Source organism: Parabacteroides sp. PM6-13 (genome assembly GCF_029892605.1).
Classification (GTDB): Bacteria; Bacteroidota; Bacteroidia; order Bacteroidales; family Tannerellaceae; genus QVMG01.
This window is the reverse complement of sequence record NZ_JARXWF010000004.1, coordinates 115344-278116: the sequence shown is the minus strand read 5'-3', so window position 1 is coordinate 278116 and position 162773 is coordinate 115344. Positions and strand designations below refer to the sequence as shown.

The following is a 162773-nucleotide window of genomic DNA, read 5'->3' as shown; positions in this document are numbered from 1 at the left end:
CGTTTATTTATTGGTGGTACAACAAATCTACGACATTAGGGGCGAATCCGAAAGGAGGAAGCCCCTTTACTCAAAATTTTAGTCGGTTAGTAGTGCTTTTTTATATAATTATAGTTGGTTTGTTTGTGATATGTGTGTCTTTATTTGTTGAAAATATGATGTGGTGTAAAATTAAAATTGTTATTAAATGAAAGCGATAGTAAGAATTAGTGTTGTTTTTCTGATATTGTTACAAACAGTATCCACAAATGCACAAAATAAACTGCATTTCGGTTTGGATTGGAGTTATTTACAAGGCGTATCTGAAAAAGGAGATCTCTGGCATATAAAATCAGGACTAAGTGGTTTTGATCTCAGTCTGACTGGTATGTATGACATTAATAAGCGTTTATCTGCCGGGATAGGAGTTGGTGTTGAAAAATTGTATGATCCTGCATATACTATTTTTCCAGTCTTTACAAAAATTGTTTACTCCCCACTACGCTCATCAGAAAAACCTTTTATTTTCACAAAGATTGGTTATGGGATTGGGAGTAGTATCTCAAATGCCGGATTCTTATTTAATCCTGGGTTGGGTTATAAGTTCCCATTGCGTCAACATTTTGCTATTTGTGTTTTGCTGGGTTATCACCTACAATCTGTTCGATATGAAATAAACTCATATTCCTCGGTAGCATCTGTTGTTGATTCATATACGTCTCATAACAATAGGCACTCAATTTCATTAGGTGTCGGCCTTGTTTTCTAATGTAAGTTTCATTTGAATGCGTATTTGCATTCAAGTAGTGTAATGTTTGAAGGAGAAAGGAGAAGGGAGAAAGGAGAAAGGGAGGGAGAAGATGTGAAGATTGCGGGGAAGCACGCCGCAGGCGTGAGATTATGCATAACCGTATGCAAGCGTAGCGCAGCTTACGGTAGTGAATCCTCTATATAAAAGCCCCGCATGGGGCGGGATTATGCCAGATCTCGCACCTACGGCGCTTGATTGACAGGTAGTCGCTATACCGTAAGCTGCGCTACGCTTGCATACGGTTATGCATAATCTCGCGCTGGCAGCGCGATCCCCCACCTTCAATTTTTACCATATCTGAAGACACCCCTTTCTCCCTTCTCCTTTCTCCTTTCCATTCCCTCCCATTTGAATATCCACCCACCTTTATCTCGTCAGACGGAACAAAAACAGGTAAAATGGCTATTTATAAAGTAAAAAGCCCTTTTTGCTTACATTTTTTCAAAAAAATAGCGAAAAAAACTTCTTTTTTATTTGTGTTTCCGAAAAAGCCTGTATATTTGCAGCGTTAAAACATAGAGAAGACATGCGTAACTTTGCAAACAACATTATTAACATTTCCATTATTATTCTACTCTGGCCGCAGGATAGGAAGTGAGGATGTTGTGTGTTTAGTTTAAGCATAATAAAATAAATAAGCCTTTCTCACTTCCGGGTGAGAGAGGCTTTTTTCTTTTAAGGAGATTTTACCTGCCCTCAGGAGAGAGGAATGAAAGGAATGAAAAAAGGGGAAAAACAGCGCTGGTTTTGGTCTGATGAGAAAAAGCAAAGTGTAAGCAAAAAGGCCATTTTGCTTTACAATATGATACGTTAAAAAGTGTTACTCGCGGGACTAATTTTAAATACCCCTACGTTTTCGGAAAAATTCTCGGGCGTTTTTGACAATTTGATAAATTGGTAAATAGACATAATATGGACAAATTATTTATTTTCGACACAACATTGCGTGATGGGGAGCAGGTCCCCGGGTGTCAATTGAACACAGTAGAGAAAATCCAGGTAGCCAAGGCACTGGAAGGGCTTGGAGTGGATGTGATCGAAGCGGGGTTCCCGGTTTCGAGTCCCGGCGACTTCAATAGTGTGGTAGAGATTTCGAAGGCGGTGACCTGGCCCACGATATGTGCCCTGACCCGCGCGGTGGAGAAAGATATCGACGCAGCCGCCGAAGCCTTGAAGTTCGCCAAGAAGGGACGTATCCATACGGGCATCGGCACCTCGGATCCGCATATCCTGTATAAGTTTAATTCGAACCGGGAAGAGATTATCGAACGGGCGATTGCCGCTACGAAATACGCCAAGAAGTATGTCGAGGACGTGGAGTTCTATTGCGAGGATGCCGGACGTACGGATAATGAATATCTGGCGCGCGTAGTCGAGGCAGTGATCAAAGCGGGAGCGACAGTGGTGAATATCCCCGACACGACAGGCTATTGTCTGCCGGATGAATACGGGGCGAAAATCAAATACCTGATGGAACATGTACCGAATGTGCATCAGGCGATCCTTTCCACCCATTGCCACAATGACCTGGGCATGGCTACGGCCAACACCGTGCAGGGGGTATTGAACGGTGCCCGTCAGGTGGAGGTGACGATGAACGGAATCGGCGAACGTGCCGGAAACACCTCGTTGGAAGAGATCGCTATGATCTTCAAGAGCCATAAGGAGAGAGAGATCATGACGAATATCAATACCACCAAGATATACGGTATCAGCCGGATGGTTTCCAGCCTGATGAATATGCCGGTGCAACCCAATAAAGCGGTAGTCGGGCGCAATGCCTTTGCCCACTCGTCGGGTATCCACCAGGACGGGGTGTTGAAGAACCGGGAAAGCTATGAAATCATGGATCCGAAGGATATCGGCATCGACGATAACGCGATTGTACTGACGGCACGTAGCGGACGGGCAGCCTTGAAACACCGTCTCTCTATGCTTGGTGTCGAGATGGATCAGGAAAAATTGGATAAGGTATACCAGGAATTTCTGAAACTGGCCGACCGGAAGAAGGATATCAACGACGACGATGTATTGATGCTGGTCGGAAAAGACCGCACCGAGATGCACCGCATCAAACTGGAACACCTGCAGGTGACCAGCGGTATCGGCCTGCAATCGATGGCGAGTGTATGCCTGAATATGGCAGGTGTGCGCCGCTGTGAAGCCGCTGCCGGAAATGGACCGGTAGATGCCGGTATCAAAGCGGTGAAGAAGGCGATCAGCAACAGCGATATGACCATTCAGGAATTCCTGATCCAGGCCATTTCGAAAGGAAGCGACGACACCGGAAAAGTGCATATGCAGGTGGAATACAACGGGAGTATCTATTACGGATTCTCGGCCAATACCGATATCATCGCCGCTTCGGTAGAGGCGTTTGTGGATGCGATCAATAAATTTATTGTGTAACACCTCTCCCCCGGCCCCTCTCCACAAGAGAGGGGTGTGATCGGTAATCTATTATAGAGATAAATAAAAATGATTATACAAAAATAACACGCAACTATTCTTCCTCCCCCTCTCTTGTGGAGAGGGGGGGCGGGGGGGAGAGGTGATAATTTAATAAATATGAAAACATTATTCGAAAAAATCTGGGACAAACATGTGGTGGATACGTTGGCAGACGGCACGATCCAGTTGTATATCGATCGTTTGTATTGCCATGAGGTGACCAGTCCGCAAGCCTTTGCCGGATTGCGCGAGCGGGGACTGAAGGCGTTCCGTCCGGCACAGATCACCTGTATACCGGATCATAATATTCCGACCCTCAATCAGGATCGTCCCATCGAGGATCCTGTTTCTAAGAACCAGGTCGATACGCTGGAAAAGAACGCGGCCGATTTCGGATTGGCCTACTACGGACTGTTGCATCCGAAAAACGGTATTATCCATGTGGTCGGACCGGAAACCGGACTGACTCAGCCGGGCATGACCATGGTATGTGGTGACTCACACACCTCGACCCATGGTGCCATGGGGGCGATTGCCTTCGGGATCGGCACAAGTGAGGTGGAAATGACATTGGCTACCCAATGCATTATGCAGCGCAAACCGAAAACGATGCGTATCACCGTTGACGGAAAACTGCGCCCGGGTGTTACGGCTAAGGATGTTGCCTTGTATATCATCAGCCGGATGACTACCGGAGGGGCAACGGGCTATTTTGTAGAATATGCCGGAGAGGTGATCCGCAACGCCAGTATGGAAGAGCGGTTGACCATCTGTAATCTCTCGATCGAGATGGGCGCCCGCGGGGGAATGATTGCTCCCGACCAGACGACGTTTGACTATTTGCGAGACCGTGAATTTGCTCCTCGTGGCGAGGCATGGGAAAAGAAGGTGGCCGAATGGCGTCAATTATATAGCGATCCGGGAGCTACGTTCGATAAAGAGATTGTTTTCCAGGCGGAAGATATCGAACCGATGATCACCTACGGTACGAACCCGGGCATGGGCATGGGCATTCGCGAAAATATCCCGGCGTTGGAAAGCGTGGATGAAGCCGGACGTATCTCCTATCAGAAGTCGTTGGATTATATGGGCTTCACCGCCGGTGAGCCGGTATTGGGCAAACAGATCGATTATGTATTCCTGGGAAGCTGCACGAATGGCCGTATCGAAGACTTTAGGGCCTTTGCCTCGTTGGTGAAAGGGAAAAAGAAAGCTGCTCATGTGACGGCTTGGTTAGTGCCGGGAAGCTGGCTGGTTGAAAAGCAGATCCGCGCGGAAGGAATTGACAAAGTCTTGGAAGAGGCCGGATTTGAATTGCGCCAACCGGGTTGCTCTGCTTGTCTGGCGATGAATGAAGATAAAATCCCGGCAGGTAAATATGCCGTATCAACCTCCAACCGCAACTTCGAAGGACGTCAGGGACCGGGTGCACGCACCATACTGGCCGGACCACTGGTGGCGGCTGCGGCGGCTGTGACGGGGGTGATTACGGATCCGAGGGAAATGAAGAGTGAATAATAAAGAATGAAGAATTGAAGCGAAGCGGAAATCGCTTAGCAAAGCGTAAAGCAATTGAAAAAACAATGAAAGAGAAAATCAATACAATCACATCCACCTTTGTGCCGCTACCATTAGAGAATGTGGATACCGATCAGATCATACCGGCACGTTTCCTGAAAGCAACGACGAAAGAGGGCTTTGGTGATAATCTGTTTCGCGACTGGCGATATGATAAAGAGGGGAATCCGAATCCGGATTTTGTCCTCAATCAGGGAGTTTATCATGGAAGTATATTGGTGGCCGGAAAGAATTTCGGAAGCGGGAGCAGCCGCGAACATGCAGCCTGGGCGATTGCCGGGTATGGGTTTCGCGTAGTGGTGAGCAGCTTCTTTGCCGATATATTCAAGAACAATGCGATGAACAATGGGGTACTTCCCGTCGTTGTTTCCCCGGAATTCCTGTCGGAGTTATTTGCTTCGGCGGAAAAGAATCCCGAGGCAACTCTCACGGTCGACCTGCCTAACCAGACCATCCTGAATAATGCAACGGGAAAGAGCGAACACTTCGACATCAATCCCTACAAAAAAGATTGCTTAGTGAACGGTCTGGACGATATCGACTATCTATTGGCAAACAAATCGAAAATAGAAGCCTACGAGTCCGCACACAGATAACACGAAAGTAGTATGATAGAAATAATGGATACAACCCTTCGGGATGGGGAACAGACAACGGGTGTCTCTTTTGCAGCGCATGAGAAGCTTAGCATCGCGCAGATGCTATTAAGTGAATTGGGTGTGAACCGGATTGAGATCGCCTCCGCGCGGGTTTCCGATGGGGAATTCGAAGGAGTTAAGCGGGTTGCCCAGTGGGCTGCCCGTACGGGACATTTGGATAAGTTGGAGGTGCTTGGTTTTGTCGATGGTGACCAATCGCTCAACTGGATTGAAAGAGCCGGATGCCGAGTGGTCAACCTGTTGTGTAAAGGATCGTACAAACATGTTACGGAGCAATTACACCGTACGCCGGAGGAACACATCGCGGATATCCGCCGGGTGATCGAGATCGCCACGCAAAAGAAGATCAGTGTGAATATCTACCTGGAAGACTGGTCGAACGGAATGAAGCATTCTCCCGAGTATGTGTTTCAGCTTCTCGACGGATTGAAAGATCTTCCGGTCAAACGGTTTATGCTACCTGATACACTGGGCATTCTGAATCCGGAAGACACCTATGATTATTGTCATAAGATGGTGAACCATTACCCGGAACTACGTTTTGACTACCATGCTCATAACGACTATGATCTGGCGACGGGCAATGTCTATGGCGCGGTGCGAGCCGGCATAAAAGGTATTCATACCACCGTAAACGGTTTGGGAGAACGCGCCGGGAATGCTCCATTGAGCAGTGTGATCGCGGTGATCAAGGATCAGTTGGGCGAAGAGACCACCATCCGGGAAGAGAAGATCAATAAGGTGAGTCGCCTGGTAGAGACCTATGCCGGTGTGCATATCGCTCCCAACAAACCGATTATCGGGGAGTTTGTCTTTACGCAATGTGCCGGGATACATGCCGATGGCGATAATAAGAACAACCTTTATTACAACGATCTCCTGCCGGAACGTTTTGGACGCGTGCGCGAATATGCCTTAGGAAAGACCTCCGGCAAGGCCAATATCCGCAAGAACCTGGAAGCGCTGGGCATGGATATGGACGACGAATCTATGCGCAAAGTGACCGAACGCATCATTGCGTTGGGCGACAAAAAGGAGATGGTGACGCAAGACGATCTGCCCTATATTGTTAGCGATGTGTTGAATCAGCCAACTATGGAGGATGAAAAGATACGGATACTGAATTATTCTCTATCTTTGGCGCAAGGTCTGCGTCCCGTAGCGACGGTCAAAATGGAGATCAACGGCGAAGCCTACGAGGAATCCTCTTCGGGTGACGGGCAATACGACGCCTTTGTGCGTGCAGTACGTAAGATATATACTGACCTGGGTCGTCCGTTCCCGATGTTGACCAACTATTCGGTATCGATTCCGCCGGGTGGGCGAACGGATGCGTTCGTATTGACCATCATCAGTTGGAACTATGCCGGCGTAGACTTCAAAACCCGTGGCCTGGATGTCGACCAAACAGAATCAGCCATCAAAGCCACGCTGAAGATGCTGAATAAGATAGAGAACTAACCAAAAGTAGGAGATATTTGTAATGAAACAATTAAAAATCGCGCTCGTAGCGCATGACAAACGGAAAGTAGATATGGTAGAGTGGGCAATACATAATGCCGATTTCCTGGCGCATCAGCACCTGGTGTGTACCGGAACTACCGGAGGACTTGTGTATGATGCTTTCCAAGAGAAAGGTATCAATATAGAAATGACACGGATGCACTCCGGGCCATTGGGTGGTGACGCGGAGATTGCGGCTATGGTGGTGCGCAAAGAGATCGACCTGGCTATCTTCCTGATCGACGACCTGAACCCGCAACCTCACGAAGCCGACATTCAGATGTTGCTCCGCCAGTGCCGTGTGCATAATGTTCCCATCGCCTGTAACCGGTACAGTGCCGACCTGATGCTGACGAGTACCTTATGGGATGACGACTCCTACACGCCGATGGAGCCCAAGTATGTGCATTATCAACGCTAACGACCTAACATAAAATGAAAATAAATATAGCATTATTGCCCGGTGATGGCATCGGGCCTGAGATTATTGAGCAAGGCATGAAGGCAGTGAAGGCCGTATGTGAGAAGTATGGCCATGAATTGACCTATAAAGAAGCCTTGGTCGGAGCCGCTGCCATCGACGCGACAGGCAATCCCTATCCGGACGAGACCCATGCCCTTTGTATGCAAAGCGATGCGGTCTACTTCGGAGCCATCGGTGCTCCCAAATATGATAACGACCCATCGGCCAAAGTACGTCCCGAACAGGGTCTGTTGGCGATGCGTAAGCAGTTGGGATTGTATGCCAATATCCGTCCGGTAACGACTTTCCCTTCGTTGGTGCATAAGTCTCCGCTTCGTGCAGATCTGGTCGACGGAGCCGACTTTATGTGTATCCGCGAATTGACCGGCGGACTCTATTTCGGTCGTCCGCAGGGACGCAGCGAAGATGGCAACACCGCCTACGACACCTGTGTCTATACACGCGAGGAGATCGAGCGCATCGTGCGTCTCTCTTTTGAGTATGCCCGCAAGCGGAGGAAGAAACTAACGGTGGTCGACAAGGCGAATATCCTGGCAACGTCGCGCCTATGGCGGCAGGTAGCACAAGAGATCGAACCGGAGTACCCCGATGTGGAAACCGAATATATGTTTGTTGATAATGCCGCCATGCGCCTGATTCAATGGCCGAAAAGCTTCGATGTGATGGTGACGGAGAATATGTTTGGCGATATCCTAACCGATGAGGCTTCGGTGATCACCGGTTCACTGGGTATGCTTCCGTCGGCTTCCGTCGGTATCCATACCTCCGTGTTCGAGCCGATCCACGGTTCCTACCCGCAGGCAGCCGGTAAAAACATTGCCAATCCATTGGCTACGATCCTGAGTGGGGCGTTGATGTTCGAATATGCGTTCAACCTGATGGAAGAGGGGCAGCTGATTCGTGAAGCCGTTGCCGCCTCCATGGAGGCGGGTATCGTCACCGAAGACATTGCCTCCGGCGCAAAAGCCTATGCGACAAGCGAGGTGGGCGATTGGATTGCCCAATACATTCGTCGGTAGTTAGATGATTTAATCAAAGAGGCACCGAGACACGGAGTTTTTTTATTCTTTGAGAATAAAAGCCTCTGTGGCTCGGTGCCTCTATATTATTGTCCTATTATTTCAGCTTGTCCTGCAGTTTGTCAATCTCTTTATTGGCTTGCTTCTTCGCATCTTCCGCTGCTTGTTTGGCCTTATCGGCTACCTCTTCCGCTGCCTTTTTAGCCTCTTTCGCTACATCCTGCGTGGCGTCTTTGACATCACTTGCCACATCTTTCGCTTTGTCAGACACCTTGTCGGCTGCATCCTTGAGCTCACTCTGGATCTCTTTCGTATCTTTCCCGGCAGCTTCTTTCGCCGCTTCTTTGGTGTCGTCCCAGCTATCTTTTACATTGTCTGCTGTTTTCTTTGCCGCGCGCTCAACGGATTCCTTGGCATCTTTTAAATCTTCCTGCGCACTCTGATTCTTTTTACTGTTACATGCGCTAAACGTAAAAACCAATCCTGCTACCAGCAGGAGACTCATAATCTTTTTCATCTTTTTTTATTCATTTATTTTTGGTTGTATAATCAATCCCTCGCCAGGGACTAATCTATTAACATATTGGGCGCACATTTTGTTCTACAAGGCATCATCATTTATCGACAATCACCGCTACCGTCGCGTCACCGGTTACATTGACCGCCGTACGCATCATATCCAACGGGCGGTCGATCCCCAGGATCAACGCCAGCCCTTCCGCCGGAATGCCAACCGAGGTGAGCACCATGGTCAGAATCACGTAGCTCCCTCCCGGAATGCCCGGGGTGCCGATCGAAGAAAGGATGGTCATACCCAGGATCGTGACGATCTGCATCAGGCTGAGATCGATGCCGATCACCTGAGCGATAAAGAGCACCGCAATCGCCTGGTAACATGAGGTGCCATCCATGTTAATTGTAGTTCCCACCGGAAGCACAAAGGAGGCGGTCTCTTTCGATACCTTCAGCTCTTTCTCTACGGTCTCCATCGTCACGGGGAGGGTGGCGGCACTGCTGCTGGTCGTAAAGGCAAAGAGTTGCACGGGATAGATCGCCTTGAGGAAATCTTTCACCTTCAGGCGGGTGAAGAGGCGAATCAGTAGTGGATAAAACAAAAACATCATGAAAAACATAGCCGCTATAACCGTCAGGGCATATACCCCCAAGGCACCGAACATACTGATGTCTCCCCCGAAGTCGACCACCAGCCCTGCCATCAGTGCCGTCACGCCGTACGGGGCGAACCGGATAATGTAGTCCACCATTTTGAGAATGATATCGTTCAATCCGTCGACCACCGCCATCACCGGGCGTATCTTTTCCGGGGAAATGGTCAACGCGGCAATGCCAAAGAAAATGGCAAAAAAGATCACCTGAAGCATTTTGGAGTTATCACCCGCCGCCTGAACAATGTTCTGCGGAATGATGTCGTTGAGAAAATGCAAGGGTCCCTGATTCTTTGTCTGTTCGGCCTGCAGGGCTTTCTCGGCCACCTGGTTGTGGTATTGTTCTTGCATCGAAGCCACCTGTTCCCGATTGACCAGCTTTCCCGGCTTCACCACCAACCCTAAGCCCAAACCGAGGCAAACGGCAAATGCCGTCGTGAGCAGGTAGATGCCAATGGTCTTCCCGCCCAGTTTGGAGAATTTGCTGATATCGTTCAGTCCGATCACTCCTTTGATCAGGGAGAGGAACACCAAGGGGATGGCGATCAGTTGCAGCAGACGTATAAACACTTGCCCCCAGGGGCGTATCCAGTCTTGCACGAAGTCGCCCCCTTGAAGCGGCAAAGCGATAAGACCGATGATGATGCCGACAATCATGCCTGCAAGGATTTGCAAATAGAGCGGGAAGGCGTTTCGTTTCTTTCTTTTTTCTGTCATCCGGGTTATGATTTTTACAAATATAGACAATTCTTTTGTAGCTTTGTCAAGAACAGAAAAAACTAAACAAATGAAAAAAACACTTTTAACCTTATTGGTATGTGTCGGATCTATCGCAATAGCTGCCGCACAACAGGGATATCTCCCATCCGAAGCGAATCTGAAAGCACGCGAAGAGTTCAGAGACAATAAGTTTGGTATATTCATCCATTGGGGCATATACAGCATGATGGGGGATGGCGAATGGGTGATGCACAACAAAAACATCCATCATGCCGAGTATGCGAAACAAGCTTCTGCTTTCTATCCTATCCGGTTTAATGCCGCGGAATGGGTTGCTGCCATCAAGGCATCGGGGGCAAAATATATCTGTTTCACCTCGCGCCATCACGACGGCTTTTCGATGTTCGACACGAAATACTCCGATTACAATGTGGTCGATGCCACGCCCTTCAAACGAGATGTGATCAAAGAATTGGCAGCCGAGTGCCATAAGCAAGGAATAAAACTCCATTTCTATTATTCGCACCTCGACTGGACGCGCGACGACTATTATCCGCTTGGACGCACCGGGCGCGGCACAGGTCGTACGACCCAGGGGAAATGGGAGACCTATTATGCGTTTATGAATAACCAACTCACCGAGTTGCTGACCAACTACGGCCCGATCGGTGCGATCTGGTTTGATGGCGTGTGGGATCACGACCAGGATCCAGGATTCGACTGGCAACTGCCCGAGCAATACGCCCTGATTCATCGCCTGCAACCTGCTTGCCTGATTGGAAATAACCACCACGTAACCCCTTTCCCGGGTGAAGATATCCAGATCTTCGAACGCGATCTGCCGGGCGAAAACAAAGCGGGCTTATCCGGACAGGATGTGAGCGCATTGCCATTGGAAACCTGTGAAACCATGAACCGCACCTGGGGCTATCGTGCGACCGACCAGGACTACAAAGACCTGAAAACACTGGTGCATTACCTGGTGAAGGCCGCCGGAAAGAATGCGAACCTATTGATGAATATCGGCCCGCAGCCCAATGGGGAACTGCCTGCTGCTTCCATAGAACGCCTGAAAGAGATCGGTGAATGGATGCGGGTGTATGGCGAGACCATTCACGGAACCCGTGGCGGATTGGTAGCACCTCGTCCCTGGGGAGTGACCACGCAAAAAGACAACCGCCTGTTTGTGCATATCCTGGAGTTGGAAGACAAAGGATTATTCCTGCCGATTACCGACCGGAAAATCAAAAAAGCCTCCTGTTTCAAGAGTCAATCTCCCATTAAATTCAAGCAGGATAAAAACGGCGTAGTCCTGGAGTTGCCGGAGGTTCCGACCGATATCGACTATGTCGTGGAGTTGACTTTCTGAAACAACGATCTATGTCTGGACAAAATTACATGGATTAGGCACAAAAGTACAGCCTTTTGAAATGAATGGCTTATCGCCGGAATTCTCTTTTGGATTACTTTTGATGATAATTCTAATACGATTAACAGACATAGTTATGAAACGAAACAAATTATCTAAAACAATCCTTCTATTGGCCGCTGTTTGCGCGGTATCTATAGGCAGTAACTCACAGGCACAGATCGGCAAACGTTTTCCGTCGGAGATGTCGACCTATTCGGATCCGGTAACCGGCTTGCCCGTTCGCGTATTGACCAATAGCCCGGAATACAGCGATAGCCGTATCTACCAGACCCATCCGCAATGGACCTATGATAACGAATACATCGCTTTCCGCTCTCAACGTACCGGGAGCGGACAGCTTTTCCTGGTGCATGAAACAACCGGTGAGATCATCCAGATTACCGATGGGGAGCGTAACGGTGAATATAACCTTTCGCGTAAAAAGGGATTGCTCTATTTCGTGCGCAGGCCCGAAGGCAAGCCGGCTCAGATCATTGAGCTGGATTACGACCGGGTGTTGGCCGACAGCCAGAAAGGGAAAATGAAGAAATATACCGACTATGAACGCTTGGTGACCGAATGGCCTGACACGCTTCGTATCTCGGGAGGCATGGGGCTGGATGTGGAAGAAGACCTGTTGTATGTCGGAGTGACTCCTCCCTACGATGCCGAGACATGGGTGAATCCGATTGACGACTCGACGCACCGCATCAAAAATCATCCGGGAGGTATCCGGGTAGTGGACGTGAAGACCGGCGAGATCCGGATGGGATTCAATGTCGATTTCACGATGGGACATGTGCAGGCCAGCCCGTTTGTGACCCGCGAAATTGTTTTTTGCCACGAAACCGGAGGGGATTCGCCTCAGCGTATGTGGTTTGGTGATATGGCAACGAATAGCTACCGTCCGCTTTATATCGAGTCGGATTATGAATGGGTGACCCACGAGACAATCGCGGATGCCGACCATGTCTATTTCAATGTGTTATGCCATCTGGAGCGGCTCAAAACGAAGCCTTCCGGCATTTTCTCTGTGAATTTGCGTAACGGCCACGTTCGGGTCATGGGGCAGGTTGTCTCCAACAATGTAAACGATGACCTAAAGAGCATCCCGGCACAAGCCAACAGCTTCTGGCATTGCAACGGTTCGCAGGATGGTAAATGGGCCGTTGGCGACGATTTCTCCGGCAATATCACCCTGATCAATACACGAACAGGAGAAATGCACCTGCTCACCACCGGCCATTTGATGAAACCCGACCACGCGCATCCCTATTTCAGCCTCGACAACACCCGGGTATTAATCCAATCCGGCAAGCTCTCTGACGGAAAACGCCTCTCTCTTATGGTGATCGATATACCGGAGTCTTTCTGATCGTTTTTGACCTCAAAAAAGGGTGACAATATTTTTTCTCACCCGCATGAGAATTTTTTCTCACGCGGGTGAGAATTTTTTTGCCCGCTTTTCTGCGGCGTGACAAAACACGGGATATGGACAAAAACTTACGGGCTATTCCGGCGCGTTTCGGTATTGTGTGGGGGTGCAATCGAAGTGAATCTTAAAGCATTTACTGAAGTAATAGGGATCGTCGAATCCTACCTTGTAAGAGATCTCGGATACGGTCAGCGTCTCCTGTTTCAAGAGGAGGGCGCTTTGATTGAGCCGTTTCATCTTCAATAGCTCATTGGGTGAGAATCCGGTGATTCCTTTTACTTTCTTAAAGAAGATAGTGCGTTTCATGCCCGACAGCTCGACAAACTGATCTAAGGTGAATTGGCTGTTGTGGTAGTTGTCGGCCAATATCTTTTCTATTCTCTCAAGGAACAGACTGTCTTTGTCTGTCGTTTTCACCAGGTTGCCGTCGATCACGAATTCTTTGGAGAAGCGCTTCTTCAACAGTTCGCGTTGCTCGATCAATTTCATCACCCGTTTTACGATATACTTCAAGCTGAAAGGCTTGGTGATATAGGCGTCGGCACCGCTCTCGATCCCTTCCAGCTGATGCTCGATGGAGGAGTGTGCCGTGAGCAGGATAATGGGGATATGGCAGGTCTGGAATTCGCTTTTTAGCTGGCGGGTGACCTCAAAGCCATCCATCTCGGGCATCATCACATCACAGATGATGAGGTCGGGATTCAGCTCGATCGCCTTTTGCAACCCCTCTTTGCCGTCTGCTGCCGTCTCCACCTTCATATACTTCGAGAACTCTTCGGTCAGGAAGCTGCGGATATCATCGTTGTCGTCGATGATAAGCAACTGGTAAGCGGCCAGGGTCTGGCTATCGACACCCGACTCTTCTGCCGGGATATACGCCGGACTGCTCTCTTCCTTTTGTATATCAGAGATTGAGGAAGCAATAAAGTTCTCGCCTTTATAGGTCTCTCTGTCGGTCGATAGCTCCACCTTGAAGATCGATCCGCCACCGGGATTGCTCTCGTAGCTGATCTTTCCTTTATGCACATCGATAAATTCCTTCACCAGCGAGAGGCCAACGCCGGTGCCCGAGGTGGAGAAGTTGATCTGGGTGAAGCGGCTGAACAGGAGGTGCTGTTTCTCTTTCGGTATGCCGATGCCACTGTCTTTGACTGAAATGGTACAGCTTTCCCCGGAAGCGTCGTAGCCGATCAATAGCTCTATCAAACCCTTGTTCGGGGTGAACTTAAACGCGTTCGACAATAGATTATACAGAATCTTATCCACCTTCTTCCGGTCGATAAACATCGAAAGCGATTCGGAGGAGGAGCTAAAGCGATAGTCAATGTTTTTCCGTTCCGCCAATTCCTGGAATCCGCTATAGATCTCACGCGCAAAGGCAATCATATCCACCTCTTCCAGGTCGAGGCGCAACACATCGTTTTGTATTTTCCGGAATTCCAACAGCTGGTCGATCAAGCGGCGCAGATTGGTGGCATGGCGATCTAAGATATGGATCTGTTTAGTGGCCGATGCCGGCAGTCCGGTCTCTTCGTTCAGGTTCTCGACGGCTCCCTGTATCAGGGTCAGCGGCGTGCGAAACTCATGGGAGATATTGGTAAAGAAACGAAGTTTGTGGTTTGTCAACTGCTTCTCTACCTCGACAGCGGTATTCAACCGATTGAATTTCACTATCACCCTAAAGGCAATATAGAACAGAAGGCATACCAATAGGAAATAGAAGATATAAGCCGGCAGGGATAGCCAGAAGGGAGGCGTGATCACTATCTGAAGCGATGTGACCTGATCGTCTTCGCTTCCGCCCGGATTGATGCCTTTTACCTTAAACGTGTATTTGCCATGAGGCAGGTTCTTATAGGTCGCTGTATTGGCATCGGTAGGAAGGCTCCATTGCTTATCGTAATTCTCTAAGATATAACTATAGCGGTTCTCAGCCGGATTGCGCAGGTTCATAGCGGCAAAGTCCAACGAAAAGGTATTCTGCTTATAGGTCAGCTTGATTTTATCGCTATAGGTGATCGATTTGTCGAAAGGAGCGCGTCGGATATCATTCCAGTCCTCCCGGTCGACCGTGAGCCGCGTCAACAAGACCGCAGGCATACGCACATCGGGATCAAACCGATCGGGCTTGAACACCAACAGCCCATCCAGCGTACCCCACAGCATATCGCCCTCTTGGGTCTGACAAAAAGCACCCTCATTGAAGATATTGCCAAACGATCTTTGAGCAAACTGATAGGTGACAAACGATTCACGCTCTTTGGTGAATCGGGAAAGTCCGCTTTCGCTGCTGATCCAAAGGTCGTTTCCATGTTCAAGAATGCCTAAGACAAAATTGTCCGCCATGCCATGCGCGGCGGAATAGGCGATGAAATGTTCCGGTTGCTCTTCGGTTGATTCGACAAACTGATTCAGCCCTCCGCCGGCTGTTCCGATCCAGATCGTATGATCGCTGTCTTCGTAAATGACCTTTATATCGTTGCTGCTAATGGAGTGTTTCATATTGGAATCTTTTTCATAGAAGGCATACGCCAGCGGATCTTTTATCAGTCTTTCCGGGAAGAAACGCATCAAACCACCATTGCTGCCAACCCAGATCCGTCCTTGGCTGTCCTGAAACAGATAGCGCACAAAGCTCTTCTCATCGACATCCTGCATGAAGCGTTTGAACCTAAACGCTCCCTTCTCTTCTTCGATCAGTGTCACCCCGCCTTCAAATGATCCGGCCCAGATTCGGCCCTTATTATCTTTCATCAGATGGAACAGGATATCGCTGCTCAACGAAGCGGGGTTGTCGGGTTGCGACCTGAGATGGTCTACCACCCGGTGGGTTTTCATATCGTATAGGTAAATGCCGTTCCCTTTGGTTCCGACCCATATGCGTCCGTGATCATCTTCGATCAACGAGTAAGGGTTGATCTGTTCGGCCAGGCACCTCCCATGGGTCAGTCCGGAGTCGTAGATATACAATCCGCCATTCTTGGTGCCTATCCATATATTCTTTTGTGAATCTTCGAGCATGGTTCTGACATTGTTGGTTTGCCCGATAATCGTATGGGGCTCCGGACGGACAAAGCGGATATACTCAGGCGTTTTGACCACCCGAATGATGCCGGCATACTCGCTTCCGAGCCATATCGTGCCGAAACGATCTTCCGCGATGTCCAATAGATAGTTGGAAGGCAGGCTGTTGGGTGCCGATTCGTAACGGTAATTAGCCAGCTCCCGATTGTCCATATCATAGCAAAACACCCCATAGCCGTAGGTAATGAACCAGACCAATCCCGTCGAGTCGACAAAGATCTGTCCCAGGTCGATCATCGCTGCTACATGACGGGGTATCAGGTGAATGTGCTCGAAGCGTTTTTGCTCCTGATCGTAATACCAAACGATTCCTGAACGGTTGTAGAGCCATACGCGTTTGTATCTGTCGATATGTATACGGACATCGGTGCGAAGCTCGTTGGCAAAACTCGGATGCCGGTTGAGTGGAGAAGCATACAACCGGGCAGTCTCTACATTATATATCAAGAGATCCAATGATTGCATAACAATCAACAACTCCTTTTCCGACAAACGAACCATATTCACAAAGGGATCCTGACCTTCATACCGGAGATAGTCTATTGTCCCGCTATTTTTGTCGTAGATGACCAATACCGACTCCTGTGTCGAAAAATAGATTTTATCCTGTAATTCGACGGCTTGGGTGAATACGAATGACTCCTTGCCCGGGTATTCGACCGCCACGACTTCGTTGTCGACAATCCGATACAAACCAATCTCTCCTCCGAACCAGATGGTGCTGTCGGCATCCTCATACAAAAAATGGCAGGCTTCTCCCCGGAGAGAGCGGGGCAGGAATTTGTCTACTTGGAGAGTAGGCATCTTCTCCTTTTGTATCCGGGCTATTCCGTCGTATTTCCCCCAAAGCCATACCTCTCCGCGGGTAGACTCGTAATAGGAGGTATAGGTCAGGTGCTTTTCCAGGCTATGTTTCAACGGAACAAACAGATCGCTCACCGGGTCGTAGCAACTGAATTCGTTCCGATAGGTCTTCACCCAGAGGTAACCCTCCTTGTCGACATGCAACTCCTTGATACGATGGTCGTCGAGTACATTGGGGTTGCCAAGCTGAGGCTGATAGGATCGGTTGTTGTAACCGTCGTAGCGATTCAGCCCGTCGAGCGTTCCCGCCCAGACAAAACCGTTGTGGTCGACCTCAATAGCCCGCACGGTATTCTGAGATAGTCCGTTATGGGAGCTTATCTGTGAAAAAGTCAGATCAGTAGCACACAAAGAAACAGGCACACACAAAAAACTACTGATTATAATGAGTAGAACAATTCGCATATTAGATTTTTTAGGTTTTTAAGGCTTCTTACGCAAAGATAAACAATTAAGATGGAAACCCGTACAAATCTCCTTATGAAACAAACAAGGTGTTTTGGTTGAATTTATTATTTAATGGTTTGGTAGATAGTTGTTTGCGTGGTGGCTGTAAATTAGTTCACGTATTCTGTTCCATCATTTTGAACTGGATTTCATTTTTCTTTTTAACATATCTAAGCACATTTGCCGGTATCATTAGATAAAATATCAATAACGTAATTATGAATTACATGAAAAAATCAATCTTTATTAAATCATTTAAGATGAAAAGGACGATGCTGATAATATGGCTTATCGCGTTCTCTTTTTCCAACGCTTTGTTAGCTCAGCAAAAAAGTGTGCAGGGTGTGGTCGTGGACGATAGCGACTACCCACTTATCGGAGCCACCGTTGTGGTGAAAAGCTCCGGCAATGGTACCATCACAGATGCGGATGGTAAGTTTACTATTTCAGCTGCCGTGGGCGATGTGTTAAGCATCCAGTATGTCGGCTACAAAGAAACAACCGTTACGGTAGACAATCGGTCACAGTATCGCGTTGTCCTGGCAGAAGACACACAACTGATCGACGAGGTGGTTGTCGTAGGTTACGGTGTGCAGAAGAAGTCCGACGTGACCGGTGCGATGATCAGCATCAGCGACAAGGAGCTTACCTCCCGCCCGGTATCGAATGCTTTTGAGGCAATGCAGGGGAAAGCAGCCGGGGTAGACATCACCTCCAACGAACGACCGGGTGAAATCGGTAACATCTTCATTCGTGGCGTACGCTCCCTGTCTGCCGAAAGTACTCCGCTTTATGTGGTCGACGGCATTCCTTTGATGTCGACAGCCGGTATCGAGAGCCTGAACCCGCACGATATCGAGTCGATCGATATCCTGAAAGACGCCTCCGCCACTGCCATCTATGGATCGCGCGGTGCGAATGGGGTTATCATCGTAACCACCAAACGGGGGAAAGAAGGACGCTTCACCCTGAGCTATGCCGGTTCGGTAACCGCCGAAACGCTGAAAGACCGTACGAAGATGATGGACGCGGATGAATACATCACCTGGCGTCGATGGGCTTATTACTATTCAGACCCGAACAAATACCCGCGGGGCGACCAGCCGACACAGGAGAACGACTATACCATCTTCCTGGGAGCCAACGACCAATATGCCTGGAACAATATCATGAAAGGCTGGAGCGGTGGCAGCTGGGACGGATCGAAAGTGGAAACAACCGACTGGACCGACAACGTAACCCGTACGGGGATCAGTACCGAGCATACCCTGAGCGGTAGCGGCGGTACGGATAAGATGACCGCTTACGGATCATTCGGTTACCTGAACAACAAAGGAACCATGATGGGACAGGAATACACCCGTTACACCGCCAAAGGAAGCATGGATCTGACTCCGACGAAATGGTTCAGTATGGGTGTTACGCTTAATACCTCATACAGTGTGCAACAATACGGACAATCCAATGCCGGTGGACAAACATCCGGCCCGGGAAGCATTTATATGGCGGCAAGAAACAACCTCCCTTACGCCGTGCCTTATGATAATGATGGCAACCGCATCGTTTATCCCGGTGGTGACGATATGATCAAGACCGCCATCAACGAATGGGAATACACCGACGATGAGCGTACGACGCTCCGTGCCGTGGGTAGCTTCTATGGTATGTTTGATTTCGGCAGCCTTATTCCGGCCGTAGAGGGATTGAAATACCGCATCAATTTCGGACCTGACTTCCGTTACTACCGCAGAGGTATCTTCATCGACGAGCAATCGGTGAACCGTGTCGGTGCGCCTAACCTGGCATCCAAGGAACATCAGCAAGACTTCTCCTGGACACTGGACAACCTGGTGTATTACGATCGCACATTTGGTAAGCATACCGTAGGGGCAACCTTGTTGCAGAGTGCTACGAAATACAAATACGAACAAACTTATATGCGTGCGCTCGATATTCCACTGCCCAGCCAGAAATGGGATGCGTTAAACAAAACAAACATCACCGCCTTGGACGATTGGAACTCCTCTATGTCGGAAAGACAATTGCTCTCCTATATGGCACGTGTAAACTATAGCTTTGCCGACAAATACCTGTTGACTGCTTCCGGCCGTTGGGACGGAGCCTCTCAGTTGGCTGAAGGCAACAAATGGGCCTTCTTCCCCAGCGTCGCGTTGGGATGGCGCATCGATCAGGAAGCCTTCCTGCAAGAGGTTTCATGGATCAGCCAGTTGAAACTGCGTCTGGGTATGGGTACTACCGGTAACTCCGCTATCAAGCCTTACCAGACAAAGGGTAGCATCGTTTCGCTTTTCTATCCGTATGGCAACACGGCTATCCCCGGCTATTCGGCTTCCGAATCGCTTATTTCCGGAGGGAATGTGGCAATGGCCAACAAAGACCTGACCTGGGAACGGACGACCCAGTATAACTTAGGGATCGACTACTCCTTCTTAGACGGACGCATCTCCGGGATCTTGGATTTATATACGTCCAAAACCAAAGACCTGTTGATGGAGATGACCATTCCCGCTCTGACCGGTTATACCAACACATACGCCAATATCGGTGAAACATCAAATATCGGTTTCGACCTGACACTGAACACAGTCAATATCCGCACCCGCGACTTTGAATGGAGATCGACCATCAATGCCGCCTGGCAGAAAGACCAGATCGACATATTGGCCAACGGTAAAGAAGATGATATCGTGAACGGCTGGTTCATCGGACAGGCCACCGGATATACGGAAAACGGAAGAAAATACTCCGGTGTGTATTATAACTACGCAAGCGCCGGTCTCTGGAAAGAAGAAGATGCCGCTGAAATGGCTAAGTTCAACGAGAACGGACATAACTTCCAGGTTGGGATGGCTCGTCCGGTCGACCAGAACAAAGACTACCGCATCGACCCGAACAACGACCGTGTGATTATCGGGCATACACGCCCCCGCTGGACGGTAGGGATGACTAATACGTTTACCTATAAAGATTTCGAACTATCGATCTTCTTCTCCGGACGTCTGGACTTCACCTACGCAGCAAGCGAATGGCAGGGTGGACGCTACGTACAGCGTAGCATCAGCTACTACAACGAAAACAACAAAGACGCCGATTATCAGAAGCCTATCTACAATGTAGCCGGTGGCGACCCCTACTACAATATCTTAGGCTACCGCGACGGTTCGTTCCTGAAGATTCGCAACATCTCCTTAGGGTATACATTGCCTAAAAAGGTGGCGAACAATATGGGATTAAGTAATCTGAAATTATATATGCAGGCCAAGAATCCGGGTATGCTCTTCTCGAATGTCGACTGGGTCGACCTCGACCTGGGCGGATCAACCTGGAACAGTGGGTTTACATTCGGTCTGAATATTGATTTTTAACGCATAAAAAAAACAGGAAAATGAAAAAATACAATAAACTTATGATCGCTCTTCTGGCCGGAGCCTTATTGACCGGCACGACTACGTCATGTAGTGATTTTCTGAACGAAGAGCTGACAACACAACGAAACACCGACTACCTCCAGACACCGGAAGGGATTGAATCACTGGCTGTCGGGCTATACTATAACCTCCGCTTCGACTTCGGTTGGGAATGGGGATTCGCTACCACCAACTACGGAACCGATGAGTTTCGTGTAGGGGGCGACGGATCGAATGCCATGTGGAACTCCTACGACGGTAGCTTCAACTCGATGATCACGGCGGTAAACGTAAACACCGCGATGGCGGAAACATTGTGGGACAATATGTATACCGGTATCAATACCGCTAATATCCTGCTCGAAAACACTGCTTCCGATTCGTATACCGATCCAAATAAGAACACCTATATGGGGGAAGCGCATTTTCTGCGTGGGTTCAACTACCTGAAGCTGGTTCGCCAGTACGGCGGAGTACCTTTGAAACTGAAGTCGAGCAACACCCTGGAGCGTGAATTTACTCGCGCGTCGGCTTCCGATGTATTGCAACAGGTGATCGACGACCTGACAGAGGCATACAACCTATTGCCAGCCACCGGAGCAATGACCGGCAAGATCACCAAGTATGCCGCTGCTCATTACCTGACCAAGGCTTACCTGACCCGCGCCAGCGAGATCAACGACTCCTGGAACGGATCAACCAAAGCGGCCGACTGTCAGAAAGCCCTGCAATATGCCGACGAGGTAATCGGACGCCATAAGCTCGCGTCCAACTTCTCGGATCTGTGGAACTATACCGAACCGAATGGGGCGAATGAAAACCTCGACGAGATTATCCTGGCAGCTCAATTCTCGGCCGACAAATCAACCTGGGGATCTTATGGCAACCAGACACATCTCTACTTCCTGTCGCAATACCTCAACTTGCCGCAGATGAAGCGTGATGTGGCCGGCGGACGTGAATACCAACGCTTGCGCACGACTTATTATATGTATAACGTATACGATATGGTCAACGACTCCCGCTTCTGGAAAAGCTTCAAAACGAAATACGCGGTAAACAATCCTTCGGGCGATTATTACGAAAAAGGAGACCTCTCTATTATGTATGTAATCAACCGTCCGGGCGACGATCGTTTCGACGAAGCGCAGATTTCGGATAAGGTTGTATATGAAAAAACAGGAAAGACCATCCCAACTGTCTTCCCGGCCTATATCAAAGGAAAAGAGGAACCGCTCTATGGATTCCTGAACCGCTTCCCGCCGTTGAGTAAATTTATCGACGGATCGCGTCAAACCGTGAGCGACGGTATCGGTTACCGCGACGGTATCCTGGCACGCGTGGCAGACACCTATCTGTTGGCTGCCGAAGCCAAGATCCGCCTGCAAGACTACAGCGGAGCCTTGACATATATCAATGCAGTGCGCGAACGCGCAGCCTATAAAGAGGGTGAAAACCGTGCCGCTTATTGCGATGGCGGAGCCGCCTACAACGAAGGATCATTGGGTTATGGCACGATGGGCAATACGATTTCCTATTTCCCGGAAAACTCCTACTACGAGTCGAATAACATCGACAAGACAACCGCTTCAACCAGTCTGACCGTAACAAGTAAGGACAACCTGCCGGCAGCAGACGAAGCGATCATCAAGCAACTGGGATACAGTAGTGACCACGACCGTATGATGTGTTTCCTGTTGAACGAACGCTCGCGCGAATTGAGTGGTGAGTTCCATCGTTGGGAAGACCTGGCACGCACCAAAACATTGGTGGCAAGAGCCAAGGCATTCAATCCGGATGCTAAGAACAACATCACCGAGCATCACTGCCTGCGTCCTATCCCACAGAAATACTTAGACTCCGTTCAGAAAGATGGAAAAGCATTGACGTCGGAAGAGAAGGCACAAGAACAAAATCCGGGGTATTAGTTTTAGCGTTTTTTGATGAAATAGTTTAGGTTAAGGCTCATCCGCATAACCCCTGTTATTGAAAGAGGGCGTATCGGATGAGCCTTTTTTGCAACAATGAAATGAGTAAATGAAGAATAAAATATGAAAAATACAATCAAATCAGTATGTATGGGATTTCTGCTGGTGGGAACGGTTGCCTGTAATCAACCGGCAGAACAACCCGAAACGATCAACGATTCGAACACACCGCTCCATCTGTTGACACCCGACTACAAAGTGGCTTATAAGGAGTGGAACACGGAGCAGATAAAATCCTATCTCGACAGGGTATTGCACTTCTTGGAATCGACAACACCTATGCGGGTAGTCGATAAAGAGACGGGAGCAGAGATCACCGACCTGGAACAACTCAACCCCAACGCGCAACTGGAGCGCGGCGCTTTCCGCCTGGCCAGCTATGAATGGGGGGTTACCTATTCGGGTATGCTGGCGGTGGCCGATGCGACGCAGGATGCGCAATACATGAACTATGCGAAAGAGCGTTTCAGCTTTCTTACGGAGATGGTGCCCTATTTCACCCGGTTGATGAACGAACAGGATGTGATCGACGGACAGATGCGGCAAATCATTCGCCCGGGTGCCTTGGACGATGCCGGCGCCATGTGCGCAGCGATGATCAAGCTAAGCCGCATCATGCCGGAGATCGACTTCAGCCGGATGATCCTCAATTACATGGACTTTATCGAAAACAAAGAACACCGTCTTGCCGACGGCACCTTTGCCCGGATGCGTCCGCAGGCAAACACCATGTGGCTCGACGATATGTATATGGCGATTCCTGCCATTGCGCAGATGGGCGCCTATACCGGTGATACTCGGTATTTCGACGAAGCAGTTTTCCAGGTGCTTTCTTTTAGCAAGCGTATGTTTGTGGAAGAAAAAGGCTTGTATATGCACGGATGGGTTGAAGGGGAAGAATACCATCCTGCCTTCCACTGGGGACGTGCCAATGGCTGGGCCTTGCTTACACTGACCGAGGTATTGGATGTGCTCCCGACAGATCATCCCGGCTATGAGGCAATCATGAAGCAATACAAAGCCCACGTAAGAGGCATTGCCGCTCGCCAGTCGGGCGAAGGTTTCTGGCATCAGTTGCTCGATCGCAACGACTCCTATCTGGAGACATCCGCCACGGCGATATTCACCTACTGCATTGCCCGCGGGATCAATAAAGGATGGTTGGATGTGATCTCCTTCGGGCCGGTGGCACAACTGGGCTGGAGCGCTGTCTCAACGAAGATCAACGCGGAAGGCGAGGTGGAAGATGTCTGTGTCGGCACCGGCATGGCTTTCGATCCGGCTTTCTATTACTACCGTCCGGTGAATGTCTACGCGGCACATGGCTATGGCCCCGTTCTCCTGGCAGGTGCGGAAATGATACAACTCATCACCCGCTTCTTCCCCAAGATGAACGATAGCGCGATTCAGTACTATTCCGTTAAACAGGATACGGATAGACCGATTTTTGGGGTGAAATAACTATTCCACCCAAACGCCTTTTAGTTCAACGACCGGCTGTTCGGCTTTCGTGCCCTCTAGGGTGGTGATCTCCAGGATCTCTATCTTGCGTGCATCAAAGGCTGCCTCTGTGTCCGGCGTGAAATAATCGGGTAGGAAGGAGGGGTAGCCGTTGGGGCGCAGGATTGTTTTCCCTAAAGCCAATTCGCTGAATGGGATTCGTATGGTCTGGTCGCTGCCAACGGCTACCTCTTTCTTATAGGTAAATCCATCGGTCGTCACAAAACCTACTTCTAACCGATCAATCCCTTTTAGCTCTCCGGTGTGCAAACATAACTGCTTGCCGGATGCCAGCCTGTTGGGGCGTCCGTCTACTTTGTCTTTTATGTACGAGCGGATGATAATCCGATTCTCGGCTTCCAATTCCTTGGAGGTAATCCGGAGGCGTTTGTTTCCGGGAGAGGCTCCCTCCTGCAACTGCGCCGTGGGATAGGTTCCTTTGATATTATAGATCTCCATGGCGTCGAGATCGGTGTTGGCATCGAATAGGGCGAGGAATTGATCGGCCGGGCATACGGGAAGTGTCCAGCTATCGCTCCAGTGAAAATCCCAATCGGTCGGAAGCCCTTCCTGGTTGGCGGGGAACGAGTAGGAGCTGCCTTTGGCATGTACTGCGATCGTATACTTGAGATCACCCGGAACCACCTGCTCTGCAGGCAGGGTGATTGCGTAGTTGTATCCGTCGGTTCGGGTCATCCGCAGCGGAATGGTTCTCCATTGTCCCGGTCTGTTTAGGTAGATCGTGACTGAATCGGGCATCGTAGGTCCTACCACTGTGGCGGAAAGGGTTTGTTCTTCGCCTGCCGAGACGGCATACGGAGGCTGATGTAATACGCGGAAAGAGGTCATGCGCTCGGCGGGAGCGACGTATTCATTCAAACGGATCGTGCCCCACTGACTATCAGCCGCCCATTTTGTATTATTCACCCCCTGGCGTGTCAATAGATAGACACCCGGATAGGCCTGCATGGTTGCGCCGGCAGCACTGCCGCTCCGTTGATTACCGTCGTTGATGGCCTGATAAATATATCCTTCACCCAGGTTAGGCAGCTTTATGGTCATAGGCCATTCATGCCAACAAACGGTGGCCACCTCTTTGCGGATCGAGGCTTTTCCAAACGGATCTTCCAGCCAGATGGCATCGGGCATAATCTCCAGACGCCAGACCCCGTCCGACAATTTGTCCAGGAAATAGGCACCCGTCCCTTCGTAAGCAATAACGGGCGAATGGCCATAGCCGATTAGTTCCGATAACGCCTCCGCATTGACTGGCGTTGTTTGGGTATGGTTGGCATAGATGAATTTCTCCGGTGTGTTCATCTCGCTTAGCTTTTCAAGGTAGCTCACGCGGAAACCGTCGAAGATCGTATCGTTGGGATAAACGCCAAAATCCTTTTTGCGGGGCACCTGCTTGGTGATCTCTGCCGCGATCTTCATGCTGATTGCTTTGCCGGGCGCATAGGCCAGGTTCAGGAAATGGGTCTGGTATTCCGTGTTGGCCCATGCGATCTCGATGGGGTCGTAGGCAAACTGGGTGATCCATTGGAAACCGGTCTGACGGAAGGTGCGTGCCATCGCCGGGTAGATGTATGGATCGGCGATATCCGCCGGGTCGAACTCATAAACAATCAATGCTTTTTTGTTGAAGTTCTTGATGTGCTCGAATGGGATAGGGTAGGAGTCGACCGCGGGCAGGAAATTCCCTTTCCGTGTGCGGTTGGCCACTAAGCCACTGGGGTACCACTGGAAGGTGCCGCCGTCGATTTTGGCATTATAGAACGCCTGGGTGTTTTGTGGTATATTATGACTCATGTTATAGAAGATCGGAATCCGGCAGCCGGTAGAGCGAATCGCCTGCACCATCCGGTTTACATACCGGGTCGTAAACGCGGGTTCCGTATCGTTGGTCGGTTCATTGTTGATTTCAAAGCCTACCATGTCGGGCTCGTCTTTATAGGCGATTCCAGTGTAGGGGTTCACGTGACTGACAAATTGCTTCAGGAAACGCTCCTGGGCAACAATCGCCTCTTCCTGGCGGGTCACCTCCTGTTTGTTCCATTTGGTCGAGAAGCCGGGCAGGCTGTTGTCGTCTCTCTCGGGATAGCCATTGCCCCAATAGGCCATGGGGGTGAACAATAGTTTTATATTTCGCTCTTTCAATTTGGCAACCAGGTAATCCAATAGATCCAAGTGTTCGTTCTCGATCAGGTTACCCTCCACATCCGAGATCTCCACATCCCATACGTGAACACGGTAGGCATTGAAACCCAGTCGGGCAAAATGATATACATCCTTATCGATCGATTCCTTCAGGTCGACACCCAACGATTTGTGCATCCGATAGGCATGAGCAAAAGGAGTCGTGTAGTTCACCCCATAGAAAGAGACCTCTTTGTTTCCCTTTTTCTCACGCAATACGCCTTTATTATCCACATAGTAGGTCTGAGCCTGCATGGTCGTTGCCAGTAGAAACAAGGGCAAGACGGATAAAAAAGAGATCAGTTTTTTCTTCAATTGTTCCATGTTATTATTTTAAGTGTTACTCGCAGGGCTAATTTAAAATGCCCCTTGCATTTTGCGCAAAAACTCCTGCCGAAGTTACAAATTGTAAATTGAGGGTTTTAAAAAAGAGGAATGGATTAACAAATATTTAGAATTAAATTAGTGCCTGTAACTATTCAACCAATCCAAAGAGTCCCTACTGATATTTCTTCAAATAATCGTTTTTTTACACCTGTTTGTGAGTCAGCAAATGACATACAAAAGGCTCTTATTTGCTACTAACCGGGGGTATTTTGGCTAGGGAGTGCCTAGGGGGTGCCTACATGGTGTCTACATGGTGTCTACATGGTATCTACATACTTTTTATATAGTTAATACGGAGGCGCTACGGAGGCACTACGGAGGCAGTACGGAGGCACCCCCTAGATGCTATTAAAACGTAAGCTAATTACCCTGGATACACCCTGATATCTCGATCTACTCCTATCAAAAAGAGTCTTATTTCGGGAAAAAGGTTACTTTTTGATAGTCAAAAAAAGGCGAATCCAAAGCCTCATTTTATCAATTATTAACATATGGCCTATGCCTGGTTGTTACTTGGTGGGAGGTGTAGGGGCTTTACCCGGTGTGTCATTGGTGCATGTAGAAATTAACCCGTATATTTGCAGTCGCTAACAAATAGTTATAACATTGAACGCAAGAGATTTTGAAATCATGTCGCCGGTTGGCTCGTACGAGTCGTTGATGGCGGCCATACAAGGGGGAGCCGATTCTATCTATTTTGGAATAGAGGGCTTGAATATGCGCTCCCGTTCCTCCCATAATTTCACGATAGACGATCTACATCAGATAGCGGCTATTTGCCGGGAGCATGGGATCAAAAGCTATCTGACGGTAAATACCATCATCTACGAAGAAGATATGTCGTTGATGCGGCAAATCATCGACGCCGCCAAAGAGGCGAATATCTCGGCTATCATCGCAGCAGATGTAGCTGCCATGGATTATGCCAACCAGATCGGGCAAGAGGTGCATCTTTCTACCCAGTTGAATATCACAAATGTGGAGGCGTTGAAGTTCTACGCCCGTTTTGCTGATGTGGTGGTATTGGCGCGTGAGCTGAACCTAGAACAGGTGAAACAGATCTACGACCAGATCCACGAGCAGCAGATCAAAGGGCCTCGCGGCGAGTTGATCCGTATCGAAATGTTCGCGCATGGTGCTTTGTGCATGGCGGTATCGGGCAAATGCTACCTGAGTCTGCACGAGATGAATATGTCGGCCAACCGCGGTGCCTGCACACAGATCTGCCGCCGGGGCTACACCGTGAAAGATAAAGATTCGGATATCGAACTGGATATAGAAAATCAATATATCATGTCGCCCAAAGACCTGAAGACCATTCATTTCATGAATAAAATGATGGACGCGGGTGTACGGGTGTTTAAGATCGAGGGACGTGCCCGCGGCCCGGAATATGTGCGCATCGTCACGGAATGTTACAAGCAGGCGGTATTGGCCTATTGCGAAGGCAGTTTCACCGAGGAGAAGATCGCCGGCTGGGACGAACGCCTCCGTTCGGTGTTCAACCGCGACTTTTGGGATGGTTACTACCTGGGGCAACGCCTGGGCGAGTGGAGCAGCGTGTATGGATCGGGCGCCACGAAAAAGAAGGTCTACGTCGCCAAAAGCATTAAATATTTCAGCGGACTGAGTGTGGCCGAGTTCGAAATGGAGTCGGGATCGCTGCGGGTGGGCGATGAGATACTGATCACCGGCCCCACGACCGGCGCCCTGATGCAGACGGTAGAAGAGATTCGCGTCGATATGCAGCCCGTCACGGAAACGGTGAAAGGCGAGCGCTTCTCCATCAAGACAACAGAAAAGATCAGGCCATCGGATCGCTTGTATAAGATGGAGCCTGTAAACAGAAAAGAACTAAAATGAAAAAAGAATTTATCTTCTCATTGCCTTTCAAGGTGCGGGATTATGAATGTGACCTGCAGGGAGTGGTCAATAACTCCAACTATCAGCATTATATGGAACACACCCGGCATGAATTCCTGGAGTCGCTGGGCGAAAACTTCGGCGTTATGCACGAGAAAGGGGTCGATGCTTTTGTCGCCCGCGTCGATATTCAGTTTAAAAACTCATTGCGCAGCGGCGATCGTTTCCTCTCCTGCCTGAATATCTCGAAGGAGGGGCCTAAACTGGTGTTCGATCAATATATTTACCGCGAACCCGACGGGCTATTGGCCGCCAAAGGACGGGTAGAGACCGTCGTTGTCGACCAGGGAAAACTCACCCGGGGAGAGTATTTCGACGAGCTACTCAAAAAAGCTTTTCAATAAACAAATTTTATTCTCACCCGCGTGAGAAAAAATTCTCATGCGGGTGAGAATTTTTTTTGCCCTCCCCAAAGAGCGTGACAAACAAGTCTCAAAACTCCCAAAAACCGGAAGGTTTTTGCTGTTATAGCTACTGATTTGCTTGTTAAATTAGTTTAATAGTTAGTACCTTGCGTTGCAAGGTATCTTATTATTGGATATATTTGCCGTGTAAGGAGTCTGAAAAGGCTTACAAAAAGGGAACAAGACTAACAAATATCATTCAGTATGAGAACAACTATCGCATGGATCATCCTTTTATTAATGACTTTCCCCTCTGTTTTCGCTGCAGAGAAAGAGCGGGGCAATGGGCAGATGGAGACGAAAACGTTTCAGGTCGATCAATTCAATTGGCTTTACCTGGGGGAGAATATCGAATACGACGGTAACGCGGGCCGTAATCTCTTCAAAAAGCGGAAAGATCATTTTCCGACCTTTTATTATACCCAATCAAAAGGGAATGCCACGTTGGAGGTAACCATTGACGAAAATCTATTGGAGTGGCTGGTCGTCGAACAGAAGGATCAGGTTCTGTATATCAAAGCAAAAGAGAATACCCGTATCCATCCGACCCAATTAATCATAGAGGGGCAATCAGCCGATTTATCGCATGTGGACATCATTGGTTGCATGAATTTTGTAGCGAAAGAGGCTCTTACGGTCGATCGCTTGGCATACGAAATCTCCGGTGTTGGCGATATCACCCTGGACAAATTGGCATGTAAGGATTTTGCCTGTGAGATCAAAGGGGTGGGTAATGTCCTCCTGACCGGAGAGATCACGAAGGGGAATTACCGCCTTTCGGGTGTCGGAAAGGTAAGGGCGTACGATTGCGAAGTGGAGAACCTGACCTGCCATGTGAGCGGAGTCGGCGATATGGAAGTCACAGCCACCAAACATCTCAAGGCCTCTACTTCGGGGGTAGGAAGCATCAAATACAAAGGCGACGTTTTGCTTGATAAGTCGTCAACCGGGATCGGGCGCGTGAAGAAAGTGAATGAATAAAACCTATAAAATCTCTATCTACATATGAAAACAAACATATATATCCTATTGATCGGCCTCCTCTTTGCCCTGAACGGTTGTATTCCCGGGAAAGTAGTGAATGGCGACGGTAATATCGTTACCGAAACGATCTCCATAGCGGATTATCATACGATAAAAGCGGCCAGTGGGCATATCACCGTTCGTTACACCCAGTCAGATGAGCCTCCTTTTCTGCAGGTAAAGACGGACCAGAATATATACGAGATGTATGAGTTCCGGACAGATGAAGATGGTACTTTGCTTATCAAGCCGAAGCATCCTTACCGAAACAATTGCAATTTCCGTCCGACGGAATTCCTTATCCTGACGAACTCGACCGCCCTGAGAAAGGTGGAGATGGCGGGAAGTGCGGAGTTTAATGCCGAGAGCCCCCTCACGGCGGATCAATTAATTTTCGAACTGGCCGGTAGCGGACGAATCAACCTGAAGGAGAAGGTGACCGTGGTTCGGTTAGGCGTAAATATTGCCGGTAGCACAACATTGAATGCCCCGGATGTTTACTGTGATCAATTCAGAGGCGAAATTGCCGGTAGCGGCACCATGCATATCGGAGGAGAGGCCAGAAAGGCCAATATCGAGGTGGCCGGCAGCGGCAAGATACGAGCTTTCGACCTCCAGATTGACGACTTGAAATGCAATGTCGCCGGCAGTGGAAACATCGAAGCCACCGTTTCTCAAAATATCGATGTCAACGCAGTCGGCAGCGGAAAAGTCCGTTATAAAGGAAACCCGGCGAATATCACCCGCAACATCATCGGTTCAGGTTCCATTCGGAAGGTGGAGGATTAGAAAGAGTCGCCTTATAATACAGAAACAAACAAAAGTGATTGTTTTTCAATCACTTTTTTTGTATTTTTACAAACGCATAGAGACAGATAACTATGCCAAACTTAACCAATATGATAGTCATCACCTCCGCAGAATTGCGTAATAATATGGAAAAATACCTGGATATAGCTAAAACTCAAAAAGTAATTATCCAGCGTGGGAAAACGGAGACCTTTGTTCTGACCGGGAAAGGTGTGGTAGAACCGGATCTGGCACTGAAAGGAGCTATGACCGCTGAAGAGATATTAGTCGGAATTGAAGAAGATGTCAGAGAGCTGTTCCGAAAGAATCATAAAGAATGAAAGTCTTATTCGCTCCTCAGGTTCGTTTGTCTTTCCGGGAATTAATTGAAACCCTCTTTGAGAAGGAGTATTTTGGCTTTGAAGAGTCGGCTGTTCTCTATGTAAGGGAATTGTTTTTTGAGATAAGAGATACACTTCCGTTATGCCATAAGAAACCAGCCCCAAACTACTTCAATCGATACGGAGAAAATCTATTCTATTCCGTTTTCAAGAAAAATCAACGAACCCAATGGTATGTATTCTTCTCTATTCATATACAGAATGGAGAAACGATTTATCTGGTACGTTACATTAGCAATAACCATATCGTTTCGCAACATCTATAAACTTGTAGAGGATTAAAGCCACCCTTCGCGGCGATACCAGGCGATGGCTTCGGTTAGGCCGTCACGCAGGCGGTAGTTTGCTTTGAAATTCAGTTCATCCTGAAGCGGTTCAACTTCACAGATCCAGTTGCGCTGCTTCAGGATTTTATATTTATCGCTGTTGAGCGTCATGCTTTTCCCCAGGATCTTGCCGATTAATTCGGAGAAGTGACAGGCCACATAGACCAATCCGCTGGGGATACGCATCCGCAACAGGTGTTTCTTCGAGAGCAACTCCCGGATCATATTTGCAAACTCCGCATCGGTATAGACATCGCCGTCGGCCACAAAGTAATGCCGGTTCACAACGGTCGGGTTTTCCAATGCCAGGAAGACAGCACGCGCCAGGTCTTTCACATAGATAAAGGTGATGCGTTGCGGCGTAAAGCCCACCGCAAAGTCGAAGCCCGACTGTATGCTCTTGATCTCCATGAAATAGTCTTTGTCGCCCGGGCCGTAAACCCCTGTTGGCCGCATGATAACGTAGGGGAAATGACTTTGCCGGCGTACATACTCCTCTGCCATGCGCTTGCTTTCGCCATAGACGGTGTTAGGACGTTGTGGATCCTCCAGGCGAATGGGCGTAAAATCCTTCTCGTCTCCAACCCCATAAGCACTCAGGCTACTCATCAGAAGGAATTTCCGGGGTTGGCAACCCGCTTGGGCTAAGGCATCGATCAGGGCGCGGGTGTTTTCGGCATTGACCCGGAAGAAATCCTGTTTCTTTAGTGTCTTGGTCAGTCCCGCATTGTGCACCACATAGTCCCACGCACCATGTCTATCGGCAAACTCCTGTAATTGCGCGACCAAGGCCTCTTCGTTCTTATAGTTCAGATCGATAAAGCGGATGCGCTTGTCCTGCAACCGTTCCCGACTGCTCGACGCGCGCACGCCAGCCCATACCTCGTATCCGCGCGCCAACGCCTCCTCGACCAGGAAGCTACCGATAAAACCACTGGCGCCGGTAATCAATATTTTCTTCATTGTTTCACTTTTCATGCGTATGTTCACCATGATTCTTTAATACGCGATGGGGTAGATGTCCATGCCCAACCAATTCGATCGGACAGGCAAACACATCGCCCAGCCACTCTTCGCTCAGGTCGGAACCGGGATGATAATGCAATCCCTCGTTGACACAGGCTATATTCTTCACCATCGGCAAGATGGTTCCCATATCATGGGAGACTAAGATAATGGCGCTCTCCCGGTTGATCTCCTGCAACAGTTCGTAGAAACGCGACTCAAAGCGTTTGTCGACATAGGAATTCGGTTCGTCGAGGATAAGCAGTTGCGGGCGAGAGACCATGGCACGTCCAAGCAGTACGCGCTGCAGCTGTCCGCCGGAGAGCTCGCCTATCGGGCGCGTCTCCAACTCTTCCAGCCCCATTTGCTTGATTATCTCTTGGATCCTTTTCTCCTGCGCCCGGGAAAAACGGCGAAACAGCGGTTTTTCCGACGAGAGGCCGGAGGAGATAACCTCCCATACGGAGATGGGAAACTTCTTGTCTATCTTGTTTATCTGAGGAAGATAGCCGATTTTGAGCGAGGCGACCTCTTTTTCGTGATCGAAGAATCGCTTCTCGCCCGCCGTAGGGGCGAGTAGGCCGAGAATCACTTTCAACAGCGTGGTCTTGCCGCCGCCATTAGGGCCTATGATGCCCAGGAAATCATTCTCCCACACATCGAGGGAGACATCACGGAGTACGATCTTCTCTCCGTATCCGGCGGTGATATGCCGCAGTTCGAGCAGTTTATTCATGGGCAAGAGCTTCGGCTATATGAATCATTTCTTTACTCCAGTCATAGGCCAACGGGTTGATGCGCACCAGACGGCAACGGGTCTCCCGGGCAATGATCTCCGCGTTTTTCTGATCGAACTCTTCCTGAATAAACACCACCTGCACGTTATGATTGACCGCCGTATCCACCAGCTCTTTCAACTGGGCAGGCGAAGGCTCTTTGCCATCCATCTCGATACAGAGCTGTTTCAGGTGAAATTCTTCAGCAAAATAGGTCAGTGCCGGATGATAGATGATAAAGGTACGGCTCAATACCGGTTTCAATAGCTCGGCAATAGTCGCTTCGGTAGCCTCTATTTCCGCCATCAGGCTGTTGTAATTTGTTTGATAATAGTCGTTGTTTTCCGCATCTAATGCGACAAACGCCTCCAATAGATTGTGAGCGATAAGCCGGGCACCTTCCATACTGCTCCAGATATGCGGATCTGTCGCCCCGTGATGGTGATGAGCGTGGTCATCTCCCTCGGCTGAGGCGTGATCGTGATCATGCTCCTCTCCCTCCAGGAAACCCATTCCCTGGGAAAGATCGAAGAAAGCGACTTGCGGATTGTTTTGTTTGATGCGTTCGATCCAGGCTTGTTCGAACCCAATCGGGCCGATCTGGAAGTAGGCAAGGCTTTCCCCGATACGCACCATCTGTTGCGAGGTAGGGTCGTAGCTCTCCGGGCTTTGCCCTGTCGGCACGACGGTATGGATCACAAACCGATCGCCCGCTATTTTCTCTGCGAAATAGCGCTGTGGCTCGATAGATACGGATATGATTTGTTCTTCCTGGGTAACAGGCTTTTGCTTACAGCCAACAAATAGCAACGCACAAAGAAGGAAGTGTATTGGTTTCATACATTCAGTTTTGTGCAAATTTACATAAAAACACTGAATTTCAGCTGATGCTCTTCCCAAAAGGCGCTAAGGCCAACGCGGCCAATTTGAAGTGTTGCCGCCCAAAAGGGATACCGATAATCGTGATGCAAAGCAAAATACCGAACCCTAAATGGGTCAGGCAGATCCAGATTCCTCCCAGAAAGATCCAGATCACATTCATCAACAGATTGAGGCATCCGCCACTATTGCCCGAATCAGTTACCTTGCAACCGAAAGGCCACAATGCCACACGCGCCATCTTGATGGTTTGCAACCCAAAAGGGATACCAATAATCGTGACCATCATCAAGAAACTGGAAATTATATATTCGATCGCTGTAACAATCCCTCCGCATACAAGCCAAAGCAAGTTTCCTACTGTTTTCATATTGCACCGTTGTTTTAAGTGGTTCTTTATTCTTCTATAGAAGACGGGGCAGCGGTAGATTGTGTGACACGAAAACTATCTATTTCTGCTAAAATTTGTGCTTTTACCACCCGGAAGCTATCCATCAACTCCGGTTTCACCGGATGGGAAGGGGGGGATTCCATTTTTTCCGGATTGATAGGTTGTCCGTTTTTGTGTACCCGGAAATCGAGGTGTGGTCCGGTAGAAAGGCCGGTGGAACCGACATATCCGATCACCTCGCCCTGCTTCACCCGCTTGCCGACCGCCAATCCTTTGGCAAAACCACGCAGGTGCATATAGGTAGTGGTATAGACTGCATTGTGTTTGATCTTCACATAATTGCCACCACCACCTGCCTGAAAGGCTTTGGCCACCACCGTTCCGTCGCCGATGCTTTTGACCTCCGTTCCGGCCGGTGCCGCATAGTCCACCCCATGATGTGCCCGGTATCTTTTGAGTACCGGATGGAAACGGGCATTGGAAAAGCGCGAAGAGATACGCGAGTATTGAAGTGGTGCTTTCAGGAATGCCTTGCGCAGGCTGTTTCCCTCGACGTCGAAGAACTCCGAAAGACTATCCTGCACAAACGGAATAGCGACGTACTCCTTCCCCTGATGCGTAAAGGTGGCTCCTTCGATCGAAGCGATATTGAGCGAGGTCGTATCGTCGATAAACGCCTCTTGATAGATCACCTGGAAAGAGTCGCCCTCTTTCACATCGAAGAAGTCGATCTGCCAGGCATATACATCGGAGAGATCGAGTGCCAACAGGGGGCTGACCCCTTTGTCGCGGATCACATTCCACAAGGAAGAGGTGATTGTTCCCTCCACATATTTTCGTTGTAGCGTGATTGGTTTATGGAAGGCGTAAGCACAGACAGTATCGCCCGTGAAATCGATGATGGCATAGTTGGTCTGAGACTTGGCGAAAGCGATATGATGCACCGCCTGAAGCGTATCCTGTGTCTTGAAAACCGTATAATACATGCCGGCGCGCAACTTGGTCGGATCGAGCACCTCGGCTGAAGCACGGCATATCCGGTCGGATTCGTTCGGACTAAACCCCAATCGCCCGAAAATAGCCGCCAGGTTATCGCCCGGGCGTATCAATTCATCTTCTGTGTCTAAGGAGTCGATGCAAATGCCATATCGATATATATGCGAATGGGTATCAGTTGCTTCCTCTTCCGGCAGGGCCTCTTGCTGAACAGGCTTTTTACAGGAAAAAGAGAACGCTAATAGTAGAACTATCCCAAGAATGTATGTACGATTCATCTATGTTTATTTTCTGCGGAAAAGTACAAAGATAATAGGCAAGGGGGAATAGATCTGTTAATATTAGCTAAAACAACCCCTGGTTCTAAACAAATCAGGCCCGAAATGCGTCTTACAGTAAACTGACTAATTTTGAAAAAGTATAGACAAATGAAAAAAGTAATGTTTTTTATGTTGAGCATCGCCCTCACATTAGGTGTGATGTCTTCCTGTTCTGAAGTGAAAGTAGATGCAAAGAGTCTGGAAGGGAAGTGGAATATTGTTGAAGTGGATGGACAAGAAGTGAAAGCGGAAAAGCAGCCCTTCATCGAGTTTAAAATGGCAGACGGACGCATTCATGGGAATGCCGGTTGTAACACCTTTAACTCGGCGATCAGCATGGACGCCAAGAATCCTTCCGCCTTTACGGTGAAACTACCCATTTCAACCATGATGGCTTGTCCGGATATGCAGACCGAACAACTGATCATGCGTACATTGGACAAACTGGCCGGTGTGATTGCCAATAAGGACAAATCAAAATATGACCTTATCGACAAAGACGGTAAAGTAGTTATGGTGATTCAGAAGCCATAAGCAGATTATCATAGAATAGTGCTGATGAAAAAGGCCTTAAGGAACCCAATCCTTAAGGCCTTTTTTTGGAAAATTGACTGTTTATGGTATATTTGTGATTCAGAAACTGAAAGATCATCTAATACCGAAAAGCATGAAAATGAAACAAATGAGCAAATTCCTCACCGCCTTTATGATGGTGGGACTTCTTTTCCCCTCTTGTATTAACTCGCAACACAACACCCTGACGGAAGCGGAGAAAGCCGAGGGGTGGCAACTCCTATTCGATGGGGAAACCATGCAGGGCTGGCGGGATTACAACGGAACCACATTGACCGAGCCCTGGCATGTGGTGGATGGCTGCATTCAGGCGGTAGGCAAGGGGAGCGATGGCACAGGTTATATCGTCACCGAGAAGGTATATGAAAACTTCGAGCTCTCCTGGGATTGGAAACTAACGAAAGGGGGAAACAGCGGTATGTTGTATCATGTATTGGAACGTCCGCAATACAAGGTGCCGTATGTGACCGGGCCGGAATATCAACTATTGGATGTGCCTAACTTCGAAGGCAAATTGGAGGAATGGCAGAAATTGGGTGTCGACTATGCGATGTATCTGCCTGATCAGTCGAAAATGAAGGTGAATCCGTACGGGAAATGGAACAACTCGAAGATCGTTTTCGACAATGGACATGTGGAGCATTGGTTGAATGGACAAAAAATCCTTGAGTTTGAAGCCTGGACAGACGATTGGCATGCGCGTAAGAACAGTGGTAAATGGGCGAATGCTCCGGAATATGGTTTGGCTAAGAAAGGGGTGATCTGCCTGCAGGATCATGGCGACCCCGCTTCATTCCGCAATATCAAGATCAAAGAACTGCCACGCAAAACAGGCAAAGAGGTGTTGCTTTTCAACGGCAAAGACCTGCATGGCTGGGAAGCCTACGGAACAGAACTCTGGTATGTGAAAGAGGGTTTGCTCTATTGTGAAAGTGGACCTGACAAGCAATATGGCTACCTGGCTACGCGTGACTATTACGATAATTTCGACCTGACGGTTGAATTCAAACAGGAGGCCGACGGTAACTCGGGCGTATTTATCCGCTCTTTCATTGAAGAGAAGGTGAAGGTGAACGGCTGGCAGGTAGAGGTGGCACCGAAGGGGCATGGAACGGGCGGCATCTACGAATCATACGGGCGCGGCTGGATTGCACAGATTACGAAAGAGCAAGAGGAACACCTGAACGTAGGCGACTGGAACACGATGCGCGTGAAGGTAGAAGGCAATAATATCAAGACATGGCTGAACGGCCATCCGATGATCGATCTGACAGACGAAAAGATAGGCAAAGGACAGGGGCGTATCGCCTTGCAGATCCACGACGGCGGCGGCATTAAGGTGGCGTGGCGTAATCTGCGGTTGACCTCATTATAAGCAGAAGCATTTATTCGTTCTGTGTTAAATAGGAGGGTGTGTCTGATCATGATCGATTAGGCACACCCTCCCTTTGTAAAACAACCGATAAACGAGTTTCTAAACTAAATGAGAGGATGGATTGTTTAGTTATCAGTTGAACAATTATATTTAATCATAAAAAACTATTAATTATGAAACAGATTTATAACGTGCTGAAAGATTCAGTCTGTTCTGCATTAGTAACAAATGCAACACATGTATTAGGTGAGCGGGAAGCGAATGTGAAAGATGCTTCCAAGTCAATCATTGCCTCCCTATTAGGTCTTATGGTGAAAAAAGGAGATACGCAACAGATCAAAAACATCTTGAACGAAGCCTCCAACTTACACATTCTCTCTGATGCAGAGAATATATGCCGGGAGAACCCGACCGCAGATCAACGAAAGATTGCCGATGACTTTTTGCAACAGCTGCTGGGTGATAAGGCGTCTGATTTCACGGATCCGATTGCTGCCCATTCCGGTATCTCTAAAGTGGCGGCAAACCGTTTAATCTATATGATTGCTCCTTTGGTAGCCGGTCACCTGGGTGATTTCCTGCAGAAGGACCACCGAAGTCTGGCGGCACTGATAAACCAGCTAAAAGAGGAAAAGAGTAGCTTTGCTTCTTTCATCCCCTCCGGGCTTGCCGAGCGTTTCCGATTGTCCCCTGCCACGCATGCGAGGGTAGCGGCGTCTGCCCATACGCCGACGGCGAAAATGTCGGCACCCATTGAACCGACACCGCAAAAAGAGGCTACACGGTCGGTCGTAGAGAAAAAGAAAAAAGGCTCGAATTGGATCAAGTGGTTGCTTCTCCTGTTGCTGTTGCTCTTGTTGTTCTTCTGGTGGAGATCTTGCCAGAGCCCTGTAGAACAGGCACAGGTGATTGATCGTGAACAGGTGACCAACACGCAAGTCGCTCCACCGGCAGTCACACCGCCGGCCGCAACGGTCTCCTCCGATCCCTCCAGACTGGATCTGACATTGCCAGACGGGCAAATACTCAACGTACTCAAAGGAAGTATGGAAGAGAAGATGATCACTTTCTTGAACTTGGATGCCTATGCAAACGCAACGGAAAAGGAGCTACAGGACAAATGGTTTGAATTTGATCAGATAGATTTCAAATACGATAGTACCACTGAGTTGTTGGAACATTCAGAAGCGCAACTGAAGAATGTGATGGCGATTATCAAAAGCTATCCGCAGGCAAAGGTGATTATTGCCGGTTTCGCGGATAAGAAGGGGACGGAAGAGGTAAACCTCGAAGTATCCAAAGCGCGGGCACAGACCATTGGAAACTATTTCAAGCAAGATGGGCTCGATAAGCAGGTCGTGCGAGTTGAAGGGTTAGGCGAGAAATATGCCACCCGAAGTGCAGACGCCCCCGATAGCGAAAGGGCGAAAGACCGTGACATCGCATTGCGTTTTGTGAAATAAGATGTGAAGAAAATGGAAAGGAGAGTTCTCAAAAAACTCTCCTTTTTTCGTTTATGTCAGATTCTTTAACAATAGCTTGCGGGCTTCGTCCTCAGCTATATGCCTGCGGGAGGCATAGTCGATAAGCTGGTCGTCGCCAATGGTGCCGATCAGGAAATAATCGGCTTCGGGATGGGCGATATAGAGCCCGCTGACAGAGGCGGTCGGCAGCATGGCGCCGTTCTCCGTCAGGCGAATGCCGATGCGGGAGAGATCCAACAGGCGGTCTATCGTGAAGTTCAGCCCCTGATCGGGTAGGGAGGGATAGCCGATGGCCGGACGTATTCCTTGGTAATGCGCTTTGAAGAGTTCTTCCACCGGTAACGACTCCTCGGGGGCATATCCCCAAAACTCCGTTCGTACCTTCTTATGCAGGTATTCGGCGGTTGCTTCGGCCAGACGGTCAGTCAATGTTTGCAACAACAGAGCATTATAGGTATCGCCATCGGCTTCAAACTGCTGCTTCAGGTAATCCATACCGGCACCACCGGTCACGGCAAAGGCGCCCACATAATCGGTTTTGCCTTCTGTCTGTGGCATCACGTAGTCGGCCAACGACCGGTAGACCGCTTCGTCACGCTTGGCTTGCTGTCGCAACAGCGGGAACGACTCCCCGTCTATATAGAGCGTATCGTTCTCGCTATACGCCGGGAAGAGACCGTACACCGCCTTACAATACTCCGCTTTCAGTCCGACAAGGCGATCCAACAGGCGATTGGCATCTTTATAGAGCTGCATCGCTTCCGCCGCTTTGCCTCTCTTCTCCTCCGGAAACGAGGAGAGCCAGGAGGCGCGACAGGCATCGCAACCGTGCAGGCGGGTGATCTCCGCATAGGAGGCGCCTAACTTCCAGGCGGAAAAGAAATAGGTCCAGTTGATATAAGGGATAACCTCTTCCACAGGGATATAAGGGATCTCCTGAATCCCTTTCTGTTGAGGCTCAACAGGCGAATAGGTTTGCCAGTCGATAGCCATCCGATTGGCACGTGCCTCTTCCAAGGGGAGGAGGGGAACCGCTTTCCGGTTTACACCCGAACACAAGGCCTCTTGCTCTTTATTCAGTTCTTCGATAAAGCTGTCGCGTGTCAAAGGATTTAATAGTTTGGCAGCCACCAATGGAGTCTGCGACGCATCCACCACATGGATCACCGGGTAATCATAGTGAGGAGCGATCTTAACAGCCGTATGCAACTTAGAGGTCGTGGCTCCGCCAATCATCAACGGAATCTGTAAACCGGCTTTCTGCATCGCGTCGGCCACCTGAACCATCTCGTCCAGTGAGGGGGTGATCAGGCCGGAGAGGCACACCAAATCGGGTTTTTCCTCGATGGCTTTGCGGATAATCTCTTCCGCCGGTACCATCACACCCAGGTCGATCACGTCGTAATTGTTGCAGGAGAGGACGATAGAGACGATGTTCTTGCCGATATCATGCACATCACCTTTCACGGTGGCAAACAATACCTTACCGGCTTTCGAGGAGGCCTCGGCCGATTTCTGCTGTTCAATGACCGGTTGCAGAATGGCCACCGCTCTTTTCATCGTACGAGCTGTCTTCACTACCTGCGGAAGAAACATCTTGCCCGCCCCGAAAAGCTCACCGACCCGGTTCATTCCGTTCATCAGCGGGCCGTCGATAATGTCTACCGCCTGCGGATATTGTTGCAAGGCCTCTTGGATATCGGTCTCCAGCCAATCGGTAAGGCCTTTCATCAAAGCCTGTTCCAGGCGTTCACTGACCGGACTTTCCCGCCATGCCTCCTGTTTCTTTTCCGTTGCATCGGAGGTTTGTGGCTGTTGGTTCTGCGCATAGGTGATCAATTCGTCCACTGCTTCCGCGCGGCGCGCCAGGATCACATCCTCCAGAAGCGTACGTAATGCGGGTTCTATATCATCGTATTGCACGGCTGTCGATGGGTTTACAATGCCCATATCCATGCCTTTCGCTATGGCGTGGTAGAGGAATACGGCGTGCATCGCTTCGCGCAAATAGTTATTGCCCCGGAAGGAGAACGATAGATTGCTGATGCCTCCGCTGACTTTAGCGCCCGGCAGGTGCTTTTTGATCCATTCCACCGTACGAATAAAGGCCAGGGCGTACCCATTATGCTCCTCGATTCCGGTGGCAATTGCCAGTACATTCGGGTCGAAAATGATATCCTGCGGAGGAAATGCGATCTTCTCCGTGAGCAAACGATACGCCCGTTCGCATATTTCAATCTTACGTTCGTAGGTGTCGGCCTGCCCCTTTTCGTCAAAAGCCATGACAACAACGGCAGCTCCTAAGCTGCGAATACGCGTCGCGCGAGCCAGAAACACTTCTTCGCCCTCTTTCAGCGAGATGGAGTTGACGATGCTTTTGCCTTGTACACACATCAACGCCTGTTCGATCACCTCCCACTTCGAGGAATCGATCATCACAGGGACACGGGCGATATCGGGCTCCGCGGCGATAAGATGCAGGAAGTGACACATCTCCTTCGCCGTATCCAGCATGCCGTCGTCCATATTGATATCGATCACCTGCGCGCCATCTTCCACCTGCTTGCGGGCAATCGAGAGAGCCTCTTCCTGTTTCCCCTCTTTAATCAGACGAAGAAACTTGCGTGAGCCGGCTACATTGCAGCGTTCACCGATATTGATAAAGTTATTTTCCGGTTTTATTTCAAGCAGTTCCAGACCCGACAGCCAAAGATCAGTCGGCTTTTCCGCCGGGATATGCGGCTTAGCTCCCCGTACAAAGGCAGGGTATTGGGCAATATGATCGGGCGTCGTGCCGCAGCATCCGCCTAAGATATTCACTAATCCCTCTTCGACAAACGGGCGAACATGCGTAGCCATCAATTCGGGCGTCTCGTCGTATGTGCCGAAACTATTGGGAAGCCCCGCATTTGGGTAGGCACTGATATAGTAAGGCGCTACGCTTGCCAATTCTTTTAAGTAGGGTTTCATATCGGCCGCACCAAAAGAACAGTTCAATCCGATGCTAATGATCGGTGCATGTTGTACGGAGGCCAGAAACGCAGCCAGTGTTTGTCCGGAGAATGTGCGCCCTCCCTTGCCGGAAAGGGTCACGGAGAGCATAATCGGAAGCTCTTTGTCTTTTTCTTTTAATACATCCACAGCCGCTTCCAATCCGGCTTTGGCATTGAGCGTATCGAATACAGTCTCGAAAAGAAGGATATCCACGCCTCCATCTACCAATGCCTCGATCTGTTCTTTGTAGGCATCGTAAAGATCACGATAATTAACCGCCCGATAGGCAGGATCATTCACATCCGGACTCATAGAAGCAGTCTTATTGGTCGGGCCGATAGAGCCGGCCGTGAAAAGTACGCGATCGGTATTAGCAGTATAGCTGTCGACCGCTTCCCTTACTAAGCGGGCAGCGGCCAGGTTGATCTCCCGTACCTGTTGTTGCATGCCATAATCAGCCAGCGATATGGCATTGGCATTGAATGTATTTGTGGTGATTATATCCGCACCAGCCTGCAGGTAATCCCTATGGATGGAGGCAAGCACATCGGGACGTGTCAGGCATAAAAGGTCGTTATTCCCTTTTTGTTGTTCCGGAACGTCGCGGAATCGTTCTCCCCGGTAATCGGCTTCCGTCAGTTGAAAGCGCTGGATCATCGTGCCCAATCCGCCATCTAAGATGAGGATGCGAGTTGATAATTGATGATTAAGTATGGATAAAGGAGAGGAGGGTGAAGGGGGTATTTGCTTATTTGTATGCATATTGTCAAAGTAATTATAGTGTAGAGGATTTATTGTCAATAGCTTATCAATTATCCATTGTCAATTATCCATTTTAAAAGCCGTTTTAGCGTTTAAACGCCCTATCCATCTCGCGTTTGTCGTCACGCTCTTTGATCGATTCGCGTTTGTCGTAGACCTTCTTTCCTTTCCCGATGGCGATGACGACTTTAGCCAATCCCTTTTCGTTGATAAACATACGGGTAGGGACAATCGTAAAGCCACTATTTGTTGTTGCACCCTCCAGTTTGCGTATCTCCTTGCGGTTCAATAACAGCTTCCGGTCGCGTCGTGCCGTATGGTTATTATAGGTGCCGTAAAAATACTCGGCGATATACATATTCTTTACCCATACTTCGCCTCTTTCCACCACGCAATAGGTGTCCACTAAGCTGCCTTTGCCCAGGCGTAGGGATTTGATCTCCGTGCCGGTCAGGACTATGCCTGCCGTAAACGATTCGAGCAACTCATAATCAAAAGTTGCCCGTTTGTTTTTGATCTGTATGTTATTTGATATCTTTTCTTTCATCTTTTCACTATTTCAAAAACGTAATCCGGGCATCAATAGCTTCAGGATAATCTCAATCACATTCGGCACTATCAGAATCATACCCGTAACTACCGCAACAAACTTTAACTTGTTTTTCTCTTCGACCTGCATATAGGCGGGTACCCCTTCCCATACGATATAGAAGGTGTAAAGAACAAATATATTTAAAAAGAAAAACTCCGGGATCAGCATCAACAAAGCGGTAAGCGCAAACATAAGCGAGGAGGAGTAGCCTACGAAATACTGCCAGCGTTTCAGATCCTTCTCGCGCTTAAGCCAGCCCCCCCATAACTCATTCAACAGATAGACCGTCAGGTGATATCCGCCAAAGAAGGCAACCAACGTACGGATAGAGGCTTTCAACGCTTCCTCTACATTGAACTCCTTTCGGGTGAACAAAATACCCAGAAAGGCAGCTACGGTAAGCAGTCCCATCAAAGGATATACGAAGCGTCCCAGAAAGTCCTCCTTCTCATCTTCCTTTTGGGCAAGCTCTTCCCAAGCCTTTCGGGGCTGCGTAATGATCAAAATGACCCATTTGAATATTTCTTTAAACATAACTTTGTCACACAATTGGTTTTACAAAAGTAGCGAATTAATCGATTTTCGATAGCGGAACGCCATATAAAGCGGTAGGTGACCAACTCAAGACGCTATCGCCATCGACCACCTGCACCCGGTTTGCATATTGAAACCGGAAGAACAACGAGTCTTTTCCCGCTTCCTGTTCTTTCAGGGCAGCCTCTTTGAGGAAAGAACTCAGGTTCAAGGCATGTATCTCTGTTTGGGTCGATTTCAGCGAGTCTATGCCTCCTTCACGGATGGCACGCAGATGGAACTCGTAAAAGCGACTCCCCTCTTCCGTTTCATGAAACACACTGTCGCGGTTAAACGCCAGTGTAAAGGCTTCCGTTTGCTCTTCGTGGTGTTCTTTCAGTTCGATATGCACAAAAAAACGTCCTTTCAGGAATTGTCCTTTGTTCATATTCAGGGTCAGAAACTGTTCGTTGGACGATGGTATCGTGTCGGGAAGCGTTGCTTCGGTTTCCTCCAATAGATGTTGTCTGACCGGCTCCATGGTTGACATCTCCGCAGCATAGATACCTGATTTCGGCGATTCACTGAAGTCTGCCTTAAACTCAACCAGGAAACAATCCCCTGCCTGGCTTCCGTTTAGCTCCGGAAAGGATATCTGCCGGATATCAGTTCCGTCTGAGGTCGACAGGCTCAGTGAGGGATCCGTTGTGACCACGCCATAGCGGAAATAGCCCATGCGGTTGCCCGATTCACCCATACAAGCCGAAAGGCAGAATAGGAATAGTAGAAAGATGCTGTTGAACAAGAAATTTCTCATGACGGATGTCTATTAGATGTTGCAAAGATACTAAAATAAACAAAAAGAGGCGTAACAATGCAGAAACTCTGCCATGTTACGCCTCCGATTATCGCTGAAATGGTTGTTCTTATTGTGCTGCCTTTTGGGCTTTGAATCTGATGAAATCAGTAACCTCTGCCCAAACAGGCGCACCGGTTTCTTCGTCAAATTCTTTTACATATTTGAATTCAAGACCAAACTGACTGTGGCTTGCATCTGCTTCTTTATCATTGATCTGTGTCAGATAGGTGTAGGTGTAGAAAGGACAGATGTCGGCCACATCCTTATCACTTCCTTTACCCTCTGTCTCCAAAATTCCACGTACATAGAAGGTGTAGATATTAATGCCGTCTTTCATGTAGGGTTCAGCAGAAGGATCATAATACAAATGCCAGCTATTTTTCTGCTCTTCTTTTCCGGTGAAAACAGGAGTCAGGAAGAGATAGTCATCAACGGCGGCAAAATACTGTGCCGATCCGAGACCATAAGCACCATATTGTAAGGCTATTTCATTCGGTAATGCTTCATCAAAATTAGGAGCTACCGGATTAAAACTTCCTTTATCCAATACAACCGGTTCTGTCAACAGGGTAACATAAGCATATCCGTTTGTCTCAATATTTGCGTTGTTCGGGTCTGCTGTGTCATATTCAAAATTTAACCAAACGCAATCTCCGGTCATCAACGTCTCTAATCCGGTAGCATAAACAGGCCACCATCCATACATTTGCGCAACCGGTCTGAACATAGCGCCACTCTTGATTACGCCAAATCCATATCCCTGTGTTACAGTGTTCGTGTCCCCCAAGCAAGAGGTAAGCATCATAACTACGGCAGCCATCATGGCTACTCCCAACATCTTAATTTTTTTCATTTCTTTTTTACTGTTAATAAATTATGTGATTTGTATTTTTTTTACATCAAAATCCCAAGCGGAACCCAAGCTGCACACTCAGATTGAATGGCTTTTCTGAATAGATGATCGGATTATCGCTTTTTTCGTTCATAAAGCTGCTGCCATTATCGAAATGATAGCCGGCACCCACTTCGCCATAGGCGCTTAAGAAGCGGAGAATCGGATAGCTCACACCGGCACGCGCGTTCACAGAGAGTAATGGCTCTTTCATGCGTATCGATTTCTTACTATCGTCCCAGGTTACATTCTGGGAGTTTACGTCGCGTACCAATTCGCCCTTTTGCGTTCCTGCTACATTTAATTCGGCCAATACACCTGCCGAAGCATATACCATAAAACGGTTCCATTCGGCGATCTTATAGGTGACCGACAATGGAATACCGACCATATGCAGTTGTTGTTTTACCTTTACCTGATAACCGCCTTCTACCGGCGTTGTGTTCCAGTTGGAAGAAAGATAGGAATAATTCAGACCGCTTTGTAAAGACCAACGATCGTTCAGGTAATAACTGACGCCGAGCCCGAAAGATATTGGCTTTTTGTGGTCGATATCGGTCTTAGGCAATGGCTTGTCTTTTGACGCGGCATTCAGGAAAATCAGATCCTCGCTGCGCAATCCCATGGTGCTCACCATATAACTCGGAACCGAATTGCTGGCACCTACCGAGACACCACCTGCTCCCATGCCAAAGCCCCAACGACGGGGTGCTTTTTCTTTTTCAGCCGGGCGGGTTGCCGCATCGGCTAAAAGGGTAGGGGTGTTCTCTTCTTTGTTGCCAGGAGATTTCGAAGCCACCTCTTCACGCTGCTTGTCCACTTCACTGGTGGCTTCCGAAACCTTCCGTTCATCATCACTAACACCTATTGTTTTCAACTCTTGATCCTCATCACTTTTCCCAACAGGGAAAATCTCTCTCGTTTTATTTTCTGTTTTTCTCTTTTCGATTTTATGTTTAGCCAGCACCGGCTGGGTAACCGGTTTGCTCTGCGTGGTATAATCAGTTTCCGGAATGGCATCAATGCCTTGCTCCATGCGCGCTTTGACCTCTTCTGTCTGGCGTTCTATCTCTTGAGCGATCTGCGGCGGAACCTCTTCCGTGTCAAACATAAACAGGGTGCTGATAGTCAACAGGATGGCCGCCACAGCAGCCGCTGTCCATGCCCCGGCTTTCCGGTAGAAGGGAATGCTTCTTCCCCCGGGGAGTCTGCCTGCAATGGCCTCCCAATTGCTGTCTACCGTTTCGGCTTCAAAATCATATAATTTCGACCGGAACAGATCATCTATACTATCTCTCTCTTTATCGTTCATGTACATTTGTTTCAAATAATTCATTAATCTTACGTTGCAATATTTGCTTGGCACGGGTATATTGCGAGCGGGAGGTGCTTTCTGTTATGCCGAGCGTATCCCCGATCTCTTTATGCGAATAGCCCTCGATCGCAAACAAGTTGAATACCGTACGAAAACCTACCGGCAATTCATGCACTAATTGCATTAATTCACCGGCTGTCATGGCTGATATCACCGTATTGTCGGCAGAGGCTAACTCCGCCGTGTTATCGAGATCCGTCGATTCCCGCAATACATCTGATCGCCTTAGATATTCCAACGCATTATTAACAAAGATCTTTCGCATCCACCCTTCGAAGGAGCCGGCACCGGTATAGGACTCCAGACTGGTAAACACTTTTACGAAACCATCCTGAAGCAAATCGCGGGCGGTCTCCCTGTCGCTTACGTAGCGCAGGCAAACTCCCAACATCTTGCGGGAATATGTCTCGTAGAGCTCTTTCTGAGCCCGTCTGTTTCCCTTCCTACAACTCTCTATCAGTTGTTTCTCGTCCATTCAGTTGTGCCATCACTTCCTCCGCAGAGGCCATACAAATAGTATGATGTTAGTAAATCTGGAAACGCTGCATTGTTTTCTAAAAAAACATCCGTTAAAAATACCAAAATGATTTTCCCTTGTTATAAAACAAAGCGTACAAGGGATGTCCTATTTAGCAAAACAAAGACAAAGATAAGTCTTCTGCGGATACAGCATCCGGGGCGATCCGCGATTTCAACAAAAAAATAACGGAACTCTAAAGAGTGGGGGTACTCTTTAAGTTCCGTTAGAGGGGGGGTATATATAGTGAGGGGTTAGTGAAGCATCTTTTTAACGTTAAACAACTCTTTGCTTCACCTTAAAAGTGTCTACATAGGAGAAAATCTTCATGCAAGTCCCGAAAAGCCGGATTATAATAACTTATCGTATGTTGCAGTATTCTGTTACTCAGTTTGTTTAGCAGTTGCTTGTGTGCCAATCCTTCATCCAGGGAGTCGAATTGTTCGAAATAGAGGAGCTCATGACCGCCACTTTCTTGCAACACCTGAGAAAATGTTTCCGCATACCTTATATATAAAGGATTGTCGGCTCCTTTTTCTCTGTCTATATAGACCCAACAGTAATTATTTCTGCATTCCATGATATACGTTATTTATCCGGTTGAAACATGTTGCAAATATGAAGAGAAAAGCTTCGATGGATGTTGCAAATCAGAAAAACATTGTTTCAAATCCAAAAAAATGCCTCTTTTTTGAGTCTTTTTACGTCAAATCCTAACGGAATTTATACGGATTTTGTAGTTTCGGACAGCTTAAACACCGCATCATTACAGAGAAGTCACATGTTTTGTTACATTTTCAAAGAAGAAAAGCGTAAAAAAAGTTTTCGGTATGATAACCAGCCCTCGGTGTCGAAGATGCGTCACGTTGATAAGCCTCTTTTTTTATTCTCACCCGCATGAGAATTTTTTCTCACGCGGGTGAGAATTTTTTTCTCGCTTTTTAATCCGACCTCTTCGAGGCCGATTAGCGTGACGCAATAAATACAAAACTGTCACGGCTCAAAAGAGATCGATGGAAATAACTACAGTTGCAGGTATCATTTTTTGGTAAAAAATTTGCAGATATAAAAATAAGATTTACCTTTGCATCGCCGTTCAAAAAAGGAGTTTGACGAACAGCTTACATTCTTCCTTAGCTCAGTTGGTTAGAGCATCTGACTGTTAATCAGAGGGTCCTTGGTTCAAGTCCAAGAGGAAGAGCATAAAAAAACCGGTTTCCCAAAAGGAACCGGTTTTTTTGTTGTGTTTATATCGCTTATTTGAAGGCGATCTTACTTAGTTTCGTGATCTTATCGAGATGGGTGTAGTCATACTGATACAAGCCATCATCGGCAATCATCATCAAGATATTATCAAACGGGATCACATCGTATCCCTCCATGCCGGCGTAATGCACCAGTCGGTTGGCCATCAGTTGTTGCGGATCGCCCACCTTAAATATCTGCAAGCCATCATCACAAAGGAAAAGCGTGCCGTTGTCGATGCCCAATCCTTTGGGCTTTTTCATATTGTAGGTCACGATATGACGGGGTGAGCGCACATCGCTCACGTCGATAATCATCAGTTCATTGTTGTTTTGTCCGCACCAGTTACCGGAATGGATCGTCACATAAGCCAGGTCATTTTCCACCACTACCGGGTCGCATCCGAACACATGGCTAACTGTCGACATGCGCTCCGGCTTCAATGGATCGGCCACCGAATAGATACTCATGCCCGTAGGCGTGCCCAAAAAGAGACAATCTTTATAGGGAAAAATCGTCTCAACACTCCAATCGACCGGGATACTCTCCACCGCCTTTTTGGGCTGATCGCCCGAGAGGTCGAAAATCGCCATGTAGTTCTCGATCACCGCATACAGATAATCCTGATAGAGCCCAAAGCGCGACATAGAACCATTGACGCCATTGGTCATGCCTCCTCCGCTTGCGCTGGAGTAATTGACAGAACTGTCTGCCATAGGCCTGTTATTATTATAACGATAGTATTCTACCTCTTCTGACCGTTGAGTCAGTTTCCAACCGACAACGATTTGGGTATTGCCCGTCGTTGAGGGGTTACAAAGAGAATAATCATACCCGAATTCATTATCGATCACAGGCAGGGCATCCGGGAAAACACCTTCTAACCGGCCGATATATTCGGGTTGGGAGGGAGTTGCCAAGTCGAACCAGACCAGGTCGATATAGCTGTCGGCATATAATTTATCGTTCCGCACCGCGATATCCATATTCCCCATTAATTCGATAAAACCAACCGATTGGGGCTTGGCTGGATTCGTGTTGTCAATAATATGAATCCCTTTTTCGGGTTCCGAGATATACAAATAGCCATTGTAGAAACACATCTTTCCATGTTCTTCAATCGCTTCCGACCGGGTGGTCACCTTGACCGACGAACGAAACTCGGTCGTCGAAATAAAGAGCGGTTCGTTTATCATGTATTCAACACGCTCTTTCACCATATCGCTGCAACTGCTCAACAGAGCGGCCAATAGGGCTACTGCAATAAAACTGATTCGTTTCATATTCATTTTAATTATAAGTTTATTGTAAACTCAAAACTGATACCTCACCCCGGCGCCTATCCCGAAACCAAATGGCTTATCCGTGCGGGTGCTGATCGGTTGATTGTTGTCAAAATAATAATAGATTTTCGGTTCGCCATACAGGCTCCAGTTGTTATAGAAGCGGTAGGAGAGACCTACGGCTCCATTTAGCGACCATTGCACGCCACTGATCCGTGTCCGTCCGGTGATGTTTTCGATCCGATTGCCATAGATTCTTTTTTCGGTATAGATGGAGTTAAGCCCCTTCTCGATCATCACCCCGCCCGACAGATAGGCATTCCATCGTCCCCAGTTCCATACATTGGCCACCAGATTGATCGGTATGCCCAGGTAATGAAGCTCCAGCTGGCTTTCCAATAAGCGGCCTTGGTGTCCTGACATCTTGGTCGAAAGATAGGTGTAGACCAAGCCTGTTTCCATGGCCCATATCCGGTTGAAAGGAATGCGGGTGATTATCCCGAACGAGAGCGGCAGGGCATAATCGATATTGGCAAAATCGTCCGCGTCGACGTTGTCGTTGAATGCCGGATGACTGGGAATGGGAATACCGCCTCCGTTGCTGAAATCCAGTTGAGGTGAGTTATTCTCGGTGGAAAGAAAGCTAAGCGATCCATTCTGTCCGGTGCCCACTACCGCGGCCACCAGCCAGTTGCCCTCCCTCTTTTTTCGCCCGGTCTCCCGGGGAGAGGTGAATCGATGTTCCGTTTGTTCCCGCTCGGGCGTAGGCGCTCTCTTGTTGGTCTCTTTTTTCTTCGGTGCGGGTTCCTCCTTTTTCTCAGATTCAACCGCTATCGGCTCTTCCTCACCCACCACTACTTCGTCTGAAAGGATATGGGGCGCAGTTAATTCTTCTTTTTTCGTGACACCAGCCACTAAACGGTCGACCGGCCGGGGAGAAACGCTTTTCTCTTCACCGGAAACATCCATCGTTTCTTCGATCACCTCTGCCGTTGTCGTCTCGGGAGTCGATGATTCCGTTTTTGGCTGTTCGGCCAACACAGGAACCGCCTCTCCATTCTCCGTCTGCGGAAAGAAGATCCAGAGAGCGCCCGTCAGCAAAGCAGCTGCCAACAGCCCGATGATCCAGCCTGTCCGTCCCTTTTTCCTTTCGTTCAGGCGCGACTCCAAGCTCTCCCAGAGATCCGGTTCAACCGGCATCCGGTGATCTTCCAGCCTTCTTTTCAGATAACTACTGAACAGATCCGGCGAATCGTTATGTTTTGCTTTGTCTGACATGATCTTTATCGATTAAAGAAAGTACACTTTTCTGTAAGGCATTCCGTGCCCGGATAAACTGTGTGCGCGAGGTAATCTCGCTTACGCCGAGTATCTGAGCGATCTCCTTATGCGAAAATCCTTCAATGGCATACATATTGAATACCGTCCGGTAGCCATCCGGCAATTGAGCAACGCATCGCATCAATTCTTCGGTCGACAGGCGGTCTAAGGCCGATTCATCCGTCTGCACGGGGTGAATGGCGGCATCATCGATATTCACACTGAGTTTCAACGCGTCCGTTGTTCGAAGATACTCCAGGGCCGTCGTCACGAACACCCGGCGCATCCAGGCACCTAAGGCTCCTCTTCCCGCATACTCTCCGAATTTGGTGAATACTTTTATAAATCCATCCTGAAGCAGGTCACGAGCCGTTTCACGGTTGTTGACGTAACGCATACAAACGCTCATCATGAGAGGAGCATAGATCTCGTATAATTCTTTACGAGCCCATGATTCACCTCGTCTGCATCCGTCAATCAACTGCTGTTCTTTCATAAGTACTTATGCTCACTATCTCTTTGATGAAAATAGAAGAAGAATAGTTGCATCAAAGATATTTTATTTCATAGTTATGTACGGGGTTAATGCAAAAAAAAGGCTACCGAATCGTTTCGATAGCCTTTTTATATAGGAGATGTCTCTGAGTCTGATTAGTCTTCGTCTTCGATAGCGCTGAAGTCTACAACGTTTTTGCGGTTAGCAAAAATGCGGTCGAATTCATCTTTGGCTCCGACAACCAATTTGTCGAACTCACGCTGTCCGGTACCAGCCGGGATCAGGTGACCGCAAATCACGTTTTCTTTCAAGCCTTCCAAGCGGTCTACTTTACCGTTGATAGCAGCTTCGTTCAATACCTTGGTTGTTTCCTGGAAGGAAGCAGCCGACATAAAGCTGGTGGTTTGCAGTGCGGCACGCGTGATACCCTGCAGGATCTGGTTGGCGGTTGCCGGAACGGCATCGCGCACCTCTACCAGTTTCAGGTCACGGCGTTTCAACATACTGTTTTCATCGCGCAGCTTACGGGCGGTAACGATCTGTCCGGCGTGCATGGTCTGTGAATCGCCCGCGTCGAGCACCACTTTCTTGCCCCAGATACGGTCGTTCTCTTCCATAACATCCAGTTTGTCAACCACCTGTTGTTCGAGGAAGCGGGTATCTCCCGGATCGACAACTTCTACCTTGCGCATCATCTGACGAACAATTACTTCGAAGTGTTTGTCGTTGATCTTCACACCCTGCAGACGATATACGTCCTGTACTTCGTTCACAATATATTCCTGAACAGCCGTCGGACCCTTGATCGCCAGAATGTCGGAAGGCGTGATAGCACCATCGGACAACGGCATACCCGCGCGGATATAGTCGTTTTCCTGAACAAGCAATTGCTTAGACAGTGGCACCATGTATTTCTTCACTTCACCCAGCTTAGAGGTTACCATGATTTCACGATTACCACGTTTGATCTTACCAAATCCAACTTCACCGTCGATTTCAGATACGACAGCCGGGTTAGACGGGTTACGCGCTTCGAACAACTCGGTTACACGTGGAAGACCTCCGGTGATGTCACCTGTCTTACCAACAGCGCGAGGTATTTTCACCAATACTTCACCGGCCTTGATCATATCGCCCTCTTCGATAATCACGTGAGATCCCAGCGGCAAAGAGTAGTTCTTCAGATGGTTGCCGTTCTCGTCCACAATGTGGGCAGCAGGAGCCTTTGTTTTATCTTTCGATTCGATGATGATCTTTTCTTTCAAACCGGTCGTTTCATCGCTTTCAACCTTGAAGGTGTTACCCTCGATCACGTTTTCAAATTCCACCTTACCGGATACTTCCGATACGATAACGGCGTTGAACGGGTCCCATTCAATGATGGCGTCTCCCTTTTTCACCTTGTCACCACTCTTGAAGAAGAGTTTAGAACCGTAAGGAATATTGTGTGTCAACAGGACGATGTTGGTGTTCTGATCGACAATGCGCATTTCAGCCAAACGGCTAACGACTACCTGGTGCTTCTTGCCTGTCGCATCTTCGGCATCAACGGCGCGAAGTTCATCAATTTCAAGAATACCATCGTATTTAGAAACAATGCTGTTTTCCGTAGCAATATTGGAAGCAATACCCCCAACGTGGAACGTACGCAGTGTCAGCTGTGTTCCCGGTTCACCGATAGACTGGGCGGCAATAACACCGACCACTTCCCCTTTCTGAACCATTTGGCCGGTAGCCAGGTTACGTCCGTAACATTTGGCACACACCCCTTTCTTCGATTCACAGGTAAGTACCGAGCGGATCTCAACACTCTCGATCGGAGAGTTCTGGATCTTATCGGCAGCATCTTCGCGGATCTCTTCTCCGGCATTGACAATGATCTCGCCGGTCAGCGGATGTTGAATGTCGTGAACAGAGACACGTCCGAGTATACGTTCGTATAAAGAGGCGATTACCTCTTCGTTATTTTTCAATTCTGTACAAACCAAGCCACGCAGCGTACCGCAGTCCTCTTCGTTGATGATCACATCGTGTGATACGTCCACCAGACGACGGGTCAGGTAACCGGCGTCAGCCGTTTTCAATGCCGTATCGGCCAAACCTTTACGGGCACCGTGAGTAGAGATAAAGTACTCGAGCACCGACAACCCTTCTTTAAAGTTAGAAAGAATCGGGTTCTCAATAATCTGTCCACCATCGGAGCCGCTCTTTTGCGGTTTCGCCATCAATCCACGCATACCGGACAGCTGACGGATCTGTTCTTTCGATCCACGAGCACCGGAGTCCATCATCATATAAACCGAGTTGAATCCATCGTTGTCGTCGGCCAGCTTCTTAATAAGGATATTAGAGAGCTTGCTGTTAACGTGGGTCCAGGTATCGATGATCTGGTTATAACGTTCGTTGAAGGTGATGAATCCCATATTGTAGTTGGCCAGGATCTGTGCTACTTCCTCGTCTCCTTCGGCAACCAATGTCTCTTTTTCTTCGGGGATCAATACGTCGGCCAGGTTGAACGACAGACCACCCTTGAATGCCATCTGGTAACCCAGGTGCTTGATGTCGTCAAGGAACTGAGCCGTACGAGCCACACCACATGTTTTGATCACTTTACCAATGATGTCACGCAGTGATTTCTTACCCAGGATCTCGTTGACATAACCTACCTCTTCGGGAACAAACTCGTTCACCATCAGGCGACCTACTGAGGTTTCAATCATTTCGCGAACCGAGTTGCCTTCGCTGTCTATGTTTTGTACATATACTTTGATCGGGGCATGGATACCCACTTTGCCTTCATTGTAGGCAATGGTTGCCTCTTCCGGTCCGTAGAACGTAAGGCCTTCGCCTTTGGCTCCTTTACGCAGTTTGGTGATATAATAGAGTCCCAAAACCATATCCTGAGAAGGTACGGTGATCGGCGCTCCATTGGCCGGGTTAAGGATATTATGCGATGCCAGCATCAACATTTGCGCTTCCAATACGGCTTCATTGCCTAAGGGCAAGTGAACAGCCATCTGGTCACCGTCGAAGTCGGCGTTGAACGCCGTACAAGCCAACGGGTGAAGCTGAATAGCTTTTCCTTCGATCAATTTGGGTTGGAAAGCCTGGATTCCTAAACGGTGCAATGTCGGGGCACGGTTCAGAAGCACCGGATGTCCTTTCATTACATATTCCAGAATATCCCATACCACCGCTTCTTTCCGGTCGACGATCTTCTTAGCGGATTTCACCGTTTTCACGATACCGCGTTCGATCAGTTTACGGATAACGAATGGTTTATAAAGTTCGGCTGCCATGTTTTTAGGCAGACCACATTCATGCATTTTTAATTCCGGACCTACCACGATTACCGAACGGGCTGAGTAGTCCACACGTTTACCGAGCAGGTTCTGACGGAAACGTCCCTGTTTACCTTTCAAGCTGTCGGAGAGTGATTTCAACGGACGGTTAGCGTCTGTCTTCACCGCGCTCGATTTGCGTGAGTTGTCGAACAATGAATCGACAGCCTCTTGCAACATACGTTTTTCATTACGCAGAATCACTTCCGGCGCTTTGATATCGATCAGTCGTTTCAGACGGTTGTTACGGATAATCACACGACGATAAAGGTCGTTCAAGTCGGAGGTTGCAAAACGTCCACCATCCAGTGGTACCAACGGACGCAGCTCAGGCGGAATAACGGGAACGACCTTTACGATCATCCATTCCGGTTTGTTCCGGTTGCGCGACGCGCGGAACGACTCAACCACCTGCAGGCGTTTGAGGGCTTCGTTTTTGCGCTGTTGCGAAGTATCTGTGCTGGCACGGTGACGCAGGTCGTAAGAGAGAGCATCCAAATCAAGACGTTGCAACAGATCGTACACCGCTTCGGCTCCGATTTTCGCAATGAATTTGTTCGGATCAGTGTCGTCGAGCAGTTGGTTTTCCTTTGGCAGACTATCTACAATATCCAGATATTCTTCTTCCGACAAAAGATCCAATTCGGCAACGGTGTCTACACTACCCGGCTGGATAACGACATAGCGTTCGTAATAGATGATAGAATCAAGTTTCTTGGTAGGCACGCCTAACAGGTAACCGATTTTATTGGGCAGTGAACGGAAATACCAGATGTGTGCCACCGGCACGACCAAATGGATATGTCCCATACGTTCACGACGTACTTTCTTTTCAGTAACTTCCACACCACAACGGTCGCAGACAATCCCTTTATAGCGGATACGTTTGTATTTACCGCAATGGCATTCGTAGTCTTTGATCGGGCCGAAGATGCGTTCGCAGAACAAACCATCACGTTCGGGTTTATAGGTACGGTAGTTGATCGTCTCCGGTTTCAGGACTTCACCACTCGAGTTCTCAAGAATCTCTTCCGGAGAAGCTAAACCGATTGTGATCTTTGAAAAGTTACTCTTTATTTTATTTTCTTTTCTAAAAGCCATATTCTTCTAATTGAGAATTGATAATTGAGCATTGATAATTAGTCCAGCGTAAAACTCAAGCCAAGACCGCGAAGTTCGTGGAGCAATACGTTGAGTGATTCAGGAATACCCGGCTGTGGCATAGGTTCTCCTTTCACAATCGCTTCGTATGCTTTGGAACGTCCGACAACGTCGTCCGACTTAATGGTCAGAATTTCCTGCAGGATATGAGCAGCGCCGAATGCTTCAAGCGCCCAAACTTCCATTTCTCCGAAACGTTGTCCCCCGAATTGAGCTTTACCTCCCAATGGCTGCTGGGTAATCAAAGAGTACGGTCCGATGGAACGCGCGTGCATCTTGTCGTCAACCATGTGACCCAGTTTCAGGAAGTAAGTAACACCTACTGTCGCCGGTTGGTCGAATCGTTCTCCGGTTCCACCATCATACAGATAGGTCTTTCCGTAACGAGGAATGCCGGCTTTGTCTGTCCAGTCGTTCAAATCGTCGAGTGACGCACCGTCGAAGATCGGCGTAGCGAATTTCGTATCCAGCTTACGTCCGGCCCATCCCAGTACCGCTTCGAATATCTGTCCGAGGTTCATACGGGAAGGTACCCCCAGCGGGTTCAAACAGATATCTACCGGTGTTCCATCTTCGAGGAACGGCATATCTTCCTGACGGACGATCTTCGATACGATACCTTTATTACCATGGCGTCCTGCCATTTTATCTCCCACCTGGATCTTACGTTTTTTGGCAATATATACTTTTGCCATCTGAACAATACCTGTCGGGAGCTCATCACCAATCGTAAGGTCAAATTTCTTACGTCTCAGTTCGGCATCCAATTCTTTGAACTTTCTCAAATAGTTCAGAATAACCTGTTTGATCAATTCGTTCTTTTGCTCGTCGGCTGTCCATTTGCTCACCTGAACGGCGTTGTAATCAAGGTCTTCCAGCACTTTGCGGGTGAACTTGTTGCCTTTGGTTACCACTTCCACGTTCATGAAGTCTTTCACGCCCTGGGAGGTCTTGCCATTGGTCAATACAAGTAGCTTTTCAACCAATTTGCCTTTCAGTTCCGCCAATTTGGTGTCGTACTCTTCATCCAGCTTAGGCAGAATCGCTTTGTCAGTCAAACGAGACTTACGTTTCTTAACCGCTTTTGAGAAGAGAGCCGTATCGATTACCACTCCTCGCAACGAAGGAGTCGCTTTTAATGAGGCATCTTTGACATCTCCGGCTTTATCACCGAAGATAGCACGAAGCAGTTTCTCTTCCGGAGAAGGATCGGACTCCCCTTTCGGAGTAATCTTACCAATCAGGATGTCTCCCGGTTCGATACGCGCTCCGATGCGAACAATACCTCTTTCATCCAGGTCTTTTGTTGCCTCTTCGCTCACATTCGGGATATCAGAAGTCAATTCTTCCATACCGCGTTTTGTTTCGCGTACCTCAAGGATATATTCGTCTACATGCACAGAGGTAAAGAAGTCTTCACGTACCATGCGTTCGTTCAATACGATCGCATCCTCGTAGTTGTACCCTTTCCAAGGCATGTAAGCAACCATCACATTACGTCCGAGTGCTAACTCGCCGTTTTGTGTAGAATACCCTTCCGTGAGCACATCACCCGCAACAACCCGTTGTCCGACTTTGCAAATAGGATGCAAGTCAACGGTGGTGCTTTGGTTTGTCTTTCTCCACTTCGGTATAATATAGGTTTTAACCGCATCGTCGAAGCTCACGAAGTCTTCATCTTCGGTACGGTCATATTTTATCTTAATAGTTGTTGCATCTACAAAAACCACTTCTCCTTCGCGTTCGGCAACGATTTGAGTACGTGAGTCGCGTGCAACCTGTTGCTCAATACCGGTACCTACAATCGGAGCATCTGCATGCAACAAAGGAACTGCCTGGCGCATCATGTTCGATCCCATCAACGCACGGTTCGCGTCGTCATGTTCCAGGAACGGAATCAAGGAGGCAGCAATAGAGGCAATCTGTGTAGGAGATACGTCCATCAAGTCGACTTCGGCAGGTGACACAACCGGGAAGTCAGCTTCCAAGCGTGATTTTACCTTGTCACGGATAAAGCGACCTTTCGCATCCAATGGAGCATTTCCCTGGGCAATGGTCAACTTTTCTTCCTCTTCGGCTGTATAATATTGTAATCCTTCTTCTGAGAAGTCTACCTTTCCGTCTGTTACATTACGATAAGGCGTGGCAATAAAGCCGAGGTCATTGATCTTGGCATATACACAAAGAGAGGAGATCAAACCGATATTCGGTCCTTCCGGAGTTTCAATCGGACAAAGACGACCATAATGTGTATAGTGCACGTCACGCACCTCGAAACCGGCACGCTCACGAGAAAGACCACCCGGTCCTAATGCCGACAGACGACGTTTGTGTGTGATCTCAGCCAACGGATTGGTCTGGTCCATAAACTGCGACAAGGCATTTGTTCCGAAGAAAGAGTTGACAACAGAAGAGATCGTCTTCGCATTGATCAGGTCGATCGGTGTAAATACCTCATTATCGCGAACGTTCATACGTTCACGAACCGTACGTGACATACGTGCCAATCCGATACCGAATTGATTGTATAACTGTTCACCCACTGTACGTACGCGACGGTTACTCAAGTGGTCGATATCATCTACAATCGCCTTTGAATTGATCAACTCAATCAGGTATTTGATGATTTCAATGATATCCTCCTTGGTCAGTACCTTTACGTCGTCACTAGTAGAAAGGCCTAATTTCTTATTAATACGATAACGGCCTACTTCTCCCAGGTCATAGCGTTTTTCGGAGAAGAACAGATTGGTGATTACTTCACGAGCACTGGTGTCATCAGCCGGATCCGCATTACGCAGTTGTCGGTAAATGTATAATACGGCTTCTTTTTCCGAGTTACTCGGGTCTTTTTGCAGTGTGTTATATATAATAGCATAGTCGGAGAGATTCTGATCTTCCCGATGCAATAAGATATGTTGTGTTCCCGATTCGAGAATTTCTTCGATGTTATCCTGATCCAGAATAGATTCACGATCGATGATAACATCATTACGTTCAATAGAAACCACTTCACCGGTATCTTCATCCACAAAGTCTTCTACCCAGGTTTTCAGTACACGAGCTGCCAACTTACGTCCGATAAGTTTTTTCAGGTTTGTCTTCGTTACTTTAACCTCTTCCGCCAGATTGAATATTTCGAGAATATCTTTATCGCTTTCAAAACCGATAGCTCTCAAAAGGGTAGTTACTGGCAATTTCTTTTTACGGTCGATATAAGCATACATGACATTGTTGATGTCTGTAGCGAATTCGATCCAGGATCCTTTAAACGGGATAATACGGGCTGAATACAGTTTGGTTCCGTTCGCATGCGTGCTTTGCCCGAAGAATACGCCGGGAGAACGATGCAACTGCGAAACGACAACGCGTTCAGCTCCATTGATAACAAAGGTTCCTCTTTCTGTCATGTATGGGATAGGCCCCAAATATACATCCTGGATAACGGTGTCGAAATCTTCGTGATCCGGGTCTGTACAATACAGTTTTAACTTAGCTTTTAATGGAACACTATAGGTTAATCCCCTGGCGATACACTCTTCGATGGTGTAACGGGGCGGATCAATGTAGTAGTCTAAAAACTCTAACACGAAATTATTTCGGGTATCTGCGATAGGAAAATTCTCTGCAAATACTTTATATAATCCCTCCTTCTTACGTTTTTCCGGAGCTGTGTCAAGTTGTAGAAAGTCTTGGAATGACTTCAATTGTACTTCGAGAAAATCCGGATAAGGCAGTGGATTCTTGATCGAAGCGAAGTTAACTCTTTGTTTGTCAGTTGCTGAAGACATTTGTAAGGATTTTATTGAACTTAATGAAAATATAGACGCAAAAAGGTTAAGAGTCTCCTTTTGATCGCAGACTCTTAACCACTATCCTGTTTAACAGGCTATGAATTTTATTTAAGCTCAACTTCTGCTCCTGCTTCTTCTAAGCTTTTCTTTAATCCTTCTGCGTCTGCTTTCGCCATACCTTCTTTGATAGGGCTAGGAGCACCGTCAACTAAGTCTTTTGCTTCTTTCAAGCCAAGACCAGTCAGTTCTTTTACTAATTTAACGATCGCTAATTTGTTAGCGCCCGCAGCTTTCAATACTACGTCGAAAGAGGTTTTTTCTTCTTCTGCCGGAGCAGCAGCGGCTGCAGGACCTGCAACAGCAACAGCTGCAGCAGCAGGTTCGATACCGTACTCTTCTTTCAGGATAGTAGCGAGTTCGCTCACTTCTTTTACAGTCAAGTTTACTAATTGTTCAGCAAAAGCTTTCAAATCTGCCATTTTTGTATAATTTAAATGTTTATTTATCAGTAATAAGTTGTATGAAAAATTATCTCTCTTCCAGTGTTTTCAAAATACCGGTCAGAGTTTGGCCTCCTGATTGAAGCGAAGAAATAACATTCTTCACCGGAGATTCCAACAGAGCAATAACATCGGCAATAAGCTCGTTTTTGCTCTTGATGTTTACCAAAGCGTCCAGGTTTTCAGCGCCAATATAGAAGCTTTCCTGTACATAGGCAGCTTTCAAATATGGTTTGGCTACTTCGCCCTTTTTGGATCCTTTGGTGAATTCCTTAATCAGTTTGGCAGGGGTGTTAGCCTGTTGCGAGAACATGATGGCTGTGTTACCCTTCAGGGATTCGTCTAACGGAGAGAAGTCTCCTTCAACGTTGTTCAATGCTTTCTTCAGCAACGTATTCTTTACCACAATCAGTTTGATCTCCTGTTTGTAGCAAGCTTTTCTTAACAGGCTGGTCTTCTCTGCATTCAATGCTTCGATATCAGTCAGATAGAAATTAGGATATTCCTGCAACGTAGCTGTAAGCTTCTCTATAATAGCGTATTTATCTTCCTTTCTCATTGTTCAATTGTTTTTAATTTTCTTCAACTGATTTAGGATCAATTTTGATACCCGGACTCATTGTACTTGAAAGATAAATGCTCTTAACGTATGTACCCTTTGCTGCAACCGGTTTCAGTTTGATCAACGTAGCGATAAATTCTTTGGCGTTGTCACGAATCTGATCCGGAGTAAAAGAAACTTTACCTACAGATGTGTGTACAATACCGGTTTTATCTACCTTAAAGTCGATTTTACCTTGTTTAACCTCTTTCACAGCATTACCGATTTCATTGGTAACCGTTCCGCTCTTAGGGTTAGGCATCAAGCCACGAGGACCTAACACTCTACCTAAAGCACCGATCTTACCCATAATAGACGGCATGGTGATGATAACATCAATGTCGGTCCAACCGCCTTTGATTTTATCAATATACTCATCCAACCCAACATATTCAGCGCCGGCTGCAGTAGCTTCAGCTTCTTTGTCAGGTGTACATAATGCAAGAACTCTGATCTGCTTACCCGTACCGTGAGGCAATGAAACAACGCCTCTCACCATTTGGTTTGCTTTACGGGGGTCAACACCTAAGCGAACGTCTACATCAACAGAGGCATCGAACTTTGTCGTAGTAATTTCTTTTACTAAGGCAGATGCTTCCTTTAATGTATACATTTTCCCAGGTTCAATCTTGCTTAAAGCCAACTTTTGATTTTTTGTAAGTTTACTCATCTCAATTGATTTTTTTAATTATTACCCGGGAATGCTCCTTTTACTGTGATACCCATACTTCTGGCTGTTCCGGCAACCATTCTCATGGCTGATTCAACAGTAAAGCAGTTCAAATCGACCATCTTGTCTTCTGCAATTGTTTTTACCTGTTCCCAGGTAATTTCCGAAATCTTTTTACGATTAGGTTCTGCAGATCCACTCTTCTGTTTGGATACTTCCAATAATTGGATAGCCACAGGAGGTGTTTTAACAACAAAGTCGAATGACTTATCGGCATAGTAAGTGATTACCACCGGTAATACTTTTCCAGCCTTGTCCTGAGTCCTGGCATTGAATTGCTTGCAAAACTCCATAATATTAATACCCTTAGAACCTAAAGCAGGTCCTACTGGGGGAGAAGGGTTTGCTGCTCCTCCTTTAATCTGCAATTTGATTTGTCCAGCAACTTCTTTAGCCATTTTTCTTAAATTTAATATATAACATCAGTAACTTGAAGAAAGAAGTGGGTAGTACTTCCGTAACAAAAAAGTACTATTCTTTCTCTACTTGTAAATAACCTAACTCCAGTGGGGTCTTACGTCCGAAGATTTTAACCATCACTTTGAGTTTCTTTTTCTCGGCATTGACCTCTTCAATAATGCCACTGAAACCGTTAAAAGGACCATAGGTCACTTTCACCGTCTCTCCTACATAGAACTGGATATCTATCTCTTCTTGTTGTTCCTGCAGTTCGTCTACCGTACCTAAAATACGGGCTACTTCCGCCGGACGCAAAGGGATAGGATTGTCAGATCCACCTAAGAACCCAATCACATTTGGGATGTTGCGTAATTGATGAGCGACTTCCCCAACCAATGCGGCCTCTACCAATACGTATCCCGGCAAGTAAGCTCTTTCTTTCATTACTTTCTTGCCGTTGCGTACTGTAAAAGTCTTCTCGGTGGGAATAAGAACTTGTGATACATATTCACCCAAGTCCGAATTCTTCATCTCGGATTCCAAGTATTCTCTAACCTTATTCTCTTTACCACTAATGGCACGGAGAACATAAAATTTCTTCTGGATATCAGACATACCTTAAAACCGATTAAAAAATTCTTTCGTAGACGAAGCGCATCACGCCTTCAAAAGCCAGGTCAATAACAAAGATCAGTGCTGCAATGATAAGGGAAGCAACTAATACCACTACCGCACTGTTGGAAAGCTCTGTTCTCGTTGGCCAAGAAACCTTCTTTACAAGTTCGTTATAAGATTCCTTAATATAATTGATTATCTTTTTCATCGAATCTATAGATTTTTTGCACGGAAGGAGAGGCTCGAACTCCCGACACCTGGTTTTGGAGACCAGTGCTCTACCGACTGAGCTACTTCCGTAAGTAAGCCGGCCCGAAAGCCGGCTTTATTGTTGAACTACTTATTAGTCTAACAGTTCTGTGATCTGGCCTGCACCTACTGTACGTCCACCTTCACGGATTGCGAAACGCAAACCTTCGCTACAAGCTACCGGGTAGATCAATTCTACAGTGATAGATACGTTATCACCAGGCATTACCATTTCAGTTCCTTCCGGCAAAGTGATTTCACCAGTTACGTCCAATGTACGGATGTAGAACTGCGGACGGTATTTGTTGTGGAACGGTGTGTGACGACCACCTTCTTCTTTCTTCAGGATATACACCTCAGCTCTTACTTTAGAGTGCGGTTTAACTTTTCCCGGGTGAGTGATTACCATACCACGTTTGATTTCGTTTTTGTCGATACCACGGAGCAACAAACCTACGTTGTCACCAGCCTGGCCTTCGTCCAACAACTTACGGAACATTTCAACACCTGTTACTACAGATTTCATGCCTTCAGCTCCTAAACCGATGATCTGAACTTCTTCACCTACTTTGATGATACCTGTTTCGATACGACCTGTTGCTACTGTACCACGACCTGTGATAGAGAACACGTCTTCAACCGGCATCAAGAAAGGTTTGTCAACTTCACGCGGAGGCAGCGGAATCCAGTTGTCACAAGCTTCCATCAGTTCCATGATCTTATCTTCCCACTGAGCGTCACCGTTCAGTCCACCCAAGGCAGAACCGCGGATAACCGGAGTATTGTCACCGTCGAAGTTATAGAAAGAAAGCAGTTCTCTCATTTCCATTTCTACCAGTTCCAACATCTCTTCGTCGTCAACAGAGTCACATTTGTTCATGAATACAACCAGTCTCGGAACGTTTACCTGACGAGCTAACAAGATGTGCTCGCGAGTCTGAGGCATAGGACCATCAGTTGCAGCAACTACGATGATAGCACCGTCCATCTGAGCAGCACCCGTAACCATGTTCTTAACGTAGTCGGCGTGACCCGGACAGTCAACGTGAGCGTAGTGACGATTAGCTGTCTCGTACTCAACGTGTGAAGTGTTGATCGTGATACCTCTTTCTTTTTCTTCCGGAGCGTTGTCGATAGAATCGAATGAACGCAATTCAGAAAGACCTCTCTTTGCCAATACTGTTGTGATAGCAGCTGTCAAAGTAGTTTTACCATGGTCAACGTGACCAATCGTACCGATGTTAACATGCGGTTTCGATCTTTCAAATTTTTCTTTTGCCATAACTTTAATTGTTCTTTATTTGATTAATGATCATGTCTTGATAATATCTCTTTTCTATCTTGAGCCGGTGCCGAGATTTGAACTCGGGACCTCTTCCTTACCAAGGAAGTGCTCTACCACTGAGCTACACAGGCAAATTGGAGCGGAAGACGGGGCTCAAACCCGCGACCCTCAGCTTGGAAGGCTAATGCTCTATCAACTGAGCTACTTCCGCAAAAAAAAAACGTGGGCAGTGATGGATTCGAACCACCGAAGTCGAAAGACAGCTGAGTTACAGTCAGCCCCATTTGGCCACTCTGGTAACTGCCCAGTTTGTTTTTTCAATACTTTTTTAAGAAAACGTTAACCTCTGTCAACCTTTGCAAACTGCGTTTGCTTTTGAGCCTCTTGTCGGATTCGAACCAACGACCCCGAGATTACAAATCACGTGCTCTGGCCAACTGAGCTAAAGAGGCGATTCTGTTCCCCAAAATAAGCAGCCGCTTCGTTATTGGGGGCGAAACGGCTGCAAATTTAGATATTATTTCTTTAATACCAAACTTCTCTTTGTCTTTTTTTTATTTGGTCCGAACTTTTTCCTTTATTTTGGCAAGTTGCTTTTCCAACGCTACAATACATTCGTCGGTAGCCTCTTCAAATGAGTCGGCTGTTTTTTCGGCGAAGCAGTCACCGTGCTTGATCTTAAGTAATATGCCGGCCTGTTTGTTATTGGCTGTTTCCGGTTTTACTACTTTCAGGGTTACCTCTGCCGATTGTATATCATCGTAGAATTTTTCTAACTTAGATACTTTTTTCTGAATAAACGCTTCCAGTTGTTCTGAAGCATCGAAATGAATAGCCTGAATTCTAATTTCCATAATGACCTCCTTCTTTTTTTGCTCTTGGATGAGCATGATACACTTTTTTTAATTCCTCAAAGGTTGTATGCGTATAAATGCTGGTGGACGCTAAGCTGCTATGGCCTAATAGCTCTTTCACAGCGTTTAGCTCCGCTCCATTATTTAACATGCTTGTTGCAAAAGAATGGCGCAATACGTGTGGGCTGTGTTTCCCCAGCGCGGGTATCTGCTTTAGGTTCCTCTTTACAATATTATATATAGCGGAGGTGTTTAGTGACTCTCCGTTTTTTTTCATGAATAGTGAAGAGGGGCTAAGGCTGATCTCCTTATCGCGTAATTCGATGTATGTTTGTAACAGATTTTTTAATCCTTCAGCGAAAGGAATGATCCTCTCTTTGTTTCTCTTGCCCTTTACCTTTAGCTGCATTAGTTCAAAACTGATGTCATTGTCTTTGAGGTGGGTCAATTCCGACAGGCGGATGCCGGTGTCGTAGAATAGCTCAAGGATTAATCGGTCTCTTACACCTTCAAAATCCTCATTGAAATTGTCGCTATCGAGTAATAATTCCATTTCCTTTTCTTTGACGAAATGAGGGAGTCCTTTCTTGGCTTTTGGGCCATTGAGAAGACGCAATGGGTTATACGATAGGACGTTTTGTTTGATGAGATATTTGAAAAAAGATTTCAAAGAGCTGAGTTTCCTGTTGACGGTGGTGGGGGTGAGGCCGGAGTCTAATAGATAAACGATCCAGTTGCGCACCAGATCTCGATCAACAGTTGAGGGTGAAAAAATACCCTCTTGGTGAATTTCTGCGTACTCCTTGAATTGGCTTAGGTCTTTGCGGTAGGCCAAAAGCGTATGTTCGGAATAGTTCCGCTCATGCGCCAGGTAGTCGAGAAAATCATCAATAAACATATATTCGTTGCATTCTTTAATATGCAACGAATATACCAATAAGATTTATATTAAGCAAGTTTTGGTGAAGATTTTTAGTCTTCCATTTGCTGTAACTTCTGAACGTAAGCAGCACGTGCGTTCTGCTTTCTCTTGGTTACAGATGGCTTGGTAAAGGCCTGGCGACTTCTCAGTTCTTTTACGATACCAGTCTTTTCGAACTTTCTTTTAAACTTCTTAAGCGCTTTTTCGATGTTTTCGCCTTCTTTTAATGGTACTACAATCATAATGAAATTTGTATGTTATTTAATAATGAGTTACGTCCACAAAACGGGCAGCAAAATTACGGATTGTTTTTAATCTTACCAAAACTTTTGCTCACTATTTTATGGTTGGGGCTAATTGGCTTCGCTGATTACTGTTACAGGCTAAAAATACTATTTAAAGCTAAATCGTACCCGCAGCATCACTTCCGCCGGACGGAGTTGGTAAGAGGTGTGCGACCTGAATGTTTCATGATAGGAATCTGTTATATACCTTTTGGTATTCAGGAGATTCGTGTAGTCCAACATAAAGTCGATCCGCTTCCAGGTATATTTCACTCCGGCATCGCTAAACCACATCGAGCGATCGCCGGAGATGATGATGCTATTGTAAAAATGCTCGACGCCAAACGATAGCGACAGGTTTTTTGCCGGATAGACACTGATTTTTGCTTTTTGACTGAGTGTGCGCATAACGGGCAACTCCTGGTGCAGGGCTTCTATCTTATTTTTACTCCACCGATAACGCATCTGGTAGTAAAGGAGTGCGATTCCTCCGAAGCTGGTCGTAAACTTGGGCGCCAGATAAAAGGCATCCGATCTGAAATCAGAGGGCACCCCTTCATTTAATACCCTATTTTGGGTATAGGAGTAACCAAGGGCTAAGGAAGCATTCGTTCGTAATGCATCTATAGAGCGCCCGATATTCATAGACGCATTAAACAGGTCGTTATGGTTTTTCTGAGCAATGACACTCTTTACGCGTAGAACACCATCCTTAAACTGATAGCTACCAAGCTGATCAGAGCCCATGCGCAGATAACCGGCAGAGATACTTCCGAATAGCGTAGAAAACGGGTGTTTATAAGTCAAGCAGAGAGAACCATTATGCGTATCGTTCACAAACGCATCGCCCCTGTTCTTTGTCATATTACGGTAGGAGGTCATTATATATCCCGTATAGGCATCCTGCAATCCTCCCGCTCTTTTTGTGTAGTTGTATATCAACATGGCGCTCCAGGCATGAGAAAGTTTCCAATCAAGATGAACGAAGGGTTCAAAATAGAGCCTCCCGTTATTCGACGATTTCTTTCCTATCCGATCATTACTGTGTACCAGTTCATAGCGCAAGGGAAGCCCAGCCGCCAGCGTGATTCGAGAGCTTAGGTACCAGGAATGAAAGACGCTTGCCTTCCATTCAAAACGGTTCCATCGCAAATTGTTGCGTAGAGAATCGGATGTAATGGCAACCTCCGGGGAAACCTTGCCTGCTAAGGCCGTCTGCATATGATGAAGGTCGGCATTAAATTCCATATTCACCGAGAAGCCGCTGATACCAAAAGAGACTTTATTGCGGGTATTTAGGTTCTTCAGGTCTAAATTTTGCATCATTTCCCCTCCGGTCTGTTCCTCCAGACCGAATAGGTTGTTGTAAAGGAGAGGCTGAACGACAAGTGTTTGCGGAAGCGATTTGTAGTGTGTATAGGACATTATCTTATATCGTCGGTTGGAGCCAACGGTCTTTACCATATCGAACGTATTATTGATAGCATAGGCTTCATTTCTCAAGCGTTGCCCGATATCACTCGGCGGCTGCAATACCTGTCCGTTTTCCCGGCTCCATTCGCCTTCAAACCTCAGGGAGTTGTTCAGGTAAAACGTCTCTCTGTTACTTGTCAGCAAAAAATCCGCATTGGCTTTATGGCGTGACTGCCGGGAGTTCATTTGCTCATCAATAATAACTACCGACTGGTCAGGCAGGTAGTATTCCGTAAAAGCAGCGCTCTCCTTCTCCTGCCGGTCATAAAGATAGTTGAGATTGGTCACCAGGGTCAATTCCTTCCCCAATTTATGCAGGTCGTTGATTGAGCCGATATGCGAATCATTGAACCGATAGCGTTCTTCCTTGATAGCAGGAGCAGCGGGAGTCTGCACCTGGAGCGGGCGATACTCACCTATGCGTTGATTGGCATTGTAGTGCGCTGTTAATTCTTTGGTCACATCCTCACCGGCATTATTCCCTTTATAAACAAAGACATCTTGTGATTCAGGGGAAAAATACATACCGATCAGTTCGTTGTCACGTAAAAAACCGGGTACACCCACCCCCAACATGGCATTACCGGCAAATATTCCCTTTGCTGATTCTTTCAATTTCAGGTTGATGGCCGCCTCTGTCGGTATCTCAATACCTTGCAAAGCCTTTATGGGCTGATGGTTCTCCATCACCTGCACGGTAGCAATATCATCCGCACGGATATTATTATTGGCTATGCCATAACGTCCCTGCAACAGGTCGAGGTCTTCGATATAGAACTTACTGATCGGCTGATCCTGATAAAAGATGGTACCGTCGTCGCTCACCTGGATACCCGGCAACTTCTTTAACACATCCCCTATCGTGCGGTCATTCAAGTCTTTGAATGAACTCACCAGATAATGGAGCGTATCGCCTGTCTGGCGGATCTTTTCCGATTTGACAACGACCTCTTTTATCTCTATCAGTTCTTCGCTGACAACAAAATTCAACACCTGCGACCGATTGGCAATGGTTTGGGAAATCTTTTTCAGGTTAAAGCCGGAAACAACAATCGTCAAACTGTCCCGGTTGTTTTTGCTGCGAATCTCATAGTTCCCCTTTTCGTTTGTTGTGGCATAAGACTGCATGAGGTTATTATCCGTATCATAAAGGCTAACAATTGCATCTGTAACAGGCTCTTTGGTAAGATCCTGCGTAACCCTTCCTTTTATAATAGTTTGAGAATAAACTGTTGATGGTAGGATAAATAGTATAAACAGCCATATCCTCAGCCTCATTCCTTCTCGATGGGTTCTAATATCCAAGGCTCTATGCGGGAACCCATAGAATACTTGTTGTTATGTAGATGGCGCATCATGGTCGTCAGGCGGTTCTTTTCTGTTATTTTAGCTATTTGCTCAGGCGTAGACTTGATATAACTGTCTTTGTCCATTGTGATAGAATCTTTCGTTTTCTCGATACCTATCGCCGTGAAAGAAAAAACAAAATCATCGGATGTCGCTTTCAGTATAAGGCCGGGCAGTCCATACAATTTCCATGGCCCGTCGTTGATAGGTATTTCAGCCGTAAACCATGCATTATATGAGCGTCCTCTAAATGTCGTTGTTGCTCTTTGGCAGAGATACCCCAATACCGTAAGCGTATCATGGGTTATTTCCCATGCTTGTGGAGCAATTGTCTCCTCGCATTTATACACAGAAAGAGTACCCACTTTATCGGTTGTTATCACCTCGTTTTTCTTCCTGTTTTTATAAATTTTCGATTTGTTACTTCCCGGCTCTTCTACATAGATGCCACCCTGATTTCTCAGAATATTGAATTGTTCTGCCGAAGTGCCTTGCTTGATTATTAAGCCACCAGCTTTGCGTGCCGCATCTACATGGCTTCTAAACATTCCATCTCTCTGTGCATCTTCATTGTAAAAACAAGAACTGCTTTTCCCGACGAGAAGCATAAGCGTATCCGTAAGCACGCCTGTTACGTCGGTATTCTTATTCTTGTATTGCTGGGATGCTTCGTAGGTACATAGGATAGAGGCTTTGTCCAGCACCTCCTGTTTCAGTTTGCCTTGGGTTCGATCCATATCTTGTTTACTGAACTGGGCAAAGGCAAACGAGATCTTAGGCAGTAATAATAGTATAACTATAAATTTTCGCATGATATGTTTATTAAATATTTCATCTCTTTCTTAGTATCTGTAAAACAGCTTCATAGCTTTCCTGGGTTACTTCAACCTGGCAACCACCACCACCGGATTATCATCCTCTTTCAGGTTTGCTAGTATTTTCTTTAGCTTTTGATGTCCCTCTTGGTCTTTAATAGTTTGCTTTTCAAAGTATTCTTCCGTAAGCATTTCCTTCATTTCTTCAGCATTCCAAACATCTACAACCAGATTGTCTCCGGCATAGTATCTTGGGAAAACAGGTAATCCGCCATTGAGATCATTTACAATACCTTTTTGATGATGTTGATCCGTGTCAAGAAGCATATTTGTGTTTTTTTCTATATCGTAAATCCCATAAACAGAGCGATTGGTCGATCTGTACTCATTTACAAGGTGGTTGTATCTTGGCTTTGTTTTGGGACAGGGGAATATGTCGGGCACCAATGTGTTATAAAAAAAGAATTTGGGTGTTCCAACAATGTCCAGACCAGTATTAAATGCAAAATGTCGAGATCTTCGACGTGACATTTCAAATTTTTCAAGACATTCTATAGGGATGGAGTATTTGCCTACTTCAAAAATGTATGCCGGTTTTAATTTCGAATTCTCATATACGTAAAGTGTATCATTTACGTAATCTTTTAAATACAATTTGTCCTCAACACGAAAAGGAGTTAATGAGCGATGATAGGTGCCAACCCATTCTCCTTCCTTCTTGAAAAAAACATGATTAGGGAAACATTCGACAATTTTTCCATCCCCATTAAATAGAAAATATTTATATTTTGTTTCCCCATCATTGTGTATTGATCCTATAAACATGTCGCCGCCGACAGAAGAAATCTGAATTATAATTTTGTTGTTAATTTTAGGTTTCTGTATAGAACGAATATAATTCCCCTTAAAATCATACTCTGAAATTTTTGCTACATCATCAACATAAATAGCCTGTTTGTCAGTACTTGAGAAAAATATATTTGCGGAAAGATATTCTCCTGGGCCTTGTCCTATTCTTCCGATCTTATAAAGGAATTTCCCTGAAATATCAAAAGCGTTAAGATGCTCACCACGCATGAAAATATAATCGTCTTTAAGGATAATTCGAGGAAAAGGAGCATTAGGGAGCAAACATTCATCTCTTGTCTCCAGCGGGATTAACTCTATAGACGAAAAATAGTCGGAACAATAAGCGCGTTGGTATTTTTCTATATGGCCGATCAGATCAATCACCGGGTAGTCCCCCTCCGGTTTTTCTTCGGCGCAAGCAATCAGGTTGATGACTATAGCCATTAGTATGGGTAGTATTCTCATATAGGTGTTTTTAGATTTATACTACTCCCCCTGTTCTTCGTTTGGGTCAACGACAACCGTGATTTTAAGAGGTTTGCCGGCACGGATCACATCAAACACTAATGAGTCGCTGTATTCAAATACACGCCTATCCTCCATTATTATTTTTTTATTCATCAAATCCTTCGATAAAGAGTCGATCTTATATGTTAAAGGGTCGTAGTGTAACGTATTATAGTCTTCTCCATTTACGGCAATAATTTCATCTCCTTTTCTCAAACCGGCCGATCGGTAATAATTCCCGGCATAATCCGCTATCTCTTTCACAATACTTTTCCCCTGTGAATTTAACGCTGAAGCATAGTGAAAGCGCCTTTGCCTTGGGTCAATTATTCGATGAAAATTGTCGATAGGCTTTAATCCCATTTGCCTGTTTTTAAAGTCAAAAAGGACATTGAAGTGCTTTAGGAAATGCAATCCAATAAGGTATTTGGATGATATCCGGTTCGGTTTATCAAAAGTATAGACCCGTAAGGAATCGATTGTCATATTGTTCATAAAAGTTGCGGTGGTGGTGTAGTATCGGTGGTAGCTTCCGGAATACATCGTCCACACAGCCTCTTTCTTTTTGTTAAAGAAGCTTAGTTCATCGGCATGATGCATCAATGCTATATCCGATGGCATCCCGGTATCCACCAGATAAGGGCCATTGATTGTTACGGTATCACCATCGGCAGATGTTATTTGCAAAGGAAATTGAACGAGAATTCTTTTGTTATTCGGTTCCATCGGTAGCCAATAATAACTGTCCGGTATTATAAAATCTGCCTGTGGGTGAATTTCCAGGTAATTGTTTTCAAAATTCAGTTCCCAGACATGGGTGGTGTCATTCTCCGGGAAACCGAATATCCCATCCAATTCATCACCACTTTGTATCATATTTCTCCAATTAGCTATATTTAGGCTGTTATATGTTACATCCATCTCTCCTATTTTTATCGTATAGGGCCTCTTATAACTTAATCTTACCATTCTCGAAAAATTCCAACTTGAACCTCCAGATGTTGTATCCGGAAGATAAGTAGGAATAATGTCGGGATTAGATGTACAAAAAGCAGAATCCAGATCAAAATTGCCTGCTGTGGCTCCGGTATCAAAGTCCATATTGGCGATAACACCCTCGTTCAACTTAAGAGGAATTTTTATAGCCCTATAATCGGGTGTTATGGTAAAAGAAACCCGATTAGGGTAGGAGTCAATTTCTGCATTCGTTGGCTTATTCCCTGTACAACAGATATGCGTACAGAGGAAGGCAGATAGAATAACGGAAAAGAGATTGTATCTATTCACTTTATCATTCATAGCTTTCTTATTTTAATATACAAATTTCCTACTCCCCCTGTTCTTCGTTTGGGTCAACGACAACCGTGATTTTAAGAGGCTTGCCGGCACGGACCACATCAAACACTAATGAGTCGCTGTATTCAAATACACGCTTATCCTCCATTATTATTTTTTTATTCATCAAGTCCTTCGATAAAGAGTCGATCTTATATGTTAAAGGGTCGTAGTGTAACGTATTATAGTTTTCTCCATTTACGGCAATAATTTCATCTCCTTTTCTCAAACCGGCCGATCGGTAATAATTCCCGGCATTATCCGCTATCTCTTTCACAATACTTTTCCCTTGTGAATTTAACGCTGAAGCATAGTGGAAGCGCCTTTGCCTCGGGTCAATTATTCGATGAAAATTGTCGATGGGTTTCAATCCCATTTGTCTGTTTTTAAAGTCAAAAAGGACATTGAAGTGCTTTAGGAAATGCAATCCAATAAGGTATTTGGATGATATCCGGTTCGGTTTATCAAAAGTATGAACCCGAAAGGAATCGATTGTCATATCGTTCATAAAAGTTGCAGTGGTGGTGTAGTGCCGTCTATAGCTCCCGGTAAATTGTGTCCACACAGCCTCTTTCTTTTTGTTAAAAAAGCTTAGTTCATCGGCATGATGCATCAAAGCCATCTCCCATGGCATCCCGGTATCCACCAGATAAGGGCCATTGATTGTTACGGTATCACCATCGGCAGATGTTATTTGCAAAGGAAATTGAACGAGAATTCTTTTGTTATTCGGTTCCATGGGTAGCCAATAATAACTGTCCGGTATTATAAAATCTGCCTGTGGGTGAATTTCCAGATAATTGTTTTCAAAATTCAGTTCCCAGACATGGGTGGTGTCATTTTCCGGGAAACCGAATATCCCATCCAATTCATCACCACTTTGTATCATATTTCTAAAGTTGTTTATATTTAGGCTGTTATATGTTACATCCGTCTCTCCTATTTTTATCGTATAGGGTCTCTTATAACTTAAGTTTAACATCCTTGAAAAAACCCAACCTGAACCTGTAGATGTTGTGTCCGGAAGATAAGTTGGAATAATGTCGGGATTAGATGTGCAAAAAGTAGAATCCAGATCAAAATTGCCTACTATGAATCCGGTATCAAACATCATATTGGCAACAACATCTTCATCCAACTTAAGAGGAATTCTTATAGCCCTATAATCGGGTGTTATGGTAAAATAAGCCCGATTAGGGTAGGGGTTAATTTCTGCATTCGTTGGCTTATTTCCTGTGCAACAGATATGTGTACAGAGGAAAGCGGATAGTATAAGGAAAAGGAAAGTAATCTTCTTCAACGTGGGAAATAGTTGGTGTTTCATGTTGATTTTTTTTAGTTTCATAATAACTAGAATTAAATGGTTGCGATATATTTACTCTTTAAATCGTAATAAGAATAACAGATCGTTTTCCTCTTCGTCCATATCCTGAACGATTTCTTTCAATCGTCCGCTGAGTTTCCCTTCTTCTAAAGCGTCTTTTAGGGTAGCTACATCATATTGCAAGGCGCCTATTTGCGCATTTCTTGTGGTGGTAATAACGCCTGGGGTGAATGTAATCTCATCTTGGAACTCATCAAATATAATCTTTTGCTGGTATATATTGCCATCTCGTTTATCTCTTACTAATTGATTGTATTTGAAAGGGAGCTGCATTGTTATAGTCTGGATGAACTCGTAATCTCCGCCTTCAAACAGGGTATTCAGATAGGTCTGTTGCCGATCGCTCATAGGGGGAGTACGTACGAAAACCGGTTTCAGGGGTTGATCTTTTTGATAATAAAACATCGTGTCGGTCTCCTGATGATAAAGCAAAAAACCATCTCGGTAGTTGATAATATTATTTTTTCTTGCCGGCACTATTCCGATAGAAGAATCTATTACGCCAAGGGGGATATCAAAATTCTCTGGGACCAGGATATATTCCAACACATGACCATCCTGCTTGGATATACGGCAAAATGGGTGTTCGAATGAATTTCCAATATATTCCATTTTCTCACTTCCTGTTGCTTCTGCTTGAATATTCCGGATCTTAAAGTTGCTTTTTGCTCCGTCGTATAGTAAAAGTGAATTTTCATCACAATCGAACAAAACACCCAACGAAGCATCCGAAGGTAAGGCAAACCCTCTTTTATATTCACCCGCAGACGAATAGACAAAAAGTTTCCTCTTTGATGCGTCCAACACGAAAAATTCATCTTTTTCTTCATCATAAGCTGCCGATGTGGCTGTTATATATTCCTCCGGTCCATTCCCATGACGGTTAAATTTAGACTTTAGTTTTCCATCAAAAGTGAAAAAGAAATAGTCCTGTGTTCGATAGCCATAAATGACAATCGTCTGATCGGTGATGCAGGCCACAAAACCGTTAAACAGACTCTCGTCACTATATTCAAACCGGACATACGACACATCGGCTATCTCTCGCAGATCAATTTCTTTCATAAGATATTCGCGACTCACATCAATACTTGTCACATGGTTGTCCTTTTTGTCAGAAGAACAACCTGTTAGAAGCAAGAAACAAACAATACATGTAAATAGATTCTTCATGATTTTAATTGTTGATTATACGAAAAAGATGAGATGGTTCGGTTTTTTATTTAAACTGAACCAACATAAAGACATTGTTGCCTTCCTCTTCGTCCAGTGTGGCAACCAATTTTTTTAACTCTCCACTTAGTCTGTTTTCGTTATATGCCTCTTTGAGCTCCATGAAATCTAATTCGAAGTGGTAGCCTTTTTCATAATAACTCAGAAGACGTGGATCGAAATGAAAACTTTTTCCTGTATAGTCAGGATGTATCATTGTCGGACGAAATATTTCATCTGTTTTCTTGTCCCTCATGTAATAAATGGCCGACGGATATTCGCCTTTTAGGTATGGATAAACAGCCATGAATTGAAAATCCCCCGCGTCCATACATATATCCATGAAAACCATAGGCTCCGAATGGTTCAATAGCGGCTTTTTATGCAAAAAAGGAGTCAGTATTTTCTCCTTGTTATAAAGGAAAACAGTATCGGTTTCGGGATTGTATAAAAGAAGCCCATCAGGAGACTTTCTTACCCGCGTATACCCAATTTGCCCGAAAAAATCGCCATCGTTAATTGTGCTCACGTTTATCGCATTATTACTCGCTAACTCAATATGCTCTAACACTTCTCCATTCGCTCTGGACATCAGAAAAAAAGAGGAATCATTTGCCTGCTCTGTCAGAGCCGATTTATCGCCTGCATGTTGTTTGTTGATATTCCGCCACAGGTTCGTGTTGTCATACACCAATATGGATTGATCATCAAAAAAAGCTATCTGATTCCCAATGTTTATCTGTGGGAAGGTCAATCTCCTTTTGAATTCACCCAAAGAGGAATACACCTTTATGTAATTATTAAAATCAGGGATAACATATACTTCATCCTTTTCTTCATCATACATGACAGCACTTGCGTTTGAATACTCTTCCGGCCCTTGTCCTTTTCGATTAAAACGTGACTTGGGAACCCCTTCTTTTGAAAAAAACAGTACACTTTGCGAAGAACGATCAACGACAACAATCGTGTTTTCAGTCACATAGTCAATACCCCCTTTGTATAGAAACTCTTTTTCTTTTGTGTCTAAGTACAAATAATGTACATCGGCTATGTCGGTTATCAAAATCTCTTTTTCAGGATAATTTTTTGTAACGTCAATGCATGGCAACCCTTTCTCTGTTTGTTTGTCAGAAGAACAACCTGTTGCAACAATTAGCAAAACAAACAAGCACAATCTTATTATTTCTTTCATAATTCCTATTTATATGATATATACTATTTATCCTATCTCTATCACGTTTTTGAAACCATAGAACTGCGCTAAGCAATCCAACAACAGCTTAACGCCCCCAGCGAAAAGGACCGAGTAGGGTGGGGGATTGCTGTTGTGCAAGACTTGAGGACAAACCTAATAAAAAATTATCTTCTAAATAAGAAAAACGGGATTTTCGTATTCACACTCGTATTCACATTGTTGCAACAGGTTATAAATCAACAGATAGCCGGGATTGCTCTTTTCAAATCGTTAGCCTCAAATCCACTCCAATTAGCAGAAATCAGCAACTATTCCCCCTTTCATGTGGGGAAACAACGTATGTTTAGCGTAGCGATAACGCAAAGCAAAGGGATAGGGAATATATAATTTCTTCTTATGGAGATCGTCAAATACGGTTCATGCGTTGAAAGTGGCTTCGGCGGTATTGTGCCGGTGTGGTTTGTTCGTATTGACGGAAGGCGTGGAAGAAGGTGGCCTGGGTGCGGAATCCGGATTGTAGAGCTACTTCGCGCACCATCATTTCCGGATGTTCAACCAGTAGGCGCTTGCTCTCCTCCAGTCGGTATTTTAACAGACAGGCGCTAAAGGAACATTTGAAGTGGTTGTTGAATATACGTGACAGGTAGGTCCTGTTAACCGGTATCACTTCCGAGGCATCTGTCAGACGCAGATCTTTTCTAAGATATGCTTTGTCGTTCTCAAGCCAGTGGCGTAGCTTTTTTACTTGTAACATTTCGCTCATGATAAATCCTTTTTGTTAAACGTCGTCTAAGTTAATCATGATATGCTTTTTACCTTTTTTTACAAGTGGACAATATGATGGACAATGCGGAAAGGTTTTACAAATCAGCCTGTTTCGTCGTGGGAAAAAGGATTGTTGTGGTTCATTCGATAAATGCGTATTTTTTACATTATAGTCAAATCGGAGGGAAATTGAAGGGAGAAGGGAGAAAGGAAAAAGGAGAAGGGAGAAAGGGAAAGGGAAAGGGAATTGGAGGGAGGGTGCGCAAACGCCGCTTGGCGGCGATCTGTATACAGCCCCGTGCGGAAGCGCGGGGTAATGATCGTATGATCAACAGCGCCGCGTAGCGGTGCTATGTGTTTGTTTTGATGGTTGTTCCATAGCACCGCTACGCGGCGCATTTTTTGCGTGTCCCTTTTCCCCGCGCTCACGCACGGGGCTGTATACAGATCGCTGCTATGCAGCGTTCCCTCACTTCAATTCCCTTTCTCCCTTCTCCTTTTTCCTTTCTCCCTTCTCCCTTCTCCCTTCTCCTTCAAATATTACCAAATCTGAAGATTCGCTCCACCTTCATCATTACACTACCTAAATTCAAATACGCATTCGCCGGATGGACCATTGTTGTTTGAGTCGAAGGCCTTGGCCAACTATCATTTTGTCATTTCTGCCCGAGTATTTTTTCGAAAACGTAGGGGTATTTTAAATTACCCGCAGGAGTAACACTTTTTAACGTATCATATTGTAAAGCAAAACGGGGTTTTTGCTTGCATTTTGATATTTTGGTTTGTGCCCGTTTCCCGGGTTCGTTGCCTTCCCCTTTTCCCCTTATTTGTCTATGATTATTTTTAACGGTCGTCAAATGGGTTTCTCGAAAAAAATTCTTACGTTTACGGACTGATTAAGAAGTTAAACGCAGTAATAATTTAAACGTACAATGAACAACGCGATTTACAGATTTGCGAATCCGGGAAATGAACCGGTTAAGGCTTATGCGCCAGGGTCAAATGAAAAAACAGAGTTAAAAAAAGCCATTGCGCAAGTTAGTTCCGAAGAGTGGGATATTCCTTTGATTATTGGAGGGAAAGAGGTTCGCACCGGGAATACGGGTAAGGTGGTGATGCCGCATAATCATCAGCATGTGTTGGCTACTTACCATAAAGCAGGTGAGAAAGAGGTGCAAATGGCTATCGATGCTGCTATGGCTGCCCATAAAGAATGGTCTGAACTGCCTTGGCTGGAACGTGCTTCCATTATGATGCGCGTGGCCGAATTGTTTGCAACAAAATACCGCTATCTATTGAACGCCTCCGTGATGATGGGACAGAGCAAGAGTCCTTTCCAGGCAGAGATCGATGCGCCGTGTGAGTTGATCGACTTCTTGCGCTACAGCGCTTATTATGCCGGACAGATCTATGCCGATCAGCCCTATTCTGACAAAGGCATCCTGAACCGTATGGAATACCGTGCATTGGAAGGTTTCGTTTTCTCGCTCAGCCCGTTCAACTTTACGTCGATCGCTTCTAACCTGAATATGGGACCGGCGATGATGGGTAATGTGGCGGTTTGGAAGCCCTCGACCACGGCTATTCACTCCAACTATCTGTTGATGAAAGTATTTCAGGAGGCAGGATTGCCCGATGGCGTCATCAACTTCATTCCCGGACAGGGCAGCGTGATTGGTAAGGTGATTACGGCAAGCCCGGATCTGGCAGGTTTCCACTTCACCGGATCAACGGCTACCTTCAATACCTTGTGGCGTCAGATGGCCAACAACCTGGAGAATTACAAATCGTATCCGAAAATTGTCGGCGAGACAGGCGGCAAGAACTTTATCTTCGTACATCCCTCTTCTCCGACTTTGGAAGTGGCTACGGCTATCGTGCGTGGTGCTTTTGAGTATCAGGGACAGAAATGTTCGGCTACTTCACGCGCTTATATTCCTAAATCGCTTTGGGGAGAGATCAAAGAGCAGATTGGCGGTATGCTGAGAGAGATAAAGATGGGTGATCCGACCGACTTCACCAACTTCTTTAATGCGGTGATCGATGAGGCATCGTTCGATAATATCAAGAGTTATATCGACTTTGCAAAAGAGGCGTCGGATGCGAAGATTATCTTCGGTGGTGGATGCGATAAGTCGGTAGGTTATTTTGTAGAACCGACCGTGATTGAGACAACCAATCCGCAATTCAAGAGCATGGTAGAAGAGATCTTCGGCCCGATTATTACGGTGTATGTTTACGACGATAACAAATACGAAGAGACATTAGATATCTGCGACAAGACCTCGCCGTATGCACTGACAGGTTCTATCTTCGCCCGCGACCGTTACGCATTGCAGACAGCGTTTAACAAATTGCGCTATTCAGCCGGTAACTTCTATATCAATGATAAATCGACCGGAGCGGTGATTGCTCAGCAACCGTTTGGTGGTTCTCGTGCTTCCGGAACGAACGATAAGGCAGGAGGCCCGTTAAATCTGATTCGCTGGACTAATCCTCGCTGTATCAAAGAGGCGTTGGTTCCACCAACCGATTATAAGTATCCGTTCTTGGGAGAAGAATAAATGTAGAAATGAAGAATGAAGAGTGAAGAATGAAGAATCTGCAGAGATAATCATTCTTCATTCCTTATTCTTCATTCTTCATTAAATTTCAAAATACTATGTTAGACTTTAATAATACCGAAATTGCTTTTTCTTCCAAGTCGAAGAAAGAGTTGAAAAACGCCTACATGCTCTATACCGTGATGAAGTATCCCTGGATCGTAAAAGCGGGTAAATGGGCATCCAATATTGCTATAAAAATCCATTTTCCACTAGGATGGATTGTGAAACCGACCCTTTACAAACAGTTTGTCGGAGGGGAAACGCTGGAAGAGTGTCGTAAGATTGTCTCTTACCTGGAGAAATTCAATGTGAAATCGACTATGGACTTTTCGGCCGAAGGAGAACAAACACCCAAAGGCATAGAGGCTACCTTCCACGAAACACTACGCTCTGTCGACAATGCCAAAGCGAATCCGAACATCGCTTACGCCGTGTTTAAGCCATCGACCATCACCCGTGATGAGATACTCTGCAAAGCTTCCGAGAAACGCAAAGACCTGACCATCGATGAGATCAAAGAGTTCCGGGAGTTTAAAGAGCGCTTTATGGCCCTCTGCCGTCGTGCCTACGATAACGATGTACGCATTTTGGTCGATGCCGAAGATTATTGTTTTCAGGATGCGATCGATGAATTGACCGATGAGGCCATGCGTGAGTTCAACAAAGAGCGGCCGATTGTGTTTGCTACCCTGCAGATGTATCGCCACGACCGTATGCCCTACCTGCAGCGCATACTGGATGATTCCATCGAAAAGGGCTATTACCCGGGTATTAAGTTTGTGCGCGGCGCCTATATGGAGGAGGAGAGAAAACGCGCGGCCGAGATGGGTTATCCCGATCCGATCTGCAAAGACAAACAGGCGACCGACGATAATTTTGATGCCGGCGTGGCGTTTGTCGTGGAGCATATCGACCGGATGGAGCTCTTTATGGGTACCCACAATGAGGAAAGCAACTATAAATTGGCGAAACTGATCGACGAGAAAGGGCTGAAACGTGATAATCCCCGCATCTTCTTCTCGCAGCTGATGGGCATGAGTGATAATATCTCCTTCAACCTCTCGCATGAGGGCTATAATGTGACTAAGTATGTGCCTTATGCACCGGTGCGCGATGTACTGCCTTACCTGTTGCGCCGTGCCGAAGAGAACACCTCGGTGAAAGGACAAACCGGGCGCGAATTGCGTATGTTGCAGATCGAAATGAACCGCAGAAAAAACGCCAAGAAGTAAAAACAACCTCTTTATTGATGATTGAATACAAAAAAACCGGGAAGAAATTCCCGGTTTTTTCATGTATAAGTATTGCTTTTTATTGCATGCTTTGGGCTACATCATAGCCGGCTTTCAACGCTTTGAGGTTCATTTCGACCACCTCTTCGCCCTTACGTCCGAAGATACTGCGTATGCCCTCTTCGATCTTCTCGAAATCGATTTTCAGGAAAGGAGCCGCAGCGCCCAGCATCACGATATTGGCGGCACGACTTGTAGCCACCTCTTTCGCGATGGCCTCCACATCTAATACCACTTTGTGCGGCAGTTTGTTCAGTTCCGCCTCCACCTTTTCCATCTCCGGATAGTTCGGGATGTTGATGAAAGGTTGTGAATTGGTTACCAGCCAACCCTCTTTCTTCAGGAAAGGCAGGTAGCGCAGGCTTTCCATCGGCTCCAAAGAGATGATCAGATCGGCCTGCCCTAAGGCGATCAGGTCGGAAGCGATCGGCTTATCAGACAAACGCAGGTTGGATTGCACGTCGCCTCCACGCTGGCTCATACCATGCACTTCAGCTTGTTTCATATACAACCCCTCTTTCAGGGCTGCTTCACCAATAACGGCGGCGATGGAGAGGATACCCTGGCCTCCTACTCCGGATAGGATAATATCTATTTTCATTTCTTTGCGGCTTTACGTTTTCTGGCATAGGTTTGGATACACTCGCGACGTGGGATAATCACCGACACGCCTTTGTATTCGATCTCTTCACGGATGATGGTTTTCATCTCTTCGAAATTCTTCTTCAAAGGCACCATCACGCGGATATGAGCGGGATCCACACCGATCCCGGCGCAGATAGACTCGATTCGGCCTGTGCCGGCGGAGTCTTGTCCTCCGGTCATAGCGGTGGTCTCATTGTCGGAGATGATGATGGTGATCGGCGTATTCTCGTTCACGCAATCCAACAGACCGGTCATACCGGAGTGGGTAAAGGTGGAGTCGCCAATCACAGACACGGCAGGGAACAGACCGGCATCGGAAGCCCCTTTCGCCATAGTAATGGAGGCGCCCATATCGATACAGGTGTCGATGGCGCGGAAAGGAGGCAAGGCACCCAAGGTGTAACAACCGATATCGCTGAACACTTTAGCCGCTCCGTTGTATTCCAATAGTACTTCATTCAATGCTTCATACACATCGCGGTGACCGCATCCCTGACACAAAGCGGGCGGGCGTTGCTCTACCACTTCCGGTATCGCGTAGAAACTTTCGATTTTTTTACCTAAGGCGCGGCCAACGGCATCGGGCGTGAGTTCGCCTTCGCGTTGCAGGGTTCCGTCCAGTCGTCCATGAACGATCAGCCCTTTATTCAGATAGCCTTTCAGTTGTTCTTCCACCATCGGGAAGCCCTCTTCCAGTACCAGAATCTCTTTACACTCAGCGGCCAGTTTCTCTACCAGGTTGCGTGGAAGAGGATATTGGGTGATCTTCAATACCGGGTGTTCGAAGCCTTCGGGGTAGTTTTCCGAGAGGTAATTGAACGCGATACCGGTGGTAATGATTCCCAAGTCTTTATTGGGCGCGTCGAAATATTGGTTGTAGGTTGATTCTTCTGATTCGCGGGTGAATACAGCCTGTGCTTCCAATAATGTTTTGTAGCGTTTGCGAGCCAGGGCAGGCAGAAGCACAAACCGTTGACGACCATCCGCCGGTGTACTCATTTGATTCTCTTCCTTTTGCGGACGGGTAACCACACCGGCACGTGAGTGTGCCATACGGGTGGTGATGCGCAACAGGACAGGATAGCCCAGTTTTTCAGAAAGCTCGAAGCCGTCATATACCATGTCGTATGCCTCCTGTTGGTTGGATGGTTCCAACATCGGGATCATGGCAAAGTTGCCATAAAAGCGGTTGTCCTGTTCGTTCTGGGAGGAGTGCATCGAGGGGTCGTCGGCCGTTACAATGATCATCCCGCCATGAATCCCGCTCATCGAAGCGTTCATAAAGCAGTCGGCAGCCACGTTCAGCCCCACATGTTTCATACAGCAAAGGGTACGTTTCCCTGCGTAACTCATTCCCAAGGCTGTTTCCATCGCTGTTTTCTCGTTGGTGCTCCATCGGCTGTGGATGCCACGTTCTTTTGCGATCGGAGAAGCCTGGATATATTCCGTGATTTCGGTAGAAGGGGTGCCCGGATAAGCATATACACCGGAAAGGCCGGCGTCGATAGCCGCTTGCGCAATGGCCTCATCCCCTAAAAAAAGATGTTTTCCCATATAGATTATGTTTTCTATGATGAATGTTTACTAATTATATGACAGCACGTAATGTCACGCTGTGACGTGTACAAATATACGCCTTTTGCTTTTATCCCCGACAAAAACCTATCGAATATTCCTCCGGTTGAGTTCCTGTCGGTAGCGGTTTGCGTTGTTGTTGTGTTCCCGCAAGGTGGAAGCGAAGTTATGGCGCCCTGAAAAATCTTCCTTGGCAACCATATAGAGGTAGTTGTGTTTCGCATAGTTCAATACGGCATTCAGCCCCTGGATGGAAGGAATGCGAAGCGGTCCGGGAGGCAAGCCGGGATAGATATAGGTATTGTAAGGCGAGTCAACCTCGAGGTGCACATAGAGGATGCGTTGGAGCATAAAGTCGCCCACAGCATATTTCACTGTCGGATCGGCCTGCAACAGCATACCCCGGTGGAGACGATTGATGTAAAGACCGGCTACCACCGGGAACTCATCCGCCACAGCGGTCTCTTCCTCTACGATAGAGGCCAGGATTGCTACCTCTGTCGGAGTCAGCCCGATCGATTCAGCCTTCTTACGGCGTTCGTCCGTCCAGAAAGCATCGTATTCCCGTTTCATCCGGGTTAAGAGAGCGTCAGGCGATATATTCCAATAGACCTCATAGGTGTTCGGTATAAACAGGCAACGGATTGTCTCCAGATCAAAACCTAACGAGTCGCAATAGGCGGGATCGGCCAGGCGGTTCAGGAGATCTTCGGACGAGAGCATCAACTGTTCGTCCAACCGTCGGGTCAGATCTTCCAGGAAACGGATATTATTAAAGGTGATACGCGTAGCGGTTTGCTGCCCGCGGCGAAGGCGATTCAAAAGGTCCAGGTTACTCATCTCCGGCTCTACCGCATAACGTCCCGTACGCATGGCTTCGGGATAATGCAAGCGATTGGCCAACCAACGAAAGCTCCCCGGGTTTGAGCAGGCGGCAGAATCGGTCAATTGACTGCATAAATCATCGAAATCTTTTCGCTCATCCACATAAATATACACCTTGTCGGAAGGGGTGAAGTTCGGACCTACAGCCATTCGGTAGAGCCACCAGCCTATTATCGCAGCCACAAGAAATAGGGATAAAAGAATCCCTAAAGCGATGACCCATTTGGAACGTTTGGTAATACCCATCTTTATAATGCTTTGACTATCAGAATAAGCAGCAAAAGTAGCATCTTTTTCTTGAAAAAACGCGGTAAAAGGCTTTGTTTATTAAAAATTACGCCTATCTTTGCAGCGCAATTCCCAAAGAATACACCCGGGAAGTGAAGGAAGTGTGGGTGAGTGGCTGAAACCACCAGTTTGCTAAACTGACGATATCGCAAGGTATCCGCGAGTTCGAATCTCGCCGCTTCCGCAAAAAGCCTGATAACTCAGGCTTTTTTTTTTGTCCGGACGCGAAATACGAAAAAGAGAAAAACTTTTTTTGTTTGTACGGATAAAATGTCTACCTTTGCCCCGCTAAATTTATTTAATAATCAAATTAATAACAGCGTTTATGAACAATTACGAAACTGTTTTCATTTTAACTCCCGTTTTATCTGACGCTCAGATGAAGGAAGCAGTAGAAAAGTTCACAAACTTCCTCAAAAAAGAAGAGGCAGAGATTGTGAATGAAGAGAACTGGGGATTGCGCAAACTGGCGTATCCTATTGCCAAGAAAACGACCGGTTTTTATCAATTGGTTGAGTTTAAAGCGAATCCTGAAACCATTGCGAAATTGGAAGTACAATTCCGTCGCGACGAACGGGTGATCCGTTTCCTTACTTTCCGTCAGGATAAATACGCAGCTGAATATGCAGCGAAGAGAAGAAATTTGAAAGCATCTAAAGAAACAGTAAAAGAAAATTAATCATGGCAGCTCCATCAGAAATCAGATATTTGACACCACCTTCCGTGGATGTAAAAAAGAAAAAATATTGCCGTTTCAAGAAAAGTGGCATCAAGTATATCGATTACAAAGATCCTGAATTCTTGAAGAAATTCCTGAACGAGCAGGGAAAGATCCTTCCTCGTCGTATCACCGGAACTTCTTTGAAATTCCAACGTCGCGTAGCACAGGCTGTGAAAAGAGCACGCCACCTGGCATTGCTGCCTTACGTAACCGATTTAATGAAATAATTTAAAAGAGAGGAGACAGAATATGCAAGTTATTTTGAAAGAAGATGTAGCGAACTTAGGCTACAAAGACGATATCGTAACAGTAAAGAGCGGTTACGGACGTAACTTTCTAATCCCCCAGGGCAAAGCGGTGATCGCTTCCGAATCGGCAAAAAAAGTATTGGCAGAGAATCTCCGTCAACGCGCTCATAAGCTGGCGAAGATCAAAGAAGACGCTGAAGCATTGGCTGCGAAATTAGAAGGTGTATCACTGACTATCGGAACAAAAACAAGCTCTACAGGTACTATCTTTGGTTCTGTAACCAATATTCAGATTGCTGAAGCATTGGAAAAACTTGGCTTTGAAATCGATCGTAAGAGCATCTCCGTGAAAGACGCGGTGAAAGAAGTAGGAAGTTATAAAGCGAAGGTGAAACTCCACAAAGAGGTAGCCGTAGAAATTCCTTTCGAAGTTGTTTCAGAATAAGACAGGAACAAACATAGAGATAAGAAAGAGCGATTCCGAAAACGGGGTCGCTTTTTTTTTGGGCTAAGCGGTTTTCGCTCTCCTGTTTTCCGAGCTGAAATGGGCTGTTTGATCATTTCATAAAACCTATCTGCCTGTAGATTCGTGAAAAAGAAGTACATTTGCCTTCGGTTGTAAACAGGAAGCAATGACGACGGCAAAAGATTTTTTGTGTGTGAGCATCCTCATCGTGCTGTTTTTACTTTTCCCGATACAGAAAAGTGTTGGGAACGACAAGGTATTTACGGTGGTGATCGATCCCGGACATGGAGGGAAAGATCCGGGTGCGGTGGGTGCTACGGCCAAAGAGAAAGATATCAACCTGGCTGTTTCCTTGAAGTTGGGGAAGATGATTGCCGCCTCTTTCACGGATGTGAAGGTGGTCTATACGCGTGACCGCGATCGTTTTGTGGATCTGGACGCGCGAGCGAATATGGCCAATAAAAACAAAGCCGACCTGTTTATCTCGATTCATACCAATGCGGTGGCCAAAGGAACGGTCAGAGGAACGGAGACCTACACCTTGGGGTTAGCCCGGACGGAAGAGAATCTGCGTGTGGCTATGATGGAGAACTCGGCCATCCTATTGGAGGATGATTATATGCAAAAATACGAAGGGTTCGATCCGAAATCGTCGGAGTCCTATATTATCTTCGAATTTATGCAAAACAAACATATGGAGCAGAGCATCTCTTTCGCTTCGGAAATTCAAAAGGGTTTTGTTGCCTGTAAACGGGTCGACAGGGGAGTGCGTCAGGCCGGGTTTCTGGTGTTGCGCAAAACCAGTATGCCGAGCGTATTGGTGGAACTGGGTTATATCTCTACGGCGGCGGAAGAAAAATATATGAAGTCGGCTCAAGGACAAGACCAGTTGGCGCGGGCTATTTATGATGCTTTTGTAAAATATAAACGTGAATACGATCGCAAACAGGGTGGTGCGTCGGCCAGTGTGGCTGTTGCTTCGAAAACCGATGCGAAGCCGGCGGCTACGACCGGTCAGGTGGTTTATAAGGTGCAGATTGTGGCATCCAACAAAAAGCTGGCATCCAACGCCAAGGAATTGAAGGGGTATAAGAATGTTGATTTTTATGTAGAAAACGGTCTGTATAAATATACGTATGGCGAATCGACCAGTATGGATGAGATACGTGCCATCCGCCGGAGTCTGGCAAAAGATTTTAAAGACGCCTTTATTATCTCCTTCAAGGATGGCAAAAAGGTAAAATGAAGTAAGTAATAATTTAGAAAAAGAAATAGAGAAGATGAAACATGCATTTACAAAAGAAGCGAAAATCGGATTGGTGACACTTGTCAGCCTTATACTATTATATATAGGTATAAACTATCTGAAAGGAATCAACCTGTTCAAACCGGTGAACCATTATTTTATTACGTTTAGTGATGTGAGAGATCTGACGGTATCGAGTCCGATCTATGTGGATGGTTATAAGGTGGGGCTGGTACGTTCTATTAACTATGATTATTCGACGGTGGACAAGATCGTGGTGGAGGTTAGCCTCGACAAAGAGATGCGGGTGAACAAAGACAGTTATGTGACGATCTCCAAAAGTTTGTTGGGCGGTGCCGATCTTTATCTGCATCTGAACAAGTATACCTCTGAGTTTATCAAATCGGGCTCTTATATAGAGGGGCGTATAGAGGGTGATATGATGTCGTCGCTTCAAGAGAATCTCCTGCCGGGTGTGGTGGATTTATTGCCTAAGATCGATTCGATCCTGGCGGGGTTGCAGGCGATTGTGAATCATCCTGCTTTATCTCAGTCGCTGACTCAGATCGAGCGTACGACGAATAACCTGGAACTATCGACCAAGCAACTGAATAGCTTGTTGAATAAAGATGTGCCGCTTATCGTGGGCAACTTAAAAACGATTTCAGATAATTTTGTCTCCGTGAGCGAAGAGTTTAATGGCCTGGACTACCGGGGATTGTTTGCTGAAATCGATCAGACATTGTCTAACCTGAAAGAGACCACGGAGAAATTGAATTCGAAAGAAAATAGCATAGGCTTATTGTTGAACGACAGAAGTTTGTATGATAACCTGAATCAGACCTCTGCCAACGCGGCTTCTTTGTTGCAAGACCTGCAGGAGAATCCCAAACGCTATGTCCACTTCTCTCTCTTTTGATCGCTTGACACTTTAAGGAGAAACTCGCGCGCTGATAAAGCGAAACTCTGTTGAAAGATTATTTAGAATGGTTCTAATTAACGGTGAATCTGTTGAAATTCTTTGCTTTCAGCATAACCCTCTCTAATCGAACGGAGTAGAATGATAAGTGAGCAAAAGGTTCGTTTTTTTGACAAGAGGCTAACGCGCTAGTTGGCTGATTTTCGGTTGAATGATTTTTTTTGTTTGCTGTAAGATGTTGTCAGTCAGATGCTTTTTTGTAACTGATTGAAATTAAACAGGATATTAATATGCAAGATTAACGCGGGTTTTATTGCCTTTTTTTTTTCGAAATAATTGCTCAACTTTGCTCAGCAAAACAAAAATAGAAAGTTAGGGAGACTACAAAGAAATGCAGATGAATCATACCATATTGTGGGAAAGCTGTCTTAATATCATTAAGGACATTGTGCCGGAGGCGGCTTATAAAACATGGTTTCTTCCAATTATTCCGTTGTCATACGAAGAAAATAAATTCACGGTACAAGTGCCAAGTGAATTCTTTTATGAGTTTCTGGAAGCTAAATATGTAGATGTGTTGCGGGCAACCATTTACCGCGTTTTTGGTCCGGGTACACAGTTGTGTTATCGGGTGAAGATCGTAGATAAAACACCTGAAGGTACGTTGGATTATCCGGCAGGGAATGGTACGCCACTCCCTTTTGACAAAAAAGGCAAAGCGATCACAAAGGCGCCTAATCCGTTTGCGCCGTCAGCGCCTCAGGATCTGGATCCGCAGCTTAATGCGAAATATAGTTTTGATAACTTTTATGAAGGAGTTAGCAATCGCTTGGCGCGTACCGCGGCAGAAGAGGTGGCTAAGAATCCGGGGAAAACTACTTATAATCCCTTGTTCCTGTATGGTCCTTCGGGCGTAGGAAAGACTCATTTGTGTCATGCGATAGGCCGGCGTATTCGTGAGCTCTGCCCGGAAAAGAAAGTCTTGTATGTTAATGCTCACCTGTTCCGTATTCAGTTCACCGATGCGACCCGTAAGAATACAACCAACGATTTCTTGAATTTCTATCAAGGGATTGATGTATTGTTATTGGATGATATTCAGGAGTTGATCGGTATGGAAAAGACACAGAATACCTTCTTCCATATATTCAATCACTTACATCAACTGGGTAAGCAACTGGTGTTGACTTCCGATAAGGCTCCGGCGGATTTGCAGGGGATCGAAGAGCGTTTGATTACTCGTATGAAGTGGGGATTGACGGCTGAGATGAAACGTCCGGATGTGGAACTGCGCAAGAAGATCTTACGTCATAAGACGCTTCAGGATGGTATTCGTATGTCGGACGATGTGTTCCAGTTTATCGCAGAGAATGTCAGTGACAATGTGCGTGACCTCGAAGGGGTGCTTGTTTCGCTGATGGCTCATTCGGTGATCGATAACCGGGAGATTGATATGTCATTGGCGCGGTGGGTGATCAGTCAGAGTGTCAAGTTGGAGAAAAAGCAGTTGTCTATTGAGAAAATACAAGAGGTAGTTTGCGATTATTTCAATCTGGAAACCTCCCTTATTCAAACGGCTTCCCGTAAACGGGAGGTGGTGCAGGCGCGTCAGATTGCTATGTATTTGGCGAAAAAATATACCGATAGTTCCTTCTCGCATATCGGACAACTTGTCGGAAAAAAGAATCATGCAACTGTTTTGCATGCTTGCAAAACGATAAAGGATCAGATTGAAATAAATAAATCCTTCCGTTCTTCGGTAGAAGAGATAGAATCGTTGCTAAAAAAATAATTTACTCTTGCAAGTAAAAGATACGAAGAGCGCCTTATGGGTGCTCTTTTTTTATCTTTTTTGAGAACTGCTCTCTTTTATGTAATTTTCTTTTTGGAAAACTTTTTGTTTTCATGAAAAACGTAAACCTTTGAATATCAGTTCTTGTTTTGTTTGTTTTGGAAAACTTATTAACAATGGAGGTTTTTATAAGAGAATAATTTGTGTAAGTGTCGAACAATTACTAATCTTGCATTGTTAAACAATCCGCATACGCTTATTACAAAAAAAATACAACCGTGGTTCAAACAACTTTTACTTTTGACGAAGCCTTTAAAGCTTCAATTGACTATTTTACCGGCGATGAACTGGCCGCTAAAGTGTGGGTAAACAAATATGCCTTGAAAGATGCCTTTGGTAATATCTACGAGAAATCGCCGGAGGATATGCATCGCCGTTTGGCATCAGAGATTGCCCGCGTAGAAAAGAAGTATCCTAATCCGTTAACCGAACAGGAGCTTTTTGATCTTTTCGATCATTTTCGTTATATCGTACCGCAGGGGAGTCCCATGACCGGTATTGGCAACGATTATCAGATCGCCTCTCTCTCCAACTGTTTTGTGATTGGTATCGATGGCCAGGCCGACTCGTACGGCGCCATTATCCGTATCGACGAAGAACAGGTGCAACTGATGAAACGCCGGGGTGGGGTAGGACATGACCTCTCGCATATCCGCCCGAAAGGTTCACCCGTAAAGAATTCGGCTCTGACCTCTACCGGATTGGTACCGTTTATGGAGCGCTATTCGAATTCAACACGCGAGGTAGCTCAGGACGGACGCCGGGGTGCTTTGATGCTGAGTGTATCGATCAAACATCCCGATTCGGAGTCGTTTATCGACGCGAAAATGACAGAGGGCAAAGTGACCGGTGCCAATGTTTCGGTGAAGATCGACGACGACTTTATGAATGCCGTCGTGAACGGAACAACCTACAAACAGCAATATCCTATCGATTCGGAGAACCCTACGACGGTGAAAGAGGTGAATGCTTCGGAACTCTGGGGGAAAATCATCCACAATGCCTGGAAATCAGCCGAGCCGGGAGTGCTCTTCTGGGATACCATCCTGAAAGAATCGGTGCCCGATTCGTATGCCGACCTGGGATTCCGCACCGTTTCAACCAATCCGTGTGGGGAGATTCCTCTTTGTCCGTATGACAGCTGCCGCCTGTTGGCAATCAATCTCTATTCCTATGTGGTGAATCCGTTTACCCCCGAGGCCTATTTCGATTACGACCTGTTCAAAAAACATGTGGAATTGGCACAACGGATCATGGATGATATCATCGATCTGGAATCGGAGAAGATTGAAAAGATTCTGGAAAAGATCGATTCCGACCCTGAATATCAGGAGGTAAAGCAGACAGAACGCCATTTGTGGGAAAAGATACAGAAGAAAACGCTTCAAGGCCGCCGTACAGGTGTCGGCATCACGGCTGAAGGCGATATGATTGCTGCTTTGGGATTGCGTTATGGTACGGAAGAGGCAACCGAATGTGCCGAAGAGGTACAGAAAGTGCTTGCCTTGGCGGCTTATCGTTCTTCCGTAACGATGGCCAAAGAGCGTGGTGCGTTTGAGATTTTCGATGCGAAACGTGAAGAGAAGAATCCGTTTATCCAACGCTTGCGTGCGGAAGATCCGGAAATGTATGACGATATGGTGAAATATGGCCGACGGAATATTGCCTGTCTGACCATTGCGCCAACCGGCACAACCAGCTTGATGACACAGACCACTTCGGGTATCGAACCGGTGTTTCTGCCTGTTTACAAGCGTCGCCGCAAGGTAAATCCGAATGATGCCTCCGTACGTGTCGATTTCGTTGACGAGACAGGCGACTCCTGGGAAGAATATATCGTGTTCCATCATAAGTTTGTCACCTGGATGCAGGCAAACGGTTATGCGGTGACCAAGAAATATACGCAGGAAGAAATCGATGAACTGATCGAAAAATCACCTTATAATAAAGCGACCTCCAACGATGTCGACTGGTTGCAGAAGGTACGCATGCAGGGTCGTATACAGAAATGGGTGGATCACTCCATCAGTGTGACGATCAACCTGCCGGAAGACGCGACGGAAGAGCTGGTAAATACCTTGTATGTCGAAGCTTGGAAGTGCGGATGTAAGGGCTGTACGGTTTACCGTGACGGTTCACGCTCAGGCGTATTGGTATCGGCCAGCGACAAGAAAAAAGAGGACTGCGACTGCATGGAACCGCCGGTGATTGTCTCTACCCGCCCGCGTATCCTGGAAGCTGACGTGGTGAAATTCCAGAACAACCGTGAGAAATGGATCGCCTTCGTAGGCTTGTTGAACGGTCGTCCGTATGAGATCTTTACCGGTTTGGCCGATGACGACGAAGGTATCATGCTTCCCAAAAATGTGAATAAGGGATATATCATCAAGAGCTACGACGACGATGGTGGCAAGCACTATGACTTCCAGTTCCGCAACAAGCGTGGTTATAAGATGACCATCGAAGGATTGGACGGCAAGTTCGACCCGGAATACTGGAACTACGCGAAACTGATCTCCGGGGTATTGCGCTATGGTATGCCTATCGACCAGGTAATCAAATTGGTTCAAGGCATGGAGCTCGATAGCGAATCAATCAATACCTGGAAGAACGGGGTGGAACGTGCCTTGAAAAAATACCTGCCCAATGGAGCGGAAGTGAAAGGACAGAAATGCCCGAACTGCGGATATGAAACATTAATCTACCAGGAAGGCTGTCTGATCTGCACCAACTGCGGCGCATCCAAGTGCGGATAACGCATCCTTTCGGATAGAAGAAACGAAAGAGTGAAAACGTTTGCGGTATTCAATGGATGAATACTTACGTTTTCACTCTTTTTCTTTTGTGTATATTTGTACTTTCGATGTCACACACACTAAAACACAGTGCCATGAAGATAACCTTTCAGATAAATTTCCACACGGTCTGGGGGCAGAAGATATGTATAGTCGGTTCCATTCCTCAATTGGGTACCTGGCAATCCGCGTTAGCCAAAGAGATGTATTATGTAGGCGATGGTAACTGGCGCTTGCAGCTCGATGTGCCTTCGGATGTGAAAACCATAGAATACCGCTATTGCCTTTGCGTCAACGACAAACAGATCTTCGAAGAATGGGAGAAGAATCACCGGATAGAGCTGGATGACTCCTCCAAAGAATATACCTTGTTTGATTACTGGCAGACAAAGCCGCTTGATCTGGCCTTTTATACCTCGGCTTTTACCCAAAGTCTTTTCGCGCATCCCTGCAACACCTACGAACAGATTGTGCGGAGCGGAAAGCAGCTTATCCTAAAAGTATCCGCCCCGAAGGTGGAGAAACACCAGAGCGTGGCTGTCGTTGGAAATCAACCGTCGCTGGGTGACTGGGATCCCCAAAAGGCGATGCGCCTTAGTTGCGACACCTTCCCGGAGTGGGAGGTGCATCTGGATGCGGCGCGGATCACCTACCCGCTGGAATATAAGTTTATCCTTTGGGACAATGATATACAACAACCGGTATACTGGGAGACGGGCGAGAACCGCTCCTTGGATCTGCCTGCGCAGAAAAAGGGTGAGACCTTTGTGGTCTCCGGCCTTCACTTCCGCGATGAATTGCCTCTCTGGCGCTGCGCCGGAACGGTGATCCCCGTTTTCTCGCTCCGTTCCGAAGGTAGCTTCGGGGTAGGCGACCTGGGCGATTTGCACAAACTGGTCGATTGGGTGAAACTAACTCATCAGCGCTTCATCCAGGTATTGCCGATGAACGATACGACCACGACGCATACTTGGCGCGATTCCTATCCCTATAGCGCCATCTCTGTCTTTGCCCTGCATCCGATGTATATATGTCTATCTTGGGTGGGAGAGCTGAAAGACCCTGCCAGGGTGGCCTATTACGAGGCGATCCGGAAGGAATTAAACGAAAATGCGACTGTCGATTACGAACAGGTCAACCAATATAAAATCGCCTGGTGCCGGGAATATGTCGAACAGGAGGGCCATGCCTTTTTGGACGATCCGGCTTTCCGCAGCTTCCTGGCTGAGAACGAAAGCTGGCTGGTGCCGTATGCGGCGTACAGCTACCTGCGTGATCAGTATAAAACCTCCGATTTCAACGATTGGGGAAAGGATGCTGTCTACAATAAAGCACGTATTCGCCGCCTGACTTCACCCGAGAGCGAAGCCTGGCCGGAGATCTCTTTTTCCTATTTCCTACAATACCTATTACATATCCAATTCAAATCGGTATCGGACCATGCGCATAAGAATGGCGTAGTCCTGAAGGGTGACCTGCCTATCGGGGTGAGCCGCACCAGTATCGAGGCATGGACCGATCCGCAATACTTCAATATGGATGGTCAGGCCGGCGCTCCGCCCGACGATTTCTCTACGATCGGGCAGAACTGGGGCTTCCCGACCTACAACTGGGAGGTGATGGAGCGCGATCATTATGCCTGGTGGAAGAAGCGTTTTCAGAAGTTAGGCGACTATTTCGATTGCTTCCGCATCGATCATATCCTGGGATTCTTCCGTATTTGGGAGATTCCTTTGGATCATATACAGGGGTTGTGTGGTCATTTCAGTCCGGCTTTGCCGCTGACCAAAGAGGATATCGAGCATTATGGGCTCTGGTTTGACGAGCAACGTTATACCACTCCTTACATCCACCGCAAGCACCTGGAACTCTTGTTCGACGATTGGGCAGATGAAGTGGAAAGCACCTATCTGGCGCAGGTGGATGCCGATTATCTGACGCTGAAGCCCTATTGCGATACACAGCGTAAGATCAAAGAATTGTTCCGCGATAAGTTCGACGTGGCCTCTATGCGTATCCGGGAAGGCTTGTACACCATCGCAACCGAAGTGCTCTTCCTGCGTGATCCCCGGGAGACCCATAAATTCCATCCCCGCATATCGGCTTCGAGCTCCTTTGCCTACCAGGAATTGAGCGGATCCGACCGGTACGCGTTCGATCAACTATACTGGGATTTCTTCTATCACCGCCATAATGGCTTCTGGAAGGTGCATGCGATGAACCGTTTGGCTCCGCTTGTCTCTTCGACCGATATGCTGGTGTGCGGCGAAGACCTGGGCATGATTCCTCAATCGGTACCGGAAGTGATGAACCGTCTGCAGATATTCAGTCTGGAGATCGAGCGAATGCCCAAAACGCCTCACCGCGAATTTGCCGATCTGCAGAATCTGCCTTACCATTCCGTATGCACCACCTCCACGCACGACATGACTCCGATCCGTAACTGGTGGAAAGAGGATCGTGGAAAGATACAGCGTTACTTCAATCAGGTATTGACACGTGGCGGAGAAGCTCCTGAAGAGTGTTCTTCCGAGCTGGCGACCCAGATCGTATCCAACCATCTGGCTACTCCTTCCATGCTGACCATTATCCCGATTCAGGATTGGTTTGCCATGGACGACACGGTGAAGAACCCCGATATCCAGTCGGAGCGCATCAATGTGCCGGCCGATCCGCATAACTATTGGCGCTACCGCATGCATCTCACCCTGGAGCAGCTGATGGAAGCCGATTCATTCAACGAAAAGATCATCTCCCTGATTGCCGGATCGGGCAGACGATAAAAATGCGTATTCCTTATGACAACACAGATACGACTCGATAAGATGAAGTTCTACGCCTACCACGGCGTTATGGAACAGGAGCGCAACGTAGGCAACCACTTCACGGTAGATTTGACCATTACAGCGCCACTTGAGGCGGCTACCCGGACGGATGCCCTGGAAGATACGATCAATTACGCGGAGGTGTTTGCTGTGGTGAAACGCGAAATGGATATCCCTTCCCGCCTATTGGAGCATGTCGGTGGTCGGATCCTCGCCTCCCTGAAAGCCTCTTTCCCGCAAATCACGGCTTTAGAGGTCAAGGTATCCAAGATGTCGCCCCCTTTTGGTGGTGATGTGGAGAGTGCTGCCGTTATTCTTCGGGAGACCTATAAGGCGTGAAGCATCCGGTGTAATACAGGAAACGCTCGTCTTCCGTATATTGCGATTCCAATGCCAGCGAAGGGAAAAGCCTTTCCAGGCGATAAGAGAGGGAGTCGGTGACCGAATAGAATAAGGAATCGGTGACCGACTCTTTCGGTATAGGCAGGTAAACGCACCTCTTTTTCTCGCTGGCAAAGAGATCGACCGTCATCCATTCCCGGGGCATTTGCCAGATAAGCGAATCATTTTCACTGATTCTCAAATCAATCTTCTCCGGCGACAGGAGGATGTTTATCGGCACATTTTCGTCTATACGCCGCCCTTCCAGGAGAGATGCTTTTGGTGCGGTCAGGTTTCCTGCCACCTCTTCCAATAATCTCCGGCTATGACTGGCCACCAGAATCCCTTCCTGTACAAAATAACCAAAATAGCTGTTCTCCCTATCCGGATAATAGGTGTAGGTAATATCCCCTTTCCGCTGCTTCAACAGATAGGCGCCATACTGCGGGTGCAGGATTGTTTTTTCTATCTCCCCTTTGTTTTTCCGGTCTGTTTTGGCATATAGAACAAGGCCGTCCGCATGAAAAGAGAGTAGGCAGGGCTGGGCTTTGGCAGCCAGCGAGAGGTAGATCTCCGGAATTGAGGCAATAAAAACCTGCAATGGATCCGAATGCCAGGGGGTACGCAGGCGGTTTATCGCCACAATCTGCTCCGGCGCTTCAGCGACCAATGTATACAGATCGGTCGCTTCCGCTTTCTTCTTCAAACGGATCGAGTCGTAGACATACCAGAACGACCAGACCGCCACACTGATAATCACCAGTGACAATACAATCTCTTTCCAATAACGTTTCATTTCTGCCCGAGGAAGTGGTTGCACCAGGGTTGTAAACCGCAGCTCTCGCATTTTGGTTTGCGAGCCAGGCAGACATACCGGCCATGCAATATAAGCCAGTGGTGGGCGATGGTCAGTAGTTCGGTAGGTATATTTTTGACCAGTTCTTTTTCTGTTTCCAGCGGTGTCTTGCTATTTTTTGTCAGGCCGATGCGGTTAGCCACCCGAAACACATGCGTATCGACCGGCATAGCCGGGATATCATAAACCACAGCCGCAATCACATTGGCGGTCTTGCGGCCTACACCGGGCAGTTTCTGCAATTCGTCCACATCGGAAGGCACCACGCCGCCAAATTCTTCCAACAGCATTTTCGCCATCCCGACCAAGTGTTTCGCTTTGTTGTTGGGGTAAGATACGCTACGGATATATTCATACACAGCCTCAGGCGTTGCCACCGCCATGACCTCCGGAGTGGGATAGGCTTCAAACAGGGCGGGGGTAATCATATTGACCCGCTTGTCGGTGCATTGTGCCGACAGGATCACGGCAACAAGCAGTTGGAACGGGTCGTCATAATGCAATTCGGTCTCGGCAATAGGCATATTCCTATTGAACCAGTCGATAACGCCTTTATAACGTTCCGATTTGCGCATAATGAATTTGTTTTAGTGAGCCGATTCGAACTGTTTCAGGAAACGGATGTCGTTTTCCGAGAACATGCGCAGGTCTTTCACCTGGTATTTCAGATTGGTCATGCGTTCGATACCCATGCCTAAGGCATATCCGGAATAGATTTTGCTATCGATACCACAATTATCCAATACATTGGGATCCACCATGCCGCAACCGAGAATCTCTACCCAGCCTGTGTGTTTGCAGAACGGGCAACCCTTTCCACCACAGATGTTACAAGAGATATCCATTTCGGCAGAAGGCTCGGTGAATGGGAAATAGGAGGGACGCAGGCGTATCTGTGTGTCGGTTCCGAACATCTCGCGGGCAAAAAACAGGAGCGCCTGTTTGAGGTCGGCAAACGATACGTCTTTATCAATATACAAGGCTTCCACTTGGTGGAAGAAACAATGCGCGCGGTAAGAAATAGCCTCATTGCGGTAAACACGTCCCGGGCAGATAATGCGGATAGGCGGCTGTTGCTGTTCCATCACGCGGGTCTGCACCGATGAGGTGTGCGTGCGCAGCAACACATCCGGATGATGTCCGATAAAGAAGGTGTCCTGCATATCACGTGCCGGATGATCTTCGGCAAAGTTGAGCGAAGTAAACACATGCCAGTCGTCTTCAATCTCCGGTCCTTCGGCAATGGTAAAGCCTAAGGTGGCGAAAATATCGCATACCTCCTTTTTAACAATCGAAAGGGGGTGGCGTGTTCCGGCCTCGATCGGATAAGCCGTGCGTGTCAGGTCGATATCATCGTGAGAAGTCTGGTTGTTGGAAAAGCCCTCTTTCAATTCGTTTAAACGGTTTTGCAGAGCCTCTTTCAGCGCATTCAATTGTTGGCCCACTTCCCGTTTCTGTTCCGCCGGAACGGTTCTGAATTCATCCATCAACGAGGAAATAGCGCCTTTTTTGCTTGCATATTTAATGCGCAATACTTCCAATTCCTCAGCGGTTGTCGCTTTAATTTTCTCTACCTCCTGACGGAGCGCATTGATTTTATCGAGCATGATTAAGTCTGTTTCTATTTGAGGCGCAAAGTTAGCCCTTTCTTTTTAGAGTACAATCGAAAGGCTCATTTTTTTATCCTGTTACGAGTCACTGTGGCATAGCCCTCCCGGAATTTTATAGCCGAAGCGCATCGGCAAAACTGTCGAAGCGCTTCAGCAAAATTGTCGAAGCGCATGGGCAGGCTTGCCGATGCGCTTCGGCTATAAAAAACTCCTTAAGGAATCTCTGCTTCCGGGGCAGTCTCCGACGTCGAAGGCGTAATAAATACCCTACTAATTCAATGTGTTTGTTTTGTGTGAGATACCTTTGTCTTATTCTTTGTATTCTCCTTGTCTCTATTATCTTTGCGGAGTAATATAATCTTACGAGTAAACCACATTCAAATCATGAAAAGCAAACTAATTACTCTCTTGCTTCTGGGGACTGTTTATGTCAATGCCCAGCTTGTGCCCGATTGGGAAAATCCCCAGGTGATAGGCATCAACAAAGAACGATATCATGCGACCCTCACCTTGCCATCCCGGAAGGCGGCCTGCAGTGAGATCATCTCACTCAATGGCAACTGGCGGTTCCGCTGGTCGCCCGATCCCGATAGCCGTCCGATCGATTTCTATAAAAATGAGTACGATACCAGCGGTTGGGATCTGATTGCCGTGCCCGGTTCGTGGCAATTGCAGGGGTATGGCAAACCCATTTATACCAACATTCCTTATCCTTTCCAGAAAGACGAACCGCGAGTGACCAGCGAACCGCCTGCGCATTATTATAGCTACGAAAACAGAAATCCCATCGGCTCGTATGTGACCACCTTCGAGGTCGCGCCCCAGATGAAAGACAAACGCTTGTTTCTTCACTTCGAGGGGGTAAAGTCAGCTATGTATATTTGGGTGAATGGCGAGAAGGTAGGCTATAGCCAGAACTCCATGTCGCCTGCCGAATTCGATGTGACCAACTATGTGAAGCCAGGAACAAACCGCCTGGCAGTAGAGGTCTACCGGTGGTCGGACGGGAGTTATCTCGAAGACCAGGATATGTGGCGGCTAAGCGGGATATTCCGACCGGTGGAACTGTGGGTACGCCCTGAGACGCACATCCGGGATTATGCGCTGGCGACCGATCTTTCGGACGATATGACCTCGGCTACGTTCCGCACAAAAGTATGGGTGAGAAACCTACATCGCAAGAAGGCGAAAGACCTGCAGGTTATTGTCCATATCACCGGTGAGGATGCTGATGGAGCAATATTCCATTCAACCAAGATCCATGATCTGAAAACAGTTCAGCCCCTTGCCGAAGTGCAGGTAGAACTATCTGATCTGTTGGAAAATCCCCGTCTGTGGTCAGCCGAAAAGCCCTATCTTTATCAGGTGAACATCACGCTTCGTAATAAAAAAGAGATACTCGAATCCTTCGACTACCACTGGGGCGTCCGTAAAATTGAAATTATAGGCGATATATTCAAAGTCAACGACAAACCCATTAAATTGAAAGGGGTGAATCGTCACGACTACCACCCCCGAATGGGATTCTATGTGGATCCGGAGACGATGGAAAAGGATATTCAACTAATGAAGCAGGCCAATATCAATATGATACGCACATCACATTATCCGCATCTGCCTTTGTTGTACGAACTATGTGACAGGTATGGCCTCTACGTTATGGACGAAGCCAACCACGAAAGCCATGCCTACGGATTGGGAAGTAAGACATTGGGCGATAATCCACGCTGGACGCTGGCTCATGTAGACCGGGCGGTGTCGATGTTGGAAAGGGATAAAAACCATCCGAGCATTATTTTCTGGTCACTCGGCAACGAAGGCGGAAGCGGCCTAAACCTGCAAGCGATGGCTGACACGGTTCGGGCGTTAGACCCCACTCGCCCGGTCTACAACGATACAGACCGGTCGGTGTCGGATGTCTATGATGAGGGCTACTTAAGTACTGAAGCCTTGAAAACCTTGGGTGAACGTATCACCGACCGTCCTGTGTTTCTGCGCGAATATGCCTACGCTATGGGCAACTCTATCGGCAATTTCAAAGAATACCTTGATGTGATCGAGGGTGATCCGAGCATCATCGGTGCAGCTATCTGGTGTTGGGTGGATCAGGGGATTCCTAAGAGACTGGATGGGTCACCGCTACGTTATCCCGAAAATCCTTCGTCGTTAAAGCTGATGCCCGGCGAGTTCTGGGCGTACGGCGGAGACTTCGGCGACCATCCGAACGATGGCCCCACCGGCATTAACGGACTGATATCGCCTGACCGCGTACCCCATCCGCATTACTACGAAGTGCAGAAAGTGTATCAATATATCCGGTTTCAGAAAGAGGGAGAGACGCGTATCAAATTGATCAACAGATATGATTTCACGGCGTTGGATGAGTTCGATTACAGTTATGAGTGGATTTGCGATGGCAAGAAAGTCGGCAGCGGCATTCTCCGCCTGCGTGATGATCTGATAGACGTTCCGGCAAAACCGGATGTCGAAGGCGAATTGTTCTTAAACGTATATGCCACCCTGAAAGAATCCACCCTGTGGGCCAACAAAGGGTTTACTATTGCCAAAGAGCAATTTGCATACAGTCGTTTCGAGACACCCAAACTAACAAACGAAGGAGGGAAGGCTGTCTATAAAGAGACGCCCGATGCTATTGACATTACGGCCGGAAGCGCGTTGTTCCGCATCGAAAAGGCTTCCGGTGCCCTGACCGCTTGGCAGGTGAATGGAGCCGAACTCTTGCAAGCCCCATTGGAACCCTATTTCTGGAAGCCCGCCAATGATGTCCAGAAGCGCAATAACTATAACAAACGCCTGGGTGCCTGGAAAGAGGCGGGTGAGAAGCGCATAGTCAACGCCTGCCGGGTCACTGCGAAAGAGGGCTTGGTTATCGTCGATCTCGACCTCTCTTTGCCGACCATCGGGGCCGCTTATCAGCTGCGTTATACCGTGAACGGCGTTGGACGCATACAAGTGGAGGCTTCTTACCAGCCGGAGAAAGAAGAGATTCCCCTGATGCCCAAATTCGGTATGCGGATGCGTCTCGCTTCAGACATGGACGAGGTGGAATGGTATGGGCGCGGCGAGTTCGAGAACTATCCCGACCGCAAAACGGCTGCCCTGTTGGGTCTCTATCGATTGCCGTTAGACAGTTTTATCACCCACTATATCGTTCCGCAGGATAATGCCAATCGAAGCGATGTGCGTTGGTTCTCGCTCAGCAACGATAACGGTCGGAAGATAAAAATCACCGGACTACAACCTCTCTGCTTCCGCGCTTGGCCTTATGGCGAGGAGGATGTGGAGGTGGCAGAACATACGCATGAACTGCCCCATCGCGATTTTATCAACCTAAACATCGACCTGACGATTCATGGGGTAGGGGGCGATGATGGCTGGGGAGCCCGCACCATGGAGAAGTACACGATCGATGGCAACAAAGCGTATGCATATGGATTTATGATGGAGTGCCTTCCGTAATGGGACTCGGGATATATTTATTCAACGATGATTGGTAAAATCGGTTGATTGGCGTTATCTTTGTGGATAAAACAAAAAACGAAAATGCCATGTTGAAAAGTATTCCTGAACGTATCGAAGCCCTTCGTCGGGCGATGAAAGAGAAGAAGGTGGATGCCTATATCATTCCCAGTTCGGATCCACATCTGAGTGAATATCCTGCCGATTGTTGGAAGGCGCGTGTTTGGATATCAGGTTTTACCGGATCGGCCGGAACGATTGTCGTGACAGCCGATAAGGCGGGGCTGTGGACCGACTCCCGTTATTTTCTGCAGGCGGATATTCAACTGGCCGATACAGGAATAGAACTGTATAAAGCCTCGCTTCCGGAAACGCCGACGATTCCTGAATTTCTATTAACAGCCTTGCAAGAGGGGCAAACCGTTGGTTTCGACGGCCAGACCTATGGGGCCTCCGAAGCCTTGAACCTGCAGGCTAAGCTCGCTAAGAAAAATATATCCCTGGAGGCATCCTACGATTTGGTGGGGGATCTCTGGGAAGACCGCCCGGCTATACCGAAGAACCAGATCTTTGAGATGCCGGTGGAATTATCCGGTCAGTCGGTTTCCGATAAATTGAATGTGATCAACGATCAACTGCACCAGCAGGGAGCGGACTGCCTGATTCTGGGCGCTTTGGATGAGATAGCCTGGACCTTTAATATCCGGGGCACAGATGTGACCTATAACCCGGTGGTTGTTTCCTACGGGTTCGTTTCGGAAAAAGAAACTGTTCTTTTTGTCGATCCGCAAAAGGTATCGAAAGAGATTGCCGAGAATCTGCAAAAAGAGGGAGTGATCCTGGCGGATTATTCCCGGATATATACCTATGTATCGCGCTTACCGCATGATTATACGGTGTTTATCGATAAAGCGAGAACCAATTATGCCCTCTATAAAGCGATTCCGGAGGCCTGTCGTATTATCGATGATATCACACCGGCCAACCACATGAAGAGCATCAAGAACGAAACGGAAATCAAAGGATTCCGCAACGCGCTGGTGAAAGATGGTCTTGCCATGACGAAGTTCTATATCTGGCTGGAGAAACAGATGGCCGCCGGAGAAAAGGTAACGGAGTTGAGCGCAGCCGCGAAGCTCTCTTCGTTGCGTGCTGAGCAGCCCCTCTACCTGATGGATAGCTTTGCGGCGATCAGCAGCTATGGCGCGCATGGCGCGATTGTCCACTACACCCCTTCACCCGAAACCGACGCGACGCTGTTGCCCGAAGGATTGTATCTCTTGGACTCAGGTGCGCAATATATGGACGGAACAACCGATATTACCCGTACAATCCCTCTGGGTGAGCCGACCGAACAGATGAAAAAGGATTTTACCCGCACGCTGAAGGGCATGATCGGGATTGCCAAATGTAAGTTTCCCGCCGGCATACGGGGATGTCTGATCGATGTGTTTGCCCGGAAGGCTTTGTGGGATGCCGGGATTCAATACTTGCACGGCACCTGTCACGGTATTGGCCACTGCCTGAATGTGCACGAAGGACCGCAGAGCATCCGTATGGAGGAGAATCCGGTTATATTGAAACCGGGTATGGTGATGAGCGACGAACCGGCGATGTATCGCACCGGTGAGTATGGCATACGCACGGAGAATATGATCCTGGTGCGGGAAGACAGCGAAACGGAATGGGGCAAATTCCTCACCTTCGAAACGCTTACCCTATGTCATATCGACACCCGCCTGGTGATTCCTTCTATGTTGTCGGTACGTGAGCTTGCCTGGCTCAACAAATACCATCAGATGGTGTACGATTTGCTCAGCCCCCAGCTGAACGAAGAAGAGAAAGCGTGGTTAAAAGAAAAAACAAGCGAGATATAGGCTTGCCTATATCTCGAATTATGAATTATGAATTATGAAGGGGAGACTCTTCTTATATTCTTATAATTCATAATTCACAATTCATAATTAAAGAAAAGATGGCTTTACTAAAATCAGTTCGTGGCTTTACGCCCGAGATAGGAGAAGATACTTACCTGGCCGATAATGCGACTATTATCGGCGATGTGGTGATTGGCAAAGGATGCAGCATCTGGTTTGGTGCGATCCTGCGTGGCGATGTGAACTCGATCCGTATTGGCGATGGGGTGAATATCCAGGATGGTTCGGTTTTGCATACCTTGTATGAGAAATCGACGATTGAGATCGGTGATAACGTCTCTATCGGGCACAATGTGACCATTCACGGCGCAACAATATGCGACGGTGCTTTGGTTGGCATGGGGTCGGTGGTATTGGATCATGCTGTGATAGGAGAGGGGGCGATTGTGGCCGCCGGCTCGGTGGTGTTGAGCAATACGATCGTGGAACCGGGTAGCATCTATGCCGGTGTGCCCGCTAAGTTTGTGAAGAAGGTCGATCCCGAACAATCGAAAGAGATCAACCAGAAGATTGCGAAGAATTACCATATGTATTCGTCGTGGTACAAGGAGAATGAAGAATGAGGAATGAAGAATGAAGAATTGGAACGAAGTGTAAGCAATGAAGAAGGTATTTATAATAATAGGGGTGGTAATTGTGTTGGTGGCAGGTTTTTTGGCTTTGCCATCGAATTATTATCTGCGGCAGGCGTTGATTCATCTGCATCCGAAAATCGATCAGTTTCCGATCTTTGACAACCGGGTGGTCGTTGCGGCTGATCCTGTTCCCTGGCCGGTGGCGGAGGGGTATAATCGATTGTCCTTGCCGGAGGATGTGTTGCCTGAGTTTGAAGAGTTGGAGACGGTGGCGTATGTGGTTATTCAGGATGGCAAATTGTTATTTGAAGAATACTGGGATGGTTATTCCGAACGCTCGCATAGCAATTCCTTCTCGATGGCAAAGAGCATTGTTTCGCTGGCTGTTGGATGCGCGATCGATGATGGTTTTATCGAAAGTGTCGATCAGCCGGTGCAGGATTTCTATCCCGAGTTTGCAGAATATAACGGGAAGACACTGACCATTCGTCACCTGTTGACTATGAGTGCCGGGGTCGATTTCCAGGAGGCCTACACCTCGCCCTTTTCGCCTACGACAAAACTCTATTACGGGAATGACCTTCAGAAGGTGACCTTCGATATGAAAATGATCGAAGAGCCGGGAGTCAATTTTGTGTATCAGAGCGGTGTCACTCAGTTGCTCACCTTTATTGTGGAGATGGCGACCGGCGAACCGATCAGCGACTATGTCTCGCGTCGGCTTTGGTCGTTTATGGGAGCAGAGGAGACTGCCGTGTGGAGCCTGGATAAGAAAGATGGCATAGAGAAAGCCTACTGCTGTTTCAATAGCAACGCCCGTGATTTTGCCCGTTTCGGACAGCTCATACTCAACGAAGGACGTTGGGGTAGGTGGCAACTGGTCTCTGCCGAGTATATGAAAGAGGCGACGACGCCCGATCGTTCACTTATCTACAAAGAATATAATACCCCCAACACGGTGTATGGATTCCAGTTCTGGAACCTTGCCTTTGAAGGTATGCGTGTGATCTATATGCGTGGCATATTGGGACAATATGTGTTTGCCATACCCGAGAAGAATGCGGTGATTGTGCGCTTAGGAAAGAAACGGAGTGAAGAGAAAACTGCCCAGCACTATCCGGCGGATATCGATCTGTGGCTGTCGACCGGCATGCGCGTGTTGGATGCCGCAGAGAAATTGACCGAAAGAGCCGATGAGGCAGAATAAAGAAATAGTAAAACAAAGATGATGATAAAAGATGCTGTGCAAAGCTATTTGCAGAAAAACAACCTGAAAGCGATTGATCTCAAAGCGGTCCTGTTTGATATGGACGGTGTACTGTACGACTCCATGCCGTATCATGCCCGTGCCTGGAAAGAGACGGCAGACAGATATAACCTGATCTCTTCACCCGAAGACTTCTTCCTGATGGAGGGACGTACGGGAGGTGCAACAATTGACGCGTTGTTTCACCGCACCTTCGGACATGGTGCGACGGAGGAACAGAAGCAATCGATATACGAAGAGAAGGCGGCTCTCTTCAATAGTTACAATGAAGAGGCTGTCATGCCGGGTGCTTCGGAAATGCTTCAGAAGGTGAAAGAGGCCGGGATGCAGGCCATTTTGGTGACCGGTTCGGGACAACATAGTCTGATTGACAAGTTGAATGGGCATTTCCCGGGCATATTTACCCTTGAAAAAATGGTGACCGCCTATGATGTGAAGTATGGAAAACCCCATCCGGAGCCCTATCTGATGGGCCTGGAGAAGGCGGGCGTCAAAGCGCACGAGGCGATTGTGGTGGAGAATGCTCCCATGGGCGTAGAGGCCGCCGTAGCAGCCGGTATCTTTACGATTGCTGTCAATACGGGACCGCTGTCCGACTCCGTACTGTTAGATGCCGGAGCCGGTCTCTTATATCCTGACATGAAAAGTCTGGCAAACGATTGGGATCGCTTACTTGCTGGCTTTCAAGCCGCGAATAACGGATGAGGTAAAGCCGGAAAGTTCCATCTCGTTCAACCCTTTGATGGTGATACCACCGGGCGTAGTCACCTTGTCGATCTCCGCTTCGGGATTGCTTCGGTTATGCTGAAGCAGGTCGACCGCTCCTTTGACTGTCTGTAACACGATCTCCTGTGCCTCCTGTGGGTAAAAGCCCAGTTCCACACCACCTTCGATAGAAGCGCGTATGTAACGCATGGCAAAGGCGATGCCACTGGATGCCAGGGCGGTACCGGCCGACATCAGGCGCTCTTCGATCAACATGGCATCTCCCATCTCCTTGAAGATATTCAATACCTGCGTGGTCTGCTCCTTCGAAGCATTCCGCGCAGAGACGAAGGTCATGCTGCTCATCACGGCGATAGCCGTATTGGGCATGATACGGAAGATGGTGGGTGATATCTTGGAATCCATATTCTTGGTCAGGTAGCTGTTCAACAGGTCGAAGGTGATACCAGCCGCTACCGACAATATCATATGTCTGTCGAAATCCAATACCGGTTTGATCTCGTCAATGACCGATTCTACGCGCCAAGGCTTAACCGAAATGATAATGATATCCGATTGGCTGACAGCTTCCTGGTTGTCGTATGTCACATGTATATCGGGGTGAATCTTTCTTAGCTTGTCTAAAGAATCATACTCAGGATGCGCGGTACAGGTCACGTCTGAAGGGTTAATAATGGTGCCGTTTACTAATCCTCGCGCGATGGCACCTCCAATATTTCCTGTTCCGATAATGGCTATTTTCATTGTTTCATGTGTTAATTATTCATCAAAAGAGGCGACAAATGTAGACAAAATTATTGAATATCTGCCTCATTGTCGTATATTTGCCTCCATAGTTTAAACTTAAAATACAAGTATATGAAGAAGATTTTTGTAGCAGCCCTCTTGTCGGCGTGCGCGCTTACCGCTGTGGAAGCACAGGAAACAAACGACTATGTTTTCACTCCCGTCAAAGAACTAAAAATCACACCGGTTCAAAACCAAAGCCGTACAGGTACCTGCTGGTGTTTCTCCACCCTGGGATTTATTGAGTCCGAACTGATCCGCATGGGGAAAGGTGAACATAACCTGTCTGAAATGTTTGTGGTGAATCATACCTATCGCGACAAGGCAGAGAAGTATGTGCGCATGCATGGCACGATGGAATTTGCCGAAGGCGGTGCTTTTGACGATGTGTTGTATGCGATCAAGCATTACGGTATCGTGCCCGAAGCGGTGATGGATGGCAAAGAATATGGCGAAGACATACATGTTCATTCCGAATTGGTTGGTATCCTGAGAGGATATGTGGATGCAGTGATCAAGAACCGTAACGGAAAGCTCTCTCCTGTTTGGCAGGATGGATTCAACGCAGTGGTGGATACCTACCTGGGTAAGTTGCCGGAGAAATTTACCTATAACGGAAAAGAATATACCCCGCAGAGCTATGCGAAAGAGTTAGGCTTGAATATGGATGACTATGTGTCATTGACCTCTTTTTCGCACGAACCGTTCTATAAGGCATTCCCCATTGAGGTGCCCGACAACTGGCGTTGGTCTGCTTCCTATAACCTGCCGATTGACGAACTGATGCAGGTGTTCGACAATGCTATCAATACCGGTTACACGATTGCTTGGGCTTCCGACGTGAGCGAAATTGGCTTTACCCGCAACGGTATCGGCGTAGCTCCGGATGTAGAAGCGATTGAAACCTCCGGTTCCGATCAGGACAAATGGGTTGGATTGAGTGCAGCGGAAAAGAATGCGGAACTGCGTAAAATGGTTGAGAAACCGGGCGTAAAAGAAGTGACTGTTACCCAGGAAATGCGTCAGAAGGCGTATGATAACTACCAAACGACCGACGACCACGGTATGCAGATCTTCGGTATCGCCAAAGACCAGACCGGAAAGAAATTCTATATGGTAAAGAATTCATGGGGAACCGACAGCAAGTACAATGGTGTTTGGTATGTATCTGAAACATTCGCCAAATACAAAACAATGGATATCATCGTACACAAAGACGCCCTGCCAAAGGCAATCCGTACGAAATTAGGTATCTAAAAAGAACACTTTTTGCTAATTAAAAAACTCCTATCTGCTTTTGCGGATAGGAGTTTTTTTATGGAAATCTTTTATTCTTTCTTCTGATAAACCCTCACATGGTCGATTTCATAGAAAAGTGGGAAGGCTGTTTCCGATGGGTCGCCACCATTGATGCCGCCGATGGCCAGGTTGAGTAGGATATATTGCGGGTGATGGAAAGGATTCGTTCCGTCCGGATTGAGCGTTTCAGCCAGGTCGACTTCGTTCAACAGCTCATCATCCAGGTAGAGGCGGATAAAATCTTTGTCCCAGTCCATCTTCCAGATATGGAACTTATCGGCCCACGTGGGATCTCTTTCCTCAAAATGCGTCATAGGCCAGTGTGTCGTGTCCCAGGTGCCGTTGGCCCAGCAGGCATTAGCCAGAATTGTGGCTTCGTCTTTCACCCGGTAGTATTCCATCAGGTCGATCTCTCCGCAAAGCGGCCAGGGACCTACATCCCGGTTACCCAGAAACCAGATGGCCGGCCAGGATCCTTTGTAGGCCGGAATCTTGGCTTTTACCTCAAACACACCATACAGCCAGTCGTGCAGCCCAACGGTTTTTACACAAGCCGAGGTGTACTCCACCAATTCGCGTTCTTTCCGCCAATCCTGGCTGCCCTCTTCATAAAGCGGATTAGGTCTTGATTCCCGCTTCGCTTCAATAACAAGACGTCCATCTTTTACATAGGCATTCTCCGGCTGATACCATTGGTGTTCTCGGTTGCGAACGAATCCGTTCTCATAGGTCCAATTGGCAGCGTCCGGTCTGCCGTCCTGGTCGAACTCGTCTGACCATACTAAGGTGTAACCTTCAGGAGCTGTGTCCTGTTCTTTGGGTTGCTGTTTGCAACCGCATACTACTGTAATAAACAGAAGGAGTAATACTGTTTGTTTCATGAAAAAAGTTTTTATAATAATTAAAAGGAAAAAGGAAAAATCATTTCTTAATCAAGACCGTAATGCGCAGTCCCAAATCAAAGAAGACCATTTTGCTATTGACATTTTGAGTAATATGACGTTCGGCCTTGGCCAGTTCGTCCATTAGGTCGAATACGTTTCGTTCGTTGACAAAAGGAGAAAAATTAACCGAAAACTGACTCTCCTCCTTATTCATATAGTTCATCTCGGGTGCTTGGAAGCGGTAGACGAAGTTCTCCCGTATCAGATGCTGACAGTAGGCGAGGTAGTTCTTCTGTCGTTCACGCCCAATGCCGGCCATCACATCCGCCATCTCCTTCATCCCTTTTACATTGCGCGACCAGGAGTTGCGCATCATGCCTTTGAACTGCTCCAGGAAGAATTGGTTTTCTTCTCCCATACTGATCGCCTCGATCGCCTGCAGGAAATTGCCGTCGGCCAAGTGAGCAATCTGCGTTGCATCTTGTGACTCCAGGTGGTAGAGTTGTTCCAGCGCCTGAGCTATTGCCTCTGTCCGGATAGGGCGCACATGGATTCGTTGCGCACGGGAGAGGATGGTGCCCAGGATCAGATCCGGTGTTTCAGAGATCATCAGAATCACCGTGTTCGTGGGTGGCTCCTCTATAATCTTCAGTAGCTTATTGGCACAGGTCGGATGCAGTTTTTCCGGCAACCAAACGAAGAGGATACGGTAATCCGCCTCGTAAATCTTGAGGCTAAGCTTGCGGACAATCTCATCACTCTCTTTGGAATAGATAAGCGCCTGCGAGTTACCGGCATCCATCTCATTCAACCAGTCGTCGAGCGAGAAGTAGGGTCTGCCCGACAGGAACTCACGCCATTCGGTGATATAATCGTCACATACCTCTTTCTTTTTCTCTTTTTTGGAGATGATGGGAAAGACAAAATGCAAGTCGGGGTGTGCCAGTTCGTTGAATTTCAAACAAGATGGACATTTTCCACAAGCATCCTCCGCACCGCGTGCCTGGCAGTTCAGGTAACGGGCATACGCCAATGCCAACGGGAAAGCACCTGCCCCCCCGTTTTCGGTAAACAGTTGCGCGTGAGGGACAATCCCCGATCGGGCCGATTGCATCAACCTGTTTTTCACCTCTTGCTGTCCTATGATATCTTTGAAGTACATGCCGTTTTTGTTTTTTGTTCCTTAGGGGCAAAGATAATAAAGATATAGGAATTTGGTGATCTCCGTCGCGCGGCAATGGTGAACAAATATTTGTCGGTTCTCAACGCGAATGGGCTGTCTTCGTCTTCACAAACACCACGGCGATCGCGGCAAACAACAGGAAGATACCGCCTGTCAACAGTGCATACATCGGATGTCCTCCGTACACATTGCGCACGATCCAACCGTGGATAATGCCGTTGGTGATCTGCGGCAGGGTGATAAAGAAATTGAAGATCCCCATATAGGTGCCCATTTTTTCCGCCGGAAGACTGTCGGAAAGGATGGCATAAGGCATAGCCAGGATGCTCGCCCAGGCAATGCCCACTCCAATCATTGAGACGATCATCACGTTCGTGTCAGTCAGGAAATAGAGCGACATCAATCCCAAGCCCCCCAGGGTAAGGCAGATCGCATGGGTCGATTTGCGTCCCCATTTCTTGGCGATCGGAATCAATAAAAGGGCAAAAAGCATGGCAACAAAGTTATAGACGCTAAACAACTCGCCCACCTTATCGCCCGCGGCGGCATATCCGGCTGAAGAGGGATCGGGCGAATGATAGACATGCTCGGCTATCGCCGGAGTGGAATAGACCCACATGGAATAGAGAGCAAACCAGGCAAAGAACTGACATATGCCGAGTTGCCACATCACCTTAGGCATATGCGCGATATCATATATGATCTCCATCAATCCGTTCCGGTGTTTCTCCTTCGGCTTATCAGCCTCCTCTCCGCTGAACTCCGCCAGCTCTTTCGGTGAGTACTCTTTGGTTGTCACGATGGTCCACAGGACACAGACAAAGAGAACGGCAGCTCCGACATAGAAAGCATATTTCACATTATCAGCCACCTCGCCCGGTTCCGCCATGTTCGAAAAACCGAAGAAGCGGTTCATCAGGCTCGGCATGAGCGAACCCACCACCGCACCGATCCCGATCAGGAATGTCTGGATCGAGAAACCAACCGTATGCTGCTCGGCAGGAAGCATATCGCCCACCAGAGCACGGAAAGGCTCCATAGTGACATTGATGGAAGCATCCATTATCATCAACATACCGGCACCTATGAGTACCGGCGAAAGAATAGCATGGGTGGTCTCAGGCGATATAAAAAGCCCGGCGTTCGGCATCAGGATCAAGGCGATCGTCGTCAATATGGCACCCACCAGAAAGAACGGGCGTCGCCGTCCCAGGCGGTTCCAGGTACGGTCGGAATAGTGTCCAATCAGGGGCTGTACGATCATGCCGGTCAACGGAGCAGCCAGCCAAAACAGGGAAAGATGTTCGACATCGGCCCCGTAGATCTGAAGGATACGGCTCGAATTGGCATTTTGCAACGCAAATCCAAACTGAATACCTAAGAAGCCAAAGGTCATATTCAGGATTTGCCAAACACTCAGGAAGGGTTTTGCTTTCATGTATTCGTATTTAATGGATCAACACACAAACTTACAGAATTATCAACGAATATCGAATCCTCGCCCCATAAAAAAAGAGATGCTCCCTGAAAACGTTTGCGGACAAAATAGCAAAAGGCCATCCTGAAAAAATCAGAACGGCCTTTAACACACATGATCTATCTATGTAAGATACAATTATTCTTTGGCAGCGCTTTTGCTGTGGGCAATCGATTGAAGTGCCAGATAGTTATCACCAAAATTATTCATATTGTCCAATTCGGTGTCGAACTGATCCTGGTGCTCTTCCTCTTCCAATAGGATGGCTTCAAACAATTTCTTGGAGGCGGCGTCGGATTCGTCCGCACAGATCTTAGCCCATTCGTTATAGTTCTGGATGGTGTCCAACTCCATTTTGTTGGCCAGTTCCAGCATCTGTTTCACATCATGGATTTTCTGAACCCCTTTGGAGGCACGCAATTCCAGTTCCCCTTTCAGATAGAGGATGCGTTCGGCAAATTTCTCCACATGAATCATCTCTTTGATGGAGGTGCGCTTAAAATAGGCAGCCAGGTAGTCATAGCCCATATCTTCGAGCAGAATATGGAAATACATGTACTGGTTTACGGCAGTCATCTCTTCGGCTACTGCCTTGTTTAATAATTCAATGCTTTTGTCTCTCTTGATCATAACCTATAAATTTATTGGATAAATAATTCTTTTCATGTTTCCTATATAGGGAACAGTAATAGGCTTGAATTTGTTGTCAAAGGAGAGACTATTTATAAAAAAAAGACTTTAAAGTCCTTGAGGACCTTAAAGTCTTTTACGTTTTCTTGGTAGAGAGCTATTGGCTACACCTACTATTTTCTTACCGGTATTTTGTCGATCCGCGTCTGATGACGCCCACCGTCAAAGGAGGTGTTTAGAAAAGTATCCACTGCTTTTGCCGCCTCTTCCCGTTCGATAAAACGTCCGGGAAGGACAAGTACATTGGCGTCATTATGATGGCGGGAAAGGGAGGCTATCTCATGGTTCCAGCACAAAGCCGCCCGTACACCCTGGTGTTTGTTGAGCGTGATGCTGATCCCGATTCCGGAACCGCACACGGCGATACCCGGATAAACTTCTCCGGCTTCAATAGCTTCTGCCAACGGATGCGCGAAGTCAGGATAATCGGAACTCTCCGAAGAGTAGGCACCGAAATCCCGGTACTCCAATCCCATATCCGACAATAATGTCTTGATATACTCTTTCAGTTCGTAACCGGCATGGTCACTGCATATGCCTATCATTTTCCCAGATATTCTTTTACCTGTTTGTACACGTTATTAGCTGTGAAGCCCAATTTTTCGTCAAGCACTTTGTAAGGAGCAGAGAAACCAAACGATTCCAGTCCCCATACTTTGCCCTGGTCGCCAACCAATCCCTGCAAGGTAACAGGCAGACCGGCTGTCATACCGAAGATCTTGCTTCCCGGCGTAATCACCGCATCTTGATAGTCTTTCGATTGTGAACGGAAAAGTCCTTCCGAAGGAACAGAAACGATACGCACCTTGATACCGTCGGCACGCAATAGTGCAGCACCTTCTACTAATGTGGCCACTTCCGAACCGGAAGCCAACAGGGTCACATCTGCGTTTGCATCATCTTCCACCACGTAAGCACCCTTTTCAGCTTTCAAAGCTTCCTGGTAGCTGCTATTCGGCAGATTGGTGATATTCTGACGAGAAAGGATAAGTCCTGTCGGAGTTTTGTTTTCCATCGCCATCTTCCAGGCCACAGTCGTTTCGTTCACATCAGCCGGACGAAGCACCAACATAGAGTTCTTTCCATGGTGGTTCTTCAGTTTTTCCATCAAACGGATCTGTGCTTCCTGTTCAACAGGCTCATGTGTTGGTCCGTCTTCTCCTACGCGGAACGCATCGTGTGTCCAGATAAAGATAATCTGTTGTTCCATCAAGGCAGCCATACGTACCACCGGTTTCATATAATCAGAGAACACAAAGAAGGTTCCGCAAGCCGGTATCACACCCCCATGGAGCGACATACCTAGACAGATAGAAGCCATGGTCAGCTCTGCTACCCCAGCCTGGAAGAAAGATCCACTGAAGTCATCGCGTTTGAAGGCATATGTCTTCTTCAGGAATCCATCGGTCTTATCTGAGTTAGAGAGGTCGGCAGAGGCACAAATCATATTGTCAACCTGTACAGCCAAAGCGCTTAATACGGTAGCCGAAGCAGCACGCGTTGCCTGACCTGCCTTTTGTTCGATGCCTGCCCAGTCGATTTGCGGCAGTTCACCGGCAAACCATCTTTTCTTATTCGCTGCCATTTCCGGATTGGCTTTTGCCCATGCCTCTTCGGCAGCATAGCGTTCGGCTACGATGCCGGCCAGCTCTTCAGCTCTCTTGGCATACAATTCGGCCACTTCCGGGAAGATAACAAACGGTTTCTCCGCGTCACCACCCAAGTTGCGCACCGTCTCTGCGTAAGAAGCTCCGGCAGCAGAAAGCGGTTGTCCATGGGTAGAAACCATATCTTCGAAGCTGCTCTTGTCCTCTTTCACAGCCCCTTTACCCATAATGGTGTTACCAATAATCAATGTCGGACGATCATTCACTGCTTTGGCTTCTGTCAAGGCCTGGCGAATAGCTGCCGCGTCATTACCGTTGATCGTGATCACTTTCCAGCCCCACGCTTCGTATTTTTGCGCAACATTCTCTATCGTTACCTCTTCTACTTTGGTAGAGAGCTGAATATTGTTAGAGTCATAGAACATGATCAGGTTGTCCAACCCCAGGTTACCGGCAATACGCCCTGCCCCCTGAGAGATCTCTTCCTGAACACCTCCGTCTGAGATAAAGGCATAAATAGTCTGATTCATCTGATCGCCCAGGCGTGCTTTCAGGAATTTAGCAGCGATAGCCGCTCCAACAGCCATCGTATGGCCTTGTCCCAACGGACCTGACGTGTTCTCTACGCCACGCATGATATCGCGTTCGGGATGTCCCGGCGTCGGGCTCTCCCACTGACGGAAAGCAGCCAGTTCATCCATGGTATATTTACCGCAAAGAGACAATACCGCATAAAGCATAGGTGACATATGTCCCGGATCAAGGAAGAAGCGATCACGGCCTTCCCAGGTTGGATTTTTAGGGTCGTACACTAAAAATTCTGAGAACAAAACATTAACAAAATCGGCACCTCCCATAGCGCCTCCCGGGTGTCCTGAGTTGGCTTTCTCAACCATCGATGCGGCCAGAATACGAATATTATCCGCCGCTTTGTTCATTAATTGAATATCATTCATCTTTATGTGGAATTTAATTTCATGCAAAGATAACTATTCTCATTATAAAACCGAATGCCCCTAACATATTTATAATACAAAAAAGGCGTTATCGCTACCGACAACGCCTTCTTTGTATATAAATTGAAAATCAGTTCTTATGCCAGCTTACGAGCTCCGTCGCTAATCACCACAGGATATACCTTCGGTTCGAAGCCGAATTTCTCTTTGTAAGCACTGAACGCTTTCGCGATAAAGGCGTCATACAATTCATCCTTCACCAGATTGATCGTACAGCCACCAAAGCCGCCACCCATCACGCGTGAGCCTGTTACACCACATTCTTTCGCAATGTCGTTCAAGAAGTCAAGCTCTTCACAGCTTACCTCATACAGTTTGCTCATGCCATAATGAGTTTCGTACATTTTCTGGCCTACCGTTTCGTAATCGTCGCGTTCCAACGCGTCACACACATCCAATACGCGTTGGATTTCTCCAATCACATATTCGGCACGCATATAATCTTCCGCGCTAATATCGGCTTTCACCTCGTTGAGCATATCCATATTGGCATCACGCAGGAACTCTACATGCGGATGGTTGCGACGCATCGTTGCCACCACATTTTCGCACGACTGACGGCGTTTGTTGTAAGGAGAATCCACCAACTCATGCTTAGCCAGCGTATCCAGCAATACCAATTTGTAGCCTTTCGGATGGAACGGGAAGTATTTATACTCCAATGAACGGCAATCCAAGCGGATCAGGCTTCCCTCTTTTCCGAAGATAGAGGCAAACTGGTCCATGATACCGCAGTTCACACCCACATAGTGGTGCTCAGTCATCTGCCCGATCTTTGCCAGTTCAAACTTATCAATGCCTAAGCTGAATAGTTCATTCAACGCAAACGCGTATGTACTTTCCAAGGCAGCCGAAGAAGACATACCCGCGCCCAGTGGCACATCGCCGGCAAACACCGTGTCAAACCCTTGGATCTGTCCGCCACGTTTGATAATCTCGCGGCATACGCCAAAGATATATTTTGCCCAACCAGCTTTTGGCAGATCATCTTCGTTCAAGCCAAATTCTGCGTAATCATCCAGGTCGACCGAGTAAGCACGTACCTTGCCTGTTCCGTTGGGTTTGATCTCGGCAATCATGCCTTTGTCAATCGCGCCGGGGAATACGAATCCGCCATTATAATCGGTGTGTTCGCCAATCAGGTTAATACGGCCCGGAGAGGCAAATACATTTCCTTCTGTCTGAAATTTTTCTTGGAATTTCTCTCTAATTTGTTTCATCATAATTTTAATCTCCTACATATAAAATGGTAATAGTTTTGTTTAGTCAACAGGAATATCTTTGTTTACATTCTTGCTTCCGATCAAGGCATAATAGAGCATATAAACCATACCGGCGATAATCACCCAGTAGCTGGTCATATAGCCTGAAAGGTCGGCTACCCAGTTCTGTATCAGCGGAAGAACACCACCACCAACAACCATCATCATAAAGATACCTGATCCGGCAGCGGTATATTTTCCTAATCCTTCGGTGGCCAGGTTGAAGATACCTCCCCACATGATCGAAGTGCAAAGACCGCAGAGCACAAGCAGTAAAGCCGCGATAGGCACTTGAACCATATCAAAAGCAGAACCGGTAAATACAGGCATAGAAACCAATATGGTCTTCGGCAGATAGATAGCCAGTAAAACCAACAAAGCACCTAATCCGGAAGCAAAGGTCAACATCGTTTTGCTCGACACCTTAGCACCGACAAGACTTCCCAGGAAACGTCCGATCATCATCAGGAACCAATAAGTACCTGCCACGAAACCACCAATCGTTGCGGCTGAAGCAGGATCCAATCCGGCACCTTTACTCGGATCCACATCCGACAGGAAGAAGTTCAAGGTTCCCGGTATACCGATTTCAACACCTACATATACGAAGATAGCAATCGTTCCCAACACAAAGTGACGGAAAGCCCACGGGCTTCTTTCGTACACAACCTCTTTTCCCGCTTTTTTGTCAGCGTCCGGGTCAGCAATGGGAATAAACGACAGGATGATAAATGCTACGGCAAATACGCCCATCGCTACGAAAAGAACCGGGTTCACATCCGTGATAGCGGTCTGTGCCGTAACGGTACCTACCAACGCACCTACGAACATCGGAGTCAGCGTGCCGGAAAGAGAGTTGAATGTACCACCGATCTGAATCAGCTGGTTCCCTTTGTTACCGCCACCTCCTAAGAGGTTCAGCATCGGGTTCACCACCGTGTTGAGCATACATACAGAGAAACCTGCAACGAAGGCTCCCAGCAGATAAACGAAGAAGTTCAACGGGAGAGAGAATAGGGTAGCCCCTACACCTACGATGCCGGAAAGAAACTGAATAAATACGCCTAAGAAACCGACTGCGATAGCTGCCAAAGCGGTTTTCTTGTAACCGAACTTAACAAGCATCTTACCGGCCGGAATACCCATAAAGAGATAGGCCAGGAAGTTCATCATGTTACCCATCATGCCCAGGAAGTTCGATCCCTCAATGCCCGGTTGGCCTTTCCAGATCACCCCGATCGGGGCCGCCAGGTTGGTAACGAAAGAAATCATCGCGAAGATAACGATCATCGTGACAATCGCGATAGTCCGACCATTTTGTTGATTTTTTTGTGTCATAAAAGTGCTTTTTTGAGTTATTTAAATAGATTATTTTTCAATCGTAAAGGCATATACCGTTTTGCTCTGGAATGTCTCGCCGGGACGAAGCACCGTCGAAGGATAGTCCGGCATATTCGGGCTATTGGGGAAATGCTGCGTTTCCAGACATAAAGCAGAGCGTTTCGGGTAATACTGTCCCGGTTTGCCTTCAAAATTACCGGTCGTCCAATTGCTGGTATAGAGCTGTACGCCCGGCTCTGTGGTATAGGTCTCCATCACAATACCGGTCTTGGGCGAAGAGCAACGGGCACAGAATGATAATTCGTTCCCCTCTTTATTTAATACATAGGTATGATCGTATCCGTTACCGAAAACCAACTGTTGGAAATCATCCTCAATACGAGCGCCGATCTCGAACGGTGTGCGGAAGTCCATCGGAGTCCCCTCTACCTTTTCAGCCGGTCCGTAAGGAATCGCCGTATCGTCGGTCGGCAGATAGGTGTCGGCATTGATCTCTAATAGATGATCGCCTACATACGGGTCGCCTGCTCCGGAGAGGTTGAAATAGGAGTGGTTGGTTAGGTTCAATACGGTCGGTTTATCGGTCGTTGCCTCGTAAGAGATAATCACCTCGTTGGTGTCGGTCAACTGATAAACGATGGTCGTTTTCAACTCGCCCGGATAGCCCTCTTCGCCATCGGCAGCGGTATAGGTCAAGGTCACCGTCTGGTCGTCGTTCTGCACCATATCCCACACCACGGCATTAAAGCCTTTTAAACCGCCATGCAAACTATTGGGTCCGTTATTGATGGGCAGTTTGTCATAAACAACACCATCCAACGTGAAAGTACCTTTCGCAATACGGTTGCCATAACGTCCGCAAACCGCCCCGAAATAGGGCTCTTCGCTGGTCATATAGTCATCGATATTCTTATGGCCTGTCACCACATCGACCAGTTTGCCCGATCGGTCGGGAACCATGAGAGAGACAATTTTTGCACCGTAGTTTGTAATAGTTAATTCTGCACCGGTCTTATTTGTTAATACACAAAGAGCCGTCTCTTTTCCATCCACTTGCTTGCTGAAGTCCGCAATATCCAAGCCGGATAGAGTCTTTTCGTTTTTCATGTAAATTTCAGTTTAATTCTACAAATTGCCTGTAAAAGTACAGACTAATCACACGCATTGCCCGGCATGATTTATGTTGTATAACATGGTTTTAACTTTTATCCACGATTATAGCCTGTTTCTATGCATTCTAAGCAAATATTATTTGGCAGGTCCTCACCCGAAATGTTAAAAAACAAATTGTAAGCAAAAAGTGGATTTTGCATTACAATATGATACGTTAAAAAGTGTTACTCCTGCGGGTAATTTTAAATACCCCTACGTTTTTGGAAAAATACTCGCCCGTTTTTGTCAAAATGATAGTTGGGGTTTCAGTGAAAAGGGGAGCGATTTGTATTTATTAACATATATATAGGTTTGATTTCTGAAGTCCGGAAGGACTTCCACTTGGATAACCCCGATGCCAGCCGAAGGCGCAGCTCGGGGTGGGTAGTGATAGAGGAACGAGCTCCGTAGGGGCTCAACAGTAGACCTCCTTACGGAGTTCGTTGTATAGATATAGTGTCTACCCCGAGCTGCGCCTTAACGGCTTGCATCGGGGTTATCCAAGTGGAAGCCCTTTCGGGCTTGCGGATGTGACTTATAGCGTCGACCCCGGATGAATCCAGCATTTATAGGAAAATCGCGAGGCCTTACTTTTCATAGATTAAAACAGACATTTCATGACTAATTGTTACTTTTTTCTGAGAAAAACTTGAATTTGTTAAAATAAACACTACATTTGGCCAACTTAATCTGACAAAACATCTATACAGAACGTGTGTGTGGATCGATAATCTAAATACTTACGAACAAAAACTCAAAGTCATGCAAAACACAACTATCATCATCCATCTTCTATTATGAGTGCTTCTTTAGCGTTTCGCTAAGAAATAGCCACATCCTCCTGCCTATGGGTTGGGAGTTGTTTCTTCTATCATGTTCGCGGGTAAATTTCCTACTCGGATAGGAGGTGTAGTATGTACTGACATATATACACGAACCATTTTATTGGAATAATCTCACCTTTAATAATTTAAATATGTATATGAGAAAACTGAGTGTTCTTCTGGTTATTCTTGTGTTGTCGCTACAAGGTATGCTGGCACAGGAAAGACAAATCACAGGGAAAGTAACATCCTCGGAAGATGGACTTCCGATGATAGGTGTTGCAGTAATGGACAAACAAAGCATGCGTGGTGTCGCCACAAATGCAGACGGAGAATTTTCGATCCGGATAGACGAACGGACCAAAAGCCTCCAATTCTCTTACGTCGGGTACAAAACCATAGAAGTACCTATTACAGGAAACAGCATGACGGTTGTCATGGATCCGGATTTTGTTGCGATCGACGAAGTGATGGTCGTGGCCTACGGTACCGGCAAGAAGTCAACCTTCACCGGCTCGGCTACCGTTGTGAAAAGCGAAGCCCTGGAGAAGATCACCACCTCCAACATCACGCAAGCGCTCCAGGGACAGAGCAGCGGGGTGCAGGTCATCAACAGCAGCGGCCAACCGGGCGATAGCGGTGCGATCCTGATCCGTGGTATCGGTTCGATGAATGCCTCCAGCTCGCCGCTCTATGTGGTCGACGGGGTGGCTTACGATGGAATCATGAATGCGATCAATCCGGCGGATGTCGAGTCGATGACGGTATTGAAAGATGCATCGGCCACCGCACTCTACGGATCGCGCGCAGCAAACGGGGTGATTATGATCACGACCAAAAAGGGTTCTTCCGACAAAGGCCAGGTTAATTTCCGCTCTACCTGGGGCTATTCCAATCTGGCTGTCGATCTGCCACGCGCCTTGACACCGCAGGAGTTTACGACCCTGACCTGGTGGGCTATGCGCAATGGACGCCAGGACCAAGGCTATACTGCCGACGAGTCTAATCAATACGCCACCAACTACTTAAAGAACGAGCTCAAGATCAACCCGTTCAGTATCGATCAACCGGTAGGACTGAATGGCGAGATGGATCCGAACGCTCAGTTGCTGTTCTGGGGAGACTGGCGGGATGAGATCCTGAAATCGCGTCTGCGTCAGGAATACAACCTGGACTTCAGCGGAAAGAACGATAAGGCCGACTACTACTTTTCGGGCGGTTACGTAAACGATAAAGGTATCTTTGCCGCACAGAAATTCGAACGTTTTTCACTTCGTTCGAACCTGAACTACCAGGTCAAAAACTGGCTTAAGGTAGGAACCAACACCTCTCTCTCGCACTCTATACGGGAAGTATGGCTGGATGAAAAGACCATCTGGTTCCTTCGCACGATTTCTCCGACCTATCCGGTCTATGTATGGGATCCGACTACAGGTGATTACCAACGTGATGGCAATGGCAACAAGATCTTTGATTACGGAGACGACCGTGCGGCATGGACTGCCTGGAACCCATTGGCCGACGCGGCTTATAACCCTTCGCCGGAAACGACTAACAATATATCTACACGTAATTATATCGAGATCACCTTCCTGCCGGAACTGAAATTCCGTACCAACTTCAGCGTGGATCATTACAGCCGAACCTACGACGGATACACCAACCCCGAGTATGGCTTTGCCTCCGGGTATGGCGGAGAAGTGTATAAAGAAATAAGACAAAATATTTCGTATACGATCAATAACCTGTTGACTTACGACAAAACCTTCGGCGATCATCGCGTGAATGTATTATTGGGACAGGAAGCCTATGCCTTGCATTACAAATACCTGCAAGCAGCCAAAAGAGGACTTCCCTTCCTGGGACTGACAGAGATCGATTCGGCTTCCGAAATGAACTCCATGAGTTCATACTCCAACAAATACCGCTTGTTGAGCTGGCTGAGCCGCGTGGAATACGAATACAAAGACCGTTATTATGTGTCGGGTAGTTTCCGTACCGACGGCTCTTCGCGCTTCCACCCCGATAGCCGTTGGGGAAAGTTCTGGTCGTTGGGTGCCTCCTGGCGTATCTCCAACGAAGAATTTATGTCATCGTATGATTGGCTCGATAACCTGAAATTGAAAGCCAGCTACGGAGCCGTGGGGAATGACCAGTTAAACACCTATTATGCTTATCAGGGACTCTATGCTACCGGTAACAACGACTATAATGAAGCCGGTGTACGCATCAGCCGCCTGGCGAATAAGGACCTGAAATGGGAAACCAACCTGCAACTTAATGTCGGTCTTGAATTTGCACTGTTCAATAAATTGAGCGGTGAAGTGGAATGGTTCAAGCGCAAATCCAAAGACCTGCTCTTCGGTATGCCGATGGCTCCATCCACCGGTTTCAGCAGTATCGACCGTAACATTGGCGACGTGCAGAACCAGGGTATCGAATTCCAGTTGAGCTATACGCCGTTCCACTCCAAAGACTTCCGCTGGAGCATCGATTTCAATGGCACACACTATAAGAACAAGATCACCAAACTGCCACAGGACGAGATCAATTCCGGTTATTTCAAATGGCGGGAAGGCGAATCGCGCTACAACTTCTGGGGCATCGAATATGCCGGTGTGAATCCGGAAACCGGACGCGACCAATACTGGAAAAACATTTATGAAACCCAGGGAGATGAGCAGGTAGTGACCGGACGCGAGAAAACAGAAGACTACAACGCGGTAACCAGCGACAAACATAAGAAATACCTGGGCGATGCCATTCCCAAGCTCTTCGGCGGATTGACAAACAACCTGTATTACAAAGGTATCGACCTGTCGTTTATGCTTTATTACAGCATCGGCGGCAAACTATACGATGGCGACTACGCACAGATGATGGCCTATCGTACCGGTTACAGCATGCATCCCGATATGCTCAAAGGTTGGAGTGAAGGCAATACCAACGCTTCGCTTCCGCGCATTTCCACCTATTATTCCAGCTATATGGGATCGTACACCACCAAGTTCCTGTACGACAACAGCTTCTTACGCTTGCGCAACCTGACCGTAGGCTACACCCTACCTAAATCGTTGACTTCACGTTTCGACATCAATTCCCTACGCCTGTTCGTACAAGGTGATAATCTGCTGACGTTAGGAAATGCACAGAAGCGCGGAACCGACCCGGAACAATCCGTTTCCGGAACAACAAGCAACCGATTCCCGACCACCAAGTCGATCTCCTTCGGTATACAGTTAAATCTATAAGACATTCATTCCTATTAGCATATTAAGATATGAAAAAGATAATAAATTCAATTCGCCTTACCGGCCTCGTAGCGCTCATAGCGCTTATGGTCACCTCATGTAGCGATTTCCTTAATGTTTCGCCCTCTACTTCGGTGGCCGATACCGACGTATTCAACACGATTGCCGGTGCACAAGCGGCATTAAACGGTTCCTACTATCATATGCGCGCTTTCGGTAGCGGAGGCATCAATTCCTATGACGACTGGGGGATCCCCTCCATTCAGATGATCTCAGATGCTTGCGGCGAAGATATCATCATGCGAGGCGGATGGTATATATACAACTACAACTATTGGGGTGAAACCCGTGGCGACATCTTCCGTTCAGGTCAGTTGTGGCAATTCCACTATCAGCTGATCAACAATGTCAACTCCATTTTAGCCTATACCGACGACTGCTCGGGTTCTGACATGGAAAAACAATATATCAAAGGACAAGCGCATGCTATCCGCGGTTGGGCCTATTTCAACCTGGCGCGCCTGTTCCAACAGACCTATATCATTGCCAAAGATATGCCCGGTGTTCCTATTTATCTGGAACCGACAACCGATCAGACCGAAGGCAAACCACGTGGCACACTGGAAGAGACCTACAAACAGATACTGGCCGACCTGACGGCTGCCGAAACCATGCTGGCCGGATTCGATCGCGGAAACCGTATCAATAACTTCGATCAATCGGTGGTTCAAGGCGTTTTGGCGCAGGTGTATCAGGTGATGCATAACTGGTCCAAATGTGAAGAATATGCCAGGAAGCTGTTAAATAAGTATCCGCTCACCACCAACGAACAATACTTAGGAGGCTTCAGCGATGAGACGGTTCCCTCTTGGATCTGGGGTATGCGCCAGAGCGAAGAGCAGAATATGGGCGACTATTCACCCTATGCGATGTGGGCTAACGGTACGCGTAAATGTTTCTCCTTCGTAGGTTGGTACTCTGCCGATAAGTTTGTGGAGTTGTTTGACCAGAATGATATTCGATTTCAGTTCGAACGCTGGTGGGATGTGCTCTGGGCTTCTTATAAATTCCGCGACAACGATGAGTGTCGGGGTTCTATTGTCTTTATGCGTACGGAAGAGATGCTGCTCACTGCTGCCGAGGCCTGTGCCTATCAGGGCAAAGAGAGCGAAGCCAAAGAGCTCCTCTGGAAGCTTCAGGAGATGCGTAACGCCCAACGCACAGAGGCATCGGGTGAAGAGCTGTTGAAAGCCATCTGGTTGGAGCGCCGCAAAGAGATGTATGGTGAAGGTCATGCCCTGTTCGATATGATCCGCACGCAACAGCCGCTGTTGCGCGAAGGCAATCATGAGTCGTATGGTGGCAGCCATCAATTCCCGGCTCGTTCCTGGCGCTTTATCTTCCAGATCCCGAACAGCGAATTAAAGAACAACGACGCCTTAGTTGACGATATCTGGCCGGCTGGCGACCAGAATCCGTATAGTGGGGTATATACTCCTTAAGCTAATTGAAAATTGAAAATTGAAAATGGAGAATTGAAAATGGAGAGTGTAGATTCCTCCCCATTTTCAATTCTCCATTTTTAATTTTCAATTAATCACCTTACGCTCCCGTCCATCCGCCGTCCACCGTAATAACGGTGCCGTTGATGAACTTGGCAGCATCGCTGGCTAAGAAAGCAACCACCTGGGCGACATCTTCGGCCTCGCCGGTGGGACCGGTGGCTACATATTGCATCAAGGCGTGTATCCCTTTTTCATTGGGCGCTTTCAGACTGTTCCCAATATTTGTTTTGATATCACCCGGAGCAATCGCCACCGAGCGTATACCATCTTCGCGGTAGACAGAGGCGATATTCTTGGTCAGACCGATCACCGCATGCTTACTGGTGACATAGCTCACCCCACCTCGTGCGCCAAACATACCACCCACCGATGCGGTATTGATGATCACGCCCGGTTTCTTCTTTTCCAACAGGTGTTTGATAACTAATTGCGACAGAATGGTCGGTCCCTTCACATTGACATCCATGACCTTTTCCCAACGCTTCACATCCAACGCGTCCACCGTCATAAAATTATCGAGGACACCGGCGTTGTTGACTAAGATATCGATGGTGCCGAATGCGTTCAGCGTCTCGGCAACCAATCGTTCCAGATCCTCCAGTTTCGATACATCCGACAAAACGCCGATGATCGGACATTGTTTGCATTTAATATCGTTTACGACACGATCCATCGATGCCTGATTGAGATCCGAGACAACCACCTTGGCGCCTTTCTTGGCAAACAACCGAACGATGGCCTCTCCCATGCCGGAGCCGGCTCCGGTTACAATGGCTACTTTACCTTCTAAAGATTTCATGTTTTCTATTATTTTGGTTAAACATATTATTTCCGGACATTGAGAAGTCCTTATTAGTAATACAAGTAAACCCCTCAAATGGTTGTGGGATAGCGTTGGTTTTAACGTTATATTTCGTAAGTTTGTTTCCAAATCAAAAGAAATGATAAAAATGGAAAAGAAAGCAGCTAACGAGATACAGGTGGAGCTATCCGAAGAGATAGCGCAGGGCACCTATGCGAATCTGGCGATCATTTCGCACTCCTCATCAGAATTTATCCTCGACTTTGTGCGTATCGTTCCCGGTGTGCCCAAAGCTAAGGTGAAGAGTCGGATTATCCTGACGCCCGACAATGCCAAACGTTTATTGCACGCGTTGGAAGACAATATCTCCAAGTTCGAAACACAACTACACAAAGGAGCTGACGGAGGTGAGTTCCTGCCGCCGTTGGGTGGGGTGAAAGGGGAAGCGTGAAAAGAGAATTATGAATTATGAATTGGAGCGAAGCGGAAATTGTAAATCGCTTAGCGAAGTGTAAAGCAATTTAGTCCTTTTTCCCAATTCATAATTCATAATTAACAATTAACAATTAACAATTAACAATTAACAATTAAATCGACCGTAGTATCTTCGCCAATACCGCCTGTGCGGAGATTTCCCGGTTGGCAGCTTCGGGAATCACGATGCTCTGCGGGCTTTCTATCACATCGTCGGTGACAATCATATTGCGGCGCACCGGTAGACAATGCATAAAATAGGCATTGTTGGTCAAAGCCATCTTTTCGGCATCTACTGTCCAATTGCGATCCCTGCTCAATATCTCTCCATAATGCGGGTCGGCAAAGGCGGCCCAGTTCTTGGCATAGATAAAATCAGCGCCTTCGAAAGCCTTTTTCTGATCGTATTCCACGCGGGCAGCACCCACAAACTGCGGATCCAGTTCGTAGCCTTCCGGGTGCGTGATCACAAACTCATAATCGGTTGCATTCATCCATTCTGCAAAACTATTGGGAACAGCCTGGGGAAGGGCACGCGGATGCGGCGCCCAGGTCAATACCACTTTCGGGCGTTCCGTCTTTTTATACTCTTCGATGGTGATCAGATCGGCATAACTCTGCAACGGATGGCGCGTAGCTGCCTCCATACTGAACACCGGACGACCGGAATATTGAATAAACTGGTTCAGGATCTTCTCGTTATAATCATCTTCTTTACTTTCAAAACGGGCAAAAGAACGCACGCCGATCACATCACAATAGGCGCCCATCACCGGGATAGCCTCCAGGATATGCTCCGGCTTGTCGCCGTCCATGATAACCCCCCGTTCCGTTTCCAGCTGCCAGGCGCCCTGGTTGATGTCCAACACAATGGTGTTCATCCCCAGATTCATAGCCGCCTTCTGCGTACTCAAACGGGTACGAAGGCTTGAATTGAAGAAGATCATCATCAATGTTTTGTTCTTTCCCAACGTTGAAAACTGGAACCGGTCTCTCTTAATCTCAAAAGCATCATTGACCGCCTGCTTCAGGTCGCCAATATCTTGCACACAAGTGAAGTTACGCATATCTTTAAATTTATGTTGTCTTTAGTAGTCCTGTTTCTCTGATTGTAAAAACTTCGCTAAGTTCACAATTCGTACTGCAAAAGAAAAGCTTTTTTGATTCAAAATAGAATCCTTTCTCTTCTTTTTATTATTATTTCCATCAAAAGCCATTTTTATATGTCCTGTGAACCATCGGATTCAACCGAAGGCAAAGGATAGGGTTATGGTCAATTCCTAAAAATCATGTACATTTGCGTTATACCAATTATAGAAAGAGATGAAGAAAATTATTGTTTTATTAGTCGCATTTGCTATGGGATTTTCAATGCAAGCACAGGAAATGAAAGTGATTAAGCTGAATGCCCCCAACAAAACGAAAGGGGATGCCGTTATGAAAGTGTTCAACGAACGCCAGTCGATTCGTGAGTATGCCGCCAAAGACCTCTCTCCGCAGGATCTCTCCGATCTGTTATGGGCGGCCAATGGCGTGAATCGTCCGGATGGAAAACGTACCGCTCCTTCGGCACGCAATGTGCAGGATGTCGATATCTATGTTGTGATGAAGGGAGGCGCTTACCTCTACGATGCGAAGGCGCATGCCCTCAATCCCGTGGCACCGGGTGATCACCGGGCAGCCGTAGCCGGAGGGCAGGACTTTGTGAAAGCGGCTCCGCTGAGCCTGGTGTTGGTGTCCGACCTCTCGCGCTTGGGAAATGCCCAGGCGGAGCATACGAAACTCATGGGTGCTGTCGATGTTGGTATCGTTTGTCAGAACATCAATATGGCTTGTGCCGGCCTTGGCCTGGCAACCGTTCCCCGCGGATCGATGGATCATGAAGCACTTGCAAAAGCGCTTAAACTGAAAGAGACGCAACTACTGTTGATGAACAATCCGGTGGGTTATCCGAAATAAGAAGAAAGAACCGAATCATTCAAACGAATAGGAATATGAAAAAGATATGTCTGATGGCCTCTGCCATCTTACTGGCCGCCACGGTCAGTGCGCAATCGCTGAAGCCGATCAAGCTGGTCACGCCCAGCAAAGAGCGGGGGGCTTCGATCATGCAATCGCTTGCCAACCGCCAGTCGGTGCGTGAGTTTTCAGAAAAGAAACTAAGCGACCAAGATCTTTCCGATGTGATCTGGGCGGCTTGTGGCATCAACCGTCCGGCGGAGGGGAAGCGCACCTCGCCTACGGCGATGAACAAGCAGGATGTGGATCTCTATGTCTTCTTAGCTGAAGGGGTCTATCTATACGATGTCAAGAACCATTCGCTCGCTCCGGTAGTAGCCGGTGACCATCGTCCGTTGATCGGTGACCGACAACCGACCATCAATAAAGCACCGGCGATCCTATTGATGGTGTCCGACCTGGCCCGCTTCGATGTGAATGTAGGGAATGATGTGAAGAGAGAATTCGGTGCGCTCGACGTGGGTATCGTTTCGCAGAATATATCGCTCTTCTGCGCGGGATGTGGCCTGGTGACCGTTCCACGCGCCTTTATGGACAAAGAGAAACTCAGAACGCTGTTGAAACTTTCCGATACGCAGGTGCTTATGTTGAATAACCCGGTGGGTTACCCGAAGTAACCCCCTGACAAAACCAGAACCCGTGAAAGTATTTCTGCAGTCAATCATTGCACAACTGATACTTACCCCCTTCATCTGTTGGAGGGGGTATCAGGCTATTCCACCCAAAAAGAGCTGGCGAATTCCGTATACGCTCTTTTTTCTGTTGGAGTTATTGGTGTTTTTCACCGGCTTTTTCTTCCATTCCCTCTTGCCCGACCGGGTGTTTATCACCATTATGCTGATATGTAGTACCTGGTATATCGCATCGGTCTATATCACCATGGCGATTCTTCTCCTGGAACTTATCCGGTTTACCCACCGGCTGTGGCCCTGGTATCCCGCCTGGGTAGCGAAACAGTGGAGGCGCATCAAAACAATCTGTTTTGTTTGTATTACCGTAGGTGTCACCCTCTTAATGATCCATGCCTACCATCGGGTGATGTATCCTACGGTCACACATGTCAACATCCATCTCGACAAGCCGATCGCCGGGCGCGACAGCCTGACCATCGTGATGATGAGCGACCTGCATATTGGCGAGGTGATCGGCAAAAAGCAGGTGCAGCGTTTTGTCGCTATGAGCAATCAGCAACAGCCCGATATGGTGGTCTTGGTGGGCGATATCATGGATTATGAGTCGCGCTTTGCCGAAAAGGTGCGTATCGAAGAGGATCTGCAACAATTGCAGGCGCCATTAGGCACCTATGTGGTCTATGGTAACCATGAATACCGTGCCAACCGTCATGCCAAAACCCGTTGGCTGCAAAAGACAGGCGCCACCCTCTTGGTCGATTCGGTCGTGATGCCCGATTCGGCTTTCTACCTGATCGGACGCGACGATTATATCAACAAAGAACGAAAGCCACTCCGGGCGCTTACCAAAGAGCTCGATCACACGAAGCCAATCATCCTGTTAGACCACCAACCCTGGTCGTTAGCCGAATCGGCGATGAATGGCGTAGACCTCGGCCTATATGGACATACCCATTACGGACAGATCTGGCCCTATCCTTTACTGATGAACGTTGTCTATGAAAACCCATACGGCTATAGCCGCAAAGGCAACACCCAGTTTTATGTCTCCTCAGGCATCGGCATCGCCGGGCCTCCCTACCGTGTCGGAACCCTCTCGGAAATGGTTGTTTTGCATCTTTTTTCGTGTTCTCCACAAAAAGAAGAGGCCGAGTAGCGCCATTGGGATATAGAAATAGAGAGCGGTGGTGGGCAGTTCGGAGGTGAAATAGGGATTTTCGCTAATCGATTGGTTCGACATGCCGATCACCGAGATGGCATTATTGGCAAAATGGGCGAAGACAGGCACCCAGAGGCTTCCCGTCCAGAGCAGTAGATAACCGAAATAGGCACCCAATAACATACGCGGGAGAAAACCGTAGAATTGTAGATGGAACGCGCTGAAGATAATGGCGGTGACCCAGATCACCACGTGCGGATTCCCGCTCCATCGTGCAATGATCCGTTGAAGAGCACCCCGGAAATAAAATTCTTCTGTTATGCCGGCGCCCACTGCGATGACCAACAGATTAAACAAAAGCGTAACCACTCCTTTCTGCTCTAATAATAACAATGTCATCTGCTCCGCCTTGTCTTCCTGCGCGCGCATCCATGTTTCTACCGGTGCCAGTATCTCAGGAAACGTCATCTGCCGGTTGAGATACTCCGCCAGAGCGATAGACGGAGCCAATAGGAACAGGCCGATCAATGCCCAAAAGAGGAACGGTATCTTCGGTCGTTCCCGGATGGAAAGAAAATCCCGGATATCATCGCCTGTCAGCCAGGCATAAAAAAGGGCCGGTACCAGAAAGAGCCCGATGGAAGAGATGAGTTGTGCCCAACGAAGTATATCCGGCGATTCCGTCATATCGGCATCCCATCCCCCTATGATATAGAGCGGGATAGCCCCCAATAGGGAAAAGACAAAAGCACAAACGACTGTGATAAACAGAAAAACAAGCAATTGTGTAAACGGATGCGCCTGTCCCTGCGGATCCTGTTTAAGCATTTTTACCGGCATAGATATAATGGATATTTCATTCCTAATGCCTCAAAGATAGGGTATTTTAAACAAACTCACTCAACTCGAGCCATCGCATGGTCTTTTCGTCGATCGCTTCGATCACCTCCGCGATGCGTGCCGACTTCTCCATAAGCGCTTCGTTCGATAATGTACCGCTGCTCATGGCTGTTTCCAACGCCTCTTTCTCCGCTTCCAGGGCAGGGATCTCGGCTTCCAGGGCTTCAAACTCTTTTTGCTCTTTGTAGGTGAGTTTCTTTTTCGCCTCTTTCTCCGGGCGATTGTTTTTCTCTTGTATGGGTTTAGTTTGCGTCTGACGGGCGGCTTCGGCTTCGCGCTCCAACCGATCCTGTTCCTCTTTCCAATCGCGGTATTGTGAGTAGCTGCCCGGGAAATCTTTGATATCGGCCTGGCCCCGGAACACCAACAGATGATCGACCACCTTATCCATAAAATAACGGTCGTGGGATACCACAATCACACACCCTTTGAAGTGGCGCAGGTATTCTTCCAGTACATTCAGGGTGATGATATCCAGGTCGTTGGTGGGCTCGTCGAGCACCAGAAAGTTCGGATTGCGCATCAATACCGTACAGAGATACAACCGGCGCTTCTCACCACCACTTAGTTTGTGTACATAGCTGTGCTGACGATCGGGTGTAAAGAGAAAGTAATTCAGGAACTGCGAGACCGTCAGTTTCTGCCCGTTGCCCAGATCGACATATTCGGCAATCTCCTGCACCACATCGATCACTTTCATCGTTTCGTCGAACTGCAAGCCCTCCTGGCTGTAATAACCGAAACGCACCGTCTCTCCGATATCGAAATGGCCGCTGTCGGGCGCCATCTCCCCAATCAGCATCTTGATAAAGGTGGATTTGCCGGTACCGTTATTGCCGACAATGCCCATCTTTTCGTAGCGGGCAAAGGTATAATTGAAATCCTCCACAATACGCACCTCGCCAAAACGCTTGGAGACATGGATGGCCTCAAAGATCTTCGATCCGATATAGGCGGCTTTCACATCGAGGTTCACCTGTCGGTTCTCCCGTTGTTGCTTGGCACGTTTCTCCAGTTCGTAAAAGGCATCGATCCGGTATTTCGCTTTGGTGGCACGTGCTTGTGGCTGACGACGCATCCAGTCCAGCTCGGTGCGCAACAGATTATTGGCGCGTTCGATATCGGCATGGATCGCCTCCACACGCTCCTCCCGCTTCTCCAGGTAATAGCTGTAGTTGCCTTTGTATTGATATACCTGCTGGCGATCGATCTCCATAATCTCATTACATACCCGGTCGAGGAAATAGCGGTCGTGGGTGACCATCAACAGGCTGATGCGCGAGCGACTGAGGTAATCTTCCAGCCATTCGGTCATCTCCAGGTCGAGGTGGTTGGTCGGCTCGTCCAACAGGAGCAATTCCGGCTCGTCGATCAATACATTCGCCAGGGCGATTCGTTTGATCTGTCCACCCGACAAGGTCTCCACCTTCTGGTCGAAATCGTATATCTTCAGCTGGCTCAATATCTGCTTTGCCTTCTGTTCGTAGTCCCACGCCTTCTCATTGTCCATGCGGAGCAGGATGTCCTCCAGTCGTGTCGTATCGTTCTTGGCCACCGCCTCTTCGTATTCGGCAATCAGGCGTACCGTGGCATTCGACGAGTAGAAACAGGCCTGTAACACCGTCAGTCCCGCCGGATAGACCGGCAACTGCTCCAGGTAGCCCACCCGCAGGTCGTTGCGAAACACCACCGATCCACTGTCGTATCCCTCTTTTCCGGCAATGATATTCATCAGGGTGGTCTTCCCGAATCCGTTGGGCGCAATCAACCCGATCTTCTGCCCCTGGGCAATGCCGAAAGTAATATCACTGAATAAAAGGTGGTCACCGAATGATTTGGTAAGTTTGTCTATTTGCAGGTAGCTGGCCATATTTTTGGATTATCCCTTGTTTAGACCTGCAAAGGTAGGAAATAAACCAACAAAGTTGAGATATTAGTCGTACTTTTGCCCCCGTTTATCGTTTTGGAAATTTGCGTTATAGAATATATATTAATTAAAAACATGTGACTATGTGGACTATGATGATTGTGTTGTTCCTGGTTGGCTACCTGTTTATTGCCCTGGAACATACAACAAAGATTAACAAAGCCGGTATTGCCTTATTGACCGGAGCCTTATTATGGGTGATTTACGCTATGCACGCGGAGCAGTTCGTTCCGCTTGTCTCAGCTGAGGACTTGGAACGATTCCTGCAGGCCAATCCTTATCTGTTGGAATTGCCCTTCGCCGAACAGTGTGTTCGCTTTGTGGTAGAACATCAGGTGCTTCATTCCATTGGTGAGATTGCTGAGACTCTGATCTTTCTGATTGGAGCAATGATTACGGTGGAACTGATCGATACCCACGGCGGGTTTATGTTTATCACCAACCGGGTGACCACCCGCGATAAGCGTAAACTGCTTATTATGCTTGCCATCATGACCTTTTTTATGTCGGCTGTACTCGACAACCTGACCACCGCGATTGTGATGATTATGTTGATTCGCAAAATCGTGGGCAATTACAAAGAGCGCTGGGTCTATGCCAGTATCGTGATTATCGCCGCCAATAGTGGGGGTGCCTGGTCGCCCATCGGTGACGTCACGACCATTATGCTTTGGGTGCGGGGCAATATCTCGACCGCGGCAACCATTCCGCATCTTTTCCTGCCCAGCCTTATCTCGGCCATGGTGCCTGTCTTATTGGCGCTTCCCCTCCTGCATGGACAGGTGACGCCGCCCCTGGCTATCTCCGACGAAGAGAACAAAGCCCTGCTCAAGGAATTGCGTACCAAAGAGAAACTCTCTATCCTGGTGATTGGCGTGCTTTGCTTGGTTTCTGTGCCGATCTTCAAGACCATCACCCACCTGCCGCCCTTTATGGGTATTCTCTTAGGGGTCTCTATCTTGTGGATCTTCACTGAGCTGATGTATCGTCGCCATCCGATCGAGGAGGACCTGAAACTGCGCCTCTCCAAGGTGGTACACCGCGTCGATGGCGCTACGCTCCTGTTTTTTATGGGTATTCTCTTGGCGGTCGATGCCTTGCGTGGCGTTGGTATATTAGATAATTTCTCTACCTGGCTCGATGTGCATATCGGCAATGTCTATGCTGTGAACCTGATCATCGGTGCCCTCTCCTCGATTGTCGATAACGTGCCGCTGGTGGCCGGAGCGATTGGTATGTATCCGGTGGCCAATGAGGCGATGGTAGCAGCAGCTGTCGATCCCACTTATATGGCCTATTTCATGCAGGACGGTGTGTTCTGGCAGTTCCTCGCCTATTGTGCGGGCGTGGGGGGTAGTATGCTGATTATTGGTTCCGCAGCCGGTGTTGTCGTGATGGGGCTGGAAGGAATCCCCTTCGGCTGGTATCTCAAACGCATCTCCTGGATGGCCGCCCTGGGCTACCTCGCCGGCGCCGCTGTCTATATCCTGCAAAATCTCCTATTAGGGATTTTGTAGTCTTCAACGATTATCTGTTTGGAGAGGGTAGGAGATAGGAGGGGTATTCAAATTTGGGAATATGTGAAGGAGAAAGGAGAAAGGGGCGTTTTCAGATTAAGTAAGATGGGAAGGTGGGCAAGGTGCACTGAAATGAGTTAAATCCCGCAGGGATTTCCTATTCGTAACCCTCGGTAAGAGAGCGAAGCGAACGACCGGGGGTATTCCGCTAATAATAACTAACGAACCCGGAATGGGTTCAACCCTCTTCGGGGTTGCTTGTAGAGTAGGCCTTGTCTATCTGCCTCCCTACCTACCTGCCTCCCTACCACGGGTTTGCTTCGCTACACCCGCGGTTACGAATAGGAAATCCCTGCGGGATTTATATAAAAATCTTCCCATCTTCTCCCTTCTCCTTTTTCCTTTCTCCCTTCTCCCTTCAATTTCCCTCCCATTTGAAGACCAGCAGCCTGAGGCAACTGGCTACAGAGCGGGGCAATCTACGATTGCTATTTGCTTTATTAACAATTACCCATTACCCATTACCATGATACCCCACCAACCCCGCTAAAGGCGAGAGCGTAATGATCCCGGGATGGAGCCCGGCGGCATGTGTGGCCTCCCGCAAGACCGATTGATAATAGTAGGCGATCGATCCCAGGAAATGGATCGGATAGTCAGTGGCCCCGGCATAGGCGCGTACATTACGTTCCAGAAACAGGGTAAAGCTGTCCAGAACCAAGGCGTGGATCGCCTCTTCTTCGATATGATCGAGTAGGAAACGCGAGAGTGAGGCCAGGTAGCGATTGGGAAACGGCTGTCGGTAGACACGTTCCAGGACCGTCTCCTCCGTGAGCTGGTAGGTGTGTAGGAACTTCTCCGTGATCGTGTGGGGGAGCTGCTTTTTCAGGCAGTCGCTCACCAGGCGTTTCCCCAGGTAGGCGCCACTCCCCTCGTCGCCGAGGATAAAGCCCAGTGTCGGCGTACGCTCAATGATCTCCACCCCGTCATAGCGGCATGAGTTAGCCCCCGTGCCCAGTATGCAGGCAATGCCCGGCAACCGTCCGCAGAGGGCGCGAGCCGCCCCCATCAGGTCACTGAATACCTCGATCTCCGCTTGTAATCGAGGCCCTAAGATGCTGGCAATCAGTTGTCGTTTCTCCGGGAAGGCACATCCCGCCCCGTAATAATAGACCGCCCGTATGCGGTAGCGCTCGATCAGCGGAAACAGAGAGACCTCCCATTCGGCAGACAACTCATCCGCCGTCTGCATATACGGATTGGCACCCGCCGTCTCAAACTGCTTCTCGATCCGGCTGCCCTCCACCACACACCATTCGATCTTCGTCGAACCACTATCTGCTATCAGTATCATATCAATTGCTCTTATTCGAAACCGAAGGTACATAAAATAGCGATACCCGCACCCTTGGCTGGGGTTGACCCAAAAGTTAGGCCCGGAGCCACAGTAGGGAAAGGCGCTGTCTCTCAGCTCTTAATGAATCATTAATCATTAACAATTAATTCTTCATTCCCTCACCTGCCCATCGCCACTAATCATATATTTATAGGTGGTAAGCTCCGGCAGCGCCATCGGACCGCGAGCGTGGAGTTTCTGCGTGCTGATGCCTATTTCAGCACCAAAGCCAAATTGTGCGCCGTCGGTAAAGGCGGTGGACACATTGGCATAAACACAGGCAGCATCTACTCTTTGCTGGAAAAAACGGACAGCATCCGCCGATTCGCTCACGATACATTCGCTATGTTTGGAGCCGTATCGGGCGATATGATCCAAGGCTTCGTCGAGAGAAGCCACTGTCCGGATGCTCATTTTATAGTCTAAGAATTCTGTTCCGAAGCTTTCTTCGGTGGCCTTCTGAAGCATATCTTCCGGATAATGTCCCGACAGCGATTCGTAGCCCTGCGGATCGGCATAGATCGTAACCTGCTTATCAGCCAATTTTTCACATAATCCGGGCAGGTCTTTCAAACGATCGGGATGGATCAACAGGCAATCAAGCGCATTACAAACGCTTACCCGCCGGGTTTTCGCATTGGTAATAATCGCTTGTCCTTTGGCCAGATCACCCGCCTGGTCAAAATAGGTATGGCAAACACCGGCGCCTGTTTCGATCACCGGCACACGCGAATGCTCGCGCACATAGTTAATCAATGAACTGCTTCCCCGTGGAATGATCAGATCGACCAGTCCTACGGCATATAACAGCTCGGTCGTAGCCTCCCTGTCGGGCGGCAATAGGGTGCAGACGGCCGGATTGACACCCCGGCCCTCCAACACCTGATGGATAATGCTGATCAATGCTTTATTGGAGTTGTCCGCATCGGATCCGCCTTTCAAGACACAGGCATTGCCGCTTTTCAGGCAGAGCGAGAACACATCGAAGGTGACATTCGGCCGCGCTTCATAGATAATGCCGATCACACCGAAAGGAACCGTCACTTTCCGGATCATCATTCCGTTCGGACGCTCCCAGGCATCCAACTCTTTTCCGAGAGGAGAGGGGAGGGAAGCCACGCTTATCATATCATCTGCAATCCCTTGCAACCGTTCGGGAGTCAGCTTCAGCCTGTCATATTTCGGATTCTCCGGTTCCATCCGCGCCAGGTCTTTTGCGTTGGCCTCCAAGACCGATGCCTGCGCCTCCATCAAGGCCTTCGCCGTATCCCGCAGAATAGCCCCGATCGTTTCATCACTTAAGGCAATCAGCGACCGGGATGCGGCGGCTGTCTGTTGTATTATTTCGCGTACCATACTCTCTTATTCAGCAGTTAAACATAAATAATCGTAATGCACCAACGGCTTCAGATCGCGTTGTCCGATCAAAGGAACGGCCTCTTTACTGTTGTAGTCGGCACAACCGACACCGATCTGTTGCCCTTTATCATCAAATATACGCACAATATCCCCTTTTTCAAAGTCACCAACAATCCGCGTAACGCCCACCAGCAACACGCTGATTGCCTTCGGACAGAGCAAAGCCGTAGAGGCGCCTTCGTTTATATGGATCTCCCCTTTGGCAAATCCCTCCGAATGGGCAATCCATTTCTTCACACTGCTGACCGGTTTGGGCGAAGGAATAAAGCGGGTACATACCTCCTCGCTTTTCTTTGACAGGAGTTTCGGAAGAATCTGATCACGCTTGCCATTGGCAATGATCACCGTGATGCCCTCGTCGGCCACCTTGCGGGCTATGCGGCATTTGGTCAACATACCGCCACGTCCGAAAGAGGAGCGGCTTGTCTGCACATACTCCGACAGGTCTTCGCCACCGGAGCCGATCTCACGGATCACCGTACAGGCCGGATCGTTGGGGTTTCCATTGTATATACCGTCGATATTGCTCAGGATAATCAATCCATCAGCTCCCAGCATGGTAGCCACCAGGCCGGAGAGTTCGTCGTTGTCGGTAAACATCAATTCCGTTACCGATATCGTATCGTTCTCGTTGACAATCGGGATCACCTTGTTTGCCAACATCACCTCCATGCAATGCTTCTGGTTGAGGTAGTGCGTACGGCTGCTGAAATTCTCTTTCGTAGTCAACACCTGCCCGCAACACATCCCATGCTCCCGGAAAAGCTCATAATAGCGGTTGATCAGTTTCGCCTGTCCTACCGCCGAATAGAGTTGCCGTGCCGATACCGGATCCAGCTTTTTCCCCGCCTTTATCTCCGAGCGTCCCGAAGCCACCGCACCGGAAGAGATCAACACCACTTCGATCCCTTTATGATGCAACTCCGCCACCTGATCGACCAAAGCCGACATACGGGTAATATCCAACGTCCCATCCGCCCGGGTTAATACGTTGCTACCTATTTTTACTGCAATACGCCTCAAAGCAATTATGAATTTTGAATTATGAATTTTGAATTATGATTTGATATTCTCTTCTCATAATTCATAATTCACAATTCATAATTATTTCTTGTCCTTATCTCTAATCTCTACCCTTCGTATCTTGCCGCTAATGGTCTTCGGAAGTTCGTCCACAAATTCGATCACGCGGGGATATTTATAGGGAGCCGTTACTTTTTTGACATGGTTCTGAAGCTCTTTTTTTAGCTCTTCGCCTGCTTTGTCTTTATATTCTTTGGCGAGGATAATGGTCGCTTTCACGATTTGTCCGCGAATCTCATCCGGCACCCCGGTGATAGCACATTCCACCACGGCAGGATGCGTCATCAACGCACTTTCCACCTCGAACGGGCCAATGCGGTAACCCGAGCTTTTGATCACATCATCCGTACGTCCAACAAACCAATAATAGCCGTCTTCATCGCGCCAGGCCACGTCGCCCGTGTGATAAATACCGTCAAAACAGGTGTTCTCCGTCAATTCCGGATCGCGGTAATATTCTTTAAACAAACCCAATGGCCAGCGGTCGGCATAGCGCACAACGATCTCGCCCTGCTCTCCATCCTCTGCCGGACTGCCGTCGGGACGCAACAGGTCTACATCGTATTGCGGGTTAGCCTTGCCCATAGAGCCGGGTTTCGGTTCTGTCCAGGGGAAGGTGCAAACGGTCAGGGTCGTTTCGGTCTGCCCGAATCCCTCCATCAGTTTGATGCCTGTCAATTTCTTGAACGATTCGAACACGGCGGGATTCAACGCCTCACCGGCAATCGTACAATATTCCAACGACGAGAGGTCGTATTGGCTGATATCCTCGCGGATCAGGAAACGGAAGATCGTAGGGGGAGCGCAAAGCGACGTGATGCCATAATCCTGAATCATCTGCAACATATCGGCCGGATTGAACTTCTCATGATCGTAGACAAACACGGTAGCTCCCGAAAGCCATTGTCCGTAGAGCTTTCCCCAAACCGCTTTTCCCCATCCCGTATCGGCAATGGTCAGATGCAGGCTCTTTTCATGCAGGTTGTGCCAGTATTTGCCGGTTGAGATATGTGCCAGCGGATAGGTGAAGTCGTGTGCCACCATCTTCGGATTTCCGGTTGTGCCGGAGGTGAAATACATGATGGAGATATCTTCGTTCTTGTTCACCTTTTCCGGACGAACAAAAGGAGCTGCCGCTTCAATCCCTTTATGGAAATTGTCAAACCCTTCGGGCACGAGCGGGCCAACAGATACAATATGTTTCACGCTGGGCGATTCCGGCATGGCCTCTTGCACCTGGCGGGTCACATTTTCTTCGCCTACGCAGACAATCATTTTGATATCCGCCGCATTGTTGCGATACACAAAATCCTTCTTGGTCAACAGATGCGTAGCCGGGATAACCACCGCGCCCAACTTATGCAAGGCAATGATGGAAAACCAAAACTCATAGCGACGTTTCAATACCAGCATCACCATATCTCCCTTGCCGATGCCGAGGGATTGGAAATAGGAGGCCGTCCGATCGCTTTCCCGTTTGATATCCGCAAAAGTGAAATCGATATGTTCTTTTTTGTCATTGGTCCAGCAGATCGCTCTCTTTTCCGGTTCTTTTTCTGCCCAGGCGTCGACCACATCATAGCCGTAGTTGAAATCCTCCGGTATGTTCACTTTGTAGTTCTGAATAAAATCCTCCTGCGACGTATATTTTACTTGTGCTAAAAACTTATCTAACATGATTTGTTTAATTGAGAATTGAAAATGGAGCATTGATAAGAGTGTCAAAATAATTATCAACTATCAATTATCCATTATCAACTATATTAAAGTATTATTGCTAAAAAATTAACCTCTGTTCCATCCAATGCTTTCATGCCGTGAGGCAGTTCCGAATTGAAATAGATGCTATCGCCCGCTTCGAGGATCAGGGTTTTCGTTCCGATCTGCAATTGCAAGCGCCCGTTGATAATCATATTATATTCCTGTCCAGGATGGGAGTTCAGGTAGATCGGTTCCTCTTCGGGTTTCGGATGCACGGTGACCATAAACGGATCCGCTTTGCGTCCGGCAAAACCGGCTGCCAACGACTGATATTTATAAGCCTTCGTTCTTTCGACCGCAATACCTTTTCCCCGGCGGGTAATGAAATAAGAGCTCATCTTAGGTTCGTCGCCAAACATCAGGGTGGTCAGTTCAACGCCAAAGGCCTGTGAGATCTGATGCAGTATACTAACGGAAATATCAACCGATCCGCTTTCCAGGCGAAGATATTCTTCAATAGAAAGATTCGCGGCATCTGCCATCTCTTCGGGCGTCAGCTCCAATGCCTCTCGAAGCCCGGTCAGACGTTCTGCTATCTGTTTAATCTGTTCGTTCATGTTTTGTGGATTTGTATGAATAAATTGCAACTGCAAAGATATAAATAAAAACAATGTGTTAGTAATATGGCGGTTTAAGTTACAGTTTTTTTGAAAACAGCAGGGTAGGGGGCGTCTCTTTAGATTTGGTAAGGATGGAAGGGGGAAAGGGGAAAAGGGGAGATAGGAGAAAGGGAGAAAGGAGAAAGGAGAAAGGAGAGGGATTAATGGTTAGTGATTAGTGGTTAGTGAGGGGTGGGGGAGAAAGGAGAAAGGAGAAGGGAGAAAGGAGATTGGAAGATTTTCATATAAATCCCGCAGGGATTTCCTATTCGTAACCGCGGGTGTAGCGAAGCAAACCCGTGGTAGGTAGGCAGATAGACAAGACCTACTCTCCAAGCAACCCCGAAGCGGGTTGAACCCATTCCGGGTTCGTTAGTTATTATTAGCGGAATACCCCCGGTCGTTCGCTTCGCCCTCTTACCGAGGGTTACGAATAGGAAATCCCTGCGGGATTTAACTCATTTCAGTGCACCTTGCCCATCTTCACATATTACGGATATTCAAATCGGAGGGAATGTGAAGATTTTAAGATCTCAAAAGTGGTATAAAAGTAGTGACAAAATTTCTCCTCCTTAGCAAAGGAGGAGAAATTTTGATACTATTCTTATGATACAAGAGCCTTCACATCTTACAAAACCTGAAGACGCCCTTTCTCCTTTCTTCACTCCCCAACCATATACCTCTTCAGAAACACCTCTATCTTATCCAACATGGCATCCGACCAGAACTCCCGGCCGCCATGTCCTGCACCAAGCACACAGTAGTATTCATACGGTATGCCCGCCTTATCCAATGCTTCAGCTACTAAATCGCTTTGATGGAGAGGCACGAGGGTATCGCGGTCGCCATGCGCCATAAACACAGGAGCATCGTCGGGCGTAGCATAATAGATCGGGCTTGCCTTACGCGCCAGGTCCTGATTTTCGGCAATATTCGCCCCAATAAGCTGTTCTTCGGGTGAGGCGCCGGGGAACTTCATCGTTTGGAACTCCGGTATTCTGACCAGTTCAGAAGGACCAAAGAAGTTCACAACCGCATTCACCTTGTTTGAATATTCACCGTAAAGGTCGGTATCCAGCTCCGGATGATTCTGTGTAAAGCCCATGAAAAGCGATGTATGTCCTCCCGAAGAATCGCCCCAGCCAAACACATTATCCACATCCACCTGATAGGTAGCGGCGTTTTTGCGCATAAAACGAATAGCACTTTTAGCATCTTGCACCTGTGCCGGGAATTTCCCGACGGACGAGGGGCGATACTCCACGTTGGCCACCACATATCCCCGGGCAGCCAGCCGTATAAGGTTAGGCGTTGCCATATCCAGATTCTGCTTCATCCAAGCTGACCCCGGCACATACACAATGCAGGGCAGCGGAGCAGTCACACCCTTCGGAGCGTAGACATACAGATGCAGATCCATCCCATCGCGATGCGCGTAGACAATATCTTTTTTGACCTCCACCTCTACAGTCGGTTCTTGATTCTTATCCACTTCGCCGGAAAGGTCGAGGGGAATCACTTTGGAAGAGATAGATTGGGCAGCAGGAATATCCTGCGGATTAGGGAATCCCTGCGCTTGCAGGTTCATGGTTCCCATTACAACAAAAGCAATACACAATGCTTTACTTACTGTTCTCATAATAAATAATTTTAAATTGATTCAAAAGCGGTTTACTCTAAACGATAGTTTTGACAAATATAGTGAAAGTCGAACGCAGAGCCAAACTTGTTTGAGCTATGCTAAGACGCATCCTATATTATGCAAATATAACAGGATTTATGTATCTTTGCTGCTACACAATTCACAAATAATAATCGCATGAAAAGAGTTATCCTTATTGCAATCTGCACCGTCGCCTCCCTTTGTAATCTATTGGCACAAACATCTTTCGAGAAATATTTTGAAGACAAAAGCCTGCGTATCGACTTTGCCCTGAGTGGCAATAGCGAGTTTCAGGCGGCCGCCCTGCAGCAGCTGCGCGAAGAACCCATCTGGGCAGGCCCGAAAACCAACCTGATCGACCAGTTCGGCTATGGCGGCTACTACATCAATGTATATGATAAAGCCACCGAAACCCTGATCTATTCCCGCGGCTTCAATACCCTTTTCGAAGAGTGGCTGACAACGGAACAGGCCAAAACAGAGACACAATCATGGAACAACGGATTACAAATCCCCTACCCCAAAGCGCCTGTCACCATTGAAATCACCGCGCGCAACCGGGCTACCAGCCTCTTTTCCCCACTAATGCGCCTGGAAGTGGATCCGACCAGTATCTTTATCGACCGCAGCCCACTCAATGAAAACAGAATAACCCAGATACAACGCAACGGCGACTCCCATGAAAAGATCGACCTGGTCTTCTTGGCAGAAGGGTATACGGCTGCCGATCAGGAGAAGTTTGCCGCCGATGCTCGTCGTTTTACCGAGTCGTTGTTTCAGACTCCGCCGTTCGACAAACACCGGGATGCCTTTAATGTATGGGGTGTTCACCTGGTTTCGGAAGAGGCCGGCACGGATATCAGCGGCAAAGGGGTGTTTCGCAATACCGCCCTCAACTCCGGCTATTACACCTTCGGCGTCGATCGTTACCTGACCACGCAGGATATGAAACCGATTCGCGACGCGGTATGGAACGTTCCCTGCGATGCCATCTTCATCTTGGTCAACACCGATACCTACGGCGGTGGCGGGATGTATAACTTCTACGCCATGGGAACAGCCGACAACGAGCGTACCTCTGTCGTGTTTGTGCATGAGTTCGGACATAGCTTTGCCGGGCTGGCCGACGAATATTTCTCGTCGGAAGTGGCCTATAGCGATGATTTCTATCCCCTGAACATAGAGCCATGGGAGCCTAATATCACCACCTTGGTCGATTTCGACCATAAATGGAAAAACATCTTGCCGGCCGGCACACCGATTCCGACACCGCTCGACGATGCCCATCGCAACAACCTGGGTGTGTTTGAAGGCGGAGGCTACCTGGCAAAAGGCATCTATCGCCCGGTAGACCATTGCATGATGCGTGATTATGCCCCCTTCTGCCCTGCCTGTAGCCGGGCCATCGAGCGAATGATACAATTCCTTACCGACAACGACTACTAATGAAAAAGAAAACTTCCAGGATACTGACTCTCACGCTTTTCTTCCTGATATGTGTGGGAATCGGCGCCCTTTTTGGTCTCTATGTAGCCAAACACATGAAAGAGATGGGCGCCATCGGCATTCTCCTATTGATCGCTTGTGTCTTTCTCTCGTTTATCCTGGCAATACAACTGCATGAGATCGGGCATTTCCTGTTTGGAAAACTCTCGGGATACAGACTATTAATGCTCAAATTCGGGCCGCTCTGTTACAAATATGAGAACGGGAAATATAAATTTACATTCGAGAAGGCGGTCGGATATGCAGGCCTCTGCATGATGGTACCACCCGAAGGAGAGCTGCGGGATAGCCGACATATCCTCTATTACGCGGGAGGGGTGACCACCAATATACTGACCGGAGCGATAGCCATACTCCTCGCCTGCCTGTTTCCCGCCTGGCACCCTCTCCTGACGATGGCTTTATGGATCTTCGGCCTCGTTTCTATTATTCTGGGGGCAACGAATCTATGGCCACGCATCGAACAAAACAACCCTACCGATGGCAAGATCATCTTCAGCATCTTGCGCAAAGAAGAATTGGCCAAAGACATGACCTTCTTGAACAGGGTTATGCAACAGATGGTAGTCGGCATGCGCCCCGGCGATATTGCTTTGTTAAACCAGCCATTGGAAGAGGAAAACGACCCCAACCAGTTCTTTATCTACCGCATTATCTACCACCTGTTCAACGCCCTCGACCGGGGAGATCTGGAGAAGGTAACACACTGCTGCCGGTTGATGGAGAAACATATCGACACCATCCCTTCGGCCGTCGACATTCCAATGAAGATGGAGTTTCTCTGTGTCTATTGCCTCTTAGGAGAAACAGACAAGGCACAAGCGTTTTACGACCAGGTGAAACAGCGGTTAGAGAAAGAGAACGATATGAGTGGCCACCGTATCAAAGCATACGTAGCCTATTATCTCCATGAAGACAAAGAAGAAGCGGCCGCTTGCTGCGAGAAAGCCCTGTCGGTGGCTGACAGCTTCCCCATGAAAGGTCAGACCATTATGGAGAAAGAGTTGGTCAATTCGCTGCTTGCCGCAATATATCAATCAAGATAGGCCGCGCCCCTCCGACGAAACATTCCACGGCAATCACCATCAGGATCAACCCCATCAGACGCATCATCACGTTGTTGCCCGTCTCGCCCAATACCTTCACCAGGCGTGTCGAGGCACGTAGTATCAGGTAGGTAATGAAATAGACCACTGCAATCATCGCGATCAATGTCCCTTTCATGGCATAGGTATGAGCATCCTCCATCAGGATAATGCCCTGGGCAATCGCACCCGGCCCGCACATCATAGGAATAGCCAATGGCGTAATGGAGATATCGTTCACATAGGTCTTGATCTCCTCCTTCTTGAGCTTCGCGCTGGCATACTTCGCCTGCAGCATATCGTAGCCGATCGCGAAAATGATAATCCCGCCGGCAATGCGGAACCCGTCGGTAGAGATCCCAAAGAACTTAAACAAGAGCTGTCCCGAGAAGGTGAAAACCATCAGGGTGATAAACGAGGCAATCGTCGCCCGCTTCACAATACGCTGCCGCTCCTGCTCGTCCATGCCGCTGGTCATTGTCAGGAAGACAGGCATGGTGCCCAATGGATTGGTCAACGTAAAGAAAGAGGTGAAACATAAAAGAGCATAAGGCAAAATTGTTTCCATACTTGGTGGCGTTTATAAGTTATAATTATTAGAATCGAGTCAATTCTTTCACCAGTTGCTTTTGTCCCGACATCTTATCGGCAAAGGTACAAGGACCGGTCACGCAGCCTCCTTCGCAAGCCATCACCTCGATGAATTGTGCCGGTGTTTTCCCCGTTTTGGCATAAGCGCGTAACAGGGCCACATTCTTTTTGGTCAGGTTAGCGATCTGTACGGCATTCACACTCTCATCGCGCAGGTAGGTCTTCACGGCATTGATCACCCCGCCCGACTGGGCAAAGCCATACGCCTCGCGGGAAGCAGTCGACACCAGGCTAAGCCCTTCGGTCTCCTCCACCCGGATATCCATACCCTTCAACACCGAAGCGACCTCCTCGAAGGTCATAGTATAATCGATATCTTTGTTCATCTTCACCTCTTTGCGCTTGGCGACACACGGCCCGATAAACACAATCTTCGCGTCGGGATACTGCTCTTTCACCATCTTCGCCGTATAATACATCGGTGAAGGGGTGTCGGAAATATATTTCTTCAGGTCCGGGATATGCTTCTCCGCCAACTGGGTATAGGAAGGACAACAGCTGGTAGTCATAAAGGGCTGCCCCTCTTTCATCTTCTCCGCAAACTCTTCCGCCTCATGACGGGTGGTCTCCATCGCCCCTTGCGCCACCTCCACGATATCGGCAAATCCCAACGCGCGTATGGCACCGTACACATTCTCGACCGGCACACTGAACTGCCCCAGGATGGCGGGTGCCACGATGGCAACCATCTGCTCTTTGTTACGCAGGCTCTGGAGTATGTCGAACACCTGGGAGATCTCAAAGATAGCCCCGAAAGGACAGGCATTGATGCATTTGCCGCAATAGATACATTTCGATTCATCGATATGCTCCACCCCGTACTTGTCTTTGCTGATCGCCTTCACCGGGCAGACCTCTTCGCAAGGGATCGGGATATAGACAATGGCATGATAGGGACAATTCTGCTGGCATTTGCCACAGCTGATACAGGTCTCGTGGTCGATCTTCGCCTGTCCGTTTTTCTGGAAGTGAATCGCCTCCTTCGGACAGTTAAAATAACAACTACGCGCCACACAGCCTCGACAGAGATTCGTCACCTCATAGTTGACCGATACACACGACGAACAGGCCTCATCAATCACGCACAACAGATTCTCTTTCTTATTCTCCGTCCGCAATAAAGCCCGCTTGGCATATTCCGAAAGCGGTGTCAACTCATCCTCCTCATCGGTCATGTCGAAGCCCATAAGCGGGAGAGCCTTGTATTTCCATACGGCACGTTCCTTATGCACACAACAACGCCCCTGCACCTTGGCGCGGCGAGGCGTCAATTCGATTGGCAAACGATCGATACCCGTCAATAAAAGATTGTTTTTCCATAGTTCAACCAGCCGTGCTAATAGCTCGTGGCGTACAATCATCACATTATTTGTAAATGCCATAGTCCCTTTCCTTTTTCCTTCTCTTAATTAAAGTGCAAAGATAGGGTTTTTAATGATTAGTTAAGCAAGAAGGGGGGAAGGAGTGGTTAATGATTAGTGATTAGTGGGGAGTGGGGGGAGAAAGGAGAAAGGAGAAAGGAGAAGGGAGGAGCAATTGTTAATTATTAATGGTTAATTGTTAAACAACGTTCGCTTAGCGAAGGGGGGAGCAATTCTTATAGCAATCATAGATTGCTCTGCTCTGTAGCCAGTTGCCTCAGGCTGCTGGTATTCAAATCGGAGAGGATGGGAAGGTAGAAAGCCCGAAAGGGCTTCAACCTAGATAACCCCGTGCAAACCGTAGGTGCAGCTCGGGGTAGAAGTAATATCTATATAATGAGCTCCGTAGGAGGTCAACTGTTGAGCCCCTACGGAGCTCGTTTTTATTATACTCTCGTCCCCCGAGCTGCGCCTGACGGCTTGCACGGGGTTATCCACGTCTAAGTCCTTCCGGACTTTATCACCTCCACATCTTCCCAAACCTGAAGCCCCCCTCACCACAGCCCATCATTATTCCGGACCAGTCGCTCCAGTTCTTGTCGCTCTGTCTTGTGGAGCGTGATAGTCTCCAGGGCTTTTTGGAATTTCTCCAGCTGGTGAATATCCGTGCCGACATGATCGTAGTAGCCCTCCTTCAGTAGCCGGCGCGCCACCTCCTCGGCCCGTCGCCCATAAAGCCCCGAAAGGGATAATATATTGAGTTGTAACCTGCACCCTTTCTCTTTCAGCTCCCGGTAATCCCGGTCACCCATATACATATAACGCTCCGGATGCGCCACAATCGGATGATACCCATCGAGCACCACCTCATACAACAGCTCAATAAAGTCAGGTGGCGGTGCCATATAAGAGGTCTCAACCAACACATGTCCTCCGCTCATCGCCAACAGCCCCTCCTCACGGCGGGCGGCAAACCCCATGTCCAGCATATACTCGGCCGCCAGACGTATCTCAACCCCTTCGGGACAGACCGCTTTCAACGCCTCAAACTGCTCCCGGTAGTATGCCTTATACCCGGCATCGGTCGTATCCATCACATGCGAAGTCAGATACATCCTTCGGATCCCCATCCCGGCCAGAGCCGAGAGGGTTCGCACAGACTCCTCCATCGTCGCCACCCCATCGTCTACGCCCGGCAATAGATGCGCATGTATATCGACCAGCCCATTCAACAGGCCGGTAGCGGACAAACGCTCTTTGCGACTGAAAAAAGAGAACATCGTCTATTTATCGTCTTTCGAATAGCCGTAACCGTACCCGTAGCCATATCCATAGCCGTAGCCATACCCATAGCCCGCCTTGTCAAAACGGATATCATTCAGGATCGTACACATATTCTTATAGCGTTCCTCCCGGTACAGGCGCTCGATATCCGGCAGTTGACGGCGATCCAACAACCCGGCACGCACCACATATACCGTCACATCCGCCACGCGGTTAATGATCGAAGCATCCGCCACAATACCTGCCGGCACCGTATCCAGGATAATATAATCATATCTCTTCTTCAGCTCCTCGATCAGGTAATCCAGGCGATCGCTCAACAGGAGCTCTGCCGGGTTAGGAGGCACGGGCCCCACATGGATCACATCCAGGCAGTTATCAATATATCCTGTCTGTATCATATCGTCTATCCGATCGATCCTGCCCGACAGGAAGTTGCTTATCCCCTTACCGGTCGCTCCCGCCCGGTCGCTCAAGGTTCCTTTGCGGATATCCAGGTCGACCAGAATCACCTTTTTCTGCATCAACGCCAGGCTCACCGCCAGGTTGGTAGAGATAAAGGTCTTCCCGGCACCCGGCGAAGAGGAGGTAAGCATAATCACCTTCATATCGTTGGCTTTCACCCGCATAAATTCCATATTGGTACGGATAATACGGAAGGCCTCCGACACCGCGTCACGGCTATCCTTGCGCACCACCACATCATGCTCCTCTTTCCCTTTCCTATCGCGGTGAGGGATCTCACCCAAGAGAGGTATCGTCGTGGCATCTTCCAGGTCTTTGCGTCCTTTCACCTTGGTGTCCAACGTGTTTTGCATCCAGAGCACACCGCCCGGAATGATACACCCCAGGACAAACGCCGCCAACAGGATAATCATCGACTTCGGAGCCACCGGCGCGTTGCTGCCCGAAGCGGCATCCACGATACGCGCATTGCTCTCCGTCATCGCCTGCGAGAGGGCGTTCTCCTCCCGTTTGTTCAACAGGTAGAGATACAACGCCTCTTTGATCTTCTGCTGTCGTTCGATCGATAATACCTCCTTCTGCTGAGAAGGTACGGCAGAGATACGACGTGCTGTCTGCACCTCACGCTGCTTCACATTACCAATCTGCAGGTTCAATCCCACGATCAGGTTGTCAATCGCCCGGATAATCGTCTGCTTCATCGCGCTGAGCGAGTTATTCAGATCCATCACCACCGGGTTCTTGCTACTACTGTTACCAATCAATTTATCACGTTTCAACAACAGCTCATTGTAGGCCGCAATCTGTCCCTCGATATTCATATCCGACAGTCCCGTATTCGAAGGGATGAGGTCGGAGCTACGACTCGGATCCGTCAGGTACTCCCGGATATATTTCGCCAGCGACAACTGGTTCTGCAACGCCAGCTCTTCCTGACTAAGCTGGCTGGTGGTCTGCAGATACATGCCCGATTCCGATTGGATATCGGTCAACTGATGCGTCCGCTTAAACGACTCGATATCCGAATCGACCGATCCCAACTCCTTCTCTATAATAATCAGACGCTCATTGATAAACTCCGAGGTACTCACCATGATCTGGTTCTTGTCGCTCACCACGTCCGCGTTATATACATCAATCAAGGTATTGATCACATCCTCCGCCCGGCGGATAGAGACATCCTGCAATGTCAGGTTGATGATCGTTGCCGTCTTACTGGCCAGCGACACCTGCAAAGCGCTCTGGTATTGCGTCACCACACTCTCCAGGTTCCGCTTCGTGATCGTCACCGGCACTTGCAGGTAGGAATCATTATAATACAATGTCGGGGTCACCACCAACGCACCAATCGTCGTTTGTAAGGTATCGTTCAACAAAGCCGTATAGGTCTCCGTCAACAACTGCTCGTCACCCGAGGCGCTGATAATCCGGAAATCCGTCAGGCTCACCTCCGTGTCCGATGTCGGGGTAGCCACAAACGAGAAGCTCTCCATCTCATCCACCTCCGGGAAAGAGGCAGAGATCGGAGCGCGGGTATAGAGCTCCTGCGTGCGAAGCCCCTGCTTCACCGTATAGCTCACATCGAGGTTCAGCTTCCGTGCCGTCTCCCGCATCAACCGACGCGACTTAAACACCAACACCTCGTTGTCCACATTCCGCTTCACGTTGAACATCGACAAATCCTCAAAAGCCGCCGTCTCACTCAGCGCACCCCCTTTGGCATCATCCTTGATCAAGACCGAAGCCGTACGGGTGTACTCTTTCGGTGTCATCCGCAGATAGAGAAAAGCCACCGCGCAACAGACCACGATCGACAAGGCAAACCAATACCATTTCCCAATAACAATATGAATAATATCGACCAGGCTGATAAACTGTTCTTCCTCTTTTCTTTCTTCCATATCTCTTTCTATTTCTTATTTGAAAATCAATACAGCCACCGTCGTCAGGAGCGAGAGCACAGACACCCAGACCCCGATCGTATTGTTTTGGTTGATATCGCTCTGCTCCGCCTTCCGTTTGTTGGGCTCCACATAGACAATATCATTCTGTTGCAGGTAATAACAGGGAGAGGTGAATATATCCGACGAACGCAGGTCGTGATACAGGATCGAACGCTTGCCATCCTTCTCACGGATCACCGCCACCCGGTCACGCTTCCCGTAGATCGTCAGGTCACCCGCCATACTCAACGCCTCCAACAGCGTGATACGGTCACCCGATATGCTAAAGCTACCCGGACGAGCCACCTCGCCCATCACCGATATCTTATAGTTCAAGAACTGCACCGTGACGATCGGGTCTTTGATCAGATCCTCCTCGATCAGTTTATTTTTGATCAATTCCGTCAACTCGTTACGCGTCAACCCCTCCACCTTCAGGCTACCCAGGATCGGGAAGTCGATCTCCCCACTCGGATCCACCAGGTAACCCAGTACCCGCTGCTGTCCGACGTTCTGCCCTACGGTACCCAACTGATAGGTCACCATCGGCATATTAAACGGCATGGCCAACTCCGGGTTCCGGCTGTTCACCATAATCGCCAACAGGTCATCATTGCGAATAATCACCTCGTAGTTATGCTCGATCGGCACCATCTTATAGGGATCCACATCCTGCAGATAAAGCACATCCTTCGTACTCCCACACGCGCTCAACAACACGGTCAAGACGAGTAAGACACCCTGTTTATAAAACTGTTTCATTGTTTCGTTGTTATTTGAATTTTTACTTGATTACTACCCAAGTGGCCACCTCTGTATCCCACAGCGACTACTTCTTTCGAATAATATAACAGCTAAATAGCCTAATAGTTCATCCTTCCCCCCAATTAGAGTAGCAAAGATAGGATTTTTAATGATTAGTTGTTAGTGGGGAGTTGTTAGTGGGGAGTGAAGGAGAAAGGAAATAGGAGAAAGGGAGGAGCAATTGTTAATTGTTAATGATTAATGATTAGTGGTTATAGCAATCATAGATTGCCCCGCTCTGTAGCCAGTTGCCTCAGGCTGCTGGTGAAGCAGTGAAGGTTTTCTCCGATTTGATTCCCAAGGAGCGCTGCCAGCGCGATTCAACCCAGCCCATGGGTGACCGTAGGGGAACCCTGGGTCGTTTGGGTTATAATAAATGGAACTCTGAAGGAGTGACTATTGAGTGTTTGTGTATATACACAGTCGTTCCTTCAGAACTCCTTTGTTGTCGCATACTGATACCCAGGGTTCCCTACGGTCACCCATGGGCTGGGTTGAATCGCGCTTACAGCGCTCCATGGGGAATCTTCCAATCTTGGAATATGTGAAGGTGGCAAGGTACACTGAAATGAGTTAAATCCCGCAGGGATTTCCTATTCGTAACCCTCGGTAAGAGAGCGAAGCGAACGACCGGGGGTATTCCGCTAATAATAACTAACGAACCCGGAATGGGTTCAACCCGCTTCGGGGTTGCTTGTAGAGTAGGTCTTGTCTATCTGCCTACCTACCACGGGTTTGCTTCGCTACACCCGCGGTTACGAATAGGAAATCCCTGCGGGATTTATATGAAAATCTTCCAATCTCCCTTCTCCCTTTCTCCTTTCTCCCCACCCCTCACTAACCACTAATCACTAACCATTAATCCCTCTCCTTTCTCCTTTCTCCTTTCACTCCCCACTAACCATTAATAATTAACCATTAACAATTAACCATTAACAATTAGCTAAGTACCACCCATACATCCTACGCACCCCTTCATCAATCTCCACCCGATGCTGCCAGCCCAATCGATGCAGCTTCGTCGTATCCGTCAGTTTGCGCATCGTGCCATCCGGCTTATCCCGGTTGAAGACCACCCGGCCCCGATAGCCCGTCTCCTGTACGATCAACTCCGCCAACCCGGCAATGCTGATCTCCTTCCCCGTGCCGATATTGATATGGCAGTTACGAATCTCTTTCGCTCCCACTTCATAGGTATCCTTGAAATCCACCTGTTCCATGATATACACACAGGCATCCGCCATCTCCTCGCTCCAGAGGAACTCACGCAGCGGTGTGCCCGTGCCCCAAAGCTCCACCTGCTCCTTCCCGATCCCATAATCCGCCAGGACAGCTAGTATCGCCTCCTCCGAGCTCTTCTCATCCACCCCTTTCACCGGACGCGCCTGCAAGTCCCGGCGTATCGCCTCCCAGTCATCCTCATACAAACACTTCGCCAGATGTATCTTCCGCATCATCGCCGGCAACACATGGCTCTTCTCCAGATCGAAGTTATCATTCGGTCCATACAGATTGGTCGGCATCACCGCGATATAGTTCGTACCATATTGCAGATTAAAGCTCTCACACAGCTTCAAGCCCGCGATCTTAGCAATCGCATACGGCTCATTAGTATATTCCAGGGGCGCGGTCAACAGCGCCGTCTCCCGCATCGGCTGCTCCGCCTCCCGCGGATAGATACAGGTGCTACCCAGGAACAACAGTTTCTTCACATTGTGGCGGAAGCTCTCCCCGATCACATGCTGTTGGATCTGCAGATTCTCATAAATAAAATCCGCCCGGTAGGTGTTATTCGCCATAATGCCCCCCACGCGGGCGGCTGCCAGTATCACATACTCCGGCTGCTCCCGGTCGAAGAACGCCTTCACCGCCATCCCATCCAGGAGATCCAACTCCTGATGGGTTCGCCCGATCAGGTTGGTATAGCCTTTCGCTATCAGGTTCTGCCAAATGGCCGAGCCCACCAGACCGCGATGCCCCGCCACATATATCTTTGCCGTCTTCTTCATCGCCGTCTTATGCCTCCCGTTCTGTTTTCTTCACAAACGCCATATCATGCGTCATCATAATGGTCACCAGTTCCTCAAAAGAGGTCTTCCGCGGGTTCCAACCCAATAGCGTCTTTGCCTTGGTCGGATCACCCATCAGCTGCTCCACCTCCGCCGGACGGAAATATTTCGGGTCTACCTCTACCAATACCTTGCCGCTCTTGCGGTCGATGCCCTTCTCGTCGACCCCTTCGCCTTGCCAGTCGATCTCGATACCGACCTCCCCGAATGCTTTGGTACAGAACTCCCGCACCGAATGCATCTCGCCGGTAGCAATCACAAAATCCTCCGGCGTGTCGTGTTGCAGCATCAGCCACATACACTCCACATAGTCTTTCGCATAGCCCCAGTCGCGCAACGAGTCCAGGTTCCCCATATAGAGCTTGTCCTGCAGCCCCTGTGCGATGCGGCTCACCGCCAGCGTGATCTTACGGGTCACGAAGGTCTCGCCCCGTCGCTCACTCTCATGGTTAAACAAGATACCATTCACCGCAAACATACCATACGCCTCCCGGTAATTCTTCGTGATCCAGAAGCCATACTGCTTAGCCACCCCATAGGGGCTACGGGGATAAAAAGGCGTCGTCTCCTTCTGAGGCACCTCCTGCACCAGGCCGAAAAGCTCGGAGGTAGAGGCCTGGTATATGCGTGTCTTCTTCTCCAGCCCCAGGATGCGCACCGCCTCCAACAGGCGCAACGTACCCACCGCATCGGTCTCCGCCGTATACTCCGGGGTGTCGAAGCTCACCTTCACATGGCTCTGTGCCGCCAGGTTATAGATCTCATCCGGCTGGATCTGTTGAATGATACGAATCAGCGAGCTCGAATCGGTCATATCGCCATAATGCAGGTTGACCGCCCGCGACTGCTTCATATCGCGCACCCACTCATCCAAATACAGATGTTCGATGCGCCCCGTATTAAAAGAGGAAGAACGACGCAACACCCCATGTATCTCATACCCCTTCTCAATCAGAAACTCAGCCAGAAACGACCCGTCCTGCCCGGTGATCCCGGTGATTAATGCTACTTTTTTCATATGTTATTATCTTATTTATTTTGTTTACGCTTCCATTCAATAAACAGAATCCGTGGCAATGTGATGACAATCCAAGCACATCGTTTCAACTGTTTCTTAGGCTCGCTAAAGATACGATATAAAAACTCAAGACGCGCCTTTATCATCCACTCCGGTGCCCGCTTAACCTCAGTTCCACTAAAAAACTTAAAAGCAGCCCCCACAGCAATCATCACCCCTCGTTGCAGATGAGGCTTGAGCCTGTTCATAAAGATCTCCTGCTTGGGAGCACCCAGGGCAACCCAGATAATCTCGGCTCCATCGGTCTCAATCATATTCGCAATCGCCGGATAGTCGAACTCCTCCACACTCCTGAAAGGCAGTTCATAGAATGTCATAGCCTCCACCTCGGGATTCCACTGTGTAAGATTCTCTTTCAACCCGTCGAGTGTTGCCTGTGATGTGCCCATAAAAATCATTCGATACCTGCGAGATTGAATGATATCCATAAAGATCTGACTACCGCAATACTGCTCAAACCGCCTATCATAAAGCCATTGAATGTATAGAGGAACATAACCGCTATCGCATATCGAGAACATACCTCCATTTACAACCTGCAAATAGTCCGGTTTGCGATTGGCAATGTTTAATATAACCCCATCAGCCACACAGATATAGTCAGCTCCCTCCTGTCGGAGGCGCTCCTCTATGGCTGTATGAACCTGCTTCTTGTCAAATTCATATCGAATATTAAAATAAGTCTCCATAATAAAAAGTTAAGCGATGATAGATAAACAAGCACTCATACAGGCTTCAAATCGCTCAAGTGTGTAGTTGGCTACAAACCGATCATACCCCGCTTGCCCATATTGCTGCCTAAGTGACGGATTATCTAATAATAGTTTTATCTTATTGGCTAAATCTTCCGCATCCCGTGTTTTGCATATCAAACCGGTTTCACCATCAATAACAATATCGGTGATTCCACCTACATCTGTGGAGATAATGGGTAGGCCGTATTGCATGGCTTCTAAATTGACAAGTCCAAAAGTTTCATTAATATAGAATGTTGGAAAAATAAATATGTCTGCTCTTTTTAATACTTCTCTTTTCTCTTCCTTGTATTTACTCCCTACGTAGCTAACAATTTCATTCAATCCTCTTTTGTCTATTTCCCTTTGCATATCTTCTTTATTAATTTCTTTGGTTTCTCCGCCAACGAATTCACAGGTAAACAAACAAGACTTCTCCTTCAGTATATGGCAAGCATCCAATAAAACCAATACACCTTTACTCTCTATTAAATTAGACAAGAACAATAGTTTGGGGATATTATTATTTCGATTAAATAATGGCTTTTCATCCCATACTTCAGGTATTCCATTCGGACAAATCAACACCTGTTCTTTAGAAACCACCCTTTCAATATCCGGATACAATTTCCAGGAGAGCAATATCACATGAGTTTTTCGGTAGACAAAAGGGAGTAACCATTTATAAAAAGGCTTATCAACATACCCGGACATGCCTTTATTATGCTGATGAATCACCACCTTTTTTCGGAATAATTTACAGATCAAAACAAAAGGTGCATCCTTCAGAAAACCGATACCATGGCAGGTTATCGCCAAATAGCAAAGATCATACCTTCGAAACAATAACTTTCCAATAAGCAGAAAATAAGAAGAACAAAAACGCCATACCTTCGCCAAACTCATCTTCCCGATCTCATCCATCTTACGGGAAGTAGACAGGTTGATAAAGTCACAATCAAAGGTGTCATTGATCAGCTTGCTCTCCTTAATATATTGGCTCATCATAGAGGAGCCATGCACAGGAGGAGGTAGAGGGGTTATGAAAAGGATTTTATTCTTCATATTTTAGTTTTCAAAGAGAAAGTCTCCGCTATCTGCTCATATTTCTCAACCATTTGTATGTGCCTTTTGCCAGATTCAACAAAAATGCGATCTAAAACAAAGTGTTTCAAATAAGGTCGATAATCTTTGATGTCAAATTGTTGGAAATAAAATGTAATAGCCTGTTGGTTCTCTCTCAACACCTTTGTAACATATTCACACGTAGCCCCCATTACAAAATTGGCATGAATGATAAACAAAAACAAATCATAACCTAATGGACGAATAGCAGCCATTTCCCAATCAATCAGTCTCAACTCTCCATTCTCTACCATTATATTCCATGGACAGAAGTCGCCATGGGAGAAACTTTCTTTTAAAGATTTGTTCTGTGTTCTATCAGAAATGTCAATTTTTGAGATCGATGCGGCGAGTTCTATTACTCGGTTAGAAATAGAATTGCTCTTATAGAGAGTGCCATTCACCCTTGATGTGATAAAAAAGACAAAATCATCTTCTTCTACAGCAGACATCAGTTGAGGAGCGATTCCTTTCCCTTCCAATTTCTTTAGTATTTTTATCTCATTATGAGCTAACCGTCTAGCCTCTTTTTTCTCTGCATATTTAGCAAAAAAAGACTCTTTAGCATCTGGTCTATATCCCAGGATGGAGACTTTTTGTTCTTCCCCTGGTGTTCCCATATTGATCGATACAATGCTATTGGGGGGAGACAATCTTAAAATTTTCTCAATAACCGGCTCATTTATTTTTTTGACTCGAAGTGAAGCTAACAATCTGAAAATACCAACGTTCTTAAATAATGTCCAGTATATTCTTATGAGTACATTTCCGTACGGATTGTACAGCCCATATAGAAACCTCGTTTCTTTTGTTATTTTAGGAAAATAATAACTCGTCCGAAAAGTCTTAAAGCGATAGAATCTCATTTTGCCACCTCATTATAGATCCCAGAAATAGTTTCTATTTTATCATCCCAATTATACTGTTGAGCCCGTTCATAAGCAGCCACAGACATCATTTGTCTAAGTTCTTCGTCTGCATCTATTTGTTCTATCGCTTTTGCAATGGCACTAACAACCTGAGCTTTTGTATGTATAGGAATTTTTATACCACATTGTTCGGTTAAAACATTGGAAAAACCACAATGATCTAAAGCAATAACCGGCAACCCGTACGACAAAGCCTCAAGCAGTACTGTAGATGTTAAATCGGAAAGACTCGTAATACAGAACAAATCACAAGTTTTCATAATCTCAATACTTTTTGAACGCTCAACCCATCCATACCAAAAGAAACGAATATGTTCAATCTTAGCTGATTGCTTCTTCCATTTTTCTGTACATCTGCCACTACCTAAAACATGTAATTCAACCTTACATCGAACCAAAGACAAAGCTTCTATCAAAAGATTCAACGATTTTCCGGGAGTATGTTGACCACTCCAACAGATTTTCAAGGTGGTCTCCCTTTTATGGGGAGAGAATTGTTTAAGTTCTGCTTTCTGCCAGCCAACCTCTGGAATAACAATACTTTTGCGCTTATACAAGCGCAGAATGGTCTCCGCTTCATTTTGGGTGGCGGCAATTAATGCATCCGCCCGCTTCATAGCTGACTTTACCCGCCTCATCGTGTACATTTGTTTTAGATTAATGACATTTCTAAATGCGTAAAAGAGAGCACCATAAAAACCCATTGAAGTCAACATCCGCCAAGGAGTGATATTGAAACCACCTATAGGTCCCCAAACGAAAGGTTTTTCCATTCTCCATAAATAACCAGGCTCTCTATATCCCACCATATTTAGTTGATGAACGATATCGAAGTTTAATTCCTTGTCTAACTCTATCGCTTTCTGAAAAGCTTTTTTTTGCCAGTCCCTATAAAACCAATAGTAGGAAGGAGGCCAAAGTTTACGAAGCAGTTTATGTCTCTTTTTCTTTATATAATAGAAATGTAAAAACTTAGATGCTTCAGGAACATCTTTCATAAAACGCTCAATATCCTGTTGGAATTTACATTCTGTTAAAATATGTAGCTCATGTTTCTGCGATAAGCCCCAAACAAAATTCCAACCCATCCCTGGTTCCGAGCCTTTGTAGGGAGAACAAGCATAACAATTAATTAAGACTCTCATATCCAAACCGTTTATCCATCATTTTTAATATTGCATCCATAGCAGCCGTAACACTTTCTTCTATACGACATCCTGTATCTACCCACACTGCTTTAGGATTTTTTTCCGCGAATAATTTTAATGTTTCCACCTGCTTCTGTACCTCTTCCAGGGGTAATTCGGGTTTACGAGCATGGATAATCTCGGCTTGAGTACCAACACACACAATTAAATCCGGGGTAGGTACAAAAAGATCATAAAAATTTAATAACCATTTGGGCAATGAAATCCTTGCCCGAAGGGGATCATTAATATAATCATAAAAATAACGATCAAATATCCAAAGATGCGTCTTCACAGACTTATCACAGAAAACTTTACGAAAATACCCCCAGGTGTAATCTAACAAATAATAATTCAATCTTATCAAAGAACCTATTACACCGGATGGTTTTGCCCCATGTGGATCTGTGCATATCTCGGGAACTTCTTCTTTGCTTTTTTTCCCCATAAAAACAGCCAATGAAGGTATGTAGTTTGGGCGTAAATGTTCATACCGCACACCGTTATGAAAGGCCTCATTCAGAATAGGCCTCATCTTATCAATCAGGGTGCTTTTACCGGCACCGTCTGTCCCTAAAAATGCGATGGTATATCCCGGTTGCCTTGTCAGCCTATGCAACTTGCTTATTTGTATGCATTGATAACGAAGTCTCGCAATAAAAGACAATAAATCCTTAGACCCTTCTATCCCTATTTTTTGAATCGAAGATGCGGAAAATAGACCCTCTCGCAAAACTGTATCAATACGTTTGCGTATAGGCAAGGAAAAAGCTTGCAGATAGTCTGACAACTGCTCTACTGTCAGTTTTTCAGCCACCTGTTGAGCCTTTATGCAATAATCTTCCCTACATTTTTTATTGTTCAGAGTCTCTTTTAAGAAACACATCAATCCATCTATTGTAGCATTCAACACATAAATATCGTTATATTTCTCCACATTAGCTGCAATAATCTGTTCTGACAAATAGGGAACCCCACGATGATATGCTCCTCCAATATATACATCAATTTGAATCCCCCATAATATAGCCATTAATGCTATTTTAGGACACTGCTTGTCTGATATTTGGGAGATTCGTTTAGCACCAAGATTAGTAGCCGTTTCTTTCACTATCTTGTTAAAAAGAGGATAATCCTCACTCTTTATCCATATATCCAAATCGCTATCTCCTGTAGATACCGGTAATAGTTCATAATTACGTAATACCGCATATCTTAGCCCACTGCTGTTCAACTCGCGGAACAGTATTGTTAGAAACTTCTCTTTATCTGTTATCATCACCTGTTATTTCTTGCAATAAATTTCTAAAAATATCCTCATAGCGATATGGCATTTTACTCTCCCTTATATTTGTTTGATCTTCTAATGTATATTTACACTCACCCATAACTTTTTCCATTTTCTCTTTTAGATCTTCCACATCTTGCGGCTCAAACGTCCATCCATTAACACCCTCCTCTATCAAACAGGCACTTCCGGCACGTGAAGAGATCAAACAGTGACAACCTGCCAATAGGGCTTCGTTAGTTACCGCCCCAAAAGGCTCCTGATAACTTGCCAACACAAAACAAGTGGCGATATTATACCATTGTAAAAGTTCTTCACCTTCCAATCTGCCGGTAAAGAGTACATCTACCTCAAGATTATTGGCTAATTGCTCCAATTTTTCCTTTTCCGGACCATCACCAACAATCACCAAAGCCTTATCAGATCGCTTTAGGTTGGCAAAGGCTTTCAATACCGTATCTACATTTTTTATAGCAACCAACCGGCCGACAAAGAGGAAAACAGTTTTCCCTGTTAATCCATATTTTATAGCCGTTTCCCGGCTGCGCGGGAGTAGAATTGCATATTCTTCCCGGGCCTTATCATCGTTTTTGATAATAGGGAAAAAGAAGCCTTTTCCATAATGCTCTTGGTACCATTGAGTGACCTTTGTCTCTACCAAAATCAATTCATCTAATTTAGGCACAATATAACTCCTAAGAAAACGATGTAAGCGAGAAAAGTCATTCCCTTCCGCAACCATATTATAACTATCGTCGCAAATAGACACCACCTTGTATTTTTTACGTTTCAGAAAGCGATGCAACAAGACCAAGATAGCATCCCACCCAAATTCGCCAACAATAACTAAATCCGGAGAGAACTCATCTAACTGCTTCCAATAGCCATGGTTAAAAATGCGCCCTTTCAAACGAAATAGCTCCTTTAAGTAAACTGGAGTAAAAATAAACTGCGCTTCAATCTTATCATAATCAAATTTCTGAGTGATCAGATTTCTGTATTGCAGACATATACGTGTGTCGAACGACTTAAACAAATCATTAAAAAAGTCAATCCGGTAAGGGGCTATGGTACGGTGGAAGATAAGGAGTTTCATATTTAATGCAATTATATAGATTTCCAGTTTTAATAGAACAAGTTGTTTAAGCGTTTATTAATTCATAAAATAAATTGGAGCAGGATAAAGAATAGCATCACTAATTGGAAGATAGGAAAAAAAACCATTCGACAGATAGTAACCAAAATAGACAAATAATAAAACAACACCCTGCACTTGGAAAATATACTTCAAACGTGCTTTAGAATAGTGTAAAGTTAACAATAACAATACATTTTGAAGAGCGTAAAGATAAAAGAAATATCGCATAAGTAAATAGTAGGCTCCAATCATGTTACATACTATAACAAAGACAGTGAGAATTGCATAAATATTCACATAGGGAATTATATGTTGAACTGTGCTATCTACATCCTCTTTTGCTTTGTAAATCACTTTGTAGATATATCCTATCAAGAATACATTAACACCTAATAAGACTTTCATAGCCCCCGTTAATCCAATCTGTTCTTGCCAGCCGTCTGCTCCTAAATTAAGATTATTGAATCGTCCAACAGCATAACCAAAGTAAGGTATATTTTGTAACATAGGGGAAAGATAGTAAAACAATCCGGCGAAGAGAATAATACAACCGACTAACCACAAAGCCTGCTTTAAGCTCAATCGCTTTTTTATGATTGGTATCAAGCCGACAGCCAATACCGGCAATGAAGAAGTATGTGTAGCCAATGCCGCTAATGCGATCCACCAAGATTTTTTACCTTTTATAAACCATAACACAAAGAAAACAATAACTATGGATTGTGCTAAACATTGTCGAATCATATGCCCACTACTTGCAAATTCCTGAAAAAACAAAAACATAAAAAACAATGTCGTAATCGTATTTCTTGCATCGGCCTTGATGACTTTCGCCGTTGTTACTATCCCATACGAGAGCAACATGTAATTAATAACAGTAATACTAAAAACAAACAATTTCCAACTACCTCCAAAGATATAATATGACACATAAGTATATCCATAGTAAAGCGGTTCTTTACCAAAAGACAACAAAAAGGTTAGAATATTTTTGAAA

General features: G+C 47.4%; 128 protein-coding genes and 7 tRNA genes (1 of these 135 only partly in view). 50 read left to right on the top strand and 85 right to left on the bottom strand.

What is annotated here, in order from left to right; genetic code table 11:
- The 8 genes from M2134_RS06110 to leuB form a co-directional block, all read left to right on the top strand.
- On the top strand, positions 1–191 hold a 191-nt coding region (locus M2134_RS06110), incomplete at its 5' end, for a hypothetical protein (protein ID WP_280751071.1).
- Positions 188–748, top strand: a complete 561-nt coding sequence (locus tag M2134_RS06105) for a hypothetical protein (RefSeq protein ID WP_280751070.1) — start codon at positions 188–190, stop codon at positions 746–748. The genes M2134_RS06110 and M2134_RS06105, both read left to right, overlap by 4 nt.
- Positions 749–1702: 954 nt before the next feature.
- On the top strand, positions 1703–3199 hold the full coding sequence (locus tag M2134_RS06100) for a 2-isopropylmalate synthase (protein ID WP_280751069.1): 1497 nt from the start codon (positions 1703–1705) through the stop codon (positions 3197–3199).
- A 159-nt stretch (positions 3200–3358) separates the two neighbouring features.
- A complete protein-coding gene (gene leuC / locus M2134_RS06095) occupies positions 3359–4759 on the top strand; it encodes a 3-isopropylmalate dehydratase large subunit (RefSeq protein WP_280751068.1) in 1401 nt (466 codons plus the stop codon).
- 65 nt (positions 4760–4824) lie between these two features.
- Entirely contained in the window at positions 4825–5415 is a 591-nt protein-coding gene (leuD, locus tag M2134_RS06090; protein ID WP_280751067.1) for a 3-isopropylmalate dehydratase small subunit, read from the top strand.
- 12 nt (positions 5416–5427) lie between these two features.
- Positions 5428–6939 (top strand): alpha-isopropylmalate synthase regulatory domain-containing protein, encoded by a 1512-nt coding sequence (locus M2134_RS06085; protein WP_280751066.1) that lies wholly within the window; start codon positions 5428–5430, stop codon positions 6937–6939.
- 22 nt (positions 6940–6961) lie between these two features.
- Entirely contained in the window at positions 6962–7402 is a 441-nt protein-coding gene (locus M2134_RS06080) for a methylglyoxal synthase (protein ID WP_280751065.1), read from the top strand.
- Between the two features lie 14 nt (positions 7403–7416).
- Entirely contained in the window at positions 7417–8484 is a 1068-nt protein-coding gene (gene leuB, locus M2134_RS06075) for a 3-isopropylmalate dehydrogenase (RefSeq protein WP_280751064.1), read from the top strand.
- Positions 8485–8581: 97 nt separating this feature from the next.
- Here leuB and M2134_RS06070 read toward each other — a convergent pair whose 3' ends face one another.
- Positions 8582–9001 (bottom strand): hypothetical protein, encoded by a 420-nt coding sequence (locus tag M2134_RS06070; RefSeq protein WP_280751063.1) that lies wholly within the window; start codon positions 8999–9001, stop codon positions 8582–8584.
- 97 nt (positions 9002–9098) lie between these two features.
- Positions 9099–10367 carry a dicarboxylate/amino acid:cation symporter gene (locus M2134_RS06065; RefSeq protein WP_280751062.1) on the bottom strand — a complete coding sequence of 423 codons (1269 nt, stop codon included), beginning with the start codon at positions 10365–10367 and terminating at the stop codon, positions 9099–9101.
- 70 nt (positions 10368–10437) lie between these two features.
- Between M2134_RS06065 and M2134_RS06060 the strand changes: the two genes are divergently transcribed.
- Both M2134_RS06060 and M2134_RS06055 read left to right on the top strand, forming a co-directional pair.
- Entirely contained in the window at positions 10438–11739 is a 1302-nt protein-coding gene (locus tag M2134_RS06060) for an alpha-L-fucosidase (protein WP_280751061.1), read from the top strand.
- A 136-nt stretch (positions 11740–11875) separates the two neighbouring features.
- Entirely contained in the window at positions 11876–13156 is a 1281-nt protein-coding gene (locus M2134_RS06055) for a hypothetical protein (protein ID WP_280751060.1), read from the top strand.
- A 135-nt stretch (positions 13157–13291) separates the two neighbouring features.
- Here M2134_RS06055 and M2134_RS06050 read toward each other — a convergent pair whose 3' ends face one another.
- The gene (locus M2134_RS06050) at positions 13292–17569 is read right to left on the bottom strand and encodes a two-component regulator propeller domain-containing protein (RefSeq protein ID WP_280751059.1); all 4278 of its coding nucleotides are present in this window, start codon (positions 17567–17569) and stop codon (positions 13292–13294) included.
- 302 nt (positions 17570–17871) lie between these two features.
- Here M2134_RS06050 and M2134_RS06045 point away from each other — a divergent pair, with 302 nt between their 5' ends.
- The 3 genes from M2134_RS06045 to M2134_RS06035 all read left to right on the top strand — a co-directional run bounded on the left by M2134_RS06045 (position 17872) and on the right by M2134_RS06035 (position 24488).
- Entirely contained in the window at positions 17872–20997 is a 3126-nt protein-coding gene (locus tag M2134_RS06045) for a TonB-dependent receptor (protein ID WP_280751058.1), read from the top strand.
- Positions 20998–21017: 20 nt separating this feature from the next.
- The gene (locus M2134_RS06040) at positions 21018–22967 is read left to right on the top strand and encodes a RagB/SusD family nutrient uptake outer membrane protein (RefSeq protein ID WP_280751057.1); all 1950 of its coding nucleotides are present in this window, start codon (positions 21018–21020) and stop codon (positions 22965–22967) included.
- A 150-nt stretch (positions 22968–23117) separates the two neighbouring features.
- A complete protein-coding gene (locus tag M2134_RS06035; protein WP_280751076.1) occupies positions 23118–24488 on the top strand; it encodes a glycoside hydrolase family 88 protein in 1371 nt (456 codons plus the stop codon).
- Here the strand turns inward: M2134_RS06035 and M2134_RS06030 are convergent, their stop codons facing one another.
- On the bottom strand, positions 24489–27050 hold the full coding sequence (locus tag M2134_RS06030; protein ID WP_280751056.1) for a cellulase family glycosylhydrolase: 2562 nt from the start codon (positions 27048–27050) through the stop codon (positions 24489–24491).
- A 669-nt stretch (positions 27051–27719) separates the two neighbouring features.
- On the opposite strand from M2134_RS06030, the gene M2134_RS06025 reads away from it, so the two are divergent.
- The 6 genes from M2134_RS06025 to M2134_RS06000 all read left to right on the top strand — a co-directional run bounded on the left by M2134_RS06025 (position 27720) and on the right by M2134_RS06000 (position 31919).
- A complete protein-coding gene (locus M2134_RS06025; protein ID WP_280751055.1) occupies positions 27720–28976 on the top strand; it encodes a peptidase U32 family protein in 1257 nt (418 codons plus the stop codon).
- Positions 28973–29380 (top strand): acyl-CoA thioesterase, encoded by a 408-nt coding sequence (locus M2134_RS06020; RefSeq protein ID WP_280751054.1) that lies wholly within the window; start codon positions 28973–28975, stop codon positions 29378–29380. Before M2134_RS06025 ends, M2134_RS06020 begins: the two co-directional genes overlap by 4 nt.
- A gap of 264 nt (positions 29381–29644) precedes the next feature.
- Positions 29645–30421: a head GIN domain-containing protein gene (locus tag M2134_RS06015; RefSeq protein ID WP_280751053.1), complete on the top strand. Its 777-nt coding sequence runs from the start codon at positions 29645–29647 to the stop codon at positions 30419–30421.
- A 24-nt stretch (positions 30422–30445) separates the two neighbouring features.
- Positions 30446–31252 (top strand): head GIN domain-containing protein, encoded by an 807-nt coding sequence (locus tag M2134_RS06010; RefSeq protein WP_280751052.1) that lies wholly within the window; start codon positions 30446–30448, stop codon positions 31250–31252.
- A gap of 110 nt (positions 31253–31362) precedes the next feature.
- Positions 31363–31593 (top strand): hypothetical protein, encoded by a 231-nt coding sequence (locus tag M2134_RS06005; protein WP_280751051.1) that lies wholly within the window; start codon positions 31363–31365, stop codon positions 31591–31593.
- Positions 31590–31919 (top strand): hypothetical protein, encoded by a 330-nt coding sequence (locus tag M2134_RS06000; RefSeq protein ID WP_280751050.1) that lies wholly within the window; start codon positions 31590–31592, stop codon positions 31917–31919. The genes M2134_RS06005 and M2134_RS06000 overlap by 4 nt, the downstream gene beginning before the upstream one ends.
- Positions 31920–31931: 12 nt before the next feature.
- Here M2134_RS06000 and M2134_RS05995 read toward each other — a convergent pair whose 3' ends face one another.
- The 5 genes from M2134_RS05995 to M2134_RS05975 are packed head-to-tail and all read right to left on the bottom strand — an operon-like array spanning position 31932 to position 36304.
- Positions 31932–32942 (bottom strand): NAD-dependent epimerase/dehydratase family protein, encoded by a 1011-nt coding sequence (locus M2134_RS05995; protein WP_280751049.1) that lies wholly within the window; start codon positions 32940–32942, stop codon positions 31932–31934.
- Positions 32943–32946: 4 nt separating this feature from the next.
- Complete coding sequence (locus M2134_RS05990; protein WP_280751048.1) at positions 32947–33720, bottom strand: ABC transporter ATP-binding protein; 774 nt, start codon at positions 33718–33720, stop codon at positions 32947–32949.
- Positions 33713–34600, bottom strand: coding sequence for a zinc ABC transporter substrate-binding protein (locus tag M2134_RS05985; protein WP_280751047.1), 888 nt, complete (start codon positions 34598–34600; stop codon positions 33713–33715). Before M2134_RS05985 ends, M2134_RS05990 begins: the two co-directional genes overlap by 8 nt.
- 40 nt (positions 34601–34640) lie before the next feature.
- Positions 34641–35009 (bottom strand): YccF domain-containing protein, encoded by a 369-nt coding sequence (locus tag M2134_RS05980; RefSeq protein WP_280751046.1) that lies wholly within the window; start codon positions 35007–35009, stop codon positions 34641–34643.
- 26 nt (positions 35010–35035) lie between these two features.
- Positions 35036–36304: a peptidoglycan DD-metalloendopeptidase family protein gene (locus tag M2134_RS05975; RefSeq protein WP_280751045.1), complete on the bottom strand. Its 1269-nt coding sequence runs from the start codon at positions 36302–36304 to the stop codon at positions 35036–35038.
- Between the two features lie 150 nt (positions 36305–36454).
- On the opposite strand from M2134_RS05975, the gene M2134_RS05970 reads away from it, so the two are divergent.
- From M2134_RS05970 to M2134_RS05960, 3 genes are all read left to right on the top strand, one after another.
- Positions 36455–36880 carry an META domain-containing protein gene (locus M2134_RS05970; RefSeq protein WP_280751044.1) on the top strand — a complete coding sequence of 142 codons (426 nt, stop codon included), beginning with the start codon at positions 36455–36457 and terminating at the stop codon, positions 36878–36880.
- Between the two features lie 148 nt (positions 36881–37028).
- A complete protein-coding gene (locus M2134_RS05965; protein WP_280751075.1) occupies positions 37029–38294 on the top strand; it encodes a DUF1080 domain-containing protein in 1266 nt (421 codons plus the stop codon).
- Positions 38295–38467: 173 nt separating this feature from the next.
- Positions 38468–39757 (top strand): OmpA family protein, encoded by a 1290-nt coding sequence (locus M2134_RS05960; RefSeq protein ID WP_280751043.1) that lies wholly within the window; start codon positions 38468–38470, stop codon positions 39755–39757.
- 51 nt (positions 39758–39808) lie between these two features.
- Here the strand turns inward: M2134_RS05960 and metH are convergent, their stop codons facing one another.
- From metH to M2134_RS05920, 8 genes are all read right to left on the bottom strand, one after another.
- Positions 39809–43534 carry a methionine synthase gene (gene metH / locus M2134_RS05955; protein ID WP_280751042.1) on the bottom strand — a complete coding sequence of 1242 codons (3726 nt, stop codon included), beginning with the start codon at positions 43532–43534 and terminating at the stop codon, positions 39809–39811.
- A gap of 85 nt (positions 43535–43619) precedes the next feature.
- The gene (smpB, locus tag M2134_RS05950; RefSeq protein ID WP_280751041.1) at positions 43620–44081 is read right to left on the bottom strand and encodes an SsrA-binding protein SmpB; all 462 of its coding nucleotides are present in this window, start codon (positions 44079–44081) and stop codon (positions 43620–43622) included.
- A 12-nt stretch (positions 44082–44093) separates the two neighbouring features.
- Positions 44094–44660, bottom strand: a complete 567-nt coding sequence (locus M2134_RS05945; protein WP_280751040.1) for a Yip1 family protein — start codon at positions 44658–44660, stop codon at positions 44094–44096.
- Positions 44661–44697: 37 nt separating this feature from the next.
- The gene (locus tag M2134_RS05940; protein ID WP_280751039.1) at positions 44698–45456 is read right to left on the bottom strand and encodes a hypothetical protein; all 759 of its coding nucleotides are present in this window, start codon (positions 45454–45456) and stop codon (positions 44698–44700) included.
- A 109-nt stretch (positions 45457–45565) separates the two neighbouring features.
- The gene (locus tag M2134_RS05935; RefSeq protein ID WP_280751038.1) at positions 45566–46351 is read right to left on the bottom strand and encodes a hypothetical protein; all 786 of its coding nucleotides are present in this window, start codon (positions 46349–46351) and stop codon (positions 45566–45568) included.
- Positions 46352–46397: 46 nt separating this feature from the next.
- The gene (locus M2134_RS05930; protein ID WP_280751037.1) at positions 46398–47702 is read right to left on the bottom strand and encodes an outer membrane beta-barrel protein; all 1305 of its coding nucleotides are present in this window, start codon (positions 47700–47702) and stop codon (positions 46398–46400) included.
- Positions 47692–48240 carry a sigma-70 family RNA polymerase sigma factor gene (locus M2134_RS05925; RefSeq protein WP_280751036.1) on the bottom strand — a complete coding sequence of 183 codons (549 nt, stop codon included), beginning with the start codon at positions 48238–48240 and terminating at the stop codon, positions 47692–47694. Before M2134_RS05925 ends, M2134_RS05930 begins: the two co-directional genes overlap by 11 nt.
- 340 nt (positions 48241–48580) lie before the next feature.
- Positions 48581–48862, bottom strand: coding sequence for a hypothetical protein (locus M2134_RS05920; RefSeq protein WP_280751035.1), 282 nt, complete (start codon positions 48860–48862; stop codon positions 48581–48583).
- Between the two features lie 547 nt (positions 48863–49409).
- Between M2134_RS05920 and M2134_RS05915 the strand changes: the two genes are divergently transcribed.
- A tRNA-Asn gene (locus M2134_RS05915) sits at positions 49410–49483 on the top strand.
- A 55-nt stretch (positions 49484–49538) separates the two neighbouring features.
- Here the strand turns inward: M2134_RS05915 and M2134_RS05910 are convergent.
- The 28 genes from M2134_RS05910 to M2134_RS05775 all read right to left on the bottom strand — a co-directional run bounded on the left by M2134_RS05910 (position 49539) and on the right by M2134_RS05775 (position 78244).
- Positions 49539–50810, bottom strand: coding sequence for a hypothetical protein (locus M2134_RS05910; RefSeq protein ID WP_280751034.1), 1272 nt, complete (start codon positions 50808–50810; stop codon positions 49539–49541).
- A 30-nt stretch (positions 50811–50840) separates the two neighbouring features.
- Positions 50841–52088, bottom strand: a complete 1248-nt coding sequence (locus M2134_RS05905; protein ID WP_280751033.1) for an outer membrane beta-barrel protein — start codon at positions 52086–52088, stop codon at positions 50841–50843.
- Positions 52066–52626, bottom strand: coding sequence for a sigma-70 family RNA polymerase sigma factor (locus M2134_RS05900; protein WP_280751032.1), 561 nt, complete (start codon positions 52624–52626; stop codon positions 52066–52068). Before M2134_RS05900 ends, M2134_RS05905 begins: the two co-directional genes overlap by 23 nt.
- Before the next feature lie 155 nt (positions 52627–52781).
- Positions 52782–57068 (bottom strand): DNA-directed RNA polymerase subunit beta', encoded by a 4287-nt coding sequence (gene rpoC, locus M2134_RS05895; protein WP_280751031.1) that lies wholly within the window; start codon positions 57066–57068, stop codon positions 52782–52784.
- Between the two features lie 38 nt (positions 57069–57106).
- The gene (rpoB, locus tag M2134_RS05890) at positions 57107–60919 is read right to left on the bottom strand and encodes a DNA-directed RNA polymerase subunit beta (protein WP_280751030.1); all 3813 of its coding nucleotides are present in this window, start codon (positions 60917–60919) and stop codon (positions 57107–57109) included.
- Between the two features lie 107 nt (positions 60920–61026).
- Positions 61027–61401 (bottom strand): 50S ribosomal protein L7/L12, encoded by a 375-nt coding sequence (gene rplL / locus M2134_RS05885; protein WP_280751029.1) that lies wholly within the window; start codon positions 61399–61401, stop codon positions 61027–61029.
- 49 nt (positions 61402–61450) lie between these two features.
- Positions 61451–61981 carry a 50S ribosomal protein L10 gene (gene rplJ, locus M2134_RS05880; RefSeq protein WP_280751028.1) on the bottom strand — a complete coding sequence of 177 codons (531 nt, stop codon included), beginning with the start codon at positions 61979–61981 and terminating at the stop codon, positions 61451–61453.
- Between the two features lie 13 nt (positions 61982–61994).
- Positions 61995–62693 (bottom strand): 50S ribosomal protein L1, encoded by a 699-nt coding sequence (gene rplA / locus M2134_RS05875; RefSeq protein WP_280751027.1) that lies wholly within the window; start codon positions 62691–62693, stop codon positions 61995–61997.
- Between the two features lie 14 nt (positions 62694–62707).
- Positions 62708–63151, bottom strand: a complete 444-nt coding sequence (gene rplK, locus M2134_RS05870; protein WP_280751026.1) for a 50S ribosomal protein L11 — start codon at positions 63149–63151, stop codon at positions 62708–62710.
- A gap of 73 nt (positions 63152–63224) precedes the next feature.
- Complete coding sequence (gene nusG, locus M2134_RS05865; RefSeq protein ID WP_280751025.1) at positions 63225–63767, bottom strand: transcription termination/antitermination protein NusG; 543 nt, start codon at positions 63765–63767, stop codon at positions 63225–63227.
- A gap of 13 nt (positions 63768–63780) precedes the next feature.
- A complete protein-coding gene (secE, locus tag M2134_RS05860) occupies positions 63781–63975 on the bottom strand; it encodes a preprotein translocase subunit SecE (RefSeq protein WP_280751024.1) in 195 nt (64 codons plus the stop codon).
- Positions 63976–63994: 19 nt separating this feature from the next.
- Positions 63995–64067: transfer RNA gene (locus tag M2134_RS05855), tRNA-Trp, on the bottom strand.
- Between the two features lie 43 nt (positions 64068–64110).
- Positions 64111–65298 carry an elongation factor Tu gene (gene tuf / locus M2134_RS05850; protein ID WP_280751023.1) on the bottom strand — a complete coding sequence of 396 codons (1188 nt, stop codon included), beginning with the start codon at positions 65296–65298 and terminating at the stop codon, positions 64111–64113.
- Between the two features lie 62 nt (positions 65299–65360).
- Positions 65361–65432 (bottom strand) — tRNA-Thr (locus M2134_RS05845).
- A 4-nt stretch (positions 65433–65436) separates the two neighbouring features.
- Positions 65437–65512, bottom strand: a tRNA-Gly gene (locus M2134_RS05840).
- A 12-nt stretch (positions 65513–65524) separates the two neighbouring features.
- Positions 65525–65607 (bottom strand) — tRNA-Tyr (locus M2134_RS05835).
- Positions 65608–65679: 72 nt separating this feature from the next.
- Positions 65680–65753 (bottom strand) — tRNA-Thr (locus tag M2134_RS05830).
- Between the two features lie 102 nt (positions 65754–65855).
- Positions 65856–66155: a ribosome-associated translation inhibitor RaiA gene (gene raiA / locus M2134_RS05825; protein WP_280751022.1), complete on the bottom strand. Its 300-nt coding sequence runs from the start codon at positions 66153–66155 to the stop codon at positions 65856–65858.
- Positions 66145–67053, bottom strand: coding sequence for a tyrosine recombinase XerC (locus M2134_RS05820; RefSeq protein WP_280751021.1), 909 nt, complete (start codon positions 67051–67053; stop codon positions 66145–66147). Before M2134_RS05820 ends, raiA begins: the two co-directional genes overlap by 11 nt.
- 74 nt (positions 67054–67127) lie before the next feature.
- On the bottom strand, positions 67128–67319 hold the full coding sequence (rpsU, locus tag M2134_RS05815) for a 30S ribosomal protein S21 (protein WP_280751020.1): 192 nt from the start codon (positions 67317–67319) through the stop codon (positions 67128–67130).
- A gap of 150 nt (positions 67320–67469) precedes the next feature.
- Entirely contained in the window at positions 67470–70112 is a 2643-nt protein-coding gene (locus M2134_RS05810; RefSeq protein WP_280751019.1) for a carboxypeptidase-like regulatory domain-containing protein, read from the bottom strand.
- Positions 70109–70993, bottom strand: a complete 885-nt coding sequence (locus tag M2134_RS05805; protein ID WP_280751018.1) for a GLPGLI family protein — start codon at positions 70991–70993, stop codon at positions 70109–70111. Before M2134_RS05805 ends, M2134_RS05810 begins: the two co-directional genes overlap by 4 nt.
- Before the next feature lie 66 nt (positions 70994–71059).
- Entirely contained in the window at positions 71060–72289 is a 1230-nt protein-coding gene (locus M2134_RS05800) for a 6-bladed beta-propeller (protein ID WP_280751017.1), read from the bottom strand.
- A gap of 42 nt (positions 72290–72331) precedes the next feature.
- The gene (locus tag M2134_RS05795; RefSeq protein ID WP_280751016.1) at positions 72332–73651 is read right to left on the bottom strand and encodes a tight junction protein ZO-3; all 1320 of its coding nucleotides are present in this window, start codon (positions 73649–73651) and stop codon (positions 72332–72334) included.
- Between the two features lie 28 nt (positions 73652–73679).
- Entirely contained in the window at positions 73680–75011 is a 1332-nt protein-coding gene (locus tag M2134_RS05790; RefSeq protein ID WP_280751015.1) for a tight junction protein ZO-3, read from the bottom strand.
- A gap of 51 nt (positions 75012–75062) precedes the next feature.
- Positions 75063–76244 carry a 6-bladed beta-propeller gene (locus M2134_RS05785; RefSeq protein WP_280751014.1) on the bottom strand — a complete coding sequence of 394 codons (1182 nt, stop codon included), beginning with the start codon at positions 76242–76244 and terminating at the stop codon, positions 75063–75065.
- Between the two features lie 46 nt (positions 76245–76290).
- Positions 76291–77478 (bottom strand): 6-bladed beta-propeller, encoded by a 1188-nt coding sequence (locus M2134_RS05780; RefSeq protein WP_280751013.1) that lies wholly within the window; start codon positions 77476–77478, stop codon positions 76291–76293.
- Positions 77479–77887: 409 nt separating this feature from the next.
- On the bottom strand, positions 77888–78244 hold the full coding sequence (locus M2134_RS05775; RefSeq protein ID WP_280751012.1) for a helix-turn-helix domain-containing protein: 357 nt from the start codon (positions 78242–78244) through the stop codon (positions 77888–77890).
- A 934-nt stretch (positions 78245–79178) separates the two neighbouring features.
- Between M2134_RS05775 and pruA the strand changes: the two genes are divergently transcribed.
- Complete coding sequence (pruA, locus tag M2134_RS05770; RefSeq protein ID WP_280751011.1) at positions 79179–80810, top strand: L-glutamate gamma-semialdehyde dehydrogenase; 1632 nt, start codon at positions 79179–79181, stop codon at positions 80808–80810.
- 98 nt (positions 80811–80908) lie between these two features.
- Positions 80909–82084, top strand: coding sequence for a proline dehydrogenase family protein (locus M2134_RS05765; protein WP_280751010.1), 1176 nt, complete (start codon positions 80909–80911; stop codon positions 82082–82084).
- A 79-nt stretch (positions 82085–82163) separates the two neighbouring features.
- On the opposite strand, the gene M2134_RS05760 is transcribed toward M2134_RS05765, so the two are convergent.
- The 3 genes from M2134_RS05760 to mltG form a co-directional block, all read right to left on the bottom strand.
- Positions 82164–82745: an indolepyruvate oxidoreductase subunit beta gene (locus M2134_RS05760; RefSeq protein ID WP_280751009.1), complete on the bottom strand. Its 582-nt coding sequence runs from the start codon at positions 82743–82745 to the stop codon at positions 82164–82166.
- Positions 82742–84343, bottom strand: a complete 1602-nt coding sequence (locus M2134_RS05755) for a thiamine pyrophosphate-dependent enzyme (protein ID WP_280751008.1) — start codon at positions 84341–84343, stop codon at positions 82742–82744. Before M2134_RS05755 ends, M2134_RS05760 begins: the two co-directional genes overlap by 4 nt.
- Before the next feature lie 108 nt (positions 84344–84451).
- A complete protein-coding gene (gene mltG / locus M2134_RS05750; protein ID WP_280751007.1) occupies positions 84452–85495 on the bottom strand; it encodes an endolytic transglycosylase MltG in 1044 nt (347 codons plus the stop codon).
- A gap of 139 nt (positions 85496–85634) precedes the next feature.
- On the opposite strand from mltG, the gene M2134_RS05745 reads away from it, so the two are divergent.
- From M2134_RS05745 to folB, 10 genes are all read left to right on the top strand, one after another.
- Positions 85635–85721, top strand: a tRNA-Ser gene (locus tag M2134_RS05745).
- A 141-nt stretch (positions 85722–85862) separates the two neighbouring features.
- The gene (gene rpsF / locus M2134_RS05740; RefSeq protein WP_280751006.1) at positions 85863–86216 is read left to right on the top strand and encodes a 30S ribosomal protein S6; all 354 of its coding nucleotides are present in this window, start codon (positions 85863–85865) and stop codon (positions 86214–86216) included.
- A complete protein-coding gene (gene rpsR, locus M2134_RS05735; protein ID WP_280751074.1) occupies positions 86216–86485 on the top strand; it encodes a 30S ribosomal protein S18 in 270 nt (89 codons plus the stop codon). Before rpsF ends, rpsR begins: the two co-directional genes overlap by 1 nt.
- Positions 86486–86507: 22 nt before the next feature.
- On the top strand, positions 86508–86951 hold the full coding sequence (gene rplI / locus M2134_RS05730; protein WP_280751005.1) for a 50S ribosomal protein L9: 444 nt from the start codon (positions 86508–86510) through the stop codon (positions 86949–86951).
- Positions 86952–87138: 187 nt separating this feature from the next.
- Positions 87139–88218, top strand: coding sequence for an N-acetylmuramoyl-L-alanine amidase (locus tag M2134_RS05725; protein ID WP_280751004.1), 1080 nt, complete (start codon positions 87139–87141; stop codon positions 88216–88218).
- A 34-nt stretch (positions 88219–88252) separates the two neighbouring features.
- Positions 88253–89137, top strand: coding sequence for an MlaD family protein (locus tag M2134_RS05720; RefSeq protein WP_280751003.1), 885 nt, complete (start codon positions 88253–88255; stop codon positions 89135–89137).
- 391 nt (positions 89138–89528) lie between these two features.
- Positions 89529–90929, top strand: coding sequence for a chromosomal replication initiator protein DnaA (gene dnaA / locus M2134_RS05715; RefSeq protein WP_280751002.1), 1401 nt, complete (start codon positions 89529–89531; stop codon positions 90927–90929).
- Positions 90930–91207: 278 nt separating this feature from the next.
- Complete coding sequence (locus M2134_RS05710; protein WP_280751001.1) at positions 91208–93745, top strand: adenosylcobalamin-dependent ribonucleoside-diphosphate reductase; 2538 nt, start codon at positions 91208–91210, stop codon at positions 93743–93745.
- Between the two features lie 134 nt (positions 93746–93879).
- Positions 93880–96567: a 4-alpha-glucanotransferase gene (locus M2134_RS05705; protein WP_280751000.1), complete on the top strand. Its 2688-nt coding sequence runs from the start codon at positions 93880–93882 to the stop codon at positions 96565–96567.
- A 15-nt stretch (positions 96568–96582) separates the two neighbouring features.
- Positions 96583–96948, top strand: coding sequence for a dihydroneopterin aldolase (gene folB / locus M2134_RS05700; protein WP_280750999.1), 366 nt, complete (start codon positions 96583–96585; stop codon positions 96946–96948).
- Here the strand turns inward: folB and M2134_RS05695 are convergent.
- The 3 genes from M2134_RS05695 to pheS are packed head-to-tail and all read right to left on the bottom strand — an operon-like array spanning position 96920 to position 99453.
- Positions 96920–97786: a hypothetical protein gene (locus M2134_RS05695; protein WP_280750998.1), complete on the bottom strand. Its 867-nt coding sequence runs from the start codon at positions 97784–97786 to the stop codon at positions 96920–96922. The genes folB and M2134_RS05695 overlap by 29 nt on opposite strands.
- A complete protein-coding gene (gene nth, locus M2134_RS05690) occupies positions 97783–98421 on the bottom strand; it encodes an endonuclease III (RefSeq protein ID WP_280750997.1) in 639 nt (212 codons plus the stop codon). Before nth ends, M2134_RS05695 begins: the two co-directional genes overlap by 4 nt.
- Positions 98422–98433: 12 nt before the next feature.
- Positions 98434–99453, bottom strand: coding sequence for a phenylalanine--tRNA ligase subunit alpha (gene pheS, locus M2134_RS05685; RefSeq protein WP_280750996.1), 1020 nt, complete (start codon positions 99451–99453; stop codon positions 98434–98436).
- A gap of 387 nt (positions 99454–99840) precedes the next feature.
- On the opposite strand from pheS, the gene M2134_RS05680 reads away from it, so the two are divergent.
- The 5 genes from M2134_RS05680 (at position 99841) to M2134_RS05660 (ending at position 107420) form a co-directional block, all read left to right on the top strand.
- A complete protein-coding gene (locus M2134_RS05680; RefSeq protein ID WP_280750995.1) occupies positions 99841–102936 on the top strand; it encodes a glycoside hydrolase family 2 TIM barrel-domain containing protein in 3096 nt (1031 codons plus the stop codon).
- 89 nt (positions 102937–103025) lie between these two features.
- Complete coding sequence (locus M2134_RS05675) at positions 103026–104813, top strand: aminopeptidase P family protein (RefSeq protein ID WP_280750994.1); 1788 nt, start codon at positions 103026–103028, stop codon at positions 104811–104813.
- Positions 104814–104911: 98 nt separating this feature from the next.
- Positions 104912–105436 (top strand): gamma carbonic anhydrase family protein, encoded by a 525-nt coding sequence (locus tag M2134_RS05670; protein ID WP_280750993.1) that lies wholly within the window; start codon positions 104912–104914, stop codon positions 105434–105436.
- Between the two features lie 37 nt (positions 105437–105473).
- Positions 105474–106655 (top strand): serine hydrolase, encoded by a 1182-nt coding sequence (locus tag M2134_RS05665; RefSeq protein WP_280750992.1) that lies wholly within the window; start codon positions 105474–105476, stop codon positions 106653–106655.
- 21 nt (positions 106656–106676) lie between these two features.
- Complete coding sequence (locus M2134_RS05660; protein ID WP_280751073.1) at positions 106677–107420, top strand: HAD-IA family hydrolase; 744 nt, start codon at positions 106677–106679, stop codon at positions 107418–107420.
- Here the strand turns inward: M2134_RS05660 and proC are convergent.
- The gene (proC, locus tag M2134_RS05655) at positions 107385–108185 is read right to left on the bottom strand and encodes a pyrroline-5-carboxylate reductase (RefSeq protein ID WP_280750991.1); all 801 of its coding nucleotides are present in this window, start codon (positions 108183–108185) and stop codon (positions 107385–107387) included. The genes M2134_RS05660 and proC overlap by 36 nt on opposite strands.
- Positions 108186–108299: 114 nt before the next feature.
- Here proC and M2134_RS05650 point away from each other — a divergent pair, with 114 nt between their 5' ends.
- The gene (locus tag M2134_RS05650) at positions 108300–109484 is read left to right on the top strand and encodes a C1 family peptidase (RefSeq protein WP_280750990.1); all 1185 of its coding nucleotides are present in this window, start codon (positions 108300–108302) and stop codon (positions 109482–109484) included.
- A 71-nt stretch (positions 109485–109555) separates the two neighbouring features.
- On the opposite strand, the gene M2134_RS05645 is transcribed toward M2134_RS05650, so the two are convergent.
- The 9 genes from M2134_RS05645 to M2134_RS05605 form a co-directional block, all read right to left on the bottom strand.
- Complete coding sequence (locus tag M2134_RS05645; protein ID WP_348525028.1) at positions 109556–110407, bottom strand: glycoside hydrolase family 16 protein; 852 nt, start codon at positions 110405–110407, stop codon at positions 109556–109558.
- Between the two features lie 40 nt (positions 110408–110447).
- On the bottom strand, positions 110448–111572 hold the full coding sequence (locus tag M2134_RS05640; protein WP_280750989.1) for a DNA polymerase III subunit delta: 1125 nt from the start codon (positions 111570–111572) through the stop codon (positions 110448–110450).
- Between the two features lie 100 nt (positions 111573–111672).
- Positions 111673–113031 (bottom strand): MFS transporter, encoded by a 1359-nt coding sequence (locus M2134_RS05635; protein WP_280750988.1) that lies wholly within the window; start codon positions 113029–113031, stop codon positions 111673–111675.
- A 177-nt stretch (positions 113032–113208) separates the two neighbouring features.
- The gene (locus M2134_RS05630; RefSeq protein WP_280750987.1) at positions 113209–113700 is read right to left on the bottom strand and encodes a bacterioferritin; all 492 of its coding nucleotides are present in this window, start codon (positions 113698–113700) and stop codon (positions 113209–113211) included.
- A 173-nt stretch (positions 113701–113873) separates the two neighbouring features.
- On the bottom strand, positions 113874–114305 hold the full coding sequence (rpiB, locus tag M2134_RS05625; protein ID WP_280750986.1) for a ribose 5-phosphate isomerase B: 432 nt from the start codon (positions 114303–114305) through the stop codon (positions 113874–113876).
- The gene (locus tag M2134_RS05620) at positions 114302–116323 is read right to left on the bottom strand and encodes a transketolase (RefSeq protein WP_280750985.1); all 2022 of its coding nucleotides are present in this window, start codon (positions 116321–116323) and stop codon (positions 114302–114304) included. Before M2134_RS05620 ends, rpiB begins: the two co-directional genes overlap by 4 nt.
- 137 nt (positions 116324–116460) lie before the next feature.
- A complete protein-coding gene (galK, locus tag M2134_RS05615) occupies positions 116461–117606 on the bottom strand; it encodes a galactokinase (RefSeq protein ID WP_280750984.1) in 1146 nt (381 codons plus the stop codon).
- A 39-nt stretch (positions 117607–117645) separates the two neighbouring features.
- Positions 117646–118983, bottom strand: a complete 1338-nt coding sequence (locus M2134_RS05610; protein WP_280750983.1) for an MFS transporter — start codon at positions 118981–118983, stop codon at positions 117646–117648.
- A 30-nt stretch (positions 118984–119013) separates the two neighbouring features.
- Positions 119014–120093, bottom strand: coding sequence for an aldose epimerase family protein (locus M2134_RS05605; RefSeq protein ID WP_280750982.1), 1080 nt, complete (start codon positions 120091–120093; stop codon positions 119014–119016).
- Positions 120094–121120: 1027 nt separating this feature from the next.
- Here M2134_RS05605 and M2134_RS05600 point away from each other — a divergent pair.
- Positions 121121–124213 carry a TonB-dependent receptor gene (locus M2134_RS05600; protein ID WP_280750981.1) on the top strand — a complete coding sequence of 1031 codons (3093 nt, stop codon included), beginning with the start codon at positions 121121–121123 and terminating at the stop codon, positions 124211–124213.
- Between the two features lie 29 nt (positions 124214–124242).
- Positions 124243–125715: a RagB/SusD family nutrient uptake outer membrane protein gene (locus M2134_RS05595; RefSeq protein WP_280750980.1), complete on the top strand. Its 1473-nt coding sequence runs from the start codon at positions 124243–124245 to the stop codon at positions 125713–125715.
- A gap of 100 nt (positions 125716–125815) precedes the next feature.
- On the opposite strand, the gene M2134_RS05590 is transcribed toward M2134_RS05595, so the two are convergent.
- Positions 125816–126577 carry a glucose 1-dehydrogenase gene (locus M2134_RS05590; protein ID WP_280750979.1) on the bottom strand — a complete coding sequence of 254 codons (762 nt, stop codon included), beginning with the start codon at positions 126575–126577 and terminating at the stop codon, positions 125816–125818.
- Between the two features lie 151 nt (positions 126578–126728).
- Here M2134_RS05590 and M2134_RS05585 point away from each other — a divergent pair, with 151 nt between their 5' ends.
- Positions 126729–127031 carry a DUF3467 domain-containing protein gene (locus M2134_RS05585; RefSeq protein ID WP_280750978.1) on the top strand — a complete coding sequence of 101 codons (303 nt, stop codon included), beginning with the start codon at positions 126729–126731 and terminating at the stop codon, positions 127029–127031.
- 136 nt (positions 127032–127167) lie between these two features.
- On the opposite strand, the gene M2134_RS05580 is transcribed toward M2134_RS05585, so the two are convergent.
- The gene (locus tag M2134_RS05580; protein ID WP_280750977.1) at positions 127168–128121 is read right to left on the bottom strand and encodes an N-acetylornithine carbamoyltransferase; all 954 of its coding nucleotides are present in this window, start codon (positions 128119–128121) and stop codon (positions 127168–127170) included.
- 256 nt (positions 128122–128377) lie between these two features.
- Here M2134_RS05580 and M2134_RS05575 point away from each other — a divergent pair, with 256 nt between their 5' ends.
- The 3 genes from M2134_RS05575 to M2134_RS05565 are packed head-to-tail and all read left to right on the top strand — an operon-like array spanning position 128378 to position 130861.
- On the top strand, positions 128378–129013 hold the full coding sequence (locus M2134_RS05575) for a SagB/ThcOx family dehydrogenase (protein ID WP_280750976.1): 636 nt from the start codon (positions 128378–128380) through the stop codon (positions 129011–129013).
- Positions 129014–129048: 35 nt separating this feature from the next.
- A complete protein-coding gene (locus M2134_RS05570; protein WP_280750975.1) occupies positions 129049–129690 on the top strand; it encodes a SagB/ThcOx family dehydrogenase in 642 nt (213 codons plus the stop codon).
- A 22-nt stretch (positions 129691–129712) separates the two neighbouring features.
- Complete coding sequence (locus M2134_RS05565; RefSeq protein WP_280750974.1) at positions 129713–130861, top strand: metallophosphoesterase; 1149 nt, start codon at positions 129713–129715, stop codon at positions 130859–130861.
- Here M2134_RS05565 and M2134_RS05560 read toward each other — a convergent pair.
- Together M2134_RS05560 and M2134_RS05555 are read right to left on the bottom strand one after the other, a co-directional pair.
- Positions 130757–131704 carry a type II CAAX endopeptidase family protein gene (locus M2134_RS05560; protein ID WP_280750973.1) on the bottom strand — a complete coding sequence of 316 codons (948 nt, stop codon included), beginning with the start codon at positions 131702–131704 and terminating at the stop codon, positions 130757–130759. The genes M2134_RS05565 and M2134_RS05560 overlap by 105 nt on opposite strands.
- 46 nt (positions 131705–131750) lie before the next feature.
- The gene (locus M2134_RS05555; RefSeq protein WP_280750972.1) at positions 131751–133634 is read right to left on the bottom strand and encodes an ABC-F family ATP-binding cassette domain-containing protein; all 1884 of its coding nucleotides are present in this window, start codon (positions 133632–133634) and stop codon (positions 131751–131753) included.
- Positions 133635–133774: 140 nt separating this feature from the next.
- On the opposite strand from M2134_RS05555, the gene nhaD reads away from it, so the two are divergent.
- Positions 133775–135208, top strand: a complete 1434-nt coding sequence (nhaD, locus tag M2134_RS05550) for a sodium:proton antiporter NhaD (protein WP_280750971.1) — start codon at positions 133775–133777, stop codon at positions 135206–135208.
- A 514-nt stretch (positions 135209–135722) separates the two neighbouring features.
- Here nhaD and M2134_RS05545 read toward each other — a convergent pair.
- The 6 genes from M2134_RS05545 to M2134_RS05520 form a co-directional block, all read right to left on the bottom strand.
- Positions 135723–136562 (bottom strand): ATPase, encoded by an 840-nt coding sequence (locus M2134_RS05545; RefSeq protein WP_280750970.1) that lies wholly within the window; start codon positions 136560–136562, stop codon positions 135723–135725.
- 153 nt (positions 136563–136715) lie between these two features.
- Positions 136716–137960: a glutamate-5-semialdehyde dehydrogenase gene (locus tag M2134_RS05540; protein WP_280750969.1), complete on the bottom strand. Its 1245-nt coding sequence runs from the start codon at positions 137958–137960 to the stop codon at positions 136716–136718.
- A gap of 6 nt (positions 137961–137966) precedes the next feature.
- Positions 137967–139046, bottom strand: coding sequence for a glutamate 5-kinase (proB, locus tag M2134_RS05535; RefSeq protein WP_280750968.1), 1080 nt, complete (start codon positions 139044–139046; stop codon positions 137967–137969).
- 81 nt (positions 139047–139127) lie between these two features.
- A complete protein-coding gene (locus tag M2134_RS05530) occupies positions 139128–140783 on the bottom strand; it encodes an AMP-binding protein (RefSeq protein ID WP_280750967.1) in 1656 nt (551 codons plus the stop codon).
- Positions 140784–140869: 86 nt separating this feature from the next.
- A complete protein-coding gene (locus tag M2134_RS05525; RefSeq protein ID WP_280750966.1) occupies positions 140870–141424 on the bottom strand; it encodes an XRE family transcriptional regulator in 555 nt (184 codons plus the stop codon).
- Positions 141425–142127: 703 nt separating this feature from the next.
- Positions 142128–143105: an alpha/beta hydrolase gene (locus M2134_RS05520; protein WP_280750965.1), complete on the bottom strand. Its 978-nt coding sequence runs from the start codon at positions 143103–143105 to the stop codon at positions 142128–142130.
- A 180-nt stretch (positions 143106–143285) separates the two neighbouring features.
- Here M2134_RS05520 and M2134_RS05515 point away from each other — a divergent pair, with 180 nt between their 5' ends.
- Together M2134_RS05515 and M2134_RS05510 are read left to right on the top strand one after the other, a co-directional pair.
- Positions 143286–144575, top strand: a complete 1290-nt coding sequence (locus M2134_RS05515) for a M64 family metallopeptidase (protein ID WP_280750964.1) — start codon at positions 143286–143288, stop codon at positions 144573–144575.
- Positions 144575–145681 carry a M50 family metallopeptidase gene (locus tag M2134_RS05510; RefSeq protein ID WP_280750963.1) on the top strand — a complete coding sequence of 369 codons (1107 nt, stop codon included), beginning with the start codon at positions 144575–144577 and terminating at the stop codon, positions 145679–145681. Before M2134_RS05515 ends, M2134_RS05510 begins: the two co-directional genes overlap by 1 nt.
- On the opposite strand, the gene M2134_RS05505 is transcribed toward M2134_RS05510, so the two are convergent.
- The 14 genes from M2134_RS05505 to M2134_RS05440 all read right to left on the bottom strand — a co-directional run.
- Positions 145644–146288, bottom strand: a complete 645-nt coding sequence (locus M2134_RS05505; protein ID WP_280750962.1) for a MarC family protein — start codon at positions 146286–146288, stop codon at positions 145644–145646. The two genes, M2134_RS05510 and M2134_RS05505, sit on opposite strands and share 38 nt — an antisense overlap.
- A 28-nt stretch (positions 146289–146316) precedes the next feature.
- Entirely contained in the window at positions 146317–147753 is a 1437-nt protein-coding gene (locus M2134_RS05500) for a monomeric [FeFe] hydrogenase (RefSeq protein WP_280750961.1), read from the bottom strand.
- Between the two features lie 533 nt (positions 147754–148286).
- A complete protein-coding gene (locus tag M2134_RS05495; protein ID WP_280750960.1) occupies positions 148287–149012 on the bottom strand; it encodes a CpsB/CapC family capsule biosynthesis tyrosine phosphatase in 726 nt (241 codons plus the stop codon).
- A 3-nt stretch (positions 149013–149015) separates the two neighbouring features.
- Positions 149016–151382, bottom strand: coding sequence for a polysaccharide biosynthesis tyrosine autokinase (locus tag M2134_RS05490; protein ID WP_280750959.1), 2367 nt, complete (start codon positions 151380–151382; stop codon positions 149016–149018).
- A 15-nt stretch (positions 151383–151397) separates the two neighbouring features.
- Positions 151398–152186 (bottom strand): polysaccharide biosynthesis/export family protein, encoded by a 789-nt coding sequence (locus M2134_RS05485; RefSeq protein ID WP_280750958.1) that lies wholly within the window; start codon positions 152184–152186, stop codon positions 151398–151400.
- A 974-nt stretch (positions 152187–153160) separates the two neighbouring features.
- Complete coding sequence (locus M2134_RS05480; protein WP_280750957.1) at positions 153161–154237, bottom strand: GDP-L-fucose synthase; 1077 nt, start codon at positions 154235–154237, stop codon at positions 153161–153163.
- 7 nt (positions 154238–154244) lie between these two features.
- Positions 154245–155315 carry a GDP-mannose 4,6-dehydratase gene (gene gmd, locus M2134_RS05475; protein WP_280750956.1) on the bottom strand — a complete coding sequence of 357 codons (1071 nt, stop codon included), beginning with the start codon at positions 155313–155315 and terminating at the stop codon, positions 154245–154247.
- A gap of 11 nt (positions 155316–155326) precedes the next feature.
- A complete protein-coding gene (locus M2134_RS05470) occupies positions 155327–156064 on the bottom strand; it encodes a WecB/TagA/CpsF family glycosyltransferase (protein ID WP_280750955.1) in 738 nt (245 codons plus the stop codon).
- 9 nt (positions 156065–156073) lie between these two features.
- On the bottom strand, positions 156074–157174 hold the full coding sequence (locus tag M2134_RS05465; protein ID WP_280750954.1) for a glycosyltransferase family 4 protein: 1101 nt from the start codon (positions 157172–157174) through the stop codon (positions 156074–156076).
- Positions 157171–157854, bottom strand: a complete 684-nt coding sequence (locus M2134_RS05460) for a phosphotransferase (RefSeq protein WP_280750953.1) — start codon at positions 157852–157854, stop codon at positions 157171–157173. The genes M2134_RS05465 and M2134_RS05460 overlap by 4 nt, the downstream gene beginning before the upstream one ends.
- A gap of 242 nt (positions 157855–158096) precedes the next feature.
- Positions 158097–159308: a glycosyltransferase family 4 protein gene (locus M2134_RS05455; protein ID WP_280750952.1), complete on the bottom strand. Its 1212-nt coding sequence runs from the start codon at positions 159306–159308 to the stop codon at positions 158097–158099.
- Positions 159292–160629 (bottom strand): hypothetical protein, encoded by a 1338-nt coding sequence (locus M2134_RS05450; protein ID WP_280750951.1) that lies wholly within the window; start codon positions 160627–160629, stop codon positions 159292–159294. Before M2134_RS05450 ends, M2134_RS05455 begins: the two co-directional genes overlap by 17 nt.
- On the bottom strand, positions 160616–161734 hold the full coding sequence (locus M2134_RS05445) for a glycosyltransferase family 4 protein (protein WP_280750950.1): 1119 nt from the start codon (positions 161732–161734) through the stop codon (positions 160616–160618). The genes M2134_RS05450 and M2134_RS05445 overlap by 14 nt, the downstream gene beginning before the upstream one ends.
- A gap of 57 nt (positions 161735–161791) precedes the next feature.
- Positions 161792–162773, bottom strand: the 3' portion of a protein-coding gene (locus tag M2134_RS05440; protein WP_280750949.1) for an EpsG family protein. It continues 209 nt past the right edge of the window; only the last 982 of its 1191 coding nucleotides appear in the window; the start codon falls outside the window, past its right edge; it ends in the stop codon at positions 161792–161794.

What these genes read in the sequence shown, in the direction of transcription:
- M2134_RS06105 (WP_280751070.1), top strand. Translation starts at nt 188, where the DNA reads ATGAAAGCGATAGTAAGAATTAGTGTTGTTTTTCTGATATTGTTACAA.
- M2134_RS06100 (WP_280751069.1), top strand. Translation starts at nt 1,703, where the DNA reads ATGGACAAATTATTTATTTTCGACACAACATTGCGTGATGGGGAGCAG.
- leuC (WP_280751068.1), top strand. Translation starts at nt 3,359, where the DNA reads ATGAAAACATTATTCGAAAAAATCTGGGACAAACATGTGGTGGATACG.
- leuD (WP_280751067.1), top strand. Translation starts at nt 4,825, where the DNA reads ATGAAAGAGAAAATCAATACAATCACATCCACCTTTGTGCCGCTACCA.
- M2134_RS06085 (WP_280751066.1), top strand. Translation starts at nt 5,428, where the DNA reads ATGATAGAAATAATGGATACAACCCTTCGGGATGGGGAACAGACAACG.
- M2134_RS06080 (WP_280751065.1), top strand. Translation starts at nt 6,962, where the DNA reads ATGAAACAATTAAAAATCGCGCTCGTAGCGCATGACAAACGGAAAGTA.
- leuB (WP_280751064.1), top strand. Translation starts at nt 7,417, where the DNA reads ATGAAAATAAATATAGCATTATTGCCCGGTGATGGCATCGGGCCTGAG.
- M2134_RS06070 (WP_280751063.1), bottom strand. Translation starts at nt 9,001, where the DNA reads ATGAAAAAGATTATGAGTCTCCTGCTGGTAGCAGGATTGGTTTTTACG.
- M2134_RS06065 (WP_280751062.1), bottom strand. Translation starts at nt 10,367, where the DNA reads ATGACAGAAAAAAGAAAGAAACGAAACGCCTTCCCGCTCTATTTGCAA.
- M2134_RS06060 (WP_280751061.1), top strand. Translation starts at nt 10,438, where the DNA reads ATGAAAAAAACACTTTTAACCTTATTGGTATGTGTCGGATCTATCGCA.
- M2134_RS06055 (WP_280751060.1), top strand. Translation starts at nt 11,876, where the DNA reads ATGAAACGAAACAAATTATCTAAAACAATCCTTCTATTGGCCGCTGTT.
- M2134_RS06050 (WP_280751059.1), bottom strand. Translation starts at nt 17,569, where the DNA reads ATGCGAATTGTTCTACTCATTATAATCAGTAGTTTTTTGTGTGTGCCT.
- M2134_RS06045 (WP_280751058.1), top strand. Translation starts at nt 17,872, where the DNA reads ATGAAAAGGACGATGCTGATAATATGGCTTATCGCGTTCTCTTTTTCC.
- M2134_RS06040 (WP_280751057.1), top strand. Translation starts at nt 21,018, where the DNA reads ATGAAAAAATACAATAAACTTATGATCGCTCTTCTGGCCGGAGCCTTA.
- M2134_RS06035 (WP_280751076.1), top strand. Translation starts at nt 23,118, where the DNA reads ATGGGATTTCTGCTGGTGGGAACGGTTGCCTGTAATCAACCGGCAGAA.
- M2134_RS06030 (WP_280751056.1), bottom strand. Translation starts at nt 27,050, where the DNA reads ATGGAACAATTGAAGAAAAAACTGATCTCTTTTTTATCCGTCTTGCCC.
- M2134_RS06020 (WP_280751054.1), top strand. Translation starts at nt 28,973, where the DNA reads ATGAAAAAAGAATTTATCTTCTCATTGCCTTTCAAGGTGCGGGATTAT.
- M2134_RS06015 (WP_280751053.1), top strand. Translation starts at nt 29,645, where the DNA reads ATGAGAACAACTATCGCATGGATCATCCTTTTATTAATGACTTTCCCC.
- M2134_RS06010 (WP_280751052.1), top strand. Translation starts at nt 30,446, where the DNA reads ATGAAAACAAACATATATATCCTATTGATCGGCCTCCTCTTTGCCCTG.
- M2134_RS06005 (WP_280751051.1), top strand. Translation starts at nt 31,363, where the DNA reads ATGATAGTCATCACCTCCGCAGAATTGCGTAATAATATGGAAAAATAC.
- M2134_RS06000 (WP_280751050.1), top strand. Translation starts at nt 31,590, where the DNA reads ATGAAAGTCTTATTCGCTCCTCAGGTTCGTTTGTCTTTCCGGGAATTA.
- M2134_RS05995 (WP_280751049.1), bottom strand. Translation starts at nt 32,942, where the DNA reads ATGAAGAAAATATTGATTACCGGCGCCAGTGGTTTTATCGGTAGCTTC.
- M2134_RS05990 (WP_280751048.1), bottom strand. Translation starts at nt 33,720, where the DNA reads ATGAATAAACTGCTCGAACTGCGGCATATCACCGCCGGATACGGAGAG.
- M2134_RS05985 (WP_280751047.1), bottom strand. Translation starts at nt 34,600, where the DNA reads ATGAAACCAATACACTTCCTTCTTTGTGCGTTGCTATTTGTTGGCTGT.
- M2134_RS05980 (WP_280751046.1), bottom strand. Translation starts at nt 35,009, where the DNA reads ATGAAAACAGTAGGAAACTTGCTTTGGCTTGTATGCGGAGGGATTGTT.
- M2134_RS05975 (WP_280751045.1), bottom strand. Translation starts at nt 36,304, where the DNA reads ATGAATCGTACATACATTCTTGGGATAGTTCTACTATTAGCGTTCTCT.
- M2134_RS05970 (WP_280751044.1), top strand. Translation starts at nt 36,455, where the DNA reads ATGAAAAAAGTAATGTTTTTTATGTTGAGCATCGCCCTCACATTAGGT.
- M2134_RS05965 (WP_280751075.1), top strand. Translation starts at nt 37,029, where the DNA reads ATGAGCAAATTCCTCACCGCCTTTATGATGGTGGGACTTCTTTTCCCC.
- M2134_RS05960 (WP_280751043.1), top strand. Translation starts at nt 38,468, where the DNA reads ATGAAACAGATTTATAACGTGCTGAAAGATTCAGTCTGTTCTGCATTA.
- metH (WP_280751042.1), bottom strand. Translation starts at nt 43,534, where the DNA reads ATGCATACAAATAAGCAAATACCCCCTTCACCCTCCTCTCCTTTATCC.
- smpB (WP_280751041.1), bottom strand. Translation starts at nt 44,081, where the DNA reads ATGAAAGAAAAGATATCAAATAACATACAGATCAAAAACAAACGGGCA.
- M2134_RS05945 (WP_280751040.1), bottom strand. Translation starts at nt 44,660, where the DNA reads ATGTTTAAAGAAATATTCAAATGGGTCATTTTGATCATTACGCAGCCC.
- M2134_RS05940 (WP_280751039.1), bottom strand. Translation starts at nt 45,456, where the DNA reads ATGAGAAATTTCTTGTTCAACAGCATCTTTCTACTATTCCTATTCTGC.
- M2134_RS05935 (WP_280751038.1), bottom strand. Translation starts at nt 46,351, where the DNA reads ATGAAAAAAATTAAGATGTTGGGAGTAGCCATGATGGCTGCCGTAGTT.
- M2134_RS05930 (WP_280751037.1), bottom strand. Translation starts at nt 47,702, where the DNA reads ATGAACGATAAAGAGAGAGATAGTATAGATGATCTGTTCCGGTCGAAA.
- M2134_RS05925 (WP_280751036.1), bottom strand. Translation starts at nt 48,240, where the DNA reads ATGGACGAGAAACAACTGATAGAGAGTTGTAGGAAGGGAAACAGACGG.
- M2134_RS05920 (WP_280751035.1), bottom strand. Translation starts at nt 48,862, where the DNA reads ATGGAATGCAGAAATAATTACTGTTGGGTCTATATAGACAGAGAAAAA.
- M2134_RS05910 (WP_280751034.1), bottom strand. Translation starts at nt 50,810, where the DNA reads ATGAAACGAATCAGTTTTATTGCAGTAGCCCTATTGGCCGCTCTGTTG.
- M2134_RS05905 (WP_280751033.1), bottom strand. Translation starts at nt 52,088, where the DNA reads ATGTCAGACAAAGCAAAACATAACGATTCGCCGGATCTGTTCAGTAGT.
- M2134_RS05900 (WP_280751032.1), bottom strand. Translation starts at nt 52,626, where the DNA reads ATGAAAGAACAGCAGTTGATTGACGGATGCAGACGAGGTGAATCATGG.
- rpoC (WP_280751031.1), bottom strand. Translation starts at nt 57,068, where the DNA reads ATGGCTTTTAGAAAAGAAAATAAAATAAAGAGTAACTTTTCAAAGATC.
- rpoB (WP_280751030.1), bottom strand. Translation starts at nt 60,919, where the DNA reads ATGTCTTCAGCAACTGACAAACAAAGAGTTAACTTCGCTTCGATCAAG.
- rplL (WP_280751029.1), bottom strand. Translation starts at nt 61,401, where the DNA reads ATGGCAGATTTGAAAGCTTTTGCTGAACAATTAGTAAACTTGACTGTA.
- rplJ (WP_280751028.1), bottom strand. Translation starts at nt 61,981, where the DNA reads ATGAGAAAGGAAGATAAATACGCTATTATAGAGAAGCTTACAGCTACG.
- rplA (WP_280751027.1), bottom strand. Translation starts at nt 62,693, where the DNA reads ATGAGTAAACTTACAAAAAATCAAAAGTTGGCTTTAAGCAAGATTGAA.
- rplK (WP_280751026.1), bottom strand. Translation starts at nt 63,151, where the DNA reads ATGGCTAAAGAAGTTGCTGGACAAATCAAATTGCAGATTAAAGGAGGA.
- nusG (WP_280751025.1), bottom strand. Translation starts at nt 63,767, where the DNA reads ATGTCTGATATCCAGAAGAAATTTTATGTTCTCCGTGCCATTAGTGGT.
- secE (WP_280751024.1), bottom strand. Translation starts at nt 63,975, where the DNA reads ATGAAAAAGATAATCAATTATATTAAGGAATCTTATAACGAACTTGTA.
- tuf (WP_280751023.1), bottom strand. Translation starts at nt 65,298, where the DNA reads ATGGCAAAAGAAAAATTTGAAAGATCGAAACCGCATGTTAACATCGGT.
- raiA (WP_280751022.1), bottom strand. Translation starts at nt 66,155, where the DNA reads ATGGAAATTAGAATTCAGGCTATTCATTTCGATGCTTCAGAACAACTG.
- M2134_RS05820 (WP_280751021.1), bottom strand. Translation starts at nt 67,053, where the DNA reads ATGTTTATTGATGATTTTCTCGACTACCTGGCGCATGAGCGGAACTAT.
- rpsU (WP_280751020.1), bottom strand. Translation starts at nt 67,319, where the DNA reads ATGATTGTAGTACCATTAAAAGAAGGCGAAAACATCGAAAAAGCGCTT.
- M2134_RS05810 (WP_280751019.1), bottom strand. Translation starts at nt 70,112, where the DNA reads ATGAGGCTGAGGATATGGCTGTTTATACTATTTATCCTACCATCAACA.
- M2134_RS05805 (WP_280751018.1), bottom strand. Translation starts at nt 70,993, where the DNA reads ATGCGAAAATTTATAGTTATACTATTATTACTGCCTAAGATCTCGTTT.
- M2134_RS05800 (WP_280751017.1), bottom strand. Translation starts at nt 72,289, where the DNA reads ATGGCTATAGTCATCAACCTGATTGCTTGCGCCGAAGAAAAACCGGAG.
- M2134_RS05795 (WP_280751016.1), bottom strand. Translation starts at nt 73,651, where the DNA reads ATGAATGATAAAGTGAATAGATACAATCTCTTTTCCGTTATTCTATCT.
- M2134_RS05790 (WP_280751015.1), bottom strand. Translation starts at nt 75,011, where the DNA reads ATGAAACACCAACTATTTCCCACGTTGAAGAAGATTACTTTCCTTTTC.
- M2134_RS05785 (WP_280751014.1), bottom strand. Translation starts at nt 76,244, where the DNA reads ATGAAGAATCTATTTACATGTATTGTTTGTTTCTTGCTTCTAACAGGT.
- M2134_RS05780 (WP_280751013.1), bottom strand. Translation starts at nt 77,478, where the DNA reads ATGAAAGAAATAATAAGATTGTGCTTGTTTGTTTTGCTAATTGTTGCA.
- M2134_RS05775 (WP_280751012.1), bottom strand. Translation starts at nt 78,244, where the DNA reads ATGAGCGAAATGTTACAAGTAAAAAAGCTACGCCACTGGCTTGAGAAC.
- pruA (WP_280751011.1), top strand. Translation starts at nt 79,179, where the DNA reads ATGAACAACGCGATTTACAGATTTGCGAATCCGGGAAATGAACCGGTT.
- M2134_RS05765 (WP_280751010.1), top strand. Translation starts at nt 80,909, where the DNA reads ATGTTAGACTTTAATAATACCGAAATTGCTTTTTCTTCCAAGTCGAAG.
- M2134_RS05760 (WP_280751009.1), bottom strand. Translation starts at nt 82,745, where the DNA reads ATGAAAATAGATATTATCCTATCCGGAGTAGGAGGCCAGGGTATCCTC.
- M2134_RS05755 (WP_280751008.1), bottom strand. Translation starts at nt 84,343, where the DNA reads ATGGGAAAACATCTTTTTTTAGGGGATGAGGCCATTGCGCAAGCGGCT.
- mltG (WP_280751007.1), bottom strand. Translation starts at nt 85,495, where the DNA reads ATGGGTATTACCAAACGTTCCAAATGGGTCATCGCTTTAGGGATTCTT.
- rpsF (WP_280751006.1), top strand. Translation starts at nt 85,863, where the DNA reads ATGAACAATTACGAAACTGTTTTCATTTTAACTCCCGTTTTATCTGAC.
- rplI (WP_280751005.1), top strand. Translation starts at nt 86,508, where the DNA reads ATGCAAGTTATTTTGAAAGAAGATGTAGCGAACTTAGGCTACAAAGAC.
- M2134_RS05725 (WP_280751004.1), top strand. Translation starts at nt 87,139, where the DNA reads ATGACGACGGCAAAAGATTTTTTGTGTGTGAGCATCCTCATCGTGCTG.
- M2134_RS05720 (WP_280751003.1), top strand. Translation starts at nt 88,253, where the DNA reads ATGAAACATGCATTTACAAAAGAAGCGAAAATCGGATTGGTGACACTT.
- dnaA (WP_280751002.1), top strand. Translation starts at nt 89,529, where the DNA reads ATGCAGATGAATCATACCATATTGTGGGAAAGCTGTCTTAATATCATT.
- M2134_RS05705 (WP_280751000.1), top strand. Translation starts at nt 93,880, where the DNA reads ATGAAGATAACCTTTCAGATAAATTTCCACACGGTCTGGGGGCAGAAG.
- folB (WP_280750999.1), top strand. Translation starts at nt 96,583, where the DNA reads ATGACAACACAGATACGACTCGATAAGATGAAGTTCTACGCCTACCAC.
- M2134_RS05695 (WP_280750998.1), bottom strand. Translation starts at nt 97,786, where the DNA reads ATGAAACGTTATTGGAAAGAGATTGTATTGTCACTGGTGATTATCAGT.
- nth (WP_280750997.1), bottom strand. Translation starts at nt 98,421, where the DNA reads ATGCGCAAATCGGAACGTTATAAAGGCGTTATCGACTGGTTCAATAGG.
- pheS (WP_280750996.1), bottom strand. Translation starts at nt 99,453, where the DNA reads ATGCTCGATAAAATCAATGCGCTCCGTCAGGAGGTAGAGAAAATTAAA.
- M2134_RS05680 (WP_280750995.1), top strand. Translation starts at nt 99,841, where the DNA reads ATGAAAAGCAAACTAATTACTCTCTTGCTTCTGGGGACTGTTTATGTC.
- M2134_RS05675 (WP_280750994.1), top strand. Translation starts at nt 103,026, where the DNA reads ATGTTGAAAAGTATTCCTGAACGTATCGAAGCCCTTCGTCGGGCGATG.
- M2134_RS05670 (WP_280750993.1), top strand. Translation starts at nt 104,912, where the DNA reads ATGGCTTTACTAAAATCAGTTCGTGGCTTTACGCCCGAGATAGGAGAA.
- M2134_RS05665 (WP_280750992.1), top strand. Translation starts at nt 105,474, where the DNA reads ATGAAGAAGGTATTTATAATAATAGGGGTGGTAATTGTGTTGGTGGCA.
- M2134_RS05660 (WP_280751073.1), top strand. Translation starts at nt 106,677, where the DNA reads ATGATAAAAGATGCTGTGCAAAGCTATTTGCAGAAAAACAACCTGAAA.
- proC (WP_280750991.1), bottom strand. Translation starts at nt 108,185, where the DNA reads ATGAAAATAGCCATTATCGGAACAGGAAATATTGGAGGTGCCATCGCG.
- M2134_RS05650 (WP_280750990.1), top strand. Translation starts at nt 108,300, where the DNA reads ATGAAGAAGATTTTTGTAGCAGCCCTCTTGTCGGCGTGCGCGCTTACC.
- M2134_RS05645 (WP_348525028.1), bottom strand. Translation starts at nt 110,407, where the DNA reads ATGAAACAAACAGTATTACTCCTTCTGTTTATTACAGTAGTATGCGGT.
- M2134_RS05640 (WP_280750989.1), bottom strand. Translation starts at nt 111,572, where the DNA reads ATGTACTTCAAAGATATCATAGGACAGCAAGAGGTGAAAAACAGGTTG.
- M2134_RS05635 (WP_280750988.1), bottom strand. Translation starts at nt 113,031, where the DNA reads ATGAAAGCAAAACCCTTCCTGAGTGTTTGGCAAATCCTGAATATGACC.
- M2134_RS05630 (WP_280750987.1), bottom strand. Translation starts at nt 113,700, where the DNA reads ATGATCAAGAGAGACAAAAGCATTGAATTATTAAACAAGGCAGTAGCC.
- rpiB (WP_280750986.1), bottom strand. Translation starts at nt 114,305, where the DNA reads ATGATAGGCATATGCAGTGACCATGCCGGTTACGAACTGAAAGAGTAT.
- M2134_RS05620 (WP_280750985.1), bottom strand. Translation starts at nt 116,323, where the DNA reads ATGAATGATATTCAATTAATGAACAAAGCGGCGGATAATATTCGTATT.
- galK (WP_280750984.1), bottom strand. Translation starts at nt 117,606, where the DNA reads ATGATGAAACAAATTAGAGAGAAATTCCAAGAAAAATTTCAGACAGAA.
- M2134_RS05610 (WP_280750983.1), bottom strand. Translation starts at nt 118,983, where the DNA reads ATGACACAAAAAAATCAACAAAATGGTCGGACTATCGCGATTGTCACG.
- M2134_RS05605 (WP_280750982.1), bottom strand. Translation starts at nt 120,093, where the DNA reads ATGAAAAACGAAAAGACTCTATCCGGCTTGGATATTGCGGACTTCAGC.
- M2134_RS05600 (WP_280750981.1), top strand. Translation starts at nt 121,121, where the DNA reads ATGAGAAAACTGAGTGTTCTTCTGGTTATTCTTGTGTTGTCGCTACAA.
- M2134_RS05595 (WP_280750980.1), top strand. Translation starts at nt 124,243, where the DNA reads ATGAAAAAGATAATAAATTCAATTCGCCTTACCGGCCTCGTAGCGCTC.
- M2134_RS05590 (WP_280750979.1), bottom strand. Translation starts at nt 126,577, where the DNA reads ATGAAATCTTTAGAAGGTAAAGTAGCCATTGTAACCGGAGCCGGCTCC.
- M2134_RS05585 (WP_280750978.1), top strand. Translation starts at nt 126,729, where the DNA reads ATGGAAAAGAAAGCAGCTAACGAGATACAGGTGGAGCTATCCGAAGAG.
- M2134_RS05580 (WP_280750977.1), bottom strand. Translation starts at nt 128,121, where the DNA reads ATGCGTAACTTCACTTGTGTGCAAGATATTGGCGACCTGAAGCAGGCG.
- M2134_RS05575 (WP_280750976.1), top strand. Translation starts at nt 128,378, where the DNA reads ATGAAGAAAATTATTGTTTTATTAGTCGCATTTGCTATGGGATTTTCA.
- M2134_RS05570 (WP_280750975.1), top strand. Translation starts at nt 129,049, where the DNA reads ATGAAAAAGATATGTCTGATGGCCTCTGCCATCTTACTGGCCGCCACG.
- M2134_RS05560 (WP_280750973.1), bottom strand. Translation starts at nt 131,704, where the DNA reads ATGCCGGTAAAAATGCTTAAACAGGATCCGCAGGGACAGGCGCATCCG.
- M2134_RS05555 (WP_280750972.1), bottom strand. Translation starts at nt 133,634, where the DNA reads ATGGCCAGCTACCTGCAAATAGACAAACTTACCAAATCATTCGGTGAC.
- nhaD (WP_280750971.1), top strand. Translation starts at nt 133,775, where the DNA reads ATGTGGACTATGATGATTGTGTTGTTCCTGGTTGGCTACCTGTTTATT.
- M2134_RS05545 (WP_280750970.1), bottom strand. Translation starts at nt 136,562, where the DNA reads ATGATACTGATAGCAGATAGTGGTTCGACGAAGATCGAATGGTGTGTG.
- M2134_RS05540 (WP_280750969.1), bottom strand. Translation starts at nt 137,960, where the DNA reads ATGGTACGCGAAATAATACAACAGACAGCCGCCGCATCCCGGTCGCTG.
- M2134_RS05530 (WP_280750967.1), bottom strand. Translation starts at nt 140,783, where the DNA reads ATGTTAGATAAGTTTTTAGCACAAGTAAAATATACGTCGCAGGAGGAT.
- M2134_RS05525 (WP_280750966.1), bottom strand. Translation starts at nt 141,424, where the DNA reads ATGAACGAACAGATTAAACAGATAGCAGAACGTCTGACCGGGCTTCGA.
- M2134_RS05520 (WP_280750965.1), bottom strand. Translation starts at nt 143,105, where the DNA reads ATGAGAACAGTAAGTAAAGCATTGTGTATTGCTTTTGTTGTAATGGGA.
- M2134_RS05515 (WP_280750964.1), top strand. Translation starts at nt 143,286, where the DNA reads ATGAAAAGAGTTATCCTTATTGCAATCTGCACCGTCGCCTCCCTTTGT.
- M2134_RS05510 (WP_280750963.1), top strand. Translation starts at nt 144,575, where the DNA reads ATGAAAAAGAAAACTTCCAGGATACTGACTCTCACGCTTTTCTTCCTG.
- M2134_RS05505 (WP_280750962.1), bottom strand. Translation starts at nt 146,288, where the DNA reads ATGGAAACAATTTTGCCTTATGCTCTTTTATGTTTCACCTCTTTCTTT.
- M2134_RS05500 (WP_280750961.1), bottom strand. Translation starts at nt 147,753, where the DNA reads ATGGCATTTACAAATAATGTGATGATTGTACGCCACGAGCTATTAGCA.
- M2134_RS05495 (WP_280750960.1), bottom strand. Translation starts at nt 149,012, where the DNA reads ATGTTCTCTTTTTTCAGTCGCAAAGAGCGTTTGTCCGCTACCGGCCTG.
- M2134_RS05490 (WP_280750959.1), bottom strand. Translation starts at nt 151,382, where the DNA reads ATGGAAGAAAGAAAAGAGGAAGAACAGTTTATCAGCCTGGTCGATATT.
- M2134_RS05485 (WP_280750958.1), bottom strand. Translation starts at nt 152,186, where the DNA reads ATGAAACAGTTTTATAAACAGGGTGTCTTACTCGTCTTGACCGTGTTG.
- M2134_RS05480 (WP_280750957.1), bottom strand. Translation starts at nt 154,237, where the DNA reads ATGAAGAAGACGGCAAAGATATATGTGGCGGGGCATCGCGGTCTGGTG.
- gmd (WP_280750956.1), bottom strand. Translation starts at nt 155,315, where the DNA reads ATGAAAAAAGTAGCATTAATCACCGGGATCACCGGGCAGGACGGGTCG.
- M2134_RS05470 (WP_280750955.1), bottom strand. Translation starts at nt 156,064, where the DNA reads ATGGAGACTTATTTTAATATTCGATATGAATTTGACAAGAAGCAGGTT.
- M2134_RS05465 (WP_280750954.1), bottom strand. Translation starts at nt 157,174, where the DNA reads ATGAAGAATAAAATCCTTTTCATAACCCCTCTACCTCCTCCTGTGCAT.
- M2134_RS05460 (WP_280750953.1), bottom strand. Translation starts at nt 157,854, where the DNA reads ATGGGAACACCAGGGGAAGAACAAAAAGTCTCCATCCTGGGATATAGA.
- M2134_RS05455 (WP_280750952.1), bottom strand. Translation starts at nt 159,308, where the DNA reads ATGAGAGTCTTAATTAATTGTTATGCTTGTTCTCCCTACAAAGGCTCG.
- M2134_RS05450 (WP_280750951.1), bottom strand. Translation starts at nt 160,629, where the DNA reads ATGATAACAGATAAAGAGAAGTTTCTAACAATACTGTTCCGCGAGTTG.
- M2134_RS05445 (WP_280750950.1), bottom strand. Translation starts at nt 161,734, where the DNA reads ATGAAACTCCTTATCTTCCACCGTACCATAGCCCCTTACCGGATTGAC.